Consider the following 179491-nt stretch of genomic DNA (forward strand, 5'->3'; position numbering starts at 1 on the left):
GATGTTCCGATGGGTGAGCATACCATCACCGTATGGGATACCGAGGGGGGGCTGGCCAACAGTTGTGACCCGCTGATTTTAAGTGGGGTGTCTATTATTGACTATCCGCATTATTTCACGCCCAACGGCGATGGCATCAACGAAACGTGGAATATTGTCGGCTTGCAAAATCAACCTGCGGCGAAGATTTACATTTTTGACCGTTATGGAAAACTCTTAAAGCAGATCAGTCCCACGGCAGCAGGATGGGATGGTACCTACAACGGTGCCTTGATGCCTGCCACCGATTACTGGTTCTTGGTAGAGTACTTTGAGGGGAATGTTGCGAAGGAATTTAGAGCGCATTTTTCGTTGAAAAGGTAGTGGCTAGTGACTAGTGACTAGTGATTAGTGACTAGTGACTAGTGACTAGTGATTAGTGACTAGTGATTAGTGACTAGTGACTAGTGATTAGTGACTAGACTTTAAATATAGAAGCTGCTCGTACAACCGAGCAGCTTTTTTGTTATTTTAAATTTTAAATTATGTATTTTATATGTTTTGGAGCACAATGTAACACTAGGTTTTCACGATGTTTCACAAGGTATAGCCCCGAAAATGATTGAACTATTTAGTAGGGAATTTCTATAAACTGCTCCCCTCTTTCTTCTTGTTTCTTTCTTCTTGCTTCTAAAAAATTCATAATTCATAACTCATAATTTCTAAACGCGCGAGGGGTGGCAGTGGAAATCCTTGACGTAGCGTAGCGGAGGCAAGATTGTAACGAACGACCCGACCCCGAGGTCCAATAACTTTTCCTTTGCAGGGAAGTGTGCGAGGGGGAGCGCCCTAAACCATTTGAAAATTTGAAAATGAATGAATTTGAAAATTGTCAAGTTGTTTTAAATAGATTTCATTGCATTTAGGTGTTACTAACTACACTATTTAAACATCTTCCACTTTCCCACTCTCAAATGATTTAGTCTTTCACCCCAAGTTTGGTAAGGATATCTTCCATAAGGCACCATTTGGTGATGGAGGATTGGAGTAAGTTGGCGCCAACAAAGGCGGTGAACCCAAACCAATACTGATGTACAAAAAGTCCCAATGCCACACTGATTAAGATAAAGCTGCCAGCGATGGCGCGAATGATTCTATTTTTCATACTTATTTTTTATACGTGATTTTCGATTTTTAAAGAAATTACATGGACTTTGGATTCGGAATCCAACGATGCGTTTAAGGATTGAACGGCTTCGGTGAGCGCATCGTATTGCGTATCTTCCAGAAAAATATGGAACAAAACGGAATCGGTAGATGGAATTTCGGCACCAAACCAATTGTCTTCAATTTCTTGTTGAGATTCTTGGGTATACCCATGAACATCATGGAAGGAATAGTGCTTCACTCCTATTTTTTTCAACACTTCTTGTATCGCTTTTTGATAATCGGATATTGCGGTAATAAGAATCAGTTTCATAATTTAAAAATTTTTAAAAAAAGGTCCGCAGCCCTCGCAATTCGTTTTGCATGCAGTAAAGTCGTTGGTCGACTACGGACAATTTTGTATTACTTAGTTTCCCATTTTTTACGTTCGGTGATGTAATAAATCAACGGTACGACGATCAGAGTCAGTAACGTAGATACTATGGCTCCCGCTACCAATGAAATGGCGAGACCTTGGAAAATCGGGTCGAACAAGATAATCGAAGCCCCGATGACAACCGCTCCTGTGGTTAACAGAATAGGCGTTGTGCGCACGGCTCCTGCATCGATAATAGCTTGTTTCAGCGGAATTCCTTCGTTGAGACGGATTTCAATAAAGTCGATGAGTAAGACTGAATTTCGAACCATGACACCCGCCAAAGCAATCATACCAATAAATGACGTTGCAGTAAAAAAAGCTCCGAGCAACCAGTGCCCTAAAACGATTCCGACTAAGGAAAGTGGAATGGCCAACATCATCACGATTGGGGTTTTGAAGTTTTGGAACCAACCCACGATCAACATGTAGATGATAATAATTACGACTAAGAACGCAGCCCCAAGATCACGGAAAACTTCGAGTGTGATTTGCCACTCCCCGTCCCATTTCACGGTGAAATTACTTTCGTCTTCGGGCTGGCCCATGTACAAGTCGGACACCGCATAACCCGCAGGTAATTTGATTTTTTGGAGTTTTTCGTTCATGCCTAAAATCGCGTACACCGGACTCTCAAGTGCGCCCGCCATGTCGGCAGTAACATACACTACCCGTTTTTGGTCTTTGCGGTAAATTGTTTTCTGAAGAGTGTCCTTTTTAATTTGAATCAAATCGCTAACAGGTACCACATTGCCGCGACTGCCTTTGATTTTTAAAGCGCCAATATCCTCCAAAGATGTTTTGTCTTTATCGTCTAAAGCCAGCACAATCCCAACATTATCATTGGACGTTTCATCATACAAATTGGAAACAGGATATTCTTTTAAAAGATAGGTGAGATTCCCTACAATTTGTTGGGGAGCAATGCCGTTTAGCATGGCTTTTTCTTTGTCTACTTCCAAATGGTACTCCGTTTGGGGTTCTTCTACCATCCAGTCGATATCAACAATATCGGGTGTTTGGTGAAGTATGGTTTTCACTTGATTGGCCACTTTGATTTGTTCTTTGTAATCGGGACCGTAGATTTCGGCCACTAAAGTTGATAATACGGGTGGTCCGGGTGGCACTTCGATAACTTTCACATTGGCTCCAAAACGTTTGGCGATTTTGAGAATTTCGGGACGAACACGTTTGGCGATATCGTGACTTTGTGGGTCGCGGTCTTCTTTGTGAAGTAAATTCACTTGAATATCGGCCATATTGCTTCCTCCGCGCATATCGTAATGGCGCACCAATCCGTTGAAGGTAATCGGTGCCGAAGTACCAATATAATTTTGGTAATTCACGACTTCGGGAACCGTGGACAAATATTGTGCAATTTCTTGGGTCACTGCTGCGGTGCGTTCCAACGTAGTTCCTTCGGGCATATCGATGACCACTTGGAATTCATTTTTATTATCAAAAGGCAACATTTTCACGGCGACACTTTTGGTAAAAAACATCGTTACGGAACCCAACAATAAGAGCACGGTGATGCCTAACATCCAGCGGCGTTTTCTCGAACTTTCCAAGAATGGCCGCTCGAATTTATTGTAGACTTTATAAATCCATGAGGTTTCTAATCCTTCCTCAGCTTTGTGTTCATTTTCCTCTTTTTCTTGGAGAAAATGATAGCCCAAATACGGTGTGATAGTTAGGGCGACAAATAATGAAAGAAGCATCGCGATAGAGGCGCCTATGGGCATCGGACTCATATAAGGCCCCATCATTCCGGACACGAAGGCCATCGGTAAAATGGCTGCAATTACGGTGAATGTCGCTAAAATTGTTGGGTTACCGACTTCGTTAATCGCAAAAATGGCGGCTTGTTTGAACGGTAATCGCTTCATTTTGAAATGGCGGTGCATGTTTTCGGCGATGATAATACTGTCATCCACTACAATTCCGACCACAAAAACCAAAGCAAATAAGGTAATTCTATTAAGTGTATATCCTAACAAATAGTAGCTGAATAAGGTAAGGGCAAACGTTAGCGGCACCGATAAGAACACCACCAAACCACCACGCCATCCCATGGCCAACATGACTAAAACCGTTACTGCGATAATGGCGATTCCCAAGTGCATGAGCAACTCCCCTACTTTGTGGGATGCGGTTTCTCCGTAATTACGGGTCACTTCTACATGGACATCGTTGGGAATAATTGTCTTTTTGAGGGCATCGACTTTGGCAATGATTTTCTCTGAAATTTTCATCGCATCAGCACCTTTGACTTTGGCAACAGAAAGGGTAACTGCCGGATAATCCGAGGGATTGGCTTTTACTTTTTCATTGGCTTTGCCATAACCAAAAGAAACATAACTGCGTGGTGTTGAAGGGCCGTCCTCCACCGTTGCCACTTGTTTTAAATATACGGGCATATTTTGGTGTACCCCAACAACTAAATCTTCAATATCTTCTGCCGTTTGTAAAAACTGGCCTGTAGTCACTAAATATTCTTGGTCACCATGCACCACAGCTCCCGATTGTGAACTGCCGTTGTTGGCCTGAATCATTTGCATGATGTTCAACGGGTCAACCCCCGTTTCGGCCATTTTATCTTTGTCCAAAACAACTTTCACTTCCCTATTACGACCACCTATTTCTTTGGTGATGGCAACGTCTTTAACTTTCTCGATTTCGGAAGTCAGTTCCTCGGCAATTTGACGCAATTCAAAATCATTGTATTTTTCACTCCAAAGCGTGAGTCCGAGCATCGGTACATCATCAATGGATCGGGTTTTTACAATAGGTTTGAAGACGCCTTGTGGAAACTCATGTTCGTGTTTCATCAATTCGTCATACAATTTCACATAGGAACGTTCGATATCTTGTCCCACAAAAAACTGCACAATGATCATTCCTTGGCCGTTCATCGCCATACTGTGAATATGTTCGACCCCTTTAATATTCCCAATAATTTTTTCTAAAGGTTTGATGACCCGACTTTCCACTTCGGCGGAACTGGCTCCGGGATACCCTACCATGACATCGGCCATGGGCACATTGATTTGTGGTTCCTCTTCGCGCGGAATAAGAAACGAACTGTACACTCCAATAATCATCAAAGCCACCATCAAGAGTACGGTCAACTTTGAATGGATAAAAAAGTGGGCGATTTTACCTGAAATTCCTTCTTTCATGATTTCTCCGTTTATTGTACCGATACGGGTACGCCGTTATACAATCGTCCTTGAGCCGACACTATATAGGGTTCATCACTCGAAAGTCCGGACAATACTTCTACTTGATTTCCAAAGGTTTTTCCGATACGAATCCAACGCAATACGGCGCGTTTTTGAGCGCTTACGGTGTAAATTCCGATCAATTGTCCTTGTCGAACTAAAGCCGATTCGGGAACAGTTACCGTTGCTGCTTTTGTTTCAACTCGCGCTGCTTTTGCAGTTGGAAATTGTACATGAGCGAACATGCCCGATTTAATTGACGTGTCGGTTGTAGAGAGGTTGATTTTCACCAAATATTGACCGCCTGTATTTTTGGCTGAAGCAGAAACTTCAGTTACGGTTCCTTTCACCGTTTTGTTGATGGATTTCACTTGGATAGTTGCTTGCATTCCGTTGTGGATGTTGGCAATTGCATTTTCAGCCACCATAGCGGTCACTTGCAAGGCTTTGCCGCCTTCCACACTTACTAAAGGCATACCGGGATTGGCCATATCGCCTTCTTTCACAAACGTTCCTGTTACTTCTCCAGCGAATGGAGCGGTGATGTTGGCATAACTAAACTGCGCCATCACTTCATTACGCATTTGTTTCGCGCCCTCGAGTCCGGCTTTGGCCATTTCATAACGCGATGTCATATCGTCCAATTCCTTTTGGGAAGCGGATTGCTGTTGGAACAAATTTTGAAACCGTTCATAATCTTTTTTTGCGTTTTGATAAGCGGCATTGGCTTGAAGAATAGCGGCATCGACTTGAGCCTTTTTGGCTTGTAAATCGGTGTTGTTAATGCTCACGAGCAACTGACCTGCGGCAACTCGTTGGCCCATTTTCACATGAACTTTGGTCACATAGCCCATCATTCGGGTACTGACATTGGCACTACTAACGGCTTCAATTTTTCCACTTGCCGTTACAAAATCAGCATTTGAAGTTGTTAATTCTCCTGATAAGGTAACAGGAATGGCAGCTTCAATATTGATTTTTTTGGTTTCTTGACCACAAGATGCCAAGAATAAGAGTCCGGACATCACGGTTATGATTTGTATTTTTTTCATGAGTTTTGGTTTTAGTGTTTGATTCTTTTCCATTGTATTTCAATTTTTTAGCTAGTAGTTAATTTAAAAATTGAAGATACAGTTGGGTAAATTGCACTTCGAAAACGGTTTGTTGGTATTCAAGTTCTTTTTGGTACATCAAGGTTTCGGATTGAAGAACATCCGTTGTTTTTTCCAATCCTTGTGCAAATCGATTTTGACGAATGCGGTAGGCTTCTTTGGATTGTTCCCATGCCAACTGTGCATTGGTCAATTTGTTTTTGGCATCTTGAAATTGACGAACCGCTTTTTGGAGTTCGAGCTGACTTTGTTTTTTGTATTGATCGGCTTCGGTTTCGGCTTTTTGAAAATCGGCTTTGGCTTTATCGATTTTTCCATAGGATTTCATGCCGTCAAAAAGATTCCAAGACAATTGTGCTCCCAATAGGTAACCATTGGCTTGAAACCCCATGATTGTACGATCGTAGAGTTGGTAATTTCCAAAAGCATTCAAGCGAGGAAGCAAGCTCATTTGTTGCATTTTAAGCATATTCTTATAGGCTTCTGTTGTTTTTTGGTAAGCTTGAATATCCGTTCTGTTTTCATTGAGCACCTTAGCAATTTCTGTAGCAGAAAAATTAGCTTCTAAAGTTTCGGAAGGCTTGTATGTTCCTTTTACGTCTTCGTTCAAAAGAAATGCGAGGTAATCGGAAGCATTTTGTACATTGGAACGTGCGGCAGCTAATTGGTTTTTGATTTCGTTGACCCGCACTTGTACATTTAAAACATCGGTTTTTTGGAGCATGCCATTATTAAAATAATTTTCGACCAATTTCAAATTGGCTTGAGCGGTACCATCGGCTTTTTGCATCACACCCACTGCTTTATAGGCCAATTGCAAAAGCATGTAAGCTTTTTGAACTTCTAATTGTAAATACTCTTGGGTACGTTGGGTTTGCAATCCATAGGCATCCATTTTGGCTTTGGCGGCTTTTCGTCCCATCCAACCGTCCAGATTAATTAAAGGTTGTTGAATTTCAATTTGTGTGGCGAAATTTTGGGTTCGTTTGGGATTGTTCAAAAGATTGGGGTCAAAATCCATCGGGGTTAAAATCTCCTGATTCAATTTCGATCCAAAAGCCATCAACGGATTGGTTGTGACCATCGCCGTTTGTGAGGCTGAGATGTTGGGCAAAAAGAGCGCGCGGGTTTGTTTGTATTCCGCTTTAGCCGATTGATAATTTTGGTTGGCTATTTTTAATTGAAGGTTTTGGGTTACTTTTTCGAGTAACGAACTTTTGGAAATGGACACCGTATCTTGAGCTTGGAGTCCGAAGACATTTCCCAAAACCATAGTTGTAATTAGTAGTACTTTTTTCATCGTATATCGGTTATGATGAAGCAAAAATAGAACGGGGATTTGGGGTGTACAGTTACAATTGTTACTGTGTAACTTGGGTTACAAAGGCAATTAACACTTTTTAAAAATGGGCGATAAAGTCAGCATACGATTGTATTTCAACTATCGCATTACACAAATACCTGCGTGACGGTTTTAAATCAAAAGGGAAGTTTTCATTATCAACAATTTACCTTTTAAAACCGTTGATAACTTCATTTTACAATTGTTAAAATATTGTTTTAACCCTTTAATTTTAATGAAGTTAACCAATAAACTATTTGATTATGAATTTGAAAAGACTTTTAGGAGGCGGAATCGTCGGAGGGATTTCTTTTTTTCTGTTGGGTTGGATTACGTACGGCATCCTTTTAAAGGACTATTTTCCACAACAAGAAGGCACTGAAAACCTGACGTTTATCTTTTTAGGATCAATGTGCTATGGTTTTTTATTTGGTTGGATTTTCCAACTCAACGAGGGCATTGGTAGGTGTGTTTCTGGCATCAAAGCTGGATTTGGAATTGGTTTGTTTACAACGTTGTACTTCAACTTTTTCCAGAACATGAATAAGCCTTCCCTTGATTTTCAAATGATGGTAATCGACACGCTTACCATGCTTATTATTTCGGCTTTAATGGGTGCTATCGTGGCTGTGGTCAACGGTAAACTCAGCTAAGTATATTGAATTGGGTTAGTGGAAAACACGAATCGTTAGGTTCGTGTTTTTTTATGTACATTCGTAACGAATCGAATAGGTATTTTATGTGTTTTTACATGCAAATGAAAGACCCCAAGCCCAAAGTGGAGGCGCGTTTTAAAGCGAAAGCGGCTCCTGAAACGTTGTGGCCACAATCGGAGTGTTTCAACGGTTTTAGTTTCCCAAAGATTGCCTTAATTACCGATGCTGCCCCCGATCAACTGCAAACCAATTTTAGCTGGGGACTCCTACCCCCATGGGCCAAAGACATTGAATTTCGAAAAAACACCTTGAATGCACGACTGGAAACCCTGAACGAAAAACCGAGTTTTAAAGACATTCTACACCAACGTTGCCTTATTCCAGCCAATGCTTATTTTGACTGGCAATGGTTGGACCGACAAGGAAAAGCAAAACAACGGTATCGTATTCATGCCACGGAGGAATTATTTGCTTTTGCCGGACTTTACCATTGTTGGAAGCATCCCGAAACGGGTGAAATCATCAATACATTTACCCTACTCACTACAGAAGCCAATGCCACTATGGCCTATATTCATTCGACCAAAAAACGAATGCCTGTAATTTTACATCGCGAAGATGAACAGCGTTGGTTGCAGCATGCTATCGAACCTAAAGCGTTGGCATTTCCTTATGATGTGCCGCTTTTGGCGTTTCCTGATTAAAAAATAGCACAACCTGTTGCAACTTTTTTGTATCTTTAGGTCATAACCAATACTAATAACTATGTTAGAACGAAATCATCACTTAGGTTTGCTTATCCTTCGTTTGGCGGTAGGCGGACTCATGCTGTTTCACGGCGTGGCCAAATTGGAACACGGAATTGACTTTATTGAAGAAGCAGTAGGTCCTTTGGCTTATGGCGTTTATTTGGGTGAATTATTAGCTCCTTTGGCGATCGTGTTGGGGTATCGCACCCGATTGGCGGCTTTGATCTTTGGCATCAATTGTATCGCTGCGGTAGCGATTGCGCATTCGACCGATATTTTAAAATTGAATGAATACGGGGGTTATGCTTTGGAATTGCTCGCGCTGTATTTGGTAGGTGCCTTGGCGTTATTTTTTACGGGCGGTGGAGCGCTAGCAGTGTCTAAAAACAGCCGTTGGGACTAATCGTTTCTCCCTTCAAATTTTTGTTCTGCGTGACGTAAAAGCTGTTTGATTAGGGCTTGTTTGTCCTGAATTAATTCGCTTGAAAAAGGCAACTCCGGTAGAGAAATGCCCATGCCTTGCATGACGGTATCCAACGGGGTTGCCTTTCCTTTTTGCACCATACGCAATTCTTTTAAAGCTACACAGTAAAGTTTCCCTTTTCGGGTGATGACCGATTCGACAAATAATTTATGTTCATCCCAATAGACCAGTTGGTTGGAAACCGTGAACTTCTGAAACAGTTGCAACGAACGGCGATACACAATTGTGGTATTCACGACCGGGGCCATGATTTTATGTTTGAACGCATAGCGAAAAAAGCCACTGCGAATGACCAAATCAAACCGTCCTAATTCCATGTAATTAAGATAGCGTGCATTGTTCATGTGGAAATATTCATCCAAATCAAAAGGGGTTACCCAATAGGTATGCGTTACAATGGCCGAAAAATCGGTAAGGCGCGGCCGAAAGATGCTCCGAAGCAGGAGCCAACATTTGTACACAAAAAGATGCATGGCTTTTTTGACAAAGTACGGCAATCCGTAAGAAATCCGCAACCTTCCCTCGAAGTATCAGGAAAAACTTAAAACAATTTAAATACCGTATCGCGAAATTTTTGCTGCCCGTTGGCATAAAAGGCACGATCTGCACGGAGAATCATGCTGTAATTGTTTCCTAAAAACTCCATAAATCCGTTGTTAATCTCAATCGGATAGGGCGTATAGCGTAACACCTGATCGCTGGGATATTGAAAGCGAGGCATCCACGTTTCCTTTCCCTGGATGGTGGGACTGATTTTTTTGCCAACATAGAGATGAAAAGGAATGCCATGGGTGTCCCAATGCAGTGTATCGCGTGGCGCTACCCACACACAATGGCGCGCGGCTTGGCGTTTTTCTTCGGCTTTGAAAAAGGTATTGATAACGTTTGCATCCGAAAAAAGAAGTACCTCAAAGGGAGTTGTATTGATAAACGTTAGCCCGGAAGGAGCAGGTGGCAGCCTCCGTTTTTGGAAAAAATCGTAACCCGTTTGCAGCGTATCGGGATAAGGGGGGCCCAATCGAACGCCATTTTTATCATAGTAATACAGCGACGGATAAAATCCCAATTTTTCTAGCTCCTGTCTATTTCTGATTTCTGTCTTTTTCTGCTCGCCATAAAAGGCTGCTCCCGCGATGAGGATTCCGATGACCCCCAAAATGATGAGTGTAAACTTAAAATCACCCATGACCCGCTTGCGTTTGCGCTGCTCTTGAGGATCGGTAGGATGGTAAAACAGGTAGAAAAAACCTCCAAATAGGATTTCAAAAAAGTTTACGATTCCGGGTTTGTTGACACTTTCTAGAATATCCCGCAGTTGCTCGTGTTGTTGCCTGCGAATGTGTTGTACCAATTGAATTAACTTTTTCTCCCCTATTTTTTCAGCCAATTCGGCATAGTAGGCAAACAAACGCTCTTCTACGTCAACCTTTGAGGTGGTCGTAGCCAATCGGTAGGATTCCAATTTTGATTCCAATTTATTTACAAGCAAACGACGCACTCCCGCAGGCATGATATCGACATAACGCCAGGTGAATTTCAGGTAATAAAAGCGTTCGGCTTCAAACTCCTCGGCCACGAAGGCTTCCCAATCGGGGGTGAGAAAAGCTTCGACATCGGCCACCAAGCTACTCCAGCCGAAAGGTTCATAATCGGGATCGGGATACGTTTGCAGCAAATTGGTATTTTGACGAAAATGATGCGCAAATTCGGGATGTGCATCGAGAAAAGCGAGAATAGGACGATGCGTTTTGAGGACTTCCAAAAACTGGGCTTGCGCGTTGACACTCTCGGAAGTGGCGGCGAGTTGACTTTCAAGACGCAGGCGTTTTTCAAATTTGATCACACGGTCTGCGGGCCACTGCGAAGGCGGTTCGGCATGGAAGGCTTGCGCAAAGAAATAAACGTCTAAAAAAGTCATTGGTATAAAACGGCAAGGTACGATAATTTTAGAAAAACGCACTTAGAAAGATCGGCGTGAGCGGTTGAAGCGGCATCCTTGGGTTGAGGCGACGAAACCCAAGATACAGCGAAAGACGCGACCCGTAGGGGCACGCCCTTGTCTTAAATTTGTTAAAAATCAATAAAATCATCAACTGAAAGTTAGAATTTATGCTAATTATCATCTCACCCCTGTATGTATGACTCCTTTTTTACAAATTCCACAATAATTTGTATGCGCGCATAATTTTTTTGTCATTTATTATGCGTGCATAGTATTTTTTAGTATTTTTGAAATCGATTTCGTAACCTAACCTTTATGAAAGAAAAAACCATTGATTACGCTCTTCGGGCGACATGGCAAGCGGTAGCGCGGATGTACAATGAAGAAGCGTCGAAATACGATGCCTCAATGGCAGTAGGATTTGCCTTATTGAGCATTGATAAAGAAGAGGGTACGCCTTCCTCCTACATTAGCAACCGCATGGGAATGGAACCGACGAGTTTAACCCGAACGTTGAAAACCCTTGAGGATCGGGGATTGATTTACCGCGAGAAAAATCCTGAGGACGGCCGTGGGGTGTTGATTTTTTTGACGGAAGAAGGAAAGTCCAAACGCGAACTGTCGAAGAACACCGTATTACGGTTTAACGAAGTGGTACGACAGCATGTAACCGACGTTCAACTTGCCCATTTTATGCAAGTTACCGAGCTCATAAATGACTTGATTGCTGAGAAAAAAATATTTTAAAAACCAACTCCATAGCACACCTATCTATGAAACGAATCATTAAAAAAGTGGCCGTTGTAGGATCCGGAATAATGGGATCGGGCATTGCGTGCCATTTTGCCAATATTGGACTGGAGGTTTTACTGTTGGACATTGTGCCCAATGCGTTGACTCCTGCCGAAGAAAAGAAAGGGCTTACTTTAGAAAGCAAAGCCGTTCGTAACCGATTGGTCAACGACCACTTGGCCAACGCGTTAAAATCGAACCCCTCCCCGATTTACAGTCAAAAGTTCGCTTCCCGCATCACCACAGGAAATACCACCGACGACATGGCCAAAATCGCTACTTGTGATTGGGTAATCGAAGTGGTAGTGGAACGATTGGACATCAAAAAATTGGTGTTCGAACAAATCGACAAGTACCGTAAACCGGGAACCTTAGTGACTTCCAACACGTCTGGGATTCCGATTCAGTTTATGAGTGAAGGACGCAGTGCCGACTTCCAAGCGCATTTCTGTGGGACGCACTTTTTCAACCCTGCCCGTTACTTGAAATTGTTTGAAGTTATTCCCGGACCGCAAACGAGTCCCGAGGTGATTGACTTCTTGTTTGAATACGGTTCTAAATTCCTTGGAAAAACCTCGGTCATCGCCAAAGATACGCCTGCCTTCATCGGTAACCGTATCGGAATATTCGGGATCATGAGTTTGTTCCACCAAGTCAAAGAATTAGGCTTGACCATCGAAGAAGTGGACAAATTAACTGGTCCCGTGATTGGTCGCCCGAAATCGGCTACTTTCCGTACTGTCGATGTTGTGGGTCTTGACACCTTAGTGCATGTGGCCAATGGATTGTATGACAACTGTCCGAACGATGAAGCACACGATTTGTTCCAATTGCCCGAGTTCATTAAGAAAATGATGGAAAACCAGTGGTTGGGCAGCAAAACCAAGCAAGGGTTTTACAAAAAAGAAGGCAAAGATATTCTATCGTTGGATTTGGATACCTTGGAATACCGTCCGAATAAAAAAACATCGTTTGCCACGTTGGAACTGACCAAAACCATTGATAAACCGATTGATCGTTTTAAAGTTTTGGTGAAAGGAAAAGACAAAGCTGGCGACTTCTACCGCAAGAATTTTTCGGCCATGTTTGCTTATGTATCCAACCGTATTCCCGAGATTTCTGACGAGTTATATAAAATTGACGATGCCATGAAAGCCGGTTTCGGTTGGGAAAATGGACCCTTCGAAATTTGGGATGCCATCGGAGTAGCGAAGGCGATTGAAATCATGCAAAATGAAGGCTACCAACCCGCCGCTTGGGTCAACGAAATGATCGCTTCGGGTTCGACTTCCTTTTACACCGTAAAAAATGGGGCGACGTATTTCTATGATAGTGCTTCTAAATCCTATGTCAAAAAACCAGGCCAAGAGAGCTTTATCATCCTCGATAATATCCGTGATACTCAAAAAGTATGGGGCAACAGTGATTGCACGCTCTTCCATTTGGGTGACGGGATTTTGAACTTAGAATTCCACTCCAAAATGAATACCATTGGCGGTGGCGTTTTAACCGGAATCAACAAAGCCATCGATTTGGCCGAAAAAGAATACCACGGATTAGTCATTGGGAACCAAGGGGCTAATTTCTCTGTAGGTGCCAACATCGGAATGATTTTCATGATGGCGGTCGAACAAGAATACGACGAATTGAATATGGCCATCAAACTGTTCCAAAATACAATGATGCGTTGCCGTTATTCTTCGATTCCTGTAGTTGTGGCGCCACATGGCATGACCTTGGGAGGTGGATGTGAAATGACTTTACATGCCGACCGCGTGGTCGCAGCCGCAGAAACCTATATCGGATTGGTAGAATTTGGTGTTGGGGTAATCCCTGGCGGTGGTGGTTCGAAAGAAATGACCTTGCGTGCTGCCGACCTATTCCGTAAAAATGATGTGGAATTGAATGTGTTGCAAGAGTATTTCTTAACTATTGGTATGGCAAAAGTGGCAACTTCTGCCTACGAAGCCTTTGACCTTGGTATTTTACAAAAAGGAAAAGATATCGTAGTGGTGAACCGCGATCGTCAAATAGCTACGGCAAAACAAATTGCGTTGCAAATGGCCGAACAAGGCTATACCCAACCGGTAGAACGCAAAGACATTAAAGTACTTGGAAAACAAGCGCTTGGGATGTTCTTGGTAGGCACCGATCAAATGGTCGCGGGTCAGTACATTTCGGAACATGACCGCAAAATTGCGAATAAACTGGCCTACGTCATGGCTGGTGGGGACTTATCGGAACCAACTTTGGTTTCTGAACAGTATTTATTGGATATCGAACGTGAAGCCTTCTTGAGTTTGTGTACCGAACGCAAGACGCTGGAACGTATTCAATTTATGTTGACCAAAGGAAAACCACTACGTAATTAATAATTTAAATGTTGAATTTTAAATTATAAATGTCTTATGTAAATCATTTAAAATTTAAAATTCAAAATTCACAATAGCAATGAAGACAGCTTATATCGTTAAAGGATACCGCACCGCAGTAGGGAAAGCCCCGAAAGGTTTATTCCGATTCAAACGTCCGGATGAATTGGCGGCGGAAACCATAGAATATTTAATGCAGCAATTACCCGATTTTGACCGTGCCCGCATCGATGATGTGATGGTGGGTAATGCTATGCCCGAAGCGGAACAAGGTCTCAACATGGGACGATTAATTTCCTTAATGGGATTAAAAGTGACCGATGTTCCTGGGGTAACCGTAAACCGGTATTGCGCCTCGGGTGTGGAAACCATCAGTATGGCGGTAGCGAAAATTCAGAGTGGCATGGCCGACTGTATCATCGCGGGTGGTGCTGAAAGCATGAGCTACATTCCGATGGGTGGGTACAAACCTACTCCCGATTACAAAGTGGCAGCCGCGGGACATGAAGATTATTACTGGGGCATGGGACTCACCGCTGAAGCCGTAGCGAAACAGTTCAACGTTTCCCGCGAAGACCAAGATGCTTTTGCCTATGCTTCGCACCAAAAAGCGAACAAAGCCCAACAAGAGGGTCGCTTTGCCAATCAAATTGTGCCCATTACCGTTGAACATACTTTTATCAACGAAGCAGGGAAAAAAGAAACCAAAAATTATACGGTAACTCAAGATGAGGGTCCGCGAGCCGATACCAATCTAGAAGCGCTGGCCAAATTACGACCTGTATTTGCCGCTGACGGAAGTGTAACCGCAGGTAATGCCTCACAAATGAGCGATGGCGCTGCTTTTGTGATGATTATGAGCGAAGCCTTAGTGAAAGAACTCAACTTGGAACCTATTGCGCGTATGGTGAGTTATGCCGCGGCAGGGGTCGAACCCCGAATTATGGGTATCGGTCCGGTGAAAGCGATTCCGAAAGCCTTACAGCAAGCAGGATTGCAATTGAAAGACATCGACCTGATTGAATTGAACGAAGCCTTTGCTTCCCAATCGTTGGCAGTAATCCGCGAATTGGACATCAATCCAGAAATCGTGAATGTCAACGGTGGTGCGATTGCTTTGGGTCACCCACTGGGTTGTACCGGCGCCAAACTTTCGGTCCAACTCTTCGACGAAATGAAACAACGCGGTAGCAAATACGGTATTGTTTCGATGTGTGTAGGAACGGGACAAGGTGCCGCGGGAATCTATGAATTGTTATAGAAGAAAGAGCAAAGAAGCAAGAAGAAAGAGTATCAAGAATGTATGAAACATAATTTTAAAAACTTGAAAATCTGGACACTTTCAATGGAAATCACTTTTGATATTCATTCCATTTGTTTAGAATTTCCAAAGTTTGAAAATTATGGTTTGGCGAGTCAAATGAATCGTGCAGCGGTTTCAATACCTTCAAACATTGCAGAAGGCTCCAATCGGGGAGATCAGCATTTTGTTCATTTTTTGAATATAAGTCTGGGCTCTTCATTCGAATTACAAACGCAATTACTAATAGCAAATCAAAAAAAATATTTAACTGAAGAAAAAACAATTGAAATAGAAAATAAAATCATCGAATTACAAAAAATGATTAGTGGTCTTATTACTAAGCTTAGTTCTTAGTCTTTTCTCTTGCTTCTTTCTTCTTTTTTCTAAAATAAAATTTAAAATAAAAAATATCCTATCATGGCAGATATTACTAGAGGTGGTCAATTCCTCGTTAAAGAAACCCCGTGTGAAAACATCTTCACTCCAGAAGATTTTTCAGAAGAACAAGTGATGATGCGCGATGCTGTAAAAGAGTTCGTTGACAAAGAAATTTGGGCGAATAAAGTGCGCTTTGAACAAAAAGATTATGCCTTCACCGAAGAAGTAATGCGTAAAGCGGGTGAAATGGGCTTTTTGAGTGTGGCCGTGCCTGCCGAATATGGAGGTATGGGCATGGGATTTGTCGATACCTGTTTGGTTTGTGATTACATTTCAGGCGCTACCGGATCGTTTTCAACTGCTTTTGGTGCGCATACCGGAATCGGTACGATGCCCATTACCTTGTATGGAACCGACGAGCAAAAGAAAAAGTATGTCCCAAAATTGGCTTCTGGCGAATGGTTTGGCGCGTATTGCTTGACCGAACCGGGTGCGGGATCGGATGCCAATTCAGGGAAAACCAAAGCGGAACTAACCGCAGATGGCAAACATTATAAAATTACAGGACAAAAAATGTGGATTTCCAATGCCGGATTTTGTTCCCTTTTCATCGTGTTTGCCCGCATTGAAGACGATAAAAACATCACGGGATTTATTGTAGAAAATGACCCGAATAACGGAATTTCATTGGGTGAAGAAGAACACAAACTAGGGATTCGCTCCTCCTCTACTCGTCAGGTATTTTTCAACGAAACCTTAGTGCCCGTTGAAAACATGTTGGCCGGTCGTGGCGAAGGATTCAAAATCGCTATGAACGCCTTGAATGTGGGTCGTATCAAATTGGCCGCAGCTTGTTTGGATGCACAACGTCGTTTGGCCAACAATGCCGTAGGGTATGCCAATGAACGTTTCCAATTCAATGTGCCGATTGCTTCTTTCGGGGCGATTCGTCAAAAATTAGCCAACATGGCGACTTCTGCTTTTGCCGGTGAAAGTGCAACCTACCGCGCGGCATTTGATATTCAAAACCGTATTGCGATTCGCGAAAGCGAGGGAGCATCCCATCAAGAAGCCGAATTAAAAGGCGTAGAAGAATTTGCCATTGAGTGTTCAATCCTCAAAGTAGCCGTTTCCGAAGATGCTCAAAACTGTGCCGACGAGGGTATCCAAGTCTACGGCGGGATGGGCTTCTCAGAAGACACACCGATGGAAAGTGCTTGGCGTGATGCCCGTATTGCCCGTATCTACGAAGGAACCAACGAAATCAACCGCATGCTTTCGGTGGGTATGTTGATCAAAAAAGCCATGAAAGGTCATGTGGATTTGATTACACCTGCCATGAAAGTGCAAGAAGAATTGATGGGTATTCCATCATTTGACACCCCTGATTATTCAGAATTGTTTAGTGAGGAAAAAGAATTGATCGGCAAATTGAAAAAAGCCTTCTTAATGGTGGCGGGTGCGGCCGTTCAAAAATACGGTCCCGATTTGGAAAAACACCAGCAATTATTGATGGCAGCCTCTGATATGTTGATTGAGATCTACATGGCAGAAAGTACCGTTTTACGGGTCGAAAAAATGGCGAAGAAAAACGGTGCGGATAGCTGTAAAGAGCAAATTGCCATGGCGCAATTGTATTTATACAATGCAGTAGACACCGTATATACCAAAGGAAAAGAAGGCATTATTTCTTTTGCTGAAGGCGATGAACAACGCATGATGTTAATGGGCCTACGTCGTTTTACCAAATACACCAACATGCCCAACGTGGTGGCTTTACGCGAAACCATTGCTGAAAAATTGATTGCCGCCAACGGCTATTGTTTTTAATTTATTAGTTACGTTTAATTGTTTGAAAACCGTCTTTCTTTAGAGAGGCGGTTTTTTTTGGAATTAGAAACCCAAGCGCATGCTAGGAATTAATATCTTTGAAATAAAAAAGATGAAAATCTCGATACTTCGCCTATTGGTATTAACGGGCTTGCTTATTTCTTGTAAGTCTTCAACCGAACCCGACAAAACCGTAACGATTGCCTTGCAACCCAAAAGCAATAGCGTTGTTGCTGGCACAGCCCTTTTTACTGAAAAAAAAGGAACCGTTCAGTTGAAGGTTTCCCTCAGCGGACTTCAACCTGGGGTGCATGCCATTCATATTCATGAAAAAGCCGATTGTTCGGCCGCGGATGCGACTTCGGCGGGAGGACATTGGAATCCGACTTTCTCCAAACACGGAAAATGGGGCGAAGGCGAATACCACAAAGGAGATATTGGCAATTTTACCGCCGATGCCCAAGGGAATGCTACGGTTGAATTTGCCACCGATCAATGGTGTATTGGCTGTGGAGATCCCAATAAAGACATCCTCAACAAAGGATTGATTGTCCATGAAAAAGCCGACGATTTTGTATCGCAGCCTACAGGTAATGCAGGCGGACGCGTGGCTTGTGCTGGAATTATTAAATAAATCGCACCCTTTGACGGCTTTATAAGTTGCCTATTCCCAATGCTCTCCCAAACGCCATGGCCCCATGATTAACCCCTCAGTACACGGTTGGATTGAAAAGTATTTCGTTGAAGTGGCTTTGCCGCATTTGCGAGACAACCTCACCGCGGAAAATTGGTACGAGGAACTGCGCGATACGGGCTTCATTTATGGACATACCCTTCAATTACCGGGTATTCCCCCCGAGACCAATAACCTTTGGTCGGTAGAAGAACGTTCCAAAATTGCGCTGCTGTATGCATTGTTTGCCGTGTATCAATTTACCACAACACAACAAGATCGATTGGATTTTACACAAAAGGCCAGCGCATTTTACCAAGAAATGTCCCCTGTTGGAATAGGACAATTGTGGAAAAATCTATTACCCGCCACACCTGCACAAAAGCTCGAAAGTTTTATCGATGGCCGGGTACAAACAAACAAAGATATTTTTCGTAAAAACTTTTCCCATATTGTAACCAATGCGTTACTTTTTGTTGATGTCCTTGCGTTTCGGCATTTCCTCCTCAAAGGAAGTATCCCCGAAAAGTATTTGAAACGTATCGAGGAAACCTTGATGGGACTGGTCTCGTTGGCGTTACGATTCAAAGGAGAAAAAACAGTACATGACGATTTGTTGATCAAACTTTTTGATGCCTCCGTGCGCTATACCAAATTTTCAAAAATCAACATCACCGGAATTCAACAACTACCGTTTGAGGCGTTTAAAGACCCGCTTGAATCCTATTATTTTCTGGATATGGCTGCCTTAGCTTTATGGAATGATGGAAAGATTGAAAATGAGGAAAAGTATTTTGTATATGCCTTGGGGGAGCATTTACAAGTGGACGATACTTTTACCGAAACAGCTCTCGCATTTACCCACCGTTTTATCAGTACGCATCGCTCGGAAATGCACTATTTTAACTATTCACATCCGGTGAAGCATTTTTATGATCAAACAGCACAAAGTGTCATTTTTTTGATCAAACGCAATAAAAAAAGATTAACCAAAGAAATTCGGGAAAGCAAGGAACTCATGCAGTTATTGGCCCAATCTACACAACGCGATTTGGATGCCGAAGAAAAAAAGAAAATCAAAAAACAACTGTTGGATGTCTGTAAAACCATCCCTTCGTTGACCATTTTCTTATTGCCAGGCGGAAGTTTACTGCTCCCTTTGTTGATCAAATTTATTCCGCAGCTTCTCCCTTCGGCTTTTAATGAAAATTTGGAGGATTAAAGCTTCAAGCGATAGACTTCATCCAAATCAACGTTGGACGTTAAATTAACATCCAAATCGGTGACATAACCTGAATTGAGTCCATACACCCACCCATGAAGGGTCAAATCCTGTCCGTTACGCCAAGCGGCTTGCACAATAGACGTTTTGGCCAAATCAAAAACCTGCTCTTGCACGTTGATTTCCACAAAACGATTAAAGCGTTCTTCCTCATCCACGATAGCGTTTAGGTATTCTTCATGCATGCGGTAAACGTCTTTGATATGGCGAATCCAATTGTCGATTATTCCAATGGATTGGTTGCCCATAGAAGCTTTTATTCCCCCACATCCATAATGCCCACAGACCAAGATATGCTTCACTTTCAACACATTGACCGCATAATCCAAAACACTCAACATGTTCATATCGGTATGCACCACCATGTTTGCAATGTTGCGATGCACAAATACTTCTCCCGGTTTGGCCCCAATAATCTCATTGGCAGGCACGCGACTATCCGAACAACCGATCCAAAGTAACGGGGGTTGTTGCCCTTTGGACAAATCCTTGAAGTAATCGGGGTCTAGGGCTAATTGGGATTCGACCCACTTTTTGTTGTTATCTAAAATCTTCTTGTAAAAATCTTGGCTCATGGGAAAGGTTGGTTAGGTCGGTGGGTTGTTACGATTCTTTTTTCTTGATGACAGGTTCCATACGACGTCGCAATACATTGTAGCGCTGCTCGATAGTCACAAAATTCTGGTCTTCAAAATTTTCAATATCGTAATGCTCTTTAAAGCCGATTAATTTCAGTTTAATTTGGCGACTGGGGGCAATCACATCCCGAAACTCCTTTATCAAATCCTGTACATCATGTGCAATGTAAACCGTTTGCGAAGCATCGATAATTACATGAGATTCTTCGGGGAGTTGGCGCAACGTCGTTTTAATTGATGTTTTATTGAGAAACGAAACTTCCTGTGCCAAATCAATATGAATCACGTCGCCCGGTTGGTAGTCGGTGGCGCGAAAAACATAGGCCCGTTTCATATTTCCCCAAATGATAAAGAGAACATTGATAAGCAATCCCAACGCTACTCCTTTCAACAAATCGGTAAAAACAACCCCGATAAATGTGGCCACAAAAGGAATGTATTGAAATTTTCCACGGTGGTAAAAATGCAAAAACATTTTGGGATTGGCCAATTTATAACCGACCAGCAACAATACTGCCGCCAGCGTCGCTTTGGGTATCCAATTCAAAAGGTGGGGAATGGTTACCGCACAAAGTAGTAACAATAATCCATGAATGATGGCTGCCATTTTGGTTTTGGCTCCAGCCGCCTGATTGGCCGAAGTACGCACAACTACTGAAGTCATGGGTAACCCGCCCAACAAACCACTCACGATATTCCCGATACCTTGCGCTTTCAACTCCAAATTGGTGTTGGTAAAACGTTTTTCGGGATCCATTCGATCGGCAGCTTCAATACACAACAAGGTTTCAATGGAAGCGACAACGGTTATTGTAAAAGCTATCATCCATAATTTGGGATGGCCTAATTGATTAAAATCGGGAAAAATAAAGGTGCTTTTCCAAGCGGCAAGAGAATCCGGAACGGGAAGCTGAACCAAGTGATCGTGGTGCAAGGCCCAAGGATGATGTAAACTGTTCCAATAGCTGTTGAGTACAATACCTACAAGGACTGCAATGAGAGCGGGAGGCACGAAAGGTATTTTTTGCACCCCTTTAATTTTGGGCCAACCCAGCAAGATACCCAAGGATAGTATAGCAATCAACAGCGCTCCAGGTTCGATATGCTGATGCAACGCCCAAAGTTCGCTCAACGTATTTTGACCGTCGTTTTGCAAAAAAGCTTCATCCCCTTCAAAATCGGGGTCGTACCCAAAGGCGTGTGGTAATTGTTTTAGAAAAATTATAACGCCTATACCTGCCAACATGCCCTCAATGACATTGTTGGGGAAATAGTTGGAAAGCGTTCCTGCTCTTAAAAATCCTAAGAGTACCTGAAAAATACCGGCCAAAACAACAGCTGCAAAAAATAAGGGCAAAGAACCCAAATCGTGAATGGCGGCAAAAACGATAGCAGTAAGTCCCGCAGCAGGCCCCGAAACACTTAAAGGTGAATTGCTAATTGCTGCGACCACAATACCGCCCACTACGCCTGAAATTATTCCAGAAAACAAAGGCGCTCCACTCGCTAAAGCAATGCCTAAACACAAGGGTAAAGCGACCAAGAATACGACTAGACCTGCGGCAAAATCGGACTTTAAATGAGCGAATAGTGAAGTTGTTTTAGACATGCGCACGATGAACAAGGGAAAGGGTTGAAGAATTTAGCATCGTTGCTAACCGTTTGATGAAAAACGAAAGAGCTGGAGAGCACCCCTCTTTTTTCATACCAATACTGGGAATACATTGCACAAGCACTGTGGGCAATCCCGACAGCACTAACTGAAAACGTCCAAAAACAAAATCAAAGCAAATCACTAAACAAAAATAGCCATTCCGAGAGAATACGAAAGACTATTTTGAAAAATTAAACAAGTCTTAAATTTCACGTTCTAGCCAAGCGCTCAACATCCAAATGGTTTTTTCCTGTTCTACGATAAAATCACTCATCATACTGGTTGTCCCTTCGTCATTGATGGCGTCGGCCAATTGTAAAATCTTCCGTTCTCTTGCTAATAATTGCGGTAAACATTCCAAAAGTAGCGCAATGGCGGCTTCATCACTCGAAACATTGCGCCCAATGGGCAACTGACTTTGTGCTGTGTAGTCCTCAAAGGTATGCAAAGGTGTGCTTCCTAAAGTGAGGACACGCTCGGCAATCAAATCTATTCTCAACTGACTATCATTGTAAAGCTCTTCAAATTTTAAATGCAAATCAAAAAAGCGTTTCCCACGGATGTTCCAATGCAAGCCGCGTAAATTTTGATAATAAACTTGAAAATTGGCGAGTAACCGATTCAATTCAGCAGCAATGACTTCAGTTTCTTTTTGGGGTAATCCCAAGCTATTGTGTTTCATAAAAGTTTCTTTTTTTGCGGTTGGTAGGCTTTAAAAAACGTTACCATGATTTATTTGTCAAAAGTATCCCAATTTATACGTGAATAAGTATAAGTTAAATTGATAGTTTTTATATTTGCATCAAATTTCATTATAAATGACCATCACACAATTGCACTATGTGCTCGCTGTAGCAGAACATCGAAACTTTACCTTGGCGGCTGAGAAATGTTTTGTCACCCAACCCACGTTGAGTATGCAGATACAAAAGATAGAAGACGAATTGGGCGTTCTGATATTTGACCGCAGTAAAAAACCGATTCAACTCACCGATATTGGGCAGAAAATTGTACACCAAGCGAAGAATATTGTCAATGAAGCCGATCGGATTCAGGATATTGTAGACCAGCAAAAAGGCTTTGTAGGCGGTGAATTTCATTTGGGAATCATTCCGACGATCATGCCCACATTGTTGCCTATGTTTTTGACTAATTTTATCAAAAAATACCCCAAAGTGCAACTAATTATTGAGGAGTTGAATACGGAGGATATCATTTTCAAACTCAATAATGGTCATTTGGATGCGGCTATTGCAGCAACCCCTTTACACGAAGAAAAAATCAAAGAAATCGTATTGTATTTTGAACCTTTTGTGGCTTACATTCCGGAGCACCACAACCATTTTGCTAAAAAAGAGATTCAAATTGAGGACTTGGATGTAGATGAGTTGCTCTTGTTGCAAGACGGGCATTGTTTTCGGGATAGCGTTTTGAATTTATGCAAACGAAAAACTGACGACAAACGTTCGCATTTTCAATTGGAAAGTGGCAGCTTTGAAACCTTAATCAAACTGGCAGACGAAGGTTTGGGTACCACCTTACTTCCTTATTTGCACACTTTGGATTTGAAGGAAAGTGATCGAGCTAAATTGAGGCACTTTGTCGAACCCAAACCGGCGCGTGAGGTGAGTCTCATTTATCCTAAAAACGAATTAAAAATTCACCTCATTGATGCCCTACGCACAACAATTTCGGGGGTTGTACGCGGTGCAATTGCGTTTCAAAATGTTCAAATTGTCAGTCCGAAACCCACAAAATAAAAAAGGCGTCTTAACAGACGCCTTTTTGCTCTAAGGGAACCTCGGTCAAACATTGCCTGAGTTCCGGTCGGTTATCGGTATAGAATTGCAGCCACTTGTGCAACAATTCGATTTCATAAGGCAGCAAATTACTGGCGGCCTTTTTCAACTTTCTTTTGAAACGTTCGGGGCTGAGGCTTACACGCTCCAATTCTGATTTCGTGTAATCGTAAATCAATCTGGGCATAGCATTTAGGGTTTAAAAGGTTAAGTTACTAATAGATTGGGATAGTAAAAGTAACTTGTTCTTTTGAATTGACCAAACATTTTTCCAAAAAAATATCGTTGAAATGCTATTTTTATCGCTAAAATGCTATTTTTTATTTTTACCGTATATTTTTCTTACAAAAACAAAAGACTGCATAAAAAAAGGGAGCCGTTTAAACTCCCTTTAGTTTTATCCGTTAATACTCCGTATACATTGGCGTAATTCCGGTTTTCCTTCCGTAAATCGAAGGACCCATTCGGTGAGTTCTTCGAGTTCGTAAGGCAATAAAACCCGAACCGCTTTTTCTAATTCTTTACAAAAAAGGGTCGCATCAAAGCTGACACGCTCGAGCACCGATTTTGTAAATTCATAAATAGCTCTTGGCATAGTCTGACAATTTATGGGTTAGACTTCAGATAGCGTTGGGGTAAGAACGTATACAAATCCTAGATTCGTATTTCAAATGTATTAAATTTTTGTGAGGATTGCCAATTTTAACTTAGTTTTTAAAAGCTCTTAACATTTCGCGTTTGCCGGGTGCGCCGGGAAGTTTTTCTACGGTAAATCCCGCTTCCAACATCGCTTTTCGAATACTGGTTCGGCAGGCGTAGGTTACCAGCACCCCACCCTTTCGCAAGGCGTTATATACTTTTTGAAACATCGGATAGTCCCATAACTCGGGTTGTACACGAAATCCAAAGGCATCAAAGTACACCAAATCATACCGATCGTTTTCGTTCAACTCTTGAAAAAATTGGTGTCGTTTGGTTAGCGTAAAATCAGCGCTGAGTGCCATTGGTTCGTTCCACGGAAGTTGATGCATCTTCTCAAAAATAGAGTGATGGTGTCCAACCTGTAAAGCCGAAGGATAATTCATTTGGGCTGCTTCCTCGAGTGTTATGGGATACGCTTCGAGTCCAACATAATCAATGGACTGCCCGCGCTTTTCATGTTCTAGCCACGTAATAAACGCATTGAGTCCCGTACCAAAGCCCATTTCTAAAACAGCAACAGACTTTCCCTCAAACAGAGAAAGTCCGCTGTGTATAAATACGTGATACGCTTCTTGTATCGCGCCGTGTTTCGAATGGTAGTTCTCCTCCCACTCGGGAATATGGAGCGTTGTTGAACCGTCGGCGGTATGGAGTATTTGACGTTTCACTAGGGAATGTACAACTTTTTGATACGCACCAAAGGTCCCCCGCATTTTTGCTCATGGCATTGGACACAAGCATCGATTCCTGCGTTGAAATGGGCTTTGGCATTTTTGGGATCGGCATACAACTGCTTCTGTGCTTCGATGTAGGCTTTGGCACGGGCTTTAAAAAAAGCATCATTTTCGGAGGGATCGGTCATAGCTGCCGTGTGGATTTTCAAGTAATGCTCAGGAAAACTCCCCACCGATTCCCCTTTGATAATTCGTTCGCGCAAACGCTTATTATCGACATACATCTGCTCCATCAAAGCCGCCATTTCGGTCATTTGATACATTTCAAACCCATCCTCATCCTTGACGGTTTTGGGTTTTTCACAAGCTTCTTTTGTAATCGTATCCTTTTTTTCAGCTTTGGGAGTTTCCTTTTGTTGGCAAGAAAGTAAAGCCATACCAACGAGGAAGCTGAGTATAATTTGTTTCATATTATTTTTTCAAATAAACGCCTGTTGCGGTAAACGCATAGGTAATTTCAGGCTTGGTAATTTTTGCGATTTCCTCTTTAGATTTTCCACCGTCTTTGGCGTAATGCTTTAATTCATCAACAGAAACCACATCGACAAAGGCTTTTCCGCGTACAATTGCCTCGGCATTGTCAGCATTTAGTGGAACAAAAAATCCGTAATCTTGAAAACGCACAAAGGATTCTTCAGATCCGCCAAGATCCAAACGCATCCAACAGCCTTTCTTTTTACAAACGGAATTGATTTTGGACTTGAAAACGACCGTTAAAGTATCGCCTTTCTTTAAGCCTTTGTATTTTTTCAACATTTGCTTCTCGGTCAATACCTTTTTGATTTCAAATTTTTCACCAAACAATTTGTAATCGTTGGCGTTGTAAGCTGCCGTTGCTTTTTTGGCTTGCTTTTTTTGCTCTTGGGCTTCAATAGATACGCCTACAATAAGTAAGGCTACGACAAATAAAAATCCTATTTTTTTCATTTTTGAGTATTTAAAGGACTACAAAGTTATAATCTTCTTAGTAACAGGCGGTATTTCAACGCTTTTTTTTCATCAAAAGCACTAAAATCAAATGGCGAATGAAAATGCTTAATGTTTTCAGGCAAAAGCCGACCAACCTATATTTTTTTTTAGTAGTTTAGCCAAAAACCAAAACAACACACCAACTTCTTTTATCCCAGCATTGATGCGGGCTTTATGATTATAATGGATGCAGCAAATACCCCTGAAATTACCTTTTTAAAGGCGTCAACTTCCAAAATTGATTCCGTAGATTTTGAAAATCTTACGTTTGGCAATGTTTTTACCGACCACATGTTGGTTTGTGACTTCAAAGACGGACAATGGCAGTCCCCGATTATCAAACCTTATGAGCCTTTTTTAATCGATCCTTCGGCTAAAGTTTTTCACTACGGACAAGCGATTTTTGAGGGTATGAAAGCCTATCGCGATGCAGACGATCAGGTTTGGTTATTCCGTCCGGATCAGAATATGGATCGCTTCAACAAATCGGCTACTCGCTTGGCTATGCCCGAAGTTCCCGAATCCCTTTTCATCGGAGGACTTCAACAACTTGTTGCTATAGAAAAAGCTTGGGTGAAAGGTGGCAAAGGAAATTCCCTTTACATTCGTCCGTTTATGATTGCTATTGGTTCGGGAGTGATTGCCCAACCTTCGACACAATACCGATTCATGATTATTCTTTCACCCGCAAAATCATACTATTCGGGCGAAGTGAAAGTAATTATTGCCGAGCATTACAGTCGTGCAGCCAATGGTGGAATCGGTGCTGCCAAAGCCGCTGGGAACTATTCGGCTCAATTTTACCCCACAAAATTAGCCAACGAACAAGGATTCCAACAAATCATTTGGACCGATGACGCAACCCATACCAAATTGGAAGAGGCGGGAACGATGAATGTATTTTTCCGAATTAATGATACCTTAATTACAGCCCCCACGAGTGAGCGAATTTTGGATGGTGTTACCCGTAAATCCTTGATTGATTTGGCGCAAAAGGAGGGCATTGCTGTGGAAGTCCGTTCGCTTACTGTAGCTGAGCTTGTTCAGGCCGCACAAGAAGGTAGTTTAAAAGAAATGTTTGGCGCCGGAACAGCCGCAGTGGTGAGTCCGATTAAAGGTTTTCAATACCAGGATCACTACTACGAACTCACCCCGCAAGAGCAACCGATGGCTTTATTTCTCAAAGAAAAACTCACGAATATTCAATACAAACTGGAAGACGATCCTTTTGGTTGGACGGTTCACGTATAATCCTAAATATTTTAAATAATTTTCGTGCAAAAAATGCGTTATACCCAAAAACCAACGGTTATGCGCACCCTTGTATTTGTTTTTACTTTTTTGTCGAGTCAACTTCTTTTTAGCCAAGCCGATATTCGCGAACCTGGTGATCGCATAGATATGGTGATGGAATTAATGCACCCGAATACCCAACTCGAATTGCGTTTTGAGATGAATCAGGTAAATAGGATTGATAAGAAAATGGTGTTGGTAACGTTCCTTCCATCCGATAAGATTACGCAAGTCAGATTGCTTTTTGAAGACAAAACGGTTACCTTTTTAAAAGCATGGAATGTGGTCCACCTCGCAGGAGTTATCAAAGACACCCAACAATACGCCTTAGAAATTAAAATCACACCCGATTTACAAAACCTTCTTTTAACCAAAGATTTAAAAGCCATTCAATTGGACCAACATAACATCCCCATCACCTACAATCCTAAAGAGGACAATTTAAGAGCTTTTATGAATGAATTAAAGCGTTTTGATTAGCGCGATTTCGTATTTTTACGCGTTCAACAATCATTTTCTTTTGAAAAAAATAATCCTCCTAGCCATCGTAAGTGTACTCTTGAGTTGCCAATCCAAAACCCAAGAAACCCTTGAAGAGGCTAATACTTTGGCAACTGATACTTTAGCCAACCAACCTGTACATTCACCTGAAGCTTTCAACAAGCAACTCCTGTCGGGTGGATTTTTGAACTATGCCGAATCGAAAAAACCGGTTACTGAAAATGAACTGAATATATATGATGAAAGCACCAACAAATATGTCTATGTGGATGCTGAAGCATTAGCGGAGTTTGATTTTTCATTTTACAACAACCAAATAAACCGCATGTTGAAAAAACGCAACATTCAAATTCCGTTGCGGGTATCGCCCGATGCTGATAAAACCTTTAGTGTGATTTTGGGAGAAAAAAAGATTCCGCTTTACACGGCAGCTGCTTTAAAAAACGGTACGCATTGGGTGGAAGGTCCACGGGTATTTTTTTGTGCGCTCAATGGGCAATTGAAACGTAAAAATTGTCAAGAGCAATTTTACTTACTGTATGAAGGCACCAATGACTTATCGGTTTTTTTACTCACCCCCGCGGAGCATGCCATTTTAAAAGAAATTTATAAAAACGATCCTAAAGAAATTCCAGTACTTCCTTAATCCTTTTGCCATGGAAAACACCACTACATCCCATCCTCTTGCCGAACAATTATGGAAAGGAGCTGCCGCTTTTTTAAAGCATGAACAAACCCATGACGGCAGTATTGTTGACGGATTGGATATTTACGGAAAAGTATCGGAGGAAGACGATCAGTTCAATGCCGTTAGTTTGGTATTTATCGAAGCAAACGCCGATGAAGATCCGAACAACAAAGCTTTAAAAGATACTTTATTGCATGCGATTACCTCCATTATTGGGGCAAATTACAAAAAAGAGCATCTTCATTTTTTAGAAGAACTAGCGCAAACCGAAAAGACAGGTCGAGGCATCCACGCCTTAGACTATTACCTTCGCTTAGGGAGTTATCACGAATCACTTCGACCGCAAGTCATTGATTTTGTAGTGAATAATTATACTGGTTTTTCAAGTGAGCAACTCAATCTAACAGGGTTTTACCTTTATAATGTTTACCCCAAAACACAAGAGTATTTTTCGCTTTTTCAAACCATTGTCAACTTCCACAAAGGAATTGCTCCAGAAAAAAATGAAAATCCGATGGGCTACCTCGAACCCGAAACCAAACCTTGGTGGAAATTTTGGTAAGTTATTGTAAATTTAAAATTTGATCATAAATCCTTCGCTTATGAAACGTATTCTTTTCCTGGTAACTATTCTAAGTTTTGCCACCGCTTGTCAGCAAAACCCAAAAGCAGCAGCTACAGGCAATTTGCCATTTTACACTTTCGACCAAGTCATTCATTATACTGTGCCCGTCTCCAAAAGTGAACTCGATAGCATCATTGGTAAGTCTGAAAAATCCCGAAAAGAATTGGGCTTGTTGCAAATTGTCACTGGGAACATTCCGGTTTCTACACAGGATTCATTATTCATAAGCAACATGGATATTCTTGGATTTAAAAAAGAAATTATCGATCCCAAAAAATACCCGGCATTAGAAAAGTTATTTTCGAAACGCGAACCCACACAACCGATTCAACCGACCTGTAAATCGGGTTATACCGATATTTTAGTTTTTCGAAACAAGGGAAAATTCATGGGCTCGGTCAAACTCAATTTTGAATGCCAACGCCATCAAATGGTGGGACAACGCTACAACGACGCCGATTTTGGACAATCGGGAGAATATGAAGCATTGAAGAAGTTGTTGAAATAGCTGCTGAGAGGCTGAGCTTCTGAGCTTCTGAGTTTTCCTATTCAAATTTTCAATTTCATATAAACCAACTTTTCACCATCGCCTTTTCTAACGCTTCAGCATTTCGGTGAGTAAAGTCGTTTTTCTTGGGATTGTACACATAATCCGCTGCCCATTCCTGATGATTTGCTGCCAACTCGATGATGCTTTGGCACACATATTCGATTTCTGCCGAAGTGGTGGTAGGGTGAATCGACATGCGAATCCAGCCCGGTTTTTGGGTTAAATCACCTTCGTCAATGGAGCAGGTCAAAAGATGCGAAGTTTCTTGGTCGACATGCAATAAATAATGTCCGTAGGTTCCGGCACAACTGCATCCGCCACGGGTTTGTATTCCAAAGCGATCATTCAATATTTTCACCCCCAAATTATAATGTAGGTCATGGATATAAAATGAAATCACGCCCAAACGATCGCGATGCTGTCCAGCCAACAACGTAAGATTTTCAACGGGTGCTAAGTGTTCAAAGATATAATCTACCAACTCATGCTCCCGATTCATTATGTTCTCCACCCCCATCGTTTCCTTCAACTGAATAGCAAGAGCCGTCTTAATTACTTGCAAAAATCCAGGCGTTCCGCCATCTTCACGATCTTCGATATCATCGATGTATTTGTGCTCACCCCATGGATTCGTCCAACTCACGGTTCCGCCTCCAGGGCAATCGGGAACATTATTTTTGTACAAGTTTTTGTTGAAAATCAAAACCCCAGAGGTCCCAGGACCACCTAAAAACTTATGCGGCGAGAAAAAAATCGCATCCAAATACGCTTCTGGATCAGCAGGATGCATATCGATGTGAACATAGGGTCCCGAACACGCAAAATCGACAAAACAAACGCCGTTATTTTGGTGCATGATCTTGGCAACTTCATGATACGGTGTGCGAATGCCGGTGACATTGGAACACGAGGTAATTGATGCAATCTTAAAACTACGGTCGGCATATTGCGCGACAACTTTTTTGAATTGTTCCAAACAAAACAATCCGTCTTCATTCGCGGGAATAATCACCACATCGGCAATGGTTTCAATCCAAGAGGTTTGATTGGAATGGTGCTCCATGTGCGACACAAACACCACTGGCTTGATTTCGGTCGGTAAATTGAGATAATCTTTTAAGTTTTCGGGAACTTTCAATCCCAAAATACGTTGAAACTTATTGACTACACCTGTCATTCCCGTACCCGTGTTGATCAACACATCGTTGGGACTTGCATTGACATGACGCTTGATGATTTGTTTGGCTTCATGATAGGCCAAGGTCATTGCGGTTCCAGAAACCGTTGTTTCGGTATGCGTATTGGCTACAAAGGGACCGAAGGTATCCATCAATTTTTCTTCAATCGGACGGTATAAACGACCGCTCGCTGTCCAATCGGTATAAATCAATGGTTTGGTCCCGTAAGGCGTTTCAAATTCTTGGTCTATTCCAATAATTCCTTCGCGAAAAGAGGCAAAATAAGCTTCTAATTCGGTTTTTACAGCCGTGGTAATCATGCGTTTGTTGGTTTGTGGCACAAAGATAATTAAAATAATCGCTGAACTAATCAAAGAAATAAAGCTTGATTTTTTGCACATTCCCAAAAGCTCAGAATCTCAGCATCGCAGCCTCTCAGCAGCTCAAAAAACCCTATCTTTGTAGTATGAAAAAGCTCCATTTCATCCCACGTTTTCAAGAGGCACTCACCCCCGACCCGGAAACAGCCAATTTTGTTCGGCAAGTACCCTTAGCGGATTTTTCTTTTGTGACGCCTCGCATACCCAGCAAACCTTATCTCATTCATGCGGTTACCGAAGTAGCCGAACGCATTGGTTTGGAAATAGAAGACACCAAAAGTACCGACTTTTTACACTATTTCTCCGGTAAAGAAGTATATCCTGACACCCGTCCTTTTGCGATGAATTATGCTGGCCATCAGTTTGGCAATTGGGCCGGACAATTGGGCGACGGGCGAGCGATTGTATTGGGCGAAGTGGAGCACCAAAACCAAGTTTGGACGCTCCAACTCAAGGGCGCGGGCAAAACCCCTTATTCCCGTCGTGGCGATGGATTGGCCGTCTTGCGCTCCTCCATTCGGGAATATCTGTGTGCCGAAGCGATGCATCATTTGGGTGTACCCACTTCACGCTCTTTATCCCTCATCGGAACCGGTGATGAAGTCCTTCGCGATATGCTGTATGATGGCAATGCCGATTATGAAAAAGGTGCCGTCGTGTGCCGTGTTGCCCCTACTTTCATCCGTTTTGGGAGCTTTGAAGTCCACGCCGCACGTCAGGAGCAGGAACAACTGCAACAATTGGCCGACTTTGTGATACGCGAATACCATCCTGAAATTACAAGGGAAGGTCCTGAAAAATATACCGCTTTTTTTAAAACCGTTTGCGAAAAAACCTTGCAATTAATGATCGAATGGCAACGTGTGGGATTTGTACACGGCGTGATGAATACCGACAACATGTCTGTGCACGGAATTACCATTGATTACGGACCCTACGGTTGGTTGGAAGATTACAACCTCAACTGGACACCCAATACCACCGACAGTCAGCACCACCGCTATGCCTATGGCAACCAACCTGATGTGGCGTTGTGGAACCTCATCCAATTGGCCAATGCATTGTACCCGTTAATTGGTGCCGCCGAGCCTTTGGAAACGGTGTTAAATGCCTACGGACGCCAATTTGACGAAGCTTTTTTGCAAATGAACCGCAGTAAACTCGGACTCGCCACGGTGCACGAATCAGACGAAAAGGTAGTGCGGGCTTTTTTAACTTGTTTAGAAAAAATAGAGACAGACTATACGATATTCTTCCGTTTATTGGGCAAAATTGAAAAATCTGACAGTCCTGAAGTCGCCTTAACCAAAATACAAGAAGCCTTTTATACGCAGAGTCAGTGTGTGGGACCCGTAAAAACCGCTTGGTTGGATACGTTTCAACTGTACCTTCAGCGGCTTGCACATGAATCTCAAACAGATGCCGAACGGGCAGCAGCCATGAACCGAGTGAATCCCAAATATGTCTTGCGAAATTACATGGCGCAATTGGCCATAGATGCGGCCAATCAAGACGATTTTAGTTTGATTAATGAATTGCACGAACTCCTTAAAAACCCCTACGACGAGCAACCGGAACACGAGAAATGGTTTACCAAACGTCCGGAATGGGCGCGTACGAAAGTTGGCTGTTCGATGTTGTCGTGCAGTTCGTAGCTAGAAAAAAATTATCGGTTAATCACCGATTGTAAGGCCCATTGGAGGAATCGATCGGCGAGGCAGGGTAAAAATACGTCGCGTCCTGAAACATTGAATGCAGCGCCTTGTGTTGGAAGACTGCAAAAAGGGGCGGGAACTTCTTGTGTGGAAAATCCAGAACGGAATCCAACGGTACGATTGAGGTTCCAAGTGCGGGTATTTAAAGGCGGTACTTCCGCAGCAAATGCAGGACGTAAGGAAGCTGATACCGTTGGTGAATAAAAAATCGAAGAAGGAGCAGGTTGCGGTGTGGGAGTCCCCAACGGAAAACGAAACGTATATTTTGTGGGTGTATTTTCAGGAGAAGACGACAGTACATCAGTAGTTTGCGCAAAAGTAGGCGCAAGGAAAGTGCAACTAACAACTATTTTGAATAAGACTCGACGATCGACTGCCATACGATTCCAATTTTCTATAAAATTAAAATAAAATTAGGAACGACCGAAATACCGTAAGCACCATTGAAACAATTTGAACAAAAAATAAAGGACTAAAACGATAAGAATGACATTCAAAACCTGCCAAACAACTAACCCTACACTGAAATTATTAACTTCTTTTTCCATTATAAATTATTTGTTTTTTGTGGCTTACTAAATCAGAATTGTACCCGTGAATGGATTGCTTTGTGCTAAGGTAGTCTTTTTTAAGAGAAAGAGTAAAACCATAAGGGGTAAAACGAAAAGCTTTTCGTTGCTTTTTTAAATATTCCAGAATTTTCCAGTTAAGTAAAAAACCGTATCTATAAAATACAATATCTCGTTTTTGGTCAATACATTTTCGTCATGTAAATCTTCCAATATGATTCCTAAATCAGCATTGTAATAATCATTATTGCGCACATTTTCAAACCCATTTAAGGTAAGAAATGTCTTTACCTCATTAAGATTGGTAGGATCCGTAATTAAAACATAACGCTGTTTGACAATTGCAAATAAAACCTCACTTTCTCTAGTAAACCCAACAAGTTCATAGGCTGTATCTGGGAAAAAAAAATTATGAAGTAATAGGCTATAAAAATAATCTTTCCATGAACTGTAATAAATACTATCGTTCAATTTGAGCACATGTTCAGTGCCGCTTAAGTAAACCCTTTGCTCGGCGCCTTCACTTACATATTGTGAAAAATCGATGTCCTCAATCCAAAGATTATGGATAGCGATGTAATCGACTAACTTCGTTGTTTCTTGTTTTTTGAAGTGCTTTTCTTTTTCAAGAGTTGGGCCTGCGTTCTTGCCATCGTTAAGGTAACTGGTGATTGATTGGATAGTTGTTCCATAGCTAACCTCGCTCTTTCCTGAAAGGATATTGTATATTTCATCTTTTAAAAGATTTTGCATTCTCAAATATAAGCAAAGATTTTTACAGTTATAGCCTAACTTAGGAAATAGAACAATCACATAGTTGCTTACATTTAAAAACGTGCCTTTTGATCAAATTTCAGTTCACGTAACCTTAGTATGGATTTTGTTTCCGAATTCGAATGTAATAATCTCCACAAAAAATGTTTTTGATATTTAAAAAAATAAAGTGTGGGAAGCTACAATTTTTTGAGATTCGTTTTCAGAATTTACTTTTGATAGCCAATTCCTTCTGTTTATTTTAAAATTGCTCACTTGTTGAGTTAGACCAAATAGTATTCTGATATTTTAGTATTCAAAAAATCAAGAAATCAGCAACTAAGGCAGTTTAAATGTCGCAGGAACAAAGTCGCCTCGCCTCTTTTTCACTACATTGAATTGACCATAATTTACTGAAAAAATCCATTCCCCTACTTCCGTGCCGCATCGCTCACCACCCATTCCATCTCAACATCGCGAGCTTTTACCCGGTCTTCACGCGTCGGTACAATGGGTGTATCCGGGAAAACGCCGCGACCCATCACTTCCGACTGCGCCACAGGTTGGATATGCATCAATCCCAAGCGAACCGAAATTTTGGAATGGGGCAAACGAACTACCGGCATGATACCCGCCACCGTTCCGTTGAAGGCACCCCCCGTTTCTTCACCAACAAAATGGGTGTTCGGACGTTGTTTTAAGGCCGCCGATTCAATACAAGCCGCCGAAAAACTCCCGCCGTTAATCAAGACATACAATTTCCCCGTAAACGCTTGAGCAGCAGGCATAACCGGTCGACTCCCTGTGAGTTTGTACTGATAGCCGCCTTTTGAATTATGGGTAGTGCGCAGATAGGTAAACGCCATATAAAACGGATATCCAACAAAGAAAAAGGGATAGGCTACGGGTGACATATTGGGCAATGCGCCTAACTTCCATAAACTCGTTTTGGAGGTAACCGCAGCGGGTTGCAAAAGTGTAAAAGGTTGATCGGTAAAATAACGGTACAAATTGACGGCATCGGCGACCCGTCCCCCCGGATTGTCGCGTAAATCCAATACCAACGTTTGCAATCCCATTTTACGAATAGAATCAAAGAGTATAGGATACGCTTTCCGATGGCTACTCGCTGAGAAATTTTTTACGCGCAATACAAAAAGCGTTGAATCCAACTCAGAGCGTTTCAAACTCACCGCACACTCTTTGGTGGTTGGGTCATATCCAAAAATACGACGCTCTTTGCGGGTAAGAGGGCGAACTTTTGGCGCTGTTTTCTCAGGCTTCTTGGCTACCACAGCAGTATCCTTGGAGATCTCTTTAACTGCTTTTTGCCCCTTTTTTTTCACTGCTTTGGGTTTGCGTTTCACCCACAAATGATACAGCGAATCGTTTTGTTTAAACACATAATGCAAGCTGTCGCGAACGCCAAACGAAGCGGTAAAATACGTCGGCAATCGACGACCAAACCCCTTGCGGATGTAGGTTTCATTAAATCCGTCGGAAGTAAGCGTTGGACGGTATTGGGCATACAACGCTTGTGGCGTAATATCGTTAATGGATACGATGGAAGCTCCGGGACGGATTTTTTTATGTTCGGACTTGTTTTTGAGCACCACCATTTCACCGCCAATCCACTCTGAAGTAAACTGAGACAAAGGCCCTTCGCCATAGCCTTTGAGGTGTTTTCGTTGGGCGCGAGTCAGCAACGGTTGCGGAAAACTCGTACTCATGTGTCCTTGCCGAACCGATGCGATGACAGGAGCTATGACAAAATAAAAATCCTTGGATGTCATCGGCTGTTGCACCACACGACGAATGCTGTCAAATTGGTGATTGAGCTTATCTTCAGCGATATATCCATGCAAATTCGGATACAAACGCTTCAACTTTTTTTGAATAAAATCAATATCTTCTTGCAGTTGCCCTACAGGAATGGGTTGGGCAATTTGTTTGTTGTAACGTTCCACCGAGGTACAAGAAACCCCCATGCCAAGGATTCCAATTACAACAAACAACAATCTGAATGTTTGGATCATACCTGAATTTTTGGCAATGATACACATTTCATCGGTAGCGTTCAAAATTCTTAACAATCTCTTGCCAAAAAACGAAAAACAAATACCTTTATCCCATGCATTTTGACCGATCTGCTTTTCGCCTTTTTTTACTCTTTTTGGGGATTGAAATTGCCATTGCTTTGTGGGTTCGCGATCGTTTTGTGCGACCCTATCTGGGGGATGTCTTGGTGATTTTTTTACTGTTCTATGGCTTAAAAAGTGTATTGCGACAAACCACCGCTGTCATCGCTACAGCCGTTCTTCTTTTTGCCTTCTGTATTGAATATTTACAGTTTATTAAAGCGATTGAATGGCTAGGATTATCCCACAACCGCATCGCCCAAACAATACTAGGCACCTCCTACTCGACCCACGATTTGCTTTGTTATGGTCTTGGATTTTTGGCCCTTTTCCCACTAGAAAATTTACGAAAAAAACAAAGCCACTCCGCTTGAAGTGGCTTGTTTAATAGATTATTGGCCGATTATACCCCAGCAATACTTTTTAATTCATTCACAAAACGACTGGCCAATGCATCGGCAGCCGCTTGAGAAGGAGCTTCGGTATAAATTCGGATTATAGGTTCGGTATTCGACTTGCGCAAATGCACCCATTCGGTAGGAAAATCGATTTTTACCCCATCAATAGTCGACAAGGGTTCATTGGCATAGCGCTTGGCAATTTCAGCCATGACCCCATCCACATCAATTTGCGGGGTGAGTTCGATTTTATTTTTACTCATAAAATACGCTGGTAACCCCGCTCGAAGTTCGGCCACCGTTTGTTCTAAACCAGCCAAATGGGTAAGAAATAAAGCCACACCCACCAAGGCATCGCGACCGTAATGCAATTCTGGATAAATGATGCCACCATTTCCTTCGCCTCCAATAATCGCTTGGGTTGCTTTCATCAACTCGACAACATTAACTTCTCCAACCGCACTCGCTTGGTACGAACCGTTATGAAACTCGGTCACATCGCGTAACGCCCGTGAAGAACTCATATTGGACACCGTATTGCCTGGGGTTTTACTCAATACATAGTCGGCCACGGCAACCAAGGTATACTCTTCGCCAAACATCTCCCCTTCATTGGTAATAAATGCCAAACGATCAACATCGGGATCGACAACGATTCCAAAATCGGCTTGTTCTTCAATTACTTTTTGACAAATATCGCCCAAATGCTCCTTCAGAGGTTCGGGATTATGCGGAAAATGACCGTTGGGCGTACAATACAATCTGACTACTTCAACGCCCATCTGTTCGAGTAATTTCGGAATAATGATTCCGCCCGAAGAATTCACTCCATCTACGACGACCTTAAATTTCCGTTGGGCCACTTTTTCGGCATCAACCAAAGGCAATTGCAATACCTCATCGATATGAATGTCCATGTAGGCATCATTTTCGGTAACCGTACCCAGTGCATCGACATCAGCAAAATCAAAAGCAGCGGCTTCGGCTATTTCCAAAATTGCAGCTCCATCGGCTCCACTTAAAAACTCCCCTTTTGCATTCAAGAGTTTTAGGGCATTCCATTGTTTTGGATTGTGTGAGGCGGTAAGAATGATACCACCGTCGGCTTGTTCCAAAGGAACGGCAATTTCAACGGTTGGCGTAGTCGATAGTCCAAGGTCAATTACGTCAATTCCCAAACCAACGAGTGTATTGACGACCAATTGATGGATCATCGGACCCGAAATGCGGGCATCGCGACCAATAACGACTTTCAATGCCGTTTTTGGGGTATGTTTTTTTAAAAAAGTTCCATAGGCAGCAGCAAATTTTACAGCATCTATAGGCGTTAAATTTTCACCCACGGCTCCTCCAATAGTGCCGCGAATACCTGAAATGGATTTAATAAGTGTCATGCTTTTTAATTTTTTTAGAGTTGAACAAAAATACAGTTTAAGGCATATAAGCGCTACGAAGGTAAAAAAAGTAATGATTTCTTTATAAAATCCTTGGATAAACAACCGAATAAATCGCTGATTTACATTGGATTTATCAAAATGTCAAATTAATCGAGTTTTTATACCCTACAGCGATTTTTTTTGAGCTCGCCCGCTATCCCCAGTACTTTTGCACCGTTAAACCCTAGTTAAAAACCCCAACAACAGGTCTGTTGTTTGTCAGTAGAATGAAAAAAGTACTCGTAATCGAGGATGATAAAATGATCAAAACCATCCTCAACCACTTACTGGGTAAAGAAGGCTACCTCATTGATTTTGCCATGGATGGCGAAGAAGGTGCCCGGAAATTACTCCACACCGACCCCGATGTCGTGATCACCGATATTCAATTGCCGCATGTCTCTGGAATGACGTTGGTGACGTTGAGTAAAAAATTGAACCCCAACCGACCTGTTTTTGTGGTTTCCTCTTTGGGAAGTGAAACCGAAATCGTGGAAGAAGCGCTTGCGCAAGGCGCCAATGAAGTATTGACTAAGCCTATCGCTTTTGAAGATATCGCCGCAAAAATTAGAAACGTATTACTTTTAGAAGCGGTATAATCATGGCACAATCTCCAGCAGCCCTTCCCTCCTTACATTTTCCTACGTTTGCGTTTGTATTGCTCTGCTGGTCTTTTCCACTTGGAATACTGTCACTTGCCTTTGGCCCCATGTATTGGTTACGCTATGCGGCGCATTATTACACTTGGTCCCCATTGTTGTTTTACAGCCTACAATGGCTCTTGATTTCACTTCTTTCGGGGTTCCTTTTGTTACTTTCCCAACGAACAACGCTCTTTTTGATTAAACCTTCGGATGGATTGATTACTCAGGCTCTTTGGATTTTCCTCACCGCGATCAGTATTTTGGCCATCGGTGGATTACTGTTGGACCCTGAATTGTTCCCTCGGATACAATATAGTCTAACACTTTCTTAGTGCTAAGCCATTCGTTTTCAGCTATTTTTTGACCTAAAACAGACACCCATCGTACTTTTTTGCTCTGTTATCGAGTTTTTTGTCGTTACACCGATTAAATTTTATTCCCACTCCCTATTCGTATACTTTTGAATTGTTAAAATAGAACCCATGCGCGCCTACACGCTATTATCCTTTTACCAACAAATTACAGCCACCGATTGGGGCGCTGTACTCTTACCTGTTTGTGCAGGTTTGGCGGTATTGTATATGGTGTATGCGTTTTTCTTTCGCACCAAAACCACGCCGGAGGCTATTGTTGATCGGCCCGAGCTACAGGTGGCACTGAGTAATTTTCTTTCTGCTTATTTTGCGGATGAATGGGATACGGTAGAATCACAAATAGAAATCGACCATTTTAAACATACGTTTTTAGAACAACCCGACGCTTGTCGCTTGGTTTTACGAAAACTTTTGGCACCCGCCTCTCCCTACCGTAACAAAGCCAATCAATCCAAATTGACAGCACTTGTTAAAGAGTGGAATTTGGACGCCTTTGTCGTTAAAGAATTATCAAGCGGAAACGAAGCTGTAATTTTAGAAACGTTGGAATATGCCAAAGCGATTCCCAGCCTTCAATTAAAAGATACTGTAACTCAACTCGCTTTTTATGGAGCGCCGTCGATACGTATTTCTGCATTAGCTACTCTAATTGAGCTGTGTAATTACCAACCCGATACGTTGCGCATTTATCCTCATGCATTTAGCGAAGAAGAAATGCAAAACGTAGTGGCCTTGTATCGCGAACAAACCCAATGGATTGCTGCACAATTACCAATGTGGCTTGAAGCTACGGAACCTCAATTTTTGTGGTTTTGTTTGGCCTTGGCAAAAGAGTATCAACTCCCCGTGGAGATGCGCACCTTGCAACAACTAGCGTTTCATACACACAAATCCCTTGGGGCTATTGCCATCCATTTGTTAGATGGATATTTACAACCCGAACCGGCAGGTGCTTTGCAACAATACCGTAAAAAAGTGGTGTTGGAACAGCCCTTACCCGAAGCTCCTACGGCGAACGAAAATTCGCTTCAACAAGCAATCAATTAACAAATCTATACTATCAATTCTTTGAAAAGTTGCTATCTTTACCTGAGAGCAACTTTTTTTTTATGAATTTCCTCGCCCACATTTACCTTTCTGGTGCTTCCGATTTATTGCGGATTGGAAACTTTATGGCCGATAGTGTGCGTGGCTCTCAGTACAAGAATCTTCCACAAGAGTTGCAAAAAGGTATTCTTTTGCACCGCTTCATTGATAGCTTTACCGATACTCATCCGTTATACCGTCAAAGCAAACACCGATTGCATGCGAAGTATGGACACTATTCAGGGGTGATCATGGATATTTTTTACGATCATTTTTTAGCAAAAAACTGGAACCGATACTCCGCTACTTCACTCGAAGAATATGCCGCCGATTTCTATGCTTTACTAAAAGAAAAACACAGTTGGCTCACCGAAAAAGCACAACATATGGTGCCCTACATGATTGCTCGAAACTGGTTGGTGAGTTATGCCTCGTTGGAGGGTTTAGAAAAAATTTTATTTCAAATGGACCGCCGCACCCAACAACGCGTACAAATGCATGAGGCCATAATCGAGTTAAAAGAATTTTACAGCGAATTTGAAAACGAATTTTTTGCTTTTTTCGACGAATTGGAACTCGCCTGTCGAGAAAAGCGAGAAACCTTAAACCAACAATTTACCAATGCATCCGCTTGATGAATTGGTGCTTCTTTTTGAACAGCACCAAAATCCTGAAAACGCCGTCCCTATGAAGGCGTATATGAAAAATCATTTTGAATTCTTTGGAATCAAAGCTACCCTGCGCAGGGAGTTGTTCAACCGTTGGTATGCCCAAAACAAAGCATCCATTCAACATAATTTCCGCACCTTTACTTTAGCACTTTTTGCGCAACCTTACAGGGAATTGCACTATTGTGGGATGGAACTTTTTTACAAAGCGGTGAAAAAAAAGTATTCCCCCGAGGATATACAACTCATTGAACATTTGATAGTAACCCATTCGTGGTGGGATACCGTTGACTTTATCGCCAAATATTTGTTGGGCGGGTATTTACAACAATATCCTGAAGCTATTTCAGGGGTGATCGAACGGTTTTCGGCTGCTCCATCGCTATGGTTGAACCGCAGTGGCCTCATATTTCAATTGGGATACAAAGCTCAAACGGACTTCGACCTATTAAAAGCTGAATGTTTCAAACATAAAGATTCCAACGAATTTTTTATCCAAAAAGCCATCGGTTGGGCACTTCGTGATTACAGCCGATTTAATCCAAATGGCGTGCGTGAATTTGTAGAAAATACAAAATTAAAACCGTTGAGCAAGCGCGAAGCTTTACGAAACTTACCGTAACTCCATAGCTCCTAATCGGTACTGATAGGTTTGTTGTTGATGTGCCCCAAACTGTTGCGGAAGTAATTGAAAAAAAACAATCTGCGAAATTGCATATTCTCTCGAGCTCCCGTTTTGGACACAACCAATGGTATAGCCACATGTCCAACTGCGGTAAGTTACTGTATTATATTTTACGCGTTCTGATACCGTAATTTGGATTGGAGCGGATTGCGCCAATTTCTGGAGTAAGGTTGCAATTGGAAGAAGTGTTGGCGTTGGTGACGTAAGGTCTACGACTAAGGTTTCTTCATTAACAAATAAAGCCAAACAAGCGGTTTCCATTTCGTGGCGCAACGATGGTTCGAGACCGGGTTGGGTAAGCTGCTGGAGGTAAAAGAACAATTCTTGAATTTTTATATCTGAATTCTCCTGATAAGCTTGCAAAACAGGCGCTGCAAAAACCTGTTTCAACGATTGTTCGTTGGTGGTTTTCATCGATTCTGTAGCCGCCTGACTCCACACCGATGCACACCATAGAAAAACGATATATACAATGCCGCTGCGCATGCTTACTCTTGTTTTATACGGATCACTTTGAGCTTTCCGTCGGGTTCATTTTTTATATCTACAATTTCCCACCGTTTTAATACCGGCGTGGGTATGGTTAACTTTTGTACAAATTGGGCTTTGTTGTAAAACTCCGCTCCTAACCCTCCTTTCAACATCACCATCACTTCCAAATCTTCCGAAAGAATCTGTTGCAATTGCGTCTTGCGTTTTTGCCAATCGGTGATATCGGCTTTCAAAAAGGCTTTTACCATCATGGCGTAATCATCGGGTTGTAACGCCACTACGGGCGGCGATTGAACCGAGGAAGTTGGGGGAATCTGCACGATTGTATCTTTGTAAAACGGACTTTTCACGAAGACCGTTAGGGGTTTTTCTCTCACTTTTTCCTCAAACTGTTGCGGCGTCAACGGTTGTGCCCCTACGGTTTGGGTTGCATCATACACTTGAACCTCCGAACTGTCCACGGCTTCTTGGGTGTATTGGTTTTGCAATTTTATGGGAGGCATTTTCGTTACTTTTTTTTCAGGCCAAAGAAAATAGGCAACCGCCAACAGAAGCACTCCCATCCCTATTCCCCACAGATATCCTCGTTTTGAACGTTTCGTTTCTTCCTTTGAAACAACTGTTGAACCGATAGTGACAGGTTCAAAAATAAATTCATCCCAACCCGACACGCCCACAAAACGACACAACACATGGAGCATGTTTTTGCGGGGCAACTTTGTATTTGTTTCGGGTTTCAAATGGGTGTAAATCCACTTTTCGCTTACTGTTTCCTTGCATTCCCTTTCCAATAAAGCAATTAGATTCAAAATATCCTGCGAAGAAAACGTTTTCCAGTCCCCTTGAAAATACGGGTAATCCTGACGGTAGCGCTCAAGCACTCGTCGTTTCAATTCCTGAAAATGTTGCATTTCATTCATGCCGCGGATCAAAGGTAGGGCCACAATGAAAATTTCTGTGGAAAGTTCACTGTAAATTCACTGTAAAAATAACCAAATAACTTTACAGTAAAGAGAAAGTCGATTTACTAAAGGTTGGAAATCCAGCCTACTACTTTTGGATCATCAAATTTTAAAAAATCAAATCACATGAACACAAAAGTAATTTTAGCAGCAACCCTTTGCACCACATTATGGGCCACCGCTCAACATTCAGGCAATGCGAATTATACCGAAGCATCGGGCAACGCTAACTACGAACTTCAAAAAGGCAATGCCAACTACGGCAACAATCCCTACAGCGTCAATAGGGTCAATACCCTACAAACCACCTCGAGTACTGAAAATGAAATGGTGATTGTCATCAAAGGGATTTACAACGAAAAAGCAACTACACAAGTCGCCACCTTCAGCGTATTGCAATTGGGAAAATCGGCCGAAGAAGCCACCAATTTAATGGACGAACGCATCAACAATGTCATTAAGGAATTGGATGCCTACAGCAAAGACATAGTGGTGATGACCGATATGATTTCGTTTGTTCCAACGTATGAATATGCGGTAGAGAAAAAAATTTTCAATCCTAAAACCTACAATGAGAAACCTTCGGGCTTTGAGTTGAAAAAAAACCTCATTATTCGCTTTCGCACCAGTCGCGACATGGATAAAATCATCTCCATTTGTGGAAAAAATGAAATTTACGATTTGGCCAAAGTCGATTATGTTACGGTCAATTTTGATCAAATTCGGGCCCAAATGCAACGCAAGGCCTTGGAGCAATTTAAAGAGATGACGGCCAATTATTCGTTGCTCATGAATATGGATTTAAGTAAAAAAGAAAAAATCTTGCAAGAGGGTTTCAACGTGTCGTACCCCATGGAAAGTTACCGTAAATACACCGCGTATGCCCAAGCATCGGCCAATTTCGACCCCAAAAGTTCGGTAAACGACATCAAGAAAAACAGTACCGAATACTACAACCCCGCACTGATGAAAGACCACAGTTTTGTCATCAACGGTGATATTGCCGAACCTTCCATTCAAGCCTTTTACGATTTGACCATTCGCATCAAACTCAAAGAAGACCAACTGCCGAAAAACACCATTATTCGCAACAACCGCTATTATATCGTGACCCCTGCGGGTGATATTAAATTGTTGAATTTATAATAAGCAGTGATGAAAGTCTTTTGGGTATGCATTCTATGGTCCATCCAGTGTTGGAGCCAAGCATCAGGTTCGAGTGAATTTGCCTTCACGCTTTTATTTGATTGGAAATTTCCAGTAGATAAGATCAAATTGTATTTACATGAAAAAAATGGGAATTCCCTGGAAAATGTCCTTTGTTTAACCGACAAAGAAACCAATTCCATTACCGTTATTGGCGGAAATCATTACATTGTGGGGGCTCGATTTTCTTTTCCTACCTTAGTATGTGTTTATGAAGGCTTCGTGTATCGAAATGATATGGGTTTTGAAAAAAACACGCTATTCTACCTCATCACCAACGGCATGGAATCGCTTTCGCTTGAAGAACCTTTGTTTTTTTCTGAAGAGAAAAAAGTTATCGAAGTGAAAAGAAGACTAAAGGGAAAAACTTTTCAAACCGAAATCCTCACACATAAAGATTTGCAATTTCTATCCATGCCTAGTGTGCATATTACCACTGAAATGTTGCGATTAAACTAAACAAAGGGAGCTTCGGTTCCCTTTTTTTTGACGTGAAAAAACGTACCTTTGTCATTCAAGGATTGTAGTATGCCCACCCGAAAAACAGCGACGGTATTATTGTTTTTACGAAAAAATCTTCGCCGCTTAGAAGCCCTCTTCTTTGGGGCCAAAGCAGTGTTGTCGGAACGAAGTTTTTTGTATCTATCCTGTGTGGCTGTTGCAATTTCCTGTGCTTTAGCGGTGATTGTACTTAAACATTTTGCCCATCATGTGTTTTTGATGGCTACCTATGTCAATCAGTATTTAAAACTTCCGTATGCCAACAGTATTTTTCCCATTATTGGCATTGTGTTCACCGTTTTTGTTATTCGAAAATTCTTGGACGGTTCGCTTGAAAAAGGGAGTTCACAAATTCTCTATGCGGTAGCCAAAAAAGGAGGCATCTTACCCAAGAAACAAATGTATGCGCAAATCATCACGAGTTCTTTGACCGTGGGCATGGGGGGCTCGGCGGGACTAGAGAGTCCGATTACCATTACGGGCGCCGCTTTTGGGTCGAATTACGCGCAGAAGTATAAGCTCTCCCAAAAAGACCGCATTCTGCTGCTCGCGTGTGGCGTGGCTGCTGGGATTGGGGCCGCTTTCAATGCCCCGATTGCGGGCGTGTTGTTTGCCATTGAGGTTGTACTCACCGATGTATCGATTTCGGCCTTTATTCCGATTATGATTGCCGCTGCGACAGGGGCTTTGGCCTCCAATGTACTGTTGAGTCAAGACATCTTGCTGAGTTTTAAAGCGATCAAACCTTTTGATTACCATAATATTCCGTATTATATTTTGTTGGGGATTGTGGCCGGATTGGTTTCGGTCTATCATGCGCGTAATTTCCGACGGGTAGAACATTTCTTCCATAGGTATCGCTTGAATTCGTATCGAAGAGCATTGATCGGCGCTTTGATGCTAGCCGTATTGATTTTCTTTTTCCCAACGCTTTTTGGAGAAGGCTATGAGAGTATCAAATCGCTCTCCAATGCCCAACCCGAAGTATTGCTCAACAACACCTTGCTCGAGCCTTTAAAATCCAACGAATGGGTAGTGCTTGCCTTTGTAGGTGTGGTTATCTTCTTGAAATCGATCGCCACGGGACTTACCTTAGGCTCGGGAGGAAATGGCGGAAACTTTGCCCCCTCCTTGTTTGTGGGTTCGTATTTGGGCTTTGTGGTGGCCAAAACCATGGACCTTACGGGAATCCATCATGATTTGCCTTTGGCGAATTTTACGATGGTAGGAATGGCAGGTATTCTCAGTGGACTCTTTCACGCCCCTTTGACGGCCATCTTTTTGATTGGAGAAATCACGGGCGGTTATGACTTAATGGTGCCGTTGATGATGGTTTCCTCGATTAGTTTTGCCGTATCGCGAAAATTTGAAAAACACTCCATGGATGTCAAAGCCTTGGCCGATAAAGGCGAAGTGTTCACGGGCGACAAAGACAAAAATGTATTGTTGGGAATTGATTTTCTTTCCCAAGTACAAACCGAAACCCGAACATTTCAACGCACCGATACTGTGGAAGCAGTCATTGAAGCGCTACAAACCTCAAAACAGTCTTTATTTGCAGTCGTTGACGAAAAACAGCGTGTAGTAGGTATTTTGGATTTTCAACACCTAAAAACATTTATTTTCAACACCTATCGCGTCAAATTTGGCTCGATTGAAGAGTGGATGCAACCCGTCGATACGGTAATCCACCATGACGACGGGATGGAATTGATTATGGAAAAATTTGAGCACGCCCAACGTCCTACCCTAATCGTATTGAAATCGGGAAAATACTATGGCTTGGTCGACAAATGCGCCTTACTCGAAACCTATCGCAGTACGTTGAAAGGACTGGTGATAGAATAATTTTGAATTATGAATTATGAATTATGAGTTATGAGTTATGAATTATGAGTTCGGGGCACTTTAAACAGGAACGTATATAACTTTTACACGCATCTACACTTTTACCCTTTACACTTTTTATCCTCAACAAAAAATCGTAATTTCACCAAAATTATTCGCCTATGTTACGCCATTTTTACACACTAACGTTAGTGTTATTGACTACAGTTACTGTTTCTGCTCAGGATGAAAAAAGCAAAGAAGTCAAACTTTCCGACTTAAATATCGACTTCAAAAAAAGTACGGGAGATGGAATTTGCACATGTATTGACAGTATTCAAACAGGGAGCAAATCCAGGGACAGTATTAACGCTGAAATCAAAGCATGTATTGACGATAAGGTAATGGCTTATCAAATGATCGTCAAACTATCGGATGCCCAGAAACAAGCGGAAAAGTCGGGTGAGAAATCAACGAATGTTGAAATCAACACCAACAAAGAATCCCAATCGTATAAGAAGTATTTTTATGAGTTACAAGAATATTTAATGGACAATTGTCCCGCATTAAAAACCAAACTGGCAATTAATGATCGGATGAGTGAATATTCGTTATCGCGTAATGAAGAAGCCATGAAATTCTACCGAAAAGGATTAGAAGAAACCCAAAAAGGGGACTTTAAAGCTGCAATTTTGAATTATGAAAAAGCAGTGGTTTTTGATCCCAAATTTGCCTTTGCCTATGACAATATGGGTATTTGCTACCGGCGTTTAAACCAATATGACGAAGCCATAAAGGCTTATGAAAAATCCTTAAAAATAGACCCAAACGGTACGATGCCCCTTCAAAATATGGCAGTCGCTTATAGTTATAAAGGAGAATATAAAAAAGCCATTAAAGCTTATGAACGGTTGGCAAAAATTACCCCCAACAACCCCGAAGTGTTTTACGGCATTGGATTAATTTACCACGGCAATTTAAACGATCAAGAAAAAGCGTTAGACAATATGTGTCAAGCCCTTGTTCTCTATTCAGAACAAAACTCAGCCTACCGTACCGATGCCGAACGTGTTATCAGTAAGATATATAAAGTCATGAAAGAAGCCAATCAATTGGAACTGTTTAATTCTATTCTAAAAAAACACAAAATTGGGGTGAATGAGTAAGGTAGGTAACTATTCAATTATACGATTACCCGTCAATAAATAAGAAATAAAGGAAACAAGTTAATTCTTACTTATGCGAAAGTTGACTGCTATTTTTGCTAACAGTAGTTACATGAAAATGATAATTATTTTAGTCCTATTCTATGTAATTCTATTTACAGGACAAATAATGGAATTGAACTTTCCTATTTCCTTAAATGTTTTTTTAGTGGCTATAATTTTTACAATTATAATTTCTATGGAATTTTCTATTTTGAATAAAGATTTTATTTCTGACTTTAAAATTCGTAGTTATAGTAGAAAATTAAAATTTGGAAATCTCTTTAATGCGATTTTTTGGACTGGATTAATTGTATTTGATAATCAACATAAAAAATTATTTGTTATAATTCTTATTCTTTGGATATATCCATTTATTGACATAGTAATGGTTTATGTTTTCAGAAAAAAGCAACCTTATACAATTTTTATAAACAATAGAAATTTGATTTTGAATGGGCCATGGAAAATAGAAAGGGATTTATCAGAATTGACAGAAATAACATTTGACAGATATTCTAAAAATCTAAATCTTAGTTTTAAAACAAAAAGTGATATTTCGATACAAACAAAAGAATTTAATAAGCAAGACATTGATAAATTTGTAGAAATCATTATTACCAAATCTGAAAATAATGTTTGCTTACCTGAAAATTACATTTTAAATAAATAAAACAGCTGAAAAACCGCAAGCCACTACGACTCGATTTTCTTCGCTTGCAACCTATTTTCTCGACCCGAGCGGAGCGAACGGTACGAAACAAAACATGTAACTTGGTTAGAAAAATTCGTTTCGCTTTATAGCTGTTGTCGGCAAGTGGCATTCCAAGATCAAAAACAAATTTTTAATCCATGAAATTTAAGGTTTTTCCCATTTTCATTTTCATAGTTGTAATCGCTAGCTGCTCGAAAAAAAATGATCGTATCGAGAACTGGCCTCGAGGTTATGAAAAAGAAAACCCATTTCATCCTGACACAATTTTTGAAGATGGTTCCTTTAGTTTTAGTTGTCAATTTAGAGTAACCTCAAAAATCGAATCTGTAAAACAAAAAGCCAGAATTTACGATAATAAATTTTACCTCAAGTTTTTGGATGTAAACGCTGAAGAATTTGTTTTCTTGGATTTTAAATGTAAAAAGAATGAACTAAGGACGATAACTATTAATTGTAACGATTTTACCAAGACCTACAAGTGCATTTTAGAGAATACGGTAAACGTTGACAAAAACATAAATGTGAAAATATTCAGAATAGAAAAATTGATTAGGCTTAGTGATTTTTTTGGAGGTAAAGAACTAGATTTGGTTGTATTGGCCACAGAGAAGCACGGCATAATTGGAACCTATTTACAAGAGGGTAATACAATCATTTCGGCTCGAGGCGATATCTTAAAAGACTTGATAGACTACAATAAATATAACTTTGCTAGATTATTATAAAACTGAGCAAAAGTCTAAAGCCGCGATGACTCGAAAGTATAAAGTTGATGTTAAGTTTACAAGAAAACGTTAATCTTAGTAAGGAATAATCGTTTCGCTTTATCACCAACTTCACAAGCTGCAAACGTTACTGCTCACTAAATTCTGATCACTGAACACTGTTTACTGAACACTGAATTCTGATTACTGATCACTGAACACTGAACACTGCCCACTGCTACTTCGTCTTCTCCCCTACAAAATAATCGCTCTGACTCTTAAACAACACATTGAATGTGGTCAAACTGCCGTAAATACGGGTGATGTATTGCTGCAATTCCACTTTCTCGGCGTCGTCAAGGTTGCTCGCGTTGATTTTTTGCTCCATTACCCGCAGACGGTCGCGCACCATCACAATCTTATGAAAAAAGGTATCAATCGGCACTTCCTTACTTTGGGTTGGCGTGCCGGGTTCCATCACCAATTTCCCGCCTTTCCACTTATCGGCAATCGCCACAGCCGGCGTCAAGTCGCTCCAACGTTGCAACAAATTCTTCATCACTTTTTCCACCTCATAAAAACTCACGGTATCTACTTCGCCATCAACCGCCTCAATCACCTCAACGGACTCATCCAAGTCAATGGTCTCCAAACCACTTTCTATAAACGTTACCCAATAATGCTTTGACGTTACATTCGTCACTACGCCCAAACCGTGTTCAGCATGCTTAATTCGGGAACCGATACCTAATAATTTCATGTTTCTTGCTGTTATTTAGTTTTCAAATATAAGGAAAACACAAAAAGTTTAACAAGCAATTCTAGCAGTAATTAAGTTAAATCAAAATAATATAGGCCCATTTATACTACACAAAAAATCATTTGTTAATGGACTATGAGAAAAGATAAATAAAAGGATAATCATCCTACACACCACCAATACCGTAAAAGAAAAGAAATTGAAATACAAAAAGAGAGTATCCCTACTATTAAAAAATAAAAGACCATGAGATATAACTTAAATCTAAAATACCATCCTAATGTTTCTTTATAATTTTCATACTTTTCCTTTCGAATTGGCTTCTTACCACTTTTCTTAAAAAGAGACCATAATAGAAAGCAAACAAGGGAAAACAGTAAACCTTTGTAAAAATTCTCAAAAAGATAAAAACAATTCAGCGGCATGAAATTAAATTTTTAGCTAAAATAGAAAATTACATTAAGATAAATTCAGCTGTAAATCAGTCGTTTCGGTGAAAATCCCAATACGATTGATTATTTTTTTATAGAGCAACACGTATCGACTTCCAATCACGCCCCCTCCCGCTTTCGGCAGTCGCTTTTCCGCTCCGCTCCAAGAGCTCCTACAATGCCTCACTCGGGGCTAAAAATCAACTAGGGTTCAATAATCAAAATTTCAACTCTTAAATTCCAAATCCCAAATTCCAAATCTCAAATCTCAAATCTCAAATTTCAAATTTCAATTTCCTCCCCAAGTATCGTACCTAATTCTAATGTCCAACGTCTAAAGTCTAACGACTAGTCACTAATCACTAGTCACTAATCACTAGTCACTAATCACTAGTCACTAATCACTAATCACCAATCACTCAAAATCACTACCTTTGCTTTTTCCCAAAAAATCATGAGCGAACAACTCGAATCCATTGAAATTATTGGTGCTCGCGCACACAATCTTAAAAATATTGACCTAACCATTCCGCGGGAACAACTCGTGGTCATTACCGGTCTCTCCGGCTCGGGGAAATCGTCCCTCGCCTTTGATACCATTTACGCCGAAGGCCAACGCCGCTATATTGAAACGTTTTCGGCCTATGCACGGCAATTTCTCGGGGGACTCGAGCGTCCTGATGTGGATAAAATCGACGGACTCTCTCCTGTCATCGCCATCGAACAAAAAACGACGAGCAAATCGCCCCGCTCCACCGTGGGGACCATCACCGAAATCTACGACTTCCTCCGCCTGCTCTTTGCCCGAGCAGGAGAAGCCTACAGTTACAACACCGGTGAAAAAATGGTGTCCTACTCCGACGAACAAATCAAAAACCTCATCATCGAACAGTTTCTAGGGAAACGCATCAACATCCTCGCACCGGTCATTCGGGCGCGTAAAGGACATTATGCCGAACTGTTTCAACAAATCGCCAAACAAGGCTTTGTAAAGGTCCGCGTCAACGGGGAAATCAAAGACATTACTCCCGGAATGAAACTCGACCGCTACAAAACCCACGATATCGAAATCGTCATCGACCGCATGGTACCCGCCAACGACGACGACACCCACAAACGCCTCGCCGAAAGCATCAAAACCGCCATGTACCACGGCGAAAATGTAATGATGGTTATCGAACAGGAGCAGCAAGAGGTTCGGTTTTTTAGCCGCACCCTTATGTGTCCCACCACAGGCATCTCCTACCAAAATCCCGAACCTAACCTCTTTTCGTTCAACTCCCCCAAAGGCGCTTGCGAAAAGTGCAACGGCCTCGGAACAGTACATGAAATCAATCTCAAAAAAATCATACCCGATGCCCGCCTCTCCATTGCCAAAGGCGGACTGGCACCGCTAGGAGAATTGAAAAACTCATGGATGTTCAAACAACTGGAAGCCATCGGTGAAAAATTTGGATTCAAACTGACCGATCCCATCGAAAAGATTTCCGAGGAAGCCATGGACATGATCCTCAATGGCGGCAATGAACGGTTTACCGTCAAAGCCAAAGCAGCAGGCGTGACCAAAGAATACAAAATCGAGTTTGAAGGCATCGCTGCCTTTATCAAAAACCAACACGACGATGCACAATCGACTTCGCTTAAACGTTGGGCCAAAGACTTCATGGATGAAATATCCTGTCCAGAGTGTCAAGGTGCCCGCTTGAAAAAAGAGTCCTTGTATTTTAAAATCAACGAGAAAAACATCGCCGAGCTCTCCACTATGGACATTGCTGAGTTGACCGATTGGTTTCAAGCCTTGCCCCAAACCCTCTCGGAAAAACAAAAGGTGATTGCCACCGAAATCCTAAAGGAAATCAACGACCGCTTGAAGTTCTTGATGGACGTCGGACTCAATTATCTATCCCTACACCGCAGTTCGAAATCGCTCTCCGGCGGTGAAGCGCAACGCATTCGCTTGGCGACCCAAATCGGCTCGCAATTGGTAGGCGTGCTCTATATCTTGGACGAACCCAGTATTGGGCTCCATCAACGCGATAACGAACGTTTGATCAATTCCTTAAAAAGCTTGCGCGACATCGGGAATTCGGTTTTAGTGGTCGAACACGACAAAGACATGATTGTAGAAGCCGATTATGTGATTGACATCGGACCCAAAGCCGGACGGTTTGGGGGACAAATCATCAGCAAAGGGTCGCCCAACGAATTGTTGAAGGAAACCACCATTACCGCTCAGTACTTAAACGGTAAAATGGCCATCGAAGTACCCAAAAAACGTCGGGAAGGCAATGGTAAAACGATTAAATTGGTAGGCGCCTCGGGTAACAATTTGAAAAACGTGACCGCTGAATTTCCGTTGGGGAAACTGATTTGCGTGACCGGAGTTTCAGGCAGTGGAAAATCAACTTTAATCAATGAAACGCTCTACCCTATTTTAAATGCGCACATTTACGATGGCGTGAAGCGTCCGATGCCGTTCAAAAAAATTGAAGGACTCGAACATGTAGACAAAGTCATCGACATTGACCAAAGTCCGATTGGCCGCACCCCACGCTCCAATCCTGCGACCTACACCGACGTGTTTTCAGAAATACGTTCCCTTTTCACCCAAACCCCCGAAGCGATGATTCGCGGTTATAAAGCTGGCCGTTTCAGTTTCAACGTATCGGGCGGTCGTTGTGAAACCTGTGAAGGATCGGGAGTACGCACCATCGAAATGAGTTTTTTACCCGATGTCTATGTCGAATGCGAAACCTGCCAAGGCAAACGCTTTAATCGGGAAACCTTGGAAATTCGCTACAAAGGAAAATCCATTTCCGATGTACTGAACATGACCGTAGATGAAGCGGTGGATTTCTTTGAAAACATTCCGAAAATCTACCGAAAAATCAAAACGATTCAAGACGTGGGATTGGGATACATCACTTTAGGACAACAAAGTACAACCCTTTCGGGTGGTGAAGCGCAACGGATCAAATTGGCGACCGAATTGTCCAAAAAAGATACGGGCAATACATTCTATATCATGGACGAACCCACCACAGGCTTGCACTTTGAAGACATTCGTGTGTTGATGGAAGTCATTCAGAAGTTGGTCGACAAAGGCAATACGGTGTTGATTATCGAACATAATTTAGATGTCATCAAATTGGCCGATCACATCATCGACGTCGGCCCCGAAGGCGGAAAAGGCGGCGGTCAAATCTTGTGTGTTGGTACTCCTGAAGAAGTTAGCAAAAACAAAAAAAGTCATACCGCACGTTTTTTAGCCAAAGAATTATAACCTAAGAATTTATGAAAAAAATAGTTTTCCTTCTCCTATGTACATGTGCAACAGCATTTGCACAAACGCCTACTCCCGAACAAATGGCTCAAAAGCAACTGGAAGCTTACAACCAAAAAGATATTAAGGCTTTTATGGACTGCTTCAGTGAGGATGTAAAGATTTACACCTACCCCAATACCCTCGAGGTAGAAGGCAAAGCCAAAATGCAGGAACAATATGCCCAATTCTTCAACAGCGCCCAAACCTTGCACTGTACCGTTATCAAACGAATCGTCCGCGGGGCATTTGTGATTGATGAAGAATCGGTTCAATACAATGCAACTACTTTTGGAGGCGTCGCGATCTATGAAGTCAAAGAGGGGAAGATTGTTGCTGTGACTTTTATGAAATAAATACGCCCTAAAGCACGGCTAACTTTAGGGCATATTCATTACTTTTTTTTGATTAAAAATTAGCGACAAGTCCAAGCGTAGGAATAATATTTCGGTTGGAGTTATCTATTTGTAATAGATTTCGGGGTTCAACAATAGAGGAATCTGCGTTACGTTCTAGTCCAAATTGCGGAACTTGTGGAATTCGTTGACCGAGTACATTTTCGATATCAATAAAAACATTCAAAGCAAACGATTTAAAACTCCATTTTTTATCAATTCGAATATCTAGTTGATTAAATACAGCTAATTTTTCGGTACCCAATCGATTGTAATCCAAAATAATTTCAGGATATGCAGCAAGGGTTTCTTGGCGATTAACGGGTACAAAAGGAGTACGTCCAGCAAAACGATTTCGCATACTCACTTCCCAATTGCGTTTAAATTTGTAACCCGAAGTTAACGAGAATAAATGACGACTATCCCAAACTGAGGGCAAATAGGTACCCGTTAAACCTGTAAACTCGCTATAAAAAAATGTATAGGATGCAATAGCGAAGAAGTTTTTCTCAAATTTTTGTTGAAAAAGTAACTCAACCCCGTACGAACGACCTGTTCCTGTGGTGGAAATTGCCTCATTTCCCAATACTTCAAATCCGCCGCCTTTATTCGCTAATGACACGCCATCGGTAAGCGATATTGGATAATCTTTGTAGCGTTTATAAAATGCTTCTAGACTTACTTTGGCCGCTTTTCCCAATGATTTTTCAAGACCCGTTACCCAATGCATACTCTGGGTATAACGACCATTAGCATTGGTTAGAGCTCCATTAACATCGCGATACCCTAATACGGTGTAGGGTAAAATTTTAAAATAATTCCCCCATGTTGCATTAAAACGCCATCCGCTCCCTAAACGAACAGACGTAGCGATTCGTGGCGAAAAAGTTTCCCATAATTCAGACGACAAAAAAGTATCATCATCGAGACGAAATCCTAATGAAACATCCCAAACACCATTCGCCAAAGTGGTACTAGCATTTCCAAACACACCATACTTGTAAAAATCAATCACTGTTGAATATTGGCCTTGATTACGGTCAAAAGTTGAATTTGTATAATCAGAACGCTGTATATTGAAACCCGTATTCAACTTCCAATTATTCCAGTAAAAAGTAGTCTCATGGCGTAACTTTAGTTCTTTTTCAGTGGCTTGATTATCCAAAATAATTCCTGTTTTTGTGGCCGTATTTTCATAAATTACAAATCCATTTTTGAAATAATTTTGCGACAAGGTCGTCAAAGAGAACCCTTTCTTTTCGGCAAATCGGCGTTTCCATGAAATTCCCATTGTATTGGTTCGCTGATTGATAAAGGGCGATTGATCAAATATAGCTTGCTCACTCGGACTTAAGTCACCATCGGCTTCTAAAGAAAAGGAATCAATTGAACCCACCCCTAACACCGATAATTCATTGTAATCATTAAGCTTGTGAGTCACTTTGTATTGATAATCCCAGTAATTGGGACGAATGGGCAGTCCAATGGCTTCAAATAAAAATTGGAGATAACTTCGGCGTACCGAGGCTAAAAAAGTAGTATTGCTTTTCTCTTTGCCTCTTTTCCATAAAGGCCCCTCCATCGTAAGCGCAGTTTCGGAAGCACTCACACGTATATTGGTCTTCAATTGTGAAGCATTACCATTGCGTTGTTTGAACTGTAAAACTCCAGAAAGTGGATTATCGTATTGTGCACCAAAAGCGGATGTAGACAGTGAAACATCATCAATAAAAGAAACATTGAGAATTCCTACCGGACCTCCTGCACTTCCTTGTGTGCTGAAGTGATTAATATTCGGGATTTCCATACCGTCCAAATAATAAACAGATTCATTGGGTGCACCCCCACGCAAAATTAAATCATTGCGAAAACCACCCGGAGAGGGAGAAACGCCAGGTAAAGATTGTGCTACACGAACAACATCATTATTAGAACCTGGGTAATTTGCAATTTCAACTCCCGACAAGGATTGAATTGATAAAGGTGTCTCCTTGGTACGCTTGAGTTTAGAACTAGAAATAACTACCTGCTCCAACTGAACCGCTACCCGTTGCAAACTAATGGATAGTTCCGGATTACCAAAGGTTTGAATAATGATGCGAAAAAGAGTTTGTGCTTCATACCCGTTTAAAGTAGCCGTCAAATTATAAGTTCCAGGGGGAATTGCTTTTAATTGAAAATTTCCTTCGGCATCGGTTAAAACCTGAAAAGAGGTGTTATCCAAAACTATGGTAACTCCAGCCAAAGGCTCACCTACTGGACCAGTAACTTTACCCGAAAGCACTCCCGTCTCTTGCGCTAGTAGCCATTGACCACCTAATAAGAACATGAAAAAGTAAATAAGTAATCGCATAAATTGTATGTTTTTGAATTATTTTTTGGCAAATATAGTACATTTACGTCTTATTAAATTATTTTAACGTTATTTTTTGTTTGTTTACGTATAAAAACTATCTTTGTTAGTATGAAAGCACCCGAATTACTTCACCATTTATTGGATGATTTTTTTGAATTTACTCAAGGCGATTCAGGTATAACAACCTTTACACCGCAGGCATTTGCCGCTTTTCTTCAAATTAAGTATAGGGAGTCTCAACCGATTGGCCCCTTGATGCAGAGTGATTTTGAACAACCGGACTTGGTAATGGAAAATGAAAATGAAGATAAAAGAGATTTGCTCATTCTTCTAACATACCTTTTTAAGTATGCGCGATTATACATCAAAAAAGCGTTAGTTCACTCCAAAATCCAAACGGTTGATGAGTTTGCATTTCTAATCAACCTAATCATGACACCTGACCTCACCAAATCGGCATTGTTTGCAAAGACAATTACTGAAAAAACGAGTGGTACTGAAATAATAAAACGATTACGTGAGCGAGGATTAGTGGAAGAATATAAAAATGAAATCAACAAAAAAAATGTCTATTTACGACTTACCCCTCTTGGAAAGTCTGAATTATTACAAGTCATGCCAAATATGCAATTGGTGACTGAAATTGTATCAGGAACTTTATCTGAATTTGAATTAAAATTCATGCATCAAGTCCTTACAAAGCTAGAAAAAATGCACAATTCAATTTATTTGGACGATCGAGATGACAACTTAGAGCAAATCCATCAAAAAGTTATATCCTAACACTATTTCATCATTCAAAACTCATAATTCATAATTCATAATTCAAAATTTGTTAAACCTCCACATCCACTCCCCGTTCCCCAACCGACCTACCCTCGTGTTTTTGCACGATTCGTTAGGGTGTGTCGAATTGTGGCGGGATTTTCCAGAGCGACTAGCGGCGGCGTCCCAATGCAATTATTTGGTATACGACCGTTTGGGTTATGGGAAATCGGGACCGTTTGCCCATCCAGTGCGGGACAAACATTATTTGGAACACGAAGCAGTTGTGCTAAATCAGCTTTTAGTCGAACACAACATTGACCAAGCCCTACTTTTTGGACACAGCGACGGGGGTTCCATTGCCTTGCTAACAGCCGCTTTATTTCCCGAACGCATCCAAGCCATCATCACAGAAGGAGCGCATGTATTTGTGGAGGAAGTTACCTTGGCTGGCATTCGCGCCGCACAAGCCGCCTACAATACCACCGACTTGCCCCAGCGCTTGGCCAAATACCACGGGGCCAATACCGATGCTATGGTAAAAGCGTGGACCGAAACCTGGTTAGCGCCTATGTTTCGGGATTGGGACATCACCGACTTTTTACCCCAAATCACTTGTCCTGCCCTTATCATTCAAGGGGAAGACGATGAATTTGGCACCCCAAAACAAGTCAAAACCATAGTGGCGCACTGTTCGGGACCTGCCCAAGCGTGGCTGATACCGGGAGTGCAACACAATCCGCATAAAGAAGTGCCGGAGGAGGTGATTGAAAAAGGGGTTGATTTTTTGCAACAATGCTTATCTTAGATGTATAACTGATTATTGAATAGCATGAACATACGCTTACTCTTACTATTATTGTGTCTAGTTCCAAAAGTTGATGCCCAAACCCTCTACACCAAAGCCTTTGGGAATCCGCAGCACCCGGCCTTGCTATTTTTACATGGTGGTCCTGGATATAATTGTGCGAGTTTTGAAATCTCTACAGCACCCCTACTAGCCGAACAAGGGTACTATGTTATCGTTTATGACCGCCGTGGGGAGGGGCGCAGTACCGATCCCAATGCCGAATTCTCTTTGGCCGAAGCCGCCGCCGACATGCAAAGTGTACTCGAACAGTATAAGGTCACCAAAGCGCATTTGTTAGGCCATAGTTTCGGTGGAATTCTCGCGCTTAAATTCGCCCGTACGCATCCCGAAATGGTGAGTTCGGTGGTTCTTATCAGTGCGCCTCTCGATTTACAAGAATCATTTCAACACATCATTGCACAGTGCAAAACCATCTATGAAGCCAAAGAAGATTTGGTCAACCTAAAGTATTTAGGTCTTTTACAAGAAATGGCCCCGCATTCGATGCTGTTTGCCTCCTATTGTTTCATGCACGCCCTACGCAACGGATTTTATGCCACACCCAACCCGACTCCACAAGCCCAACAACGCTATACCGCCTTAGTGGATCATCCCGACTACAAACGCTGGGGCAATGCCATGACCGAACAAGCGCCGTTGGGATTTCACCGAAATGATGCCTATACCCAAATGAAAATGTACGACTTAATCCGGCAAGTGCTTCAAAAAAAAGTCCCCGTTTTCGGATTGTATGGCGAAGACGACCGTTTGTACCCCAAAACCCAACGACAAACCCTAGAAGCATTGCTTCCCCAAGGGCATTTCAAAAGCTGGGAGCGTTGTGGACATACCGTATTTATCGATCAACAAGCTTTATTTTTTGACGCAATGAATTTGTTGCCAAAAGGTTAAGAATTCGCTTACGTTTAAGCCCTTATGTACGCTATTTTGAATTGTATTCTCAAGGAATCAAAGTCCCTATGTACGATTTTTTTGACTTTCGTTCAAAAAGTCTATTTTTGCAATTCGGTTTTAATAGCAACCTATTTTAGCGATTGTATTGCGAGCCATGAAGCACTTTTTTTTACAAACCCATTTGTTCTGGATACTTACCAAATTTATGCTGGCCATCGCTGGTATTGGCGGATTCATTAGCATGTGGTCGTTGGGGATTTTCCGTGATCATTTTACACTTATAGCCAATGGCCTTTTGGTGCTTTACGGCTTCCTCTTGGGCTATAGTGGCTATGCCGACATTCGAAGTATCCCTCCCAATACTGTTATCCGCCTCATCACAGGTACGTTATCGGTAGTTTCGGGATTGGCCTTACTATTGCTAATTTTTCTACAACATGTTCGCAATCCCTTGATAACCTTATTGATGGCGTTGTGGGTCATTGTGTTGGGACTCTATGAATGGGCGCAACTGGTTCGAGAATAGCGTGTTACATCATCAATTATTTATTAAAAAAGCTTGGATAAAGCACTGAAGTTGTCCCACAATTTTTAAACAATCGTTAAAGTCGTCGCTTGCTGTTTTTTTCCCATTTATCTTTGGGTACAAACCACAACATTACGTTTTTATCCCTTATGGAAACTTTAAAAATTGCACTCGATTGGACCCCAAACGTCAATCACCTTGGCTTTTTCATCGCTCAAGAAAAAGGATTTTATCACGAATTGGGACTTACGGTCTCTTTCCTCAACCCCCAAGAGGATGATTATCAAATCACCCCGGGCAAAAAATTGGAGTTAGGACTTGCCGACTTGGCCCTTGCCCCATTGGAAACAGTTATAAGTTTAAACAACAAATCCAACCGCGTAGACGCTATCGCCGTATATGCATTACTGCAATCCGATTTAAGCAGCATCACTACCTTGGCCTCCTCGGGGATCAATAGTCCCCGCGAATTGGTGGGCAAAACGTATGCTTCCTACAAAGCCCGTTACGAAGATACCATTGTACAAGAGTTGGTTCGCCACGACGGCGGTCAAGGGGATTTTACGGTAAGTTATCCCGAAAAACTAGGCATTTGGAATACTTTATTGGAAGGAAAAGCCGATGCCACCTGGATTTTTGACAATTGGGAAGGCGTCGAAGCGGCCTCTCGTGGGATAGCGCTACGATCCTTTCAACTTGCTGCCTATGGCATTCCGTATGGTTATTCACCCGTTCTTATTGCCAAGAAAGAACAACTCGATGCCAACAAAGAAGTGTATAAAAAATGTATCGCTGCAACACAAAAAGGGTATGCTTTCGCCCAATCCCACCCCGAGGAAGCGACGGCAATTTTAAAAAATGTGGTCTCAGAAAGGGATCGAATCCATATCGACCTAGCGCAAACCTTAGCTGTAACTGCTCCTCATTTTGGCGAAAACGGACAACATGGGTTCATGGAGCCTGCACGGGTTCATGCATTTCTACATTGGTTGGTCAACCATGAATTAGAAAAAGAGGAGATACTGAACCAAACGCTATTTACCAACGAGCTACTTTCGTAGTCACATGAGGTTTGGGAGTTAAATCATCAAACACTATATTATAGTATACATAAAGAAGCTTATACGTACACTTGGGCGCATAAGCTTCTTTTTTTTGTGAAAATACAAAAGGAATTAAAAAGCTATTTCCTCGATTTTAGTATTTTTGGGAAACCAACCCTAAACTCAAAAAAACACAAATGGCTGAACAATGTACCCACTGCGCCTTAACCGTTGAAGGGAATTTCTGCAGTTCCTGCGGTCAGAAAAAATTCAAACGTATCGATCGAAACTATTTATGGGATGAAATTCAATATACCCTTTTACACACCAACAAAGGATTGTTGTATTCCCTGAAAAAAATTGCCCGAAATCCTGGGAAAACGGCGCGCGAATTTATTGAAGGTGATCGGGTAAGCCATTACAAACCCATACTTCTTGTCTTTTTACTGAGTGGTTTTTCAACATTCATCTCTTTCAAAGTAACCAACATGCAAAAAGTCATGGCGGAACATTTTGCAGCGCAAAAGATGAATTCGCCGATGATGAATGATTTTTTGAACTTTACGTCCAGTTATAATTCATTACTTATGCTGGTGTATATCCCGCTGTTTGCCATCGCGACTTACCTCTGTTTCCGAAAATGGGGGCAAAACTACTATGAGCATGTTGTAATGAACGCCTATATATTGAGTTTTTACACTTTACTCAGTTTGGTTTTTCTCTATCCTCCCTTGTATTTTTTACAAAACGATTCAGGGGCGTATTTTACGTTCAATCAATATGCCTTATTGGCTGTTCCACTTATGTTGGTCTGGTTTTTTAAAGGCTATTACCATGAACACCCTTTAAAAGCAGTCCTACTTCGCGTGTTGGGAGTTTTGGGAATTACTTTTTTGGGTTACCTACTCATTATTATAGTCGTGGGCGTGTTGATGTTTGTGTATGCCATGTCCTTAGGACCTGACGCATTGGAGTATGTAAAACCGATGAAGTAACACTTCGCCTGTTACAGATACAAAAATGGAATACCGTCCGTTATCTCATACAAACCTCAACCTGTTGCCTTAATGCTTCGTATACTTTTCCTTACTGGGATTCTAATGGGATTCTCAAGCTATACTGTGACCAAAGCGGGCATGATTCCCGACGGTACTTATACTTTACAACTCGATGCTGCGTATGCTGAAACAGGGCCTGCCCATTTTCGTCTGCACCTAAAAGGAGATAGGGTAACGATGGAGTTGGCAGACCAAACCCACACCTATCCTTTAAAATGGATTGACGCCGACTCATTTTGTATTATAGGATACACCCAACCCGCTGAACCCAATGCATTTGAGCAAGAAATGTTGCGAAGCTACACTCCCTCTTTTAATATAACGAGTACTTCCCAAGGTACTTTTCGTTTTGTTTTTGGCGATCAACATCAAGCCGACTGCATTTATAGTGGAAGTTTGGTGCCTTTTCCATAAAATTCGAATTTGAATAGCAAAGGATAGAAATCCTTACTTTTGTCCATAAGCTTTACCCCAGAAAGGGTCAGTTATGGCTATATCCCTAACGTTTGTCCAACGATTTGAATGATGTCCTCTAAACAAGAAACCACTCCTTCGTTTTTTTCTGAGCTACAATACCAAGGATATGGAATTGTAATCGGCGTGTTGCTAAGCATCCCTATTGGAAGTAGTGCTGCTTTTTTTCTTTGGGCTTTGGCGGAAGTGACACAAATTCGGATGGCCCATTCCTATTTATTATTTGGGTTGCCACTGGCGGGTTGGGCTATGGGATATTTATACCACCGTTGGGGAAACCAAGCCAATGAAGGAAATAGTCTGGTACGCACCTCGCTGGTAGATGCCCAAACGCCTATTCCCAGACGCATGGGACCCATGGTTTTGGGAAGTACACTTGTAGCCCATTTGTTTGGTGCTTCTGTCGGACGAGAGGGTACCGCATTACAAATGGCAGCGGCGATGGTGCGGCCAGCGATACAGTTCTTGAAACTTTCAAAAAAATACTACCGAATGGCATTAACTGCGGCCATAGCCGGTGGATTTGGAGCTGTTTTTGGAACGCCTTGGGCAGGATTGGTTTTTGCAATGGAATGGAATCGGAAACACCCGTTTCGCACGCAAGCCCTTTTACCCGCTTGTATAACAGCCCTTTTATCCGATGCGGTTTGTACTGCTTGGGGCATTTCACACGGCGTATTTCGTGTGCCTCAAATCCCTAAATTATCCTTAATGTATATCGGTTGGCTGTTGGCCGCGGGAATATTGTTTGGACTCCTCGCCCGAAGTTTTATACTCCTGCAAAAGGGCATACGAAAAACAGCTACAAAATGGATACCTTATCCGCCCCTTCGCTTGTTTTTGGGGGGAGTACTTTTTGTGGTAATTGTCAGTACGCTACACACCGATCGCTATACAGGATTGGGATTACCGGTAATCGAAGAAGCATTTTTAAAAACCCTTTCGTGGGAAGATTCGTTTTGGAAACTGGTTCTAACGGCTTTAGTCCTTGGCGTAGGTTATAAAGGTGGGGAAGTTACCCCGCTGTTTTTCATAGGCGCTACCATGGGAAGTGCTTTAACGCTCGTTTTTCCCTATTCGCCAGGATTCTGGGCCGCCATGGGTTGGGTAGCCGTATTTGCAGGAGCCACACATACGCCCTTGGCATGTATGGTTATGGCTGGAGAACTTTTTGGTCTGGAGGTCCTCCCTGGGGCTGCTATAGTTTGTGCTTTAGCCTATGGTGTTTCGGGAAAAAATTCAGTATACACTGATGAACCGATCAAGTAGTTTCCTCCTCAGAAAAAACCATCGCTGCATCGGGAAAAATTGATTCTTGATCCGAAAAATCCAAGACTTCAGCCTTGGCGATGGAACGCGCAATTTCTTCAATCCCTTTTTGTAAAAGTCGTTCTGTCGTGTATTTACGACTTGTAGCCAACACCAATCCATCTTTAGTGAGTCTAAAAAAGAATTTTCCCCCTGAGGCTTTACTTTGGGTAAGCGTAAATCGCTCCCATTGGGCTTGAAAGGCTTGGATCATTTCTTCGCAGTCACTTTTATGCTTACACGATAGGCTTGTGAAAATGGTTTTCCCTTTTCGGGAAGCGAAGATAAATTTATAAGTCCCATTGAGGCGTTTACTAATCACAAATGCACCCATTTCACCATTTTTATTTTTTTTTCAAAAATAAAACGCAGGGATAATAAAGGAAAGTACCTCCAAAAAAGTTATAAAGAAGTTACCACAAAAAAGCATTAAATCGTAAATGCTTGATAATCAATAATTAAGAATAAACCTGCAAGACAAAAGGTATTTTTCCTCCGTTCAAAGGGTATTTTTCCGACAAACCTTGGGAAAAAAACTTACATTTTGTGGAAAAATACGTAGAATTTCGTATACAATTATTGTAGAACTTTTCTTAACTTTGATATTATTAAGCCCCAATTTAATAGCGTATGACTTACAAGGATTTTGAAATTAACCAAAATTTCATTGTGAAAGCCCAGGATTTCCTGGAGAAAATGGATCCGGTGCACTACACCCCTTTCCCCGAAATGAATGTACATTTGTACAACATGTTCAGTCAAAATCGGGAGAAAATTAAGAAAACTTATTTCCGTGAATTGATCAAAGACTTGAATGCTGGCGACTACAAGAGTTTGAATCGCTACGTCTTATTCATCGTTTTAGATCCGTTTGAGGAAAATGATGCGAAGTATTTTCTGGAGATTTTTAAATCCATTTCTACGGCTATGGACACGTATGGGTGTACCAATGAGTTGTTGGAATTCCTCTGGTGGCAATTGGACTTTACCGCCAATGAGGGATTGTACATGAATCAGTTGGAACAATTCCAAAGCGTTTTCACTACGTTGCAGAAGCAAGTTTCGGAACATGATCCGTTGGATGATTATCAGATTCGAAAGAAAATCTATGAAATTCTAGTCTATTAAAGGATGAGGATGCCGGTGTAAAAGCCGGCTTTTTTTTATGTTTTTCTTATCGATTCGCATCTAAAATATGTTGTATCTTAGCATGCTTTTCTAGCCCGAAACTGCCTATTGGCTCGCATGCGAGTCCCTAGTTGAAGTACGTCTGAGGGAAAGCGAGGGCAAAAGCCGAAAATAACTCCTAATAAAATAGTTAAATAATAGAAGTAGTATGGCATTTGAAGATTATCAAAACGAAGACGAGCGCATTCAGGAAAAATTTAAACAAAAAACCTGGAATGAGGTTCGCACCAACGATTCTTGGGCAATTTTTAAAATCATGTCTGAATTTGTAAATGGATATGAAACGATGGCGCGTATTGGACCTTGTGTTTCCATTTTTGGGTCTGCTCGTACAAAACCCGATCATAAATATTATCAACTTGCGGAACGAATTGCCTATAAAATCAGTAAAGCAGGTTACGGAGTGATAACTGGAGGTGGCCCAGGTATTATGGAGGCTGGAAATAAAGGAGCGCACCACGGTGGCGGTACCTCAGTGGGATTAAATATTGAATTGCCTTTTGAACAACATTTCAATCCCTATATCGACAAAGACAAGAACTTAAACTTTGACTATTTCTTTGTTCGCAAAGTTATGTTTGTAAAATATTCACAAGGTTTTGTAGTGATGCCAGGTGGATTTGGTACGTTGGACGAACTCTTTGAAGCGTTGACCTTGATTCAAACCAAAAAAATTGGGAAATTCCCTATCATTTTGGTGGGTTCTGAATTTTGGTCCGGCCTTTTGGAATGGATAAAAACGGTAATTATTGAAAAATACCACAATGCCAATCCAGAAGACATGAAGTTGATTCAAGTAGTTGACAACGAAGATGAAGTTGTCGAAGCGTTGGATGCCTTCTACAAGAAATACAATTTAAGTCCGAATTTCTAATCCCATTCGGAATTCTTCTCACGCCCCGGTAGCTGTTATCGCGGGCGTTTTTTTATGTAGAAAAAAATAAAACAGCAAATCAACGCGTTTATAAGTTATTAAAGCAACCTTTTACGCAGTATTGCATCGAATTATATATCTTTGATTGGTGGGGTATCACATCATGAAGAAGGTACTCATTTTCCCAAATTGCCTTGTATGAATAAAGTTTTTTTTTGGTGGTTTAGCCTTTTATCCTGTGGATTTTCTGCAACCCTTTTGGCGCAACACCAAACGAAACTCACCGTGGATTACCTGCCCGAAAAACAAACCTTGAATGTTTATCAAGAGCTAACGTTTCACAATACTACGGGAACTACCTTATCGGTACTGGTACTTAACGATTGGATTCATGCCTATTCCGATCGAAATACGCCGTTGGCCGAACGTTTTGCCGATGAATTTGTTCGCAGTTTTCACGTAGCTACAGCCAAAGAACGCGGAGCAACGCATGGCCTTTCGGTCATTGACGATCAAAAAACACTGCTGGAATGGTCGCGTTTGCCCCATCACCCCGATATGATTGCAATTCCGTTGCGGGAACCTTTGCCGCCTCAAGCAACTACAACGCTAACCCTTTCCTACCATTTAAAACTTCCCGACCAACGGTTTACGGGGATAGGATTTAATCCCGACAACGAAGTCGTATTGGACCAGTGGATACTCACGCCGGCTCGGTGGGAAAATGGAGATTTTTTGAAGTATAGTAATTTAAACATTGACGATGCTACCAATGCCCCGATGGATGTGGAATTGCACATACGTCCCGCAGGATTTCAAGTAATCAGCGACTTGACGTTGCAAACGCAAACCGACACAGCCTACCACTTTGAAGGAAAAAACAGAATCCAAGTTCATTTGTATCTTACCCGCAGCAACGACTTCCAGAGTTTTAATAACGAACGCGGCAGTATCGTCACTAATTTGCAAGAAAAACGAATCAATGCAGTACAGAAAGCCATTTTAATTGAAAAAATTGAGAATTATGTCACAGCATTTCTCGGCAACAACCCTCTCCCTAAAATCACTGTTACGCAAGCCGATTACGATCGAAATCCGTTCTATGGGTTAAATCAGTTGCCCAATTTTATACGCCCATTTCCCGATGATTTTGTGTTTGAACTTAAGTTCCTTAAAACCTATTTATACAATCGATTAAAAACGACGTTACAAATTGATCCACGTCGTGACAATTGGCTTTTTGATGCCCTTCAAATTTACATCATGATGCAGTATATCGATGAGCATTATCCCGAGATGAAAATGATGGGCGCTTTAGGGAAAATAAATTTGTTGAAGGGATACCGCTTGCTTTCATTGGATTTCAACGAACAATACAGCTATTTTTACATGCTGATGGCCCGAAAAAATTTGGACCAACCCTTGGGCGATTCAAAAGATAAGCTCTTGAAATTTAACGAAAAAATTGCGTCGAAGTACCGCGCTGGATTAAGCTTTCGCTACCTTTCAGAGTACATGGGTAAAGATCAACTGCGGAAAGCTTTGGATCAATTTTTAAAACAAGCCTCAGTGCAACCTGCCTCAACTAGCGATTTTAAACAAATCGTAACGCAACATACAGAAAAAGACATTCAATGGTTTTTTGAGTACATAATTCAATCCCGAAAAATTATCGATTACAAGCTGGATTTGGTTTCTAAATCCAAGGACAGTGTCACGTTTCAGTTAAAAAACCGTACAGGAGTTGAAGTCCCGATTCCGATTTACGGCATCAAGAAAAAAGAAGTAGTGTTCAAAACTTGGTTGGAACCGAAAGGTCAAAATCAAGTATTTACCTTACCACGAAAAGAAGCCGATAAACTGGTTTTGAATTACGAAAATACCGTTCCTGAGTTCAACCAACGCAACAATTGGAAATCGTTGAAATCGTTTTTCATTAGCAACCGCCCCTTGAAGTTTCGCTTTTTGAAAGATTTGGAAGACCCCAACTACAACCAGATTATGTACTTGCCCGTTATGGGATTTAACTACTACGATGGAGTGATTTTGGGATTAAGTCTAAACAACCGAACCGTGTTGGACAAACCCATCAATTTTGATGTGATTCCTTCCTATTCGACCAATTCGTCTTCGCTTTCGGGGAGTGCCAACCTTACCTTTAATCAGTTTTTACGGAATTCCAATTTGTTTTCCATCAAATACGGTGTGGGTGGCAGTCATTTTCGGTATGCACCCGATGCGACCTACCAAAAACTTACGCCGTTTATCCAAATGCGTATTCGCGAAAAAGACTACCGAAAAAACCACATTCAAATTATTAACTTTCGGAATGTATATGTCAATCGGGAACCGAGTATGTTTGTGCAAACCCCAGGCGAAAATCGATATTCAGTGGCCGATTTCCGGTATGTCAATACCGATATGACCATAACACATACCTTTTCCTACAGTGCCAATTTTCAAATCGCCTCCCAATTTTCCAAAACCTCGGCCGAAATGGTGTACCGCCATTTGTTTCAAAACAACCGACAGGTCAACATTCGTTTTTTTGGGGGAATCTTTTTGCGTAATGCCGACACCAAAGACTTCTTCAGTTTTGCACTAGAACGCCCTACCGACTACTTGTTTGATTATCCTTTTTTAGGACGCTCGGAAAGTACAGGCATCTTTCGTCAACAATTTATCACGGCTGAGGGTGGCTTTAAGTCGCGTTTTACCAACCAATTGGCCAACGAATGGCTGGTAAGTACCAATATAAGCGGTAGTATTTGGAATTGGATTGAGGCGTATGCCGATTTTGGGGTATTGAAAGACCGAGGACAAGAAGCGGTATTCCGCATGGATTCGGGTATTCGTTTTAATTTGATTACCGATTATTTGGAATTTTATTTCCCCATATACTCCAGTATGGGTTGGGATTTTGGTCGACCCAACTACCACGAACAGATTCGCTTCGTGTTTACCATTGATCCGCGTTCGTTGGTCGGACTTTTTACCCGGAAATGGTTTTAATGGCTGTTTTTTATTTATTTATCGCATCGAATTGTGTTGTTTTATGCTTAAAATGAAATTATTTGATGAAAAAACGGGGTTAAATTAGAGATTGTTCAAAATTAAATTATAAACAACGGCACCAACCAATCTTTTTTTTAGCTAACTTTGTTTTTTGATGTTTATTCAAATGCTATGACGACAGCACAAACCAACACAGCCATCAGTTTTGAAGATTTCAAAGCAGAAGTTCTTAACGATTATAAGATTGCGCGCATCAGTCGGGAATGCAGTCTTTTGGGACGTAAAGAAGTACTGACGGGTAAAGCAAAATTTGGAATTTTCGGCGATGGAAAAGAAGTGCCACAATTGGCGATGGCCAAAGCTTTTCAAAACGGGGATTTCCGTTCGGGCTATTACCGCGATCAAACGTTTATGATGGCCATTGGTGCGCTCACCATAGAACAATTTTTTGCAGGTTTATATGGACACACCGATTTGCACCATGATCCGATGAGTGCTGGTCGACAAATGGGCGGACATTTTGCAACCCATTCCTTGGATGAAAAAGGACAATGGAACGATTTGACAGCACAAAAAAATTCAAGTTCAGATATTTCCCCCACAGCAGGACAAATGCCCCGTTTGTTAGGATTGGCACAAGCCTCCAAAATATACCGTCATGTATCGGGAATAGATGCGCATCTTTTCTCCAAAGAAGGAAACGAAGTCGCTTGGGGAACCATTGGGAACGCCTCTACCTCTGAAGGTTTATTTTTTGAAACGATGAATGCGGCAGGAGTTCTTCAAGTGCCCATGGTGATGAGTGTTTGGGATGATGAATATGGCATTTCAGTACATGCCCGTCATCAAACTACGAAAGAAAATATTTCGGCTTTATTGGCTGGTTTCCAACGGGACGAGAATCAACACGGTTTTGAAATCTTCACCGTTATGGGATGGGATTATCCTGCCCTTGTCGAAACGTATCAAAAAGCTTCGGCTATCGCTCGTGAATCGCATGTTCCTGTGCTCATCCATGTGCGCGAACTGACGCAACCGCAAGGCCATTCGACTTCTGGAAGTCACGAACGTTACAAAGACGAAACCCGTTTGGCATGGGAAGCAGCTTACGATTGTTTGGTGCAAATGCGTCAGTGGTTAATCGACAACAACCTCGCTACGGAATCCGACTTAGATGCCCTTGATTCTTCTTGTAAAAAAGAGGTTTTAGAAGGCAAAAAAGCAGCTTGGAATGCGTTTATTGCTCCTTTCAAAGCCGAGCAAAACGAATTGTGTGCCCTTTTGAATGAATTGGCCCAAAGCAGCCGTCAAAAAGTTTTTATCGAAAAATATAGCAACGATTTGGCATCGATCAAGGAGCCCATTCGAAAAGATATTTTAAGTACAGCACGAAAAGCAGTACGTTTACTTATCGGAGAATCAGGACAAGCGACCTTAGCGCAATGGATTCAGTCGTATACCGCCAAAATCCAACCCAAATACAGTTCTCATTTATTCTCTGAATCGGAAAACAATACGACCACCATTCAAGAAGTAGCACCACAATTTGACGCTTCGGCCGAGCTTGTAGATGCGCGTTTGGTATTGCGAGACAACTTTGATGCGTTGTTTACCAAATATCCCAACGCCTTAATTTTTGGAGAAGATTCGGGAAATATTGGTGATGTAAACCAAGGACTAGAGGGAATGCAACTCAAATATGGCGAACAACGCGTGGCCGATGTAGGCATTCGCGAAGCAACCATAATGGGCCAAGGAATTGGTATGGCGATGCGTGGCTTACGACCCATAGCTGAAATTCAGTATTTGGATTACCTGTTGTATGCTATTCAAATCATGAGTGACGACTTGGCTACCTTACAATACCGAACACGAGGACGCCAAAAAGCACCTGTAATTATTCGTACCCGCGGGCACCGTTTGGAAGGCATCTGGCATTCTGGATCTCCCATGGGTATGATTATCAATGCGGTGCGTGGAATCCATGTTTTGGTTCCAAGAAACATGACCAAAGCGGCTGGTTTTTACAATGCATTAATGGAAAAAGACGAACCTGCTTTGGTGGTTGAATGTTTGAACGGCTATCGTTTGAAAGAAAAAATGCCAACGAATTTAGGTGAATTTAAAACCCCATTAGGCGTTGTAGAAACGATAAAAGAGGGATCCGATATTACCTTAGTATCCTACGGTTCGACTTTACGTTTGGTAGAACAGGCAGCCAACGAATTAGAAGCAGTAGGCATTAGTGCTGAAATTATAGACATTCAATCGTTATTACCCTTTGACGTGGCGCATGATATTGTAAAAAGTGTTGCCAAAACCAACCGACTTTTAGTAATTGATGAGGATGTACCCGGGGGAGCGAGTGCTTTTATTTTACAACAAATTGTTGAGGATCAAAAGGCATATCACTACTTGGATAGTGCCCCTGAAACCCTTACTGCCAAAGCGCATCGACCCGCATACGGCACCGACGGCGATTATTTTTCAAAACCTTCGGTGGAAGATATCTTCGAAAAAGTCTATGCCATGATGCACGAAGCTAATCCCAAGCGTTATCCCGCTTTATTCTAAAATAAAAAAATCGGCTTGAAGCCGATTTTTCTTTTTATTTCAAGATCCTAAATTCACAACGCCGGTTGATGGAATGTTCTGCTTCGGTACATTTATCCCCGCAATTCACAAGCGGTGTACTTTCCCCAAAACCTTTATGACGCAGGCGTGAACGGTCAATTCCTTGATTAACGATATACTCCAACGTAGAAGAAGCACGGTTATTGGAAAGCATCAAGTTATACGTTTCTGACGCTCGAGAGTCGGTATGTGCTCCAATTTGAATTTCCATACGTGGATACTTTTTCAGCAATCCCACCAATACATCGAGAATTTTTGCAGCTTCGGGTTTGATATTCCATTTATTCAAATCAAAGTAAATGTTTTCCAACTCGATATAGACATACCCGTCATTTTTGGTAACAACAATATCCTCGGCATCGTCATAGGATTCAACTTCCAATTCGATAGAATATCGTGCCTTACCTTCATCATTGGTTGAAAATTGCTCACTGTGGGGAATATACAAGTCTCGGATAGCCTCCAAACGATAGGTCTTGTTCGGCTTGGTGTTGAAAAAGTAATCGGCATTTGAACCCACTACCATTTGCCCAACCAAAACATCATTTTCATCATACAAACTTACCTGTGTTCCTGGCAGTAATTGTTTGGTTACTTTATCGCGAACATCACCTTCTACCAAATAGCGACGCTCGTTATCCTTGCGCTTAAAGCTATATAAATTATCATATCCTTTGCGGTTGGATGAAAAGAAACCTTCTTGTGTTTTTTCATTCAACACAAAACCAAAATCGTCTAAGCCACTGTTGATAGTTTGACCCAAGTTCAGGGGTTTGGCGTAGTTATCTTGGTATTTTTTGGTCATGAACAAATCCAAACCGCCCATCCCTTCATGACCGTTGGATGCAAAATATAAGGTTCCGTCAGCAGTGATAAATGGAAATTGCTCCAAATGCTCGGTATTGATAACATCGCCCAAATTTTGAGGTTCTCCAAAGGTACCATCGGGACGAACCTCCACCACATACAAATCAAAAGAACCTTTTCCACCCGGACGATCACTCGAAAAGTAAAGTTGCGTACCATCGGGAGAAAGATAGGGGTGTTGGGTCGAAAAAGTATCGCTACAAAAAGGTAACTCTGTAATATTTTTCCAATCGTTGTCTACCCATTCGGCGCGGAACAACTTAACGGAAGCAAACTTTTCATCCCCTACTTTAACGCGTTTGCTGTTGGTTCTGCTGAAATACATAATTTTTCCATCTGTAGAAAAAACAGCATTACTTTCATGGGTTTTGGTATTTATAGATTTTGGAAAAGGTTGTATGTTTTCCAACTGATTTTGTGCATTTAAAGTCGCTTCAAATAGATCCAAATAAGGTTTGTCGTTCCAACTAAAAACGGGTTGTTCCGTACTTCGTAAAGAAGCAAAAACCACTTTATCGCCGCGATACGCCATTCCGAAATCCCCAGTATTGTTGGTTTTGGTCATCAATTGAACCTCATAATCATAGGGAACAATGGTATTCAAATTATCGATGAATTTTTGGGTATCCACGGGATATTTAAGATACTCACCCATAATTTTATCGGCTTTTTCATAATCTTTGATTCCTTTTAAGGCATGGGCATAGCGAAAGTAATACTCGGGTTTGACCGAATCTTTGTATTGAAAAAACAACTGTCCATAGTTTTTCACCGCCGCATCCATTTGTGCATTGTAATAATAACAATCGCCAAGGTTGGATAAAATCACTCGATTGGGTTTGAGTGTTTCATAGACCGAGGCCGCTTGAACATAAGCTTTATTGGCAAATAATTTATTGGCAAATTTAACGGAAGGCTTCTTTTGAGCTGTAACGCCCATTGAAGCAAGTATCAGAAAGAGGTAAAGTATACGCATAGCCATCTTTTTAGAAGAAACGTGGTGATTTATCATAGCCATTGCCGGCGCTATTTTTACCGGATTTACTGAGGTTAAATAAAACCATGATTTCATGTGAACCAGAATTAAAACGACTTAAGTTGGACAAGGTATAATCGTAAGCATATCCAATTCGTAGATTTTGCGTGATTCGAAAATTCACCAACCCACTCACCGCATCGCCCACGCGGTACCCTACTCCCATTTCCAACATATTGTTGTACAGAAAATTTGCAGTAACATCTAGTGAAACGGGGGAACCTGAGACTGCTTTGGTCATGAAAGCGGGTTTGAATTTGAATTGATCGTTCAAATCAAAAACATACCCTCCCGTAAGAAAGTAATGAATTTCTTCGACGCCGGTACGCGTTAAGCCATCCTGTGTTTCGAGGTGTTTTGTTCGTATTAAATTGGGCGCAGAAAGCCCTACATAATATTTTTCACCAAAATAAAAGGTCCCCACCCCAATATTGGGATACGTTCGACTCAAATTATTAGCAAAAGCTTGATCGGGTAAATTATCCGTAAACACAAATCCATTGAAGTTGGTACTAAAAAAGGTGGCTCCCGCTTTGATTCCAAAAGATAACTTTTGTTTTTCTCCAAGCGGTAAAACATACGCAACATCGGCAAAGACATTACTTTCTTTGACCACATCGCCAATTTCATCGTGTACGATGGACATTCCAACTTCGATCCGTTTTTTTAACGGCGTATGCATAAAAAACGTTCCTGTAGTTGGTCCACCTACGGCACCTACCCATTGAGCGCGATACAACCCTCCTAGATTGATGGCGTCGGCTTCATCGGTAGCATACGCTGGATTGAGCACACTCATATTGTACATGTACTGGGTATACTGAGGATCCTGTTGCGCTTGCGTTCGGGTTAAACACAAGAGTAAAACAACAATGAGATTATATTTTATTCTATTAGCTTTCATAGGCGAATGTTATCTGCTTAAATAAAGACGTCCTTGTATGGGGGCACGGACACCGTCATTAAATTCCAAAATAAAGAAGTAAACTCCAGCGGGAGCTAAACCACCCACCACAGAACCTTCCGTTGAACGACCATTCCAATGGGGATTTGAACGATTACCCTTGAACAATACGTTGCCATAACGATTGAAAATTTCGAGGGTAAAGTTGGGATACAACTCGAGGAGATTTTTGATAATAAACTCGTCGTTTACCCCATCGGTATTGGGTGAAAATCCGTCGGGTATAATTATATCATCGGGGGTACAAGACTCAAGAACAACGGTCAACTCAAGTCGGGTACTTTCACAACCCGCACTGGATTGAACTGCACCATAGTAGGTTATTCCATCCTGTACTACTGTGGTTGGATCCAATGGAGTTCCCCCTGAAGCTGAACTATACCATACGATAGTTCCCGACCCCGATAATTGAGCACTCAAATCGGAAAGTGTTGCATTACTATCGTTACAAAATGTCGTTGAACCTGTCAACACGGGAGGTTGCGGATCTTGTACTTCAAAAGTAATGGGGGTAAAATTTAAAGTACTGTTGCCACAAGTTGTGATTTGACTGATGATGGAAGTTAGAGTTAGATTCACCGAACCAGCATTGGCCAAATCGCTCGCTGGAATGGTAAACGATGCTGCGCCATTGGTAAAAATCACTGAACTCGAAAATGTTCCTGTGTTAGCCCCCGAAAGTTGATAATCTAAGGTATAATTACCATTCGTTAAGCCCGTTGCCCCTGTAATAGTTACCGTAGCTTGTTCTCCTAAACAAAGTGAGGCAACCAGAACAGTAGCATTACTTAACGTAGGTTGTGGAAGTACCGTAATTGTGGTGGAAGCTGTTGAAATGGTCGAGGTACAATTCCCGTTCAATGCGGTAACTGCTGTTAGTGCAATCGTCACATTACCCGAAGTTTGAAAATACGAAGCGGGTATTGTAAACTGACCGTTTCCTGCGGTGATTGCTACAGTAGCTGTGGTTCCTGTGGATGGATTCGCATTCGTAACGGAGTACGTGAAGGTATAGTTTCCATCAGCTAAGGTGGTTGCCCCACTGATAGCGACAATTACAGCTGAGTTCTGACATACATTGGGTGCTGTTATAGTGCCTAAACCAAAATCAGGAGGTGCTATTAAGTTAACCGTCAGGGTAGCTGTATCGGGGTTACATGTTCCTGTTCCTGGTACTGTATAAATATAAGTACCTGCGGGATCAAAAGCTGGATTAAAAATACCCGTACCACTAGCCAAAGGAGGAGACCAAGTTCCTCCAGACTGCGCAGAAGACCCTAAACTCAAAAACAAATCAATTGGTGTTGCATTGGAGCAAAGCGTTACAGTTGCATCCACGCCTGCATTGGGACCAGCAGTTAATGTTACACTCACTGTGGCTGTATCGCTTCCACAAGGTGCCCCACCCACTACTGTGTAGGTATAGGTTCCTGCGGTATCCACTGCTGGATTAAACAAGCCCGTGCCACTAGCCAAAGCGGGGGTCCACGTTCCTCCTGCTTGAGGGGTTCCGCCTAAACTTAAAAACAAATCGGTTGGGGTAGCATTCGAACATAATACTAATGTACCATCATTTCCTGCATTGGGTAGCGGATTAACAGTTACCGTAGCAGAAGCAGTGCCATTTGCACATGGCGCAGTACCCGTTACCGTGTAGGTATATACACCTGCGGTATCTACTGCTGGGTTGAAAACACCTGTACCACTAGCCAAAGCGGGGGTCCATGTTCCTCCTGCTTGGGGTGTTCCGCCTAAAAAGGTAAACAAATCCGCAGGGGCGCTATCTGCACAAAAAGTAGCTACACCATCCGTTCCCGCATTGGGTGCTGGTGTAATGCTCACACTTACCGTGGCCGTATCGCTTCCACAAGGTACTCCACCTACGACTGTGTAGGTATAGGTTCCTGCGGTATCTACTGCTGGATTAAAAAAGCCCGTGCCACTAGCCAAAGCGGGGGTCCACGTTCCTCCTGCTTGTGGTGTCCCGCCTAAACTTAAAAACAAATCGGTTGGGGTAGCATTCGAACATAATACTAATGTTCCATCATTTCCAGCATTGGGTATCGGATTGACGGTTACCGTAGCAGAAGCAGTGCCATTTGCACATGGTGCAGTGCCCGTAACCGTATAGGTATATACACCTGCGGTATCTACTGCTGGGTTGAAAACACCTGTACCACTAGCCAAAGGAGGAGACCAAGTTCCTCCTGACTGCGCAGAAGACCCTAAACTCAAAAACAAATCAATTGGTGTTGCATTGGAGCAAAGCGTTACAGTTGCATCCACGCCTGCATTGGGACCAGCAGTTAATGTTACACTCACTGTGGCAGTATCGCTTCCACAAGGTGCCCCGCCTACTACTGTGTAGGTATAGGTTCCCGCGGTATCCACTGCTGGATTAAACAAGCCCGTGCCGCTAGCCAAAGCGGGGGTCCACGTTCCTCCTGCTTGGGGCGTCCCGCCTAAACTTAAAAACAAATCGGTTGGGGTAGCATTCGAACATAATACTAATGTTCCATCATTTCCTGCATTGGGTATCGGATTAACAGTTACCGTAGCAGAAGCAGTGCCATTTGCACATGGCGCAGTACCCGTTACCGTGTAGGTATATACACCTGCGGTATCTACTGCTGGGTTGAAAACACCCGTACCACTAGCTAAAGCGGGGGTCCATGTTCCTCCTGCTTGGGGTGTTCCGCCTAAAAAGGTAAACAAATCAGCAGGGGCACTATCCGCACAAAAAGTAGCTACACCATCCGTTCCCGCATTGGGTGCTGGTGTAATGCTCACACTCACTGTGGCAGTATCGCTTCCACAAGGTGCCCCACCTACTACTGTGTAGGTATAGGTTCCTGCGGTATCCACTGTTGGATTAAAAACACCCGTGCCGCTAGCCAAAGCGGGGGTCCACGTTCCTCCTGCTTGAGGGGTTCCGCCTAAACTTAAAAACAAATCGGTTGGGGTAGCATTCGAACATAATACTAATGTTCCATCATTTCCTGCATTGGGTATCGGATTAACGGTTACCGTAGCAGAAGCAGTGCCATTTGCACATGGCGCAGTACCCGCTACCGTGTAGGTATATACACCTGCGGTATCTACTGCTGGGTTGAAAACACCTGTACCACTAGCTAAAGCGGGGGTCCATGTTCCTCCTGCTTGGGGTGTTCCGCCTAAAAAGGTAAACAAATCAGCAGGGGCACTATCAGCACAAAAAGTAGCTACACCATCCGTTCCCGCGTTGGGAGCTGGTGTAATGCTCACACTTACCGTGGCAGTATCGCTTCCACAAGGTGCCCCGCCTACTACTGTGTAGGTATAGGTTCCTGCGGTATCTACTGCTGGATTAAACAAGCCCGTGCCACTGGCCAAAGCGGGGGTCCACGTTCCTCCTGCTTGAGGGGTTCCGCCTAAACTTAAAAACAAATCGGTTGGGGTGGCATTCGAACATAATACTAATGTTCCATCATTTCCTGCATTGGGTATCGGATTAACGGTTACCGTAGCAGAAGCAGTGCCATTTGCACATGGCGCAGTGCCCGTTACCGTGTAGGTATATACGCCTGCGGTATCTACTGCTGGATTGAAAACACCCGTACCACTAGCCAAAGCGGGGGTCCATGTTCCTCCTGCTTGGGGTGTTCCGCCTAAAAAGGTAAACAAATCAGCAGGGGCACTATCCGCACAAAAAGTAGCTACACCATCCGTTCCCGCGTTGGGTGCTGGTGTAATGCTCACACTCACTGTGGCAGTATCGCTTCCACAAGGTGCCCCACCTACGACTGTGTAGGTATAGGTTCCCGCGGTATCCACTGCTGGATTAAACAAGCCCGTGCCACTGGCCAAAGCGGGGGTCCACGTTCCTCCTGCTTGAGGGGTTCCGCCTAAACTTAAAAACAAATCGGTTGGGGTAGCATTCGAACATAATACTAATGTTCCATCATTTCCTGCATTGGGTTGCGGCACAACTGTAATTGTCATTGTTGTGGCGACTTCACAATTCAAACTTGAACTTGGTGTAAATGTATACGTTGTCGTCGTCGTATTGTTTAAAGCAGGTGACCAAGTTCCCGTAATGCCATTGTTCGACGTAGTTGGCAAGGCTGTTAAGGTCGCCCCTTGACAAATAGGAGGCACTTGCGTGAAGGTCGGAACGATATTCGGATTCACCGTAATGGTCATCGTTGCTGTAGTGGCACACTGTCCCGCGGTTGGGGTAAACGTATAGGTCGTCGTGGTTGTATTGTTTAAAGCAGGTGACCAAGTTCCCGTAATGCCATTGTTCGACGTAGTTGGCAAGGCTGTTAAGGTGGCCCCTTGACAAATAGGAGGCACTTGCGTGAAGGTCGGAACGATATTCGGATTCACCGTGATAGTCATCGTTGCCGTAGTTGCACATTGTCCCGCGGTTGGGGTAAACGTATAGGTCGTCGTGGCCGTATTGTTTAAAGCAGGTGACCAAGTTCCCGTAATGCCATTGTTCGACGTAGTCGGCAAGGCTGTTAAGGTGGCCCCTTGACAAATAGGAGGCACTTGCGTGAAGGTCGGAACGATATTCGGATTCACCGTAATGGTCATCGTTGCTGTAGTGGCACACTGTCCCGCGGTTGGGGTAAACGTATAGGTCGTCGTGGTTGTATTGTTTAAAGCAGGTGACCAAGTTCCCGTAATGCCATTGTTCGACGTAGTTGGCAAGGCTGTTAAGGTGGCCCCTTGACAAATAGGAGGCACTTGCGTGAAGGTCGGAACGATATTCGGATTCACCGTGATAGTCATCGTTGCCGTAGTTGCACATTGTCCCGCGGTTGGGGTAAACGTATAGGTCGTCGTGGCCGTATTGTTTAAAGCAGGTGACCAAGTTCCCGTAATGCCATTGTTCGACGTAGTCGGCAAGGCTGTTAAGGTGGCCCCTTGACAAATAGGAGGCACTTGCGTGAAGGTCGGAACGATATTCGGATTCACCGTGATGGTCATCGTTGCTGTAGTCGCACACTGACCCGCGGTTGGGGTAAAGGTGTAAGTGGTTGTAGCCGTATTATTTAAAGCAGGTGACCAAGTTCCCGTAATGCCATTGTTCGACGTAGTTGGCAAGGCTGTTAAGGTGGCCCCTTGACAAATAGGGGGCACTTGTGTGAAGGTCGGAACGATATTCGGATTCACCGTAATGGTCATCGTAGCTGTAGTGGCACACTGTCCCGCGGTTGGGGTAAAGGTATAGGTCGTCGTAGTTGAATTGTTCAAAGCAGGGGACCAAGTTCCCGTAATGCCATTGTTAGACGTAGTCGGTAAGGCTGTTAAGGTGGCCCCTTGACAAATAGGAGGCACTTGGGTGAAGGTCGGAACGATATTCGGATTCACCGTAATGGTCATCGTTGCTGTAGTCGCACATTGTCCCGCGGTTGGGGTAAACGTATAGGTCGTCGTGGCTGTATTGTTTAAAGCAGGGGACCAAGTTCCCGTAATGCCATTGTTCGACGTAGTCGGTAAGGCTGTTAAGGTGGCCCCTTGACAAATAGGAGGCACTTGTGTGAAGGTCGGAATGATATTCGGATTCACCGTAATGGTCATCGTTGCTGTAGTGGCACACTGCCCCGCGGTTGGGGTAAACGTATAGGTCGTCGTGGTTGTATTGTTTAAAGCGGGTGACCAAGTTCCCGTAATGCCATTGTTCGACGTAGTTGGCAAGGCTGTTAAGGTGGCCCCTTGACAAATAGGAGGTACTTGTGTGAAGGTCGGAACGATATTCGGATTCACCGTGATGGTCATCGTTGCCGTAGTCGCACACTGACCCGCGGTTGGGGTAAAGGTGTAAGTGGTTGTAGCAGTATTGTTCAAAGCGGGGGACCAAGTTCCCGTAATGCCATTGTTAGACGTTGTCGGTAAGGCTGTTAAGGTGGCCCCTTGACAAATCGGAGGCACTTGCGTGAAGGTCGGAATGATATTAGGATTCACCGTGATGGTCATCGTAGCTGTAGTGGCACACTGACCCGCGGTTGGGGTAAACGTATAGGTCGTCGTGGCTGTATTGTTTAAAGCAGGTGACCAAGTTCCCGTAATGCCATTGTTCGACGTAGTCGGCAAGGCTGTTAAGGTGGCTCCTTGACAAATAGGAGGCACTTGTGTGAAGGTCGGAACGATATTCGGATTCACCGTAATGGTCATCGTTGCTGTAGTCGCACATTGTCCCGCGGTTGGGGTAAACGTATAGGTCGTCGTGGTTGTATTGTTTAAAGCAGGGGACCAAGTTCCCGTAATGCCATTGTTCGACGTAGTTGGCAAGGCTGTTAAGGTGGCTCCTTGACAAATAGGAGGCACTTGTGTGAAGGTCGGAACGATATTCGGATTCACCGTAATGGTCATCGTTGCTGTAGTGGCACACTGACCCGCGGTTGGGGTAAAGGTGTAAGTGGTTGTGGTTGTATTGTTTAAAGCAGGGGACCACGTTCCCGTAATGCCATTGTTAGACGTAGTCGGTAAGGCTGTTAAGGTGGCCCCTTGACAAATAGGAGGCACTTGCGTGAAGGTCGGAACGATATTCGGATTCACCGTGATAGTCATCGTTGCCGAAGTCGCACATTGTCCCGCGGTTGGGGTAAACGTATAGGTCGTCGTGGCAGTATTGTTTAAAGCGGGTGACCACGTTCCCGTAATACCATTATTAGACGTAGTAGGCAAGGCTGTTAAAGTGGCCCCTTGACAAATCGGAGGTCTTTGTGTAAAAACGGGAGTTATACCAGGTGTCAATGCAACTGTAACATTAGCTGATGCATTCGTACAAGGTGGTATTCCTGTAACCGTGTAGGTATAAGTTCCAGGGGCATCTACTAAAGGATTAAAAACTCCTGTACCACTTGCTAGTGTTGGGGACCAAACACCCCCTGATTGCGGCGTTCCTCCAAGAATAGTAAAAAGATTTACAGAAGGACCCAATGCACATACGGTTGTATTGGCTGAAGTCCCAGCATTGGGAGCGGTATTTACAGTAACTGTAACAATCGCTGTGTCGTTTCCACAGGCGTTGGGACCTGTAACGGTGTAGGTATAGGTTCCCGATGGATCTACAGCTGGATTAAAAACTCCAGTTCCACTTGCCAAGGGAGGCGACCAAACACCGCCTGCTTGTGCAGTGGTTCCAAGTAAAGGAAACAAATTAACAGAAGGATTATTAGAACAAACGGTTAGCGTCGCGTCATTTCCAGCATTTACAGGATTAGAAACTGTGATGGTAACCGTTGCTGTATCGGAAGGACAAGCTGCATTGGTAACTGTATAGGTGAAAACGTACGGACTTCCCGCTGCGGTTAAAGTACTTATATTAACTGTTCCGAGATGACCATTGGAGGTTGGTAAAGGTCCGCTCCATGTTCCAGTCGTTTGAGGACTACCACCTAAAATTGAAAATAAATTGCGATTGGGATTTACCGTCAAAGCATTGGAACACAGGGCTAATGTTCCATCGGTCCCAGCATCAGTAGGCGGTAATAATTGTACCGTAATTTCTAAACGATTAACGCTTTCACAGGGGGGATCCACTGTAGTGGCATAATAAGTCTCTCCATTTATCAGGGGTGTGGCGGGATCCAATACAACTGCCGAAGAAACTGTAGCATACCAGTTGTTAAGACCACTCGCTTGCAAATTTGCCACGGTCGGGGTGTTTCCTGGTGATAGACAAAATGATTGTACGGCTGGTCCTGTTGGAACAGGAACCACACCTACATTCACAAAAACAGCCAAACGTGAAGTCTCACATCCCGTATCGGGATTCGTTTGACTTGCGTAATAAATGGTATTGTCTGTTAAAACGGTAGTCGTTGGCAATGGCGTACCTCCAGATGAAGTTGTATACCATCGAATGTTATTTCCATTGGCAATCAAATTGGCAATTGTTGCTTCGAGAGGATTATCAACACAAACTCCTTGAAAATTTTGTCCCGTAGGTGCTGCATAGATAGTTACAGTTACAGGCTGCCGTGTGCCGCAATTCCCAGCCGCATTATCAGCATAATAGGTTGCTCCATTGACCAAACCTGCCCCGGATGAAAGGGGTGTGGTTGAAGTGGTCGAACTGAACCAAGCGACCCCTCCCCCATTGTTAATTGCATTTAAATTAGCAATCGTGGGCGATTCTGTATTACAAAAAGATTGGGAGGCATTGGTTACGGTAGGACATTGTGCGTATGCCCATTGGGAAAAAATGAATATAAAAATCCCAAGCCCGTTATAGAGAGATTTTAGTGAAAAACGTTGTAAAGAACGATTCATAGGCGAAATCAAATTAGGGTATTACTACTTCTTTTTGATTTTTCCCATTCCGAGTTCCTCAAAGGTACAAAAAACAATCATCGCTTTATCAAGGATTGATTACTTTTAAAGTACCATTAATTTCTCGTTGCAAAAGGAAAAAAGTACGATTCTCATAGTGATCAAGACTTTTTGAATCGTATTCAAATTGAAGAAGTGTTTGTTTTGTTTTATCGTGTTGCAATGAATGAGACAAACCTTGGGCTTGAGCCATTCGTAGCGCGGTATCAAATACGATATCAAATCCTTGCATATAGACCGAATCGGGATCATCGCGGTATGCTTTTCGGTATTGGGTCACAAAATTTATATAGGACTGATTTTTCTCTATGGGTGCGTAGGTAGGGTATAATGTTCGCAAAATGTTCATGCGAAGCGGGGAAATATTTTTATAGTAATCAATCAACTTAGGCTCCAATAAAGCCACTTGAATATTGTAATCGGTTACGGCATTGAGCAAGGTATTGGTTGCACTAATAATCATACTATTTTTGGTCGTTTCCAGTATAATTACATTCATCTTGCCTTTCACCAACAAGCGTTTTAAATCTTCATTATCCAATCCAGTTCGTTCAGACACCAATGCGTATTGCGCTTGAGGTAATCTTTTGAGAATTTGCTGTTTTTTATTCTCGTCTGTAAAACTGCTCACCACAATTACATTGGCATTTAAAGGCACCAACACATCAAGCACGCGTTCTCTCACTTTCATTTCGGGCTGAATGGCTACGACTTTTTTGGACTTTAACCCTTCTATATCTACTTCTGTAATCAACGGCAAGGGTAAAAAAGCCATCTTCTCAATGGAGCAGTTTCCACTTAAAAAAGCAGCATCCATTCCTTTCCAAACACGATCAGCCGTCATTTTCTTGAGGTCAAACGATTTTTTAGTTCCTTCGGCATGTATCATTTTTGAAGAAATCGTGTAGCCTAATGTGTTTAAGGAATCTAATGCTTTTTGAACCCCCATATGATACATTATTTCAAGTCGGGAACTTTCATCAGCGATCTGAATATCGGGAAATGTTTGTCGGGCACGTTGCCAATCAGCTTCTGAAAAAGAAACCATAAAAGCAAATCGCTTTACCGAGGTAAGATCAGCCGTTTTAAACACATCTTTAAACTCTTGGGCGGAGACGGTCTTGTTTGAATTGTCATTTTCTTTTGTCGCGGTCGGCACTTCTTTTGACACCGTCACATCGGCAGCAGGGACAACGTCAACACTAGAAACTGCAACAGTATGGGAAGTTTCAGCTACAACTGCTTGTGCGTCTTTTGGCATTTTTATAACCATTCCTATTTGCACTCCTTTGGAAAGCATCGGATTGAGCTCTAAAAAATCCATGATTTTCATATTAGCCCGTTTCGACAAACCAAACAAAGTCTCTTTCGGCTGAATAGTATAATCCACCAAATCATCACGATTTAAACGCGCTGAAGTGTCAATATTTTGCGTTACGGATTCCGCGGGAACTTTATTAGAAGTATTTACAGATTCAGTAGCGATATTCGTTTCCTCTGGAGCCGAAATCTTACTTTCCACTGCAACCGCTTTTGTTGGTGGTGGCACTAAATCACTTTTTAAATCGTTTTGTGCTTTCGCAACAGGCGTATTTTCATTTTTTTCAACGAGGCTCGTCGGCGATTCTGATGGAATACGAATACGCTGTCCCGTTTGCAACATGCGAACTATTTGCGGATTAGCGGATTCTAATGCATTTATAGTTACCTTATACCGACGCGACAATCCAAACTTAGTTTCGCCAGCCACCACCTCATGCCAAATCCCTATATCATTGGCATTTTGATCTGCAGGAACATACAATAACTGTCCCTCTTTTAAAATTCCCGCAATACGATCCTGATTCATCGCCATCAATTCGGCTAACGATATACCAAACCGCTTTGATAAACCAAATAGCGTCTCCCCTTTCAATACCGTATAATCCCGAAGGTTCTTACTTTGTGCCTGTCGTCGGTACGAAGACAAATCTTGTTGATACGAAGTTGTTCCTTTCACTTTCAACACATGCCCTGCTTGTAATCCCGAAACTATGTGCGGATTTTGCTCCTCCAAAACCGAAATGCTAATTCCGTACAACTTCCCTAAACCGAATTTTGTCTCACCCGGTTGCACGATATGAGTTTTGAATTCACTCGAGAAATTTTCAGACTTAACTGCAACAGCTGTTGATTTTTGTGAAAGAATATTCTTGCTTTCTTCAGGACTTGTTACCGCTGAAGCACGCTCAATAACCACTGATTTAGGAATGACTAGCACATCATTTGCCTTCACCCCTTGTGCGGCATTGGGGTTCAATTTAATAATATCGTAAGGCGTTACCTTGTAACGTTGCGCTACTTTAGCAAGCGTCTCACCCTCAGCAACTACATGGGTTTTTTGACCTTCTTGCGCTAAAACCAAATGGCCCGCAAAAAGCAATGTTATTAACAACCTATGAAGTGTGATTTTTTTAGGGTTTTTCATCAATAAAATTATGTGAAAATCACCCTAAAATTAAAGAAAAAACCGCTGTCGGGCATCCCCAACAACGGTAGTTATTAACACGTTATTAACACTAAATTAAAAGTTATTAATAATTTTTGGTGAGTTATTAAAAATTAGAAGACAAACATCGCCCGCTCCCCCATCAAGGCATTGACTTCCTCTGTCACTTGCGCAATAACAGCTTCATCATTGGGATGCATCAAAACGCGATCGATAAAATCAACCACTGTCTCCATATCGGCTTCAACCAAGCCACGGGTAGTGATAGCTGGCGTTCCAACACGGATTCCAGAGGTAACAAAGGGTGACTTATCATCAAAGGGCACCATATTTTTATTTACCGTGATATCCGCTTTTACTAAGGCGTTTTCAGCGTCTTTCCCACTGATTCCTTTGTTGCGCAAATCAATCAACATCATGTGATTATCAGTACCCCCAGAAATCAAATGATACCCTCTTTTCACAAAGGCATTAGCCATTGCTTGGGCATTTTTTTGGACTTGTAACGTGTATCTAAAAAATTCATCGGTCAACGCTTCCCCAAATGCAACCGCTTTGGCAGCAATAATATGCATCAAAGGACCGCCTTGATTTCCTGGAAAAACAGACATATCCAACACATGCGACATCATACGAATCTCCCCTTTTGGAGTCGTTAATCCCCAAGGATTTTCAAAATCGTTCCCCATCATAATCATCCCTCCGCGCGGACCGCGTAAAGTTTTGTGGGTCGTCGTCGTCACGATATGGCAGTGTGGAATCGGATCGTTTAACAATCCTTTGGCTATCAAACCGGCAGGATGTGAAATATCGGCCAACAATAAAGCACCTACACTATCGGCGATTTCTCGGAACCGCTTGAAATCCATATCTCTCGAATAGGCCGAAGCCCCTGCGATGATCATCTTCGGTTTTTCTCGTAAAGCAATCTCTTGAATTTTATCGTAATTCAACAACCCCGTTTCTTGATCTACTCCATAAAACACGGGGCAGTATAACTTTCCTGAAAAGTTCACAGGAGAGCCATGTGTCAAGTGCCCACCGTGCGACAGGTCAAATCCTAAAATGGTATCTCCAGGTTTTAAACAAGCGGCAAAAACTGCCGTATTCGCTTGAGAGCCCGAATGCGGCTGCACATTCACATAGGCAGCACCAAACAAGGCTTTGGCTCGATCAATGGCGATTTGCTCCACAACATCGACGACTTCACACCCCCCATAATACCGTTTTCCAGGATATCCTTCGGCATATTTGTTGGTCAAACAGGAGCCTGCCGCCTCCATCACTTGATCACTCACGAAATTCTCGGAAGCAATCAGCTCAATTCCATGTATTTGTCGGTCCTGTTCATCCAGGATTAAATCGAAGATTTGTTCGTCTCGTTGCATTTTTTAAGGGTTTTTCATTAAAGCTCCCCAAAATTACAAATTCTGTTGGTCAAATAGATTGGAACATCTATATTTGGTTGTAATTTTTTCAACAACAAATCAACAAAGACCCTATGCCGCAATACGCAAATAACCCCGATCGAAAAACTTGGCTTACTGTGCCCGAAAACAGCGATTTCCCCATCCAAAATATTCCTTTTGGTGTTTTTTTAACCAAAGAAGATGTGATCACCATTGGCACTCGGATTGGTGATTTTGCCATTGATATGGGCGCTTTACAGCAGTTAGGCTATTTTGACGACTTAGGACTCCCCGACGATATGTTCCTTCAAGATTCCTTAAATGATTTTATTGCTTATGGGAAAAAGACATGGCGTCAAGTGCGCAACCGGCTCTCTGATTTGTTTGAAATCAATAATCCAACCTTACGCGACAATGAAGAGCAGCGCAAAATTGTGATTTTCCATGTACACGATGTAGAAATGTTATTGCCTGTTCAAATTGGCGATTATACCGACTTTTACAGCAGTAAAGAACATGCTACCAATGTTGGGAAAATGTTTCGCGATCCCGAAAATGCATTACTCCCCAACTGGCTTCACATTCCAGTAGGATACCACGGACGCAGTTCCACCATCATCCCCTCGGGTGTTCCCGTCCACCGACCCTTGGGTCAGACGCTACCCGCCGATGCCACAACCCCTGTTTTTGGCCCTTCCAAATTGGTTGATTTTGAATTAGAAATGGCATTCATTACCACCGATGCAAATGTTATGGGGGAACCCGTACCAATACATGAAGCGGAAGATTATATTTTTGGTATGGTACTTTTCAACGATTGGAGCGCTCGTGATATCCAAAAATGGGAATATGTCCCGTTAGGTCCCTTTTTGGCCAAAAACTTTGCTTCTTCGATCTCGCCGTGGATTGTGATTATGGATGCGCTTGAACCCTTCCGTGTAGCCAGTCCAGCGCAAAACCCACAACCGTTACCCTATTTGCAACAAGAAGGAAATCATGCTTTCGATATTCATTTGGAAGTGGCGTTGCAACCTGAAAATAGTACTGAAACAGTGATCTCCCGTTCCAACTTTAAATATATGTATTGGACCATGGCACAACAACTCGCGCATCATACCATCAACGGATGCCGGGTAAACTCGGGCGATATGATGGGAAGTGGAACGATTTCAGGTCCCACAGAAGACAGCTTTGGTTCTATGCTTGAACTCACCTGGGGTGGGAAAAATCCGTTGCGTCTTTCCGATGGTTCTGAACGAAAATTTATTCAAGATAACGACACTGTCATCCTCCGTGGGTATTGCCAAAATGAACGGGTACGAATAGGTTTCGGCGAATGCAGTAGCAAACTTTTACCTGCAGTTTCTTTTAATGTGTAAAACCATGAAACAAATTAGTGTATTCTTTATTGCCTTCTTTTTCGTAGTAAGTTGCGGCGTTCGCCAAACACAAAACGCTTTAGCCGAAGGAAATTACGATGAAGCTATCCAAATCGCTATCGATAATTTACGCCAACGAAAAGATGCCAAAGGAAAACAAGACTATGTTCTTTTTCTCGAGGAAGCCTTTGCCAAAGCCAAAGCACGCGACTTGCAACAAATTGAACTTTGGTTTAAAGACGCCAATCCTTCCAATACCGAAAAGATTTACAATACCTATGTCGCCCTTCACCAACGGCAGGAACGCATCAAACCCTTATTACCTCTTCGGGTTATTAGTCAAAACCGAAAGGCAACCTTTGATTTTGACAACTATAGTGATGAAATCGTAAGCAGTAAAAATGCCTTGGCCAAACACCTTTATGATAATGCCAAAGCACTGCTTGCTACGCGAGATAAAATGAATTTTCGCCGGGCTTTCGACGACCTTAACTATTTGCAAGAGCTTAGTCCCGGATTTAAAGACAGTGCCAAACTAATCGATGAAGCGCGTCAAAAAGGAACCGATTACGTTCATGTATACACCAAAAATGAAACGCAAATGGTTATTCCTATTCGCTTGGAAAATGATTTGTTGGACTTTAGTACCATGGGGCTCAATGATCCGTGGACAGTCTACCATAGCAATCCCGTGAAAGGAATAACTTATGATTATGGGATTTTGGTCAATTTTAGAGCCATCAATATCTCCCCTGAACAAGTAAAAGAGCGTGAATTTGTGAAGGAAAAACAAATCAAAGACGGGCAAAAAAGACTTTTGGATGCCAATGGCAATCCCGTGAAAGATCAACAAGGAAATTTCGTCATGGTCGATAATATGAAAAATGTATCAATCACGATTTTTGAATTCCGCCAGTTCAAAACGGTACAAGTTACGGCCAAAATTGATTATTTGGACCTAAAAACCAATCAATTGCTCAACACCTATCCGTTGAGTAGTGAATTTGTATTCGAACATATCTATGCCCGTTACAAAGGCAACAAACAAGCTTGTGAAAGCAATTACCTCCCCTTTTTCGACCGGGTAGCCGTCCCTTTTCCAAGCAATGAACAAATGGTAGCCGATTCAGGACAAAATCTCAAAAACAAATTGAAAGAAATAATCAGTCGCCATCGGTTGCGAAACTAAAGCAAAATAAATTCCTTTGATACGAAAAATCATCATTAGCGGCATCACCTTCTCCGTATTACAAATACTGAATTTTGTGCTATGCACTGAAGTTTTTTGTGGGAGCTGTGATTATGATGCGACCCATTTCTTGTTTCAATTCTTTTTTGAAATTGATGCCCTTAATGAGTTCAGCGTTTCTCCTTCCCCAATGAATATTATTACGTGCTTAGCCGTGAGCTTGTTGATGGGAATCATATATCCCGATCGAAAATAAACACAAAAGAATAGCTTCCCCTATTCACGTTTTATTTTTAGCTACTTTTGCAAAAATTTTTCAAATACTATGGCAAATGTAAATGTAGGTTTGGTGCAAATGTCGTGTACCCACGATAAAGCCGCCAACCTTGAAAAAGCAATTCGTGAAATACGCGTAGCCGCCGAAAAAGGCGCCCAAATTGTTTGTCTTCAGGAATTATTTACTTCCTTATATTTTTGTGATGTCGAAGATTACGACAACTTCCAACTCGCTGAAGCTATTCCGGGACCCAGTACGGATGCGCTTTCTGCAGTAGCCAAAGAACTAGGCGTGGTAATTATCGCTTCCCTTTTTGAAAAACGAACCCACGGCATTTACCACAATACCACCGCAGTACTCGATGCCGACGGAACGTACCTTGGAAAATACCGCAAAATGCATATTCCTGATGACCCGGCTTTTTACGAAAAATTCTACTTTACCCCCGGTGATTTAGGCTATAAAGTTTTCCAAACCAAATTTGCCAAAATCGGGATCCTCATTTGTTGGGACCAATGGTATCCCGAAGCTAGTCGCATCACGGCGCTTATGGGTGCCGAAATCTTGTTCTACCCTACCGCTATCGGCTGGGCGACCGATCAAGACGAAGAAACCAACCAAGACCAATACAACGCTTGGCAAACCATCCAACGCTCGCATGCCGTGGCCAACGGTGTTCCCGTTGTTAGCGTGAACCGTGTGGGCTTTGAACAAAATGGGGCTATGAAATTCTGGGGCGGTAGTTTTGTCGCCAACGGGCAAGGTAAATTGTTGTACCTAGGCACCCACGATCAAGAAGAAACTACGGTCGTACCGCTCGATTTAAACCAATCGGATTATTTCCGAATGCACTGGCCTTTCTTACGCGATCGCCGAATTGATAGCTATGCTCCAATCACCAAACGTTTTATTGATGAAGACTAATTTGGCAACCCCAAAAGCATTAGGCTATTATTTTCCCGCCGAATTTGCCCCTCAAGATGCACTTTGGCTCTCGTGGCCGCATAAAGAGGAATCGTGGCCGGGAAAAATTCATACCATCTTTGATCCGTATGCCGAGTTCATTTTGCAAGTGGCTTCACACCAACGCGTGTGCATCAATGTAGCCGATGCGGCCATGCAATCGTTCGCTGAAACTAAAATTAAAAACTCTGCATACGCCCAAACCCTCAGCGATTTCGCCAGCCGTTGGGCACGTATCACCTTTTACCACCATCCTACCAACGACGCGTGGTGCCGCGATCACGGTCCGGCTTTTCTTCTGCACAAAACAGAAGCCAAAAAAGCCATCGTGGATTGGGGCTACAATGCCTGGGGAGGTAAATACCCTCCGTTTGATTTAGACGATGTGATTCCGACGAAAATAGGTGAAAAACTTGGATTACCCGTATTCAACCCCGGCATCGTCATGGAAGGCGGCAGCGTAGAATTCAACGGTCGTGGCACATTAATGACCACCACCGCTTGTTTACTCAACGAAAACCGCAATCCGCACTTGAACCAAGCCCAAATTGAAGAATACCTTCACAATTATTATGGAGTCGATCATATTCTTTGGCTCGGCGATGGCATCATTGGTGACGATACCGACGGCCATATTGACGATATCACCCGCTTTGTGAATGAAGATACCGTATTGACTGTGGTGGAAGAAAATAAAAACGATGAGAACTACGAAATCCTTCAAGAGAACTTGAAATTGTTGCACCAAATGCGTTTGGAAAACGGCAAGCAATTGAATGTGGTCGAACTCCCCATGCCGAAACCGGTGATTTATGAGGACCAAATTCTACCCGCTTCGTATGCCAATTTCTATATTTCCAACGAAACGGTGATCGTACCTACGTTCGCAGACTTGAAAAACGACGATCGCGCATTGGACATCATCCAACAATGCTTCCCTACCCGACGTGTGGTAGGTATCAACTCCGTCGACCTCATCTGGGGTCTCGGCAGTTTCCATTGCTTGAGCCAACAAGAACCATCGATCATCCTATAAAATAAAAGCCCCTTAATTGGGGCTTTGTTATTTTTGATAAGGAGCAAGAACCAAGAACTACAATCGCGTCCCACCCGCTTTCCGTTATATCCCCGATAAATCGGGGGATGCCACTTCAATCGGGGCTAAAAAAGAACACGGGGACTTCAAAACACGTTACCCTAACGTTGCGAGGGCCGAAACCTGAATAGCTTCGTGGGAAGCATCATACACCGCCTGCCCCTCTTTGACCACAATCACTTGCGGCGATTGATGTACCACACCCAAACGCTCGGCAATCGCATTGGAAATGGGTCGGTATTCCAACAAGTCTAAAAAATAGGGCGTGATTTTGCCGTCCAAATTCCAATCGGTTTCAAATTGGCGCAACGCCATCCGACTGATACTGCATCGGGTGCTGTGCTTAAAAACCAGTACGGGATGTTCGAAAGATTCTTGGATCATCGACTCTAAATCCTTTAAATCCGTTAAGCTAATCCAATTGATATTCGATGAGGGTTCAGCTGTATTTCCGCCAAATAAAGATCCGAATAGACTCATAATTCCATTGCTTTTTTTTGCTTTTTCAAATGTACACAATCGGATTCAAAATGAAACGATTCACTCAAACCAATCAAATCCTCCATACGTTTTTTCAAATCCCACGAGCGGTGTACATCCAATTTGGCCAAACACTCCGAACAAGCATACATAGGCTGCCGATCACTTTCTTGCAAGGAATTGGTGCCGTTCATCACACACTTGGCATGTAAACAATGCGCCAATGAAAACATGTGTCCAATTTCATGCACCGAAGTCTTCACCAATCGTTGAAGAGTTAACCTATAATTATTTGCCACATACAACCGATGGAATGAGGAAACACCTACCCGCTCGGTATAACTCGCCTGACCAAATACAAAATTCCAACTTTCTTGAGGATACAAATCCGTGGGTGTAATGGCCATCACTACGACTGCATTGGGGTACTGAGTGGGTTGTAAAACCTCGTGAAGAATCGGACCCGTTTTCCATTGCACCTTTCCTGCGACAAATCGTTTTCCTGTTTCCGGAATCACTGTTGAATCCATCGGCTGGGCAAGGGTTACTTGAGTCTGATAAAATGCTGATAGGTACTTTTGAACATCCTGAATTAATCGATTTTCTTCATTAGAGAATGTTCCAATGGGCTGCAAATAAATAACAAAACGTTCTTCATCGACTTTGACTACTTCTCGTTTTGAAAAATCGACAAACGTTTGTGGCTTCTCTTTATGCTGTGCGCGCCAATCCGACGCTTCAGGTAACGGCAAAGGTTCGTCAACTTCCTGCAATCCCTTGAAATGAGGCACTTTCAATTGGGGTTGCTGGGAACAACTCCAAAACAATAGCACGATAAAAACGTAAATAGTCCGCATCTCTTTTTTAATCTTAACTCTACATTCCCTGAATTTATTGCAGTAATCAGGTGCTATCCACGACAAAAAGGCGTTTACTATCTCAATTTCAACTTGATTTTCAGCCAATTTGACAGCCAAAACCCAATGGAACGTTTATTGACGAGTACAAATTGACGTTTTCAAAACGTTTATTCCACAACACAAAGGAGAACCATACCATGAATTTAAAAAACTTAACCATCAAGTCCCAAGAAGCTGTGCAACAAGCCCAACAAATTGCACAAGCTTTCGGACACCAACAACTCGAAAACGAACACCTTTTCAAAGGAATTTTGGAGGTCGATGAAAACGTTACGCCTTTTCTCTTGAAAAAGCTCAACGTCAATGTCGAGTTGTTCCAACGTATTCTCGACAGCACACTACAAAGCTTCCCCAAAGTATCGGGAGGTGAAATCATGTTGTCGCGTGACGCCAATACGGCTTTGACCGAAGCGGGTATTATCGCCAAAAAAATGAACGATGAATACATTTCTATCGAACACCTCGTTTTGGCCATTTTCAAAACCAAAAGTAAAGTCGCACAAATCCTAAAAGACCAAGGTGTTACCGAAAAAGGACTCGAAGCCGCCATCGCTGAATTGCGTAAAGGCGAACGCGTGACTTCTGCTTCGGCCGAAGAAACTTACAATGCCTTGAACAAATACGCCAAAAACCTCAACGAACTAGCCCGAACCGGCAAACTCGATCCTGTAATCGGTCGTGATGAAGAGATTCGACGTGTATTGCAAATCCTCACCCGCCGCACCAAAAACAACCCGATGTTGATTGGTGAACCCGGAGTAGGAAAAACGGCCATCGCAGAAGGGCTCGCCCACCGTATTGTCGATGGCGACGTACCCGAAAACTTGAAAGATAAAATCGTTTATTCCCTCGATATGGGTGCCCTTATTGCGGGAGCAAAATACAAAGGGGAATTTGAAGAACGCCTCAAATCCGTAGTGAAAGAAGTGACTTCAGCCGAAGGCGATATCGTTCTTTTTATTGACGAAATCCACACCCTTGTAGGTGCCGGCGGTGGCGAAGGCGCTATGGATGCGGCTAATATTTTAAAACCGGCTTTAGCACGTGGAGAACTCAGAGCCATTGGTGCCACCACTTTGGACGAATACCAAAAGTATTTTGAAAAAGATAAAGCACTCGAACGCCGTTTTCAAAAGGTCAATGTGGACGAACCCGATACAGAAAGTGCCATCTCGATTTTGCGCGGTATCAAAGAAAAATACGAAACACATCACAAGGTGCGCATCAAAGACGATGCGATTATTGCAGCGGTGGAATTATCACAGCGCTACATTACCAATCGCTTTTTACCCGATAAAGCCATCGACTTAATGGACGAAGCCGCTTCCAAACTTCGCATGGAAATCAATTCCAAACCCGAAGAATTGGATGTGTTGGATCGTAAAATCATGCAGTTGGAAATCGAAATTGAAGCCATCAAACGCGAACAAGACGAAACCAAATTAAAGTCGTTGGGCTTGGATTTGGCCAATTTAAAAGAAGAGCGCAATGAGATTTTTGCCAAATGGAAGTCGGAAAAAGAGGTCGTAGAAAACATCCAAAATGTAAAGCAAAGCATCGAGGACTATAAACTGGAAGCCGAGCGGGCCGAACGAGAAGGTGATTACGGAAAGGTAGCCGAGTTGCGCTATGGGAAAATCAAAGAAGCGCAAGAACAACTCAATGCCTTACAAACCCAATTGCAAGAAAATCAAAAGGGCGATTCGTTAATCAAAGAAGAAGTTACCCATGATGATATCGCCGAAGTAGTAGCCAAATGGACCGGTATTCCCGTTACCAAAATGCTGCAAAGCGAACGCGAGAAATTGCTGAAATTGGAGGATGAACTCCACAAACGCGTGGTCGGTCAAGAAGAAGCGATTGCCGCCATCAGTGATGCGGTACGTCGCAGTCGGGCCGGATTACAAGACGCCAAAAAACCGATCGGTTCCTTCCTATTCTTAGGAACCACCGGTGTGGGTAAAACCGAATTGGCCAAAGCACTCGCCGAATACTTGTTTGACGATGAAAATGCCATCACCCGTATTGATATGAGTGAATACCAAGAACGCCATAGCGTGAGTCGCTTGGTCGGTGCACCTCCCGGGTATGTAGGCTATGACGAAGGTGGCCAATTGACGGAGGCCGTGCGTAGAAAACCGTACAGTGTGGTGTTGTTGGACGAAATTGAAAAAGCCCATCCCGATACCTTCAACATCTTGTTGCAAGTCTTGGACGAAGGGCGTCTCACCGACAACAAGGGCCGTTTGGCGGATTTCAAAAACACAATCATCATCATGACTTCGAATATGGGTAGTACGATCATCCAAGAGAAGTTTGAGAACCTTAAAGGAAGCGTAGAAACGGCTGCTGAATTGGCCAAAGTCGAAGTGCTGGGCTTACTCAAACAAACGGTGCGTCCCGAGTTTTTGAACCGCATTGATGAAATCGTGATGTTCACGCCGTTGACGCAAGACAACATTCGCCAAATTGTGAATTTACAATTGAAACAAGTGACCAAAATGTTGGCCCAACAACACATCACCATGGATGCCACACCCGAAGCGGTCGATTATTTGGCGACCAAAGGCTACGATGCCGAGTTTGGCGCACGCCCTGTAAAACGGGTAGTGCAACGCGAAGTCTTGAACCAATTGTCCAAAGAAATTCTAGCCGGGACTATCACCACCGACAGCATTATTTTGCTGGATAGTTTCGATGGTAAATTGGTCTTCCGCAATCAATAAGTAAAAATAAAAAGGTTGGTTTAGTTGAAAACCTAACGTGCACTTCGGTGTGGGTTAGGTTTATTTTTTGCGTTTAAATTTGTACTTTTCAAACAAAAAAACATGGAATATTCACTCTATGCCACCGCTTCTAACGGAAAACGTTTAGCCGCCTACCTCGTTGACATTATCCCTATCATGATTTTGGTTTTATGCTATTACCATTGGGCTCATGGATTTTCGATTTTTGATATCCAATTGAAAAAAGAGAATCCTGAAGGGTATGCAACCCTTCGAAGTGCAATTCGCCTGCATAGTTTTGGTTTTTGGGCTTTGATGTGTTTTCTATTGGAAGCATCCCCATGGCAGGGTACGTGGGGCAAAAGATTGATGGGCATCAAAGTGGTCAATGGGATGAATGAGCCCTTGAGCTGGGGACAATCCCTTAGACGAAATGTATTAAAAGTTCCAGCCTATTTGTGCTTTGGTTTGGGATTTCTTTGGATACTCCTCAATAAAAACCGCTCGGGAATTTATGATGCCTTTGCCCATACCAAAGTGGTAAACCGTTGGGAATAAATTCATTTGGAAACGCATTTTGACCAAACCATATTTTTTGTACGTTTACATAACCTAACAAAAAATAAACAACGTATGAAAAAATATGTTTTACGCTACAGTAGTATCGCCTCCCTGATTATTGTTGTATGTATGATCATTTCAACGGTTTTGTATGTGCAATACAATCAAAAACCAGCGTCCATGGCCATTGGCTTTGCGGGGATGTTACTTGGATTTTCAGCCATTTATTTTGCATTAGAACGCTACAAAAGAGATCATTTGGGACATCTTCCCTTTTTGGAAGCACTGAAAATCGGACTGAGTATTGCAGTCATTGGCTCACTCAGCTATACGATTGTTTGGATGCTTGAATTTCAATGGGTATTTCCTAACTTCATGGACCAATTTTCTGCCGATCAAATCGCGCAACTTAAAACCTCTGGTTTAACAGGAGAGGCGCTTCAAACGGAGTTAAATAAAGTTTCAGAAATGGCCGAAAATTACAAAAATCCATGGTTCCGTTTTGGGATAACGTTCTCAGAAATAGTTCCTTTTGGATTGATGATTGCGTTATTAGCGGCCTTTATTTTACGCAAAAACAAAACCTCTTAAAAAAGAAAAACCCTCAATTAATGAGGGTTTCTTTTTACTTATTTATCTCTTGTGAATCCAAAACTTTGTTTGCCTACAGTGAGTACAAATCCTTGTTTATCATCGGTGAATTGAATCGTTAATTCGGCGGGATCAAACGTAAACAAAAGATTGCCTTTATCTTCAAGGGGAATTGAAGGTTGCCCCGCTGCATTCAACATCAAATTACCATCGTCTTCCGTCAATTCAATCTTCAATGGAATTAGAGCGCTAGAGTAGTTCCCAGTGTAGGCCGAAAAATCTTTCGTTTTTGCGATGCCATCTTTTTGTAAAGTCCAAGTATTGTTTTCTGAATTGACATCGGGATAATCATGATCAGGATCCAACGTGATCGAAGCCAATGGTTCGGTAGAAGGAATACGGAAAGTCCAATATACATTACGCTTCCAAATCTCAACCGGTAACGATAGACGTCCTGTAGCCCCCGACTCCGTTTTATACTCAACCACAACAGGCATTGGCATTCGCTCCAAATTGGCGATGGTCACAATGGCGCCGCGTTTGGGGTCATTTTTCTCATAACGAACTTTCTTGATGGCTTGATCGGCCTGCCAATTGTTATAAAACCAACCGCGCCATAACCAACTTAAATCTTCACCACTCACGTTTTCCATTGTACGGAAAAAATCTTCCGGTTGCGGATGCTTATAAGCCCAACGTTCAATATACGTGCGCAAGGCAAAATCAAACCGCGCTTCACCCAGAATAGTTCGCAATAGCGTCAAACCAGCACCCGGTTTGTAGTAGGCAAGAATACCCAAATTATCTTCCTGCATATTATCGGGAGCAGCCATGATGGGCTCCATTCGTGGATTCATTAAGACATCCGCTGCGGCATGCATATCTTCTTTGGGCTGACGGTATTCGCCATTATTAAAATCTTGCGAACTGATGGAGTTGATGAAGGTATTCAATCCTTCATCCATCCAAGCGAAAAGACGCTCATTGGAACCGACAATCATGGGAAACCAAATATGTCCAAACTCGTGATCGGTTACCCCCCAAAGATCGGCACCTTTTGATTCCCAACTACAAAAAACAATCCCAGGATACTCCATCCCACCTTCATTTCCAGCAACATTAATAGCGGTAGCATAGGGATATTCATACCAGCGTTTGGAATAGTTTTCAATAGAGGCTTTGGTGTACTCTGTAGAACGCGCCCAAGCTCCTTGCCCATCACTTTCAACAGGATAGGCCGAGATGGCTAAAGATTTTTTACCACTAGGCAAATTAATACGAGCGGCATCAATGATAAATGCTGGTGAAGAAGCCCAGGAGAAATCGCGGGAATTACTGATTTTAAACTTCCATGTAAGTTGTTTTTTTGCCGCAGGTCGCGATTCAGGTGCGTTGACTTCACTAGCGCCTCGAATAATCACAGTAGCATCACTATTCTTGGCCGTATTCCAGCGCTTTACTTGCTCGGGAGTATATACTTCCGTTGGATTAAGCAATTCCCCCGAAGCCACCACAATATGGTTGGAAGGGGCTGTGATGGAGACTTCAAAATCACCATACTCTAGGTAAAACTCGCCCGCGCCTTGGTACGGATGTGTATTCCAGCCGCGAACATCGTCATACACACACATGCGGGGGTACCACTGCGCCATCGTAAAAATGCGGCCGTTTTTGGTTTCGAGCACGCCCATACGGTCTGATCCGTAATCGGGGGAAACGAAGGAAAAATCCATTTTGATTCTAATTTTCGAACCGTTCCCTGCCAAACCTTGTGGTAATTTTATTTGCATGCGGGTATCGGTGATGATAAAGGGCAACTCTTTTTCGGAGGTTTTGCCGTTGATTTGCGTGATCATTTTTAACGACTTGATTTGAAAACCGCCGTCAAAATCCTGACCTTTTGCTCCATTACGGCTTCCTTTCATCGGGATAACCGCATTGCCGCGCGAATCTTTTTTAAATAAATTTTGATCCAAATTCATCCACAAAAATTCCAATTTATCCGGACTGTTATTGGTATAGGTTAAAAACTCTGTTCCCGAAACTTCTTTGGAATCGGCATTAAGGGTAACCGCAATTTGATAATCGGCACGATTTTGCCAGTACTTGGGTCCGGGTTGTCCACTCGCCGAACGGGTATCGGTTCCATTTTTGGTGTAAAAATGATTTCCGAATGCTTCATTGTAGTCGTAAATAGATTCTGGACGTTGTTGCTGGGCTAAGGTCACTGTTGAAAACAATCCCAAAAGTCCCCATAAAAAGGGTTTCAATACGCGTTTCATGCTTGTAAAAATTAAGTACAACAAATAAATGAAAAAAAGTACCATTTTCCTTGGGATTTAACTAATTTCACAAAAAGCAAAACCATGGCATCGCTATTTGATCCTTTTCCATACCTCGAAACCCCGCGTTTACGACTTCGCCCTTTACGTCCCACTGATTGGAAGGCGATTATTGCACTTCGCGGCAATCCCGAAAGTATGCGTTACATTCCACGGCCGATGATCACCAACAAAGAAGAGGCCTTGTCGATGGTAGAAATGATACAACAAAAAATTGACGAGGGAACTGGGATCAACTGGGTAATTACTGAAAAAGGGGCTGATGAAATGTTGGGCATCATTGGACATTATCGGATAAAACCCGAACATTTTCGAAGTGAAATTGGGTATATGATACTCCCTAAAGCACAAGGAAAAGGAATTGCCACAGAAGCTATTCAAGCCCTACTCGTTTACGGATTTGAGCAACTCCATTTACATTCTGTGGAAGCGGTCATTGATCCCCAAAATAGCGCCTCCATTCGATTAATTGAAAAACTAGGTTTCGTGAAAGAAGCCCATTTTATAGAAAATGAATACTTTGATGGGCGTTTTTGGGACGCTTTGGTATACTCTTTGTTGAAACGTAATTTTAAGCCTATTGTATGAACGAATTTGAAAAACAATTTCAAGAAATCGAGGATTATTTGAAATTTGAAGATTACCCACTTGTAATCAAGCGATTAATTGACTTTACTTTGGACACAGAAACCCTGTCGTGCTACCTCGAAATGAATCAATTTTTGGATTGGTTGGACTACAACGGTAATGACACGGCCGGTCAGGCGACACGTTTACGGCAATTGATTGATCAATTGTATGCTTTTTTGAAAGACAAACCACAGGCTCCCCGTGAAGTTTTGGTCACGTTAAAAGACGTAGTAAAAAGTTACGGCACCGGTCGATTTGGATTGGGGCCCATCGATTTAGCATTGTATGCAGGTCAAATTGTAGGGTTAGTCGGCGAAAATGGTAACGGTAAAACTACACTTTTGCGAAGCCTTTGCGGCGAATTGCATCCCTCGGGGGGAACGATCACCTATCATTTTAAGTATACCGATCGCTATGACCTACGGACACAACTGGTTTACATTCCCCAGCGAACAGATACGTGGTACGGCTCCATGTACCAGAACCTTATTTTGACGGCTTCTTCGTATGGATACGATCCCGAAATGATTGAACCGTTGACCCAATTGATAATTACGCGTTTGGGCTTACGAAAGTACCGTTTACATTCTTGGAACAGCTTGTCATCAGGATATAAAATGCGATTTGAACTGGCCCGAATGTTGTTGCGAAAACCCAAGTTATTGTTGATTGACGAACCTTTGGCCAACTTAGACATTTTGGCCCAACAAACGATTTTGGAGGATTTCAGAGCCATTGCTAAATCGCCATTTCGACCTATCGGCATTGTACTGAGTTCACAACAATTGTATGAAGTGGAAAAAACCTCTGATCAAGTTGTATTTTTAAAACAAGGTGTTCAAAAAAACCTACGACAAGAGTCGGGAACGACAACAGAAACGCTCGAAAATTTCTTGGTTATTGAATTTGAAAGTACCTTGACTCAAGGGGAATTAGGGAATTTACTTCAACCCCTAGGATTAGAAAGTCTACAATTCAATGGCGGAACATTTATCGCTACCTTTCCCGAATCGGTAACGCGCTTACAATTTTTAGAATGGGTTACCCGTCACGAAATTCCGATGCCTTACTTTAGAGATATTTCACAATCTACCCGTCGCTTTTTTGTTTCTTAAATTCCTTTATCCGTATGTTTAAATCGATTCAACAACGTCTTATCCTTCGTTATCCCCTACTTTGGAACACCAAGATTATTCCTATGGGAGTCCTACTTTTAGGGTTAAATTTGTGCTTTTTCATTCTAGGATTTGCCCTCAATGGGATTTCATTTGAGGAAACCCATCGCAATTTTTTTGATTTTGATGCAACGCTTCTCTTACTCTCTTTGGTGATTTCGTTACTGGTGCTGATTTTATGGTTGGTGAATTATTTTAAAAATAATATGCTAAAATCATTTTACCCCACTTCAAAATATCATGTCTATAAAGAATGGGGATTGATTTTCCTCTTATGCTTTGGTATCTCCTCGCCTATTTATTGGTATAATCTCGGGAAGGAAACGCGCTACCGCAGTTATTTTTCGAGGGAAGAATTAGAAAAACGCTGTGTTACGTTACGCGCAGGTTCCTTTTTTCTTGACGGTTCATATTCCTATCATGAGAGCGAAAATACAGTGGAAACTGACGTGGTAGCTGTAGATACTGTATCGGTTGATAGTGTGGAAACGAATGGTGAGGCGCGAAATTATTTCATGTATCGCGGTAAAAAATACAAAAACACTTCACTTTTGAATAAAAACGTCAACAGTTACATCCTATTTGATAAAAAAAGTGATTCGACTGCCATTGAGAAATTGAAATTCTGGTTGGTCACCCAACAAAAAGACTCGTTGAAACAACTTTTTACCGATTACTTGAAGATTGTGAAAGAACACCAATTGGAGGCTAATATTAATGCTGAACAATGGCTCTCTTTAATCAACGATTATCCTTTGTTTGAAAAAAGTCACACCATAGGTCCCCAAATGACCAATGACGAATATTATCCCAATATATACAACAATCAATCGGTGGTGCGCGATACTATTGATCGATATATTGCTCGCGACAATACGGGAACTGAACAGGAATTTTATAAATACTATGTGCCGGAGAAGAAATTGAATTTTAACTATGCTCGGATGGCCGATGCCCATGAAGATCCCGATGTTAATTTGGAAACCCTAATCATCCCAGTATATTTTGCATTGGCCCTTTCACTGCTGATACTTTCGTTTCGGGTCACTTCAGGGCGTTCGTGGTTGATTGGTTTGATTGCAGTAATCATACTCAACATCATTTTGGGAATTTTCAGTGTCATTATTAGTTCCTCTTTTACGTATGGCATTGGCTATTGTGTCGCGTTTATCATTGTGAGTGTCTTGTTTTTCAATACCGTTGGACAAAACCGAACAAAGGGTTATTCAGGCGTTGTCTTAAATCTCTTTTTATGGTTACTTCCTGGATTGATTCCCTTACTTTATGAACTGCTTGAATCCTATTTACACTACGAATACAATGCGATCGACACGATTAATTTGCAATACTCAACCGCCTACCAGTTTAAACAATGGTTGGAAAATCATGTATTTGAAATCAATTGGACAAATATTTTCCTAGTGAGTATAGCGATGCTCTTTATCGGAAAAAAAATAAGACTGTGGCGCGGAATTGCCGAAGCATAAAAAAAGGCTGTCTTTCCATGAGAGACAGCCTTTTTTTTAAAATATAATGCATTTACTGAACGGCTAGCGATGCATTGATGTTTCCAAATCCATATTGGCTATTGCGTGTAGGAAAATAAGTCGCCGACTGACGCATTTTGGCCAAAACCTGATCGCGGTTCCACGATGGGTTTTTAGACCAAACCAAAGCGGCAATCCCCGCCGTAGTCGCCGTAGCCACGGATGAACCTCCCACATAATCGGATAAATTTTCATAATAACTGCCCACAGGTACGGTATTCCCTGATGCCGAACGTTGCATTTGTACGGTAAATTGAATTTCACTTCCGCTGTGGCAAACATCGCATTTTTGATTGGATGTTCCTTCTTTTACCCCTGTCACCGCAACTACTTCAGGCATCCAAGCGGGGAAAATGACCCCCACAAAATTGGTAAAACTTGTGGATGTACCTCCTGCACAGAAGATTAACTTTCCTCGACTGTGGGCATAACGAATACCATCTTCAATGCGTCCTACCGAAAAAATATGTCCCATCGACATCGAAATAATACGCACGGCGGGGTTATTTCCCAAAGCGGTAAAAGCATTTTTTACGCCATTTTGCTCATGATACCCATCGAGAACTACATTGGAAGCAGCACGATACGTAATTAAATTGGCATTGTATGCGACTCCAACGGGCAATCCGCGATCGTTGCGAGGTGCCGCGGCAACCCAAGCCATGCTGGTTCCGTGACCACAGCGGTCGTTGGGACCATCGGTGGTAGTACTCCAAGGCCAAATTGAATCGACAAAGGTGCCAAATTTTTGAATGGAACGCCCTGTAGATGCGCCGTTATTAAAGTTAGACCCCAACAAAGATTGCGAAGGAGACGTTCCCGTATCTACGATTCCAATGGTGATGCCACGGCCTGTTGATTGTGCCCAAGCCGCCGGAATTTGATGCTGGTTGAAGGTCCAAGGCACACGAGCATTGGGCGTAACGGTTGTAAAATCGGCACTATTTAAAGTTTCAGCATCATAACCGCACCCTGAACTGGTTGAACTCTCAGGAGCCATTTGGGTATCGGCTACCGAAAAATATCGAAAATCCGCTGGTTCCACATACCGAACTAAACTCGAACGACGAAGCGCTTCAACGGTCTCTTGCTTTTCGATATAAACATCAAAAAGATTCAAAAAAGGATCGCTGTACATCAAGACTTCCTCCTTGGTTTTTCCTTCGTAATGCGCAATCATTTGCACCAATTGCTCTTGTAAATTTTGGGCTTGCGATGTCTTGGTACGATCAAATTGTTGCGCGGTCATTCCAAAACCGATGGTAGCGAGTTTATTTCCTTTTAGAATAGCACTCCACACCATTCGCGTCGAGGCAGCGCTCCATGTAAAATGCATTCCCGCTTGAACAGATTCATCAATTTTGGTTTTAATTTCCTGCGCCGTCATAGGTTCCCGTTGCGTTTCGGCAATCGTAATCTCGTCATAGCCTTTATCGTCAGAACATGCTGTAGTCGATAAAACTAGGGCCGCAAAAAACAGTGGAATAATTTTTCGAATCATAATTTTGTTTGTTGGTTACCACACGAAGTTACTAATTTTAAATCAATTGTATAAAAAAAGGTCACCCCAAAAAGTGGTGACCTTCTCGTCCGATCGCTCGGAACTAACCAATAACTCTAAACTATTAGGAAACTAGAATAAAAACTTCACTCCTACGCGCAATCCGCCTACGGTACGGGTGCCTGGATTTAAGTCAAAGGGATTAAAATTTACTGAAAAATCACTTGTACTGTCCCCTACATTGGGTTTGTTGGACGTCGAGGTGGCATTGAATAACGAAAATGATGTTTCAACGGTCATCCATTTATTGACGAAAAAGTCAAACCCTGGCGCGATATCCAATCCTACAGACGTAATTTTATCATCGGAGATTTTGTCCTTGCCAAAGGTCATAGGCAACGAAGCTTGTCCGAAGAAGTAGAATTTCCCGCCTAGACTCCAATACTTACGTACCAAAGGCTGTACAATAAACGTGCTGGTTTCGGCTGTGGTCAACGAGGGCGTGCCTGTAGTTTCGGTTTTAGAACTAATAGAACCAATTCCGATACCCAAAGTCACATCGGGGGTAATAAAATACCCTACCACTGGAACAAAAGTCGACGAAGTGGTTTCTGATGTCCCGTTGTCATCTTTGGAAAATGATACTTGACCTCCAGCCCACCATGCGCCTTCTAGTCCTTTGCTTTCTTTATCCTGTGCATTTCCGTTCCAACTCATTAAGGCAACTGCTGCTACTAAAAATAATTTTTTCATTTTGTTTTTTGTTAAAGATTTACAGGACAAATGTACCCGCATCAAAGCAGTAAAAACCTGACATTAATCATTGTTTCCCTTTTTTTTTCCATGTAAAATAGCTCCCTTTTTATGGGGTTTTATTGTACCTTTGTGGCATGATTAAAGAAGTTTCGATACAAAATAAACGCGCTCGTTTCGACTATGAAATCCTTGAAACCTATACGGCTGGGATTGTATTGACGGGAACCGAAATCAAGTCGATACGTTTGGGAAAAGCGCAAATTGCGGAAAGCTTCTGCGAATTTCACGGGCACGAACTTTTTGCCATCAATACGTATATTGAAGAATATGCCTTTGGGACTGCATTTAATCACCAATCGCGTAGTGAACGAAAATTGCTTTTGAATAAAAAAGAGTTAAAATCCCTCGCTCGAAAAGTAGAAACCAAAGGACTTACGATCGTTCCGCTTCGACTTTTTACCAATGAAAAAGGCTTGGCCAAATTGGATATCGGTTTGTGCCGCGGTAAGAAAAACTACGATAAACGGGAAACCCTAAAAGATCGGGATACACAACGGGATATCGACCGTTTAAAAAAGGCGTTTTAATATGCTAGATCAACTTTTGAAACAGGGGCGCGAGGCTTCAGGCTTGTCTACACGAGCCTTGGCCCACCAATCTGGGATTGATCAAGCGTTGATCAGTAAATTTGAAAATGGCAACCGGATTCCCACCCAAGCGCAAGCGCGTTTGTTGGCCGAATTGCTGGGTATAGCACTTCAACCCGTGCTCGTTGCATGGTACCGTGTTAAACTCTTGCACCTTATTGATTTTAACCCTGAAGCCATTGAGGCAATCACAGGGATTTTGGAAGAAAAAGGATTGAACCTTGCCAAAAGTGCTGAAAAAGAAGCCCAAATTGCTTCCATCCTTTCGGAAATTGATCTTTTAAAAAATCGTTTGCAAAACTTATAAAAAAAATCCGGAGTTACCTTCAACTCCGGATTTCTTATTTTATTTGAAACCTACGATTTGCTCCTCGGCGGCAATCACATCTTCGACATACTTTTTGTAATTGAGGTATTCGGCCGTATCGATGTCATTCCAATCTAAAGTTACATCTCGGGTTACCTTTAATACATTGGGACTCACACTTTCAAAGCGCAAACTGTAGGAATGCCCTTTGTATTGATAGGTTTTACTCTCGGGAATCTCCGAAAACTTTTTGCCCGTGGGTATGGTCAAAATAACCTCACTGTGGTAGGCATTTGAATTTTCATACTTAAAGTACTGAATCGGATAGTTGCGTTTGTCAAGCGCTACGATATCACGCGTATACACCTTATCCAAGAAGGGAATTTCGGTAATTTTTAAGTTCCCTACATTTTGTAAACGCTCGGCTATGGTAAAACGCGTTTCAAATGTGATTCCTTTTTCAAACGTATCGTTTTGAATGGATTTTGCACTTTGGAAGGTTACATTTTTCTTTAATTTATTGTTGTAATCTTCTTCTATACGCTTTTTGCGAATGTCTTCCGTAGTCGCGTCGGAGAACAATTCATTGTAATAGGATTTGTTGGCGCCTTCAACGGTAAATGTATTGACAAAGGTTTTCACATTTTCATCTAAAGTCACTTCGGTTTTGGCGCGCGCCACATTGCGAAGGGCATTGTCAAAAGGAATTCGAATTATTTGGGACTTTTCATTCTCCGCTTTGTCAAATGAAATTACCAAAGCATTGGCCGTATACAAACTGCTAGGCAATGCTTTAAACGGTAAATACTTATCGGTCAATTCCAAGAAATGATCTTTTCCATCCAAAGTCACCCGCACGATACAATGGTTGAACTCATTGGTTGGAAGGGCCATGGATGAAAATCCGTTATCATTGGTCATCACCAAAACCAAATTCGCTTTTAACCCCGCTTGCTCGGCCAAAGCCACAAATAAGGTGGAAACATCTTTACAATCGCCCAACTTCGTAGTAATCGTTTTGGAGGGTTTTTGAGGCACGTGACCACTTTGACGGAAATCTTGAGAGCTGTACTTGATGTTGCTTTCAATATAGGTGTAAATCGCTTTGGCAATCGCTTCCTGAGACATGCCGGACACTCCTTTTGGGAAAATCTCGGCAAACGTTTTACGCGTCACTTTGTCTTGCTTTAATTGCTTTTTCACCAAATCCGAATACCAGTTAGAAATTTCTTTCCAACTCTTAATCGTTCCGATACGAATAGTATTGGTCAAATCCGAATTATCAGCAGCATAAGGTTCTTGCAAAGGCATCGCAGGAACATTCAAACGTTTGTACAAGGTGAGGTTCTTTCCGTTAATTTTCTTTTGCGTAGGCGTCACATTTCCATTGGAAAAATGGGTTAAAAACTGAACGTCTTGCGGATAAATAATCCCAAAAATCACCTCAACGGCAGGATAAAAACTATTGAAATAGCAGGACACATCAAAATCGCGGTAAAAACGTCCATACGAGTTTTCATAACGCTCATATTGAATATAAATCACGTCGCCAACTTTTAAATCGGTAAATACCAACGTTCCACTACCCTCTTCGGCAGGGACAATGGTACCGTCTTGTTTCACTACCTCTGACTTTAAAAGCGAATTGCGATACGATTGCAAATTGTATTCTTTCATTTCCTCGATTCCTTGCTCGGAAGTAATTTCATACAAGTAGGTCACTTTTGATTTGCGACCCCCTTCAGGAAGTACGTTGACAATGTATTCGTCCAACAAAACAGTTACTCCAAAATCGCCCTTTAACGTCGTATTACGGCGTTTTTTGATAATTTCATAAATGTCTTTGGAAGCCACTTCCTCAATTTCATCGGGTGTTTTCGTCATATCATACAACTGCTTACGCAAAGTGCTATTCCCCGAATTGTGGGTCAATGACTTACGAAAATACACCTCAGCTTCTTTGAGTTTGTTTTGGTTGTTGTAAATGGTTCCCTTTTGTTGCATCAAACGAAACGAATACGGGAAATTTTGCAAGGCCCGATCAATTTCAACCATCGCTTCATCATAGCGCTTTTCTTTGATTAATAAATCGGCATAATCATCGCGCATTCCATTATGGAAAGGATAACGGTCGGAGATTTCTTTGGTCAATCGCATCACATCTTCCTTGCGGTTGGCATCGTCATAGTAGGAAATCAAATTCTTTAGCGCGGTAAAATTCTCCCGCTTGGCCAACATTTCCTCCATCATAGCGATGGCTTTACTTTTATCGTTTTTCAACCGTTCGTAAACATTAATAAAAGAAGTGATGTAAAATTCGTTGTAATTTGAATTCGAAAACAATTCCTCTAGTTTGGTGGTCATCTGATTTAAATCGGATTTCCGTGAGGCGAGAATAAAGTCAAAAACCGTGTTGATGGCTTCCGATTTTACGGATTTCAATTTCTCTCTAAACTTTTCCAATTCAATGATGGAAGTCGAACGCAACCAATCGCTATCTTGAACTTTCATCAAGAAATTGTAATAATACCCTTCGTCGTTTACCTCAATATTCTTGGCTACTTCCTCCGATTTTTGATTCTCCTCGCGATTGTTCAAATTGGCAATTTGCATCACTTGAATCAAGGAAGACTTCGGATAGAGCTTCGTCAATTCTTCAATAATATCGGTCGCCAACTCGTTTTTACTATTGTTATTGTACGCTTCAAAAAGTAAAATCTTGTAGAGAACATTATCGGGATTTTGGGCCAATTTTTGTTTAAAAAAGGCTTCGTGCTCCACTTCCAATTCAACAGGATTGAGTTGCTCAAAGGTTGATTTTTGATAGGGTTTATACGTATTATATTTGTTTAATCCCTGAATTTCATTGCCTTGAGCGTCCAAAAGGGATGCAAAGAAATTGTCGTTAGATCCATCTGTAGAAATTTTCACCAACAAACGATTCATTCCTTGGGGCAACGTAAACTTCAACCGAAACGCATTCATATCGGTTGCGTCAACATCATTATTGCTGTAAATTTCGGTATCGTTTAGAAAGAACTTAATCGAACTACTTGCACCAAAATTCAAATACACTTCTTGCGCTTTGGGGTTGTCCAAAAACAATTGGGCGTACATGATTCCATCGCCATACTCGGCTTCGTTATTAAAAATATGATACCCTTCTCGATCGCGGTCAACAGGATTGTACCAGCCTACTTTTCCGTTGCTGTTGGCATCAAATAATTTGTCATTATTGGCATAAGTTTCGGGCTCGTATTCTGTATCAAAACCACTGTCATTTAGGTTTTCAAATACCCCACAGAATTGCCATGAATCCAATGCTTTCAATTTAACAATAGCTTTTTCAAAACCCGCAAAATCGCGACGGCGACGGTCACAGATGGCTTTAAAATAAATTACGATTGGGTCGGTTCCAAACAAGGGATGGGCGGCGAGTAAATCAATCTTTTTGTACGTGTACTCGTTGTAACCATTCCCATTGGGACTGTCCATCACATAAGGTTTATAGAAAATGGGGTACAAATACGCACGGTCTTTACAAGTCGCTAGAAATTGTTTGACAAAAGTATCATCAAAGGACATTTGCCCCATTTCGTGCGTTAAAATCGCATCGAGAATTAAATACTCTGCTTGCGTTTCTTTCTTGGATTTCAGCTCTTTATCAAAGAGTTTCCGTGCTTCTTCACGCTTGTTGGCGAGTAGTAAGTCCCATACTTTTTTTTCTGAAGTTTGGGCCACAAGACCTTGGACCAATACCAGGCAGATAATAACAATTTTTTTCATAAAGTAGTTTGGTTTCTAATCAAACGACAATATAGAAAGAAAATTGAATATCTTGTTAATTTTTATTTTCCAGTAAGGGAACAAATTTAAACTCACCCAATTCGTGCTTTTCAAACTGGGTTTCATTTTTTCGAATCAACAGGGTCATCACCTGTTCTTTTTCACCCACGGGAATCACGAGTCGACCGCCAATTTTTAACTGAGCCATCAAGGCTTGCGGTATCGAAGGGGCTCCGGCTGTAACGATAATACGATCAAAAGGCGCATGTTGAGGCAATCCTTTGTAGCCATCGCCAAACGACAAATGCTTGGGGCGGATACCCAATTTGGGAAGAAGCAAGGACGTGGCTTTGAAAAGTTCGTTCTGACGCTCTACCGAATATACTTTGGCACCCAATTTACAGAGCACAGCGGTTTGATACCCACTCCCCGTTCCGATTTCGAGGACTTTATGTTCTTTTTGAACTTGAAGCACTTGCGATTGAAAAGCAACGGTGTAGGGATGTGAAATGGTTTGTCCTGCGCCAATGGGAAATGCTTTGTCTTGGTAGGCAAAATCTTCAAATGAGGAGTTGAGAAATAAGTGGCGTGGAATTTGTCGAATAGCTTCCAAAACGGCAGTATCACTAATCCCTTTGGATTGTAATTGGGTAACCAATTGATTACGCATGCCTTGATGTTTTGGAGTGTCTTTCACAAAAAACTATTTTTTCGAGCGTAAAAGTACACGGAAATCCGCCAAGTTGCAAATGGAAAAGCACCTGAAAAATACAGCAAAAAATCGAGAATATTTTCTGACGCTTGCCCATGATTGTTTTTTGATTTATTGCTACTTTTGATAAAAATATCAAACTATGCTGAAAGTAGGCGTTCTCGGTGCAGGCCACTTAGGAAAAATTCACTTGCGACTTTTACAACAATCTGAAAAATACGAATTGGTAGGCTTTTATGATGAAAATGCCGACTATGCTGAAAAAATAGCTGCCGAATTGGGATACCACCGTTTTGACACCATCGCCAAACTGATTCATGCGGTGGATGTTGTCGATATTGTAACGCCAACCTTATCGCATTACAAATGTGCCAAAGTAGCTATTAAATCGGGGAAACATGTATTCATCGAAAAACCCATTGCTACTACGGTGGCCGAAGCAGAAGAAATTATTGCTTTAGCCCGTGAATATGGAGTTCAAGGGCAAGTGGGTCATGTGGAACGCTTTAACCCTGCCTTTCAAGCCGTTCGGGATAAAATTGAGAATCCCATGTTTATTGAAACCCATCGTTTGGCAGAATTTAATCCGCGGGGAACCGATGTGCCTGTTGTGTTGGATTTGATGATTCACGATATCGATGCGATTCTCAGCGTTGTTAAATCTAAAGTGGTCGCGGTACACGCCAGTGGGGTATCGGTTTTAAGTCAGTCGCCCGATATTGCCAACGCTCGTTTGGAATTTGAAAACGGTTGCGTCGCCAACATCACTTCAAGTCGAATTTCGATGAAAAACATGCGTAAGTCGCGCTTTTTCCAAAAAGATGCTTACATCTCCGTAGATTACCTCGATAAGGTTTGCGAAGTTGTAAAAATGAAAGAAGCTCCTGAAAATCCCGGGGATTTTGATATGATTTTGCAAAATGCGGAAGGCGAACGGAAACAAATTTACTTCGATAATCCTGCTGTAGCGCCCAACAATGCTATTTTGGAAGAATTGGAAACCTTTGCAGAGGCCATTCAAAACCATACTACACCTGTGGTTACGCTTGAAGATGGAACCGAGGCGTTACGCGTGGCTTACCAAATTATTGAAGCGATGGAGCGTCAGAAATAAGAGGCTCATTTTAAAAACAAAAACAAAACAAACTAAGATAAAATACGAATGAAAACAGTTGCAGTTATTGGTGCAGGAACGATGGGAAATGGCATTGCTCATACCTTTGCACAAAGCGGATTCACCGTAAAATTGATTGATATTTCTGAAAAATCTTTGGAAAAAGGGATGCAAACCATCGCCACCAATTTGGATCGTATGGTAGCCAAAGGAAGTATATCTGAGGAAGACAAACACAAAACCATTGGCAACATAATTACTTACACCGACATGAAAGACGGTGTGGTCGGCGTTGATTTGGTGGTTGAAGCCGCTACGGAGAATGTAGGTTTAAAGCTGAATATTTTCAAACAATTAAGTGATTTGTGTGCGCACAACGTCATTTTAGCCACCAATACCTCTTCTATTTCCATCACCCAAATCGCGGCCCAAGTCGTGCACCCCGAACGGGTTATTGGAATGCATTTTATGAATCCCGTACCGATTATGAAGTTGGTGGAAATTATTCGCGGGTATAGTACCTCCGATGAAGTAACCAAAATCATTATGGATTTATCGGTGCAATTGGGTAAAATTCCCACTGAAGTCAACGATTATCCTGGCTTTGTCGCCAACCGAATTTTAATGCCCATGATCAATGAAGCCATTGAGACCTTATACAATGGTGTGGGCGGCGTTTATGAAATTGATACCGTTATGAAACTTGGTATGGCACACCCGATGGGTCCCTTGCAATTGGCGGATTTCATCGGATTGGATGTGTGTTTGTCCATACTGAATGTTATGTATGATGGTTTCAAAAACCCGAAATACGCCCCCTGCCCCTTGCTAGTTAACATGGTCATGGCGGGTAAATTGGGTGTAAAATCAGGTGAAGGTTTTTATGATTATAGCGAGAGTAAAAAAGCAGAAAAAGTCGCTAAGCAGTTTTTGAAGTAGACTTTAGACGTTAGTCGTTAGATGTTAGACTTTAGTCGTTAGCACAACGAACTCATAATTCATAATTCATAACTCATAATTCATAATTTATAATTTATAATTCAAAATTCAAAATGTCCACCCTGCTCCCTTTCAAAGCGGTTCGGCCCGTAGCGGATAAAGTTGCTCTAGTGACGTGCCGAAATTACGACGATTACAGTCCGGCTGAATTGGCAGCATGGCTCAATTTTAATCCCTATTCGTTTTTGCATGTCATCAACCCAGCCTACATGTATGCCCAAAAAATCACCTTAGACAAACGGTTCAAAGGCGTGGCGCATAAATACCAGGACTTCAAAGAGGATGGCATTTTCGTCTCCGAAGACACGCCCGCCCTGTATTTGTATGAGATTCAAACGAAAAACCAAACCTTTACAGGCATTGTAGGGGGCACTTTGATAGAGGAATATAAAAAAGAGGTCATCAAAAAGCACGAAGATACCTTGCAATACCGGGTGGAATTGTTCAAAGATTATTTGCATCAAACCGGATTTAATACCGAGCCCGTTTTGATCACTTATCCCGACCGTGAGACATTAAATTCCTGGATCGACCAGAAAAAACAAGAAGCACCGCTTTACCATTTTTCGACAACCAACAAAGAGAAACATACGCTTTGGCGCATCGATCACCCCGAGGAAATTCAATGGATTCAAACGCAATTTGAGGCTATCCCCGAACTTTATATTGCCGATGGTCACCACCGTTCGGCTTCGGCTGAATTATTGTATGATGAAGTAGGTGATGAACACCATCCCAACGTAAATGCTTTTATGAGTTTTTTAATCGCCGAAAGCAATGTAAAGATTTACGAGTTTAATCGAATCATCCGCGATTTGAACGGCCATTCTCGCGAAGCATTTCTAGAAGCCTTAGAGGCCCATTTTATCCTCAAACCCAAGGGACAAGAATTGTGGAAACCCCAGGATAAGTTTGAATTTGGCATGTATTTGGATGGCAATTTTTACGCCTTATTTTACAAACAAGAGCATCCCAATGCGGGACTTTTAGAAAATTTGGACGCGCAAATTCTGTACGATTATGTTTTGCATCCCATTTTGGGTATTGAAGATCTTCGCAATGATGAACGTATTGAATACTTGCCGGGAAAACAATCGTTACTGACTTTGAAAGAATTGGTCGATGAAGGAGAATTTGAAGTAGGGTTCATGCTCTACCCTTCGGATATTGCTGAAATCAAAGCTTTAGCCGACCAAAAATTGATTATGCCACCAAAGAGTACGTATATCGAACCTAAATTTCGAAGTGGCCTGTTGGTCTATGAATTATAACCCCAAACGCTATGCGGATCGCCGAAAACATCCAGAATATCAAAGCCGCACTACCCCCTGAAGTTACGTTGGTAGCGGTGTCGAAGACCAAACCTGTAAGCGACCTGATGGAAGCCTATGCGGCAGGGCAACGCATTTTTGGTGAAAATAAAATCCAAGAAATGACGGAAAAATGGGAGCAACTTCCCAAAGACATTGAATGGCACATGATAGGGCATGTACAAAGCAATAAAGTCAAATATATGGCTCCTTATGTGGCATTAATCCACGGCGTAGACAGTTTGAAATTATTGCAAGAAATCAACAAACAAGCGGCAAAAAATAACCGTGTTATCGACTGCTTACTCCAAATCCACATTGCCGAAGAAGAGACCAAATTCGGCTTGGATGCTAGCGAACTCGAAGCAATTCTAAACGCAGCGTCATTTCATAGCCTGCAAAATATTAAGGTCATCGGACTCATGGGGATGGCCACATTTACCGAGGACAACGCACAGATTCAAAAAGAATTCCAATTTTTAAAATCGCTTTTTGACCAGTATCAATCGGTTCAATGGCCCAATTTCCAACTTCAAACTCTTTCCATGGGGATGTCGGGCGATTATCAACTGGCTATAGACTGCGGTAGTACCATGGTGCGTATTGGGAGTAGCATTTTTGGTGTTCGTAACTATTCATAAATCCTTGACGCTAAAAGCCTACTTGCCTTTTTTCGTATCATGGAAAGGTGTATTTTTGTGTCAATTATAAACGTAACACAAACGGTATTGCATTAACATTGTATTGTATACTCGACATAGAAACTACCGGCGGCCAATACAACGAAGAAGGCATTACCGAAATTGCTATCTACAAATTTGATGGACATGAGGTTGTCGATCAATTTATTAGCTTAGTCAATCCCGAGATACCTATCCAACCCTTTGTGGTGAAGTTAACGGGGATCAATAATGCTATGCTTCGCAGTGCTCCCAAATTTTTTGAAATTGCCAAACGCATTATCGAAATTACTGAAGGCTGTATCGTTGTTGCGCACAATGCCTCTTTTGATTATCGCATTCTTCGCACGGAGTTCCAGCGATTGGGGTACGAATTTAAGCGTCCCACTTTGTGCACGGTAGAATTGTCCAAAAAATTAATTCCCGACCAAGTATCGTACAGTCTTGGTAAATTAGTTCGTGCTTTGGGCATCCCAATGGCCGACCGTCACCGCGCGAGTGGTGATGCCATGGCTACCGTGAAATTATTTAAACTACTGCTCGCCAAAGACACCGAAAAAGAAATTCTCAAAGGATTGGTGAAAACCGAAATTAAGTCGGGACTTTCCCCAAAACTTCTCGATATCGTGGAAGCCCTACCTACAAAGACAGGAATTTATTACATCCACAATGAAAATGGCGATTTGATTTATATTGGGAAAAGTAAAAACATCAAAAAACGGGTGAACCAACATTTTACGGGGACGACCAGCAAAAGCAAAAAAATTCAACGCGAAGTGTTTGCCGTCACCTATGAAGAAACGGGCAGCGAACTCATTGCTTTGCTCAAAGAAAGTGAAGAAATCAAGATAAACAAACCCATTTACAACCGGGCGCAACGCAAAAGTATTTTTCAGTGGGCCTTGTATGAAGTCCTCAACGATCAAGGGTATTTAGGTCTTTCACTTCAAAAAGCCGACGGGCGAAAAAAAGAAATTACGGCTTTCAGTAGTGTTCAAGAAGGGAAAAACTATCTATTTCGTATCACCGAAAAATTCCAACTTTGCCAAAAAATCAATGGGTTGTATGAAACCCAAAACAGTTGCTTTCAGTACAAAATTAAAGAGTGTGCTGGGGCTTGTATTGGTGTCGAAGCCCCCGATAGTTACAACGTTCGTGTCGAAGCTTACCTTGAAGAAACGCAATTGGGCAACCAAACCCTTGTGGTTATCGATCGCGGCCGACGTACCGACGAACGCAGTGCTGTTTTAATTGAAAATGGCATTTACAAAGGGTATTGTTTTTACGATTTGAATTACCAAATTCACAACCTCGAAATTTTAAAAAATCTAATCATCCCGATGCAAAACAACCGGGATACACGCTCCATTATTCAGGGTTATTTGCGCCGTAATAAAGTCTTGAAAGTGCTCACATTTTAATTTTTATGAAGGGCTACTGAAAAACAACATCTCCCCTCATTGTTGGTAAGCCTTTGATTTGACGTAAAATTTTAAATCGCATCCAAACCAAAATTACCTGTCAATAGAACCATTTTGCTACCTTTGAACCCATGCAAGCGCCTCCTCTTTTAATTACGGTTATCGGTCCCACGGCCATCGGGAAAACAGCTCTGGCCATAGCATTAGCAAAGCATTTTGGCAGTGAAATCTTATCCTGTGACAGCCGTCAATTTTACAAAGAAATGCGCATCGGTACCGCAGTTCCTAGCCCCGAAGAACTTGCAGCCGTACCCCACCATTGCATCCAACATATTTCGATACAGGATACCTATAATGTGGGCAACTTTGAAACGGAAGCATTGCAATTGCTAAACCAACTGTTTCAAAAAAATCCAATTCAAATAATGGTAGGAGGATCGGGTCTGTATGTTGATGCGGTCTTGCACGGCTTTGATGAATTTCCAGCTCTAGAGGGGACAATCCGCGAAACGATAAACCAACGCTTTGAAGAAGAAGGTTTGGCCTATTTGCAAGAAACTTTGCAGTCCTTGGACCCGCACTACTTCACCAAATTGACGGCTGAGAATCCGCAAACCCTACAAAATCCACAACGGATGAAACGTTTTGTCGAAGTTTGCTTAGGCACGGGAAAACCCTACTCCTCCTTTATTGGAAAAAAAGAAAAGGTGCGTCCCTTTCAGTGGATTTGTATCGGATTGGAAGCCGAACGCCACGAATTGTACGACCGTATCAATCGGAGAGTGGATCACATGATGGCCGACGGACTTTTGGAAGAAGTTCGTGCCCTCTACCCGCAACGCCACTTAAACGCCCTTCAAACGGTAGGTTATCGCGAATTATTTGCTTATCTAGAGGGTGATGTGGACTTGCAAACTGCTATTGAAAATATCAAAATGAATACCCGCCGATTTGCGAAACGACAAATGACCTGGTTCAAGCGCGATCCTGAGACGCTTTGGTTTCCTTACACCACTCCATGGGAAGAAATTGTTAAATCGTTGCCTTTTTCTACCCAGCAACGCAACCTATAACGTTTGAATTCATCTTCTTTATAAACCTTTATTTATGCGATTACTTAGTGGCTTACTCCTCTTGTTTTTGGCCGGTTGTGGCATTCCTTATGACGGAGAAACAATTATCAATATCGAAGGACGTGTTGTCGATGCGTACAACCAACCGCTCCCAAACCAGCGAGCCTACCTCGGAGCTTCGTATGGTGACGATGGGTACGATACTGCCACCTACAAAACCGTGACCGATGGACAAGGTGCTTTCCGCTTAACGCTATTTCGACCGAATGAGGGGGCTGAGTTGATTTTTGAAGAAAACAGTACGTATTTGCCCTTGTTTTGTACTGGATTGCATACATCCAACTTTTCTGGATTGCAATGGAATCTCGGAACACTTGTACGGTATAAAGCCACTGACTTGGTTTCGGTGACTATTGTTGTCAATACGGTGAATCCGAATAGTATTTTGGAGCAATTAAAACTTACGGGGATGATTTATACTCCCAACTATGATTTTAATACCCTCACCACAGGAGACCCGATTTCGTTGGATTATCAAGTGCGAAAAAATCAAACCTGTACGTTGCAGTATAAAGTCAAAAATGGACTCACCCAACAAGTGTCCGAATTAACTGTACCCCTTGTAATTGCTGAATCGAATGTAACCTACACCTTAAATTTATGAAACGAAAATGCCTAACAATGATACTTGTCGTTTGGAGTAGTCTTGGACTTCAGGCGCAAAAAGTAAAAAAACAACCTTGGATTGATTTCAATCCCGCTTTTCGTTTTGGGTTTCAGTATCCTCAGTTGGTTGGTTCCAATTTTTTTGCCGACGATTTAACCGAATCCTTAGGATTTCATACCAGCTTGTCTCTAGTTAAAATAGCCAATTTTAGGGCTACCGTAGGGTGGGAATTGCAAGGCTACCGCAATAACAATCCGAATCGGATTGGCAATTTTAGTCATATTCAATCGAGCACTGCCCTATTTCAAGTTGAATATGAACATCCGCTTAACGGACGGTGGGTGTTGAATCCAACGCTGGCGTACGGCCAAAGTCGGATTACCTATCGGGCCACGCGAAGCGGCACAACCCTTGCCCGTCAAAGTTGGGAAGAAATACGCTTGGGATCGTATGCGAATTACAGTTTTGATAAAACCTTTGTAGGGTATGTCGGATTGCATTATGCTTTTTTATACAATAGTGACATCAAGGCGTCTCCCGCCGATGAGGATTATTTTGGAAGAGGAAATAAACTCGTACTTTCGCTGGGCATTTTAATTCACTAATATGGCTATATCGCCTCAGTTTACGTCGCGCTATGCGCAAGAATGGACCATTACTTTTTTACAGTGTTATCCCAATGGGATGCTGAAATACACCGATTTGTGCAATCTTTTACAACTCACGGCAGGAGCACATGCCGATCTGGGCGGACTGAGTTATCGGGCCATGCAACGCCACCATCAGGCGTGGGTGTTGAGCAGGATGCGGGTCGAAATAAACGCTTTGCCCCGCTGGCAAGATACCGTCACCGTGAAAACCTGGATTCATGCTTTGGAGAATTCGCGCTCGACCCGTTGTTTGGAGTTATGGCACGGCGATGAGAAATGGGTAAGTTGTGAAACCTATTGGGCGGTTTTGAATACCCAAACCCGTCGCCCTGACACGCTAGCATTACCCAATGATCATTTTGTGCGCTATGACGAGCGCGCAACAGTTCTACCCACCCAAAAAATAGCATTGCCGAGTTCGCTTGAAACGGTTGAAAACTACCGTATTCGGGTATCTGATTTGGATATCGTGAATCATGTCAATAACGTAAAATACTTGGAATGGTGTTTGAATCATTGCGATCCGCATCGTTTGTTTGAAAGACGTTTGCGGGCTTTTGACATGAATTTCATGCGGGAAATGCATTTAGGTCAAGAAGCCGAAATCGGGCACCACGAGGGCGTCTTTGTTGTGTCGCATGAAGGAAAAAATTGTTTCGCGTTGGCGATGGACTGGGTCGATTGATGCAGGATGTCGCGCCGGGATAGACGTGGAAAGTTCGCCTTAACGGCCCAACGAGCAAAACCCCGAAAACAAGGCGACCTTGTGAAGCCCTTGTTTTCGGGATTTTTTTTTGCTTTGGGGCGGTGGGCGACTTGAAACAGATAGCCCGAAAAGCGCCCAAAAAAAATCCCCATCGTACGACAGGGACTGGAATTATTTTTTGACTACCAAACGGAATCCTTCGCCGTGAATGTTGAGGATTTCGACATTAGGATCGTCTTTTAAATATTTACGCAATTTGGCGATATATACGTCCATACTTCGCGAGGTAAAATAATTGTCATCGCGCCAGATTTTGGTCAGTGCCAATTCGCGCGGCATCAAGTCCTCGACATACAACGCTAAAAGTTTCAACAACTCATTTTCCTTCGGTGAAAGTTTGATCGGCTCTTCGCCAGGGAAGGTAAGAAAGCGCAATTTGGAGTTCAAATGAAACTTCCCGATAGTGAATTCGAACTGTGTATTTTCGGCCTTGGTTTCGGACGATTTACGTTGCATAATCGCTTTGATTTTCATCAACAAGACTTCGGAATCGAAGGGTTTATTGAGGTAATCATCGGCGCCCACTTTATAGCCTTTGAGAACATCCTCTTTCATGGTTTTGGCGGTTAGGAAAATCAGCGGAATTTCTTTGTTTTTCTCGCGAATTTCTTTGGCCAAGGTATACCCATCTTTGTAGGGCATCATGACGTCTAATATACAGAGGTCGTAGGTATCTTTTTTGAATTTTTCGAAGCCTTCCATACCGTTTTTGGCCAGGGTCACTTCAAAGTCGTTGAGGGTTAAGTAGTCTTTGAGGATGGCACCAAAATTTTGGTCGTCTTCTACAAGTAGGATTTTTTTTGTCTCTTTTTCCATGGTAATCTAGTTTATCAGTGGGACTTTAATGATGAATGTACTTCCTTTTCCTTTTTCGCTTTCCACGAAGATTTGGCTGTTGTGATCGTCCACTATTCGCTTCACATACGCCAAACCTAACCCGTGTCCTTTTACGTTGTGCACGTCACCGGTGTGTTCGCGATAGAATTTTTCAAAAATTCTTTTTTGAGCGGTTTTGCTCATTCCTATCCCATTATCCTTTATTTTAATCAGTATAAAATCCTTTATATTTTCAGTGCGTATTTCTATAACGGGTTCTTCGGTAGAATATTTTATGGCGTTATCCAAAATATTAACAATTACATTTGTGAAATGTACATCGTTGAGTAATACGGTGCTTCGGGTTGCTTCACAATGACTTTGAATGCTACCGTTGCGATTTTCTACGATTAAATTCACGTGCTCAATAGCATCATCAATAATTTCATGGATGTCACGAGGCTCTTTGCTGATGTCGAGCTCTTTCTTTTCGAGCTTGGAAATTCGTAGAACGTTTTCTACTTGTGCATGCATTCGTTTATTCTCGTCGCGAATCATTTGAAGGTAACGAAAAACTTTCTCCTTGTCTTCGATGACTTTGGGATTTCGAATGGCATCGAGGGCCAAGTTGATGGTTGCAATCGGTGTTTTGAACTCGTGTGTCATGTTGTTGATAAAGTCCGTTTTGATTTCAGAAATCTGACGTTGTTTAATCAACTGATGCAATGCATTGGCATACGCAATAATGATGATGAGTGTAAAAACGATGGACAACAGCGTAATGGCTAAAATTTCGGAGAAGAGGAACTTCTTCTTTTGGGGAAAATTTACCAAGAGGTTGTACCGGTTGTGACCGTCGTTATCGATAAGAATCGGAATAGAATAGGTGGAATACTTATCGTAATTAAAATGCTCTGATTTGATTTTGGTCGCTAAGCCGTTGCTGTAGACATCAAATTCAAAAGGAGTATTGATTCCGTATTCTTTAAGTTCGGCGTTGAGCAAATTCTTAAGTTGAGCTACCGTAATTCGCTCTTGAATCGGTTTTTGTGCGGCTACGTCTTTGTAGGCGATTTCAAACTGAACATCTTGGAGAATATCTACAGTACCGTCGCGCTCGATCGAAATATCGGGCGTCATTTTATTCTGAAAGCCTTTGTCCTCGAATTCTTTACCGTTGAAAACAGTAGTTTTTCGCTTGGTGGTAAAGTTTTTTACGGTTGTACTATCATCATTTTTATCAAAGAACGACTGCATGATATAATAATCCTCCATCGTAATGCTGTTGGAGTAGATTATGGTTTGATTTGTTTTCTTGTTTCGCTGTACGTATTTATACTCCAAAAAATCTTCTTTTTGAGGAAGTTTACCCGTACTGTCCTTGAGTTGGTTATAGCGATTTAAAAACGAGTATTTCTCTTGTTTTTCGAGCTTTTCGGCTACATTTCCGAGGACTTGCTTCACATGAAATTTGAATTGTTCTTCGCTTTTTTCCAGGGAACTGTTGAACCAATATACCTGTACCAAAATGATTCCCAAAAGGGAAATACTCATTAAGAAAACCAGGAGGCGAAAAACAAATTTATTCATCACCTCAAAATTAAGATTTTAACATTTGGAATGTTAATGTATTAACCAAACATTAACACAGGCGTGTTTTATTGCTTTTTTTTCAAAGAAATGAGGATTTCCTCGATTTGGTGCTTGGTTTCTTCAAAATTTTCATTTTGAATGACATACTGACTGCGTGCGGCACGTTCTTCGTCGGAGAGTTGATTGTTAATTCTTTGTAGTATTTTTTCTCGGGTAGTTTGATCGCGTTTCAACACACGAGCGATGCGTAATTCTAAAGGAGCGGTAATGGTAATTACGGCATCGCAATCTTTATAGCTTCCGCTTTCAAAAAGGATGGCTGCTTCTTTAAATACAATGGGTTCGCGTTGGTGTGCAATGAGCCACTGCTCAAAATGCTTTTTTACTGCGGGATGCACGATGGCATTGAGTTGTTTGAGCTTTTCGGGATTATTAAAAACAACGGCTGCCAACTGTTCCCGGTTTAATTTTCGTTCTTCATTGTAAATCTCCTCTCCAAAACAAGTGGCAATTTGGGCCACAATTTCGGGAAAATCCATTACTTTTTTGGCCTCGAGGTCAGAGATATACACGGGATATCCTTTGGCGATGAGATACTGGGCAAGTGTAGTTTTCCCGCTTCCGATTCCTCCTGTTAAACCGATAATTTTGGTTTTTACAGGGGTGGTATCTACGATTTTCTGCAGAGGAGCTATGAATTTATCCAATGCCTTTTCGACCGACTTATGAATTGGTTCTTCGGCTTCTTTGTGAATATGAATTTCTTCGGTGAGACGGGCTTCTTTGGTGGTAAAAAACAATTCAGGAAAAGCCTCTTGCGGATTTTTTTTAAGCCAATGGATTCGATAATGGGATAAAAGAAAGCCGCTTCCATATCCTTTAAACTGTTTCCACACCGCAACAATTGAGAGTAGGCCGATCCATGGATTGCGGTTTTGAATGGAAGATACCAGAAAAATTAAGGCAAAATACCCCATATACATTCGCATGCCCCAATCCCACAAAAACAATAACCCTAAAAAGGAAACCAAGAGACCCGCCATAAACAGGGTCGGAAACCAAAAGGTTATCTTGGCATATTCGGGATACCAACGGTTTAAAATAGGGCGTGCTTTACCGAATTTATGGACTTGTAGACTAAATTTATCCCAATCAATCCGGCGTTTGTGAAAGACGTAGGCCTTTTTAAACAAACGCGTTTTGAATCCCATTTTCCACAACCGTATGGACAAATCAGGATCTTCACCGGGATGTATATTTCCGAAACCTTTGGAGGCTTCGAAGGCTTTTTTGGAAATCCCCATATTAAAACTACGGGGTTGGAACTTATCAATTTTCTCCGAACCACCTCGGATACCACCGGTAGTTAAAAAAGAGGTCATGGCAAAATTGATCGCCCGCTGAATCGTTGAGAATGACTTCAGGGCTTGGTCGGGTCCTCCAAAACAATCGACATAATTGGATTGTAATTCTTTGACTACCTCGGCCATATAGTGTGGGGGAATAATACAATCGGAATCAAAGATGATAAAATAATCCCCCTTGGCCACTCGCATCCCAAAATTTCGGGAGTCGCCGGGACCCGAATTGGTTTTGTAATAATAGGACAACTGCAATTTTTGCGCATATTTTTGCACCACGGCTTTACAATCAATACTGGATCCATCTTCTACAATAACGACTTCAAAGTCGGGAAAGGTGGATTGCACCAAACTTGAAAGAAGCTCATCGATTTCGTCAGGTCGATTGTATACAGGGATAATGATCGAAAACTGCATTCCTATTTTTTTGGCAAATATACTCGATACCAAAAGAAAATGTCCCGAAGTATCGGGACATTTTTAAGGATAAAAGTAGGATAAAATTATTGTTTTATTACTTTAAGTGTTTTTACCTGTTGATTTACAGTGGCACGAACCAAGTAGGTTCCGGCAGGTAATGACGAAAGATCAATTTGCGAAGCCGTGGCTTGAATGGTTTGTGACCAAACAGATTGACCTAACATTGTAACTACTTCAATACGATCAATAGGCTCAGAAGCGGTTACTTGCAAGATATCTTTCACAGGATTTGGATAAGCGGTAAACTGTACATCGTTGAACCCAACCGTGTTTAAAGAAGCATCATAAACCGAAAGTCCAAAGTTACCTTGTCCACCGTTATACCCGAATGCACGAACCAATACGGTAACCCCAGGGGTAAGTCCGGTGAGTACTAATCTAGAATGACCTACAGCTACTTCTGGAGCGCCATCATCATCACAACCTACAGCCGTTAACACGGCACAGTCGCCAATGTACGCTTGAAGTACAGTATCAATTCCGGCACCTCCTGAAGAAGTACCTGCAGTTTCAATAGTAGCATTTCCTGAGGCAGGAACCACAAAACTATACCAAACATCTTTTCCTGACGTGGCAAATCCAAAAGCACCACATGACGGAGCAGGTGTTTCGGTACTTAAGGTTGCCCCCAAGTTACTTGTATCGATATCTTGATCGGCATATACCCCACCAACAGTTAACGCAGTAGGTGTGGCACAAGAATCATTGTTGGGAACCGGTGGCGGCGTTCCACAAGTAATTGCACGAGTACGCCCATCTTGATTATCGGTACATTGGTCATCAGCGTGGGTAATAAAACGAATAACTCCTGTTACGGTAGCCGTCCAGGTTACTGGAGTTATACCCGAAGTATAGGCCAGCGTAGCGTCAGCATTAGCGATGGTGATAAAATCTGATGCTATTGAACTTGTAAACGTATACTGTTCTCCAGCTGTCACATTTACATTAGAATATTCTCCTGCCCAACCAACTGTGGTGATGGCTTGTGCCGTTCCAGTACAAGTGGGTGTAAAGGTTTGGGTAGGATAAAGACCGTTAGGTGTATCCAGACATACCGTAGTTGCACAGATATCATTTACGGTAATTGCCAAACGAGTAATACTTTCACATCCCAATTCATTTTGAGAAGCGAAATAGGTTGCACCATCCACCAAAGGAGTTGACGTTGGAAGAACATTTCCGCCTGTTGCACTGTCATACCATACAATTTGCGTACCTACAACTGATAAATCGTCGATAGTTCCAGTAGTACAATAATCTTGTGTAGGATTTCCTGAGGGTGCAGCTGAGGGTGCTGAAACGACCAATACCAATTCAACAATTGAAGCACAACCTAAACTATTTTGTCCTACTACAAAGATTGTCTCGCCGTTGGAGGCTACATAAGCGGTAGGATTAGGAATTTCATTCACGAGATTTTCAGCATCGAATAAATCCAAATAAAAGCTATAGGTTAGACCCGTTTCATTGGAAATTAAAGAAATTGCACTGGTCAAATCTACTACTTCAGTTTGATTATTATTCAAATCACACAAAGTTAGCGACGCATCTGATAATACAGGAAGCGGAACAATATCCACTGTAACCTGTAAACGTTGAAAACTCTCACAATCAAGAGTCTGCGATGCGTAATACGATACTCCATCCACCAAAACTGTAGAAGCACTTAGTGGGGTACCTCCAGTTGGTGTTGCATACCACTGAACAGCGGTTCCATTGGCAAATAAATTGGCAACAGTAAATCCGTTTCCACAAAAACTTGCAATAGCATCTCCCGTTGGAGCTGGCGTTGTTGAAGCACAATCGTAGGCCGCAATAAGGAATTCACCAAAAGAATCGTTTAGGTACTCCCAAGCATTAACGTACAAAACTTGCCCCGGATTTAATCCGTTTAAACTGATTAATGAAAAGTTTCCATTGGTACTGCTATCATCATCGCAAGCGAGTAGTGTTAGCGCCCCACAAGTTCCTGAATAAACTGCCATTCCAGTATCGGTAACGGCACTACCCGACAAAGCATTTGTTTCCAAAGTCACACTTCCTGAAGCAGGAACCGTCACGGTAAACCAAACATCGCCTCCAGCAAATGCAGCACACCCCGGTGCAGGCGGATTAGAGTTAGTTGCAGAAACGTTTGTAGTTGTAATTGGAATGTTGTTAACATTTGTTCCGACAGTTAATGCAGTTGCATTAGCACAATCGTCATTGGCAGGAGGTGGAATCAACGTTCGGAATGAAAACGGACCTGTCCAAAGACTTGACTCATTGGGGTTACAAATCGCACTAATATAAACATCATACAAAGTGTTAGGACTTAAACCAACCAATACATAGGGATTAACAGTTACTACTGTTCCAGATCCAGCTGTTGGTGCTGTTCCTCCATTAGGAGTGACATAAATTGCCCATTGTGTCTCCGTACAACCGGCGGTCCAACCAATAGTAACAGTTGTCGTTGTCACATTGGTTGTAATAATATTGGAGGGTTGAGGACAAGCTACCGCAGTAGTTATGGTAACATCGTAATCTTCTGTTTCTCCATAACCATACGAAGCACAGGGATCAATTGTATTTCCTGGCGTATTCCATACATCACGAATACGCATACGATGCGTTCCTAGCGGAGGATTACAAGCTAACGTTATGGTAAACGTCGCTGTACCATTGGCTCCAATAGCCGCCGTTGTAAAACCAACACGCTCATTGGTTTCAAACACTCCATTATCGTTATAATCAATCCAAGCGGCCATGTTTTGGTTACCAAATGTTCCCACGGTTACTGAAACTGTATACGTTCCTCCGGCTTGTAAATCAGCGGTAAAGTTAGGCTGCCCTGTAAAATAGGTATAAGCGGGATTCACAGGATTGGTACCTGAGTTATTTGCCAAAGTAGTACCATTGATTACAATATTTGAAATCAAATCGCCATCGGTTTTTCCAACGGTATAAATGGGCACACAATAACAAGCATTTGGTGCGGTCATTCCCACTAAAATGGGTGTACTTTCAGCACTCTGCCCAGAAGCGGTACAGGTTACCACGCATTTGTAATACGTTGCTACAGTTTGTGACGCCGTATAGGCTTCTGCATTTGAAATTCCAGTAGCATTGGTATACGTAACATTATCGGTTGAAACCAACCATTGGTAGGTCACCCCCGACCCGGACGTCGCATTTTGTAATGTCACATTGAAAGGAACACCCGAACATGCTGTAGCACTTGGAACAATCGTATTCCCTGGATTAGGGGCTCCTGTACAAGATGGAGGTGGTGTCCAAGCAAAAGTCAATCCCGAAGCTGGTGCAATGGTATTGGAGAGTAATACTGTAGCCGTAGCCGTAGTTCCTGCCGTGGTCGCATTCCAATCGGTAGCAGTACTTCGGTTAGAAAAGTTAGAAGCAGGCGTGTTGGGTGCCGCTCGTAAACCACAATCAGCTGTAGTAGCTGTAGCGTTATTGGTCATTGTTCCATACACAATGGAAACGGCGTTGGTTGTTTCTTGTAGACGAATCTGAAAATTAAATGAATCGCCCAAAGCCAAGTACTTGGCATAATTTTTCCACTGTACTACCAGAACACGATTAGGCGCAGTTCCGATTAATTCATAGCGAATTTCAGACCCCGCTTGGGCTTGTAAATCGCGTGAAAAACCAGCAATTCGCGCTACTCGATTACTGGCTACCACTGTACTCGTTGAAGAGAGTGGTGTGTATGATGAAGAGGAGTTCATGTCCACCGCTGGCGTAAACGTTGATGACCCTAAAGAAATCCATCCGTTGGTATTCACAGCAAAACGGTCATAGGTTGTACCGTTAAATACAAAATTGAATCCGATGGGTAATCCCACACCTGTGAAAGCATTCCCCCCCAGAGGAACAGCCGGATCCAAGAATCGTTCATCATCGCTTGCTGTGTTTCCAAGAACAGTCCCTCCGGAAATAGCCGAATACGTGCCATTACTTTGTGAAAAAGTATACTGACTTAACGTTTGACTAAATCCCAACTGTAGAAACAACAACAACGCTAAAGTCATTGTAATTTTCTTCATAAAATACTTTGTTAGGTTTAATTTTTTGCGAGTTAAAAGTAGCCAAAAAAAAACAGCCTGAAAAAATATTCAGGCTGTGGGTATGTTAAAGTTTAAAATTACTAGGAAATACTGGGAATGGATACCACTTCATTTACATCGGCTAGATAGTCCACTCCTTCAAATCCGAATCCAAATAAATTCAGAAAATCATTTTTATAACCGGCTAAATCGCCCAATTCCACAAGTGATTCAGTAGTGGCTTCCTCCCACAAACGGGCAACTTCTGCCTGAACATCGTCACGCATTTCCCAATCATCGATACGAATTCGATTCTCAGCATCGAGGGAAATCGGAGTTCCCGCATACAAACGTGCACGATACAAGCGGTCCATTTGCTCGATACAGCCTTCATGAATCCCTTCCCGTTTCATAATTTTATACAATAAAGAAATATAGAGCGGGATAACGGGTATAGCCGAACTTGCTTGCGTCACCAAAGCTTTATTGACAGAAACGTATGCTTTTCCCCCTAGTGCCTGTAGTTGCTCAGTGATGGTTGCTGCTGTAGCCTCCAAATGATCTTTTGCGCGACCGATGGTTCCGTTACGATAAACCGCTTTGGTTACCTCAGGACCGATATACGAATACGCCAAAGTCATAGCGCCTTCAGCAAGTACCCCTGCTTTTTGCATGGCGTCCATCCACATACTCCAGTCCTCGCCGCCCATAACTACAACCGTATTGTCAATGTCTTCTTGCGTAGCGGGTTCGATGGAGACTTGAGTTACATTACCCGTGTGAAAATCGACTGTTTTATTGGTAAATGTACCTCCAATTGGTTTTAATGCCGAACGGTGTAAAACTCCTGTCGTTGGATGCATCCGTACCGGGGAAGCTAAACTGTAAATCACTAAGTCCACCTGACCCAAATCGGCTTTAATGGTTGCAATGGTTTGCGCTTTGATGTCCTCCGAAAAAGCATCGCCATTGATACTTTTGGCATACAATCCTGCAGCATGAGCTTCTTGTTCAAACGCCGCTGAATTATACCACCCTGGTGAAGCTGTTTTTCCTTCGGTTCCGGGCTTTTCAAAAAAGACACCAATGGTAGACGCGCCACATCCAAATGCACTTGTAATGCGAGAAGCCAAACCAAAACCGGTTGAGGCTCCTATGACCAATACACGTTTTGCTCCGTCAATTTTCCCTTGCGCTTTTACATAATTAATTTGATTTTTTACATTTTGCGCACAGCCTGTTGGATGAGCCGTCAAACAAATAAATCCGCGCATTCTGGGTTCGATAATCATACTTTTCTATTTAATGTTTTATGTACTTCGCCAAAGATAAGGCATTTTTTTAGTTAAGCAATTCACGGGCTTGGCCGATTGCTGCGGAAGTAACTACTTCTCCTGAAAGCATTTGGGCGATTTCTTGAATTCGTTCCTCTGCATTCAAGGCTTTTACATTGGACGTAGTACGGGTATCGTCGTCCTCTTTGTAAACTTTAAAATGGTGTTGCCCTTTCCCCGCAATTTGTGGCAAATGGGTGATTGCAAAAAGTTGGATGTTCTGACTCATACCGCGCATGATCGCTCCCATTTTATGGGCAATTTCTCCTGAAACACCGGTATCAATTTCATCCAAAATTAAAGTAGGTAGTTGAATCTTTGTAGACAATATCGCTTTAACAGCCAACATGATACGCGACAATTCACCCCCTGAGGCCACTTTCTTTAAACTACCCAACTGGGCGCCTTTATTGGCTGCAAAAAGCAATTGAATTCCAGTATTCCCTTGCAATGTAAAGGTTGTTTTTGCTGGAAATTCTATCGCAAACTGTGCATTCGGCATTCCTAAATTGGCTACAATTTGCTGCATTTCTCCCACTAACGAACCAACAGCTGCTTGACGATTTTGCGTTAGTGTCTGGGCCAATTGCTCTAATTCTTGAAGATACCCACTCACCTCCTGCTCCAACTGTACAATTTCCTCATCTAACGTAGTGAGCGAAACCATTTTTGATTGAAGCGATTCTTGAATTTCCAATAAAGCATCGATGGTTTGTACTTGATGCTTCTTTTGTAGTGTGTATATGGTTTGCAACTGATCTTGAAGGTTTTGTAACGTTTCAGGATCGGCTTGTAATTCTTCCGCTCCTTGTTGCAACTCGGCAGCGATATCATCAATTTCGATTAAAACACTCGAGATCCGTGTTAGAAGTAGATGGTATTCGGGTGAAAAAGAGGCAATTTTAGCGAGCGCATTTTTTGAATCTTTCAATTGATCAACTACACCGAACGATTCACTTTGCAACGCGCTAAGTACTTTAGCCAGTTGGGTTTGAATCAATTCAACGTGGGTTAGCTTCTCCAATTGCGATTCCATCTCTTCCTGAGAACCAGCCACCAATTGAGCAGCGACCAATTCTTCCCACAAAAAAGAATGGTAGTCTTGTTCTTGAAAGGCTTGCGCTCGAGCCAATTGTTTTTCTTGTAGCGTTGTTTGTGCTTTTCGATAAGCCTTTAAGGTATGCTGATAGGTCGTAACGATTTCGATATTTCCTGCGACAGCATCAACGAGTTGAAATTGAAAGTCGTCGTCATTTAGCGCTTGCGTTTCATGTTGGGAATGCACATCGATTAACCGAGCGCCCAAGGCTTGCAACTCCGATAAATTGACAGGCGTATCGTTGATAAAAGCTCTTGACTTGCCGGAGGGTAATATTTCGCGTCGAATGATTGTTTCGGCATCGTAATCCAAATCGTTCGCTACAAAGAAATCCTGAAGTTGATAGGAGGAAATTGAGAAATGCGCTTCAATCACACATTTTTCATTTGAATTTTTGAGGGCAGACAAATCGGCTCGATTGCCCAAGATCAAACCCAATGCACCCAATAGAATCGACTTTCCGGCTCCCGTTTCACCTGTAATCACCGTAAAACCAGAAGAAAAGTTAACCGAAAGTTTTTCGATTAAAGCATAATTTTCTATCGAAAGGGCTGTAATCATTTAGATGTTTTCGATACAATTAAAATTTTATAGCATTCCACTTACTGCTGTTCAGAGGAGAAATTCGCGATAACTTATCAACGATTCCATCCGCAGGAACGGCTGGTCCACCGGATAATATTGCCACCAATTCATCGGCTTTGGCATCAAAAAACAATCGTGTTAAAAAGGCATTGGGGCGTGTTTTGTGCAAAGCTTCCAAACTGTTGATCGACTCTACAATGGCCTTTTTTCCCGCCTTTAGGTCTTTATGCATCAAATCTAAACCTTGAAAATGATACTTGTAAATGGCTTCCAAATAGGGTTTGAAGGTTCCCGACAATAAATCGGCTACCAAATAATAGCGATTATTCGTTCGATCCGACTGCTGCCAACCCTTTCCACCGCCAGGCATGGCCAAATTGACGACTTCTTGCGCTTTTTGGAAATAGGGTAAACCACTATCCAACTCAAAACTTTCGGCATCAATTCCTAGAATAATATAGATGTAAAACGCCAACGTTGACATCAGGTTGGAGTCATAACTGTTGGGATTGAAGTACATTTGTTGAAATTCAACGTATTGAAATTGAAAATCTTTATCGTTGATATTTAACAAGTTGGAGCTGTATCCCGAGTTAAAAATAGGTCTTGAAGATTGTACTTGAAGACTCGCATCAAAGTTGTTGTTTTCATACGCATTGATCGTAATGAACATGCTGCAGCTAATTTTCTCTTGATTTTCAAAAGTCTTCTCCGTCCAAACTGTTTTATTGATAAAATCATTGATAGAGGTCTCCAACGATTTAAATATTTGGGTGTTGACATTTGTAATTTTATCGTAGTTGATGACCACCCTACAATTGATTTCTTGGGCATTTACGGTCCCTATGGATAAAATCAAAACCACTAAAAGGAGCAATTTATCTCTCATAATGTTGTATTACTTTTTGCAAAATTTCATAGGCAACTGCCTCTTTCGACTGTAAAGGCTTGGGTTCTATTGTTCCATCCCGATCGATAAGCGTTACTTTGTTGGTAGGTGTTCCAAATCCAGCGCCGGCATCACGAAGGGAATTAAGCACAATCAAATCTAAGTTTTTTTTCGCAATTTTCAACTTCGCATTTTCAATTTCATTTTGCGTTTCTAGGGCGAAACCAATTAAAAATTGGGCTTTCTTTTGCGCTCCTAATGCGGCCAAGATATCCTTGTTTTTGACCAACGTTAAGGTGAGTGTCTCGTCTGATTTTTTAATCTTCTCTGAGGCAACAACATCGGGTCGATAATCGGCTACAGCAGCAGCACAAATCGCCGTATCAACTTCTGGAAAATAGTGAAGGCAAGCGGAATACATTTCCTCTGCCGTTTGTACATCAATACGGTTGACCGCAGTATTTTTCAGCGTCAAAGCCGTTGGACCTGTAACCAGATAAACCGTAGCGCCTAAAGAAGCCGCTGCTTCAGCGATATCAAACCCCATTTTTCCAGTAGCATGATTTCCTATAAACCGAACTGGATCAATAGGTTCGTAGGTGGGACCGGCGGTAATCAATATTTTTTTATTGCGTATGGGCATTTTGCCGAGCAAATCGTTTTCGAGAAATGCCACAATGTTTTCGGGTTCGGCCATACGTCCTTCGCCCGATAATCCGCTGGCTAGTTCTCCTTTTTCAGCGGGTATCATAATGTTTCCGAATTGCTGCAACAACTGAAAGGAAGCCAAGGTGGACGGATGTTTGTACATATCCAAATCCATGGCAGGTGCAAAATAAACAGGACATTTTGCCGATAGATAGGTTGCAATCAACAGATTGTCACAGTTTCCATGGGCCATTTTGGCCAAGGTATTAGCGGTTGCGGGTGCAATCAACATGAGATCGCCCCACAATCCCAATTCTACATGATTGTTCCACTGTATCGCCTCATCGTCGTTGTAGAACGAACTGTAAACTGGGTTCTTGGAGAGAGTAGCGAGCGTTAGGGGCGTTACAAAATCAACAGAAGCAGGTGTCATGACCACACGGACCTGAGCACCTGCTTTGATGAGTAATCGAACCAATGTAGCGGATTTGTAAGCAGCAATGCCTCCGGAAACCCCGAGCACTATTTTTTTACCGCTCAACACTGCCATGGGATCAATTTTTATTTTGATACGTCTTTGTGATAAATTTTACCATCCGCCCATTCTTGAACAGCAAGCGCGTGGGGTTTAGGTAATTTTTCATAGAATTTTGAAACTTCAATTTGCTCTTTATTTTCAAAAATCTCTTCCAAGCTATCATTGTACGTCGCAAACTCTTCCAATTTTTCAATCAATTCTTTTTTGATTTCCGTATTGATTTGCGTGGCTCTTTTGGCCATAATGGTAATAGCTTCGTAAATGTTACCGGTTTGCTCTTCGATAACAGCACGGTTGTACGTAATTGTATTTACGGGTGCTGTTGTCTTTTTTAAATCCATTTTACTCATGACTTTGAAAATTGTTGTAATTCTTTATCAATTTGTTCCAACATAACGTCGGCTTTGCTTTTAAATTTTGAATCGCCTTTAAATTTAACTAAAGACTGGTAAGCGCCTTTGGCATTGTTTAAGCGCTCTTGCATTTTGGAAGGAACACTGTTAATGGCCAATTGAAAGGCAGAATCCAATTTAAGGAACAACGCTTCTTCTTTGAAAACTGTCCCAGGAAAATCCGATAAAAAGATATCGAAAGCCACTTGAGCAGCTTTGTGATCTCCAATGGTATTGTATTGTTTCGCTACTTCAAAAGCTTTGCGTTCGAGTTTAACGCGTAAGTCTTTTGCAATTGCATTTGCCTGAGCCATGTACGTCGAATTGGGGTAACGATCAATGAACTCTTGCATTTTAAAAATGGCTTTATCGGTTTCTGTTTGATCCAAACTGTAGGTTGGAGACAATTCTGCAAAACACTTGGCCGATAAAAAGAACGCTTCCTCAGCACGAGGATCTTTGGGGTATGAAGAAGCAAATCCTTCCAATTGATAGGCCGCTAGATAATACTGTTTTGTGTTGTAATACGACATACCAAAACTGTAAGACATCTCCTCTTCTCCCGATTTGCCTTTGTAAACTGGAGCAATGATTTCATACAAACGAATGGCCTTGCTGTACTTTTGTTTGTCGTACATTTTTTTGGCCACCTCTTTTTTTACTTCGGTATCTTCCGATTTAAATGCTTTTTGGTATTCGCTACAGCTTACCAAAAATAATCCAAGTATACTAAGAATCAATCGTTTTTTCATTCAGAAATAGGTTCTTTCGACTTTCGCCAAAACGAAACGCAAAAGTAGGTATTATTTGTATAGCTTTAAAATATTTTTTTACAAGGGAAATGCATCCACAAATTGCTTCAATCGTTGCGATAAATCGGAAGAAACGTTGACCAAAGGCAAACGAACGGTATTCTCGGACAACCCTAAATGCATAAACACCTCTTTAATTCCCGCAGGATTTCCTTGTTCAAAAATCATATTGATGGCATCAGCCAACTGGTAATGAATGGCATAGGCTTCATCGACTTTTCGATTCAAACCCAAACGTACCATATCGGAAAACGCTTTAGGAAATCCTTCACCGATTACCGAAATTACGCCACTTCCACCCGCCAAAACCATCGGTAAGGTGATCATGTCGTCGCCCGAAATCACGTGAAAATGAGCGGGTTTGTGCTGCAATAACTGCATCGCTTGTACGATATCCCCTGCAGCTTCTTTGATAGCCACAATATTGGAAAACTCTTGCGCCAAACGAATTACGGTTGCGGGCAACATATTGCTCGACGTTCGACCCGGAACATTGTATAAAATTATGGGGATAGGCGAGGCTTCTGCGATTGCCTTGAAATGTTGATAAATTCCTTCTTGCGTGGGCTTATTGTAATACGGAGACACCGATAATATTGCGGTAAAAGCCGACAAATCTCGTGTCTTCAACTCATGAACCACTTGCGCTGTATGATTCCCCCCTACGCCCAAAACAAGCGGCAAACGACCTTGATTGGCCTGAATTACGGTTTGAATCACTAACTCTTTTTCCTCAGCGGTCAAAGTAGCACTTTCGGCAGTGGTACCTAAAACGACTAAATATTCAATTCCGTTTTCAATTTGAAAATTGACAATTCGAGTAAGTGCTTCTGTATCGACAGCACCTTCTTTTTGAAAAGGAGTTACCAGCGCTACACCGGTACCAATTAATGCTCGCATGCTATATTTTATTAAGGATTTTTAAGTATTTAAATAATTCTTCGGTGAATTGTGAATGATTGTCTGTCTCGGTGGCAATCATCAAATCATTCAATTTCTTATCTACGCTAGCAAAACCTGCTTTAAAACCAGAGCGGGATGATTGCGAAATGAATTGTAATATCCCTTTATCAGTAGGATAATAATTGATAAGTAAATCGTAATATTGGGAGATAAATCGTTGCACAACAGCACTATCAAACGACCCCGTCCATTTGAAATCGCGGTAGGAAAAAACGGGATAGTCAAAGGTTTCTTTTTTGGAAACATGATCTCTGAACACCAGAATCTCAATATTTTCGGGACGTATTCCTTTTTTGACCAAGTCACGAATCAAAGCGTCTTTGTCCTGAAAGCAAGTCTCATCCAAGATAATACCCACCTTTTTCACCAAATCACTGGAGGTCAATTGCTTGATTTCAGTCCATTTACGTTTAACGATTTTTTTAAGTGATATGTCCTTTAATCTTTGGAAAAACATAGTATTTTTACTTACTACAAATTTAATTAAATTCAACTGCATTGCACATGGTAAAGCTAAAAAAGTATCGCAGCTTGCGAAAGTACTTTGTTTTTATCTTAACATTTGGCATCCTTGTGGCTTGTCACCGAAATCCGTGGACTGCCACGCGGGTTACGGGAACAAAAATCGCTATCGCAGAGAGCCAGCCGATTGATTCCACTATCGAAGCGGTAATACAACCCTACCGTCAACATATTGAAAAAGACCTGAGCACGGTGTTGGCTTATAATCCCGAACCTTTGGATAAATCAAAAGGGAAATGGCAAACGAACATCGGGTGTTTTATGGCCGATATCACCCTTGAATATGTCAATAAAACTTTGGTGCAACGCGGTTCAGCGCCCGCTGCGATATGTTTGCTCAATCATGGGGGAATTCGAGCAGTTATTCCTCAGGGTGACGTTACCGCACGAACAGCTTATGAGGTTATGCCCTTTGAAAATAGTGTCGTGGTTCTTGCGTTAAAAGGAACCCAGATTAGCGCGATGGTCGATTATCTCCTGCAAGAGAAAAAACCGCATCCTTTGTCGGGCTTAAGCTTTACTTTACATGACAACCATGCTGAAAGTATTTTAGTGCAAGGCATTCCATTGGACGAAAATAAAGTTTATCGAGTTGCGACTTCAGACTATTTATCCAATGGTGGCGACAACATGACCTTTTTTAGCAAAGCTTTGGAAACGGAACAAACCGATTATAAAATCCGAAATTTACTCATCGATTATTTTAAGGCTACGGATACGATACGGGTAAATTCGACTCCCCGAATTAGCATTAAAGAATAACAAAACCGCATGAAACGCAGAGAATTTATCAAAACAACCGGAGCGGCTGGAGCTTATGTAGGACTAGGAAGTCTTGGGTTAAGTAGTTTTACAACTGCTGAAACGAAACAAATTACTATTTTACACACCAACGATGTGCATAGTTATATTGATCCTTTTCCCGAGAATCACCCAAAAAATCCGAATAAAGGAGGCGTGGCCCGTCGAGCAGCGGTGATCAAAATGATTCGGGAGGAAAACCCCAATGTATTGTTGGTCGATGCAGGTGATATTTTTCAAGGAACGCCTTATTTTAACTATTATGGGGGTGAATTGGAATTCAAACTCATGAACTTGATGGAATATGATGTGGCTACGATTGGGAATCATGATTTTGACAACGGCATTGACGGCTTAATGACCCAATTAAAAAAGGCAGATTTTGAGATGGTTTCTGCCAATTACGACCTGAAAAACACGGTTTTGGATGGACTTGTCTCGCCGTATACCCTGAAAATAGTTGACGGAGTAAAGATTGGCATCTTTGGCTTGGGCATTGCCTTGCAAGGACTTGTCGACGTACGCAACAGTAAAGAAACGAAGTACTTGGATCCTGTGGAAATTGCAACCGATACTGCCCGACTGCTTCGTCAAGAAAAAAAATGTGACTTGGTCATTTGCCTTTCTCATTTGGGATTTAATTATCCCGATGATGCTTCAAAAATTAGCGATATGCTCTTGGCCCAAAAAACAGAAAACATTGACTTAATTATCGGGGGACATACCCATACTTTTTTGGACAAACCCGTTGTTGTGTCGAATCGTGCGGGGAAAAAAGTGTTAATTAATCAGGTAGGTTGCTACGGTTTGAATCTAGGGCGTATCGATTTTTACCTCACCAATGACAACCAATTAGCTGCGAAAGGTACTTCGATTGAAATTGGGTGATTCGGCGGCTAACGCAAAACGATAAAAAGCATAAAATCCTAATACATTCAACAGCATTGCTAAGGGACGCATGATTTGTGAATGTACCTCAGCTAAGTAATACTTTTCGATATAGATTACCAATTGCAGACCCAAAAACAGTAAGATACTAATTAGAAGTAGAGAATGCACTTGATTATCATCCATCACATAAACGGAAATAGCTATTCCTCCAAAAACTGCAGCAATAATGTTGTGAAAAAACACCATAGCAACAGCATTGTCGGGTACATCGTTGGCCGCAAATAGATAAAAAAAGATGAAAGCTAAAGGCAAAGTTGCCAGCATAAACGCAAGCCAATATTTAATTTTGACATGATTCAAAATGAAATACAACAAAAACAAGCGGTGTATGGTAAAACAAATAATTCCGTAAAATAAACTTTCCACCGTGTTGGGAATAAATAGCAGGTTGGTCAGCGCAGAAAAAACCATTATTCCCAAAAAAACAAAGCTTTTTTGCTTTGAAATCCAAAAGTACATCCCCAACAAAATTAGAGGAATCAAAGGCTTTGAAACGTATATAACCGGTAAAATTCGAAAATACTCCCCCACCAATTCAACGCCCCCGTTTATAAAATAGAGCACTGTAAATCCAGTTACTAATTGATGTGAGCGTTTTGAATTCATTCTATAAAATTAACTTATTTTTTGTAATAAATATCCTTTATTGTTGATTTTTTTACTAAAATATCCGAAATCAAAACCATGTATTTGCATAAAAAAACATGTCCTAAAAGAAAGAAAATCATAGAAATAGGCTTTAAATAATCAATATTTAGGTAGTATAATTTCACGCCAAGTACAAATAAATTGAGTGCAAAACATAAAGCACTCATAAAAAGCAATTTACTTGCATTATCATGGATTAAAAAATAAGCACCGAAAGCTATTCCACCCAACAATGCCATAACAAAGGCCTGAGCTATTAACATGTATAATTCGTATTCAAATACATCGGTGTAAACCAAATGAATGACACTCAAAAATAAAATTAAAAAGGGCGCCGATCCCATCAACACTGGTTTTAAACGTATCCCACGAGAAAACTCAAATTTCCAGATTTCGAAAACAATAATACTTCGGTGTATTATAAAACAAAGTGTCGCACAAAAAAGGAACGTAGAAGAAGGAAAAATAAAAGCCAAATTAGCCAACCAATTGAATAACAAAGCAACCAAATACCCTTTATTTATTGTGGAAGTCGTAACAAAATAAAAGCACGCCAATAAAGGAAGGAGCAACGGTTTGGTGGCATAAATAATGGCTTGGTTTTGATAAAATTCAGCACCAATCTCAACAGCCGAAACCAACCAAAAAAGATAAAACACAAGGGAATTGCGTACTTCCGAATTCAATAATGCCATTACTTTATTTCTTTACTTTTGGGGTGATTCAACACAAAAAGAACCAAGGAGATATAGGATAAATAATGACACAAATGATGCAATATATCCAAAACTATAAGATTAATTTTTATGGTATATAACACATAAAACACTTGTGAAACCAAAATGGAAACGGAAGTAATCAACAAAAACAAATTTGACAACTGCATTGTGTACAGTCCGTTGTAGGCTGTTAGTCCATTCATCGCTACCAACGTTAGTCCGAAAATGGCAATGGCATACGGAAGTAATCCCTTTTCCTCCCAGAAAAAGCTCACAACGGTAATCCATAAATAACCCAAGAATAAAAGCACTAATGCTAGTGAAATCGCATTAATTGTATCCCAATAAAAGCGTTTACTTTCGCGTAATGCCAAACGAACAATAATCAGGTTTCCTATAAAAAAGGGAGCTAATAAGTAAAGTATCTCCTGTTCAAAATTAAATAAGGCAATCGCATCACCCACAAAACAGACAATTAGGAAAAGGGCAACACTTCGAGAAACTTTTTGGGTATTGCCTAAATAATAAAACGCCAGTGCAGGAATGATTAATGGTTTACAAAATAATAAAATGCCGTTCCAATCCATAGCGCTGGAAAGGGAAGTCATGATTGAAAAAACAACAAAAAAAGCTAAAGCTATTTTATCAATTTTCATGCAACAAGGTTAAATATTCATCTTCAGAAATTATAGGAACTCCCAATTGTTTGGCTTTCTCCAATTTTGCGGGCCCCATATTAGCACCGGCGATGACAAAATCGGTTTTGGCCGATATCGAACTTCCAACTTTACCTCCATTATCCTCGATGGACTGCTTCAATTCATCACGGTTAAATTTTTCAAAAACACCCGAAACGACAAAGGTCTTGCCAACTAACTTCTGCGTCGCATTGGGATTGAATTGCTCAACAACTTCAAACTGAACCCCATATTCCTTCAACCGTTGAAGGATGCGTTGGTTGTTGGCATTGTCAAAAAATTCGATGACGCTATGGGCAATTCGTTCCCCTATTTCATCGACCAACATTAAATCGAGTACCGACGCATTTTGCAGCGCTTCAATTGATTTGTAATGTCGGGCTAACTTTTTGGCGACCGTCTCCCCGACATAGCGAATGCCTAAGGCGAAAAGTACGCGCTCGAAAGGAATTTCTTTGGATTTTTCAATACCGTTTACCAGATTCTCCGAACTTTTCTGAGCCATGCGATCCAATTGAATTACTTGATCCACGGTCAATTCATACAAATCGGCATAATCTTGAACCAAACCATGGGTATACAACAAGGCTACCGTTTCACCGCCCAACCCTTCAATGTCCATGGCTTTTCGCGAAATATAATGTTCGATACGGCCGATAATTTGAGGCGGACATCCATAATAATTGGGACAGTAATGCTGGGCTTCGCCTTCTTTTCGAATCAATTCGGTTTGGCACTCAGGGCAATGGGTTATGTAGGCTACAGGATGCAGGGCCGGGCCTCGTTGGGCTACGCCAATGATTTTCGGTATGATTTCACCTCCTTTTTCCACAAAAACATGATCGCCTAAACGCACATCCAGCTTCTCAATTTGATCGGCATTGTGCAAAGAGGCTCGTTTGACAATCGTTCCTGCCAACTGAACGGGTTCGAGATTCGCCACCGGAGTTATCGCGCCGGTTCGCCCTACCTGATACGTAATTGAATTTAAAGTGGTCGTTACTTGCTCGGCTTTGAATTTATAGGCGATAGCCCAACGAGGGGCTTTGGCCGTAAATCCCAATTCTTCTTGCTGGTGCAAATCGTTTACTTTAATCACCACACCATCGGTTTCATAGGGCAACTCATGACGGTGCACATCCCAATAATCGATAAATTCAAAAACTTCTTGTAAATTTTGGGCTAATTTGGATTGATTGGGGACTTTAAATCCCCATTGTCTTGCCGCTTGAAGTCCGTCAAATTGGGTTTGAAAAGGAAGATTATTCCCCACGATATTGTACAGTAAACAATCAAGAGGACGCCGTGCGACTTCGCTACTATCTTGTAATTTTAAACTGCCTGAGGCCGTATTTCTGGGATTGGAATAAGGGGTTTCGCCTTTTTCAAGTAATTCTTGGTTCATTTTTTCAAAACCATCCAGCGGCAGAATAATTTCGCCACGAATATCAAACTTAGGTGGAAAATTTCCTTTGAGTTTTAAGGGAACCGATTTGATTGTCTTGATGTTGGCGGTCACTTCATCGCCTTGGAATCCATCGCCACGCGTAACAGCGCGTACTAAAGTTCCGTTTTCATAGGTTATACTAATCGAGGCACCATCGTATTTTAATTCGCACGTATAATGCACCGGAATAGCACCCAATAGTTTTTGAATGCGATTTTCCCAATCGATCAAATCCTCACGAGAATACGAATTATCGAGCGAGTACATCCGTGATTCATGGACAATCGTTTCAAAGTTTTTGGTCACCATCCCTCCTACGCGTTGGGTGGGAGAATTGGAGTCAAAAAATTCGGGATATTGATTTTCAAGCGCTTGGAGTTCTTTCAATAATTGGTCAAACTCATAATCCGAAATCGTGGGTTGATCCAACACGTAGTAGTTGTAATTGTGTTGGTCTAACGTTTCACGTAACTGAAATATTCGTTGCGCTGGCTCCATAAATACTGTTTTTTTTCAGGACTAATGTAGCCATTTTTTGGAAAATAGATTAGGATTGATTTAGGATTTCATACAACTGATCATACAACTGACCTTCGCTTAGAATGGCCCCTTGGGTAATCAATTCAAACAAAGCCAGATTGCGTTCGCCGTCGTACTTTTTCATCCCCGTATGAATGTCAACTTCGGGGGTAAAAAGGTGTTGTGACAACCAGGTTAATCCCTCTTTTTGTAAAAAATCAACGCCAGGAACGTTGGTTTTGATAATGATGGAATGCATGGAAGTCTCTTGGCAGTGAAACAAAAAAATATGTTGGGGAGAAAAATGCTCCAAATAGGAAGCCTTGTCCAATACCCCTTCCCAAATTAAATCGGAAAACACATCGAGTTCTTGTTCGGCGACTTCGGGTTTTTGGGCTTTCAAGGCGTCCCATTCCTTTTTATCAATGGATTGTGAAGCTAAAAAATTGGCGAACTCAACATGTAACGCTTCAAATTGCTCTTTGGTCAGTCGTTTGTATTTCATAGGAAAAGGTCAAAAAAAATCCCGTCCATAAGAACGGGATTGTATGGTAATGGGATTTTGATTATTGCTCAGCAACGATTTCGTAAGCTACATCAACAATCACTGAACGGTGTAAACGAACACTAGCTGTATATTTTCCTGTACGTTTAACCGTACCGCTAGTGATAAATTTACGATCAATGCTATGACCTGCTTTTTCCAATGCTTCAGCGATATCAATGTTGGTTACTGAACCAAACAATTTATCACCCCCTGCTTTTGCAGTAATTTTAATATCTAATGCTTTCAAAGCCTCAGCCAAAGCTTGTGCGTCAGCAACAATTTTAGCTTCTTTGTGTGCTTTTTGCTTTAGGTTTTCAGCCAATACTTTCTTGGCCGAAGGAGTAGCCAACGTAGCCAATCCTTGAGGAATTAGGAAGTTGCGACCGTAACCGGGTTTTACGCTTACGATATCGTCTTTAAAACCTAAATTCTGAACGTCTTGTTTTAAAATGAGTTCCATAATCTTTTCTCCTTATTATTTTAATAAATCCGCAACGTAAGGCATTAAAGCCAAGTGACGCGCTCTTTTGATAGCTACAGAAACTTTTCTTTGGTATTTCAAAGAAGTTCCAGTTAAACGACGGGGTAAAATTTTACCTTGCTCGTTTACAAACTTTAATAAGAAGTCTGGATCTTTATAATCTACATACTTGATTCCAGATTTTTTGAAACGACAATATTTTTTGGTTTTGTTGGTTTCAATGTTCAAAGGCGTAAGATATCTGATATCTCCGTCTTTTTTTCCTTTTGCTGATTGTTCGATTGTCGACATGATCCTTACGCTTTAGATTTTAATTTTTCTCTTCTTCGTTCTGCCCAAGAAATAGCGTGTTTGTCTAACGCTACTGTCAAGAAACGCATCACACGCTCGTCGCGACGGAATTCTGTTTCAAATTGGATTAACACTTCTGGAGAAGCTTGGAATTCGAATAAATGGTAAAAACCACTTTTCTTGTGTTGGATTTCGTAAGCTAATTTTTTTAAGCCCCAATCCTCTTTTGATACCATTTTAGAACCCTTGGAAGTAAGAAAATCCTCGAACTTGCTTACTGTTTCCTTTACCTGAACTTCAGATAAAACGGGATTTAAAATGAAAACAGTTTCATAATGTTTCATAATAGAAATGATTAAAAAATTCAAATTGGGCGCGAAGTTAGTAAAAATATTTTACCGAACAAGCAAAAGTTAAAAATATTCGCTTAAGTGCAAAAAAAGCCGATAAAAATTAGGTTTTTTGATTTAAACCTTATACTTTAGCGGAACCAAATCTATAATAACACTAAATTATGAAGTTAAATTGTGTAGTAGTTGACGACAGTTCATTACAACGAATGGTGATTGCAAAGTTAGTAAATAATCATCCTAATTTACATTTAGTAGGTGATTTTTCTAACGCAATTGAAGCAAAGAACTGTATGACCGTACATACCGTGGATTTAATCTTCCTGGATGTAGAGATGCCTGTCATTAGTGGTTTTGATTTTATTGACGGTTTAAAAGTTAAGCCACAAGTAATTTTCATCACTTCTAAAGCAGAATACGCACTCAAGGCTTTCGATTATGACGCTACCGATTACCTACAAAAGCCTATCGTTTTAGAACGTTTTAACGCCTCTGTAAAACGTGCCTTAGAACAACACATGTTGCGTCGTGAAAACCATGAAGAAGAAGGAGAACACATCTTCATCAAGAGTAATCTTAAAAAACTCAAGGTTTACACGAACAAAATCAAGTGGATTGAGGCCTATGGTGATTACGTAAAAGTTGTAACCGAAGAAGACACCAACTTGGTACTTTCGACCATGAAATCTTTTGAAAAAGATCTTTCTAAAGATAAATTCATTCGCGTACACAAGTCGTATATTATTAATATAGACAAAGTAGAGCGCTTCAACAGTAAATATGCCGAAATTGGCGTAACAAAAATACCGTTGAGTCGCAACAAAAAAGATGATTTAATCAAAGCTTTGGCTATTGCTTAATAGTAATCCACATTTACCGTAACTTTAATCGTTCGGTATTGTGCCACCGTATCAAAACTATCCAAAAGGCGTTGGATAGTTTTTTTTATGCCCGTTACCGACTTATTGGCTGGTGTTTTGATCAAAATCGTTCGCAAATATTCATTTCGGATTTTATTGATTGCCGGTTCTTCGGGTCCCAAAACAGGACTGTCAATGTGTTGCTTTAACCCTTGGTACAACCATAAACTTCCTTCTTTTAATTTTCCAAAATCACGATGCTTAAGGGTTAGGCGAATTAATCGATAATACGGTGGATATTTGTAAATCTGACGGTCATACAATTGCTCTTTGAACATTTCGGTGTAACTATGATGCGTCACTTGTTGAATGGTATTGTGCAACGGATTGTAGGTTTGAATCATCACTTTACCCTGCTTCTCGGAACGACCGGCGCGACCTGCAACTTGTGTGAGCAACTGAAAACTGCGTTCAAACGCCCTAAAATCAGGGTAGTACAACAAATTATCGGCGTTTATGATGCCCACAAGCGATACATTTTCAAAGTCCAAGCCTTTTGCCAACATTTGGGTCCCCACCAAAATATCGATTTCTCGATTCTTGAAGCTGTCAATTAACTTTTCAAAACTGTATTTGCCCCGTGTCGTATCTTGGTCCATGCGTTTGATGTTGCTTTGGGGAAAAATTTGCGCCAAATCCATTTCAATTTGCTCGGTTCCAATTCCTTTAGTTATCAAATCGGTACTCGAACACGCATGACAATGGGAAGGTTTGGCAATCGCATAACCACAATAATGACAGCGCAATTGGTTTTTGAACTTATGATAGGTTAAACTCACGTTGCAATTGGTGCATTGCGGAATATGGCCACAGGTCATGCACTCCATCACGGGTGCAAATCCACGGCGGTTTTGAAACAAAATCACTTGTTCTCCCAACGCTAAGGCTTCGGCTATGGCGTCAAGTAACGCCACACTGAAATGCCCTTTCATTTGCTTTTTGAAATAAGCTTCTTTTAAATCAATCAATTGTACTTCAGGGAGCGGCGTCTTTCCATAGCGCTCCAAAAGATTCACTAAACCGTATTTTCCAATTTTTACATTGTGGTAGGTTTCAATACTGGGCGTAGCCGAACCCAACAGCGTTTTGGCACCATGGGCTTGAGCTAATACAATGGCTGCATCACGGGCATGATAGCGAGGCGCAGGATCTTGTTGCTTGAAGGTTTGCTCATGCTCTTCATCGACCAAAACCAACCCTAAATTGGAAAAGGGCAAAAACAACGCCGAGCGCGCTCCAATTACAATTTGCGCCGTTGGATTTTGCTGTAAAACATTGTGCCACACTTCAACACGCTCGTTATTGGAGTATTTTGAATGAAACACACTGACTGTATTTCCAAAATAACGCGTTAACCGTTGCACCAACTGGGTGGTTAAGGCTATTTCGGGTAACAAATACAGTACTTGCTTCCCGGTTTGAATCGTAGCCTCAATCATTTTGATGTACAATTCTGTTTTACCCGAACCCGTAACCCCATGCAGTAATACGACAGGTTTTGTTTTGAAAGCGTGTTGGAGCGCATCATACGCCTCTTGTTGGGCCATACTTAAAGTTAGGGTATACGGTTGAAAAGCATTTGTAAAATCCACCCGATCTTCTTGTAACGAATAGGTTTCAAAAACACTTTTGGCAACGAGTGCGTTTAGAACCGCATCGCTTACTCCTGATTTTTCTTTCAATTGTTTGACAGAAATAGGCTTTCGACTTTCAGCTTGACACTGAAAATACCCAAGTACGGCCTCTTTTTGACGCGAACTTTTTAAACTATCCAACAAGGCAACCAACTGGGATTCTTCGGCATAGGCAGGGGACAATCGTACATACTTCACCCATTTGGGTTTGTAGGTTTGCTGTACTTCCTCATGCAATGCGAGTACGCCTTTTTGCAACAACGACTGCACGACAGGATACACATTTTTTCGATTCAAAATGGAGGAAGCCAACTGCATCGTCAAAGAAGATTGGTGTTGCAATGCCTCATAAATCAAGTATTCGTCGTCGGTCATGGCGCTATTATCCACTTGTACCTCAGGCCGAAAATGAAGCTGTGTTTCACTCTCCAAAATAAAAGCAGCAGGTAAAGCGCCACGAAATACCTCGCCCAATGTACACATATAATACGAGGCAATCCACTGCCAATGGTTCAACTGGATTGCATTGACCAAAGGCGACTCATCCAAGATATGGTCAATCGATTTGGCTTCATACAACTGGGGTGGAATTTGATGCACATGATGCACCAAAGCGGTATACATTTTCCGTTTTCCAAAGGGAACAACCACCCGCATACCGGGTTGTAAAAAATGGTATTCGGCCTCGGTTACCACATAGGTAAAGGTTCGAGGTAAGGCTAACGGTAAAATGACTTCGGCAAAATACACCTAGCTTTTCTTAACTTTAATCCAATATTGTGTACGTCCTAAAAGTGAAAACCCAACATAACCGCGTACTTTGAGCTTGTCATTTCCGTCGAGTGAAATGGTACATTTGTACACTTTCCCTGTTTTGGGATCGGTAATGGTACCGCCGGTAAATTCATCATCGTCTTTGGTTAACCCTTTGATAATGATTAATCCTTCAATAGGTTTGTTTTTGTCTGCTCCTTCACATTGGTCGCATTTTTTATTCTTTGCCGCTGGGTCAAGCACTTCAACGATGCGTCCATAAATTTTTCCGTTTTGTTCATAGATTTCGACGATACTTTTCTCTTTACCTGTTGCATCGTCAATGGTTTTCCATTTTCCTAAAATGGTTTGCGAATAGAGGGATGTGGTAAGGAACAATCCCAACAAAATAAGACTTTTTTTCATAGCGTTTCTTCGTTTTGTTTTTTTAATTCTTCTCTATATTTCAATGTATTAATGGTTCCATTCAATTCAAATCCCAACAACAAAATGGCACTGTTGATCCAAATATAAAACATCACGACTAAAAGTGTACCAATCGATCCGTATAACTCATTGTATTTGGAAAACTTGACCACCCAAATTCCAAAAAGATACGAGGTGCCGATTATCAATAAAGTGGTAAACACTGAGCCTATGGAAATAAAGGATCGTCGTTTATCGCGTTTGATGCCGTATTTAAACAAAATGGAAGTAGTGAGTAAAATCATTAGAATCACAAACGCATACCGCCCCATTTGAATGAGGGGAATATCGTCGGAAAGCACGTCTTGGATTTTTATTTTTTGGATAAAAACTTCAAAAACGACAATAGCTGCCACCGTAATCAACAATAAAAGCGATAACAACATGGAGATCCCTAAGGCAACCAAATATTGGCGAACAAATTTTCGCTTTATCCGAACATGAGAGGACGATTCAAATCCGGTGAGAATCGCGTTTACCCCGTTTGTCATTAAAAAAACAGACATGAAAAAACCTATGGAGAGCAAGCCGGAATGGGAATGATGCAAGATATCATCAACAATTTTGGAAATGGCTTCAAAGGTTGTAGGCGGTACGCTTTCTTGCACAAATCCCATAAAATCAGTTTGAAAACCATCGATCGGGATAAACGGAATTAGGTTGAAAATGAATAGGGCAAAAGGAAAAAGTGCCATAAAAAAACTAAACGCAATCGAGGCTGCGCGATTGGAAACGGCATTTTCAAAAATTCCACTGATATAAAAAGCAATCAATTCGTAAAGAGACAATCCATAGAGCCAGGGCAACGTAATCCGGTCCAACAACTGGATCAGCTGCCGAAGCACTGGAATTTTTTGGAGAAGTTCCGCTGTACGATGTGTCATTATTCGATGGCTTTTAAACTCAAATCCATATTATATACCGAATGGGTAAGCGCACCCGAGGAAATATAATTCACCCCGCATGCCGCATACTCGCGTATCGTTTTTTCATTGATATTTCCCGATGATTCCGTTTGACAGCGATTTCCAATGCGTTCCACTGCTTTTCGGGTATCTTCAAAATTAAAATTATCGATAAGAATACGATGGATTCCCTCAGATTGCAGAATTTCTTCAATTTCAGCCAAATTTCGCGCTTCCACGATAATCTTCAGGTCGCGTTTTGTTTCGGCCAAATACGCTTTTGTTTTTTGAATTGCCGCTGTGATTCCGCCAGCAAAGTCATTGTGGTTGTCTTTCAACATAATCATGTCATACAAGGCAAACCGATGGTTCTCCCCCCCTCCTATTTTTACAGCCCATTTTTCGCAGGCTCGAAATCCTGGAGTGGTTTTACGAGTGTCCAAAATTTTTGTTCCTGTACCTTCCAACAAATCCACATAATACCGTGTCTTGGTTGCAATGGCACTCATACGTTGCATGGCGTTCAACACCAACCGTTCGGCCTTTAAAATGGATTGCGAACGACCCGAAACATGAAAAACGACATCGCCAAACTTAACGCGAGCGCCATCTTCGATGAAAACAGCCACTTGCAAGTCCGGATCGACATAGTGAAAAACCTTTTGGGCAAACGCTACGCCAGCAATTACGCCTTCATCTTTGACCAACAATTTGGCTTTTCCAAGGGCATTTGTTGGGATACAAGCGAGCGAACTATGGTCGCCATCCCCCACATCTTCACGAATGGCATTGGCAATAATGGTTTGTATTTCGTATTCAAATTGGTCTTCTGAAATCATTCCTTTTTTGCTTAAAAATTATAAATGATCGGGGAAAATTTTTCCTGGATTTAAAATATTATTGGGGTCAAAAACATGTTTAATTCGCTCCATGAGTTCCAGATGCACTTTGGAAAACGCAATATCCATGTAATTCTTTTGAACCAAACCAATACCATGTTCCCCTGAGAGCGTTCCTCTTAAACGAACCGTAAGCTCAAATAGTTCCCGAATTCCTTTGGGCACTTCATGCGTCCAATGGGCATCGGTCAAATCGCCTTTAAGGATGTTGATATGAAGATTTCCATCGCCTGCATGTCCGTAGCACACGGATTTAAACCCGTATTTGTCTCCAATTTTTTTCACTCCTGTCAACAATTCGGGCAACATGTAGCGGGGCACCACCGTGTCTTCTTCTTTGTAAACCGAATTGGCTTTAACCGCTTCAGCTACCGAACGCCGCATTTTCCAGAGGGCTTTCTTTTGGTCTTCGGTATCGGCAAACAATATTTCATCGATGGCAAACTGTTCCACCACATGCATGATTTTTTCCGCCTCTTGCATTAACACTTCGGGATAATTTCCATCAACTTCAATCAACAAATGGGCTTGCACGGCATCGGGAACCGCAATGGAAATTCCCTCTACATAGCGCAATGCAAAATCAATCGCATCGCGTTCCATAAACTCCAACGCACTCGGTACAATCCCAGCTCGAAATAGCGCTGAAACAGCTTCACACGCTTCTTCTGCTTTGAAAAACGGCACCAACATAAGGATATTGTGCGCGTTGAGCGGAATTAACTTCAACACAATTTTTGTGATGACGCCTAAGGTACCCTCGCTTCCCACCATTAATTGTGTCAAATTGTAACCCGTCGAATTCTTTAAGGTATTGGCACCGGTCCAAATGATCTCACCATTCGGCAATACCACTTCTAAATTCAACACATAATCTTTGGTTACCCCGTATTTGACAGCACGTGCTCCCCCTGAATTTTCGGCTACATTTCCGCCAATAAAACAGCTTCCCATACTACTGGGATCCACGGGATAAAAAAGTCCTTTTTCGGCTACTGCTTCACGCAACACCTGAGTGATTACGGCAGGTTCAACCGTAACTTGTAAATTTTGTTCGTCAATTTCAATAATTGAATTTAGACGTTCCATTGACAAGCCGATGCCCTCGTAAACGCATAATGCACCACCGCTCAACCCTGTACGAGCTCCTATTGGAGTTACCGGCATTTTGAACTGGTTGGCCACTTTAAGGAGTTCCGCAATCTCTTGAGTCGAACCGGGTTTTACCACTACATTGGGTGGAAACACCAAATCTTCTGTTTCATCGTGCCCGTAGTGCTTCAATACTTCGGGGTCGATGGAAATATAAGAAGGCCCGACAATCGCTTCAAGACGGGCTAAAAGTTCTGGAGAAATAGCCATTTTTATGTTCAGTATAGTTCGCGTAAAAATAAAGTTTTGTTCCCAAAAAAGGAAGCTTTCAACCTATTAAATCAGTAATCTATACCACAAATACATCGACAGGAGCGAAATAGGAATTCCGAAGCTAATCATGCGGCTGCATAACCTAGGGTTCAATCCGTAATTCGCCGCTACAATAGCACCCGAAATCATAGGAGGCATTGCTGACTCGATAAGCGTCACTGCTGTGATTAATCCCTTTTCGGGGATAAAAAATGAGATAACGAATGTAACTAAAAAAGGGAGCAATAGCAACTTAAATCCTAGGCCCCATACAAGTGGCGCATACTCTTTTTCGGATTGGGAAAAAGACAATTGAAGTCCCACCGACACCAAGGCTACTACTGAAACCGTACTCCCAAGGGCACGCAAAACGTGTTGCATAGGTAAAGGAACATCGATGTTGTATTTCCACAAAAATAGAGCGCCTAAAAAGGCAAGAAAAGGAGGAAACAAGAGTATTTTTTTGGCTACAACTTGCCATGTGAAGCTTCCAGTTGAAAAAAAACTAGCCGTAAATATCCCAAGGGTTGAAAGTACTAAAAATGTTCCCGGCTGATCGACCAATAGCGCGACTCGCAGGCCAGGCTCACCCCAAAAAGCATTGACGATAGGGAATCCAACAAAGGAAGTGTTGCCTAATTCAGCGGTGAGAATGAGCGCACCAATAGTCGCGCGCGACCACCCGAAAAAACGACCCAAACTGGTAAAAAAAAGAAACGCCAACACAAACGCTATCCAAGGCATTAAGATAGGATAGGCATAGGCCCTTGAAAATTCCATTTTGGGAAGGGAATAAAGCGTGAGCGACGGCAATGCCACCGCAATCACATAGTGGTTAAGCCAGCGATACGTATTTTTGGGAAATGATGGAACGCGTTGCAGTCCCATGCCCAACCCCAAACAAACCCCTATGAGTATAAAATGTTCCACTTAAAAATAATGAATGACAAAGGAACATAAATTTTTAAAGATTTGTAAAACACCTCACAATCCCTTAATGAGATGTGGTAACCCATGTTGAAATTAATATCTTTACGAAAACTTTTGTTGTGGCAAAACAAACGGGTAAAAAATCAGCTTTACATGAAAAAGAAGGAATTCCTTCACCTCCTACTGTCAATGCGAAAGCGTTGCAACAAGTGGTATCTAAACGCCGTATTCAACCCACCGCGACCGATTTAATTCAGGGTATACGTCAAGGTGACATCACCGCCTTGAGTCGGGCGATTACACTAATTGAAAGTACCCAATCCCAACACCTCGAAAAAGCAAATGCCGTCATCAACGGTTGCCTTCCTTTTGCCAATCAATCGCTGCGCATTGGTATCACGGGTGTGCCTGGCGTTGGAAAAAGTACGTTTATTGAAGCGTTAGGGATGTATTTAACTGGATTGGGAAAAAAAGTGGCCGTTTTGGCCGTTGATCCAAGCAGTAGGGTATCGCATGGGAGTATTTTGGGCGATAAAACCCGTATGGAAGAGTTGGTAAAGGAACCTCATGCGTACATTCGTCCCAGTGCTGCAGGGGATAGTTTGGGAGGTGTAGCCCGAAAAACAAGAGAAACGATTATTTTATGTGAAGCAGCTGGATTTGACACCATCATCATTGAAACGGTGGGTGTCGGACAAAGCGAAACGGCGGTTCACAGCATGGTGGACTTCTTTTTACTCTTAAAAATTGCGGGAGCCGGCGATGAACTTCAAGGCATCAAACGCGGTATCATGGAAATGGCCGATGCAATTGTCATCAATAAAGCCGATGGAGATAACGTTGCCAAAGCGAAATTAGCCAAGACCGAATTTCAACGGGCCTTGCATCTTTTTCCTGCCAAAAAAAGTGGTTGGACACCCCTTGTGAGTACCTGTAGTGCTTTTGAAAAAAAAGGAATTGATACTATTTGGGAAACCATAACCTCTTACCAAACATTGGCGCAAGAAAATGGCTATTTTGAAACTAAACGCCGTGCTCAAAATGAATATTGGATGCTAGAAACCATCCAAGAACAATTGAAAACAACCTTTTTTACGCATCCTAAAGTAATGAACGCGCTTGCCCATTACAAAGAAGCGGTTTCTCAACACCAAATGTCGCCTTTTGCGGCAGCTCATGCATTATTGGAATTGGCGAAAATGCCCAACGATTAAGTAATCAAACGCCAAGACCGAATCAACCAGCGGTAGATAAGTCGAAATACCACGGCATACATCACAAACGGAATCACTAGTGCCATTACCCCCAACCAAGGATCGAGATACGGTGAAAGCATGCCTTGACTCAATGACAGTTTAGATAGCGAGTATTGAGCAACAGAGAGAATTCCGAGGGTTACTAGCAAAATTACGAAGAGCATTCGGCTAAATCGAAAACTAATTTGTTGCACCATTTTTTTGGGTGAATAGCCTAAAGCGTATTTGATAGAAACTTCCTCCCGACGTTCTAAAAAGGCCATTTTAATGTAGTTAATCACCAACACAACACTCAACAAAAGAATAAATACGCCAAGTAAAGCGATGGCTTGTAATACCAACATGATTTTTCCTTTAATCTTGGCTGAACGCAGCGATTCTTGATTGGATTCGTATCCTTTTTGTTCCATTTTGGCAATCAATCCACCATCTTTTGCGTCGTTAACTTTTACCAAAACACGGGTGTAAATATCGCGATGTTTTGGGGCAAACGATTGGGTAGCATTAAGGGAATCCAAAAAGGCTTTGGGGACTAAAACCGAGTGTATGCGATCACTGAGTCCGATCAACCGGCCTTTGTAAGTTACATTTTTATCTTTTAGGGTCAAATTGATATTGACTTCAATTTTTTTGGCAAAATCTTCGGTAATCTGAGGTAAGCCTTGGTTTAGCGCAAATCCGTAGTTGTACAAATTCAAATATTCCCTTGAGATCACAATGGGAATTACATTGTTTTCCACTTTAAACGCTGACAAATCTTGAATATCGATTGCCTCATTGTCCACGGCTTCTAGGTACATATCGGTGTAAAACGGAATGAAATTACCGCCATCGGCTGAGACTTTAAAATCATTGGATATTATTGGAAATACTTGCTTTACTTCACTCCATTTTCGCAATTCAGCCAAATCATTGGCATTGAAACCGATTAATTCTTTTCGTCCGATATTGTCGGGGGTAATCGTTTTGGATAAGGTAATCCAATAGTTCGACGACTCGTTTTTGGCGCCAAAAAGTGCATTGGCATTGCTATACAATTGGACACACCCCAACACCAGCAAAAAGGCCAGTAAAAGTCCTGGGATAACCCAAACCGATTTGGAAACAGATTGATTCATTAGAGCTGTAAAACGTGACATTGGTGTGGGAATGCAAAAGCATTCAATTCAAAGAAAAGGACTGCAGCTTGGTGGGAAAGCGCCACTTCAAGAATCAAATCATACGCTGCTTTCCGGTTGGCGGCATCCAAATGACTAAAACATTCGTCGTAGACCAAAAAATCGGCGGGATGTATCAAACTTCGCAAGATGGCACCCCGTTGCCGCTCACCATAAGAGCATTGTGCTGCCTTTTGATCGAGCACTTTGGCAATACCCAAACGTTGGGCATAGGTTTCCAACAGGTTTTGAGTTGCCGCATCCACTTTACCAAACGTTCGCATCAGTACATTTTCGCGAATGGTTTGCTCAGGAATGAGCCGCACATCTTGAAACAGCAACTGAATTCCTTTTTGACGAAAACGCACCAATTCCTCCAACGATAAATTTTGAAGGATTTGGCCGTCATAAGTGATTGTTCCATCATAATGGAAATGATTCCCGAAAAGCGCTGTGGCTAAGGTAGACTTTCCACTCCCAGAAGGGGCAACAATCAAGTAGTGGTTTCCTTTCTCAAAGATAATTTCTTGTCTCCAAAGAGAAGACTCGGCAACTTTGGGAGAGAAATAAACGGGGAAAACCGCATGTAATCCAAGTTTATTCATACCCCATGAAGTAATGAATCGCGTTTTCTTTATTCTTGTCTAAAGTGATTTTAATTTCCGAGGTAAAAGCGCCATCGGTTACTTTGGCTTTAGAAACAATATCTTTGATATTGGCGCGCATGTTGGTATAACGCAAACCTTCATTAATTTGCGAGCCATCCATCCACGAGATACTGTTCAAGTCTGACTCCTTGTTCAACTTGGTATTGTTGGCGATTTTATTCTTTTTAATACCCTCTAATTTGGCAGGTTCTGTTGCAAACACCATCATAGAATTGGTCATCATTACAGTGCCTTGGCTTTGAATCATGGGCATCATCTTCGTGTTGATAAAGTCCATCATCTTTTTCCCTTTTGCTTTATCGATACCCAACGCAAGTAACATATTTTGTTTGGGATAAACCCCATATTGCATGTTGTCTTCGCTGTAATTTTGGAAATACTTAAAGTTGGCATAAGCAAAATCCCCTGTAAACGCATTCATCACATCATCGAGGGTTAACTCTTGAGAGGCCAACATGTTATTGGCTGCCGACTCCAAACCGGCTTCTTTGACCATGTAGCGCACCAAATCCATGCTGAAAAATCCAATTCCATAGCCTGAAGTGTCGTCCAATTCAATGTTTTTCACCATATCATAATTGACTCCTTTTCCTTGGTAATATTTTTCAACCACCTTTCGCATTTCGTCATTAAAATGTGTTTGTGATGCCATAACAATCTCCCCTTTTTCAAAACGAACTGACACGGCTAAGGCGGCATTTAAAAGCAATTTATTCACTGCCAACGACTCAATATATCCTTTGGAAGCCGTGTTGATCACCCCATGCAAATTCACCCAAAGACTCATATCGGTGTCTTCGGTAAGTGCCATTTTGATTTGCTCCTGAACGGATTCGTTTTCGGTAGCCTTACGCGCCCGGAAATCAGCATAATACTTCTCATCCGTCTCTTGGTAATTTTGACCGTAGCTGTTGTTATAGTTGGTGAACTTTGATAAAATAAGCACATCCTCATCCAATGTTCCAATCAGCTCACTCCCGGCATAAACCGTTTTTTTAGCAGCATCTACTTTAACTTCTTTACGGGTGAGTTTTGAAAATTTTTGTTCAAAAATTTTGACATCATCCAAACTCATGAGGATCGAAACGGCCATATCATTATTCACATTATCCACCATCACATACATGGGTTCGTCCATATTGATTCCCGCACTTTCGCCATTCATGAGCAATTGAAAAGCTTCTTTCTCATTGTCGGACATATTTTGCATTTTGGGGTCTTTGGCAATTTCTTCTTTGGGAAGTTTCCCATCGAGTTCGTTTAAATTGATTCTTGAAACGGCCAACGTTTTGTCGGTTACATATTTCAAAACTACTTCATTGGAGTTACCGCCACATGAAATCATCACGGTGCTTACTAAGCAAAGCAATAGCAAGGCTTTCAAATTGTTCTTGATCATAATAAGATAGGATTATAGATAAAAAAAGGTTTATTCAAAATCTTCCATTTCCGCATCGTAGAATTCGCCTGCTTGTTGGATTAAAGCTTCCATTTCGGCCTCCAATTCAGCTTGGTCTTCATCATCGACATCATCAAAGATTTCGACCTCATCATTGGTCAAGTTAATAATGAATCGAGGATAATCTAAATGAATAACGAAAAGGTCGTCGGGAAACTGAGAATTATCAGCCAGTACAAATTTTGGAAGATTCATGAAAATGGTAAATTGAAGTGATAAAACAAAAGGCTTCGTTGCGACTATATCTGGTTTAAATCTGAATCTATCCTTTGAAGTAGAAGCGCAATGTGGCGATGTGTTTTACATTACTGTGTTTTGGATTAATTTCTTGGTTAAATAATGAAAGCGAATATACAAAAAAATTGCTGCAAACGTCAATCCAGCTAATAATCCTATCCAAACCCCAACTGCACCCAAGGCGGTATACTTTCCGAGGTAAAAGGATAAGGGAAATCCAACAATCCAATAGGCAATAAAGGTAATATACATAGGTATTTTCACATCTTGGAGTCCCCGTAGCGCACCCAAAACTACTACTTGTATGCCATCGGAAATTTGAAAAAAAGCGGCGACAATCAATAAATTGGAGGCAATGGTTAGTACTTCGAGGGTATTGGACCATTCCGAACTATTGTCAAGATCGAGAAACAGTTGTGGCAAATCGGTATGAAAGAGCAGGAAAAACAGCGCAAATACGATTTCTACCAAAACGGCGAGCAAGAAAACAGAGCGGGCAACACGCACTAAACCCCGATAATCTTGCATTCCTTTGAAGTTGCCCACACGAATCATCGAAACGACACTGAGTCCCATGGCAAACATGAACGTGAGCGACGCCAAACTTAATGCAATTTGATTGGCCGCTTGACTTGTTTTCCCGAGGGTTCCACAAAGCCAAATGGCTGCGGTGAATAGAACCACTTCAAACAACATTTGCAAAGCCGAAGGGATACCCAAATCGACAATTTGTTTGGCAACCCGATACTGTAAATTTTTAAAATGAAATTTTGAAAAATAAGCTCGAAGTTGGGGTTGGCGAAATAGTAAAACATGCATAAAGACCAACATCGCAATACGGGACAAAACCGTACCTAAAGCAGCGCCTTGAATGCCCATTTTTGGAAAAATCCACCAGCCGTAAATAAAGATATAATTAAGGATGATGTGTACTACATTGGCCAATAAAATAGCATACATTGAATACTTGGTCAGCGATAATCCATCGGCAAACTGCTTGTAAGCCTGATACATTATTAAAGGGACCAGTGAGAAAGCTACCTGTATTAAAAAAGGTTCGGCGAGAACCAATACTTCTGCTGGCTGTTCCAATAAGGTAAGTAAAGGAACTGACAATACGACGAGACCAAATAGTAGCCAACCCAAAAGAGTACATAAAATCCACCCGTGCTGAAAATAGGTACGAATTTGTTGGGTATCGCCTGAAGCATCGGCTTGGGCGATTAGTGGAGTCAAGGCTGTTGAAAATCCAATCCCCAAGGACATCGCCACAAATATCAGACTATTCCCTAGCGAAACCGCAGCCAATTCGGTACTTCCCAACCGGCCTACCATAATATTATCAACGATTCCTATTAAAGTATGTCCTACCATTCCCAAAATTACAGGATAGGCCAATTGTATATTATAGGTAAATTCTTTACGGTAGGATTGCCAAGACATCGTTTTCAAAATAAAGAACAAAGGTAGACCCCTTTTTTGGGGTATGCAAACGAATTTATGAAACGAAAAATTAATTATGTAATATTATTCTTACAATTATTAATTTCTATCGTCTAAAACTCGATAAAATACACTTTTGTAAGGTTATTCGTCGATTTTTATCTCTTTTTGTAAGTATTGTATTACTTAAATTGTAATTTAGTGTAGCCAAATCAAAATAAAACCGATGAAAACAATTACCTTATTTCTGCTACAAGTAGTAGTGCTTACAGCCACTGCTCAAAATGTATTTCGTGAAGATTTTAACACCTTCGTGGTAAATCAAAATCTTTCAGGTCAAGGTCAATGGACGAACGCTGAAAACTCTTATGGATTAGGATCCTGCAGCGCATCCAATTGCTCAAATGCTAAAGTGATTCAACAGACGGTTGGATTTTTAAATTGGGGAACCGCTAACCGTTCTGTTGAATTAATTGCCAACGGTGACGGGTGTGGGGTTCCTTTTCCTCCACAAAATTCGGGTGAAATCTACATTGGATTTGTCTTGCGACTTACAAGTTGTGCGTATTCGAGTCAGGAATTCTTACGCATCAGCGGTGCGAGTAGTGCCACAGCGGCCCTAAAAGTGTATGTGGTTCGCTTGAATTCCACTCAATATAGCGTTGGTATTTCTAAAAATAGCGGCAATATTGTTTGGTCTTCCCTTCCTTACACGCTTAACAGCAATCAATTGGTAGTGATTCGATACAGCTTATTTAGCGGGGGTTCGGACGATATCTTACGTTTGTACACGAATCCCGTCGTCATGGCCGATGAACCCGCTTTACCCAATGCGTTAACCAACAATGGAGAAGATGTAAGCAATACCTTAGATCGCATGGTCATCAACTTACGCAATGCCAATGCGCCCATAGGCCGTATGGGATTAGTAAGTATCGCGCAAACATGGGAAAGCTTGCGATACAGTGCGTTGAGTCAAACGGAATTCAATGCCACGCAATTCATCGCGCAACATGAGGCTGGTGAAATTACCATTCAAAACTCCCAAGCGTCCACTCCTGCAACGATGACATTATATTCCACTCTAGGACAATCCATTACAACTACCAAAATAAATTTAGATTCGGGAACTACTCGTATTCAGGTTCCCTCCAATTTAAGTCCGGGCATGTATATCCTACATTTCCAAGATGAATACAAAAACGAATTCATAAAAAAATTGATGGTTAATTAAGAAAGCCTCCTTCGGGAGGTTTTTTTTTGGCAATCACTCTCCTTAAAATCAATACTTTTGAAAAAAAATCGATTGGGTTTCCAACCTTTTGAGGAGAAGGTATCTCTTTACTATAAAACACCTACCCCGTGATTGATGAAAAACTAATAGAGGGCTGCCGAAAAAAACAACGAGAGGCACAACGACAGGTCTACGAAAAATTAGGGCCGTATTTGTTCCGTTTGTGTAAAAGGTATTTAAAAAAGGAAGAAGAAATTGAGGAAGTATTAGCCGATTCATTTTTTATTCTTTTTACAAAAATTGATCAACTCAACGAAAACAAAGCGTTTTGGAGTTGGGCGAAACGCATCACGATTAACGAATGTTTACGGCATTTGAAAAAGAAAGTCAATTTCAACTTGTACCTTGAAGACCGCCCGCAAATTCCCGGTGTTGAAGCCGAGCAAGAGCAACCGCTTTTGGAAGCTGACTTACTGAAATTGTTGGACACGTTACCGCATGGAAGTCGAACTATTTTTTCGCTCTTTGTCATTGAAGGCTATAGTCATAAAGAGATTGCAACCCTACTCTCTATCACGGAAGGAACCTCAAAATCACAGCTCAATTTTGCCAAATCCAAACTCAAGGAATTGGTCAACCTACATTATTACCAACAGGCGAAATAAATTATGGAACATAACGATAAATTTTGGAACCAATTTCAGCAACTCGATGCAACGACGCCCGAAGATACTTTTCCCGGTATGGAAAAAATATGGGACCGTGTTGAAACCAAGCTGGATCATAAAGTAGCAGTTCAAGAGCAATGGAAATGGAAGAAAATTGCTGTAGCTGCATCGGTGACGTTGCTCATTTCAATCAGCTATTTGATTTGGAACAGCGCTGAAAGTCCTACGCCAACTTCTCCCCATTTGCCCAAAAAGGAAACCCTTTCAAATGAGGTAACCGTTCAACCCCTAAACAATCCCCCAGCGGTCGATCAGCCTGTGGAAACCCCCAATCATCCTGCACTGCAACCCAACCTTGAGTCTTTGGTTGAAAAATCAGTTCAAGTCACACCCACAGTAGCCGAGGTTGAGAAAAAAAAGGAAATTCAAGAAGAAGTTCAAAAAGAAGCAGCTATTGTTTCGCCAAAAAGTAGTGTTTCTAAAGAAGTAATCGTACAAACCGGACCTTACAATACTGCCTCGTCTAATTTGAGAACTACATTAGTTCCGCAACGAAAATTTGACGCTGTTGGCGTACAAGAAAGTCCGAAAATGGTCCTACGAGGGAAAAGTAAAAATGCAGCGCTAAAAGAGGAACCGTTGGTTGTTGTAGATGGCGAGGTCACCGAAAATTACAACCTTGAGGATGCCGACTCTGTGGTGTATTTAAATAATCCGCTCTATATTATTGATGGAACAGAATACACTGAAAAGGAAGTGTTTGGTCCCAACCCGACGTGTCCTTATGCCCCACTTAAAGAACAACCTATTGAATCGGTTACGGTACTGCAGGCCGAAAAAGCGATTGAAATCTATGGTAAAAAAGCTGAAAATGGTGTGGTAATTATCACTACGAAAACAGGAAAACCTAAGCCGAAAAAGTAAATCAAACTATTGTTTAACGTAAAAAGTAACGCCATGAAATATGTAAAACATCTTTCGTTAGCCCTTGCTATGCTTATTCATTTCGTAAGCTTTGGGCAATTAAAAACCATCACAGGGCAAGTTGTCGATGATCAGGGAACATTACTCCCAGGAGCCTACATTGCAGTGAAAGGAACAAACAAACATACAACCTCCGACTTGGATGGGAAGTTTAGTATGTCGGTGAATATTGGCTCCACATTAATTGTGAGTTATATTGGGTACCAAACCAAAGAAGTGGTCGTAGGTAAAGCCAATCATTACCCCATTCAATTAAATGCTGAAGCACAGGTTTTGAACGAAGTAGTCATCACGCAAGGATACCGACTTGTTACAAAGAAAACAAGTGTTGCTGCCACTAGCGTTGCTGTCACGGGTAAAATAGTAGAAAACCGACCCAATGCCAATGTAATGAATACATTACAAGGGCAAATTGCGGGGGCTTCTGTTATTGATAAGGAAGAAAAAAACAAAAGCGATTGGAAGTCAAAAAAAATCAATCCCCAACCGGATGAGGAATATGGTGCATTGATTGAAAACGTCTTCGAAAGTCCACGCGTCAATCCATTATCGACCTTTTCCATTGATGTGGATAATGCTTCTTATACCAATATTCGACGTATGATTAATAGTGGCCAAAAAGTTCCCAAAGATGCCGTTCGTATTGAGGAAATGATCAATTTTTTCAAATACAATTATGCACAACCTACAGGAGAACACCCTTTTGCCATTCATACCGAATACAGTGCCTGTCCCTGGAATACAAACTCCAAACTGTTGCGTATTGCACTTCAAGGAAAAACATTGGAAAGCGACCTCTTGCCTCCTTCCAACTTGGTATTTCTTATCGATGTTTCGGGTTCCATGGGAGCTGCCAATAAATTACCTCTCGTTATTCAATCGTTAAAGGCTTTAACTTCACAATTGCGTGAAAATGACCGTATCGCCATCGTGGTGTATGCTGGAGCGGCTGGGTTGGTGTTGCCTTCTACGGCGGGAAATCAAAAAGACAAAATCATTCCTGCACTCGATAATCTCTCGGCGGGAGGAAGTACCGCGGGAGGTGCTGGAATTGAACTCGCCTACAAAGTGGCACAGGAAAACTTTATCCAAGGAGGCAATAATCGGGTAGTTTTGGCCACCGATGGCGACTTTAATGTTGGATACAATTCATCGAGTGATTTGGGCCAATTGATTGAAGAAAAAAGAAAAACGGGGGTCTTTCTAACCTGTTTAGGCTACGGCATGGGGAACTATAAAGACACTACTTTGGAAACATTGGCCAACAAAGGCAATGGAAATTACGCCTACATTGATACCTTGCAAGAAGCCAACCGCTTTTTGGTTAAAGAATTTAAAGGAACAATGTTTGCGATAGCGAAAGATGTCAAGATTCAAATTGAATTTAATCCCACCCTAGTCAAAGCCTACCGATTGATTGGATATGAAAATCGGAAATTACGCCCCGAAGATTTTAAAAATGATACCATTGATGCAGGCGAATTGGGAAGTGGTCATACGGTGACGGCTTTTTATGAAATCATTCCCACGGGTGTTGAGTCCAATTTATTTGTGGCCACTGATGATTTGAAATATACCCCAAAAGTCGCCCCTGATGCGCCATTAAACAGCGAATTGGCTACGGTTAAGTTTCGCTATAAAAAACCTGACGGTGATCGAAGTACCGAAATGACCCGTGTGATACAAAACATTGAGGTTGGTGCCCACAATGCATCTCCCGATTTTCGTTTTGCGGCAGCTGTGGCTTGGTTTGGCTTGTACTTGAGAGATTCAAAATTGATTCAAAATAAATCAATTACAGATATCGAAAACTTAGCGAATACCGCAATTGGACAAGATAAAGAGGGCTATCGCTACGAACTGATTCGATTGGTTAACACATTTCATCATAATTAGTTAGGGTTAATTTTTGGTTAGCAAAAAGGCTGGGAGTTATGTGCTTCCGGCCTTTGCTTATTTTTCAATTTCTTTTAAGTTTTCCATTTTTTTGTATTCCAAGAATCCTTTAATATCCTCAAAATGTTCACGAACACGTTTGTTTCCAAATTCAAAAACCTTCGTAACCAAACCATCGAGAAAATCACGGTCGTGGGAAACTAATATCAACGTGCCATCAAAGTCTTTCAGCGCGTCTTTAATGATATCCTTTGTTTTCATATCCAAATGGTTTGTAGGCTCATCCAGAATCAAGACATTCACGGGCTCCAACAACAGCTTAATCATCGCCAAACGTGTACGTTCGCCGCCCGATAAAACTTTTACCTTTTTGTGTACATCATCGCCACCAAACATAAAAGCACCCAGAAGATCTTTGATTTTGGTGCGAATCTCACCCACTGCAATGCGATCAATCGTTTCAAACACTGTCAATTCACCATCCAATAAGGCCGCTTGATTTTGGGCAAAATACCCCACTTGTACATTGTGACCGATTTCTAATTTTCCATCAAAATCGATCTCATTCATGATAGCTTTGATCATGGTTGATTTCCCTTCCCCATTTTTCCCTACAAAAGCCACTTTTTGGCCCCGTTCGATCACCATATTGGCCTCCTTAAACACCACATGATCCTCGTATTTTTTGGACAAATGTTCAACAACAACGGGATATTGTCCGCTTCGAGGTGAAGGTGGAAACTTTAAACGAAGTGCCGATGTATCGACCTCATCTACCTCAACTAACTCGAGTTTTTCCAACATTTTCACCCGCGATTGTACTTGCAACGTTTTGGAATAAGTTCCTTTGAATCGTTCGATAAATTCGGTGGTTTCAGCAATCATTTTTTGCTGCTCTTCATACGCCTTTTGTTGGTGTGCTCTACGTTCTTTACGCAATTCTAAATAATGAGAATATTTGGCACGGTAATCATAAATGCGTCCCATAGTGACCTCAATGGTACGGTTGGTGATGTTGTCCACAAAAGCACGGTCGTGAGAAATCACCATGACAGCCTTGGCTTGATTCAATAAAAAATCTTCTAGCCATTGAATACTATCCATATCCAAGTGATTGGTGGGCTCATCGAGCAAAATCAAATCGGGTTTTTTCAACAATATTTTGGCCAATTCAATGCGCATGCGCCATCCCCCCGAAAATTCAGAAGTGGGCCGATGAAAATCCTCCCGCTCAAATCCAAGCCCTTTTAAGACTTTCTCCACTTCCGCTTCGTAATTGATCTCTTCGATTGAATAAAATTTTTCGCTTAATTCAGAAACGCGTTCAATCAACTTCATATAATCGTCGCTTTCATAATCGGTTCGCACCGTAAGCTGTTCATTGAGCGCATCGATTTCTTCTTTCATCGAAAAAATTTCCGCAAAAGCTTTGGAGGTCTCTTCAAAAACCGTCACATCATCTTGCGTCAATAAATGCTGGGGTAAATAAGCAATTACCGCTTCTTTGGGTGCCGAAACAGCACCTCGTGTGGGTTTGTTTTGACCGGCTACTATTTTTAACAAGGTCGATTTTCCCGCACCATTTTTACCCATCAAGGCTATTTTATCGGTTTCATTTATAGCAAAAGTAACCTCACTAAAAAGTGTAGTTCCTCCAAATTCAACAGCGATATCGTTTACGGTAATCATGTGAGCTAACGATTTTAAAATGAAGCGGCAAATATAGTTCAAAATCATAAGCCATCAAGGATTTTAAAGGAATCCTGAAAAGAAAATAAATACCTTTGCAGCATCCTATTTAGTCCGTCATGTCTTCTTCAATCGCTTCCATATCTCTAGGCAAACTGAGAAAACGATACCGCAATCGTGTTCGCTTAGCCACGGCTCTCTTCTTTTTTGGCATGGGATTTAGTTTTGCCACATGGGCAAGTCGGATTCCGAGTATTAAAAGTCAGTTGCAGTTGACTGAAGCCGATCTAGGAAGCCTTCTTTTAGCCTTGCCGGTTGGACAATTATTGGCGATGACATTTTCGGGAAAAGTGGTCACGCGGTATGGAAGTCGTTGGATTTGTGCGTTGGGTTTATTATTGTATGCGGGTTGTTTGCCCTTGATTAGTGTATCGCATTCCAAGTGGGAGCTGGCCGTAGCGCTAACTCTTTTTGGCTTTTTTGGGAACTTGTGCAACATTGCGGTGAATACACAAGGCGTTTATACGCAATTTTTTTTTGAAAAACCAATCTTAGGCTCCTTTCACGGTTCATGGAGTTTGGCCGGATTTGCGGGGGCACTGACCGGTTTGGTTATGCTTTCTTTTCACATGAGTGTTTTCTATCACTTTTTGATAGCCTTGGGCTTTGTATCGATTATTGTGGTGACAAACACCAAATATTTGGTAAAAACGCAAAGTCCAAAACGAGAAGAAGAAAGTTCGTATAATTTTCTTAAAAACCCTGACAAAACTTTGCTTTGGCTAGGAATTATATGTTTTTTTGGTATGGCCAGCGAAGGTATTATGTTTGATTGGAGCGGTGTCTATTTCAAAGAAATTGTAGAAGCTCCTGGGGCATTTGTCGTTTTAGGCTACACTTCATTCATGATAAGTATGGCCTCAGGACGTTTTTTAAGCGATTTTTTTGTAGCCCGACTAGGCAACAGAAAAGTATTGATTTATAGCGGTTTAATCATTTTCATTGGGTTGTATACTGCGGTGCTTTTCCCCTATTTAATCCCTTCAACACTGGCTTTCATGCTGGTGGGGATTGGCGTTTCAAATGTAATTCCTATTATTTTTAATGCTGCAGGTAATCACCCCACTATTCCCACGGGAATGGCGCTCACTATTGTCACCAGCATTAGTTTTTTGGGCTTTATGATTGGGCCACCCATTATCGGTTACATCGCTGAATTAACCAACTTGCGCTATTCATTTGCGGTAATTGGGGTCTTTGGATTGATTATTGCAGGGTTAGTAAATCAATTGAATATTTTTAAATAAAAAAAAGACAACCCTAAAGTTGTCTTTTGCGTTGTCTATTATCTATGTAATCTTGAATGGCTTGGCGAGTGGTAAACCAATTTCGCCCTTCTTTGTAGGCGTCAATCTTCCCTTGACGAGCCAATAAACTAATGTAATCCTGACCGTATGGAGTGCCTGGTTCACTCACGATTGTGGCAATCGATTCGTAAGGTTCCTGACCTGGAAAAGCATTTAAATAGATGTTTAAAGTGCGTTCTACAGCTTGACACATCAATAAAATGAGCTTTTGATAATTACCATTATTTGCTTGATTGAGCGCTTCATAGTACTTTTTGCGGTCATTTTTTAAGATGATGGCTGGTGGAAAACCCGCTTGCATCAACAACAAATTCATGACCAAACGAACCGTTCTGCCATTGCCATCAAAAAATGGATGTATCCAAACAAATTTGTGATGGAAAATCGTTGCCAATTCTATGGTGTTTAAGCCCAATGGGTTATTGTGCACAAAGGCAATTAATTCATCGATGAGTGTTGGGACTTTAAGCGCATTGGGAGGGATAAAATTTGCGCCTGAAATACGTACTCCACCATTGCGAAGTCGACCCGCGAACTCTTCTTCGATTGAACGCAACACATTAGCATGTAAGGTTAAAATATCGCGGCTTTTAAGCTGATAGGAATCATGCACAATAGAATATAAATACGCAATGGCAACTTCATGGTTTTTGACTTCAAAATGCTCTCGCAACGACTTCCCTTTGATGGTAATCCCCTCTTGAAGCACAAGCTGGGTTTCGCGAAGACTCAAAGTGTTTCCTTCGATACTATTGGAATTGTAGGTCCATTCGATAGTTAAGGATTCTTTGATTTTTTGGAGGGCACTTTGAGGCAATGGCCGCCCTTGATCTAACATTTGTTTTTTGTCAAACAAGCGTTGGAACGTTTCTTCAAATTCTACATAGTAACTTCTATCAATCTCCCACATACCACAAAGGTATCGTTTTGACTTTGATTTTTCATTATCCGATATTAATTTTAACAAAATTAAAAAATCCCTAAGGTATCGGGATGGGTTAAATAACGTATTCTTTTCTTATACTTCGTCTTCGTCCTGGTCGTCCATTTCAAAAAACAAGGGGTCAACCATGATATTTTCAGCGACAATTTCGAGACGCTCCGTAATTTGAGAACAAAAGAAAATTCGCTGTACTTTTTCAATACTTTCCGACAAACGAAGAATCTTGGGTTCATAGCGATTTTTTAGAATCACTTCAGCATCATCCAAAATAAACATTTTCAATTGGTTAACATCAAATCCAGCCGATCCAAACATAATCGTCAATTGATTGGGTGTGCCAATTAATACATCTATTCCCAAAGAAATTTGATTTTTATCTTCGTCCAAATCCGAACGATCATGAACATGATAAATGCGCAAAGCATTGTACTTGTTTAATTGATTAAACACGTCAACCATCTCCATGACTTTGGCTTTGTCATTACATACAATCAAAGCCCTTGGTGATAATTCAAAAGGTTTGTCCAAGCGCTGAATTACATGGAGGGCTATGGTGGTTGACTTCCCCGAACCTGGGTCACTTTGAATAACCACATCGGCTCCACTTTTTATCGCTGCATAGGTTCCCGCTTGCAGGTCATTAGCCGATGTTAAACCCGACGCAATCAAGGCTTGTTGAAGTAATGGGTTTATTTTTTTTAACTGCATAAATTGTAATTAAATTTATTTGCTCGCAAATAATTTCACATCATTTTCTGAAATCTCTTGGCCTCCCAAAATAATCAAACGCTCGACCACATTGCGTAATTCGCGAATATTTCCAGTCCAATCGTATTCTTGAAGCAATTGAACCGCAGCTTGGGAAAACTGTTTGGGGGCATTTCCTTGTTCTTCAGCTATTTTGGCGGTAAAATGCTCTATCAACAACGGGATGTCATCACGACGATCATTTAACGCAGGAACTTTGATTAAAATTACAGCCAATCGATGGTATAAATCCTCCCGAAATCTTCCTTCTTCAATTTCCTTTTTTAAATCCTTGTTTGTTGCTGCAATGACGCGAACATTGACTTTAATATCTTTATCAGCGCCAACCCGCTGAATTAAATTCTCCTGCAAAGCCCGTAAAACCTTTGCCTGGGCAGCCAAACTCATATCGCCAATCTCATCCAAAAAAATGGTACCCCCATCGGCTGCTTCAAACTTACCGGCACGATCTTTAACCGCCGAAGTAAAAGCCCCTTTCACATGGCCAAACAATTCACTTTCAATCAGCTCCGAGGGAATCGCCGCACAGTTTACTTCAACTATAGGGGCCTCAGAGCGATCACTTTTTTGATGCAATTGGTGGGCGACTAATTCCTTACCCGTTCCATTTGGCCCCGTGATTAATACGCGGGCATCGGTTTTGGCAACCTTTTCGATCATTTCCTTGATATGCTGAATCGGTGCGCTCGTTCCAATGATTTCATAGTTTTTGGAAACCTTCTTTTTTAAAATTTTATTCTCAACAACCAATTGCTTGCGATCCAACGCATTGCGAACGGTATTGAGTAATCGATTTAAATCAGGGGGTTTGGAGATATAATCGAAAGCTCCTAATCGCATGGTATTGATGGCTGTTTCCATATCACCATGCCCTGAAATCATCACAATAGGAATTTCAGGCTTTATTTTTTTTACCGCCTCCAGGAGTTCTTCCCCATCCATTTTGGGCATTTTTATATCGCACAAAACCAAATCAAAATCAGTGACTTTAATTTTTTCCAGGCCTTGCACCCCATCTTCAGCTTCTTCCACTTGATAGGTATCGCTTTCTTCTATCAAAATTCGCGTTAGCACTCGACGGATGGAAGCTTCATCTTCTATGACCAATATTTTAGGCATAAGTTGTATTTTTTTTATTTTCAGATTATAACAAAGGACATGCCACTTTCGGCATTAATAGGAAATCCAACGCAATAATTCCTTCCAGGTGGGACGTTTCCCATACATCAAAATTCCTACACGATAAATTTTGGAAGCAAACCACACGACAAAAACAAAGGTACCAAACAATAACACCAAAGAAATCGTCAACTGCCACCAAGGCACTCCAAAAGGAATACGCATCATCATTACGATGGGGGAAGTTAGAGGTACCATAGAAAATGTAGTAGCAATCGTGCCGTGTGGATCATTCATGACCGTGAAAAATCCAATATAAACTCCCAAAATCAACGGCATGATAATGGGTAATAAAAACTGTTGCGAATCGGTTTCGTTATCGACAGCGGCTCCAATAGCGGCATAAAACGAACTGTATAGAAAATACCCTCCGATAAAATAAAAGATAAATGAAACAAGTATCGTCCCCACCGGCAATTTCCATAACTCATTCAAGTACAAGGCAACTTTGCTTAAATCTTGTCCCGATGTCGCCACTATTTTTTGCGCTTGCCCAGAAGAAGCTCCCAGAGGGACATCAAACACAACAGATAAGACAAACATGGCGGTCAATCCCAACAAAGCCCAAATCAAAAACTGAAGAATCCCTGCAATGGATGTGCCTATGATTTTTCCCATCATCAACTGAAAAGGTTTCACTGATGAAATAATTACTTCAATAATCCGCGATGTTTTTTCTTCAATAACACTGCGCATCACCATATTTCCGTAGATGACGATAAACATCATGATGAGATAACCAAAGGCGCCACCAATACCAATTTTTATTTCATTGATTCCTTTCAAGGCTTGTTCCCCCGAAGCTTTTACCAAATTAATGGCCACTTTGGCTTGGGCTTGTTGAATTTTCAAGGTATCTAAACCAACGGCTTTAAAATTTTCCTGGGTCATTTTATTGGTTATCACCGACTCTAAATCGGCTATAAATAGCACACTAGGACTATCGTTGGAGATGTATTCTATCTTTTTTGCCAAATCCTTATTATCAGCGGCTTTGGGAATTAAAAGCAGGCCTTCATAATGTTCGGCTTGTATGCTATCTTTTAAAACAGGTACTGGTGTTTGTGAAAAATCAACATATTTGTACTCTTCATCACTTTTAAACTGGGTAAAAAAACGACCGGTTTCATCGTGAATCGCAATGGTTTTTTGTTCGGCTTTCAACGTACTCAAATAGCCAACAAAAACGGCAATTCCAACAAAAAGGAGGGGACTCAAAAAAGTCATCACAATGAAAGACTTATTGCGCACTTTGGCGGTAAATTCCCGCTTAATTATCAATATAAGTTTGCTCATAATAGCCGATTAATCCGTTACGGTTTGGATAAAAATATCATTTACAGTGGGAATTTTTTCTGCAAAATGGGTTACTTGCCCGCGTTGCATCAGCGTGTGTAAAAGTTCATTGGCGGAATGATTTCCTAATTGAATTTCCAATTTCAACTCCTGATTCAACGATTTGAAATCGGTTGTTTTCAGGCTGAATTTTTGCGACAAATCGTGCCAAACGCCTTCAACATTATCGGTCAAAATCCCCACATCATAAGAATGGGTTCTATACTGCTTTTTCACCTCCGATAGCTTTCCTTCAATCAATTTATTCGATCGATGAATTAAAGCGATATAATCACACATCTCCTCTACCGATTCCATACGATGGGTTGAAAAAATAATTGAAGTTCCCTGACGATTCAAAGCGATAATCTCATCTTTGATCAAATTGGCATTCACGGGATCAAAGCCCGAAAAAGGTTCGTCCAATATCAACAGTTTCGGTTGATGCAATACCGTCACGATGAACTGTACTTTTTGCGCCATTCCTTTGGACAATTCTTGTATTTTTTTGTCCCACCAGGAAGTGATTTCAAACTTTTCAAACCAATACTTGAGTTGCGTCTTGGCATCGTTTTTTGACATTCCCTTGAGTTGTGCGAGATACAAACATTGTTCTCCAACTTTCATCGTTTTATACAATCCCCGTTCTTCGGGCATGTACCCAATTTCATGAACATGTTTGGGCTGAAGGGGTTCCCCATCCAAAACCACTGAACCGCTATCGGGCAAGGTAATTTGATTGATAATGCGAATGAGGGATGTTTTTCCGGCGCCATTGGGTCCCAATAACCCATAAATACTTCCTTGGGGTACCGAGAGTGAAACGGCATTCAAAGCCGTGTAGTCACCGTATTGTTTGACAACGTTATCTACAGTTAGAATGGATTGCATAAGTTTTTAAATCTTCGGGTAAAAATACGGAATTCCCAACAGAATGGGGCATAACTAAAAACAAAAAACCCACCCTTATGGTGACACAAGGATGGGAAAAATTGCTATGAAAAAGAAATTACCTGTTTCCAAGTAATGCTCAAAAGTAAAATTATTTTTTTAACTACGAAAACATATCTTTAACTTTTTCAAAAAAAGATTTTTCGCTCTTTTCGGGGTGTGGTATAAAGTTTTCGTCGGTTAAGGCTTTTTCAAAAAATTGTCGTTGTTCTTTGGACAATGTTTTTGGGGTCCAAACATTAACATGGACCAACAAGTCGCCATTTCCATAACTGTTTAAACTAGGAATTCCTTTGCCTTTTAATCGTAAAATTTTTCCCGATTGAATGCCTTCTTCCAGTTTGATTCTAACTTTTCCACCTACCGTTTCTAATTCCTTTGAAACGCCCAATGCAGCTTCCGCAAAACTGATGTACAGATCATAGTGAAGGTTTTCACCATCGCGTTTAAGCCATTCGTGTTCCGTCTCTTCAATTACAACAATTAAATCGCCTGGGATTCCATTGCCTGGAGCATCGTTTCCTTTACCGGATACTTTTAACTGCATTCCATCGGCGACACCGGCGGGTATTTTGATGGAAACTGTTTCGTCTTCCATAATCATCCCGTAGGCATCGGCATTATTGGGTTTACTTTCTATAGTTTGCCCTGAACCGCCACATACATGACAGGTTGTTGCGGTTTGCATACGCCCCAAAATCGTATTGGTCACTTTTAGGACTTGACCCGCACCATTACAGGTAGGACAAGTTTTATAGCGAACACCTGGCGCTTGTATTTTTCGCTTAACTTTTACTTTCTTTTCAACGCCATTGACGACTTCTTCAAGGGTGAGTTTGACCTTAATTCGTAGATTACTGCCTTTCATTCTGCGGGAACCACCGCCGCCAAATCCACCGCCAAAACTACCGCCAAAAGCACCGCCAAAAATATCACCAAACTGACTAAATATATCATCCATATTCATGTGATGACCGCCACCAAAGCCCCCTGCGCCATCAAATGCAGCATGACCGTATTGATCGTAACGTGCTTTTTTGTCGGGATCACTCAAAACCTCATAGGCTTCTGCGGCTAACTTAAAGTTCTCTTCCGCTTCTTTGTTACCGGGGTTTTTGTCCGGGTGAAATTCAATCGCTTTTTTACGGTAGGCTTTTTTAATTTCCTCCGCACTGGCATTTTTACCGACGCCTAGTATTTCGTAAAAGTCTTTTTTACTCATATGTCCATTTATTGTCCGATGACCACTTTAGGAAAACGGATAATTTTATCGCCTAATTTATACCCTTTTTCAATGACATCTACGATTTTTCCCTTCAAATCCTCGGTAGGGGCTGGAATTTGAGTGATCGCCTCTGCAAAATCCGCATCAAAGGCATCCCCAGCTTGTAGGGAAACTTGTTCAAGACCTTTGGCAACCAACGTAGATTTAAATTTTTCATGAATCAACTCAACCCCTTTGACTAGGGCTTCATCTGCTGATTTTTGAATTTGCTCCATCGCACGATCAAAATCATCTAAAACCGGTAATAGGGCCACCAAAACTTCTTGATTGGCGGTTTTAAACAATTCTAAGCGCTCTTTAGAAGTGCGTTTTTTATAATTTTCAAATTCGGCAAACAAACGCAAAAATTTATCTTTTTCTTGGGCCAATTGCAACTCCAACTGTTGTTCTGCTGACAATTCTTCCGCTGGTGCACTCCCCTCTGTTTCCGATACCTCAGGGGCTAACTCAGGAGCTTCATGTTCGTTTGTCTCAGTATTCATGGTATTCTTTCCTTTAAATGGGTTGTTGATTTTCATTCAAATGTATTGCTTCGCAAAATGCCGTGCAAAAGTACTGCCATTTCCTTAAAAATGTCAAATTGTCATTTATTTTTATAAAAAAAGAGCGGCAACAACTGCACAACAACGCATTCGCTTTACTTCTGGCATTGCATAAAGCTTAGCGAAAATCAGCATTTTGAATACAATTAAAACACCCGTTAAAGAAAGACTAGGGTAATAAATTTTCGAACGCCTTTTGCGCATCGGGATAGGTAAACGTAAATCCTAAATCCATGGCGCGTTGAGGAAGAATTTTTTTATCATTGAACAACAATTCGTGCATATCACCCAAGATAAGTTTCATGACCCATCGCGGAACAGGAGGTAACCAAATGGGACGTTTCAGGAGGTGCGCTATCATTTTGGTTTGCGCTTTGTTGCTCACAGCATGAGGAGCGACACCGTTGAAAACCCCTGCGTGCCCCTGTTCCAGTAACCATGCATACAATTGCACTATGTCGTGGAGGTGAATCCAAGATTGCATTTGCTTACCCGACCCAAAAATAGCTCCCATACCCCAGCGAATAGGCTGAACGATAGGCTCCAAAGCGCCGCCTTCACGAGCATAAACCACCCCGGTTCGAACTTTGGTAACCGGCAGGTCGAGTTTTGAAAATTGATCTACGGCAGCTTCCCAGCGTTGCACTAATGTGCCTAGAAAAGTATTGGATTGAACTTGGGAATCTTCGGTATAAACCGCTTTGTTGTCATCGGGATAAATAGCTGTTCCCGAAGCAGATAGTATATGCTTTACTTGGTGTTGTGGCACCTTTTTTAAACTGGCATACAATACATTGGCCGATACTACACGACTTTCTAACAAAATCGTTTTGTAATTCGGAGTCCATCGTTTGGCTATGGTCGCTCCCGCCAAGTGCACGAGAGCGTCAACTCCATTCCAACATTGATCGTCTATTTTTCCTTCGGCGGGATTCCAATAAAAAGTTTGCACACCGTCAGGCACGTTCTTGGATGATTTTTGCATGGTCAACCAATGAACATGATGGCCTTTTTGCACCAAATATTTCGTCAAGGCATGACCAATTAATCCTGAACCTCCTGTTATTAAAATGCGCATACTCCCTTTTTGGTCCAAAATTATCCAATTTGAACCAAAATTAGCGCTCCCCTATAAAAGGTTTAACGTCTGTTTAGCATTGTAATGAGGCAAAAAAAAATCCCAGCCGAAGCCAGGATCTTTCACGCAAAAAAACAAATTAGTCAATTTTTCGAATACTTCCCCCCGAGGATTCATTTTTATCAACGGATTTGGCAATTCCTGTATATTTTATACTGGCACCACTGGAAGCACTTGCCTCCAGCGTTACTCTTGCATTGACAGAAGATTCACTACCACTACTAGCATCGGCATTGACGTCATTGGCCAGCAACCCTTTGGCATTCAGCGTGCTCCCGCTAGAGGAACTCGTTTTCAACTTCAATGCAATTCCTTTAATATCCATAGAGCTACCGCTTGAGGTTTCGGCATCTACGGTATCGTATTCAACTTTACCTTCCAAATGTGCTCCACTACTTGAATCCATCACCAAATTGGTTCCCACAAACGTTCCCGTAAGCAGCACATTGGCTCCACTACTCGAGGTTACCTTTTTTAACTCGGGCATGTGGATATACACCTTGAGTTCTTTAGCCCCCGAAATACTTTTGTCGATATACACCTTCAGTGTCTCACCTTCTAATTCTGTTTTGACAAACTCCAACAAATTAGAATCGGCTTCTACCTCAACTTTGGCAGTACTATCTTGTTTCATTTCAACTTCAATACCCGCTGAGGCTTGAACAGCTGTAAACTTTCCTGTAATGTTTCGCACTTCGGTGGTCACATTTCCATTGCCATCTACTCCATTCAACATGGGATTACAAGATGAGAGCAATAATGCAGCGATAATGGCTACTAAAAACTTGGTACAATAAACTACAACTCGTATCATACTTAATTTGATTTTTTGATGACAACGCCATCTTTGTTAATAATAAGACTTCCTTTTTCGCCCGTTTTTTCTTCGCGAATGATCTCGACTCCGTTGACGCGCACAGTGACCTTATTGACTGAATCATTTACTTTTTCAATCGTTTCGGTTTCGATGACATCATCGTATTCATCTTCGTCGGGTGGACAATTGGTACATTTTACTTGATTTTCCTCAACAAGGTACACATAATCCTCGGAAGAATGATGCATGTTAAAGTAGGAATTATCACTGTCATCGTAGTGACGTACCGAGCGGTCAGTTTTGAACTTCACCCCTTTGGGCAAATACAAGTAAACGGTGACTTCTTGCTGACGAAACTTGTTATTTATCGCGGTAGTCCAGTAGTTATTTAACAACAATTGATTGCCTTCAATTTTGAAACCATACGCAATTTTTTGCGCTCTGGCATTGGCTTCACCTGCTGTTTTCCCTACGGCTACTTTTTCGATTCGAACATAAGGAGTTGTGGCATCCGTGGGCAATACTTCAAAACTAATTTGATTGGAGTAAATGACCTCTTTTTGTTGCTCGTTGGTCGTCAAACGATAATCGTGTGAAGGATTCATGTCTTTGGCATAAAAATCATTATTCACAAATCGTATTTGCAGCGTATCTTGAGGTTGTAAGAGAATTTGCTCTTTCACAATATCCTTTCCGTCGAAGGCTGCTTGCGTTACTTCATTGATGATTATGGTAATCAAAGCCCCCAACGAAACAATCCACACGGCAAGCAAGGTATATTTTACCACATTACCCAAAGAGCGAACATGATTCATGAGTAGTTTTAACCCCAACAACATTAAAAAGAATAGCGGTATCCCGAAGCAAAACATAAATAAGAGCCCCTGAATCCAGTACGGCGTTTCTAGTCCGATAGGCGTCACCACCATATTTATCGCAGCATTTTGAGGCAATTGAGAGGTAAAAATCAGAATAACAGAACCGATTAACACTCCTAACAAGGATAAAGAGGCGAAAATCAGCACAAAGGCCCCAATAATTTTAGCAAAAACCCCAAACACTGTTGTTATAAATCCACTTAGCCGGTTACCAAAAGATTCAGCTCCAGATTTGACTTTTTCGCCAATTTCGTTGTAATCTGCATTTTGAATTCGCTGGGAAACTTGTTCAAATTCTTCCCGTACTTTTTTCTCAATATTAGAGATGGTTACAGGTTCTCCTGTCATTTCTAACTTTTCAGCAGTGGTGATGGCTTTGGGCATTGCAATCCAAAGGATTAAATAGACTAAAAATCCCATGCCTGAAAAACTAAAAATCAAAAATGCCAATTTAAACCAAAACGAATCTACACCGAAGTAATGTCCTAAACCGGTACAAACTCCCCCAATTACACCACGTTCTTCATCACGGTATAATTTACGGCGACGTGGAGGCAAGGCGTATTTAAAATCGGTTTCCTTTTGGGTCTCCCCTTCATTATCTAAACGGTAATCTTCGGGCTGCCCCATAACATTGACAACTTCATCTACATCGTTACTGTTGATTACATGTTTGTCCGAAAGTTGACGCTCAGCAAAGAGTTCGGCTACACGCATTTCGATATCTTTCATGATTTCATCTTTTCCGGTAGCGTCTGTGAGCGAATTTTTTATCGCATCAAAGTAGCGGGAAAGTTTTTGGTAAGCGTCTTCATCAATGTGGAAAAATAAACCACCTATGTTGATATTTACGGTCTTGTTCATGATTATTGGTTTTGTTTAGTGATAATGGTTACGGCATCAGAGAGTTCGGTCCATGTGCCATTTAATTCGTTTAAAAATGTTTTTCCTAATTCGGTCAACTCGTAATATTTACGCGGTGGTCCCGATGTCGATTCTTCCCAACGATAATTGAGCAAGCCATCATTTTTTAGGCGGGTTAGCAACGGATAGACAGTTCCCTCGACCACGAGTAACCGGGCCGCTTTTAGCGTATCCAAAATTTCGGAAGTGTAAGCCTCTTTGTCTTTTAGAACCGACAAGATGCAGAACTCCAAAACGCCTTTTCGCATTTGTGCTTTTGTGTTTTCGATGTTCATAAAATTACTTTTTTAATCCACGTGGATGTCGTTTTTTGATTGATGATTGATGATTGATGATGTTATTCGGATGTAAATACTTTTGGTTCAGAAGTACTGTCCATGGTTTGCGCATTGTTATTATTAACGCGCTTTCTTAAAAACGGAATTGATAAAGGATAATGATACACCTTTCCCCGGGTAGCCTCCAACGCTCCGTAAACGATAAGTACAAACTCAGTAATTTTTAGCAAAGCGAATAAGACAAAGGCAGTAATTCCAACAACAAGCCCGGTTGAAAAGGAAATATTTTCAAGATTTCGAATGGCAAACGATTGGTCATCCCATTGAAAAGCGATCATTCCTTTGGTAAAAGCACTTAAAGTGAGTAGTAACCCTAACCCAACCAAAACGATGGTGTACACAAAAACACTCAGTTGAAAATTCAATACACTTCGTCCTTGTGCCTCGAGCATGGGGGAAGTTTCTTTTTTGGCCGACCATATAAATGCAGGCAAGATAAAGTTCCCGAAAGGAAATAAATATTGCCCTAGCGCACTGAGGTGCAAAATGGTTCCTATATTTCGTTCATTAGCCGTCATAACTTTTGATTTTGATGATTGAAACTCCATAATACTTTTTATAAGCTATTATTTTCTTAAACAAAGATACAACCAAAAGCAGGTATTATGTATTACAAAGTACTAAGGTTTAACAATATATTAACATTTGGCAGAACGCCCCTTTTTCAAAAGGTATGTGTATATTTACCGAAAATAAAGGCTTTATGCAACTTTCTCCTCGCAAATTAAATATGTTTTTGGCATGGCGATTACCGGCCGCATTTTGGTGTGGTGTTCGCGTTAAAAGCATTTCCGAAAGTACTTGTATTGCTTCGGTCACCCACCGTTGGATCAATCAAAATCCATTTCAATCCATGTATTTTGCCGTCCAAGCCATGGCCGCCGAGTTGACAACAGGAGCTTTGGTTATGGCTGAAATTCAACGCAAAAAAATGCCCATCTCTATGTTGGTCCTCAACAATAAGGCAACCTATACCAAGAAGGCAACGGGAAAAATAACATTTACTTGCCAACAAGGCACCGCAATTGCAACATTAATTGATGAAGTGGTCCAATCAGGGGAGGGTAAAACGATTTGGTTGCAATCAGTTGGGGTTGATCAGCAAGGGGAAGTGGTTTCTGTCATGGATTTTGAATGGACATTAAAATTGAAATCGAAATAGTGAGAATTGTTACCTTTGAAAAAAAATAATTCATGAATCGTATCTATATTATAATTGCCCTGGTGTTTACGTTGGGGGTACAAGCCCAAAAAAAGGAAAAAGTTAAGGGGTCTAAAATTGTTACCGTTGAGCAAAAAAAGATTGAGGCCTTCAATGCCTTAGAAATTTCCGATAATCTTGAAGTCTTTTTGATAAAAGGGAGTGAATGCGGACTTGAAATTGAAGCCGACGATAATTTACACGATGCTATCGGTATTAGTGTAGTGGGTCGTCAATTGCGCTTATCTACATTAAAGAGTGCTTTCGGTTATAAGAAGTTGAGCATTCGGGTTACGTATACCGACGATTTTATCGCGGTAACCACTAAAGATGAAGCTAAAATTAATGCCCTTTCGGAAATGAAATTGGATGCTATTACATTTACCAGTTTTGACGATTCTAAAGTTTTTGTAAATGCCCAATGCAAAAAGTTTGAACTCATTGCCAACGACCATTCGAAATCGGAACTCAATATCAAAAGTGATGAGTGTCGGATTAATTTAAGTAAAAGTGCCCAATGCAAAGCTTTAATTACCGGGCATGACCTTACCTTTGATGCCTATCAAAAAGCTACGGCCGAAGTGGAAGGCGATGTTGAAAACATTACCCTGCGTTTGGACAACAACAGCGGATTTACTGGAAAAAATCTCGATTGCAAGTCAGGAAAAATAACCACGGAATCCTATTCTCGTGCCAGTATCAAAGTTGATAAGCAACTTACGCTTTCGATGGCTGGAAAATCACAGTTGGATTTATATGGTGAACCCAAAATTGAATTAGTCGTATTTACCGACAGTGCTGTGTTATCGAAAAAACCCCTGAAATAATTGGCAAACACGCGGTACAATGCAAAAAATAATACTATATTTGCCCACGCAAAAAAACTTCGGGGTGTAGCGTAGCCCGGTTATCGCGCCTGCTTTGGGAGCAGGAGGCCGCAGGTTCGAATCCTGCCACCCCGACCAAGAAAAGTGGAACGAGAGTTCCACTTTTTTTGTACTACACGTGCCAAAAGTTTACTTTTGAGCTAAGTGTAGTGCAAAAAAAGTGCGGACACAGCCTGATAAGGCGTGTTCCCTTTTCTTGAGCAACTTCCCCACTTCAGGATATGCAATCCTGCTTTTTTTTTGTTCAAGTCTTCTATTTAAATGTATTGCGGACACAGCCTGACAAGGCGTGTTCCCTTTTCTTGAGCAACTTCCCCACTTCAGGATATGCAATCCTGCTTTTTTTTGTTCAAGTCTTCTATTTAAATGTATTGTGGACACAGCCTGACAAGGCGTGTTCCTTTTTCTTGAGCAACTTCCCCACTTCAGGATAGGCAATCCTGCCTTTTTCAAGTTCAAATCTATTATTTAAATATACTACCGACAGAGCCTGACAAGGCGTGTTCCCTTTTCTTGAGCAACTTCACTACTTCAGGATATGCAATCCTGCCTTTTTTGTTCAAATCTTCTATTTAAATGTACTGCGAACACAGCCTGACAAGGCGTGTTCCTTTTTCTTGAGCAACTTCCTCACTTCAGGATATGCAATCCTGCTTTTTTTTTGTTAAAATCTTCTATTTAAATGTACTGCGGACACAGCTTGACAAGGCTGTTCCCTTTTCTTAAGCAACTTCCCCACTTCAGGATATGCAATCCTACTTTTTTTGATATTGGTTTATTTTATCTACTAAATCAGTATAACCTGAACTTATGATAAAATTGTTAATTACAATTTAGTTTTCACGTAAATCAAAAAGAGAAAAAAGTAACTTTGTGTCGCTTTAAAAAAATACATTACATCATGTCAGACGCAATAGAAAAAGTAAAATGTCTAATCATAGGTTCGGGGCCAGCTGGCTACACCGCTGCAATTTATGCCTCCCGTGCCAATATGTTTCCTGTGCTTTACCAAGGAACACAACCTGGTGGTCAGCTAACCACCACCAACGAAGTAGAAAATTTCCCAGGCTATCCTGAAGGTGTTACGGGACCCGAAATGATGGTGCAACTCCAAGAGCAAGCCAAACGCTTTGGAGCTGACATTCGTGATGGATGGGTGACCAAAGTTGATTTCAGCGGTCCCATACATAAAGTTTGGATTCATGACAATACCGAAATTCACTGTGAAACGGTCATTATATCCACAGGAGCCTCTGCCAAATATTTGGGATTACCTTCTGAGCAACATTACCTTCAAATGGGAGGCGGTGTTTCCGCTTGTGCGGTATGTGATGGTTTCTTTTATCGCAATCAAGAAGTGGTTATTGTGGGCGCCGGAGACTCCGCGTGTGAAGAAGCCCATTATTTATCCAAACTTTGCAAAAAAGTAACGATGCTTGTGCGCAGTGAGAAGTTTAGAGCGTCCCGTATCATGGAAGATCGCGTGCGAAAAACCGAAAATATTGAGATTCTCATGCACACCGAAACGGTTGAAGTTTTAGGTGATGGACAAGTTGTTACGGGCGTTAAGGTGGTCAATCGCGCGAGTGGGGAAACCCGTGAAATCCCTGCAACTGGTTTCTTTGTGGCTATTGGACACCAACCCAATACCGAAATTTTTAAGGACTTTATCACCTTAGATGAGACAGGTTATGTCATAAATACTCCTGGAACATCAAAAACGAATATTCCAGGTGTTTTTGTAGCGGGTGATGCCGCCGATCACGTATACCGTCAAGCAATTACAGCAGCGGGAACAGGGTGTATGGCCGCTTTGGATGCCGAGCGCTATCTTGCCGCCAAAGAATAACGTAGCGTAAATATATCTAAGAGAAGAGTCGCCTTGGTAGCGGCTCTTTTTTTAATAACACTGCCCACTGAATACTGAACACTGTACTTCCCTAATTAGAGTTGACCGTTTTTAAACATTAATTTCATTGTTAAAAATAGTAATAGATTTTTGCTCAAAAGTACTTTTGAGCAAAAA

The 179491-nt window shown here is 41.7% G+C and carries 159 protein-coding genes, 1 tRNA gene and 1 pseudogene; 79 read left to right on the forward strand and 82 right to left on the reverse strand.

Going from position 1 to position 179491, the window contains the following annotated elements; all coding sequences use genetic code 11:
• Positions 1-363, forward strand: a 363-nt coding sequence (locus BUC17_RS05605; protein ID WP_143161723.1) for a T9SS type B sorting domain-containing protein, incomplete at its 5' end; no start/stop codon positions are given.
• Between the two features lie 595 nt (positions 364-958).
• On the opposite strand, the gene BUC17_RS05610 is transcribed toward BUC17_RS05605, so the two are convergent.
• From BUC17_RS05610 to BUC17_RS05630, 5 genes are all read right to left on the reverse strand, one after another.
• On the reverse strand, positions 959-1144 hold the full coding sequence (locus BUC17_RS05610) for a YgaP family membrane protein (protein WP_073362466.1): 186 nt from the start codon (positions 1142-1144) through the stop codon (positions 959-961).
• Positions 1145-1153: 9 nt separating this feature from the next.
• On the reverse strand, positions 1154-1459 hold the full coding sequence (locus BUC17_RS05615; RefSeq protein ID WP_073362467.1) for a hypothetical protein: 306 nt from the start codon (positions 1457-1459) through the stop codon (positions 1154-1156).
• Positions 1460-1548: 89 nt separating this feature from the next.
• A complete protein-coding gene (locus BUC17_RS05620) occupies positions 1549-4743 on the reverse strand; it encodes an efflux RND transporter permease subunit (protein WP_073362469.1) in 3195 nt (1064 codons plus the stop codon).
• 11 nt (positions 4744-4754) lie between these two features.
• On the reverse strand, positions 4755-5837 hold the full coding sequence (locus tag BUC17_RS05625) for an efflux RND transporter periplasmic adaptor subunit (protein WP_073362698.1): 1083 nt from the start codon (positions 5835-5837) through the stop codon (positions 4755-4757).
• A gap of 58 nt (positions 5838-5895) precedes the next feature.
• A complete protein-coding gene (locus BUC17_RS05630) occupies positions 5896-7197 on the reverse strand; it encodes a TolC family protein (RefSeq protein ID WP_073362471.1) in 1302 nt (433 codons plus the stop codon).
• Positions 7198-7502: 305 nt separating this feature from the next.
• On the opposite strand from BUC17_RS05630, the gene BUC17_RS05635 reads away from it, so the two are divergent.
• From BUC17_RS05635 to BUC17_RS05645, 3 genes are all read left to right on the forward strand, one after another.
• On the forward strand, positions 7503-7892 hold the full coding sequence (locus BUC17_RS05635) for a hypothetical protein (RefSeq protein WP_073362473.1): 390 nt from the start codon (positions 7503-7505) through the stop codon (positions 7890-7892).
• Between the two features lie 86 nt (positions 7893-7978).
• On the forward strand, positions 7979-8599 hold the full coding sequence (locus BUC17_RS05640) for an SOS response-associated peptidase (RefSeq protein ID WP_073362475.1): 621 nt from the start codon (positions 7979-7981) through the stop codon (positions 8597-8599).
• A 61-nt stretch (positions 8600-8660) separates the two neighbouring features.
• Positions 8661-9047 (forward strand): DoxX family protein, encoded by a 387-nt coding sequence (locus tag BUC17_RS05645; protein WP_073362477.1) that lies wholly within the window; start codon positions 8661-8663, stop codon positions 9045-9047.
• Here BUC17_RS05645 and BUC17_RS05650 read toward each other — a convergent pair.
• Both BUC17_RS05650 and BUC17_RS05655 read right to left on the reverse strand, forming a co-directional pair.
• Entirely contained in the window at positions 9044-9601 is a 558-nt protein-coding gene (locus BUC17_RS05650) for an acyl-CoA thioesterase (protein ID WP_143161725.1), read from the reverse strand. The genes BUC17_RS05645 and BUC17_RS05650 overlap by 4 nt on opposite strands.
• Before the next feature lie 68 nt (positions 9602-9669).
• Complete coding sequence (locus tag BUC17_RS05655) at positions 9670-11046, reverse strand: hypothetical protein (protein ID WP_073362480.1); 1377 nt, start codon at positions 11044-11046, stop codon at positions 9670-9672.
• Between the two features lie 339 nt (positions 11047-11385).
• Here BUC17_RS05655 and BUC17_RS05660 point away from each other — a divergent pair, with 339 nt between their 5' ends.
• From BUC17_RS05660 to BUC17_RS05690, 7 genes are all read left to right on the forward strand, one after another.
• Positions 11386-11817 carry a MarR family winged helix-turn-helix transcriptional regulator gene (locus BUC17_RS05660; RefSeq protein ID WP_073362482.1) on the forward strand — a complete coding sequence of 144 codons (432 nt, stop codon included), beginning with the start codon at positions 11386-11388 and terminating at the stop codon, positions 11815-11817.
• 26 nt (positions 11818-11843) lie between these two features.
• Positions 11844-14234, forward strand: a complete 2391-nt coding sequence (locus BUC17_RS05665) for a 3-hydroxyacyl-CoA dehydrogenase/enoyl-CoA hydratase family protein (protein ID WP_073362483.1) — start codon at positions 11844-11846, stop codon at positions 14232-14234.
• A gap of 79 nt (positions 14235-14313) precedes the next feature.
• The gene (locus tag BUC17_RS05670) at positions 14314-15495 is read left to right on the forward strand and encodes an acetyl-CoA C-acyltransferase (protein ID WP_073362485.1); all 1182 of its coding nucleotides are present in this window, start codon (positions 14314-14316) and stop codon (positions 15493-15495) included.
• Between the two features lie 42 nt (positions 15496-15537).
• Complete coding sequence (locus tag BUC17_RS05675; RefSeq protein ID WP_073362487.1) at positions 15538-15891, forward strand: four helix bundle protein; 354 nt, start codon at positions 15538-15540, stop codon at positions 15889-15891.
• 63 nt (positions 15892-15954) lie between these two features.
• Positions 15955-17745: an acyl-CoA dehydrogenase family protein gene (locus tag BUC17_RS05680; RefSeq protein WP_073362488.1), complete on the forward strand. Its 1791-nt coding sequence runs from the start codon at positions 15955-15957 to the stop codon at positions 17743-17745.
• A 112-nt stretch (positions 17746-17857) separates the two neighbouring features.
• Entirely contained in the window at positions 17858-18379 is a 522-nt protein-coding gene (locus tag BUC17_RS05685) for a superoxide dismutase family protein (RefSeq protein ID WP_073362700.1), read from the forward strand.
• Positions 18380-18443: 64 nt separating this feature from the next.
• The gene (locus BUC17_RS05690; protein ID WP_073362490.1) at positions 18444-19640 is read left to right on the forward strand and encodes an LETM1-related biofilm-associated protein; all 1197 of its coding nucleotides are present in this window, start codon (positions 18444-18446) and stop codon (positions 19638-19640) included.
• On the opposite strand, the gene can is transcribed toward BUC17_RS05690, so the two are convergent.
• The 3 genes from can to BUC17_RS05705 all read right to left on the reverse strand — a co-directional run bounded on the left by can (position 19637) and on the right by BUC17_RS05705 (position 22674).
• Entirely contained in the window at positions 19637-20275 is a 639-nt protein-coding gene (gene can, locus BUC17_RS05695; protein ID WP_073362492.1) for a carbonate dehydratase, read from the reverse strand. The two genes, BUC17_RS05690 and can, sit on opposite strands and share 4 nt — an antisense overlap.
• Positions 20276-20303: 28 nt before the next feature.
• Positions 20304-21947: a SulP family inorganic anion transporter gene (locus BUC17_RS05700; protein ID WP_073362494.1), complete on the reverse strand. Its 1644-nt coding sequence runs from the start codon at positions 21945-21947 to the stop codon at positions 20304-20306.
• A gap of 247 nt (positions 21948-22194) precedes the next feature.
• On the reverse strand, positions 22195-22674 hold the full coding sequence (locus BUC17_RS05705; RefSeq protein WP_073362496.1) for a Dps family protein: 480 nt from the start codon (positions 22672-22674) through the stop codon (positions 22195-22197).
• A gap of 136 nt (positions 22675-22810) precedes the next feature.
• Between BUC17_RS05705 and BUC17_RS05710 the strand changes: the two genes are divergently transcribed.
• Complete coding sequence (locus BUC17_RS05710; RefSeq protein WP_073362498.1) at positions 22811-23752, forward strand: LysR substrate-binding domain-containing protein; 942 nt, start codon at positions 22811-22813, stop codon at positions 23750-23752.
• 10 nt (positions 23753-23762) lie between these two features.
• Here BUC17_RS05710 and BUC17_RS05715 read toward each other — a convergent pair whose 3' ends face one another.
• From BUC17_RS05715 to BUC17_RS05735, 5 genes are all read right to left on the reverse strand, one after another.
• Entirely contained in the window at positions 23763-23978 is a 216-nt protein-coding gene (locus tag BUC17_RS05715) for a hypothetical protein (RefSeq protein ID WP_073362499.1), read from the reverse strand.
• Positions 23979-24188: 210 nt separating this feature from the next.
• Positions 24189-24386 carry a hypothetical protein gene (locus BUC17_RS05720; RefSeq protein ID WP_073362501.1) on the reverse strand — a complete coding sequence of 66 codons (198 nt, stop codon included), beginning with the start codon at positions 24384-24386 and terminating at the stop codon, positions 24189-24191.
• A gap of 112 nt (positions 24387-24498) precedes the next feature.
• Entirely contained in the window at positions 24499-25161 is a 663-nt protein-coding gene (mnmD, locus tag BUC17_RS05725) for a tRNA (5-methylaminomethyl-2-thiouridine)(34)-methyltransferase MnmC2 (RefSeq protein ID WP_073362502.1), read from the reverse strand.
• Positions 25161-25637: a hypothetical protein gene (locus BUC17_RS05730; RefSeq protein ID WP_083544766.1), complete on the reverse strand. Its 477-nt coding sequence runs from the start codon at positions 25635-25637 to the stop codon at positions 25161-25163. The genes mnmD and BUC17_RS05730 overlap by 1 nt, the downstream gene beginning before the upstream one ends.
• 1 nt (position 25638) lies before the next feature.
• Entirely contained in the window at positions 25639-26154 is a 516-nt protein-coding gene (locus BUC17_RS05735; protein ID WP_073362504.1) for a DUF4920 domain-containing protein, read from the reverse strand.
• Between the two features lie 225 nt (positions 26155-26379).
• Between BUC17_RS05735 and BUC17_RS05740 the strand changes: the two genes are divergently transcribed.
• Genes BUC17_RS05740 through BUC17_RS05760 form a run of 5 tightly spaced genes read left to right on the forward strand, consistent with a single transcriptional unit; the run spans position 26380 to position 29811 of the window.
• Entirely contained in the window at positions 26380-27447 is a 1068-nt protein-coding gene (locus tag BUC17_RS05740) for a branched-chain amino acid aminotransferase (protein ID WP_073362505.1), read from the forward strand.
• 60 nt (positions 27448-27507) lie between these two features.
• A complete protein-coding gene (locus tag BUC17_RS05745) occupies positions 27508-27969 on the forward strand; it encodes a hypothetical protein (RefSeq protein ID WP_143161726.1) in 462 nt (153 codons plus the stop codon).
• 40 nt (positions 27970-28009) lie between these two features.
• Complete coding sequence (locus tag BUC17_RS05750; protein WP_143161727.1) at positions 28010-28636, forward strand: hypothetical protein; 627 nt, start codon at positions 28010-28012, stop codon at positions 28634-28636.
• Positions 28637-28646: 10 nt separating this feature from the next.
• Positions 28647-29240 carry a hypothetical protein gene (locus BUC17_RS05755; RefSeq protein ID WP_073362510.1) on the forward strand — a complete coding sequence of 198 codons (594 nt, stop codon included), beginning with the start codon at positions 28647-28649 and terminating at the stop codon, positions 29238-29240.
• Between the two features lie 40 nt (positions 29241-29280).
• Positions 29281-29811, forward strand: a complete 531-nt coding sequence (locus BUC17_RS05760) for a hypothetical protein (protein ID WP_073362512.1) — start codon at positions 29281-29283, stop codon at positions 29809-29811.
• A gap of 55 nt (positions 29812-29866) precedes the next feature.
• Here BUC17_RS05760 and BUC17_RS05765 read toward each other — a convergent pair whose 3' ends face one another.
• On the reverse strand, positions 29867-31351 hold the full coding sequence (locus BUC17_RS05765; RefSeq protein ID WP_073362703.1) for an aminotransferase class V-fold PLP-dependent enzyme: 1485 nt from the start codon (positions 31349-31351) through the stop codon (positions 29867-29869).
• 146 nt (positions 31352-31497) lie between these two features.
• Here BUC17_RS05765 and BUC17_RS05770 point away from each other — a divergent pair, with 146 nt between their 5' ends.
• Positions 31498-33066, forward strand: coding sequence for a protein adenylyltransferase SelO (locus BUC17_RS05770; protein ID WP_073362514.1), 1569 nt, complete (start codon positions 31498-31500; stop codon positions 33064-33066).
• An 11-nt stretch (positions 33067-33077) separates the two neighbouring features.
• Here the strand turns inward: BUC17_RS05770 and BUC17_RS05775 are convergent, their stop codons facing one another.
• The 3 genes from BUC17_RS05775 to BUC17_RS05785 all read right to left on the reverse strand — a co-directional run bounded on the left by BUC17_RS05775 (position 33078) and on the right by BUC17_RS05785 (position 36484).
• Positions 33078-33506: a hypothetical protein gene (locus tag BUC17_RS05775; RefSeq protein ID WP_073362515.1), complete on the reverse strand. Its 429-nt coding sequence runs from the start codon at positions 33504-33506 to the stop codon at positions 33078-33080.
• A gap of 303 nt (positions 33507-33809) precedes the next feature.
• The gene (locus tag BUC17_RS05780; protein ID WP_073362517.1) at positions 33810-34448 is read right to left on the reverse strand and encodes a putative polyvalent protein kinase domain-containing protein; all 639 of its coding nucleotides are present in this window, start codon (positions 34446-34448) and stop codon (positions 33810-33812) included.
• A 431-nt stretch (positions 34449-34879) separates the two neighbouring features.
• Positions 34880-36484 carry a S41 family peptidase gene (locus BUC17_RS05785; protein WP_159433930.1) on the reverse strand — a complete coding sequence of 535 codons (1605 nt, stop codon included), beginning with the start codon at positions 36482-36484 and terminating at the stop codon, positions 34880-34882.
• 95 nt (positions 36485-36579) lie between these two features.
• Here BUC17_RS05785 and BUC17_RS05790 point away from each other — a divergent pair, with 95 nt between their 5' ends.
• The gene (locus BUC17_RS05790) at positions 36580-36960 is read left to right on the forward strand and encodes a ribosomal maturation YjgA family protein (protein ID WP_073362520.1); all 381 of its coding nucleotides are present in this window, start codon (positions 36580-36582) and stop codon (positions 36958-36960) included.
• A gap of 29 nt (positions 36961-36989) precedes the next feature.
• On the opposite strand, the gene glmM is transcribed toward BUC17_RS05790, so the two are convergent.
• Positions 36990-38378: a phosphoglucosamine mutase gene (gene glmM, locus BUC17_RS05795; RefSeq protein WP_073362521.1), complete on the reverse strand. Its 1389-nt coding sequence runs from the start codon at positions 38376-38378 to the stop codon at positions 36990-36992.
• Between the two features lie 269 nt (positions 38379-38647).
• On the opposite strand from glmM, the gene BUC17_RS05800 reads away from it, so the two are divergent.
• The 5 genes from BUC17_RS05800 (at position 38648) to BUC17_RS05820 (ending at position 41814) form a co-directional block, all read left to right on the forward strand.
• Positions 38648-39019 (forward strand): response regulator transcription factor, encoded by a 372-nt coding sequence (locus BUC17_RS05800; protein WP_073362523.1) that lies wholly within the window; start codon positions 38648-38650, stop codon positions 39017-39019.
• A 2-nt stretch (positions 39020-39021) separates the two neighbouring features.
• On the forward strand, positions 39022-39396 hold the full coding sequence (locus BUC17_RS05805) for a hypothetical protein (RefSeq protein WP_073362525.1): 375 nt from the start codon (positions 39022-39024) through the stop codon (positions 39394-39396).
• 150 nt (positions 39397-39546) lie between these two features.
• Positions 39547-40485 carry a hypothetical protein gene (locus BUC17_RS05810; RefSeq protein WP_073362526.1) on the forward strand — a complete coding sequence of 313 codons (939 nt, stop codon included), beginning with the start codon at positions 39547-39549 and terminating at the stop codon, positions 40483-40485.
• A gap of 62 nt (positions 40486-40547) precedes the next feature.
• On the forward strand, positions 40548-41159 hold the full coding sequence (locus BUC17_RS05815; protein ID WP_073362528.1) for an acyl carrier protein phosphodiesterase: 612 nt from the start codon (positions 40548-40550) through the stop codon (positions 41157-41159).
• The gene (locus BUC17_RS05820) at positions 41146-41814 is read left to right on the forward strand and encodes a DNA alkylation repair protein (RefSeq protein ID WP_073362529.1); all 669 of its coding nucleotides are present in this window, start codon (positions 41146-41148) and stop codon (positions 41812-41814) included. Before BUC17_RS05815 ends, BUC17_RS05820 begins: the two co-directional genes overlap by 14 nt.
• Here the strand turns inward: BUC17_RS05820 and BUC17_RS05825 are convergent.
• Both BUC17_RS05825 and BUC17_RS05830 read right to left on the reverse strand, forming a co-directional pair.
• On the reverse strand, positions 41806-42363 hold the full coding sequence (locus tag BUC17_RS05825) for a hypothetical protein (RefSeq protein ID WP_143161729.1): 558 nt from the start codon (positions 42361-42363) through the stop codon (positions 41806-41808). The two genes, BUC17_RS05820 and BUC17_RS05825, sit on opposite strands and share 9 nt — an antisense overlap.
• A gap of 2 nt (positions 42364-42365) precedes the next feature.
• Positions 42366-43313 (reverse strand): hypothetical protein, encoded by a 948-nt coding sequence (locus BUC17_RS05830; RefSeq protein ID WP_143161730.1) that lies wholly within the window; start codon positions 43311-43313, stop codon positions 42366-42368.
• A gap of 144 nt (positions 43314-43457) precedes the next feature.
• On the opposite strand from BUC17_RS05830, the gene BUC17_RS05835 reads away from it, so the two are divergent.
• The 6 genes from BUC17_RS05835 to BUC17_RS05860 all read left to right on the forward strand — a co-directional run bounded on the left by BUC17_RS05835 (position 43458) and on the right by BUC17_RS05860 (position 49510).
• Positions 43458-44477, forward strand: a complete 1020-nt coding sequence (locus BUC17_RS05835; protein ID WP_073362534.1) for an SIMPL domain-containing protein — start codon at positions 43458-43460, stop codon at positions 44475-44477.
• 9 nt (positions 44478-44486) lie between these two features.
• Positions 44487-44996, forward strand: a complete 510-nt coding sequence (locus BUC17_RS05840; protein ID WP_073362536.1) for a hypothetical protein — start codon at positions 44487-44489, stop codon at positions 44994-44996.
• Positions 44997-45065: 69 nt separating this feature from the next.
• Positions 45066-46886: a chloride channel protein gene (locus BUC17_RS05845; RefSeq protein ID WP_073362538.1), complete on the forward strand. Its 1821-nt coding sequence runs from the start codon at positions 45066-45068 to the stop codon at positions 46884-46886.
• 161 nt (positions 46887-47047) lie between these two features.
• Positions 47048-48031, forward strand: a complete 984-nt coding sequence (locus BUC17_RS05850) for a tetratricopeptide repeat protein (RefSeq protein WP_083544767.1) — start codon at positions 47048-47050, stop codon at positions 48029-48031.
• A gap of 112 nt (positions 48032-48143) precedes the next feature.
• Positions 48144-48743: a hypothetical protein gene (locus tag BUC17_RS05855; protein WP_073362541.1), complete on the forward strand. Its 600-nt coding sequence runs from the start codon at positions 48144-48146 to the stop codon at positions 48741-48743.
• Positions 48744-48922: 179 nt separating this feature from the next.
• A complete protein-coding gene (locus tag BUC17_RS05860; RefSeq protein WP_073362542.1) occupies positions 48923-49510 on the forward strand; it encodes a hypothetical protein in 588 nt (195 codons plus the stop codon).
• Positions 49511-49727: 217 nt separating this feature from the next.
• On the opposite strand, the gene BUC17_RS05865 is transcribed toward BUC17_RS05860, so the two are convergent.
• Positions 49728-50249 (reverse strand): hypothetical protein, encoded by a 522-nt coding sequence (locus BUC17_RS05865; RefSeq protein ID WP_073362543.1) that lies wholly within the window; start codon positions 50247-50249, stop codon positions 49728-49730.
• 885 nt (positions 50250-51134) lie between these two features.
• On the opposite strand from BUC17_RS05865, the gene uvrA reads away from it, so the two are divergent.
• Both uvrA and BUC17_RS05875 read left to right on the forward strand, forming a co-directional pair.
• Positions 51135-53963: an excinuclease ABC subunit UvrA gene (gene uvrA / locus BUC17_RS05870; RefSeq protein WP_073362544.1), complete on the forward strand. Its 2829-nt coding sequence runs from the start codon at positions 51135-51137 to the stop codon at positions 53961-53963.
• An 11-nt stretch (positions 53964-53974) separates the two neighbouring features.
• Positions 53975-54358 carry a nuclear transport factor 2 family protein gene (locus BUC17_RS05875; protein WP_073362545.1) on the forward strand — a complete coding sequence of 128 codons (384 nt, stop codon included), beginning with the start codon at positions 53975-53977 and terminating at the stop codon, positions 54356-54358.
• A gap of 52 nt (positions 54359-54410) precedes the next feature.
• Here BUC17_RS05875 and BUC17_RS05880 read toward each other — a convergent pair whose 3' ends face one another.
• On the reverse strand, positions 54411-56750 hold the full coding sequence (locus tag BUC17_RS05880; protein WP_073362547.1) for a TonB-dependent receptor: 2340 nt from the start codon (positions 56748-56750) through the stop codon (positions 54411-54413).
• 111 nt (positions 56751-56861) lie between these two features.
• On the opposite strand from BUC17_RS05880, the gene BUC17_RS05885 reads away from it, so the two are divergent.
• The 8 genes from BUC17_RS05885 (at position 56862) to BUC17_RS05920 (ending at position 63653) form a co-directional block, all read left to right on the forward strand.
• A complete protein-coding gene (locus BUC17_RS05885) occupies positions 56862-57536 on the forward strand; it encodes a MarR family winged helix-turn-helix transcriptional regulator (RefSeq protein ID WP_073362549.1) in 675 nt (224 codons plus the stop codon).
• A 49-nt stretch (positions 57537-57585) separates the two neighbouring features.
• Complete coding sequence (locus BUC17_RS05890; RefSeq protein ID WP_262489252.1) at positions 57586-58326, forward strand: alpha/beta fold hydrolase; 741 nt, start codon at positions 57586-57588, stop codon at positions 58324-58326.
• 24 nt (positions 58327-58350) lie between these two features.
• Positions 58351-59280, forward strand: a complete 930-nt coding sequence (locus tag BUC17_RS05895; protein WP_073362552.1) for an alpha/beta fold hydrolase — start codon at positions 58351-58353, stop codon at positions 59278-59280.
• A 157-nt stretch (positions 59281-59437) separates the two neighbouring features.
• On the forward strand, positions 59438-59809 hold the full coding sequence (locus BUC17_RS05900) for a hypothetical protein (RefSeq protein WP_073362554.1): 372 nt from the start codon (positions 59438-59440) through the stop codon (positions 59807-59809).
• A gap of 149 nt (positions 59810-59958) precedes the next feature.
• Positions 59959-60870: an ABC transporter substrate-binding protein gene (locus BUC17_RS05905; protein WP_073362555.1), complete on the forward strand. Its 912-nt coding sequence runs from the start codon at positions 59959-59961 to the stop codon at positions 60868-60870.
• A gap of 179 nt (positions 60871-61049) precedes the next feature.
• Positions 61050-61847, forward strand: a complete 798-nt coding sequence (locus BUC17_RS05910; RefSeq protein ID WP_073362557.1) for a DUF3667 domain-containing protein — start codon at positions 61050-61052, stop codon at positions 61845-61847.
• A gap of 72 nt (positions 61848-61919) precedes the next feature.
• Positions 61920-62324, forward strand: a complete 405-nt coding sequence (locus BUC17_RS05915; protein WP_143161732.1) for a hypothetical protein — start codon at positions 61920-61922, stop codon at positions 62322-62324.
• A gap of 108 nt (positions 62325-62432) precedes the next feature.
• Positions 62433-63653 carry a chloride channel protein gene (locus BUC17_RS05920; RefSeq protein ID WP_073362560.1) on the forward strand — a complete coding sequence of 407 codons (1221 nt, stop codon included), beginning with the start codon at positions 62433-62435 and terminating at the stop codon, positions 63651-63653.
• Here BUC17_RS05920 and BUC17_RS05925 read toward each other — a convergent pair.
• Positions 63646-64026, reverse strand: coding sequence for a DUF1508 domain-containing protein (locus BUC17_RS05925; protein WP_073362562.1), 381 nt, complete (start codon positions 64024-64026; stop codon positions 63646-63648). The two genes, BUC17_RS05920 and BUC17_RS05925, sit on opposite strands and share 8 nt — an antisense overlap.
• Before the next feature lie 296 nt (positions 64027-64322).
• On the opposite strand from BUC17_RS05925, the gene BUC17_RS05930 reads away from it, so the two are divergent.
• From BUC17_RS05930 to BUC17_RS05945, 4 genes are all read left to right on the forward strand, one after another.
• On the forward strand, positions 64323-64820 hold the full coding sequence (locus BUC17_RS05930) for a hypothetical protein (RefSeq protein ID WP_073362563.1): 498 nt from the start codon (positions 64323-64325) through the stop codon (positions 64818-64820).
• Positions 64821-65028: 208 nt separating this feature from the next.
• A complete protein-coding gene (locus BUC17_RS05935; RefSeq protein WP_073362565.1) occupies positions 65029-65754 on the forward strand; it encodes an LOG family protein in 726 nt (241 codons plus the stop codon).
• Positions 65755-65952: 198 nt separating this feature from the next.
• Positions 65953-68766 carry an aminopeptidase gene (locus BUC17_RS05940; protein WP_234977690.1) on the forward strand — a complete coding sequence of 938 codons (2814 nt, stop codon included), beginning with the start codon at positions 65953-65955 and terminating at the stop codon, positions 68764-68766.
• Between the two features lie 174 nt (positions 68767-68940).
• Positions 68941-71343 carry an alpha-ketoacid dehydrogenase subunit alpha/beta gene (locus BUC17_RS05945; RefSeq protein WP_073362567.1) on the forward strand — a complete coding sequence of 801 codons (2403 nt, stop codon included), beginning with the start codon at positions 68941-68943 and terminating at the stop codon, positions 71341-71343.
• Between the two features lie 34 nt (positions 71344-71377).
• Here the strand turns inward: BUC17_RS05945 and BUC17_RS05950 are convergent, their stop codons facing one another.
• The 5 genes from BUC17_RS05950 to glyA form a co-directional block, all read right to left on the reverse strand.
• The gene (locus BUC17_RS05950; protein ID WP_073362569.1) at positions 71378-73246 is read right to left on the reverse strand and encodes an OmpA family protein; all 1869 of its coding nucleotides are present in this window, start codon (positions 73244-73246) and stop codon (positions 71378-71380) included.
• Between the two features lie 10 nt (positions 73247-73256).
• A complete protein-coding gene (locus BUC17_RS05955) occupies positions 73257-74210 on the reverse strand; it encodes a PorP/SprF family type IX secretion system membrane protein (RefSeq protein ID WP_073362571.1) in 954 nt (317 codons plus the stop codon).
• 9 nt (positions 74211-74219) lie between these two features.
• Positions 74220-82535: a gliding motility-associated C-terminal domain-containing protein gene (locus BUC17_RS05960; RefSeq protein ID WP_073362572.1), complete on the reverse strand. Its 8316-nt coding sequence runs from the start codon at positions 82533-82535 to the stop codon at positions 74220-74222.
• A gap of 88 nt (positions 82536-82623) precedes the next feature.
• On the reverse strand, positions 82624-85029 hold the full coding sequence (locus BUC17_RS05965) for a muramidase family protein (RefSeq protein WP_159433931.1): 2406 nt from the start codon (positions 85027-85029) through the stop codon (positions 82624-82626).
• Between the two features lie 167 nt (positions 85030-85196).
• Entirely contained in the window at positions 85197-86471 is a 1275-nt protein-coding gene (glyA, locus tag BUC17_RS05970) for a serine hydroxymethyltransferase (protein ID WP_073362575.1), read from the reverse strand.
• Positions 86472-86584: 113 nt separating this feature from the next.
• On the opposite strand from glyA, the gene fahA reads away from it, so the two are divergent.
• The 5 genes from fahA (at position 86585) to BUC17_RS05990 (ending at position 91336) form a co-directional block, all read left to right on the forward strand.
• Entirely contained in the window at positions 86585-87871 is a 1287-nt protein-coding gene (fahA, locus tag BUC17_RS05975) for a fumarylacetoacetase (RefSeq protein ID WP_073362577.1), read from the forward strand.
• 4 nt (positions 87872-87875) lie between these two features.
• Complete coding sequence (locus tag BUC17_RS05980; protein WP_073362707.1) at positions 87876-89060, forward strand: hypothetical protein; 1185 nt, start codon at positions 87876-87878, stop codon at positions 89058-89060.
• Positions 89061-89076: 16 nt separating this feature from the next.
• Positions 89077-89316: a hypothetical protein gene (locus tag BUC17_RS13980; protein ID WP_143161734.1), complete on the forward strand. Its 240-nt coding sequence runs from the start codon at positions 89077-89079 to the stop codon at positions 89314-89316.
• A 69-nt stretch (positions 89317-89385) separates the two neighbouring features.
• The gene (locus BUC17_RS05985; protein WP_073362579.1) at positions 89386-90261 is read left to right on the forward strand and encodes a carbon-nitrogen hydrolase; all 876 of its coding nucleotides are present in this window, start codon (positions 89386-89388) and stop codon (positions 90259-90261) included.
• The gene (locus tag BUC17_RS05990) at positions 90251-91336 is read left to right on the forward strand and encodes an agmatine deiminase family protein (protein WP_073362581.1); all 1086 of its coding nucleotides are present in this window, start codon (positions 90251-90253) and stop codon (positions 91334-91336) included. The genes BUC17_RS05985 and BUC17_RS05990 overlap by 11 nt, the downstream gene beginning before the upstream one ends.
• A 156-nt stretch (positions 91337-91492) precedes the next feature.
• On the opposite strand, the gene ytxJ is transcribed toward BUC17_RS05990, so the two are convergent.
• A complete protein-coding gene (gene ytxJ, locus BUC17_RS05995) occupies positions 91493-91876 on the reverse strand; it encodes a bacillithiol system redox-active protein YtxJ (RefSeq protein WP_073362582.1) in 384 nt (127 codons plus the stop codon).
• On the reverse strand, positions 91873-92733 hold the full coding sequence (locus tag BUC17_RS06000; protein ID WP_143161735.1) for an archaemetzincin: 861 nt from the start codon (positions 92731-92733) through the stop codon (positions 91873-91875). Before BUC17_RS06000 ends, ytxJ begins: the two co-directional genes overlap by 4 nt.
• Positions 92734-92933: 200 nt before the next feature.
• Here BUC17_RS06000 and clpB point away from each other — a divergent pair, with 200 nt between their 5' ends.
• The 3 genes from clpB to BUC17_RS06015 all read left to right on the forward strand — a co-directional run bounded on the left by clpB (position 92934) and on the right by BUC17_RS06015 (position 96674).
• The gene (gene clpB, locus BUC17_RS06005) at positions 92934-95522 is read left to right on the forward strand and encodes an ATP-dependent chaperone ClpB (protein ID WP_073362585.1); all 2589 of its coding nucleotides are present in this window, start codon (positions 92934-92936) and stop codon (positions 95520-95522) included.
• 102 nt (positions 95523-95624) lie between these two features.
• Positions 95625-96080 (forward strand): RDD family protein, encoded by a 456-nt coding sequence (locus BUC17_RS06010; RefSeq protein WP_073362587.1) that lies wholly within the window; start codon positions 95625-95627, stop codon positions 96078-96080.
• Positions 96081-96155: 75 nt separating this feature from the next.
• The gene (locus tag BUC17_RS06015; protein ID WP_073362588.1) at positions 96156-96674 is read left to right on the forward strand and encodes a DUF4199 domain-containing protein; all 519 of its coding nucleotides are present in this window, start codon (positions 96156-96158) and stop codon (positions 96672-96674) included.
• Between the two features lie 38 nt (positions 96675-96712).
• Here BUC17_RS06015 and BUC17_RS06020 read toward each other — a convergent pair whose 3' ends face one another.
• Positions 96713-98956: a M1 family metallopeptidase gene (locus tag BUC17_RS06020; protein WP_073362709.1), complete on the reverse strand. Its 2244-nt coding sequence runs from the start codon at positions 98954-98956 to the stop codon at positions 96713-96715.
• Positions 98957-99040: 84 nt separating this feature from the next.
• Between BUC17_RS06020 and BUC17_RS06025 the strand changes: the two genes are divergently transcribed.
• From BUC17_RS06025 to BUC17_RS06035, 3 genes are read left to right on the forward strand one after another with little or no spacing between them, the layout of a single operon-like run.
• On the forward strand, positions 99041-99604 hold the full coding sequence (locus BUC17_RS06025; RefSeq protein ID WP_073362590.1) for a GNAT family N-acetyltransferase: 564 nt from the start codon (positions 99041-99043) through the stop codon (positions 99602-99604).
• Entirely contained in the window at positions 99601-100761 is a 1161-nt protein-coding gene (locus BUC17_RS06030) for an ABC transporter ATP-binding protein (protein WP_073362591.1), read from the forward strand. Before BUC17_RS06025 ends, BUC17_RS06030 begins: the two co-directional genes overlap by 4 nt.
• 14 nt (positions 100762-100775) lie before the next feature.
• The gene (locus BUC17_RS06035) at positions 100776-102308 is read left to right on the forward strand and encodes a hypothetical protein (protein ID WP_073362593.1); all 1533 of its coding nucleotides are present in this window, start codon (positions 100776-100778) and stop codon (positions 102306-102308) included.
• Between the two features lie 52 nt (positions 102309-102360).
• Here BUC17_RS06035 and BUC17_RS06040 read toward each other — a convergent pair whose 3' ends face one another.
• Together BUC17_RS06040 and BUC17_RS06045 are read right to left on the reverse strand one after the other, a co-directional pair.
• Entirely contained in the window at positions 102361-103869 is a 1509-nt protein-coding gene (locus tag BUC17_RS06040) for a S8 family peptidase (protein ID WP_073362594.1), read from the reverse strand.
• Positions 103870-104001: 132 nt separating this feature from the next.
• Positions 104002-104622 (reverse strand): outer membrane beta-barrel protein, encoded by a 621-nt coding sequence (locus BUC17_RS06045; protein ID WP_073362596.1) that lies wholly within the window; start codon positions 104620-104622, stop codon positions 104002-104004.
• A gap of 137 nt (positions 104623-104759) precedes the next feature.
• Between BUC17_RS06045 and smpB the strand changes: the two genes are divergently transcribed.
• Together smpB and BUC17_RS06055 are read left to right on the forward strand one after the other, a co-directional pair.
• Positions 104760-105212, forward strand: coding sequence for an SsrA-binding protein SmpB (gene smpB, locus BUC17_RS06050; protein ID WP_073362598.1), 453 nt, complete (start codon positions 104760-104762; stop codon positions 105210-105212).
• 1 nt (position 105213) lies between these two features.
• Entirely contained in the window at positions 105214-105579 is a 366-nt protein-coding gene (locus BUC17_RS06055) for a helix-turn-helix domain-containing protein (protein WP_073362599.1), read from the forward strand.
• Positions 105580-105618: 39 nt separating this feature from the next.
• Here the strand turns inward: BUC17_RS06055 and BUC17_RS06060 are convergent, their stop codons facing one another.
• Together BUC17_RS06060 and BUC17_RS06065 are read right to left on the reverse strand one after the other, a co-directional pair.
• Complete coding sequence (locus BUC17_RS06060; RefSeq protein ID WP_073362601.1) at positions 105619-109365, reverse strand: transglutaminase family protein; 3747 nt, start codon at positions 109363-109365, stop codon at positions 105619-105621.
• A 55-nt stretch (positions 109366-109420) separates the two neighbouring features.
• A complete protein-coding gene (locus BUC17_RS06065) occupies positions 109421-110062 on the reverse strand; it encodes a protein-L-isoaspartate(D-aspartate) O-methyltransferase (RefSeq protein WP_073362602.1) in 642 nt (213 codons plus the stop codon).
• A gap of 157 nt (positions 110063-110219) precedes the next feature.
• Here BUC17_RS06065 and BUC17_RS06070 point away from each other — a divergent pair, with 157 nt between their 5' ends.
• The 9 genes from BUC17_RS06070 to BUC17_RS06110 all read left to right on the forward strand — a co-directional run bounded on the left by BUC17_RS06070 (position 110220) and on the right by BUC17_RS06110 (position 118676).
• Positions 110220-111191, forward strand: a complete 972-nt coding sequence (locus tag BUC17_RS06070) for a Gfo/Idh/MocA family protein (protein WP_073362604.1) — start codon at positions 110220-110222, stop codon at positions 111189-111191.
• A gap of 48 nt (positions 111192-111239) precedes the next feature.
• On the forward strand, positions 111240-112130 hold the full coding sequence (locus tag BUC17_RS06075; protein WP_073362605.1) for a 3-hydroxyacyl-CoA dehydrogenase family protein: 891 nt from the start codon (positions 111240-111242) through the stop codon (positions 112128-112130).
• 113 nt (positions 112131-112243) lie between these two features.
• On the forward strand, positions 112244-113461 hold the full coding sequence (locus BUC17_RS06080) for a DUF1015 domain-containing protein (protein WP_073362607.1): 1218 nt from the start codon (positions 112244-112246) through the stop codon (positions 113459-113461).
• 11 nt (positions 113462-113472) lie between these two features.
• The gene (locus BUC17_RS06085; RefSeq protein WP_073362609.1) at positions 113473-114141 is read left to right on the forward strand and encodes a YggS family pyridoxal phosphate-dependent enzyme; all 669 of its coding nucleotides are present in this window, start codon (positions 113473-113475) and stop codon (positions 114139-114141) included.
• A 98-nt stretch (positions 114142-114239) separates the two neighbouring features.
• Positions 114240-115601 (forward strand): exonuclease domain-containing protein, encoded by a 1362-nt coding sequence (locus BUC17_RS06090; RefSeq protein ID WP_073362710.1) that lies wholly within the window; start codon positions 114240-114242, stop codon positions 115599-115601.
• A 131-nt stretch (positions 115602-115732) separates the two neighbouring features.
• Complete coding sequence (gene miaA / locus BUC17_RS06095) at positions 115733-116674, forward strand: tRNA (adenosine(37)-N6)-dimethylallyltransferase MiaA (RefSeq protein WP_073362610.1); 942 nt, start codon at positions 115733-115735, stop codon at positions 116672-116674.
• 34 nt (positions 116675-116708) lie between these two features.
• Positions 116709-117338: a hypothetical protein gene (locus BUC17_RS06100; RefSeq protein ID WP_073362612.1), complete on the forward strand. Its 630-nt coding sequence runs from the start codon at positions 116709-116711 to the stop codon at positions 117336-117338.
• 17 nt (positions 117339-117355) lie between these two features.
• Entirely contained in the window at positions 117356-117946 is a 591-nt protein-coding gene (locus BUC17_RS06105) for a hypothetical protein (RefSeq protein WP_073362614.1), read from the forward strand.
• Position 117947: 1 nt separating this feature from the next.
• Positions 117948-118676, forward strand: a complete 729-nt coding sequence (locus tag BUC17_RS06110) for an acyl-[acyl-carrier-protein] thioesterase (protein WP_073362615.1) — start codon at positions 117948-117950, stop codon at positions 118674-118676.
• A 192-nt stretch (positions 118677-118868) separates the two neighbouring features.
• On the opposite strand, the gene BUC17_RS06115 is transcribed toward BUC17_RS06110, so the two are convergent.
• The 13 genes and pseudogenes from BUC17_RS06115 to BUC17_RS06175 all read right to left on the reverse strand — a co-directional run bounded on the left by BUC17_RS06115 (position 118869) and on the right by BUC17_RS06175 (position 134773).
• Positions 118869-119573, reverse strand: coding sequence for a response regulator transcription factor (locus BUC17_RS06115; RefSeq protein ID WP_073362617.1), 705 nt, complete (start codon positions 119571-119573; stop codon positions 118869-118871).
• 6 nt (positions 119574-119579) lie between these two features.
• Positions 119580-121163 (reverse strand): sensor histidine kinase, encoded by a 1584-nt coding sequence (locus BUC17_RS06120; protein ID WP_073362619.1) that lies wholly within the window; start codon positions 121161-121163, stop codon positions 119580-119582.
• A gap of 68 nt (positions 121164-121231) precedes the next feature.
• A complete protein-coding gene (coaE, locus tag BUC17_RS14245; protein WP_234977692.1) occupies positions 121232-121966 on the reverse strand; it encodes a dephospho-CoA kinase in 735 nt (244 codons plus the stop codon).
• Positions 121958-122944: pseudogene (locus BUC17_RS14250) on the reverse strand (glycosyltransferase); the annotation flags it as partial. The pseudogene BUC17_RS14250 and the gene coaE, both read right to left, overlap by 9 nt.
• A gap of 86 nt (positions 122945-123030) precedes the next feature.
• Positions 123031-127056, reverse strand: coding sequence for a GEVED domain-containing protein (locus BUC17_RS06135; RefSeq protein ID WP_073362620.1), 4026 nt, complete (start codon positions 127054-127056; stop codon positions 123031-123033).
• 101 nt (positions 127057-127157) lie between these two features.
• Complete coding sequence (fabV, locus tag BUC17_RS06140) at positions 127158-128348, reverse strand: enoyl-ACP reductase FabV (RefSeq protein WP_073362622.1); 1191 nt, start codon at positions 128346-128348, stop codon at positions 127158-127160.
• A gap of 49 nt (positions 128349-128397) precedes the next feature.
• Positions 128398-130050 (reverse strand): DNA repair protein RecN, encoded by a 1653-nt coding sequence (gene recN / locus BUC17_RS06145; RefSeq protein ID WP_073362624.1) that lies wholly within the window; start codon positions 130048-130050, stop codon positions 128398-128400.
• A gap of 19 nt (positions 130051-130069) precedes the next feature.
• A complete protein-coding gene (gene porD, locus BUC17_RS06150; RefSeq protein ID WP_073362626.1) occupies positions 130070-130963 on the reverse strand; it encodes a type IX secretion system protein PorD in 894 nt (297 codons plus the stop codon).
• Positions 130953-132161, reverse strand: a complete 1209-nt coding sequence (gene coaBC / locus BUC17_RS06155) for a bifunctional phosphopantothenoylcysteine decarboxylase/phosphopantothenate--cysteine ligase CoaBC (protein WP_073362628.1) — start codon at positions 132159-132161, stop codon at positions 130953-130955. The genes porD and coaBC overlap by 11 nt, the downstream gene beginning before the upstream one ends.
• Before the next feature lie 11 nt (positions 132162-132172).
• Positions 132173-132490, reverse strand: coding sequence for a DNA-directed RNA polymerase subunit omega (locus BUC17_RS06160; protein WP_073362712.1), 318 nt, complete (start codon positions 132488-132490; stop codon positions 132173-132175).
• 5 nt (positions 132491-132495) lie between these two features.
• On the reverse strand, positions 132496-133293 hold the full coding sequence (locus BUC17_RS06165) for an outer membrane protein assembly factor BamD (protein WP_073362630.1): 798 nt from the start codon (positions 133291-133293) through the stop codon (positions 132496-132498).
• Between the two features lie 78 nt (positions 133294-133371).
• The gene (dapA, locus tag BUC17_RS06170; protein WP_073362631.1) at positions 133372-134253 is read right to left on the reverse strand and encodes a 4-hydroxy-tetrahydrodipicolinate synthase; all 882 of its coding nucleotides are present in this window, start codon (positions 134251-134253) and stop codon (positions 133372-133374) included.
• A 1-nt stretch (position 134254) separates the two neighbouring features.
• Positions 134255-134773, reverse strand: a complete 519-nt coding sequence (locus tag BUC17_RS06175) for a DUF6913 domain-containing protein (RefSeq protein WP_073362714.1) — start codon at positions 134771-134773, stop codon at positions 134255-134257.
• Positions 134774-134820: 47 nt separating this feature from the next.
• On the opposite strand from BUC17_RS06175, the gene BUC17_RS06180 reads away from it, so the two are divergent.
• Complete coding sequence (locus tag BUC17_RS06180) at positions 134821-135600, forward strand: 5'-nucleotidase C-terminal domain-containing protein (protein WP_073362716.1); 780 nt, start codon at positions 134821-134823, stop codon at positions 135598-135600.
• 9 nt (positions 135601-135609) lie between these two features.
• Positions 135610-136527, forward strand: coding sequence for a metallophosphoesterase (locus BUC17_RS06185; RefSeq protein WP_073362633.1), 918 nt, complete (start codon positions 135610-135612; stop codon positions 136525-136527).
• Here BUC17_RS06185 and BUC17_RS06190 read toward each other — a convergent pair.
• The 8 genes from BUC17_RS06190 to rpsF form a co-directional block, all read right to left on the reverse strand.
• A complete protein-coding gene (locus tag BUC17_RS06190; protein WP_073362635.1) occupies positions 136492-137196 on the reverse strand; it encodes a hypothetical protein in 705 nt (234 codons plus the stop codon). The genes BUC17_RS06185 and BUC17_RS06190 overlap by 36 nt on opposite strands.
• 14 nt (positions 137197-137210) lie before the next feature.
• Positions 137211-137933: a hypothetical protein gene (locus BUC17_RS06195; RefSeq protein ID WP_073362636.1), complete on the reverse strand. Its 723-nt coding sequence runs from the start codon at positions 137931-137933 to the stop codon at positions 137211-137213.
• Positions 137933-138613, reverse strand: coding sequence for a hypothetical protein (locus tag BUC17_RS06200; RefSeq protein ID WP_073362638.1), 681 nt, complete (start codon positions 138611-138613; stop codon positions 137933-137935). Before BUC17_RS06200 ends, BUC17_RS06195 begins: the two co-directional genes overlap by 1 nt.
• Positions 138603-140600 (reverse strand): NAD-dependent DNA ligase LigA, encoded by a 1998-nt coding sequence (gene ligA, locus BUC17_RS06205; RefSeq protein WP_073362639.1) that lies wholly within the window; start codon positions 140598-140600, stop codon positions 138603-138605. The genes BUC17_RS06200 and ligA overlap by 11 nt, the downstream gene beginning before the upstream one ends.
• Before the next feature lie 49 nt (positions 140601-140649).
• Positions 140650-141126 (reverse strand): DUF6495 family protein, encoded by a 477-nt coding sequence (locus BUC17_RS06210; protein WP_073362641.1) that lies wholly within the window; start codon positions 141124-141126, stop codon positions 140650-140652.
• Positions 141127-141187: 61 nt separating this feature from the next.
• On the reverse strand, positions 141188-141628 hold the full coding sequence (rplI, locus tag BUC17_RS06215) for a 50S ribosomal protein L9 (RefSeq protein ID WP_073362642.1): 441 nt from the start codon (positions 141626-141628) through the stop codon (positions 141188-141190).
• A gap of 15 nt (positions 141629-141643) precedes the next feature.
• Complete coding sequence (gene rpsR, locus BUC17_RS06220; RefSeq protein ID WP_073362644.1) at positions 141644-141940, reverse strand: 30S ribosomal protein S18; 297 nt, start codon at positions 141938-141940, stop codon at positions 141644-141646.
• A 5-nt stretch (positions 141941-141945) separates the two neighbouring features.
• Positions 141946-142284, reverse strand: a complete 339-nt coding sequence (gene rpsF / locus BUC17_RS06225; RefSeq protein ID WP_073362646.1) for a 30S ribosomal protein S6 — start codon at positions 142282-142284, stop codon at positions 141946-141948.
• Between the two features lie 170 nt (positions 142285-142454).
• On the opposite strand from rpsF, the gene BUC17_RS06230 reads away from it, so the two are divergent.
• Positions 142455-143150: a LytR/AlgR family response regulator transcription factor gene (locus BUC17_RS06230; protein WP_073362647.1), complete on the forward strand. Its 696-nt coding sequence runs from the start codon at positions 142455-142457 to the stop codon at positions 143148-143150.
• Here the strand turns inward: BUC17_RS06230 and priA are convergent.
• The 6 genes from priA to BUC17_RS06260 form a co-directional block, all read right to left on the reverse strand.
• Entirely contained in the window at positions 143147-145594 is a 2448-nt protein-coding gene (priA, locus tag BUC17_RS06235) for a replication restart helicase PriA (RefSeq protein WP_073362649.1), read from the reverse strand. The genes BUC17_RS06230 and priA overlap by 4 nt on opposite strands.
• Positions 145595-146023, reverse strand: a complete 429-nt coding sequence (locus BUC17_RS06240) for a DUF2147 domain-containing protein (RefSeq protein WP_073362651.1) — start codon at positions 146021-146023, stop codon at positions 145595-145597. It abuts the gene before it with no gap.
• Positions 146020-146967 (reverse strand): YihY/virulence factor BrkB family protein, encoded by a 948-nt coding sequence (locus BUC17_RS06245; protein ID WP_073362652.1) that lies wholly within the window; start codon positions 146965-146967, stop codon positions 146020-146022. Before BUC17_RS06245 ends, BUC17_RS06240 begins: the two co-directional genes overlap by 4 nt.
• A complete protein-coding gene (gene nadC / locus BUC17_RS06250; protein WP_073362654.1) occupies positions 146967-147827 on the reverse strand; it encodes a carboxylating nicotinate-nucleotide diphosphorylase in 861 nt (286 codons plus the stop codon). Before nadC ends, BUC17_RS06245 begins: the two co-directional genes overlap by 1 nt.
• Positions 147828-147845: 18 nt before the next feature.
• A complete protein-coding gene (locus tag BUC17_RS06255) occupies positions 147846-149249 on the reverse strand; it encodes an FAD-binding oxidoreductase (RefSeq protein WP_073362656.1) in 1404 nt (467 codons plus the stop codon).
• Between the two features lie 66 nt (positions 149250-149315).
• Complete coding sequence (locus BUC17_RS06260; protein ID WP_073362657.1) at positions 149316-150221, reverse strand: AEC family transporter; 906 nt, start codon at positions 150219-150221, stop codon at positions 149316-149318.
• 119 nt (positions 150222-150340) lie between these two features.
• On the opposite strand from BUC17_RS06260, the gene meaB reads away from it, so the two are divergent.
• Positions 150341-151435 (forward strand): methylmalonyl Co-A mutase-associated GTPase MeaB, encoded by a 1095-nt coding sequence (meaB, locus tag BUC17_RS06265; RefSeq protein ID WP_073362718.1) that lies wholly within the window; start codon positions 150341-150343, stop codon positions 151433-151435.
• Here meaB and BUC17_RS06270 read toward each other — a convergent pair.
• From BUC17_RS06270 to BUC17_RS06290, 5 genes are all read right to left on the reverse strand, one after another.
• Positions 151432-152595 carry an FtsX-like permease family protein gene (locus tag BUC17_RS06270; protein WP_073362659.1) on the reverse strand — a complete coding sequence of 388 codons (1164 nt, stop codon included), beginning with the start codon at positions 152593-152595 and terminating at the stop codon, positions 151432-151434. The two genes, meaB and BUC17_RS06270, sit on opposite strands and share 4 nt — an antisense overlap.
• A complete protein-coding gene (locus BUC17_RS06275; RefSeq protein ID WP_073362660.1) occupies positions 152595-153239 on the reverse strand; it encodes an ATP-binding cassette domain-containing protein in 645 nt (214 codons plus the stop codon). The genes BUC17_RS06270 and BUC17_RS06275 overlap by 1 nt, the downstream gene beginning before the upstream one ends.
• Positions 153232-154701 (reverse strand): DUF4836 family protein, encoded by a 1470-nt coding sequence (locus tag BUC17_RS06280; protein ID WP_073362662.1) that lies wholly within the window; start codon positions 154699-154701, stop codon positions 153232-153234. The genes BUC17_RS06275 and BUC17_RS06280 overlap by 8 nt, the downstream gene beginning before the upstream one ends.
• A gap of 30 nt (positions 154702-154731) precedes the next feature.
• A complete protein-coding gene (locus BUC17_RS06285; protein WP_073362663.1) occupies positions 154732-154956 on the reverse strand; it encodes a hypothetical protein in 225 nt (74 codons plus the stop codon).
• Positions 154957-155061: 105 nt separating this feature from the next.
• Entirely contained in the window at positions 155062-156441 is a 1380-nt protein-coding gene (locus BUC17_RS06290; RefSeq protein ID WP_073362665.1) for an MATE family efflux transporter, read from the reverse strand.
• 226 nt (positions 156442-156667) lie between these two features.
• Between BUC17_RS06290 and BUC17_RS06295 the strand changes: the two genes are divergently transcribed.
• From BUC17_RS06295 to BUC17_RS06310, 4 genes are all read left to right on the forward strand, one after another.
• The gene (locus tag BUC17_RS06295; protein ID WP_073362666.1) at positions 156668-157675 is read left to right on the forward strand and encodes a T9SS type A sorting domain-containing protein; all 1008 of its coding nucleotides are present in this window, start codon (positions 156668-156670) and stop codon (positions 157673-157675) included.
• A gap of 131 nt (positions 157676-157806) precedes the next feature.
• Positions 157807-158340: an RNA polymerase sigma factor gene (locus BUC17_RS06300; RefSeq protein WP_073362719.1), complete on the forward strand. Its 534-nt coding sequence runs from the start codon at positions 157807-157809 to the stop codon at positions 158338-158340.
• Positions 158341-158343: 3 nt separating this feature from the next.
• Positions 158344-159267: a hypothetical protein gene (locus BUC17_RS06305; RefSeq protein ID WP_073362668.1), complete on the forward strand. Its 924-nt coding sequence runs from the start codon at positions 158344-158346 to the stop codon at positions 159265-159267.
• A 33-nt stretch (positions 159268-159300) separates the two neighbouring features.
• Positions 159301-161223 carry a vWA domain-containing protein gene (locus BUC17_RS06310; RefSeq protein ID WP_073362669.1) on the forward strand — a complete coding sequence of 641 codons (1923 nt, stop codon included), beginning with the start codon at positions 159301-159303 and terminating at the stop codon, positions 161221-161223.
• A gap of 57 nt (positions 161224-161280) precedes the next feature.
• On the opposite strand, the gene BUC17_RS06315 is transcribed toward BUC17_RS06310, so the two are convergent.
• A complete protein-coding gene (locus tag BUC17_RS06315; protein WP_073362721.1) occupies positions 161281-162912 on the reverse strand; it encodes an ABC-F family ATP-binding cassette domain-containing protein in 1632 nt (543 codons plus the stop codon).
• 119 nt (positions 162913-163031) lie between these two features.
• Here BUC17_RS06315 and BUC17_RS06320 point away from each other — a divergent pair, with 119 nt between their 5' ends.
• Entirely contained in the window at positions 163032-164219 is a 1188-nt protein-coding gene (locus tag BUC17_RS06320) for an MFS transporter (protein WP_073362671.1), read from the forward strand.
• Positions 164220-164232: 13 nt separating this feature from the next.
• On the opposite strand, the gene BUC17_RS06325 is transcribed toward BUC17_RS06320, so the two are convergent.
• The 12 genes from BUC17_RS06325 to BUC17_RS06380 form a co-directional block, all read right to left on the reverse strand.
• Positions 164233-165189, reverse strand: coding sequence for a Fic family protein (locus BUC17_RS06325; RefSeq protein ID WP_073362673.1), 957 nt, complete (start codon positions 165187-165189; stop codon positions 164233-164235).
• A gap of 108 nt (positions 165190-165297) precedes the next feature.
• Entirely contained in the window at positions 165298-165930 is a 633-nt protein-coding gene (locus BUC17_RS06330; protein WP_073362674.1) for a DEAD/DEAH box helicase, read from the reverse strand.
• A gap of 15 nt (positions 165931-165945) precedes the next feature.
• Complete coding sequence (locus tag BUC17_RS06335) at positions 165946-167109, reverse strand: sigma-54-dependent transcriptional regulator (RefSeq protein WP_073362676.1); 1164 nt, start codon at positions 167107-167109, stop codon at positions 165946-165948.
• Between the two features lie 54 nt (positions 167110-167163).
• Positions 167164-168465, reverse strand: a complete 1302-nt coding sequence (locus BUC17_RS06340; protein ID WP_073362677.1) for an ABC transporter permease — start codon at positions 168463-168465, stop codon at positions 167164-167166.
• A gap of 9 nt (positions 168466-168474) precedes the next feature.
• Complete coding sequence (locus tag BUC17_RS06345) at positions 168475-169395, reverse strand: ABC transporter ATP-binding protein (RefSeq protein ID WP_073362679.1); 921 nt, start codon at positions 169393-169395, stop codon at positions 168475-168477.
• A 163-nt stretch (positions 169396-169558) separates the two neighbouring features.
• Complete coding sequence (gene dnaJ / locus BUC17_RS06350; RefSeq protein ID WP_073362681.1) at positions 169559-170677, reverse strand: molecular chaperone DnaJ; 1119 nt, start codon at positions 170675-170677, stop codon at positions 169559-169561.
• 8 nt (positions 170678-170685) lie between these two features.
• On the reverse strand, positions 170686-171258 hold the full coding sequence (locus tag BUC17_RS06355; protein ID WP_073362682.1) for a nucleotide exchange factor GrpE: 573 nt from the start codon (positions 171256-171258) through the stop codon (positions 170686-170688).
• Between the two features lie 193 nt (positions 171259-171451).
• Positions 171452-172360, reverse strand: a complete 909-nt coding sequence (locus BUC17_RS06360; RefSeq protein ID WP_073362684.1) for a TIGR01777 family oxidoreductase — start codon at positions 172358-172360, stop codon at positions 171452-171454.
• 139 nt (positions 172361-172499) lie between these two features.
• Positions 172500-173234, reverse strand: a complete 735-nt coding sequence (locus tag BUC17_RS06365) for a head GIN domain-containing protein (protein ID WP_073362685.1) — start codon at positions 173232-173234, stop codon at positions 172500-172502.
• A 2-nt stretch (positions 173235-173236) separates the two neighbouring features.
• Entirely contained in the window at positions 173237-174979 is a 1743-nt protein-coding gene (locus tag BUC17_RS06370; RefSeq protein WP_073362687.1) for a PspC domain-containing protein, read from the reverse strand.
• A gap of 2 nt (positions 174980-174981) precedes the next feature.
• Entirely contained in the window at positions 174982-175314 is a 333-nt protein-coding gene (locus BUC17_RS06375; protein ID WP_073362689.1) for a PadR family transcriptional regulator, read from the reverse strand.
• A 62-nt stretch (positions 175315-175376) separates the two neighbouring features.
• Entirely contained in the window at positions 175377-175895 is a 519-nt protein-coding gene (locus BUC17_RS06380) for a DUF4870 domain-containing protein (RefSeq protein WP_159433932.1), read from the reverse strand.
• A 185-nt stretch (positions 175896-176080) separates the two neighbouring features.
• Between BUC17_RS06380 and BUC17_RS06385 the strand changes: the two genes are divergently transcribed.
• The 4 genes from BUC17_RS06385 to trxB all read left to right on the forward strand — a co-directional run bounded on the left by BUC17_RS06385 (position 176081) and on the right by trxB (position 179314).
• Positions 176081-176539: a DUF4442 domain-containing protein gene (locus BUC17_RS06385; protein WP_073362723.1), complete on the forward strand. Its 459-nt coding sequence runs from the start codon at positions 176081-176083 to the stop codon at positions 176537-176539.
• Positions 176540-176571: 32 nt separating this feature from the next.
• On the forward strand, positions 176572-177405 hold the full coding sequence (locus BUC17_RS06390; RefSeq protein ID WP_073362692.1) for a GIN domain-containing protein: 834 nt from the start codon (positions 176572-176574) through the stop codon (positions 177403-177405).
• A gap of 60 nt (positions 177406-177465) precedes the next feature.
• Positions 177466-177543: transfer RNA gene (locus tag BUC17_RS06395), tRNA-Pro, on the forward strand.
• A gap of 823 nt (positions 177544-178366) precedes the next feature.
• Complete coding sequence (gene trxB, locus BUC17_RS06405) at positions 178367-179314, forward strand: thioredoxin-disulfide reductase (protein WP_073362696.1); 948 nt, start codon at positions 178367-178369, stop codon at positions 179312-179314.
• Positions 179315-179491 lie beyond the last annotated feature (177 nt).

This window comes from Flavobacterium fontis (assembly GCF_900129405.1).
GTDB lineage: Bacteria > Bacteroidota > Bacteroidia > Flavobacteriales > Flavobacteriaceae > Flavobacterium > Flavobacterium fontis.

What these genes read in the sequence shown, in the direction of transcription:
- BUC17_RS05610 (WP_073362466.1), bottom strand. Translation starts at nt 1,144, where the DNA reads ATGAAAAATAGAATCATTCGCGCCATCGCTGGCAGCTTTATCTTAATC.
- BUC17_RS05615 (WP_073362467.1), bottom strand. Translation starts at nt 1,459, where the DNA reads ATGAAACTGATTCTTATTACCGCAATATCCGATTATCAAAAAGCGATA.
- BUC17_RS05620 (WP_073362469.1), bottom strand. Translation starts at nt 4,743, where the DNA reads ATGAAAGAAGGAATTTCAGGTAAAATCGCCCACTTTTTTATCCATTCA.
- BUC17_RS05625 (WP_073362698.1), bottom strand. Translation starts at nt 5,837, where the DNA reads ATGAAAAAAATACAAATCATAACCGTGATGTCCGGACTCTTATTCTTG.
- BUC17_RS05630 (WP_073362471.1), bottom strand. Translation starts at nt 7,197, where the DNA reads ATGAAAAAAGTACTACTAATTACAACTATGGTTTTGGGAAATGTCTTC.
- BUC17_RS05635 (WP_073362473.1), top strand. Translation starts at nt 7,503, where the DNA reads ATGAATTTGAAAAGACTTTTAGGAGGCGGAATCGTCGGAGGGATTTCT.
- BUC17_RS05640 (WP_073362475.1), top strand. Translation starts at nt 7,979, where the DNA reads ATGTGTTTTTACATGCAAATGAAAGACCCCAAGCCCAAAGTGGAGGCG.
- BUC17_RS05645 (WP_073362477.1), top strand. Translation starts at nt 8,661, where the DNA reads ATGTTAGAACGAAATCATCACTTAGGTTTGCTTATCCTTCGTTTGGCG.
- BUC17_RS05650 (WP_143161725.1), bottom strand. Translation starts at nt 9,601, where the DNA reads ATGCATCTTTTTGTGTACAAATGTTGGCTCCTGCTTCGGAGCATCTTT.
- BUC17_RS05655 (WP_073362480.1), bottom strand. Translation starts at nt 11,046, where the DNA reads ATGACTTTTTTAGACGTTTATTTCTTTGCGCAAGCCTTCCATGCCGAA.
- BUC17_RS05660 (WP_073362482.1), top strand. Translation starts at nt 11,386, where the DNA reads ATGAAAGAAAAAACCATTGATTACGCTCTTCGGGCGACATGGCAAGCG.
- BUC17_RS05665 (WP_073362483.1), top strand. Translation starts at nt 11,844, where the DNA reads ATGAAACGAATCATTAAAAAAGTGGCCGTTGTAGGATCCGGAATAATG.
- BUC17_RS05670 (WP_073362485.1), top strand. Translation starts at nt 14,314, where the DNA reads ATGAAGACAGCTTATATCGTTAAAGGATACCGCACCGCAGTAGGGAAA.
- BUC17_RS05675 (WP_073362487.1), top strand. Translation starts at nt 15,538, where the DNA reads ATGAAACATAATTTTAAAAACTTGAAAATCTGGACACTTTCAATGGAA.
- BUC17_RS05680 (WP_073362488.1), top strand. Translation starts at nt 15,955, where the DNA reads ATGGCAGATATTACTAGAGGTGGTCAATTCCTCGTTAAAGAAACCCCG.
- BUC17_RS05685 (WP_073362700.1), top strand. Translation starts at nt 17,858, where the DNA reads ATGAAAATCTCGATACTTCGCCTATTGGTATTAACGGGCTTGCTTATT.
- BUC17_RS05690 (WP_073362490.1), top strand. Translation starts at nt 18,444, where the DNA reads ATGATTAACCCCTCAGTACACGGTTGGATTGAAAAGTATTTCGTTGAA.
- can (WP_073362492.1), bottom strand. Translation starts at nt 20,275, where the DNA reads ATGAGCCAAGATTTTTACAAGAAGATTTTAGATAACAACAAAAAGTGG.
- BUC17_RS05700 (WP_073362494.1), bottom strand. Translation starts at nt 21,947, where the DNA reads ATGTCTAAAACAACTTCACTATTCGCTCATTTAAAGTCCGATTTTGCC.
- BUC17_RS05705 (WP_073362496.1), bottom strand. Translation starts at nt 22,674, where the DNA reads ATGAAACACAATAGCTTGGGATTACCCCAAAAAGAAACTGAAGTCATT.
- BUC17_RS05710 (WP_073362498.1), top strand. Translation starts at nt 22,811, where the DNA reads ATGACCATCACACAATTGCACTATGTGCTCGCTGTAGCAGAACATCGA.
- BUC17_RS05715 (WP_073362499.1), bottom strand. Translation starts at nt 23,978, where the DNA reads ATGCCCAGATTGATTTACGATTACACGAAATCAGAATTGGAGCGTGTA.
- BUC17_RS05720 (WP_073362501.1), bottom strand. Translation starts at nt 24,386, where the DNA reads ATGCCAAGAGCTATTTATGAATTTACAAAATCGGTGCTCGAGCGTGTC.
- BUC17_RS05730 (WP_083544766.1), bottom strand. Translation starts at nt 25,637, where the DNA reads ATGAAACAAATTATACTCAGCTTCCTCGTTGGTATGGCTTTACTTTCT.
- BUC17_RS05735 (WP_073362504.1), bottom strand. Translation starts at nt 26,154, where the DNA reads ATGAAAAAAATAGGATTTTTATTTGTCGTAGCCTTACTTATTGTAGGC.
- BUC17_RS05740 (WP_073362505.1), top strand. Translation starts at nt 26,380, where the DNA reads ATGGATGCAGCAAATACCCCTGAAATTACCTTTTTAAAGGCGTCAACT.
- BUC17_RS05745 (WP_143161726.1), top strand. Translation starts at nt 27,508, where the DNA reads ATGCGCACCCTTGTATTTGTTTTTACTTTTTTGTCGAGTCAACTTCTT.
- BUC17_RS05755 (WP_073362510.1), top strand. Translation starts at nt 28,647, where the DNA reads ATGGAAAACACCACTACATCCCATCCTCTTGCCGAACAATTATGGAAA.
- BUC17_RS05760 (WP_073362512.1), top strand. Translation starts at nt 29,281, where the DNA reads ATGAAACGTATTCTTTTCCTGGTAACTATTCTAAGTTTTGCCACCGCT.
- BUC17_RS05765 (WP_073362703.1), bottom strand. Translation starts at nt 31,351, where the DNA reads ATGATTACCACGGCTGTAAAAACCGAATTAGAAGCTTATTTTGCCTCT.
- BUC17_RS05770 (WP_073362514.1), top strand. Translation starts at nt 31,498, where the DNA reads ATGAAAAAGCTCCATTTCATCCCACGTTTTCAAGAGGCACTCACCCCC.
- BUC17_RS05775 (WP_073362515.1), bottom strand. Translation starts at nt 33,506, where the DNA reads ATGGCAGTCGATCGTCGAGTCTTATTCAAAATAGTTGTTAGTTGCACT.
- BUC17_RS05780 (WP_073362517.1), bottom strand. Translation starts at nt 34,448, where the DNA reads ATGCAAAATCTTTTAAAAGATGAAATATACAATATCCTTTCAGGAAAG.
- BUC17_RS05785 (WP_159433930.1), bottom strand. Translation starts at nt 36,484, where the DNA reads ATGATCCAAACATTCAGATTGTTGTTTGTTGTAATTGGAATCCTTGGC.
- BUC17_RS05790 (WP_073362520.1), top strand. Translation starts at nt 36,580, where the DNA reads ATGCATTTTGACCGATCTGCTTTTCGCCTTTTTTTACTCTTTTTGGGG.
- glmM (WP_073362521.1), bottom strand. Translation starts at nt 38,378, where the DNA reads ATGACACTTATTAAATCCATTTCAGGTATTCGCGGCACTATTGGAGGA.
- BUC17_RS05800 (WP_073362523.1), top strand. Translation starts at nt 38,648, where the DNA reads ATGAAAAAAGTACTCGTAATCGAGGATGATAAAATGATCAAAACCATC.
- BUC17_RS05805 (WP_073362525.1), top strand. Translation starts at nt 39,022, where the DNA reads ATGGCACAATCTCCAGCAGCCCTTCCCTCCTTACATTTTCCTACGTTT.
- BUC17_RS05810 (WP_073362526.1), top strand. Translation starts at nt 39,547, where the DNA reads ATGCGCGCCTACACGCTATTATCCTTTTACCAACAAATTACAGCCACC.
- BUC17_RS05815 (WP_073362528.1), top strand. Translation starts at nt 40,548, where the DNA reads ATGAATTTCCTCGCCCACATTTACCTTTCTGGTGCTTCCGATTTATTG.
- BUC17_RS05820 (WP_073362529.1), top strand. Translation starts at nt 41,146, where the DNA reads ATGCATCCGCTTGATGAATTGGTGCTTCTTTTTGAACAGCACCAAAAT.
- BUC17_RS05825 (WP_143161729.1), bottom strand. Translation starts at nt 42,363, where the DNA reads ATGCGCAGCGGCATTGTATATATCGTTTTTCTATGGTGTGCATCGGTG.
- BUC17_RS05835 (WP_073362534.1), top strand. Translation starts at nt 43,458, where the DNA reads ATGAACACAAAAGTAATTTTAGCAGCAACCCTTTGCACCACATTATGG.
- BUC17_RS05840 (WP_073362536.1), top strand. Translation starts at nt 44,487, where the DNA reads ATGAAAGTCTTTTGGGTATGCATTCTATGGTCCATCCAGTGTTGGAGC.
- BUC17_RS05845 (WP_073362538.1), top strand. Translation starts at nt 45,066, where the DNA reads ATGCCCACCCGAAAAACAGCGACGGTATTATTGTTTTTACGAAAAAAT.
- BUC17_RS05850 (WP_083544767.1), top strand. Translation starts at nt 47,048, where the DNA reads ATGTTACGCCATTTTTACACACTAACGTTAGTGTTATTGACTACAGTT.
- BUC17_RS05855 (WP_073362541.1), top strand. Translation starts at nt 48,144, where the DNA reads ATGAAAATGATAATTATTTTAGTCCTATTCTATGTAATTCTATTTACA.
- BUC17_RS05860 (WP_073362542.1), top strand. Translation starts at nt 48,923, where the DNA reads ATGAAATTTAAGGTTTTTCCCATTTTCATTTTCATAGTTGTAATCGCT.
- BUC17_RS05865 (WP_073362543.1), bottom strand. Translation starts at nt 50,249, where the DNA reads ATGAAATTATTAGGTATCGGTTCCCGAATTAAGCATGCTGAACACGGT.
- uvrA (WP_073362544.1), top strand. Translation starts at nt 51,135, where the DNA reads ATGAGCGAACAACTCGAATCCATTGAAATTATTGGTGCTCGCGCACAC.
- BUC17_RS05875 (WP_073362545.1), top strand. Translation starts at nt 53,975, where the DNA reads ATGAAAAAAATAGTTTTCCTTCTCCTATGTACATGTGCAACAGCATTT.
- BUC17_RS05880 (WP_073362547.1), bottom strand. Translation starts at nt 56,750, where the DNA reads ATGCGATTACTTATTTACTTTTTCATGTTCTTATTAGGTGGTCAATGG.
- BUC17_RS05885 (WP_073362549.1), top strand. Translation starts at nt 56,862, where the DNA reads ATGAAAGCACCCGAATTACTTCACCATTTATTGGATGATTTTTTTGAA.
- BUC17_RS05895 (WP_073362552.1), top strand. Translation starts at nt 58,351, where the DNA reads ATGAACATACGCTTACTCTTACTATTATTGTGTCTAGTTCCAAAAGTT.
- BUC17_RS05900 (WP_073362554.1), top strand. Translation starts at nt 59,438, where the DNA reads ATGAAGCACTTTTTTTTACAAACCCATTTGTTCTGGATACTTACCAAA.
- BUC17_RS05905 (WP_073362555.1), top strand. Translation starts at nt 59,959, where the DNA reads ATGGAAACTTTAAAAATTGCACTCGATTGGACCCCAAACGTCAATCAC.
- BUC17_RS05910 (WP_073362557.1), top strand. Translation starts at nt 61,050, where the DNA reads ATGGCTGAACAATGTACCCACTGCGCCTTAACCGTTGAAGGGAATTTC.
- BUC17_RS05915 (WP_143161732.1), top strand. Translation starts at nt 61,920, where the DNA reads ATGCTTCGTATACTTTTCCTTACTGGGATTCTAATGGGATTCTCAAGC.
- BUC17_RS05920 (WP_073362560.1), top strand. Translation starts at nt 62,433, where the DNA reads ATGATGTCCTCTAAACAAGAAACCACTCCTTCGTTTTTTTCTGAGCTA.
- BUC17_RS05925 (WP_073362562.1), bottom strand. Translation starts at nt 64,026, where the DNA reads ATGGGTGCATTTGTGATTAGTAAACGCCTCAATGGGACTTATAAATTT.
- BUC17_RS05930 (WP_073362563.1), top strand. Translation starts at nt 64,323, where the DNA reads ATGACTTACAAGGATTTTGAAATTAACCAAAATTTCATTGTGAAAGCC.
- BUC17_RS05935 (WP_073362565.1), top strand. Translation starts at nt 65,029, where the DNA reads ATGGCATTTGAAGATTATCAAAACGAAGACGAGCGCATTCAGGAAAAA.
- BUC17_RS05940 (WP_234977690.1), top strand. Translation starts at nt 65,953, where the DNA reads ATGAATAAAGTTTTTTTTTGGTGGTTTAGCCTTTTATCCTGTGGATTT.
- BUC17_RS05945 (WP_073362567.1), top strand. Translation starts at nt 68,941, where the DNA reads ATGACGACAGCACAAACCAACACAGCCATCAGTTTTGAAGATTTCAAA.
- BUC17_RS05950 (WP_073362569.1), bottom strand. Translation starts at nt 73,246, where the DNA reads ATGCGTATACTTTACCTCTTTCTGATACTTGCTTCAATGGGCGTTACA.
- BUC17_RS05955 (WP_073362571.1), bottom strand. Translation starts at nt 74,210, where the DNA reads ATGAAAGCTAATAGAATAAAATATAATCTCATTGTTGTTTTACTCTTG.
- BUC17_RS05960 (WP_073362572.1), bottom strand. Translation starts at nt 82,535, where the DNA reads ATGAATCGTTCTTTACAACGTTTTTCACTAAAATCTCTCTATAACGGG.
- glyA (WP_073362575.1), bottom strand. Translation starts at nt 86,471, where the DNA reads ATGCAACGAGACGAACAAATCTTCGATTTAATCCTGGATGAACAGGAC.
- fahA (WP_073362577.1), top strand. Translation starts at nt 86,585, where the DNA reads ATGCCGCAATACGCAAATAACCCCGATCGAAAAACTTGGCTTACTGTG.
- BUC17_RS05980 (WP_073362707.1), top strand. Translation starts at nt 87,876, where the DNA reads ATGAAACAAATTAGTGTATTCTTTATTGCCTTCTTTTTCGTAGTAAGT.
- BUC17_RS05985 (WP_073362579.1), top strand. Translation starts at nt 89,386, where the DNA reads ATGGCAAATGTAAATGTAGGTTTGGTGCAAATGTCGTGTACCCACGAT.
- BUC17_RS05990 (WP_073362581.1), top strand. Translation starts at nt 90,251, where the DNA reads ATGAAGACTAATTTGGCAACCCCAAAAGCATTAGGCTATTATTTTCCC.
- ytxJ (WP_073362582.1), bottom strand. Translation starts at nt 91,876, where the DNA reads ATGAGTCTATTCGGATCTTTATTTGGCGGAAATACAGCTGAACCCTCA.
- BUC17_RS06000 (WP_143161735.1), bottom strand. Translation starts at nt 92,733, where the DNA reads ATGCGGACTATTTACGTTTTTATCGTGCTATTGTTTTGGAGTTGTTCC.
- clpB (WP_073362585.1), top strand. Translation starts at nt 92,934, where the DNA reads ATGAATTTAAAAAACTTAACCATCAAGTCCCAAGAAGCTGTGCAACAA.
- BUC17_RS06010 (WP_073362587.1), top strand. Translation starts at nt 95,625, where the DNA reads ATGGAATATTCACTCTATGCCACCGCTTCTAACGGAAAACGTTTAGCC.
- BUC17_RS06015 (WP_073362588.1), top strand. Translation starts at nt 96,156, where the DNA reads ATGAAAAAATATGTTTTACGCTACAGTAGTATCGCCTCCCTGATTATT.
- BUC17_RS06020 (WP_073362709.1), bottom strand. Translation starts at nt 98,956, where the DNA reads ATGAAACGCGTATTGAAACCCTTTTTATGGGGACTTTTGGGATTGTTT.
- BUC17_RS06025 (WP_073362590.1), top strand. Translation starts at nt 99,041, where the DNA reads ATGGCATCGCTATTTGATCCTTTTCCATACCTCGAAACCCCGCGTTTA.
- BUC17_RS06030 (WP_073362591.1), top strand. Translation starts at nt 99,601, where the DNA reads ATGAACGAATTTGAAAAACAATTTCAAGAAATCGAGGATTATTTGAAA.
- BUC17_RS06035 (WP_073362593.1), top strand. Translation starts at nt 100,776, where the DNA reads ATGTTTAAATCGATTCAACAACGTCTTATCCTTCGTTATCCCCTACTT.
- BUC17_RS06040 (WP_073362594.1), bottom strand. Translation starts at nt 103,869, where the DNA reads ATGATTCGAAAAATTATTCCACTGTTTTTTGCGGCCCTAGTTTTATCG.
- BUC17_RS06045 (WP_073362596.1), bottom strand. Translation starts at nt 104,622, where the DNA reads ATGAAAAAATTATTTTTAGTAGCAGCAGTTGCCTTAATGAGTTGGAAC.
- smpB (WP_073362598.1), top strand. Translation starts at nt 104,760, where the DNA reads ATGATTAAAGAAGTTTCGATACAAAATAAACGCGCTCGTTTCGACTAT.
- BUC17_RS06055 (WP_073362599.1), top strand. Translation starts at nt 105,214, where the DNA reads ATGCTAGATCAACTTTTGAAACAGGGGCGCGAGGCTTCAGGCTTGTCT.
- BUC17_RS06060 (WP_073362601.1), bottom strand. Translation starts at nt 109,365, where the DNA reads ATGAAAAAAATTGTTATTATCTGCCTGGTATTGGTCCAAGGTCTTGTG.
- BUC17_RS06070 (WP_073362604.1), top strand. Translation starts at nt 110,220, where the DNA reads ATGCTGAAAGTAGGCGTTCTCGGTGCAGGCCACTTAGGAAAAATTCAC.
- BUC17_RS06075 (WP_073362605.1), top strand. Translation starts at nt 111,240, where the DNA reads ATGAAAACAGTTGCAGTTATTGGTGCAGGAACGATGGGAAATGGCATT.
- BUC17_RS06080 (WP_073362607.1), top strand. Translation starts at nt 112,244, where the DNA reads ATGTCCACCCTGCTCCCTTTCAAAGCGGTTCGGCCCGTAGCGGATAAA.
- BUC17_RS06085 (WP_073362609.1), top strand. Translation starts at nt 113,473, where the DNA reads ATGCGGATCGCCGAAAACATCCAGAATATCAAAGCCGCACTACCCCCT.
- miaA (WP_073362610.1), top strand. Translation starts at nt 115,733, where the DNA reads ATGCAAGCGCCTCCTCTTTTAATTACGGTTATCGGTCCCACGGCCATC.
- BUC17_RS06100 (WP_073362612.1), top strand. Translation starts at nt 116,709, where the DNA reads ATGCGATTACTTAGTGGCTTACTCCTCTTGTTTTTGGCCGGTTGTGGC.
- BUC17_RS06105 (WP_073362614.1), top strand. Translation starts at nt 117,356, where the DNA reads ATGATACTTGTCGTTTGGAGTAGTCTTGGACTTCAGGCGCAAAAAGTA.
- BUC17_RS06110 (WP_073362615.1), top strand. Translation starts at nt 117,948, where the DNA reads ATGGCTATATCGCCTCAGTTTACGTCGCGCTATGCGCAAGAATGGACC.
- BUC17_RS06115 (WP_073362617.1), bottom strand. Translation starts at nt 119,573, where the DNA reads ATGGAAAAAGAGACAAAAAAAATCCTACTTGTAGAAGACGACCAAAAT.
- BUC17_RS06120 (WP_073362619.1), bottom strand. Translation starts at nt 121,163, where the DNA reads ATGAATAAATTTGTTTTTCGCCTCCTGGTTTTCTTAATGAGTATTTCC.
- BUC17_RS06135 (WP_073362620.1), bottom strand. Translation starts at nt 127,056, where the DNA reads ATGAAGAAAATTACAATGACTTTAGCGTTGTTGTTGTTTCTACAGTTG.
- fabV (WP_073362622.1), bottom strand. Translation starts at nt 128,348, where the DNA reads ATGATTATCGAACCCAGAATGCGCGGATTTATTTGTTTGACGGCTCAT.
- recN (WP_073362624.1), bottom strand. Translation starts at nt 130,050, where the DNA reads ATGATTACAGCCCTTTCGATAGAAAATTATGCTTTAATCGAAAAACTT.
- porD (WP_073362626.1), bottom strand. Translation starts at nt 130,963, where the DNA reads ATGAGAGATAAATTGCTCCTTTTAGTGGTTTTGATTTTATCCATAGGG.
- coaBC (WP_073362628.1), bottom strand. Translation starts at nt 132,161, where the DNA reads ATGGCAGTGTTGAGCGGTAAAAAAATAGTGCTCGGGGTTTCCGGAGGC.
- BUC17_RS06160 (WP_073362712.1), bottom strand. Translation starts at nt 132,490, where the DNA reads ATGGATTTAAAAAAGACAACAGCACCCGTAAATACAATTACGTACAAC.
- BUC17_RS06165 (WP_073362630.1), bottom strand. Translation starts at nt 133,293, where the DNA reads ATGAAAAAACGATTGATTCTTAGTATACTTGGATTATTTTTGGTAAGC.
- dapA (WP_073362631.1), bottom strand. Translation starts at nt 134,253, where the DNA reads ATGCGAGCATTAATTGGTACCGGTGTAGCGCTGGTAACTCCTTTTCAA.
- BUC17_RS06175 (WP_073362714.1), bottom strand. Translation starts at nt 134,773, where the DNA reads ATGTTTTTCCAAAGATTAAAGGACATATCACTTAAAAAAATCGTTAAA.
- BUC17_RS06180 (WP_073362716.1), top strand. Translation starts at nt 134,821, where the DNA reads ATGGTAAAGCTAAAAAAGTATCGCAGCTTGCGAAAGTACTTTGTTTTT.
- BUC17_RS06185 (WP_073362633.1), top strand. Translation starts at nt 135,610, where the DNA reads ATGAAACGCAGAGAATTTATCAAAACAACCGGAGCGGCTGGAGCTTAT.
- BUC17_RS06190 (WP_073362635.1), bottom strand. Translation starts at nt 137,196, where the DNA reads ATGAATTCAAAACGCTCACATCAATTAGTAACTGGATTTACAGTGCTC.
- BUC17_RS06195 (WP_073362636.1), bottom strand. Translation starts at nt 137,933, where the DNA reads ATGGCATTATTGAATTCGGAAGTACGCAATTCCCTTGTGTTTTATCTT.
- BUC17_RS06200 (WP_073362638.1), bottom strand. Translation starts at nt 138,613, where the DNA reads ATGAAAATTGATAAAATAGCTTTAGCTTTTTTTGTTGTTTTTTCAATC.
- ligA (WP_073362639.1), bottom strand. Translation starts at nt 140,600, where the DNA reads ATGGAGCCAGCGCAACGAATATTTCAGTTACGTGAAACGTTAGACCAA.
- BUC17_RS06210 (WP_073362641.1), bottom strand. Translation starts at nt 141,126, where the DNA reads ATGAAATACAAACGACTGACCAAAGAGCAATTTGAAGCGTTACATGTT.
- rplI (WP_073362642.1), bottom strand. Translation starts at nt 141,628, where the DNA reads ATGGAACTCATTTTAAAACAAGACGTTCAGAATTTAGGTTTTAAAGAC.
- rpsR (WP_073362644.1), bottom strand. Translation starts at nt 141,940, where the DNA reads ATGTCGACAATCGAACAATCAGCAAAAGGAAAAAAAGACGGAGATATC.
- rpsF (WP_073362646.1), bottom strand. Translation starts at nt 142,284, where the DNA reads ATGAAACATTATGAAACTGTTTTCATTTTAAATCCCGTTTTATCTGAA.
- BUC17_RS06230 (WP_073362647.1), top strand. Translation starts at nt 142,455, where the DNA reads ATGAAGTTAAATTGTGTAGTAGTTGACGACAGTTCATTACAACGAATG.
- BUC17_RS06240 (WP_073362651.1), bottom strand. Translation starts at nt 146,023, where the DNA reads ATGAAAAAAAGTCTTATTTTGTTGGGATTGTTCCTTACCACATCCCTC.
- BUC17_RS06245 (WP_073362652.1), bottom strand. Translation starts at nt 146,967, where the DNA reads ATGACACATCGTACAGCGGAACTTCTCCAAAAAATTCCAGTGCTTCGG.
- nadC (WP_073362654.1), bottom strand. Translation starts at nt 147,827, where the DNA reads ATGATTTCAGAAGACCAATTTGAATACGAAATACAAACCATTATTGCC.
- BUC17_RS06255 (WP_073362656.1), bottom strand. Translation starts at nt 149,249, where the DNA reads ATGGCTATTTCTCCAGAACTTTTAGCCCGTCTTGAAGCGATTGTCGGG.
- BUC17_RS06270 (WP_073362659.1), bottom strand. Translation starts at nt 152,595, where the DNA reads ATGAATCAATCTGTTTCCAAATCGGTTTGGGTTATCCCAGGACTTTTA.
- BUC17_RS06275 (WP_073362660.1), bottom strand. Translation starts at nt 153,239, where the DNA reads ATGAATAAACTTGGATTACATGCGGTTTTCCCCGTTTATTTCTCTCCC.
- BUC17_RS06280 (WP_073362662.1), bottom strand. Translation starts at nt 154,701, where the DNA reads ATGATCAAGAACAATTTGAAAGCCTTGCTATTGCTTTGCTTAGTAAGC.
- BUC17_RS06285 (WP_073362663.1), bottom strand. Translation starts at nt 154,956, where the DNA reads ATGAATCTTCCAAAATTTGTACTGGCTGATAATTCTCAGTTTCCCGAC.
- BUC17_RS06290 (WP_073362665.1), bottom strand. Translation starts at nt 156,441, where the DNA reads ATGTCTTGGCAATCCTACCGTAAAGAATTTACCTATAATATACAATTG.
- BUC17_RS06295 (WP_073362666.1), top strand. Translation starts at nt 156,668, where the DNA reads ATGAAAACAATTACCTTATTTCTGCTACAAGTAGTAGTGCTTACAGCC.
- BUC17_RS06305 (WP_073362668.1), top strand. Translation starts at nt 158,344, where the DNA reads ATGGAACATAACGATAAATTTTGGAACCAATTTCAGCAACTCGATGCA.
- BUC17_RS06310 (WP_073362669.1), top strand. Translation starts at nt 159,301, where the DNA reads ATGAAATATGTAAAACATCTTTCGTTAGCCCTTGCTATGCTTATTCAT.
- BUC17_RS06315 (WP_073362721.1), bottom strand. Translation starts at nt 162,912, where the DNA reads ATGATTACCGTAAACGATATCGCTGTTGAATTTGGAGGAACTACACTT.
- BUC17_RS06320 (WP_073362671.1), top strand. Translation starts at nt 163,032, where the DNA reads ATGTCTTCTTCAATCGCTTCCATATCTCTAGGCAAACTGAGAAAACGA.
- BUC17_RS06325 (WP_073362673.1), bottom strand. Translation starts at nt 165,189, where the DNA reads ATGTGGGAGATTGATAGAAGTTACTATGTAGAATTTGAAGAAACGTTC.
- BUC17_RS06330 (WP_073362674.1), bottom strand. Translation starts at nt 165,930, where the DNA reads ATGCAGTTAAAAAAAATAAACCCATTACTTCAACAAGCCTTGATTGCG.
- BUC17_RS06335 (WP_073362676.1), bottom strand. Translation starts at nt 167,109, where the DNA reads ATGCCTAAAATATTGGTCATAGAAGATGAAGCTTCCATCCGTCGAGTG.
- BUC17_RS06340 (WP_073362677.1), bottom strand. Translation starts at nt 168,465, where the DNA reads ATGAGCAAACTTATATTGATAATTAAGCGGGAATTTACCGCCAAAGTG.
- BUC17_RS06345 (WP_073362679.1), bottom strand. Translation starts at nt 169,395, where the DNA reads ATGCAATCCATTCTAACTGTAGATAACGTTGTCAAACAATACGGTGAC.
- dnaJ (WP_073362681.1), bottom strand. Translation starts at nt 170,677, where the DNA reads ATGAGTAAAAAAGACTTTTACGAAATACTAGGCGTCGGTAAAAATGCC.
- BUC17_RS06355 (WP_073362682.1), bottom strand. Translation starts at nt 171,258, where the DNA reads ATGAAAATCAACAACCCATTTAAAGGAAAGAATACCATGAATACTGAG.
- BUC17_RS06360 (WP_073362684.1), bottom strand. Translation starts at nt 172,360, where the DNA reads ATGCGCATTTTAATAACAGGAGGTTCAGGATTAATTGGTCATGCCTTG.
- BUC17_RS06365 (WP_073362685.1), bottom strand. Translation starts at nt 173,234, where the DNA reads ATGATACGAGTTGTAGTTTATTGTACCAAGTTTTTAGTAGCCATTATC.
- BUC17_RS06370 (WP_073362687.1), bottom strand. Translation starts at nt 174,979, where the DNA reads ATGAACAAGACCGTAAATATCAACATAGGTGGTTTATTTTTCCACATT.
- BUC17_RS06375 (WP_073362689.1), bottom strand. Translation starts at nt 175,314, where the DNA reads ATGAACATCGAAAACACAAAAGCACAAATGCGAAAAGGCGTTTTGGAG.
- BUC17_RS06380 (WP_159433932.1), bottom strand. Translation starts at nt 175,895, where the DNA reads ATGACGGCTAATGAACGAAATATAGGAACCATTTTGCACCTCAGTGCG.
- BUC17_RS06385 (WP_073362723.1), top strand. Translation starts at nt 176,081, where the DNA reads ATGCAACTTTCTCCTCGCAAATTAAATATGTTTTTGGCATGGCGATTA.
- BUC17_RS06390 (WP_073362692.1), top strand. Translation starts at nt 176,572, where the DNA reads ATGAATCGTATCTATATTATAATTGCCCTGGTGTTTACGTTGGGGGTA.
- trxB (WP_073362696.1), top strand. Translation starts at nt 178,367, where the DNA reads ATGTCAGACGCAATAGAAAAAGTAAAATGTCTAATCATAGGTTCGGGG.